Raw genomic sequence first — 230686 nt, forward strand, 5'->3', positions numbered from 1 at the left:
GACGGGACACTCGAAATCGAACTCTCATACGACAACGACGACGAGGTCACTCTCAAAGCCCGAAGAAGCTGACTTCTTCAACACCCTGCTAGGTACAGGCCCGGAAGAGCTTCCGCAGCGATGCTGGGCAGGACATCAATAGCATAGAGCATTGCCTGCGCATGGCCAGCGCGATCGAGCACATCACTTGGGGGGCGACCTCCGCCTCCGCCCTTTACCTGGAATGGGCGCGGTTTCCCCAAGTTTCTCAAGAGAAAGTGCGGCAGATCTCGTGGCATTCCTGGTTCGTCCCAACCCCTGAAGTGAGCGACGGCGCTCAAGCGCTTCCACCAGCGTTGGTGTGGTGATCGACTCGCGATCTGCTAAGACCGCACGCCGCGCGGCATCTTCCGCAGCTGCCACCACGTCCGCGATCGATAGTCCAATCGCGCAGTCGGTCACTGTCTTCCAAGACAGTCGCCCCGTTGAGAACCCGATCAGCCGGTGCTCAAGCGCTTGGCGGATCGAGTTGGCGTCCGGCAGTTCGTAGGAAAGCACCAGATCGAACCGGCGCAGCACGGCACGGTCGAGGATTTCGGCAAGATTGGTGGTCGCAATCACGACTGATGGGCCGGTATCCTCGTCGAGGAATTGCAGGAAGCTATTCAGGACCCGACGCGCTTCCCCGACATCGTTTCCGTCGCCCCGCGACGCCGCAAGCGCGTCAATCTCGTCGAACAAATAAACGCCGCGAGTGGATTTCACCGTGTCAAAGACAAGCTTCAGTTTCTGCGCGGTCTCGCCCATGAACTTGGTGATAAGCCCGTGGAGCATGACCGTGAACAGCGGGAATTGCAGTTCGCCCGCCATGCCATGGGCGGTCAGTGTTTTGCCGGTGCCAGGCGGTCCAGAGAGGAGCAACCGCCGCCTTGGTTTCAGTCCCTTTTTCTCGAGTTTCTCCCGCCGCTTCATCTCGATGACAATGTGCGCAAGCTCGTCGCTGATCGGCGCGGGCAAGATGACATCAACAAGACGTTCAGTCGGGTAGGATGCGGCCAGGAACAGAGCAAGATCGCCGCGTGGAGCAGCGATAGGAGTGAGTTTAGGAATTCGCGTCGAAGGACTCTGCCCGGCATTCGCCCATTGCCGCAACTGTTCGGCGAGTCGCGAATGCCCCTTTTGCTCCTCGGCAGCTGAGAGCTGCATCGCGAGGTCAAAAAAGCGTTCGGAATCGCCCTCGGCGTGACTTTTTACGAGACCGATAAGCTGCTGCGCGGATGCCATTTCCTCATGTATCGCAGGTTTCCCCCGACACACCCCTATTTGTAACACGGTAACGCAAGGTGCGGAGGCACAGCCAGAGAATAGCGCGATCCGTTCGGGCGGCTTCAGTCTAATCTTGCTGATGCGTCGCTAAAAACCGACCGTCCGCTGACGGCCCCATAGCCGCGGGTCCCCAAACTGCTCGGATCAAAGACGTGTTTGACCCATATGGCGAGAAATCCCACCGATTCTCACGTTATGTGTCAGCCGTTCTCATTTTATGCGGCAGCGCACACACACCTCTAATCCAAGCCCCTTCCCAACGTCCCGTCCGCCCGATATAAGAGTTGCGAGTGATTTGCAATATCGGGCGGTGGGACGCCACCCGGGGGACGTGACAGTGACCAGTGTGACCAGAGACCAGGCCGGCGGCGACGCCGTGGCCAGCCAGAGCATTCGTGCGCCCGGTAAAGCGCGCCGGTTGTCGGTGAGGGGCCCGGCGGGCGGCATCACGGGGCGGTGGGTGGTCTATCAACTGCACTGGCTGCTGGGCATCACGCTGGGCTTCGTCCTGGCGCTGATGGGCATCACCGGCGCCACCATGAGTTTCGAAGACCAGATCATGCGGGCGCTGAGCCCCGGCGTGATCACGGTGGCGCCGCGCGAGGCGCCGGTGCTGGCGCCCGACGCGCTGCTGGCCCGGGTGCGGGAGCAGCGGCCCGACACGCGGGTGGAGGGGGTGTTCCTGTCCGCCCGCAAGGATGAGGCGGCGCGCGTGCTGTTCGCCGGCGGTGTCGGCGGCAACCGGGGGGAACGCGCCTATGTCGACCCCTATGACGGCACGGCGCTGGGCCGCGCGACGGGGGAGGAGTTCTTCGCCTTCGTCCGCCGGCTGCACCGCTGGCTGGCCCTGCCCGGCAACGGCGACGGCATAGGCCGGCAGATCACCGGCGCCGCCGTCATGGCCCTGCTGTTCTTCTGCCTCTCGGGCCTGTATCTGCGCTGGCCCCGCCGGCCGCTGAAATGGCGGGCCTGGCTGGCGCTGGACACGGGGGCCAAGGGCCGCGCCTTCCTATGGTCGCTGCACGCCGTCATCGGCACCTGGGTGCTGCTGGTCTATCTGGTCATCGGCCTGACCGGGCTGTGGTGGTCCTATGACTGGTACCGCGACGCGGCCGTCCAGCTATTGACCGGCCAGCCGCTGCCGGCGCGCGAGGAAGGCCCGAAAGGTGGGAAAGACGGCCGGGAGCGGGGCAAGAATGTGGCCGGCCCCGTTTCCGTGGATACCGCCTGGGCCGCCTTCCTGGCGCGCGAGGGCGACCATTACGCCATGGCGCTCCTGACCCCGCCGGGCAAGCCGGGCGGCCCCACCCGCGTGCGCTATCGCCCCCTGGGCGCGCCGGCGGACCAGGCCTATGACGAGATGGTGCTGGACACCGCCACGGGCCAGGTGAAGTCCGAAAGCCATTACGCGGACAAGGCGCTGGGCGCCCAGCTGCTGGCCGGGGTGTTGACCGTGCATCGGGGTACCTATTTCGGCACTGGGGGTGCGGTGGTGTTCATGGCCGCGGTCGGGGCCATGCCCCTGTTCACCATCACCGGCCTGCTGATGTACCTGGACCGCCGCCGCAAGAAGAAGGCGGTGCGCCTGGCCCGGGGCGGTGCCCAGAATGCGGCCACCGCCGCCAGCACCACCCTGACCATCGCTTACGCCAGCCAGACGGGCACGGCGGAACAGCTGGCCTGGCGCACCGCCGGCGCGCTGCGCGACGGCGGCCTGGCGCCCGAGGTGCTGCCGCTGGCCAAGCTGGATCCGAAGACCCTGCGCGGCCGCCTGCTGGTGGTGGCCAGCACCTATGGCGAGGGGGAACCGCCGGACGACGCCCGCGCCTTCGCCAGGAAGCGCATGGGCAGGCCCGCCGACCTGGCCGGCGTGGAATTCGCCGTGCTGGCCCTGGGCGACCGGCAGTATGAGACCTTCTGCGGCTTCGGCCGCAGCCTGGACCGCTGGCTGGGCGCCAGCGGCGCCACCCGCCTGTTCGAGCCTGTGCTGGTGGACGACAACAACGCCGAGGCGCTGCACCAGTGGCAGGAGCAGCTGCGGAGCATCGGGGCCGGCACTGCCCCCGACTGGGCGCCGGACGCATACGGCCGCTGGCGCCTGGTGGAGCGCCGCCTGCTGAACCCGGGCAGCCCGGGCGGTCCCGCCTACCACCTGTCGCTGGAGCCCCTAGACCAGCCCCAGCCCCTTTGGGCCGCCGGCGACATCGCCCAGATCCTGCCCGGCAACGACGCCAGCGCCCATCACCGCGACTATTCCATCGCCAGCCTGCCATCCTCCGGCCGCCTGGACCTGCTGGTGCGCCAGCAGACGCGGCCTGATGGCACCCTCGGCCTGGGCTCAGGTTGGCTGACCGACGGTGTGGCGGTGGGGGAAGAGGTGCGGATGCGCCTGCGGCCCAACCCCGGCTTCCACGCCCCGGCGGCGGCGGTGCCCATGATCCTGATCGGCGCCGGCACCGGCTTGGCCGGCCTGCGCGGCCACCTCAAGCACCGCCAAATGCTGCGCCAGGGCGACGCCTGGCTGCTGTTCGGGGAGCGGCATGCCGCCACTGACGCCTGGCATGCCGAGGAGATCGCTGCCTGGCAGGCGGACGGCACGCTGGCGCGCGTGGACCTGGTCTATTCCCGCGACGGCCAGGGCTATGTCCAGGACCGCCTGGCAGCCCAAGCGGACGAGGTGCGGGCCTGGGTGGACCGGGGCGCCGTGCTATACGTCTGCGGCAGCCTTGAAGGCATGGCTCCAGGCGTCGACCAGGCGCTGGAGACCATCCTGGGCCGCGACCGCCTGGACGCGCTGACGGCCGAGGGGCGTTATCGCCGGGATGTTTACTGATACCTGCGCGCGATTTAAGTCGCCCGCACGACTAGCCTAGTCGGCAGGATCAGCGAGTCCGGGTGCTCGCCATTGATGAGCGCCAGCACGCTCTGCGCGAGGCGCACCCCGCCCTCGGTCCAGTTCTGGTGCACCGAGGTCAGGGCCGGCGTGTGGAAGGCGGCCATGGGGGTGTCGTCGTAGCCGATGACGGAGACGTCGTCCGGCACGGTCAGCTTCGCCTCCGTCAGGGCGCGCATGGCGCCCAGCGCGATGGCGTCACTGCAGGCGAAGATGCCGTCGAATCCACCTGACGTATCGGCCAGCAGGCCCCGCACCGCCGCAACGCCAGCGTTGAAGGTAAAGTCGCAGGGCACCAGCGCCACCAGTACCGCCCCGGCTGACGCCAGGGTTTCGGCGAAGCCGTGCAGGCGCTCCGCGTTCTCGCGGTGGCGGGTGTCGCCCAGGAAGACCAGGCGGCGGCGGCCGGTCTCGATCAGGCGGGCGGCGGCCAGCGCCCCGCCCTGGTGGTTGTCGCTGCCCACGAAGACGGGATCCACGCCCGGCTGGGGGGCGCCCCACACCACCAGCGGCACACCCATGGGCAGCAGCTGGCGCACGGCCGTGTCGTCCGCCCCCTGGCCCAGCAGGATCGCGCCGTCGGCCGCCTGCACCGCCGCAGCCGGCTGCGACTGCCCCGTGGTCAGCAGCACGTTGTAACCGGCCGTGGTCAGTTCCTGGCAGATGCCGCCCAGCAGGTCCAAGGGGAAGGGGCCGGACATGGGGCGTTCCGGCGTGGGTTTCATGTCCACCACCACGGCGATGGTGTGGCTGCGCTGCAGGCGCAGGTTCCGCGCCGTGGCGTTGAAGCGGTAGCCCATTTCCCGCGCCAGGTCCTGGATGCGGCGGCGCGTGTCCTCACGCACGGACGGGCTGTCGCGCAGGGCCCGCGACACGGTGATGATGGAGACCTGCGCCCGTTCCGCCAGGTCGGCCATGGTCAGGCGCCCGGCGTCACCGGGGACGGCGTCCGCCATCACGGACGAGGCCGCCGGGCGGCTGGACTTGGCGGGGCGCGGGCTCATCAGCGGGTCCGAAACGAGAAAGGAAGCCGGGAAAGAGGAACATCCCCATAAACGGACATTCCAGGTGATGACTGTTTCATAAACCCACTGTGCTTGCCAGACGAGGCCTTGCCAAGCGCGGGCTGGCCCTGCCCGGCGGCGTCACCGAGTCGCCGTCCAGTCCCATATGCGGATAGACGTTCCGCCCGGCCCAATCCCCTATCTCCCACCTTTCGCGGGACGGACCCACGCCCATTCCTGGCCGGGGTCCACGCCTGTTTCAAAGCCCAGCCCTAGCATTGAATGACATCGATAACAATAGTCGCGCGGCGACTTACCCCAGAGGAGGGGGTGGCACGATACTGATATGCCAAGGGCTTGAAGGAACCGCCGCATATCCAGGAATTATGCTGCATCCGCGAAGTGCAGGCGCAGCAATGTTTGTCCCGTTTATGCCCATGGTGTTGCGCCATTGCATCGCCCCCCGGCTTCGTGGCCCCCAAATGACATCGATGTCTTGTTATCGATGTCATTCGATGCTATCGATGGCCCCATTCAAGCAGGGGTGGTGGGCGACCCAACCAGGGCGTGCCATCCCGATAAGAAGCCTTGGGTCAGGGCGCGACGGGGCGAGCCAGTCCAAGTCACGATCACCACCAAGACATAAGGGGAGGGAAGAATGTCATATCCTCACAGGATAGGTGCGTTGTTGGGCGGCGTCGCGTTGGCCGCCCTGCTGATGCCGGCCGTGGGCCTGGCGCAAACAGCGGCCACCACGGCCTCGAACACCGCACCGGCGCCGCAGGCCGCCGGCGCCGTGGACGAACTTCAGGAAATCATCGTCACCGGTGTCGCCCGCAGCGACGGCATGAAGAAGCTGGACGCCAGCTTCGCCATCAGCACCATCAAGGCCGAGGACATCGTCGCCCAGCAGCCCAACGGCACCGCCGACCTGCTGAAGCTGACGCCGGGCCTGTGGGTGGAATCCACCAGCGGCACGGCCGGCCCCAACATCGACGTGCGCGGTTTCCCGGGTGGCGGCGACGCGCCCTTCATCACCATGCAGATCGATGGCTCGCCCATCTATCCGGCGCCCACCCTGTCCTTCATGGACAACTCCACCCTCATCCGCCTGGACGACACGGTGGAGCGGGTGGAGGTGCTGCGCGGCGGCCCGGCCACCGTCTTCTCCAACGCCCAGCCGGGCGCCACGGTCAACTTCATCCAGCGCAAGGGCACGGACACGCCGGAAGGCAGCATCCGCCTGACCGTGGGTGACGAAGGCCTGTACCGCGTCGACACCTATTACGGCGGCCCCATCACCAAGGACCTGAACTTCTTGATCGGCGGCTTCTACCGCTACAATGAGGGCATCCGCAGCACCCAGTTCCCCGCCGACGATGGCGGCCAGGTGGTGGCCAACGTCACCAAGAAGTTCGAGAATGGCGAGTTCACGTTCTACGGCCGCCGCACGGACGACAAGAACGCCTTCTACACCGCCATTCCGCTGGTCAGCAGCAACGGCGGCAAGAACATCTCGGCCTTCCCCGGCACCGATCCGGGTACCTTCAGCCTGTACAGCAATGACGTCCGCAACGTCACCATCGAGACGGGCCCCGGCCAGTCCAAGAACGTGGACATCGGCGACGGCCGCGGCATCCAGCTGACCACCCTGGGCAACACCCTGGATTTGGACCTGAAGGGCTGGCAGCTCAGCAACAAGATGAACTTCGTCACCGGCAGGGCCTTCACCCAGTCGGAATTCACGGGCTCGAACCCCGAAACGCTGGGCCAGTTCATCAGCGACACCGTGACCTCGGCCAACGCCAATGCCGCCGTGGTGGCGGCGGCCGGCGGCATCGCCACCGGCGGCTCGGCCAAGATCGTCGGCTCGGGCGCCGCCCTGACCAACATGAACCAGCAGGTCATCGCCGTGGGCATGTGGTCGGTGGACAAGCGCATCCAGTCCTTCACCGACGACGCCCGCCTCAGCCATGAGCTGTTCCCCGGCAATACCCTGACGGTGGGCGCCTATTTCGCCCAGTATTCGTCCAAGGACCAGTGGTACCTGGGCAACAACTACCTGCTGACCATGCAGAACCACCCGCAGGCGGTGGACGTGGTGCTGAACAACGGCGCCAAGGCCTCGCGCGGCGGCCTGACCTCCGGTTCCTTCTACGCGCTGGACGCCAGCTACGACGGCACCGCCGTGGCGGGCTTCATCTCCGACGAATGGAAGATCACGCCGGACCTGCGCCTGGACGCCGGTTTCCGCATGGAACACCAGAGCATCAACGGCACCATCAGCAACGACAGCACCGGCGACCTGGATAACAACCCGCTGACGCTGTACGACAACGCCGCCAGCTACACCAACGGCACCTACTACGGCGTCAGTTCCCACCGGACGGAGCCGTCGTGGACCGTCGGCGCCAACTACTACCTGACCGATGACCTCAGCGTGTACGCCCGCGTCAACAGCGGCCACGAGTTCCCGCAGTTCGACGCCCTGCGCGGCGGTGACTATCAGATGGTCAACATCCGGCAGCAGGAAGTGGGCCTGAAGACATCGTCGCACTATTACAGCGCCTACGTCACCGGCTTCCACAACACCTTCTCCGGCCTGCTGTACCAGGCCGAGGTGGTGAACCCCGACGGCAGCGGCAGCCTGATCAACGAGATCTATGGATCGGAAGCCTGGGGTGCGGAGTTTGAACTGGCGGTGCGGCCCGTCACGAACCTGACGGTCAGCTTCCGTGGCACCTATCTGGATGCCAAGTACCAGGACAACCCCACCTTCAACGGCGACCAGGTGCTGCGCCAGCCCAAGTTCCAGTTCTCCATCGCGCCGTCGTACGAGATCCCGCTGGATTGGGCCAGCCTGCGCCTGTTCGGCACCTACACCCATGTGGGCGACCGCTATGGCGACCCGAACAACCAGCAGCCGCTGCCGGCTTATGACACCCTGGACCTGGGCGTCTCGGCCGAGTTCGACCGCTACACCGTCCAGCTGACCGGCACCAACCTGACGGACGAGCTGGGCATCACCGAGGGCAACGCCCGCGTGGTCGGGTCCGGCACCAGCAGCAGCGGCGTCTTCCTGGGCCGCCCGCTGTTCGGCCGGTCCATCCACCTGAGTGCCGCGGCCAAGTTCTGACCGCCGGCTGATTAGGGGGCGCCGTCCGCAGGGCGGCACCCTTCCGGTATGGGGCCGTCGCCCCGAAGACGGCCTCTGGGGATGGGCGGGCATTGCCCCGATCTTTGCCCGCCCATCCTCCTTTTCCACTCGGCTCCTTTTCCTTCGGCCTACAGTGAAGGTGACCATCCCGTGTCCAGCGCCGCCTCCCTCACCTCAGCGCCCCCCGGCCCGCCCGCGTTGACGGAAACCGACATCCCCGCCCGGCTGGACCGCCTGCCCTGGGGGCGGTTCCATAGCCTGGTGGTGGCCGCGCTGGGCATCACCTGGGTGCTGGACGGGCTGGAGGTCACGCTGGCCGGCGCCGTCGCCGGCGCCATGAAGGAAAGCCCGTCACTGGCGCTGAACAACGCCCAGGTTTCGGCCGCCAGCAGCGCCTATCTCATCGGCTGCGTGCTGGGCGGCCTGTTCTTCGGCTGGCTGACCGACAAGCTGGGCCGCAAGAAGCTGTTCAGCATCACCCTGCTGGTCTACCTGACCGCCACAGCCGCCACCGCCTTCAGCTGGGACTTCACCAGCCTGCTTCTGTTCCGCTTCATCACCGGGGCCGGCATCGGCGGCGAATACGTGGCCATCAATTCCACCATCCAGGAACTGATCCCCGCCCGCGCGCGCGGCTGGGTCACTCTGGTCATCAACGGCAGCTACTGGCTGGGTGCCGCCCTGGGCGCCATCGGCGCCGTGGTCCTCCTGGATCCGGGCCTGCTGGGGCCGGACATGGGCTGGCGCGCCAGCTTCTTCACCGGCGCCGTGCTGGGCCTGTTCATCCTGCTGCTGCGCCGGGCCATCCCGGAAAGTCCCCGCTGGCTGATGACCCATGGCCGCGTGCCGGAGGGCGAGGCCATCGTCGCCCGCATCGAGGCGGGCATCCAGGCCCAGGGTCTGACCCTGCCCCCCGCCGGCCCGCCCGTGCGCCTGCGCGAGCTGCGGACGGTGTCGACCGCCGCCGTGGCCCGGTCGCTGCTGCGCGATTACGGCCGGCGCACGGTGCTGGGCCTGTCGCTGATGACGGCCCAGGCCTTCTTCTACAACGCCATCTTCTTCACCGAGGCCCTGGTCCTGACCTCGTTCTTCGACGTGCCGTCCAGTTCCGTGGGCTGGTACATCCTGCCCTTCGCGGCCGGCAACTTCCTGGGCCCCCTGATCATCGGCCGCTTCTTCGACACCATCGGCCGCGTGCCCATGATCGCCGGCACCTACGCCCTGTCGGGCGTGCTGCTGATCGGCACCGGCATCCTGTTCCAGCAGGGCCTGCTGACCGCCACCACCATCACGCTGGCGTGGAGCGTCATCTTCTTCTTCGCCTCCGCCGCCGCCAGTTCCGCCTACCTGACGGTCAGCGAATGCTTCCCGCTGGAGATCCGCGCCGTCGCCATCTCGCTGTTCTTCGCCTTCGGCACCGGCCTGGGCGGCGTCTGCGGCCCGCTGGTGTTCGGCGCCCTGATCGACACCGGCTCCCGCACCAACGTGCTGTGGGGCTACGTCCTGGGGGCCGGCCTGATGATCGCCGCCGCCATCGCCGAACTGGTGCTGGGCGTGAAGGCGGAGGGCCGGTCGCTGGAAGACGTGGCCGCCCCGCTGTCCTCCACCCCGCACAGCTGAACCATCCCTGCCGGAGGGAACCCAGGCCCCCTTGCCCGGGTTACCCCCTAGGCCACCTGCAGATCGAAACCACGTGGATCGCCCGTGACAGCCTCGCTCCCCCCCTTCCCCGCCATCCCGCCCGCCACCGATCCCTGGGTGGTCATCGCCCAGGGCGACAGCCCGGCGGCGCTGAAATGCACCGAATCCCTGTTCACCCTAGGCAACGGCTTCATCGGCGTGCGCGGCGGTGTGGAGGAGGATGCGCGCTCCACCGCACCCGTGGTGCATCTGAACGGCGTCTATGAGATCACGCCCATCACCTATCACGAGAAGGCGCCGGGCTTCGCCGAGGCCAGCGATACCCGCATCCCGGTGCCGGACGGCACCCTGATCGGCCTGACCGTGGAGGGCGAACCGCTGGATCTGTCCACCGGCACCGTGCTGGAGCATCACCGCTGGCTGGACCTGCGCACCGGCGTGCTGCATCGCGCGCTGCGGTGGCGGTCGCCCGCCGGCCGCACCCTGCGGCTGGCCACCGAGCGCCTGGTGGTGGAGGACCACCCCGGCCCCGTGGTCATTCAGTACCAGGTGACGGCGGAAGACTTCACCGCCGAGGTGGTGGTGGATTCGTGCCTGGCCCCGCATCAGCCGCCCTCGGCGGACGAGGGCGGCGTGCACGACCCCCGCGTGGGCCCGCAGCTGGCGGCCCTGGCCTTCCGCCGCTGGATCGAGGAGGACGGCAGCGACGGCATGGTGCTGCGCACCGGCCGCAGCCGCCAGGGCGTGGCCGTGGCCATGACCCATGGCGTGACCGTCACCAGCGATGCCCCCATCCTGACCGCCAGCATCCGCGACCAGGGCATCGTCAGCCACACCGTGCGCACCACCCTGACGCCTGGATCCGTGCTGACCCTGGTGAAGTGCGTCGCCTATGCCGCCGACAAAGGCGTGGACGGCACCCCCGCCGATGACGAGGCGCTGGCCGGCGCCGCCGTGGCCGCCCTGGCCCAAGCCAACGCCATCGGCCTGCCCGCCCTGCGCCAGGCGCGCACCCAGGCGCTGCAGGATTTCTGGCTGTCGTCCGATCTCGCCATAGAGGGCGCGCCGGAGCTGGAGCGCGCCGTGCGTTTCAACCTGTTCCAGCTGCTGCAGGGGGCGGGGCGGGACGGCCTGACCTCCGTCGGTGCCAAGGGACAGAGCGGCGAGGGCTATGAGGGGCATTACTTCTGGGACGCCGAGATCTTCGCCCTGCCGGTGCTGGTCTACACCCGGCCGGCCGTGGCCCGCGCCATCCTGGAATACCGGCACCGCACCCTCGACGGCGCCCGTGCCCATGCCCGCGCCATGGGCCACCGCAAGGGCGCCCTGTATCCCTGGCGCACCATCGGCGGCGCCGAATGCTCCGCCTATTTCCCCGCAGGCTCGGCGCAGTACCACATCAACGCCGACATCGCCCACGCCGTGCGCCAATACATGGACGCCAGCGGCGACGATGATTTCCTGGTGCGCCACGGCGCCGAAATCCTGTTCGAGACGGCGCGCCTGTGGCTGGACATGGGGCATTACAACCCCCGCCGCGGTGGCCGCTTCTGCATCCATGAGGTGACGGGGCCGGACGAATACACGGCCATGGTGGACAACAACCTCTACACCAACGCCATGGCCCAGGCGCACCTGGAGTACGCGGCCGAGGTGGCGGCCCGCCTGGGCCGGGAGAAGCCGGAGGCCCTGGCGCGCATCGCCGCCGCCATCGGCCTGGGCGCGGAGGAGCCGGAGGGCTGGCGCCAGGCGGCGGAGGCCATGTACCTGCCCCATGACGAGGCCAGCGGCATTTACCCGCAGGATGACAGCTTCCTGGACAAGAAGCCCTGGGACTTCGCCGGCACGCCCGCCGACCATCATCCCCTGCTGATGCATTACCACCCGCTGGTGCTGTACCGCCACCAGGTGTGCAAGCAGGCGGATGCGGTCCTGGCCTTCTGCCTGCTGCCCCACCGGTTCGAGCCGGAGGCCGTGCGCCGGTCCTTCGCCTTCTATGAGGCGGTGACGGTGCATGACAGCACCCTGTCGGCCGGCGTGTTCGCCCTGCTGGCGGCGCGCCTGGGCCAAATGGACAAGGCGCTGGCCTATTTCAAGGACACCGCCCTGGTCGATCTGGACGACCTGCACCACAACACCGGCCACGGCCTGCATATGGCGGCCATGGCCGGCAGCTGGATGGCCCTGGTCCAGGGCTTCGCCGGGCTGCACGCCCTGGGCAGCACCCTGCGCTTCACCCCCACCCTGCCCCCGGGCTGGACCGGATACCGCTTCCGCCTGGAGTTCCAGGGCAACCGGGTGGAGGTGGCCGTCGGTTGCGACGCCGCAACTACCTATCGCCTGCTGGCGGGCCCCGGCTTGGCGCTGAGCCATCACGGGCAGGTCGTGCACCTGACGCCAACCACCCCGGAACAGGTGGCCTCGGAACAGGTGATGGAGGGCGCCCACCATGCCGCGCTTTGATGCCGTGCTGTTTGACCTAGATGGGGTGCTGGCCGACACCGCCCATATCCATTTCGCCGCCTGGCGCCGCCTGGGGGAGGAGCTGGGCATCCATCTGGAACCCGCCTTCGAGGAGAAGTTGAAGGGCGTGGACCGCATGGGGTCGCTGGAGCTGATCCTGGCCCATGGCGGGCCAGAGGGGAGCGTGACGCGCACGGCGGAGGAAAAGCGCGTGCTGGCCGACCGCAAGAACAGCTATTACACCGCCGCCATCGCCGAGCAGACGCCCGACGACCTGTTGCCCGGCGCCCGCCGGGTATTGGAGGAGGTGCGGGCCGCCGGGCTGAAGATTGCCCTGGCCTCGGCCAGCCGCAACGCCCCGCCCCTATTGCAGCAGCTGGGCATTGCCTCCCTGATCGATGCGATCGCCGACCCGGCGGCGGTCAAGGCGCCCAAGCCGGCGCCCGACCTGTTCCTGGAAGCGGCACGCCTGGTGGGCGCCGTACCGGAACGCTGCCTGGGCATCGAGGATTCGGTGGCCGGCATCATCAGCATCAAGGACGCCGGCATGGTGGCCGTTGGCATCGGCGATCCCACCGTGCTGACCAGCGCCGACTATGTCGTGCCCACGACCGAGCAGTTTCACATCGGCGATTTCCTGTAACGTACCGGCTTATCCTTACGCCTTGGGGGCATTTCCCCCGAGACGTAAGGGTATCCGTGCCCGCAAATCCCGCTCAACCCGGCACGGACGGGGCCGACGCCAAGCTTTTGGGCAAAGATCAGGCGACCAGTTCCGCCATCCGCGCCGCCGCCTGGGCATGATGGAAGTAGGAACGCCCCCAGGAGGTGCGGATTTCCTCATGCCGGGGGGCGCGGTCGAAGCCCGGCTGGCGCAGCGGCAGGGCCAACAGTTCGTCACCCTCGCGCAGCAGCAGGGCCAGCGCCTCCAGCTCCGCCACCGCCGCCGAAACGGCGGCCTCGCCAAAGCGGAGCGCCAGGGTCTTCAGCAGCGGGCCGGCACCCTGGATTTCGGCGCAGGCGTCCAGCACCGCCGTGGCGACGGCAGCCAGCGCGTGTCGCCGGGGCGTGGCACCCCGGCCATCCTCCACCACCGCCGTGCCGTCACTGGCCGGCGTCAGGGTCAACGTCGCGTCGCCCCGGCGCCATAGGTCCAGCTGAGCGGCCAGGGCGGCATGACCAGCCGCCAAATCCTCGTCCGGCCGCTCGGGCGTCATGTCGAAGTGATAGGCTAGGCGGGCGATGCCTTCCTCATCGTGGGGGAATATGTGGCTGTAGCCGGGGACGGGACGGATGGTGACGCCGAAGGCCGCCGGGGTGTTGAAGTAAGGACTGAAGCGGTCGGCGCGCACCCGGTGGAAGCCGCCGGGCGGATGCAGATGGGTGATCTTGGGCACCACCGCCGCCGCGGCGTGGTAATGGGCCGCCGTCTCTCCCGGGAAGCCATAGAGGTGGGACCAGTCCACCAGCACGCCCGCCTCAGCCGCCAGGCGCAGGGTCTGGACATTGCGCAACAGGGTGGTTCCCTTGCGCATCAGGGCCAGCACCGGGGTGCTGAGCGATTCCACGCCCGGTTGGATCTTGCGCACCCCGGCCTGCCCCAGCAGGGCCAACTGGGTCGCGCGTAGGTTGGCCTTGACCTCGTAATGCAGCAGCAGCGGCCGGTCCAGCGCCGCCAGGCGGGGCAGGAAGTCGCCGAAGTAGCGGCTGTCCAGAATGTTGTCGACCACCATGATCTCCCGCCCATAGCGGTCGGCCACCTCGGTCAGCTCGGCATAGGCGCGATCTTGGCTTTTGCTGCGATAGGCCATGCCCAGGCCGTTCAGGCCGCAGAAGGTGCAGTGGTGTTTCTGCCCCCACCAGCAGCCCCGGGCGCTTTCGAACAGGGGAAAGGCCGGGAAACGCTCAGCCACCGCCGGCAGGCGCGCCCGGTCGGCATAGAAATCGGCGTAGTCCAGGGGCGGCAGGCTGTCCATGTCGGTGATCATGCCGGCCGGCACGGTGGCCGGAAGGGTCGTGCCATCGGCGGCACGGATGGTGGTGCCCGGCAAGCCGGCCAGATCCAACCCCGCCGCGTGACGGCGCACCATCTCGGGCAGCACCTCCTCCGCCTCGCCCCCCACGACCACGTCGATAAAGGGATAGCGGCGGTGCAGTTCCACGCCCATCTCGTCACTGCAGTTGGCACCGCCGAAGACGATCAGGATGTGGGGATGCGCCGCCTTGATGCGCCGCGCCAGCGCCAGCGAGGCCATGGTCTGCTGGAAGGAGGTGGAGAAGCCCACGACGGTATAGCGCGACCAATCGACCATGCCGAAGCAATGCTCGATGAAGCCCGCCGCCTTGTTGCGGGCCGCCAGGATGCCCATCAGCCGCTGCGGCCCGAAATAGCGGCCGTATTCTCCGGCCATCAAGCCATTCAGAAAGGTGAATGGCTCCCCCTCTGGCGCCCCCCCCTCTAGCGCGCCATGGGCGGCACCGGAGAACACCCAGTCCCCCACCATGGCCAGGAAATAGCGGCTGTCCTCCACCGCGGCGTAGGCGTCGAAGCCGATATAGTCGGCGAAATCCAGGTAGAAGTGGCGGATATCCGCCGCCACGCCCTGGCGGGCCAGCGCCCCCTTCAGCAGGGACAGGCCAATGACGGGATAGTGCAAGGCGGCGACGGGCATGGCCACCAGCAGGGTGCGGCCGTCACCAGCCTTCATCATTCCCGATCCATCGGCCATGCGTATTTCAGTTCTCAGACATGGAAACACGCCCCGTCAGAAATAGGCCGACCGGGCGTGTTATTCCCAAATTCTGCCCGTTCTGCCTCAGGAGACGTTTACGGACAGAAGACCACAAGAGCTTTTCCCCGCTTAGAACCAAGAGGCGGGAATAGGAACAGCAGACGAAAGCGTCCGCATATCTTCCACCGCCACCATATGGGCCGCGGCAAGGATACTTATACCGTTATGTTATTTGATCAGTACCAGACATCCGGCAGAGGGTTGGCGGCAATGTGGGCCGCCAGATCGTCCGCCGCGTCGCCGAAAGGCTGGTCGCCTAGCTTCGCGAAGAACGCCAGGGCTTCCGGCGACGCCTTGAAGCCCAGGATGGTCAACGTGCCCTGGGGATCAGCCAGCAGCTGCTTGCGGAACGCCGGTTCCAGCAGGGCACGGCCCAGGACCTTCTGCACATCCTCGGGCGTCATCTCGGTCAGAAATTGAGTCATAATTCCCCTGATTCTTAGTGTGGATTACTAAACGAGAGTTTGTAGTTTCTTAATAGACCTTTTGTCGCACGCAGATCATTTATGCCCGCCAAAATACTATTGTATAAAAACAATATCAACCCTTGAGGGATGGAATGCGCAAGGTCACGCAGGTTCCATTCCCCTCGACGCTTTCCACTATCAAGGTTCCTTTCAACCGCTGCGTCACCTGATTGAATGCCACGTGCAAGCCAAGGCCCGGATGACCGTTGCCGCGCGCCGTGGTGAAGAAGGGGTCGCAGACATGGCTCAACGCATCCGCCGGAATGCCGACGCCATTGTCGGCCACAGTGATGACCGCACCGCCATTGCCTGCCGCCGTGGCGGAAAGCGTGACGCGGCCGCCCGGGCTGGCGCCGAAGGCATGATCAATGGTGTTGGCCAGGATGCGGGTCAAGGCGTCCGTCAGCGACTCCCCCACCGTCTGCACCACCGGGGCATCTGTCACCACAAAGTCCAGGTGGATAGCTTCCCGATCCAACGCCGGACGGAACAGCGTCACCACGTCGGACAGCAAAACGGAAAGATCCGTTTCCAGGACCCGGCCGTCCACCTGATCCACCGCAACGGCGGAAAAGCTCTTGACCAGCGCCGCCGTGCGCACGGCATTGCGTTCGACCACCGTGGCCAAGTCAGCCCATTCGTTGATGCCTTGTTCCAGCGCCGCCCGCGTCAGGCGGCCACTGGCAATGGCATCACGCAAATCGGTCACCCCACCGTACAGGCTACCCGCCGCCGTGAGCACCACGCCCAGCGGCGTATTGATCTCATGTGCGACTCCGGCCACCAATCGACCGAGGGACGCCATCTTTTCCTGCTGGACCAGCTTGTCCTGCGTGGCACGCAGTTCAGACAAGGTGGCCTCCAGATCGCGGTAGGACCGCGCGTTGGCGATGGCGATGGCCGCATAGGCGCAGGCGGAGCGCAGAATTTCGAGGGTTTGGGGACCGTAGGCGTCGACGTCTTCGCTTTGCGCCGTGATCAGCCCCAATACCTGCCCCGAAACCACCAGCGGCCGCCAGACCGCCGACCGTATCCGGCCACCCTCCACCGGGCCCGCCACCCCCGCCATCCAGGCCGCCACGTCATCACCCAGCGTCACCACCTCGGCTGCCAGCCTCATGGCACGCACCGCTGGTTCGGCCGCCCCCTGGGTGGACCGGGAAAATGTGGGCAGGACATGCCCGTTCAGAACGAAGTGTTCAAACACGATATCGCGACCGTCGCCCGACAGTTGCGCGATCCCGAACGCATCCATGGGAATGAGGCCGGAAAGATGGTGGTACAGGGCCTCATGCACCTGCGCCAAGTCCAGGGTTGCCGTCAGCGCCAGCCCTGCATCGCCCAGTTGACGCAAGGTTTCGGCCGAAGCCGCCAGACCATCGTTGGCCTTGCGCAGCTCCGCCGTCCGCTCCTCCACCTGCTGGCGCAACATCTCGGAACTGATGCGCAGGCGCTGCTGATAGCGCCCAATCAACCAAGCCAGCAAGGCGATGCCCAGCATCACCGCCACAGCAGAATAAAGGAAGGTCCGAATGGTCGATTCAGCCTGGCGCGTCGCCTCCTCCGCCTGAAGCTGGGCATCCTTGCCAGTTTCGGCGACGATACCGGTCAATTCGGCTTGGACGCGGTTGAACACCTCACCAAAGGGTTCAATGAAGCTGACCGTGCTGGCGAAATCGATCCCCAGCATGGATCCCACCCAGGCGACCGCGCTTTTGTAATCGGACAGGTTGCGCAGGATTTCGTCCAGGCGCGGCCGTTGCGCCGGCGTGGCATAGATATCCCGGTACGACTGAAGATCGCTGGCCAGACTGTTGACCTGTGCTGTGATGGCTGCCAGTTCAGCATCGACATCCACGGCCTGCCGGCCCGCGGACTTCACGGCGAGCAAGCGGTTGAAGCGGGCGTTGACGCTTTGTACTCGAGTATTGATGTCAGACAGCTTGACGCTGCCGGCCAAATTCCGATCAACGATCTGATCGATGGCGCCAGTCAAACGATGGAGCGTCCGTTCCCCCGTCCCGAACAGGGCGACCATCAGCAAGCCAGCGCCCAGCACCGGCGCCAGAATGCGCAAGCCGACCCGGATACGCTCCATCACCCTCAGAGAAGGGGCGGCGGCACCGTTGCGGCCCCACCCGTCTACCCTATCGTCCCGCGCCAACTCTCCCAATCCGCCACCCGTCCGAAGTGCATAGGGTACGCCCTTCCCAGCCAAGCGATGGTGATAACACTCGCCGCAGTTGCGTCACAGGGTAAACTGCGACCGCGCGCGAGAAATGGCCTTGGCAACATCGGGCCTATGGCCGCAGCTGCCAATTCTCGATAGGTGCGGCGGCGAACGTGCGGGAATTGACCGTACCCTCAAGCCGATGATCGGACAAGGTGATGACGGTCCCAAACCAGAGGGGTAGCGCCGGCAGGCCCTCCGCATAGGCCTTTTGCAAATCCACCAACGCTGCCTGTCGGGGTTCGATGGCGCAGCCTGCGGTCAACAGCCGGTCCATGGCAGCATCGAAGGCTGGCACCCTGATGCCGAAGTAATTGCTGCCCTGCCAACCATTGGCCGCCGATGGAATCATAGCGGAATGGTACCAATAGCGAGCGACCTCAATCCCACCAAGCAGCCATTCGGAGAAGCCGACCATACCGGGATAGCGTTGCCGGGAATCCACCGCGTCGCCGGTCAGTTGCGGGTCTTCGACCATATCCACTTGGACGCCCAAGGCACCCCATGCCTTCGCCAGTTGGGGCGCCAGATCGATCCAGGGCTGGGTGCGCCGGTAGCGTACCTCAAATCGCAAAGGCTTGCCGGCGGCGTTGCTGCGATGGCCATCTTTGCCTTTGGTCCACCCCGCCTCGTCCAGCAGGATCGCCGCCTTTTGCGGATTATAGGTATAGCGATCTACCACGGCGTAGCCGGGCATGAAGGGGCTCAACAGGCTTTGCGCCACCGTGCCCTTGTTGTCCAATAGCGAGGAGACAAGCCCCTCGCGATCCAGGCCGTACATCAGCGCCTTGCGGACGCGCAGATCAGCCAGGATGGGGTTGTCGAAATTGGGCCGTAGGTGGACCAGGAAATCACTGGGGGCGTAAAAGGCCGTATATTTGTCGGCCAAATCCTTGGCCAGGCGGCGCCCCATGTCGAATTCAAGGGTGGTGAAGGTATCGACCTTCCCGTCGCGGACCAGCTTTTCCAGATCCGCCTTATTCGCCGCCACCGCCACCGTCACCCCATCGAACGCCGGCGACCGGCCCGCCCAGAACCTGTTCCGCGCCAGCCGCACGGTGTTATCGGCCATTTTGGTCAGCCGGAAGGGTCCGCTGTAAAGCCCGGGGGTTTCCGGCTTGGTCCTATATAGGGAGTGTTCGAAATAGCTTTTGGGATCTGCCTCCCAAATCTTTTGTTCCAGATGGCTGGGCAGGATGGGGGGAACGCTCAGCCGCGTGCCGCACAGCAGGCCGTCATGCACCACCTCGAACGTCCTCGCATCGATCACGTGGACGTCTTTTATGTCGGTCGCCCGGGTATCGAGGGGGGCGGAGACGACACCGGAGTGGCGCATCACCTTCCAAGTGAACCCGACGTCGGCGGTGGTGATGGCCACACCATCCGCCCATTTCGCTTCCGGACGCAGAACGTAGAGGGCGATCGTTTCCCATGTGCCGTCAGCCCCCCGTTGGAAGCGCAGGGTGCCATCCGTCTCGGTCGGTATCGACACGCAGTACGTGCAGACAGGTCCACCAGTCCCTTGTTCCAGCACCGGCCGGTTCAGATAGCGCTTCACGGTCACGTGACCCAATTCATCACTGGTCAACGGATGCAGGTCGACCGGCCAGCTGCCGATGACGGCTGTCGACACCACAGACTCCGCCTTGCCCGCCGCATGTGCTTGGTCGGACCATGCGGCCGAAGCCCCTATTGCCAAACAGACGATGACAAGGCCGGCGAACGCGTGGCGCGGCCACACTCGGGAAAAGCCGATATCAAACAACGAAGCGCCCCTGGTCTGCGGATAGGCGGAAGCCGAGGCACTATCATCCAACTCTCCACCCGATTGCAAAGGTCCATTAACGCACCATTGACATGGACCCTCTCGCCCCGTTGCCCCTGCCCTCGCGACGCCTGCGTGATGGGGGATTCTGTCCGGATGCCATATTCCATCTACCCGTTCTGATTGTAGACTGGTAGCTTACCTGCCCAACTACAAACTCAACCGATGGGGGTAGTGATGCCGGACACCAGAATTGCGGACACCCAAGCGATCCTGACTGAAACCAAAGCGAAACAATCCAGCGGCAGCCTGGCCATTGTGGGCACGGGCATCCAGGCGCTGGGGCACCTGACCCGTGAAGCCGAGGGCCACATCCGCCACGCCGACGTCGTGTTCCACTGCATCCGCGATCCGCTGATGCTGGCCGACCTGCACGCCCTCAACCCCAACGTCATCGACCTCACCACGCTGTACGGCGCGGACAAGCGCCGCAGCCTGACCTATGTGCAGATGGCCGAGGTGATGGTGGCCGAGGTGCGGTCCGGCCACCGCGTGACCGGCGTGTTCTACGGCCACCCCGGCTTCTACGTCGCCCCCGCCCGCCTGGCCCTGACCACCGCCAAGGCCGAGGGTTATGACACCTGCCTGCTGCCGGGCGTGTCGTCGCTGGACTACCTGTTCGCCGACCTGCGCGTGGACCCCAGCCAGTCCGGCTACCAGGCCATGGAGGCCACCGACTTCCTGCTGCGCAACCGGCCGCTGGTGACCAGCGGGCACGTCGTGCTGATGCAGGTGGGCCCGGTGGGCGACCTGTTCCGCCCGGTGACCGACAACCTGGAGCGCCGCGCCATCCTGTTCGAGCGCCTGATCGAGATCTATGGCGAGAACCACCCCTGCGTGGACTATGTCGGCGCCACCCGCCCGGGGCAGAAGCCCGTGCTGCGCCGCCTGAAGCTGGGCGCGTACCGCGACCCCGCCAACCTGAAGCGGCTGAGCAAGGCCAGCACCCTGTACATCCCGCCCAAGGACAGCCTGGACAACGACATGGCCATGGCGGAGCGGCTGGGCATCAGCGCCATGGTGGGCAAGCCCCTGCCCGTGCCGGCGGCGGAATCCGCCCCCATCACCCTGGTGCCATCCACCCCGCCCGCCATGTCCCAGGCCTACTTCCAGGCCATGCAGCAGATCGCCCTGGACCCCGACGCGGCCCAGTCCTTCCGTGCCGATCCGGTGCGCTATGTCACCAGCTTCGGCGCGCTGAACGCCGATGAGCAGCGCTGGCTGGCCGCCTTCGCCAAGCCGGCAACGCCGGTGAAGGTCGTCGCCGCCGTCGAAGAGGTTCAAGACCAAAACGTTTCGACCGAGGATGTCCAGGATCAGAACGTCTCCACGGAAGACGTGCAGGACCAGAACGTCTCCACCGAGGACGTCCAGGATCAGAACGTGTCTGTGGAGGACGTGCAGGACCAGAACGTCTCCACCGAAGACGTCCAAGACCAGAACGTCTCCGTCGAGGACGTTCAGGATCAGAACGTTTCGGTCGAAGACGTGCAGGACCAAAACGTCTCCGCAGAATAAAAGCAGGTGAAATTACTGCGGGGTCTTGGCAGAAAGTCCGGGTACGGCATCGTATTCGGCCTGGCTTGCCAAGGCCCCGTTTTACCGGGAGGCACATATCGCGACAGACTGATCGGTCATTACCCTGACGCCGCCGCTTGACGTATAAGATGAGCCTCATGCTGAATTTCGTTCAGGAAATTGGAAGATCGCTCAATAAAATCGGGCGCGCTGGCGTACTGATCGCCGTCTGTTTACCAATTCTCACGGCCGCACCGGCGCGTGCCGCAGAGATGTGGCGTAATTCGGTCATTGATCTGTTCACCCGGTACAACGAAGACAAAGGCAAAAGCATCGAATACATCACGGCCATCCAGCAGGACCGTGAGGGCTTTCTGTGGGTGGGCACTGCCGGCGACCTGGCGCGCTTCGACGGCTATCGTTTCAAATCCTATGGCGGCGGGGCCACCGGGCCCTACGGCCTGCCCGACAGCAACATCCGCACCCTGCACACCGACCTTCAAGGGCGGTTGTGGGTGGGCACCAGCGCCGCCGGCCTGGTGCGCTACGACGCAGCCACCGACCGGTTCGTGCGCGTGCCGCTGGACACCATGAGCCATATCGACGTCCGAAGCATCGAGGATGACGGGGCCGGCGGCCTATGGGTGGGAACCGAGGGCGGCCTTGACCACCTGTCCGCCAACCAGGAACCGGCCACGCATCTGCACGGTGCCGACAACCCGGCGGGCGGCGTGGTGGGCGACAAGATCCAGGCGCTGAAGCGCGACCATCTGGGATACCTGTGGGTGGGAACGGCCAACGGCCTGGCCTATCTGCCGCCTGGGCAGACGGAGTTTCGTAGCCTAACCCTGCCGCGATCCGCGGCCATGGATGGCGTCACCACCCTGTACGAAGACGGCCACGGCCGCCTGTGGCTGGGCACCAGCCGCCATGGCGTGCTGCTGCTGCAGGTGGACAATACGGGCGTGCCGCAGTTCCAGACCGTGCCGGCATCCTTCGCCGGCGTGGCCGGCGACTGGGTCAAGGCCATCCTCGAGGTGCAGCCCGACGTCTTCTGGGTCGGCACCATGGGCGACGGGCTGCTGGAGGTGGACCTGGCCAGCGGCGCCGCCAAGACCATCAAACGCAACCGTACGGTTCCGGACAGCCTGCTGAACGACAATATCCTGTCGCTGTACAAGGACAAAGCGGGCCTGGTCTGGGTGGGAACCTATCCCGGCCTGTGCCGTTTCGATCCCTCCGCCCAGGCTTTCCGCTTCCTCACCCCCATCTCCTCCAACCCCCAGACGGAAGACCGCAGCGCCCATTCGCTGATGGTCACACCGGATGGCAAGCTGTGGCTGGGTCGCGGCCGCGGCGGCGTCGATGTCCTGGACGCTTCGGGGCAGCTGGTTTCCCACCTGGCCTCCGACCCCGGCAACCCCGAACACGCCCTGCCGGCGAAGGTGGCCCGATCCTTCGCGGTTCAGCAGAACGGCACAGTGTGGATCGGCACCCGCGACGGCCTGTACCGCACCGACCTCAGCGCCGGGGCCGTGCATCTGACCCGGGTACCGGGGCTGGACGCCGCCTTGAACATCTCCAGCCTGCAATGGGATGGGACGCACCTGTGGATCGGCGATTCCAACGTCGGCGTCTGGGCCTACAATCCCGCCACGGGAACCGCGCACCCGCTGGGCCAGGGTAGCGGTGGCCTGCAAGATCAGCGCATCACGGTGCTGCAACTGGCGGATGACCATGGCCTGTGGATCGGCACCTACAGCGGCCTGTACCTGGCCGGGATGGACAGCGGCACGGTCCAGAAGATAGACCTGGACAGCGGCAATCCCACCACCCTGACCAGCCACAACATCGCGTCGCTGGCCACCGACCGCCAGGGCCGGCTATGGGCCACCATCTACGGCCAGGGTGTCGCCATGATCGGCAAGCCGGACGCCAACGGCCGGCGGCCAGTGAAGTTCCTGGCCAGCGACGTGGAGCCCTTGCTGGCCACCGCCAACGCCGTGGCGCAGGACGAAGACGGCTTCATCTGGGTGTCCACCGATACCGGGGTCGTGCGTATCGATCCCATCACCATGGCCATCCGCCCCTTCCAGCGGTCGGACGGCGTGTGGCTGACCACCCACTGGTCCACGTCCGTCGCCAAGGGCCCCAACGGTGAAATCCTGTTCGGGGCGGAGGACGGCGTCACCCTGATCCACCCACGCCTGCTGGCGGACTGGACCTATGTGCCGCCGGTGGTGGTGACCCAGGCCTATATCGGCCGGCGGCAGATTCCGGGCTCGCAGGTGGCCCACACCACCACACCCCTGACCATCCATCCCGACGACCATGGCTTCCGCCTGGAGGTCGCCTCGCTGGACTTCTCTGCCCCGGAACGCAACCGCTACGCCTACAAGCTGGAAGGGCTGGACCGGGACTGGCTGGAGATCGACGGTAACTGGCGGCAGATCGCCTACACCAACCTGCCGCCCGGCAATTACACCCTGCGGGTGCGGGGCAGCAACCGCAGCGGCCAATGGTCGACGGCGGAGCTGACGGTGCCGCTGGCCATCATGCCCGCCTGGTACCAGACCTGGTGGGCGCAGATGCTGGGCATCGTCGCCCTGGCCGGGGCCGTCGGCCTGCTGGTACGGGGCCGCACCGCCATCCTGCGCCGACGCCAGCAGGAGCTAGAGGCCGTGGTCGCCCAGCGCACGGTGGAATTGACGGAGGCCAATGCCGCCCTGACCCAGTCCGCCGCCATCCTGCGCCGCCTGGGCGACGCCGGGCAGGACATCACCGCCACCCTGATCCTGGACGCGGTGCTGAGCACGCTGAAGCGCTATGTGGGTGAGCTGCTGACCGGCCACCGCCTGGTGCTGTACCGCCTGCAGGGGTCGTACCTGGAACCCGCCACCGCCGACGGCAGCGCCGTCGAGCCCGTCTATCTGGATGATCCTGTGTCCCTGCCGGCCCGCGCGGCGCAAAGCCGGCAGGAGCTGACGGAGACGGTGGAGGACGGCGTGGCGCTGGCCTATCCGCTGGTGGTGGAAAACCGGGTGCTGGGCGTGTTGGTCGTGGTCGCCGACCATGCCTATGGCGACCGGGAACAGATGATTTTCCGCACGCTGTGCGCCTATAGCGCCATCGCCCTGGAGAACGCGGAATCCTACCGCCGCGCCGAAACCGCCTGGATGGAAACGGCCCAGGCCTTGGCGGACCTGCGCACCACCCAGTCCAAGCTGATCCAGCAGGAAAAGATGGCCTCGCTGGGCCGCCTGGTGGCCGGCGTGGCGCATGAGGTCAACACCCCCCTGGGCGTGGTGCTAACCGCCGCGGGCAGCCTGCGCGGCAGCCTGGAGGATGTGCGCGACAACATCGCCCAGGGCAAGCTGACGCGCAACGCCCTGGAAACCGGGCTGGAGGAATGGTCCGACCTGGCCGACCTGGTGGAACGCAACACCAAGCGCACGGCGGCCCTGGTGAAGAGCTTCACCGCCATCGCGGCGGAGGACGGCGAAAGCAAGGTGACGGAGGTCGACCTGTCCACCCTGCTTCCCGATGTGGCCAACGTGGCGCGGACCGCCCTGGCCCAAGGCGCCATCGAGCTGACAGTGGACGTGCCCTACGGCCTGGTGGTGCCCACGGTGCCGGAATCGCTGGTCAACGCCTTGACGCACATCCTGGCCAATACCGCCGACCATGCCTTCGATCCCGGCGCCCACGGCCATGTGACGGTCACGGCCTCGGCCGAGGGCGGCGTGGTGCTGATTTCCGTGACCGACAACGGGCGGGGCATTCCCGCCGAGGTGCTGCCCCACATCCTGGACCCCTTCTTCACCACCGCCCGGGGCCGCGGCCATCCCGGCCTGGGCCTGCACGTGGCCTACAACCACGTGACCCAGCGTCTGAAGGGCAACCTGACGGTCGACAGCGTGCTGGGACAGGGCACCACCGTGACGCTGGTCATCCCGTCGATGATCGGCGCCAGCCTGAGCGCCACCGCGGCCGACCGGCTGCGCGCCTTTCGTGCCTGATCCCTGACACCCGGATTCCGCGTCCGCCACCGTCCCGCCAACCAGCATTTGCGACGTCGCAAACGCGGGCGCCGACGCGCGCGATCTATTGCACCCATAATAGTTATTGTATATAAGTTAATCACTGGCCGGAAACCGGCCCTTGAAGGAAATGCAGTTGAGGAGGCCTTGAGGCCCATGCCCCAGTCCAAATACGCGGATCGCTGGAAGACCGTCCTGGTCGATGTCGTGGACGGTATCGCCTGGGTCACCTTCAACCGGCCGGATAAGCGCAACGCCATGAGCCCGACAATGAACCGGGACATGGTCGATGTGCTGGAAACGCTGGAACTGGATGCGGACGCCCAGGTGGTGGTGCTGACCGGCGCCGGCAACGCCTGGACGGCGGGCATGGATCTGAAGGAATACTTCCGCGAGACCGACGCCGGCCCGGAAATCCTGCAGGAAAAGGTGCGCCGCGACGCATCCACTTGGCAATGGCGGCTGCTGCGTTTCTATGCCAAGCCCACCATCGCCATGGTCAACGGCTGGTGCTTCGGCGGCGCCTTCTCCCCCCTGGTGGCTTGTGATCTGGCCATTTGCGCCGACGAGGCGGTGTTCGGCCTGTCGGAGATCAACTGGGGCATCCCGCCGGGCAACCTGGTCAGCAAGGCCCTGGCCGACACCATCGGCCACCGCGCCGCCCTGCACCTGATCATGACGGGCGAGACGTTCACCGGCCAGGAAGCCGCCCGGATGGGCCTGGTGAACAAGAGCGTGCCGCGCGACCAGCTGCGGGAAGAGGTCACCAAGCTGGCCCAGGTCCTGCTGGCCAAGAACCCGGTGGTGCTGCGCGCCGCCAAGAACGGCTTCAAGCGCTGCCGCGAACTGACGTGGGAGCAGAATGAGGACTACCTGTACGCCAAGCTGGACCAGGCCCAGCTGCGCGACCCGGAAAAGGGCCGGGAACAGGGCCTGAAGCAATTCCTGGATGACAAGAGCATCAAGCCCGGTCTGCAGACCTACAAGCGCGGCTCTTGAGAGGCGGGGGCCGACACGCCCCCAGGCGGTAAGGATAAGCGCCGCCGCCCGTTCCCGGGACGTTATCCTTACGTCCTGGGGGAACAAGCGGCGGCAGCCGGTGACAACGATAAAACCCAGGGAGGGTCCCGATGACGACCACCACCATCGGCCTGCTGATCGGCGGGCGCGACGTGCCCGCCAGCGGCGGCGCCACCTTCACCCGTGCCAACCCCGTCAGCGGCAAGGTCGTGACCACCGCCGCGGCGGCCACCCCGGCCGATGCCGACGCCGCCGTGGCCGCGGCCCAGGCCGCCTTCCCCGCCTGGGCGGCGCTCAGCCCGGGGGAACGGCGCCAGCGCCTGCTGAAGGCCGCCGATCTGATGGACGCCCGCACGGCGGATTTCATCGCCATCGGCGCTGCGGAAATCGGCGGTATGCCCAACTGGTACGGCTTCAACGCCATGCTGGCCGCCAACATGCTGCGCGAGGCGGCGGCCATGACCACGCAGATCAATGGCGAGGTCATCCCCAGCAATGTGCCCGGCAGCCTGGCCATGGCCCTGCGCCAGCCCTGCGGCGTGGTGCTGGGCATCGCCCCCTGGAACGCCCCTGTCATCCTGGGGACGCGCGCCATCGCAACGCCGCTGGCCTGCGGCAACACCGTGGTGCTGAAGGCCAGTGAGCAGTGCCCCGCCACCCACCGCCTGATCGGCCAGATCCTGACCGAGGCCGGCCTGGGCGACGGCGTCGTCAACGTCATCACCAACGCCCCTGCCGACGCGCCGGCCATCGTCGAGCGCTTGATCGCCAATCCGGCCGTGCGGCGGGTGAATTTCACCGGCTCCACCGGCGTGGGCCGCATCGTCGCCCAGCTGGCGGCCAAGCATCTGAAGCCCGCCCTGCTGGAGCTGGGCGGCAAGGCGCCGCTGCTGGTGCTGCACGATGCCGATCTGGATGCGGCGGTTGCGGCCGCCGCCTTCGGCGGCTTCTTCAACCAAGGCCAGATCTGCATGTCGACGGAGCGGCTGGTGGTGGACGCCCGCGTCGCCGACGCCTTCGTGGACAAGCTGGCGGCCAAGGCCCGCACCCTGACCGCCGGCGACCCATCCGCCCCGGGTTCCGTCCTGGGCGCCCTGGTGAACGCCCAGGCCGGGCAGCGCATCAAGGCGTTGCTGGACGATGCCGTGGCCAAAGGGGCCCGCATCGCCGCCGGCGGAACGGTCGACGGCGCCATCATGCAGGCCACCGTGGTGGACGGCGTGACGCATGAGATGAAGCTCTATGCCGAGGAATCCTTCGGGCCCGTGGTCGCGGTCATGCGCGTCGATGGCGACGAAGAGGCCATCCGCGTGGCCAACGACAGCGAGTATGGCCTGTCGGCCGCCGTGTTCAGCCGCGACGTCGCCCGCGCCTTGACGGTGGCGCAGCGCATCGAGTCCGGCATCTGCCATATCAACGGCCCCACCGTGCATGACGAGGCGCAGATGCCCTTCGGCGGCGTGAAAAGCAGCGGCTACGGCCGCTTCGGCGGCAAATGGGGGGTGGCCGAGTTCACGGAGCTGCGCTGGGTCACCATCCAGACCGGCCCCCGCCATTACCCGATTTGAGGGCTCTTGAAAGCCGGCCATCCTTACCGCTTGGGGGATGGTCGGTCCCTTCCCGCCCGGACGCCGCACGGGCCATGCGGGGTGACGCTCGACGAGCGGTGGTTCCCCTGGACGATCAGGGCAATTACCGGGATACTTCCACCAACACTATTGGCCCCGCCGCCCCGGCTGATATAAGGGCCTGAACCGTTAATCCGCCCTGCCCTTTCATGCCCGCACCGCTTTTTTTGAGACCGCTCCCATGCCGGCCCTGAAGAACACCACGCCCGCCACCGATGTACTGACAGCCGAGGAAGGCCCCGACGAGTCCCTGTCCGCCACGGCCAAGGCGGAAACGGCGCTGGACTGTTCAAAGCTGGAGCGGTTCGTCGGCTTCAACCTGTCGCGGGCGGAAACCCTGGTGCGGCGCCTGGTGCTGGAGCATCTCGCCCCCTGCCAGCTGACCTTGGCGGAATTCTCGCTCCTGAGCCTGGTGAGCGTGAACAAGGGTGTGAACCAGCGCCAGGCGGGCGAGGTTCTGGAAATCGCCCCGCCCAACATGGCCCACCTGGTCGACCGCTTGGCCAACCGCGGCCTGCTGAAGCGCGTGCGCGGCCGGCAGGACCGGCGGGTGCAGATGCTGAGCCTGTCGGACGCCGGACTTGAACTGTTGGTCCAGGCCGAGGGCCTGGTGGAGGAGCAGGAAGCCAGGGTGTCCGCCGTGCTGACGGCCGACGAGCAGACCCAGCTGCTGACCCTGCTGAACAAAATCCGCACCCTGTAGAGCCATGCGCGACTCGGCCGATCACGAAAACTAACTGCTTATTAGCTTTCTTCCTGTTCGCTAATAGCCAGCGAATCGGATAGCCGCTCGCGATTCGATATCTTTCGCGCCCCCGGTGCGCGACAGCGCCGCGCGGCAAACCGTTGACAGGGGCCGCAGGCATCCGTCATAGCTGCTTCCGGCAATGGATTTCTGCCTGGCCGCCTCGTGGCCGAACCGCCCTGTCCGGGGCTGATGATTCCTACCTTCGGTGTTTCGCCACCTGATGGTTGGAGTCCGTCTGCAGTGTTCGCGCCCTATCCTTACTTCATCAGTTGCGGGTTCCTCTCATGATCCCCCGTCGCCTGTTGGCCTCGTGGGCCGCGCAGACGCGCGCCCTGTTGAAATGGCTATGCCTGACAGCCCCCGTCGCCGCCCTGATCGGCAGCGCCTGCGCCCTGTTCCTGTGGAGCCTGGACCGGGCCACCCAGGCCCGCTTCGAGCACCCGACCCTGCTTTACGCCCTGCCCCTGGCCGGCATTGCCATCGTCTGGGTCTATGGTCGTTTCGGCGGCCGGGCCGACGGCGGCAACAACCTGATCGTGGACCAGATTCACGAACCCGGCGCCGGCGTGCCCTTGCGCATGGCGCCGCTGATCCTGGCCGCCACGGTCGTCACCCACCTCTTCGGCGGCTCAGCGGGCCGCGAGGGCACGGCGGTGCAACTGGGCGGCAGCCTGGCCAGCGGCTTTACCCGCCTGGCGAAACTGTCCCCCGCCGATACCCGCTTGGTGCTGATGGCCGGCGTGGCCGCCGGATTTGGCGCGGTGTTCGGCACGCCCGTCGCCGGCGCCATCTTCGCGCTGGAGGTGCTGAGCCTGGGTCAGGTGCGCTATGAGGCGCTGCTGCCCTGCCTGATCGCGGCCCTGGTGGGCGACTGGACCTGCCACGCCTGGGGCATCGAACATACCGCCTACATCATCGCCGCCGGTGAGGGCGGTTTTCACCTGCAAGGCTGGCTGTTGGCCAAGGTGACCCTGGCGGCTGTGATCTTCGGCCTGGGCGGCCTGGCCTTTTCCGAGGTCTCGCACAGCGCGGCGGCGCTGGTGCGCCGCCTCTGCCCCCAGCCCTTGCTGCGGCCCGTCCTGGGTGGCCTGTTGCTGATCGCCTTCGTCCACATCCTGGGCACGCGCGACTATCTGGGTTTGGGCGTCTGGTCGGCCGATCCGGGAGCGATCACGTTGCCCGGCCTATTCCAGGCCGCGCCCTATCACCCGTTCAGCTGGCTGTGGAAGGCGCTGTTCACCATCACCACGCTGGCCACGGGCTTCAAGGGTGGCGAGGTCACGCCGCTGTTTTTCATCGGCGCCGCCTTGGGCCATGCCCTGGCCGGCGTCATGGATGCCCCGACGGACCTGCTGGCCGGCCTGGGCTTCGTGGGGCTGTTCGCCGCGGCGGCCAACACCCCCCTGGCCTGCACCCTGATGGGGATAGAGCTGTTCGGCGCCGCGCACACCCCTTACATCGCCGTCGCCTGCTTCGTCGCCTACGCCTTCAGCGGGCATTCCGGCATCTATCTGTCACAGCGCATCGGCGTGCCCAAGGCTCGGCTGGCCCCATCCTTACCGCTTGGGGGCACATTGCGGCAGGCGCGCGATCTGCCGCCAGCACCCCTTACCCTACATCGTCATATCCGCGTGCTGCTGAAGCGCCGATTGCGACGTCGCAATTAGCGGAGGATTTCGTCCAGCCGCTGGCGCAGCTTCTCCAGCCGTTCCCTGTCCTTGGCCGCCAGGCCGTTGGGGCCGGCCGACACTTGCGCCAGGTCCCGCTCCATGCGCGTGATCAGGCGACCGGCAAGCGGTGGCACCTTGGGTACCGGCAGCGCCGGCTCGGCCGGCTTGTTGGCCGCGCGCAAGGCCTTGATGGTGGCGCCCCCCTTGATCAATCCCCACAGGCGATGGCGGGCGGCATCATCCTCGGCGTCGGCCAGGATGAACAGATGGCTCTTGCTCACCTGGTCGCGATATTCGGGATATTCCGCCAGGATACTGTCCGGCAGACGCACCAAAGCCAGCAGGCGCGACACTTCGGACTTGCTGAGCCCCACGGCACCGGCCAGCTGGTCCTGGGTGTACCGATGGGTCTCCCCCAGGCGACTCAGGCCCCAGGCCACCTCCAGCGTGTCCAGGTCCTGACGCTGCAGGTTCTCGATCAGCGCGATCTCATCGACCCCGCCCTGGGTCACGATGGCGAAGATCGTGGCCTTGCCCAGCAGGCGGTGGGCGCGCCAGCGGCGTTCACCGGCGGCGATCAGGTAGCCGCCCTCCGCCCGCTTGCGCACGACGATGGGCTGGATCAGGCCCTGGGCGCCAATGCTGTCGGCCAGCTCACGCAGGGCCGTCTCGTCGAAATGGCGGCGCGGCTGATCCGGGTTGGGGAACACCTGGTCCAGGTCCAATTCCACCAGCTCCGGAAAATCCTCCGACGTGCCATACAGCTTGTTCAGCGGCTTGGCCGTGGCGGGCAACAGGCTGGCCGCCGTCGCCGCCAGGGCGGGATTGCTGCGGGCCAGTTTACGCGACATGGGCGACGTCCCCTCCATCCGCCTCAAGCAGGGCTTGGGCAACCTCGCGGAAAGGTGCCACGGTTGCCGGGTCCGATGCCACATCGATGGTGGGCTGTCCGGCGGCCACGGACTGGGGGAAGATGGTGGCGCGCGGCACCGGGGTGAAGATGCGGATGGCGCCGCCGAACCGTGCTTCCAGGTCGGCCAGGGTGGCGCGATCCTGGGTGTGGCGGGCGGTGAACATGGTGGGCAGGATGCCGATGACGCTGAGGTCCGGGTTGCCGCGCCGCCGCACCTTGCTGATGGTGTCCAGCAGCAGGGGCACGCCCATGAGGGCCAGCATCTCCGTCTGTACGGGAATCAACACGCCGTCTGCCGCCGCCAAGGCGTTCAGGGTCAGCATGCCCAGGTGGGGAGGGCAGTCGATCAGGATGTAGTCATAGGCCCGGCGCACCATGGCCAACCGCTCCCGCAGCACCAGCGTGCCCATGGGCTCGGCGATCAACTCCGTCTCCGCCGCCGACAGCAGAATGGTGCTGGGCAGCAAATGGAAGCGGCCGTCGCACACTGGCACTGCCGCCTGGCCCGTCGCCTGATCCTTCAGCATGACGTGATAGGTGGTCTTGCCCGCTTCCGACATGTCGGCCTGGCTGATGCCCAGGTGCACCGTGGCGCTGGCCTGCGGGTCGGCATCCACCAACAGCACCCGTTGGCCCAAGGCCGCCAGGGCAGCACAGATGTTGACCGAGGCGCTGGTCTTGCCCACGCCGCCTTTTTGATTGGACAGGGCGATGATGGTGGCTGTCTGGCGGGCGCGGCGGCGGGGGGTCAGCAGGTCGATGACCGCCTGGGGGATCTTCTCCCCGCCGGTTTCCCAGCGGCTGATACGGCCCTTATCGTACTTGCGGCCCAGGCTGGCATTCAGCCAGTCGGCGAAGGTCTGCTGGGTTTCACCACGCGCTTCCCGCGCGATCCGCAATGCGGCGCCATCCATGGCCGTCCCTTCCGTTTTGAGCCCCAAGATGTTGGGCATCAGAATAGTGGCCCCAAATTGGCGGCGTCAACATGTCCCGTTGTGTTACGTCAACATCACGCGCCGGGTTGCGACGTCGCAACCATCGCTGCGGTCGCCATCCTTACGCGGAGGGGGCCCCTTACGCCGGGGAGGCAGGATCGACAGCCCTATCCTTACGGCGTGGGGGTGCGATGATCTCCACCCCGGTGATGGACCCCGAGGTCAGCGAAACCAAAACGCTGCGGATGCTGGGCTCATGGTTCATGCGGGCCGTCTGCGCCGTGGCGGGATGGCCCGCCACCAGCACCAGCCGGCGTTCGCCCCGCGCCGTCTCTTCAATGCGCTCCACCTCCAGGTCGCGCAGCAGGGGGGCGGGAACGTTCTTGGCCAGCAAGGCGTGTCGGGCGGCAGCCCACAGGGCGTTGGCATCGTCGGCGTCGGGCAGGGGCGTTGCCTCGACCACCGCCGGCTCCAGCTTCTCCACCTTGCCAATGCGCCGCGCCCGGCGGCCCACACTGTGGCGTTCCCGTTCGAGGAAGGTGTCGGCGACCTCGTCCTCGTCCTTGGCGAAGAAGTCCAGCGTGACCTCCTCCACCTTGCGGCCCCGGCGCACCATCTTGGCCTCCGGCATTTCCACGCGGAAGGGCGCCAGCTGGTTCACCTCGGCGATGGCGCGGTCGATGGTGCGGGTGCGCAGGATGCCGAAGTCCTTGTATGCCCCCTCCGGCACGTTCAGCAGGCGACGCAACGTGTCGATGTCCAGCGCCAGGGAAGGAAAGTCCATCTGGTAGCGCTGCATGCCGATCTCATAGAGCTTCAGCGCGTAGGTGCTGGTGACCTTCACCATGGCTGGGCCCGATAGCCGCGCCCATAGCTTGGAGGCGCGCTGCAGTTCCAGGAAGGCATCGGTGAACTGGAAGTGGATGTCGGCGCTGTCGCTCTCGATCTCCTCCTCCGGCCGGACATAGCTGCTGAGGATGCGCAACTCGGCACGCGACCGGCGGCCGCGGAAGGGGCCGATGACCACCAGGCTGGACTCGTAGATCTCCTTCACCGCGTCGAAGATGCGCTCGTTGCCCTTGTGATTGCCGCGCACGACCTTCTTGGGCAGACGGTAGAGCTTGTTGGCGAAGTTCTGGCTGCCGGCCAGGTGGATCATGAAGTTCAGCATCTTCTGCGCCGGCAGGGACAGGCGTGACCCATTGGCGGGATAGGAATAGACCGCCTCCGCCGCCTTGATCAGGTGCTTATAGCCATCCCGCTCGAACGTCGCCGCCGCCACCTTGGCCGTCAGGCCCAGCGCGTTCTCCTCCGCCAGCGCCGGCACGGAGGTATCCACGCCGCCGTCCATGTCGATGACGATGCCCGGTCCCGCCACGTCCTGCGGACGATAGGGCATGAGGGCGTCCCTGGTCGCGGCCGTTGCGGGTGACACCAAGCGGTCAGCCGCAGGCGCCGCCGGCATCGAAACCGACGGCCTCAAGACCGGTTTATCGCTTTTGCGCGCCATGCCATCATCCCGTGAACGAATGGCGGCACTGTAGGGGCTTCCTTACATGGGTCGCAAGTAAGGAAAGGGTGGAAACCCCTGATTCGCCAACTCCTTACCGCTTGGGGGCGGAGCAAGATGGCGCCCTTACGCCCTGGGGCGGCAGGCGACTCGCCCCCATCGGTAGGGATATCGCCCCCGACTGGTAAGCATAAGGCCGCAAAACCCCAGGGATTGCCAGGGTTTGCGCCTCCTAGAATCCTTTTTGAAAGGGAACACCCTTAAAAACGGATCATTTTTGGGGACAAAAGGGCCAAGCAGGCCTTACCCGGTTACCAGAAGCCGCTGACGTGACGACTCGCGATGTAAGGATGCGCCGCTACCGTTTCCCCGAATCACCTCATGCGGGTATGGAAGGGCACGGCATCCGTTCTGCCCTTCGGGGCAGCCTTACCGCGTGGGGGAGAAGCTCCACCATCCTTACCGGCTGGGGGAGGAAAGAGCCATCCTTACTTCCTGGGGGTGGGGGACTTCCCTCGGAACGGCGCGGTATAGATCCTTAACCCTCTGGAATCGTTCACAGGGACGCCAAGCGCCACCCACATTGGGTGAACGGCGAGCTTTCGGGCCCGCAATCTTCCCCCAAACGGTAAGGATGCGGCTCACAACGATCGCAAACGCAGGGAGTCGGACGCCCCCGGCCGGTAAGGAAACGCATCCGGGGTGCTGAGGTGTGCCGGAAATCCTGATCATGTCGCGACTCGCCCCCGGTCGGTAAGGACATGGGACGCACGCCGAGTCCCTCATCCCCCCAAGCGGTAAGGATAAACCCCCAGGGTGTAAGGAAAGGCCCTCCCCATGACTGTCGATAGCGCCATCTGTCGGCGGCCGGCGCTGGCCACTCGGCCCCCAAGATGGTTCGGAAAGGAGGGGAAACTTCGGTGGGCGGATATTCCCAGGTGCGCCGCGCCTTGAACTTTGGGGCGGCGTGTCGGATAACTTGGCCGCATTAACCGATTTTGGCCTGGGCGGGATTAAATATGTCAGTTGGGATGGGCGGCCTACGCAGGAAATATTCCACTGGAATAATCAATATCCGATCTATTCTTCAGATCGTTATTATTGCATCCCTACTGGCTCTTGCCGCCATTGTCGTTTCGACAACGATTCTCGCATTGGTGCGTTTCGGCAGCTCCGTGCTTCTTTCAGACCAGTGGACGGACTTTGATTATACCCGCCGGCTGGCCGAAGGTGGCCTGCGGTTCGCCGACTTATTCGACCAGCACAATGAGCATCGCATATTTTTCCCGCGGCTGATTTTCTTCCTGGACTATCTCGTCGCGAATAACACGAACACGGTTGACCTGGTGTTCAACGTACTGATCGTGGCGGGCACGCTGTTCTCGATTTTGTCGCTCTACCGAAAGCTGGAGAAAGACCGGGGCGTCTATCTGGGTTTTGCGGCCATCGGCACCGCCATCTTGTTCTCGCTGTCGCAGCGCGAAAACTTCCTATGGGGCTTCCAGGTCCAATTCTTCGGTGCGGTGGCCGCCGCCGCTGGTGCCTTCCTGGCGTTCGCCGTTTCCGTTGAGCGGGCGCGCCGGGGCGAGGCGGCGACGGGCCCTCGCTGCTTGGCTTACCTGCTGGTCCTGGTCGATACCTATACCCTGTCAAACGGCATTCTGGCCGCCTTTCTCCTCATTCCCATGGCACTGGCGCTGCGGGCGGGACGCGCGACGGTGCTTGCCACCTTGGGGTGGGCCCTGTTGCTGGCGGTCAGCTATTTCCTCAACTTCCATCCGGTGCAGGGGCATTCGCCCTACCTTTATTCCTTGACGCACCCCCTCGACTATCTCGGCTACCTCAGCGGATACCTGGGTAATCTGGTGACATGCCTGGGGATGGCGGAACCGCTGCGCAGCCGGGCCGCCATTTTGCTGGGCGCGACCGGCCTGTTGCTGACGCTGGCGGCTCTGGCGCGTTCGCTACGGACTTGGGACGAGGCGCCCGCGCGTGTCGCCCTGTTGGCCTTGATCCTGTTCGTCTTAGGCACGGCCATGCTGACCGCGCTGGGCCGCATCACCTTTGGCATGGAACAAGCCTTTTCCGGCCGCTATGTGACCCCGGTTTCGGCCTTCTGGGTGGCACACATCTGTTATTGGGTCCCCTTGCGACGGCTGCGCGACGGCCTGGGGCAGGGCCTGGCCCTGGCCGGTTCGGTGATGGTGGCTGGCCTGCTGCTCTGCGCCGCCAAAGGCCATCTCCAGGGCTGGCGGGAAGCGGCCAACCAGGCGCTGACCGCGGCGCAGGCGCGGGACGCCATTCTTAGCAGCGTCCACGACGAAGCCGTGTACCGGACCTTGTTCCCAGTGGCGGAGGTCATTGATCGGCATGTGCCGTTCATGCGTGACCATCATTTGTCGGTTTTCGCCAACCCGGACAACCGCCTGCTGGGGCAGACGCCGGACTGGCTGGGCCCCGCATCGACCAACCCATGCATTGGCGCCTTCGATGTCGTCAGCTTGCTGTCCTCAAGCGGAGGGGAGCTTAGCCTGGGCGCGACGGGCTGGGCGTGGGAACAGGCGGGCGGGAAGGCGGTGGCGCGTCTGCTTTTCACCGACGCGGCGGGCAGGGTCATCGGCTATGCGGGGGGCGGATGGCCGCGCCCGGATGTCCGTCTGGCCATACCAGCTGTACGAAGCGGTGCGGTCGGGTGGACGGGGTTCCTGAAGGCGGCGCCGGCGACCGTGGTCCGGGCCTATGCCCTGTTGCCGGGCCATCGCGCCTGTATGGTCGGGGAGAAGATCATGCCCTCGGACAACGCCCGCCTGGTGCCCCTATCGTCTTTGGGCGCAGCCATTCCCATCTCCTCGGCGCCAGCAGTGTCGGGCGGTTGGTCCAAAGACGGGCAGAACGCCGCCGCCGGACCGCTGCCATTGGATGACGTTGTTTACGGTTCATGGAGTGGCGCCGATGGCAACGTCGGTGAGTTGCGGGTCGGTCCTTTCACCGCCGACCACTCGCGCATCGCGTTTCCCATGGTCACCGGCCCGCACGCGGAAAATCAGGTCGCTGTGCTGCTGGACGCTGAAACCAGCGTCGAACTGCGACGCTATCCTTTGTTTAATTCACTCACCTGGACTGGCGTCGAACTCCAATTGCCTGAGGCGGCGGTGGGCAAGGCGGTGGTCCTGGAATTCCGGGACCAAGGTATCGGCTGGGGTGAGTGGTCCGCTGTGGGTGGGCTGCACGAGGTCCCGTCCGACAATCCGACGCCATAGGGCTGCCGACCGAAAAGGCGCCGCCTTCAACGCGACGATTCTCTTGCGGAATTGCAAGAGAGATCAAAATACATCTAGGGTTTACTATGTTTCCGTATTGTTTTTTACGCCCCTGATCCTTTTCCTGACTTATCTTCCTGCGACGGCGGCCGTTATCAACTTCGGCATCAGGTGGCTCAAGGCGCCCGTTGAACCAATCATTCCGGATGGCGTCAGCTATGGCCCGGTGGGTTATATCGCCTTCGGTGCGTATTTTATCTCCGGTCAGACCGGGCGTGTCGTCTAGGCAGCCCGGCACGGGCACCGGAGGCTATTTCCGGAACGAGAAGTGGCGGTGGCCGAAGTAGCTGGTCACCACGGGTGACAGCACGCCGATCACGTGAGCGATATCCTCGGCGTGCCAGGTCAGGCCGATGGCGGGAAAGGCGAGCCGCGCCAGGCCTTCGCTGACCAGCCATACCTGTGCCGCCGCCACAGCGTTGACCATGCAAAAACGGATGAATTCCTCATGGGCCTTGCGGCCCGACGCCTTGAACACGAAGCGGCGGGACAGCAGGTAGGCGGTCACCATGCCGAACAGGTAGGCCACCAGCACCGCAACCTCGAACGGCATGACGCGGTTCAGCAGGTAGCGCGCCACCACGTTCACGCCGGCGGAGAAGCCGCCCACCAGCAGGAAGCGGGCGAACTCGCTTGCCAGCAGACGATCCAGCGGCGACTGGGGCTTGGTCATGGTCTTATCCATCACAACGCGTCGACCATGCGCTTGGCGAAACGGATGCTTTCGGCGATGCCCCGGTCCTCGGGGTAATAGTAGCAGGTGTCGGCTACCTGCAGGCCGGTGATCTCGGTTTGCACCGGCGGCAGCTTGTCCAGGAAATCGGGCTCGCAGACCGGCTGGGCGTAGCGCAGGCGGCCGACGTGGGTGTCGATCAGGTCGGCGTCGGTGATCGCCGGATTCAGGCGGCGCATGCAGGCCATGGTTTCCGCCACGAAATCGGCATCCGTCCAGCCCCACTTAGGGTGGCTATGCGGCATGTAGTACGGGATGTAGACCACCGTGTCGGGCAGGGGCCGCAGGTTGGAAAACTCGATGATGCCGGGGATCTCCATCGTCGGGTCATTCACGTTCAGCCAGAAGTGCCGGGTGACCGGCCGCTTCAGCTTCAGCATGACGCAGACCACGCCGATGTTCTTGATGGCGTCGTACTTGTCCTTGGTGGACTGGGTGAAGGCCGGGACGAGGCCCGCCACATAGGGCGTGGGGGTGGTGCAGATGACGGCGTCGGCGGGGAAGAAGCCCTGGGCGGTGCGTACACCCGTCACCCGGCCGTCCTCGGACACGATCTCCTCCACCTTGGCGCCCAGGTGCAGGCTGCCGCCGCGTCGCGTGATGTCGGCGGCGAGGGCCTGGACCAGGGTCTCCGACCCGCCTTCCAGATAACCCAACTGTTCCTTCATCAGGGATTGGCGGGAATTGCCGATGCGGCGGATGCGGGTGGCGATCCAACTGGCCGAGACGTTATCGGCGTATTCGAAGAACTTCAGGTCCAGCAACCGCTTCCACAGCACGTTGAACGGCTTCTCGCCCGCGCCGCGCTTGAACCAGGTGGCGGCATCCAGATGCTCGATGGACTGGAAGTCGCGGGCCTTGGTGGTCAGGAACATCTGCAGGCCCAGGCGCAGCTTGTCGATGGGGCCCAGCAGGGGGAAAGACAGCAGGGCCAGCGGATCGCCCCAGCGGTAATGCTTGCCATCGATGAAATATCCCATCGACGTGGTGCGCCATTTCAGCGTGCCGGCAATGCCCAGCTCCGCCAGCAGATCAAAGGTCGGCTGGTCCGATTTGCAGATGAAGTGGTAATAGCGCTCAATGCTGAGCCCGCCGAAGTCGAAGTGCGCCGCCATGCCTCCGGGCTGGGTATCCACTTCGTAGACCGCCACCTCATGGCCGGCCTTCAGGGCATAGTGGGCGGCGGCCAGGCCCATGGCGCCGGCGCCGATGACGGCAAGTTTAGCCATTGCGGGAAACCCTTCGGAAATCAGAAATCGAGGACGACGCTGGCGTAGCGCGGGTCGTTGAAGGTGACGGACAGCGCCTCGTCCAGGGGCGTGGAACGCACACCGAAGATGCCGGGCCAGTCGATAACGATGAATTCGTCGGGCGTCACCAAGGCCTTCAGCTGCTTGGTGGTGAAGGGCGGGTTGCGGTCGACCAGGGCGTAGACCGATAGCAGCGCGTGGAAGAGGCCGTAGGGAATGCGCAGCAAGGGCGTCTTGGCGCCCACCGCCTTGCGCAGGGCACGGATCAGCTCGATGTAGGTGATCTTTTGCTGGCCCGAGATATCGTAGGTGCCCGTGCGGCGGCCTTCCAGACAGGCGACGATGATGGCGCTGAAATCCCCCACGTACAGCGGCTGGCGGATATAGCGGCCGGATCCGGGAATGGGGAAGACCGGCACCTTTTGCATGAAGCGGGCGAGCCAGCCCAGATGCTTGCGGTCGAACCATCCGAACATCAGCGTGGGGCGCAGGGTGACATGGGGGATGGGGCAGGCATCCACCAGCTTTTCCTGGGCCTTCTTGCTCTCGGTATAGAAGTCCACCGCCATGGAATTCACGACGGAGGAACTGGCGTGAACCAGGTAGGGCACGTCGGCGGCTTGCATGGCGGCCAGCACCCGCTCCGTCGCCTTGATGTTGTTGTCCTCGAACTCAGCCCAGTCCAGCCCGCCGATCTGGGCGTGCATCTGGATCACGGCGACGGCGCCTTCCAAGCTGTCCTGCCAGCCATCGTCCCGCGCCAGGTCGGCCTGGATGACGGTAAGGTCCGGGTGCATGTGGGCCAGCGCCGGCGTGTTCGCCGGATGCTTGTCGATGCAGACGATGTTGGTGTAGCCGGCATCCTTCAGGCGGACCACCAGGTTCTGGCCCACCAGGCCGGCGGCGCCGGTGATGACGATCTTACCCGTGGTTTTGCCCGTGGACTTGTCGGTGCGGCTGGGCATCAGATTTTCATCCGCCATTAGATTTTCATACGGTTGAAGATGGCGCCCGGCAGGTTGCGGATGATCATCATGATGCCCATCCAGAACCAGGGGGTGTAGAGGGTGGTGGCGCCCTTGGCGGCTGCCCTATCGATGTCGGCCGCCACCTTCTCCGGCGTGGCCCAAAGCGGCCCGCCCTTGGCCAGGCCATCAGTCATGGGCGTGTCGATGAAGCCGGGCTTCACCGTCAGCACCTTTACCTTCGTGCCAGCGAAGCGGTGGGCCATGCCCTGCGCGAACAGGGCCAGGCCACCCTTGGCGGCGCCATAGACGTAATTGGACTGGCGTCCACGATCCCCGGCGACGGACGCTATGGCGATCAGCGTGCCCTGGCCCTGGCGCTCCAGATGATTGGCTGCGACGGTCAGCCAGGCGCAGGCGCTGGTCATGTTGGTGGTCAGCTGGCGGGCCATTTCGGCGGTGTCGGCCTCGGCTGCCTTCTGGTCGCCCAGGATGCCGTAGGCCAGCAGCACCGTGTCCACACGGCCTCCCAGCTTGGCGGCCATATCGGCCCAGGCCGCGTCGAAGCCCGCCGCCGGGTCCGCCAGATCCATCACGGCCACCTCGGCACCAGCGGCACCGCGTGCCATTAGGTCGGCCGCGATGCTGCCAAGCCGCCGGCTGTCGCGGCCAGCCAGCACCAGGCGCGCGCCGCGCGCCGCATGCAGGCGGGCGTAACGCTCGGCGACGGCGGAGGTCGCCCCCAGGATCACCACGGTCTGTCCGGTCATTTCGGTCACGCCTGCTCGCTCTTTGTAGGGGCCTGTTCCATGCGCCGCCAGAAGTCGGACATGAAGGCGGGGTCAATGTGCCGCTTGAAATCCGCCACAGCGGGATAGCCCGCCGCGAACAGGCCCGCCGGCATGCGCGCGTCCTTGGCGGGATAAAGCCGGCCGCCGGCTGCCGCCACCGTGCGATCCAGATCCGCCATCAAGGCCAGGGTGCGCTGACCCTGGTTGGGGAAATCCAGTGCCAGCGTGGTACCGGCCATGGGAAAGGACAGGAGGCCGGCGGGCGCGACGTCGCCGAAGTTCTTCAGCACCACCAGGCACGATCCGGTGCCCGAGGCCGCGATTCGGGCCAGCAGCTCCGTCACGGCCTCCCGCGCCACGGCGGGCGGCACGACACATTGGTACTGGTAGAATCCCCGGGGACCGTACACGCGGTTCCAGTGATGCACACCGTCCAGGGGATAGAAGAAGCCGTCGAAGTGGCAGCGGCCGGCGAAGGTGGCGCCCGGACGGCTGTAATAGGCGGCGTTGAACGCACGCAAGCTCAGGCCGTTGATCAGGCTGATGGGCGGGGTCAGGGGCACCGCGAGCTTGGCGCGGGCCGGCTGGGCCAAGCGCGGGCCATCCGGCGCGTGGCGCCCGCGGGAAAAGATGCCCCGTCCCAAGCTGGCGCCCTGGCTCAGGCAATCGACCCAGGCCACGCTGTAAGGCCAGTCCAGGCTTTCCGCCGCCAAGTCGAAAAAGCGGTCGACATGGTCGAAGCGGATGTTCTCCACCTCCATGTCGGACGAGGCGATGGCTTGCAGCTGGATTTCCACCCATTCGATCAGGCCGGTCAGGCCGAGGCCGCCGATCGTGGCGCGGAAAAGGTCGGTGTTGCGGTCGGGCGCGCAATCGACCAGGGTTCCATCGGACCGGCGCATGCCGAAGGCCCGGACATGATGGCCGAAGCTGCCGGCCACATGGTGATTCTTGCCGTGCACGTCGTTGGCCACGGCACCGCCCAGGGTAATGAACTTGGTGCCGGGGGTGACGGCCACGAACCAACCGCGCGGCACGGTGATGACATGCAGATCCGCCAGGCTCAGGCCCGCGTCCGCCCGCAACACGCCGGTGGCGGTGTCGAAGGCGTGGCAGCGATCCATGCGGCGGGTGACCAGCAGGCCGCCGCCGGCGTTGAGCGGGCTGTCGCCATAGGAGCGGCCCAGGCCGTGGGCCAGGACGCTGCCGGTTTTCTCCGCCAGGATGGATAACAAGGGGGCGGCATCTTCGCGAAAGGCAGGCGTCGCCACATCATGTTCGACGCTCGCCAGATTTCCCCAGGACGTGATCGGCTGGCGCATGGGTCAGATCGCTGCCAGGACGATGGCCACCATAACGGCGCCGGTGATCAGGCTAGTGCGATCGGTGGCGGCGAAGACGACGGGATCGTCATGCAACTCGCCACGATGGGCCAGCAGCAGCAGACGACTGATCCAGTATAAGAGGGGGGCGCAGGCCAGCCACAGCAGCGACGGATTGCGGTATAGGACGTGGACCTCGGGGCTGTTGAAATACAGCGCCAGGATCAGGACAGAACAGTAGCCGCTGGCGCTGGCCAAGCCCGACAGGATGCTGAGATCCTCCAGGCGGTAGCCGCGACCCTTGGGGTTGCCCTTGTTCGCCTTCAGGCTGCCGATCAGCTCGATGTAGCGTTTGATCAAGGCCAGGCACAGGAAGACGAACACGGAAAAGCCCAGCAGCCAGGCGGACGACGGCCGGTCAATGGCGGCGCTGCCTGCCAGAATGCGCATCGTATAGAGCCCGGCCAGCGTCAGCACATCGATCAGCATGTGGCGCTTGAGATGCAGCGAGTAAGCCAGGGTGATGATGTAATAGGCGGCCAGGACGGCGAGGAAATCTGCCGATACCACGACACCGCATAGGGTGGAAACACCCAGCAGCAGGGGCGCCAGAATGGCCCCCTGGACCAGGGGCAGGCGACCGCTGGCCAGGGGCCGGTGGCGTTTGCTGGGGTGGGCCCGGTCATTGGGCAGATCCAGCAAATCGTTCAGCAGATAAGCGCTGGAGGCCGCCAGACTGAAAGCCAGGACCGCTAAGAGACTGTCGGCGATGGTATGGCCGGTCAGGTCATGGCTGGCCAGCAGCGGTACCAGCACCAGCAGGTTCTTCAGCCATTGGTGCACCCGAATGGCTTTCAGATAAACTTTGATTCCGGCCTTGGGCGCCGTCAATTCAACAGCATCCCCACGTTCCGCCTTGAGCTGCCGGACCAGGCGCGCTGTCGCGTTGGTCGCGATGGCCACGCGGCAACGGCGCCACACCGCGAAATCGATCCAATCATTGCCGATATAGTCGAAGCCCCGGTCGCCGAACTCACGGCACAGCATTTCGGCCTTGGCCTTGCCCGATAGGTTGACGGCCTCATTCGACCCGAAGGAACCATCGACGAAACCGAGATGCCGCGCCAACGCCTCGACCAGTCGTTGGTTGGAGGCGGACGCCAAGTAAATACGACGACCCTTCGCTTTTTCCTGAAGGAGAAAATCAACTACAGGCTGGTTAAGAGGAAGTGTCGTGACATCGACGCCGGCGTTAGCAGCCAGATAATCCTTCAACCACGCCTTGCTGCGCAGCGGCAGACGCCAGACGCCCAAAGCCGCCAACGGCTTGGTGGCCAGCATGGTAAAGAAATTCTCAATCAGAAGATCAGTGCGAATGAGAGTGCCATCGATGTCCACCACCAGTGGTACATCGGCAACGTGGGCCACGGGCTCGCCTTCAGCATTGTTCATCGGCTGGTGAACCACCATAATATTATCGCCAGTGCGTTGAATATCCGCGTAAATATAATGTGTCCTAGTCCGTGACGAGGACGCTTGGGGCGAAAAAAGCCATAGGCCCGGGCCGGGCGTCAATCTTTTAATCTCCACCTTATAATCACAAGGTCGATTGGGTCGAACGCGATTGACCTCGGCGGAAGCGATGTGTTGGGCTGATGCGCGAATCGCTGCACCCGCGAACGACGATGCGGTCATTTTTCCCGCCGGCAAGGGCGCCCAAGCCAGCCATCTCGCCGAAGGTAATAGGCCTAATGGTCTAAAATCCAGGTCTGCTGGCCGATCGCTTTTCTTTAGCGGATGTGCCTAGGCGGCTTACATCTAAAATTAAGGCGATAATCTTCTTGAATCCGTCTTGTGCAGCGGAACCGACGTGAATTATACCTTCTTCCACGCGGGACTGGCGGAACGCGTTAATAAATTCGCCAAGGGGTTTTAACTGACGCGTCAGTGCCGCAGCGGGCTGCGGCTCCATAGCCAAAAGCGACGTTTTAGCGGGGGTATTAAATTATGCCGACTCTTTCCGGTGGTAACGGTACAGTTAGCTTCTCGACGGCACCGACCGTCTCACAGGCTGATCAGGACAAAATCACGACGGCCCTGTCCGGTATCCTGGCGAACAGCACCGGCACTCTGAGCATCGCCTCCGTGGCGCCGACGTCGTCCAACACGCCAACCCAGACCCTGTCCTCGACCATCACGTTCGGCACCACGGCCGTCAGCTCGGTCAGCAGCGTTGTCGTTTCCGGCTCCAGCGGCAACCCGACGCTGGCGGCTGTTGACCTGTCCCAGACGGCTGCGGGCACCTCCACCGGCAGCAGCGTCGTCACCAACGTCATTGCTGACCCCTCCCTCACGTCCGTCGTGCTGACCGGCACCGCCGCCGGCAACACCACCGCCCTGTTCCTGGACGCCAGCAGTGGCGGCAAGGTCGTCGTCGGCGACTCCGGTAACAACTTCCTGGTGTTGAGCGGTGGTTCGGGCACTGGCTCGGGTGGCGTGAACACCGTCATCGCCGGCACTGGCAACGACAGCATCATCGGTTCATCCACCAACGACGTCATCAGCTCCAGCGTCGGCAACGACATCATCAACGGTGGCGCGGGCAATGACTCCATCGTCGGCGGCTCGGGTTTTGACACGCTGGGTGGTGGCGCCGGTAACGACACCATCGTTGCCGGCAGCGGCGGAGCCTACATCATTGGCGAGGCAGGCAACGACAGCTTGGTCGGCGGCGCCGGCAAGGACACCTTCATCTTCAGCCCGGGCGACGGCAATGATACGGTCGCCGGCTTTGACGCGACGAAGGATGTTCTGGGCTTCACCAGCACCAATTACGGTGGCAAGTCGCTGGACCTCGGTTCGCTGATCAGCAACGCCACGGTCAGCAACGGCAACACCATCCTGACCCTGCCGGACGGCAGCACCATTACCGTTCAGGGCGTGACGGGCGTGAACGTCAGCTGGTTCACCAGCAAGGGCTGATCCAGCCATCTATACATGAGGTACACTATGGCGGGCCCGGTGCCCGCCATAGTCGTTTCTGCGCCACGGTTTTCTTGCATTCGACTTTATTCCAGGGCAGGGTTCGGTGCTTCCGCTCCCTTCTGTATTGGTAGACCCATGCAGCCTAATATCTTGGCGCCGGCCGGCACGACGGCGGTGACGACTCCCGCTCCCAGTGGCGATCCGGTGCGTGCGACGCCCAAGGTCATGGCCCTGCCGGAAGGCACCTATTACATTACCGCCCGTCTCGGCACCGAAGGACGGCAGCAGATCAAGGGCGTGACCTTCCCTTGTGTCCAGCTCTCCTCACTGCCGGAACCCGGACGCAAGGCCCTGCAATTCCTGACACCCGACGGTCTCAGCACCTCGACCTGGATCAACGGGTCGAACGGCGTGGCCGTGCTGGTCACGGCGGATTCGGCGCCCTTGCTGCTCACCACCTTGACCTTGAACGGCCAGCTGTCCTCTTCGGTCTCCATCGGTGTGCAGCGATTGGGCGATGAGACGGTTCCTGCCACCATCGACGTACGGCTGGTCGCGCACATCCAACGCATGGGTGATAAGGTGTTCGCCGGCGGCGAATGGGCCTCGGCGGGGGATCACCTGCTGTGGCTCGAGGGCTTCACCGTCGTCGGTTCGCCGGAGTTGGCCGATAGCTTGGAATATTGCGCCGCCAACCCAATTGACCAGACCGGTACCTGGGTGAAGGCCGGCACCTTGGCGGGGACGCAGGGCCGGGGGCTGCCCCTGTTGGGCGCCGGCTTCCGCTTGGTGGGACCGTTGGCCGCCACCCATCGCCTGGATTACACCGTTCGTTTCCTGCGCCACGGGGACATCGAGGGGCAGTCGGGGGTACTATGCCGGTCCGGCCAGCCTCAGGATCCTTTGATGGCAATGAAGGTCGCGGTCCTGCCGCGATGATGCAATCCGCGTGATGTCCGGCTTATCTACCTCAATCCTGGGTCGGACGCTGCAGGACATGGAAGCGGCCGTAGCCGTGAAGGACTATGATACGGCCATAGCATTGGGTTGGGTAGCGTTGGCCGAGCCTGAGACCCGGCTGGCCGCGCTTCGAGGGTTGGTGCATGCCACCTTTGCGGCCGGCCGCCTGGAAGAGGCCGCCCATTACGCCGCCCGTTTGGTTCAGGGCGGAAAAATCGCGCTTGATGTCATCCTCGAAGGGGTCGTTGCTCTGAGCAGAGGCGAGCTTCAGCACGCCGCCGGTTGCTTCACCCGTGCCTTGGAGATGGATGGCACCCAACCCTTTGCGGCGGTCGGTTTGTTCCAGGCGCTGTCGGCATCCCGTGAAGACTTGACGGTCGCCCTGGATCGCCTCGTCCCCGCGCTTTCCTGGAATGCCGAAGCCGACGACACCTGTCTTGCCGCCTTGCGAGGGCTAGTGGCAGGGGGCGCCGTGCCCGCCGTGGTCTACACCCGCGCGGGCCGGGTCGAGGGCATCGCAGCGGCGCCCGGGGGACAGGCCGAACTTATATGGAAAGGTCTGACAGTGGATCGGGCTGCGCCGGCTCCCGATCCGCGGGATCCACGCTTGTGCCTTTTCAGCTTCACCGTGCCGTCGGACCTGGCGGGGAATGCCCAGGTCCAGGTCACTGTCAATGGCATGCTGGTGCCGGGCATGCCCCTGGCGGCTGCCATGACCCGTCCACCCCGCCTCATGGCGCGCTTCACCCGTACACCCGCTTCCGCCATGCCGGGCTCCATCCGGCTGGATGACGCCGAGTGGTCAGTGCTGGCCTGGGACGCAGCCCACCCGGCGCGTCCGGTCACCCTTGACCTGGTGGACCGGGACGGGCAGACGCGCCGGCTGGTATTTCGGCCGGAGCAAGGGGGTGCGCGGTCGGCGGAGCCACAGACGGTGTCGGTGGGGCTGGGCGTGCGGCCGCTTTTTCCCGCGACTGGCGAGCCCGCCTATTGGCAGGCCGGTGTGCTCCCTGTGGAAGATGCGGTCCGGCCTCGGGTGCCCGTGTCAGGCCTGAGGCGGCCGGTGGACATCATCGTCCCCGTTTATGGCGACGCTGCGGTGACGCGGGCCTGCCTGGCGGCGCTGCGCGAGAGTATGGCGGGGGTGCAGGCTGGACCACCTGTCGAAGTCATCCTGATCGCCGATGGTCCGGCCGACACGGCCGTGTCGGCGCTGGTGGACGAGGTGGCGACCGAGGGCTGGGCGACGGTATTACGCAATCCCGGCAACCTGGGCTTTGTGCGCACGGTCAACCGGGGCATGGCCTTGCACCCCGACCGAGACGTGGTCCTGCTGAACGCGGATGCCGTGGTTCACGGGGATTGGCTGGCCCGTCTGGCCGCCACGGCCTACAAGGACGCCGCGATAGGTACGGTGACCCCGCTGTCCAATGATGCCACCATCCTTAGTTATCCAAATCCTGATGGCACGCCGCTGGCTGAGATCTCGGTACCTTTCCTCGACACGCTGGCCGCCGCGGCCTTGCCACACGGTATCGCGGATGTGCCAACGGGCGTGGGCTTTTGCTTCTACATCCGCCGCGACTGCCTGGACGACGTCGGTTATTTCGATTCCGAAACGTTCGGCCTGGGCTATGGCGAGGAAAACGATTTCTGCTGGCGGGCCCGGGCGCGGGGTTGGCGTAACGTCGCGGCGCTGGATACCCTGGTCGGCCATGTCGGCGGTTCCTCCTTCGGTGCGGAAAAGGCGGATCGCATCGCCACGGCTCTGGCACTGCTGGACCAGCGGCATCCTGACTATCAGCCCGCTGTTCACGCCTTCATCGCCGCCGATCCGCTGCTGCCGGCCCGGCGGGCACTGGACGTGGCCTGGGCGCGCACCTTGGGCCCTCATACCTGCCTGCTGCTCTGTCCCGTCCTTGGCGGCGGCACGGATCGTTTCGTAGATGGCCAAGCCGCATCGTTGAGGGCGCAGGGTGTCGGCGTGGTGGTGTTGCGGCCCGAGGGATGGGGAGACGAGGCCGGGGAGACGCCACGCGTTCGGTTGGAAATCACGGCCGCACCGCAACTCCGATCCCTGGTGTACGAAGGCTTGGCTGCCCTGCCGGACTTGCTGCGTGATCTGCAGGCCCTGGGCGTGGGCCGCATGGTGGTTCACCACGTCAAGGGCGTGCCAGCCGTTCTGCTGGCAATGCTGGCCGGTCGATGGCCCTATGACGTGCATGTCCATGATTACGTCTGGTACTGCCCGCGCATCAATCTGGTGGATGGCAGCGACCGCTATTGCGGCGAGCCGGCGGTGGCGGTGTGCGAGGCGTGCGTGCGTGACAATGGCCATTTCCTGCGATCCGGGGACTTGGCGGGCGACCGGCCGGTCGCGACCTGGCGCCGGTCCATGGCGGCCTTGCTGGCCGGAGCGCAACGGGTGATCTGTCCCACGCAGGATACGGCGCGCCGTATGGCGGCGCAGTTCCCCGGGTCTGGCGTCCGCCTGGCGGTGCAACCCCACCCCGACCGGGAGATTCCGGCGGTGGAGCCAACGCCGGCCCGGCCGTCGATGGTGCGTGTGGCCATCGTCGGCGCCGTCGGTGATGCCAAGGGATACGGCGTCCTGTTGGCGTGCGCCCGGGATGCCCAGGCCCGGGCCCTGCCTCTGGAATTCCTGCTGGTCGGCTACTCCCGCGATAACGCGCCGTTGCTGGATACCGGGCGCGTGCGCGTCACCGGCGCCTACATCGGGGATGAGGGCGTGGGTCTGGTCCGCGCTTATCAGGCGCATCTGGGATTTCTCCCCTCCGTCTGGCCGGAAACCTGGTCCTACACCCTCACGGAAATGCTGGCCGCCGGCTTGGCCGTTGCCGCCTTCGACCTTGGTGCCCAGGCGGAACGCCTGCGGATGCATGGCCGTGGCATGTTGCTGCCGATGGGCATGAGCGCGCCGCGCATCAACGATGCCCTGTTGGAATTGGCGCGCCGCCAGGGGATAGTACCGTCCGTCAACGCCATGCCGGCGTCGGCATGAGTTTGGGATTGAGTTGGGCATGACCTTGGACACCCCGGTTTCACGCACCGTCCTGCATGTCGGATGCGGCGTCCCCAGGCCGGAGAAACTGCACAGCCTGTTTCATAGCAGCGAATGGCGTGAGGTTCGGCTGGACATCGATCCCGCGGTCCGGCCTGACATCGTCGCGTCCATCACCGACCTGTCCATGGTGTCGGATGGCAGCGTGGACGCTGTCTGGTCCTCCCACAATGTCGAACATCTGCACGCCCATCAGGTGCCGCTGGCTTTGGCTGAATTTCGCCGGGTGCTGAAGCCTGACGGCTTCGCCCTCATAACCTTGCCGGATCTGCAAGCGGTCGCCGCCCTGGTGGCTGAGGACAAGCTGGATGACGCCGTCTATGTGTCAGCCGCCGGTCCCATTGCGCCCCTGGACATGCTGTTCGGGTTGCGCAGCGCTATCGCCCACGGCAACGAATATATGGCGCATCGTACCGGCTTCACCGCCCAAACCTTGGGCAAGGCGTTGCTGGCCGCCGGCTTCGCCGCCGTGAAGGTAACCAAGGACAAGCCCAGCTTCAACCTGTGGGCCATCGCCTACGTCACGCCGCCGGCGGGTACCGTCGGACCATCATGAAGCTGCTGTTCGTCCATCAGAATTTTCCCGGCCAATATCGTCATCTGGCGCCGGCAATGGCAGCGGCCGGGCATGAAGTGGTTTGCATGGGCGATGACGGGAATGTGCTGGTGCAGAGCCTGCCGCCCGGCATGGTCGTGGTTCGCTATCCACCCCCGGCCGGCGCCAGCCGCGGCAGTCATCATTATGTGGCCGGGTTCGAGGCGGCGGTCCGGCGGGGCCAAGCGGTGTTGCGGGCCTGCATGGAACTGGGCCGGCAAGGCTTCATTCCAGACGTCATCTGCGCCCATCCCGGTTGGGGCGAATCACTGTTTCTGAAAGACATCTATCCCCAAGCCAAGCTGCTGGCTTATTTGGAGTTTTTTTACAACGCGCGCGGTCAGGACGCGGGCTTCGACCCGGAATTTCCCGGCACGCTGGACGACACCTTCCGCATCCGCATCAAGAACAGCGTCCTGCTGCACGGGCTGCAGGCCATGGACTGGGGTGTCGCACCCACCCGCTGGCAGGCGCAGCGCTTCCCCGCCGACGTCCAGCACCGCATCTCCACCGTGCACGATGGGGTGGACGCCCGCCTGGTTTGTCCGGATCCGGCGGCCACCCTGACGGTCACGCCCGAGGGCGCTTCCACCCCTTTGACCTTGCGGCCGGGGGATGAGGTGGTGACGTTCGTCAACCGCAATCTGGAACCCTATCGCGGCTTCCACACCTTCATGCGTGCCTTGCCGGAATTGTTGCGCCGCCGCCCCAACGCCCAGGTTGTGATCCTGGGCGGGGATGAGGTCAGCTATGGCTCGCGCCCCACCAATCACCCGCACTATCGCGCCCAATACCTGGCGGAGGTGGGCGCAAACCTTGATCTGTCGCGCGTCCACTTCCTGGGCAAGGTCCCTTACTCCACGTTCCTGTCGGTGCTCCACGTCTCGGCCGTGCATGTCTACCTCAGCTACCCCTTCGTGCTGTCCTGGTCCCTGATGGAGGCCATGGCCGCCGGGTGCCTGTTGGTGGCGTCGGATACGGCGCCGGTGCGCGAGGTGGTCCGCAACGGCCAGAATGGCCTGCTGGTGGACTTCTTCTCGCCCGGCCAACTGGCGGAGACCGTGGCGGCGGCCCTTGAAAACCCCCGGCGGCTGGAACGTCTGCGCCGCCGGGCGCGGGAGACCATCCTGGCCCGCTATGACCTGGAGACGGTCTGCTTGCCGGCGCAAATGCGCCTGATCGAGGATCTGGCGGCCGGCCGCACCCCATCGCGGGGTCCGCCGGGTTCGAAACCGCTTCCCGCCCCCGGGGCGTAAGGAAGCGCTTCCCGCGGCTGCGGTCGACAGGTTCCTGTCAGGAAACGCGTGGAAACTGGACTGGCCCGCACCATATTGGAAACGGGCCTGCCGCCCGTCCTGGTCGGGCCGATGCGGCTTCCCCGCCGGTCCTGGAGTTGAATGCTATGCCTGCCGTCCATTCATCCAAGCTCTTGGGTAAAGCCGTTGGCAAATCCGGGGTGCCCGGCCTGTTGCTGGTGGCCTGCCTCACCGCCACGGGCGGTGGCGCCTGGGCGCAGACCGGGACGGCGAGCACGCCGGCAAACGCCATCGACGAGGGCCCGGCGCGCCCGCCGGTGCTGGACGGCCCCGGCGTCGCCACGGCCGACGGCCGGGATGATGGCGTGGTCGCCGCCCGCCCGCCGGAGGATGATGGTTGGAAGTCCAAGGACACCAGCTGCCGGGCCGGTGGCAGCGTCACCATGGGCATCGGCTTCGGCGGCGGCATGATCGAACGCGGCGCGGGCGCCACCTTGAATTATGGCCAGGACGGCAATCCGCTGCGCCCCTGCGAGGATACGGGCATCGGCTTCTCGCTATCGGTGTCGCAGGGCAATGTCACCGGCCATCCCCGCAACGGCGCCTGGGGCGTTGGCCCCTGGGGTGGGGTTGGCGGCGGCCCATGGGGGCCGGGGCTGGTCGACGGCGCGGACGGTGCCTATCCCTATTATGGATCGGCCTACCCGTATGGCGGCACCTATGCCGCCCCGTACGCCTATGGCCGCTGGCTGGATCGTGGCAGCCTGGACAGCTGGTTCCCCAGCCGTATCCACCCCTGACGGTGCTGGCCCTGACGGTACCGGTGCGCCTCAGCCCTTGGTGCCGTACAGCGCGTCCAGCCGGTCGATCAGCAGCTTCACCGACAGGGGCTTGATGAAAAAGGCATCGGCGCCGCCGGCCCGGGCCGTGGCCTCGTCCACATGGGCGCTATAGCCGGTGCACAGCACACAGATCAGACCGGGGTTCCTTCCCTTGGCGGCGTGGATCAGGCTCAGGCCCGTCATGCCTGGCATGGTCTGATCCGTGATCAGGGCGTTGTAACCCTTGGACGGATCGGCCAGCAGGGTCAGTGCCGCCTGCGGCTCGCCGCAGACGGTGACGTCGTGACCCCGCCGGGTCAGCCCCTCGCGCAGCAGCTCGCCCATGGCCTCGGTATCGTCCACCACCAACACCCGCAGCCGGGCCGGGGCCGGGTTGAGGGGTGGGGTCCCGGCTGCACCGCCTGGGGACGCCGCCGATGCCAGGCCTGCGGTTATGCTGGGACCCGACAGGCTGGGAAGGGTGATGCGGATGACGGTGCCGGCGCCCAACTTGCTCGCGACCGCGAGGCCGCCGCCATGGGCCTTGACGATGCTGTGCACATTGGCCAGGCCCAGGCCGGTGCCTTTGTCCTGGCCCTTGGTGGTGAAGAAGGGTTCGAACATGCGGGAAAGGTGGTCGGGCGCCAAGCCGGTTCCCTGGTCGGTCACCTCCAGCACCACATGCGGGGCGTCCACCGGTGCCTGCAGGATGTCCGCCACCGCCCAGTCGTCGGGGAAGGTGAAGGGCAGGGGCCCCCGGTTCAGGCGGATGGTGATATCGCCCGTCTCACCCCGGCGGGCGTCGTGAGCATTGATGACCAGGTTCATCAACACCTGCATCATCTGCGTCTGGTTGGCGCGCACGGGCGGCAGGCCTTCCTCGGCCATGCACGTCAGGCGGGTTGTGGCCGGCACGGTGGAGCGCAGCACCACCTGCGCGTCGTCCACGATGGCGCGGGCCGGCACCACCTCCTGAACGCCGGCGTCGGTGCGGGCGAAGCCCAGGATCTGGCGGACCAGTTCCTTGGCGCTGGCGCCCACCGCCAGGATGCGGTCGGCATAACCGCGCGCCGGGCTGTCCGCCGGCAGGTCGGCCACCAGAAAGCCGGCATAACCCAGGATGGCACCCAGCAGATTGTTGAAGTCGTGCGCGACACCGCCGGCCAAGCGGCCCACCGTTTCCAGCTTGTCCTGCTGCAGGATCTGGCGTTGTAGGATCTGGCGCTCCCGTTCCGCCCGATCCCGTTCCGATACGTCGCGGGCCACGACCAGGATGTCGCCGCCGGGGTCGTTGCTGGCGGTGAACTCCACCGCCTCGATGCGATGGCCGGTCAGGGTGGTCCAGTTGTCGACCCGGCCCGTCCACACGCCGGCATGGGCCAGGCTCGCGGCGATCTGCTGGCGCAGCCCTGCCAGCGAGGCGGCCGTCTCGGGCGTGACGAATTGGGATATGCGCTTGCCCAGCAGGGTGTCGCCGTTGGTGACTCCGACCAGGGTCAGTGCCTGGCTGTTGGCGTACAGCACCGCGTAGTCGCGGCTCATCATGTAGATGGCGTCGTGCGCCACCTCGATGCAGGCGGCCACCCGCTGCAGGTCGCGCCGCAGAAGGTCCCGTTCCACCAGGGTCCGGCGGAAATCCTCCAACCCGCGCGCCAGATCGCCAATGACGTCGGGACAGTTCTGGTCCGGCAGGGTACGGTCATACTCGCCCCGCTTCAGGCAATCCACCCCCGCCTGGAGACGCTTCAGCGGCCGGGCCACGATCAGGCGGACGGCCAGGACCATCAGGCCGCTCAGCAACAGGGCGCACAGCAGCCCGGCCATCAGGATGGCGGTGCGGATGCCGGCGAAGGGCCGCGCCAGCCGGTCCAGGGGCACGTCCATGACCAGCAGGCGCCGACCCTCGCCCGGGAACAAGTCCACCGGCCAGGTGAAGCGGCGCAGCCGGGACCCGTCGGGCAGGCGGCGTTCCAGGCTGTAGGGCTGGGCCTGATTGACGAACACCCGTTCCCCTGGCGTGAACTGATAGTCGGGTCCGTCGCCGAAGGTGGCGGCGGTGCCCAGCCGGGCCGGATCCGGGTGATAGCCCCAGACACCGGAGGTGTTGATGAGGGCGATGGGCGCGCCGAACGGGTGGTGCCCCTCATAAATGTGGGCGCGCTGCCGCTGGTCCAGGTCCACGCCGGCCACGCCGACGAGGCGGTCGCCCACCATGGCCGGGAAGGCGTGGGAAACCAGGGCGGTGGGTACGCCCTGTATGGGGAAGATATGGACCGGCAGGATGGCCAGGCGGTGGCTTCGCTGGGCGCCGGTATAATAGTCCTGGGTGTCGAAGTCCGCTGGCGGGGACTGCAGGCGCACGGCACCTTCCTGGCTGGTGGCGTACAGGGCGTAGCGGCCGGTACCCGCCATTCCCACCAGGGGATCCCGCACGGCCAGCGCCGCGGCGTCAGGTCCCAGGGCGTCGGGCTCGGCGAAGAACCAAATGCCCACGGCCTCGGGATGCAAGGCCGCCGCCTGGCGCAGGTATTCGGTGATTTGCCGCCGGTCTGCCAGCGTGGGCGCGACCCCTTCCCGCTCCCGCGTGGCGGCCAGGGCGGAGACCAGGCGGGCGGCGCCCTCTGCCAGGGTCATCTCCTCCTGGATGCCGGCGCTGATGGCCAGCGCCTCGCGCTGGGCGGTGTCGCGGCCGTAGTCGTTGATGAAACGCTCCACCACCCGCTGGCTCAGGTGCAGGGTGACCAGGATCATCCCCCCCAGCATGACGCCGGCGGCCGGCAGGATCGCCAGCAGCAGCCGCATGGGGAGGGAGAAGCGGATCATCCGCGGGTCCATGATTGGGGCCCGGGCCGGGCTCGGGGCGGGCGGGCGCGGCAGGGGTGGCCTGGTTGGCACAAACGCCCAAAAAGCGTAGCGCAATCAACGCGAATTTGCGCCTTACCAAGAAGGTCAGGGTTGGGGTGCGGCCGTCCGCTCGGCCGTGTTTCCTGCGGGCAGGTCCCCCCCCGCCATTTCCACCGCCAGGCCATCCGGCACACCCAGGTCGATGAGGGGGCTGGTCAGGACAGGCCGCGCCGCGCGACGGCGCGGCAGGGCCGCCGACAGGGATATGGCATTGGGCACCCGCAGCGCCGGCTCCGCCTCATCCGTCGCCTCCTCGGTCTGGCGCAGGCGGGTGTTCAGCGCCAGGACGAACACAGGTACCAGCCACACCAGCCGGTTCTGATAACGGTCGTGCGGGTTGGACAGCGCGCCGCAGATCAGGGCGTTGCCGGCCAATGCCGCCCACAGGAACAGCAGGGCGCCCAGGGCCAGGCCGTCGCTACGCCTTACCGCTTGGGGGACCAGGACCGCCAGGGCGGCCAGCGCCAGATAGGCCAGGGGGACGGTCAGGTAGTTGGACAGGTCCGCCATGCTGGGGGTCGGCCCCTCGCTCTGCTGGTCGGCCTTCAGGTAGGCGGGCTCCAGGGGAGCCAGCCACTGGTGCATCGCCTCACGGGTGCTGCGGTGGAACTCGTCCAGCCCGTCGCCCGTCTGCACGCGGAAGAACTGTTCCGTTCCCGCCTGCAGCGACGACAGGGCCAGGGCCAGGGGATAGGCGCGCATCACCGCCATGTTGATGCGCGCCGCCTCTGGCTCCATGCCTTCCCAGCCGCCCAGGGCCGTCAGCGGGGAATCCTCCGCCCACAGGAACTCATCCGCCGTGGTGGGCAGGCGGTGGCGATAGGAACACAGGGCGTAGGCGTGGGGGTCGTCGGCGCACCGTTCGTCCAGCAGGCGGCGCACCTGGCCCTGCTGCAGCAGGCTACCGAACAGGAACAGCGGCCCCCCGGGGGTCAGCCTGGTCTCGCCGGTGACGGCACCGTTCAGCAAGGGCAGGGTGACCACGCTGCCCGCCACCAGGGCCGCCGCCGGCAGCAGGCGCAGGGCCCGCCAGGATCGCGGGCGGCCCAGGACGCCGACGGCCTTCATCAGGGCCAGCACCGCCACCAGGCCGGCGCCCAGGGCCATCCCCGACATGTGCGACAGCAGGCTGACCAGGCCCACGGCGGCAGCGCCCAGGCGCGTCCGCCAGGACAGCCGATCCCAGCGAAAGGCCAGCAGCCACAGGGTCACTACGACCAGGGGGATGGCGATGTCCGGCATCAGCTGGGCCGTGTACCAGGCCATGCCGGTGCCCAGCGCCAGCAGCGCCACCAGACCCAGGGCGCCGGGGCCATTGCCCCTGCCACCCGGCAGTCCGTCGCCGGGCGCCAGGCCGGCGGACAGCAGGCGCAGCAGCCATAGGGTCAGCAGGCTCTGCGCCACCACCGGTCCCCACAGCGTGCGCCAGTTCAGCGAAGCCGCCTGCAGGAACAGGCCGTAGGCCAGCGACCGCCCCTCCACCAGTTCACGCTCGGCCGCAGCCTCGATGTAACCGCCGGTGTCGAAGAAGACGATAGGGAAGCCGTTCAGCAGCGCCGGCCACAGCATCAGGACCAGGGCGGCGAAGGTGGTCAGCAGCGGCGGCAGGACGCGCCGGGCCTGGCCGGTGCGCGCGAAACGGCTCAACCGCGCACCAAGGTGGCGGACAGTAGACGACCCAGGCATGGCGGATGGGTCCCCCAAAACCAAAACTTCCCCAAAATTCTTATGCTTAGCGCGTCAGTAGCACTGGCGGCGGCCCCCGCTGTCAAGGGCAAAGGGTGGGGATGGTTGCAGATGTGCGGCCAAGGTGGTTTTCCTGCCACGGCGGGCGGCCGCGCTGCTGTGCCGCTACAGCCCCAGGTCGGGCCCGCCGCCGATCCAGGCGGGGTTGGCGGGGCAGGGGGTCGTGGGCCGCTCGGCGAATTCCGCCGCCAGGGCGTCGATGAAGCCGCGCACCGCCGGCACCAGGCCCCGGCGCGAGGGGAACACCGCGTGCACCACGCCCGCCGGGAGGGTCCAGCCGGGCAACAGTGCTTCCAGCATGCCCTGAGCCAGATAGTTGTCGATGATGAAGTGGGGCAACTGGGCGATGGCGATCCCGCTCAGCGCCGCATCGCGCAGCAGGGCCATGTCCTCGGTGATCAGGCGGGGCTGGTGCGGCACGGTGCGCAGGATGCCGTCGGGACCATACAGGCGCCAGACGTAGTCGCCACCCGTGCGCGGCATGTCGGCGGCGGGCAGGGCCGACAGCTCCTCCGGTGTGGCGGGCCGGCCGTGGCGGTCCAGGAAGTCTGGGCTGGCCACCAGGGCCGAGCCGTGGCTTTCCAGCACCTTGACGATCAGGTCGCTGTCCTCCAGCGGCGGCATGCGCACGCGGATGGCCAGGTCGTAGCCTTCCTCGATGACATCGACGCGGCGGTTGCTGGCTTCCAGCCGGATGGTCACGCGGGGATGTTGCGCCATGTAGCGGGTGACGACCGACCCCACGCGGGTGGGCACCAGGGCGGTGGGGCAGCTGACGCGCACGGTGCCCTGCGGCTCCGCCCGGGTGCGGTCCACCACCTCCTGTGCCGCTTCCGCCTCGGCGATCATGGCCAGGCAGTGGGCGTGGTAGGTGCGGCCCACGTCGGTGACGGCGAAACGACGGGTGGAACGCTGCAGCAGCCGCACGCCCAGCTGGTCCTCCAGCATCGAGACGCGGCGGCTGAGGGTGGACTTGGGCACGCCCAGCGCCCGTTCCGCCGCGGCGAAGCCGCCATGCTCCACCACCTGGGCGAAGTAGTAGAGATCGTTCAGGTCGCGCATGGTGGGGCCCCGATCGCCGCCCGGTTGCCGGCGGCGGCCATTGTTCCAATCATGGAACATAGAGTGTGAAATCTGGCCCCTGATGGCAAGAGCGTTCCAGTGGCAATCTCAAGGGGTCTTCGGCGGCCGGTCCTCACCGGCGCCCATCCCAGAAATGAGAGTATGGATCATGAAGCTCCTGCACATCGACTCCAGCCCCTTGGCCCAGGCCTCCGTCTCCCGCCAGCTGACCGCCGCCGTGGTCCAGGCGTGGCAGCAGGCCAACCCCTCGGGCGAGGTGGTGTACCGTGATGTCGCCGCCGTGGCCCCCGCCCACCTGGATGCCGAACTGCTGGCGGTCGCCAAGTTCGGCGCCGACCAGAACCTGACCCCCGCGCAGCAGGCCGAGCGCGCGCTGGTCGATACCTTGGTGGACGAGCTGCTGTCGGCCGATGTCGTGGTCATCGGCGCGCCCATGTACAACTTCTCCATCCCCAGCCAGCTGAAGTCCTACCTGGACCGCCTGGCCCAGGCCGGCCGCACCTTCCGCTATACCGAGGCCGGTCCCCAGGGCCTGGCCGGCGGCCGCAAGGTCATCGTCGTCTCCTCCCGCGGCGGCAAATACGCCGGCACCCCGTATGAGGCGGCGCTGGACCATCAGGAAGCCTATCTGAAGGCCTTCCTGGGTTTCCTGGGCATGACCGACGTCACCATCGTTCGCGCCGAGGGTGTCGCCATGGGCCCCGACGCCAAGGCCGGCGCGCTGACCGCCGCCAACACCCAGATCGGTGACCTGTTCGTGGCCCAGGCCGCCTGATACCTGCGCTCCCTGAACAAAAGTCCCTCGTTGGCGGTTGGAAGCCGGCGTCCCTGATCCCCTCCCCGGGGGCGTCAGGGGCGCCGGTTTTCTTTTGGCTGGCGGCGTATGCTGTGCGCCGCCCGTCGTGGGAACAAGGGAAGGGAGCCATGGACCACCCTGTCGACTCATCCACCGCCAGCCCGCATTGGGACCTGCAACGCTTCGTCGATGCCCAGAACCCGCAGCTGGACACGGTGATCCAGGAGCTGACCACCGGGCACAAGCGCAGCCATTGGATGTGGTACTTCTTTCCCCAGATCGCCGGGCTGGGCCAAAGTGCGACGTCGCAACACTACGCCCTGGCCTCGCTGGACGAGGCGCGGGCTTACCTGGAGCATACCATCCTGGGCGGGCGCCTGCGCCAGCTGATCGGCCTGGTCAACGAGCTGCCCGGCCATGACGCCCGGGCGGTGTTCGGTCCGGTGGACGCGCTGAAGTTCCGCTCCAGCATGACCCTGTTCCACCTCGCGGCCGGCGACTGCGACAGCCTGTTCCAGGATGCGCTGGACAAGTATTTCGACGGCCAGCCTGACGACCGAACGCTGCAGTTGGCCGGTGTCGCCGATAAAATGCCTGCATAAGTAGTGTCATCTGGATCTATGCGCGTCTATCGGGCAGTTTATCCCAAAGGGATACGCTGACGGGGGAACGTGCATGTCCATTATCGCGAAGCCGTGCCGGCCGGCACTGGTTTTGGGGGTCCTGGCCCTTACGGCACTGGCCGCCAGCCCCGCGCCGGCGGGGGAACTGGTCCAGCCGGCACCGGTGCCGGTGGTGGCCGGCGTGTCGCAGCTGATGGCCTTCCCGCAGATCTTCACCCTGCCCAACGGTGACGGCGCGCCGCTGAAGGTGCAGGCCAACGCCTTCGTCAGCTTCGGCGATCGCAAGGGGGCGGAGGTGAAGGCGGCGGTGACCGCGCGCAAGCAGGTCATGGGCGCCGCCCTGCCGACGGGTGAGCTACTGGCCGGCCCCACCATCCGCGCCCATCCCGGCGACACGCTGGACATCCTGTTCACCAACGGCCTGCCGTTCGACGCGGACGATGGCGACGGCACCATGTTCAACGCCGTGCCCCATGGCTTCGACGTGCTGAACCTGCACACCCACGGCCTGCACGTCAGCCCGCAGAAGGATGGCGACAATGTCCTGCTGGCCATCTATCCGGCCGACACGCCGGCCGATGTCATGGCCATGTGCGTGCGGGACGCGAACGGCGACGCCAGCCTGTGCCAGAAGGGCGACTACCACTACCGCATCAAGATTCCGGAGCAGCATCCGGCCGGCACCTATTGGTACCACCCGCACAAGCACGGGGCGGTGGCTCTGCAGCTGGCCAGCGGCATGAGCGGCGCGCTGATCATCCAGGATGAGAAGAACGGCATCGACAGCTTGCCCGCGGTGCGGGGGGCGGCCGAAAAGGTGATGCTGCTGCAAAGTATTGAGTCCGCGCCCAACCTGACCAGCCCGCAGCGGGTGACGTGCAAGAGCGTCTATTCCTTCGCCCGCTGCACCTATGTCGACGGCCAGCCGGCGCCCGAGCCGGTGCAGAACGTCAACCAGAAACTGTCCGTCAATGGCCAACTGAATCCCACCGTCACCATGACGACGGATGAGGTGCAGCTGTGGCGGGTGGTGAACACCACGGTGGGCACGGTGGTGCCCATGTGCCTGGTACCCCAAACCGGCGTGGACGCGGCGACGGCGCCCGCCGCCTATGTCCTGGCAGCCGACGGCGTGCCGGTGCAACGCCCCCTGTCACCAGGGGAAGAGGACCTGCCGCTGCGCCTTACGGCACCGGTGGCCAAGCTGGACGGCAAGGGGGTGGTCAACAATGAGCTGCTGTTCCTGGCGCCCGGCCAGCGCCTGGACATGATGGTCAAGGCGCCGGCCAAGCCCGGCCGGTACCTGTTGGTCCAGCCCGCCCCCGGCACGGTGGTGAAGCGGCAGCAATCCTCGCAGGATCCCCTGGCGCGCCAGCCCGGCATCGGCGATCTGTGCAAGCCTGGTGTGGTCCCCGACGCCCAGCTGGTGATGACGGTGAACGTGGTGGCGGCGGCATCCGGACCCACGGCGACCGCCTTGCCCACCCAGTCCCAGCTGAACCGGCTGTACGCCCCCGCCACCCTGGTGGACGCGGCCGATCGGCCGGCTTCCCCCACCCAGGGGGTGGTGTTCGGCTTCACCAGCGGCACCTACGCGGAATCGGCGGGTGGCGCCTCGGTGGTCAACGGCCGCCCCTTCAATGCCGAGGGCGGGCCGCAGCGCATCCTGACCCTGGGCCAGACAAACCTGTGGGGGGTGATGAGCGCCGCCGACACCCACATGTTCCACATCCACACCAACCCTTTCCAGGTGGTGAAGCGGGGGACGGTCGACTATGCCTTCCCCATCTGGCGCGACACGGTGCTGATCAATTGCGCCGCGGCGGTGGGGGGGACGAACTGCACCTTCCCGGGCGGGTTGACCAACGTGGACGCCAACACCGGCTTCAATTACGGCGAGGTGGTGCAGTTCCTCAGCCAGGCGCTGGACTACACCGGCGCCATCGTCATGCACTGCCACAACACCAGCCACGAGGACAACGGCATGATGGAACTGGTGGAGATGGTGGAACCGGGCAAGGCGCCCACCATCACTCCGCATGCCCATCACCACGAAGGGGCCGGGCATCACTGAGCTGTAAGGGGCCGCCGGCTGTTACGCTTACTTCATCTCCCACACGTCGTTGGCCCGGTTGGTGTCGGGTAGGGCGTGGGTGGGGTCGATGGTGACGCGGGTGATGGCGGGCCCGCCGTCGAGGCGCACGGTGGTCTCGGCCCGGCCGCGCCAGGTCTCGACCGGAATGCGGAGGCTGCGCTGGCTGCCGTCGGCGTAGTCCACCTGCAGGGTCGCCGGCAGGACCAGGCGGTCCAGGGCCGCCAGGGTGACCAGGGCGCCCTTGTCCGGGCCGCCCTCGGCATAGGCGACCTTGCGCACGGCAAAGTCCACCACCCAGTTGTTGAAGTACCAGCCGCGCCAGAACCAGGTCAGGTCCTCGCCCGCCCCGGATTCCATGGCGCGGAAGAAGTCGGACGGCGAGGGGTGCTTGTAGGCCCAGGCGCGGATATAGCGGCGCAGGGCGGCGTCGAACCGCTCCGGCCCCAGGATCTGTTCGCGCAGCAGCACCAGGCCCAGCGCCGGTTTGAAATAGCTGACGGGGTGGCGGTACTTCTCCGACATGCCGTCGGGGGCGTTGACGATGTTGGGGGCGGCGGCGTCGGCCAGCAGGGGCAGGATCTCGTCCACCGGGTTGCCGCCGCCGGGCGCGTATTCCCCATCGCGCTTGGGGGCGTATTCACCGTGGTTGAAGGCGTCCTGGGCATAGATGTCGATGAAGGTGTTCGACCCCTCGTCCATCCAGGCGTCGCGCCGCTCGTTCGATCCCACGATCATGGGGAACCATGTGTGGCCGATCTCATGCGCCGTGATCCAGTACAGGTTCTTGCCCTGGTCCTTGTACCCGTCGAACACGACCCCGGGATATTCCATCCCGGCGCCGTGGCCGCCCAGGTTCACGGCGACGGGCCAGGGATAGGGGAACCACTGGCTGGAGAAATGCTCGATGGAAGCCTTCAGGTACTCCGTCGACCGGTTCCACTTGTCCGGCCCCACGCCCTCCACCGGGTAAACCGACATGGCCAGCGTGTGCTTGCCCTCCGGCAGGTTCACGCGCGCGGCGTCCCAGACGAAGGCGGCGGAGGCGGCGAACACCACGTCGCGGGTGTTCCGCATGCGGAAATGCCAGGTCATCTCGCCACCGGTGCGCGGGCGGCTATGGGGGTCCGTCACCTCGTCCGGTGTGCGGATCATGACCGTGGCGTCGCTGGCACGGGCCTGGTCCAGGCGCTTCACCTGGGTGGGCGTCAGCACCTCCGCCCCGTTCACCAGCTCGCCCGAACCCGCCACCAGCATGCTGGCCGGCACGGTGACGGTGTAATCGAAGTCGCCATACTCCAGATAAAATTCCGACCCCAGATAGGGCAGGGTGTCCCAGCCGCGCAGGTCGTCGTAAACCGCCATGCGCGGATACCATTGGGCGATCTCATAGATCTCGCCGTTCTGCGTCGGCGTGTGGGCGGTGCGTCCGCCCCAGGTGCCGGGGATGGTGTAGGCGTAGTCGATGTGCAGCGCCAGCTTGCCGCCCTTGGCCGCCAGCGGCTTGGGCAGGTCTATCCACAGGCGGGTATCGTCGATATGGAAGGGCAGGGCCACGGTCTTGCCGTCGCCCATATCGACCGCGACCGCCTTGATGGTCATGCCGTCGGTGTTGCCCCGGCTGGGCCGGCCGCCGCCGGCCACGGCCGCGCGCGCGTCCTTGCGATAGATGTTCTGGTCCAGCTGCAGCCACAGCCGGTCCAGCGCGTCCGGGCTGTTGTTGGTGTAGCGGATGACGCTGCTGCCGCTCAGCGCCGGGGCGTCGGGGTTAGCCAGATCCAGGCGGGCGTGCAGCTCATAATCCGCCCGGTTCTGCCAATAGGCCGGGCCCGGCAGGCCGCTGCCCGACCGGTACTGGTTCACCGCCTGCGGCAGGGTCAGGGGCGCGAACGCCTCGAACGGGCGATAGGCGGTGGTCAGCGGCGGTTCGGGGTCGGCGGGCTTTTCCAGCTGCTGGGTGATCCGCGGCGAGGCCTGCTGCGTATCCACTTGCTGAGCGGTTTGGCTGCGGCCTGTTCCCACCGTCGTCAAAGTCAACGTGGACACGATGAACATGGTACGGCGGAACCAGGACATGGCCATGGAGAAAGCAACCTCTGGTTATCGTTTCAGGGTGGCAGAAGGATAGGGCGACCGCGCACCCCATCCCCTGCCCTGGATGATGGCGCTGGTCGTTAAGTCCCTGCCATCATGAGGGATTTGGCAGAGGAGGGGAAGCCCTGCGGCGATCGGCAGGTATCCGTCCCCTGGTGGATGCCATCAAATATTAACCAAGGAAAGTAATGTCCATGTGTGCGAACTTTAGAATCCGTCTAGACAACCGATAACATTAACACTACATTCACACCGCAACAAACGCCCCTGCCAGAACCGTCAGATGCACTGCTTGTCTTCAAGCGGTGCGCTGTCCTTTTACGGGGCGAGCCCTTTAACCATCTTAAAAAGGGCGAACCCTTACTTCGCGGAGTGGTTAATGTTTCGGTCTTTTCTGGCGCGGCATATCCGGGACATGAAGGCGACGCTGGCCGCCCTTGGCAAATCCCAGGCCATTATCGAGTTCGACTTGGACGGCACCATCCTCACCGCCAACGACAACTTCCTGAAGGCCATGGGTTACACCCTGGCCGAGGTGAAGGGACGGCATCACAGCCTGTTCGTGGCGCCAGGGTATCGGGACAGCCTGGAATACCGCCAGTTCTGGGACAGCCTGCGCCGGGGGGAATTCCGGGCCGCGCAGTTCAAGCGTTTAGGAAAGGGCGGCCGCGAAGTCTGGATCGAGGCCTCATACAATCCCATCCTCGACCGCGCCGGCCGGCCATACAAGGTGGTGAAGTACGCGACCGATGTGACGGCGGCGAAGCGGGAACACGCCGATCTGCTGGGCCAGGTCACGGCCATCAACAAGTCGCAGGCGGTCATCGAATTCAGCCTGGACGGCACCATCCTGCGCGCCAACGACAATTTCCTGAACACCATGGGCTACACGGCGGCGGAGGTCGAGGGCCGGCACCACAGCGTTTTTGTGGAACCGGGCCAAAAGGACGCGCCAGAGTACCGCCAGTTTTGGGAGACCCTGCGCCGGGGTGAGTTCCAGGCGGGCCAATTCAAGCGCGTGGGCAAGGGCGGCCGCGAGGTCTGGATCGAGGCCTCGTACAACCCCATCCTCGATCCCGACGGCCGTCCGTACAAGGTGGTGAAGTATGCCACCGACATCACCCGCCAGGTGCGCATGCTGGCAAACCTGAAGCAGCTGATCGACAGCAACTTCAAGGAGATCGATACCGCCGTCGAACAGTCGGTGGGCCGGTCCGAGGGCGTGGCCGCGGCGGCGAACCAGACGGCCGGCGCGGTCCAGGGCATTGCCGCCGGCGCGGAAGAGCTGGCCGCGTCCACCCGCGAGCTGGCGGCCAACATGGTCCAGTCCCGTCAGGCGGTGGACAGTGTCGCGGCCGAGGCGGAAACCGCCGGGTCGGCGACGCAGCGCCTCAACGCCGTCGCCCAGTCCATGGAGCGGGTGGTGGACGTCATCCGCGGGATCGCCGGCCAGATCAACCTGCTGGCCTTGAACGCGACCATCGAGGCGGCGCGGGCGGGGGAGGCCGGCAAGGGCTTCGCCGTCGTCGCCACGGAAGTGAAGAACCTGGCCAACCAGGCGGCAAGCGCCACGCAGGGGATTTCGGACGAGATCACCGGCATGCAGTCCGTGGCCGGCGAGGTGGTCGGCGCCCTGGAGGGCATCCGCCGGTCCATCGATGCCATGCGGGACCACGTCACCTCGGCCGTCGCGGCGGTGGAGCAGCAAGGTGCGGTCACGCTGGAAATGTCGCAGAACATGCAGCAGACGGCCGGCGCGGTGGACACCGTGACCGAAAACATAACCGACATCGGCCGCGCCATCCGGCAGGTTGAAACCATGGTGGACAAGACCCGGGAAGCGGCCCGCGTGCTGGCCCAGTAAGCGGACCATCCTGCCGCCGGTGATCCGGCGGCCGGTTCCTCCCCGTACAAGTCATGACCGGCGCCGCGCCGGTGGTGATTGAGGGGGAGGGGGCCATGACCTACAGCGTCGTCTGGTTCAAGCGCGACCTGCGCCTGGACGATCACGCCGCCCTGCATCGGGCGGCGGGGCAGGGCCCCGTGCTGTGCCTTCACGTGATCGAGCCCAGCTTCTGGCGCCAGCCCGATGCCGCCAACCAGCATTACCAGTTCATCCTCGAATGCCTGAGCGACCTTGCGGCGGAGCTTCGTCGGCGGGGCGGCCTCCTGCATGTCGTGACGGGCGAAGTGGTGGAGGTGCTGGAGCGCCTGTACCGCCAGGCCCCCTTCACCGCGCTTCATTCCCATGAGGAGACAGGTAACGACCTGACCTACCGGCGGGACCGGGCGGTGGCCCGGTGGTGTCGCGACCACGGTGTGCCGTGGCATGAGACGCCGCAGTTCGGCGTCGTCCGCCGTCTGGACAGCCGCGACGCCTGGCAGGCGGCATGGGAGACCCGCATGGCCGCACCCCGCCTGCCGGTGCCGGCGATGGCCTTCTCCCCGATCCCGTGGCCGGACGCACCGCCGCCGCGTCCGGCGGACCTGGGCCTGGATGCCGCCGACCCGCCCTTGCGCCAGGCAGGCGGGCGGCGCCAGGGGCTGGCGGTCCTGGACAGCTTCCTGGATGATCGCAGCGGACGCTATCGCGGCGGCCTGTCCTCCCCCCTTTCCGCGCCCACGGCCTGTTCCCGCCTGTCGCCTTATCTGGCCCAAGGGGCGGTCGGCCTGCGTGAGGTCGTGCAGGCGACACGCCGCCGGCTGGCGGACCTGCCGGATGGACCGGATCCCCGTCGCCAGGGCCTGACGGCCTTCCTGAGCCGCCTGCACTGGCACTGCCATTTCATCCAGAAGCTGGAAAGCGAACCCGCGCTGGAATGGCGTAACCTGCATCCCGGCTACGATGGTCTGCGCGAAGGGGAATGGAACGAGGCCCATTTCCAGGCGCTGGTGGCCGGACGTACCGGCTGGCCGCTGGTGGACGCCTGCGTCGCCATGCTGCGTGAGACCGGCTGGATCAACTTTCGCATGCGGGCCATGCTGGTCTCGGTCGCGGCCTATCCCCTGTGGCTGCACTGGCGGCCCGTGGGCCTGTGGCTGGCCCGCCAGTTCCTGGACTACGAACCCGGTATCCACTGGAGCCAGATGCAGATGCAATCGGGCACCACGGGCATGAACACCACCCGTGTCTATAACCCCCTGAAGCAGGCCCGCGACCATGACCCCCAGGGCCGCTTTGTCCGCCGCTGGCTGCCCGCCCTGCGGCGGGTGCCGGACAGCTGGCTGTTCGAGCCGTGGCGCATGCCGCCGGAGGTGCAGGACCGCTGCGGCGTGCGGGTGGGACGCGACATCCCTTGGCCCGTCGTGGACCTGGAAACGGCGACACGGGCGGCCAAGGCCCGCGTGCATGGCCTGCGGGCCCAGCCGGCGGTCAAGGCCGTGGTGCCGGCGCTGGTCGACCGCCATGGCTCGCGCAAGCCGGTGACCCCGCGGTCCCGGCCCCGTCCCGTCGCACGCGGCCAGCTCAGCCTCGATCTGTGATCCCGGGAAGCAACGCCATGCGCATGCGGCGGAAATCCGACCTGCCAACCAAGATCTGTGCCCAGTGCGGCCGCCCCTTCGCCTGGCGGCGCAAGTGGCTGCGGGTGTGGGATGAGGTCAAGTACTGTTCCGACCGGTGCCGGCGCGCGGCGCGGGGGCGCCCATGACGGTGCTGCGCCTGATCCTTGGGGATCAGCTCAACCCCCGCCACCGGTGGTTCGACCAGGTGGACGGGGCCGTGGTCTACACCCTGATGGAGGTGCGGCAGGAGACGGACTACGTCCTGCACCACGCCCAGAAGATCCTGGCCATCTTCGCCGCCATGCGCGACTTCGCCCGGCACCTGCGGGCGGCCGGGCATCGGGTGGATTACGTGGCCATCGACGATCCCGCCAACCGCCAGGCGCTGCCCGCCAACCTTGATCTGCTGCGGGACCGGCACGGCGCCACGGCCTTCGAGTACCAGGCGCCGGACGAATGGCGGCTGGATCGCCAGTTGGCGGACTACACCCAGGCCCTGGGGTCACCGGCCCGCATGGTGGACACCGACCATTTCCTCAGCGCCCGCGACACCGCCGCCGGCCTGTTCCAGGGACGGCGGCGCTGGCTGATGGAGCATTTCTACCGCCACATGCGCCGGGTCCATGGGGTGCTGCTGGAACCCGACGGCGGTCCGGTGGGCGGTCAGTGGAATTTCGACCACGACAACCGCAAGCCCTGGCCGGGCCTGCCGGCCGAGCCCGACGACAGCCGGCCGCGGCACGACCATGGTGCCCTGTGGCGGGCCATCACCGCCGCCGGGGTCGGCAGCTTCGGCGATCCCATGGCGGATCGGCTGCCCTGGCCCTTGAACCGGGCCGAGGCGCTGGCGCAGTTGGACGCCTTCCTGGCGCAGGGCCTGCGGCACTTCGGTGACTATCAGGACGCCATGAGCACGCGGGGCTGGCGCCTGTTCCATTCCCTGCTGTCCTTCGCCCTCAACACCAAGATGCTGTCGCCGGCCGAGGTGGTGGCGCGGGCGGAGGAGGAATGGCGGCGCGGGGCGGCGCCGTTGCCGGCGGTCGAGGGGTTCATCCGCCAGATCCTGGGCTGGCGCGAATATGTGCGCGGCGTCTACTGGGCCCACATGCCGGGATATGACGATCGCAACGCCCTGGGCCACGACCTGCCCCTGCCGTCCTGGTTCTGGACCGGCCAGGTGGGGATGCGCTGCCTGGCCCACGCGGTGGGGCAGTCGCTGCGCCACGCCTACGCCCATCATATCCAGCGCCTGATGGTCATCGGCAACTTCGCCTTGCTGGCGGGATTGGCCCCTGCGGCGGTGCATCGCTGGTACCTGGGCGTCTATATCGACGCCTTTGAATGGGTGGAGTTGCCCAATACCCTGGGCATGAGCCAGTTCGCCGACGGCGGGCTGATGGCCACCAAACCTTACGTCTCGGGGGCGGCCTACATCGACCGCATGGGCGACTATTGCCGGGGATGCCGCTACGACCGCAAGGCCAGGGTGGGGCCGCGCGCCTGTCCCTTCAACGCGCTCTACTGGGACTTCCTGGATCGCCATGCGGCGGCGCTGTCCGCCAACCTCCGGCTGGCCTTGCCCTACCGTCAGCTGGCGCGCATGGACCCCGCCGACCGCGCGGCCTTGCGGGCCCAGGCGGCGGACACGCGCCGCCGCCTGGAAACGCTGTGACATCAGGCCGGGAAGTCGGTGCCCAGGGTCACCGTCCGCCAGTCGGCCAGGTTGGCGGTGAACGCCTCCTGCCGGGCCTGCACCCGGTTCCAGGCGTCGGTACCCAGCACCAGGTGCAGGGGCGGGTTGGGTGAGCGCACGGCGGCCACGATGGCGCGGGCGGCCAGCACCGGGTCCCCCGGCTGCCTGCCGTTCAGCGCCTGCAGGCGGGCCACCGCCGCCCCGGCCGTCGCGGCATAGTCCGCGATGGGGGCGCCGGTCAGCCGCAGGGAATGATCGGTCAGGAAGTCGGTGCGGAAGGCGCCCGGCTCCACCAGCGTGATGCCGATGCCCAAGGGCGCCACCTCCTGCGCCAGGCTGAGCGACACGCCCTCCAGCGCGAACTTGGACGCGGCGTACAGGCCGGACCCCACGCCCGGGGCCAGCCCGGCGATGGAGGTGATGTTGACGATGTGACCGGACCGCCGCGCCCGCATCAGCGGCAGGGCCGCCTGCATCACCGCCAGCGCGCCGAAGAAGTTGACCTCGAACATCTGGCGGGTGGCGGTGGTGTCGGCATCCTCAACCGCGCCCAGCAGACCATAGCCGGCGTTGTTGACCACCACGTCCAGGCGGCCGTGCAGGGCATGGGCCTTGGCCACCGTCTCCTTGACCTGGGCTGCGTCCGTGACGTCCAGCGGCAGGATGTGCAGCCGGCCGTCGGCGGGCAGGTCGCTCTGGCCGTCGCGGGTGGTGCCGATGACCACCTGGCCCTGATCCAGCAGGGTGCGCGCCAACTCCCTGCCGAAGCCGCGCGAAACGCCGGTGATGAACCAGACCTGCTGGGTGTCGTTGACCATGATGCACATCCTTCCTGAAAGCCGGCCCGGAAAACGGGGCCCTAAAACGGGACTAGGGGCCGGGGGATGCGCTGAAGATGGGGGGCGGCCGCTCTGTGCGGTATGCGCCATAGTCGAAACGATTAATGAAGAGAAACGTATATAATCAGCCGTAGGTCGCGCGCATGAAATCGGTGAAGACGCGAAGCGGCAGGGGCGTGTGCCGCTGCTTGGGATAGCACAGGAAAAACCCCGGGAAGGCGCCCGACCATTCCTCCAGGATCGGCACCAGCCGGCCGTCCTTGACATAGGGCAGGATGCGGTCCTCCAGCCACAGGGCGATGCCCACGCCCTGCAGGGCGGCGGCCAGCACCATGCTGCGGTCGGTGACGATGATGGGGCCCTTCACTGCGACGGAGAACCAGTCGCCCCCCGGTTCCTGGAATTCCCAATGGTAGATGCGGCCCGTTTCCGTCCAGCGCCAGTTGATGCAGGCGTGGTCCAGCAGGTCGCGCGGATGCTGCGGCACGCCGTGGCGGTCCAGGTACTCCGGGGTGGCGACGGCCACCTGGCGCAAACTGCCGCCCAGCTTGATGGCCACCATGTCGTCGGAGATCATCTCGCCCAGGCGGATGCCCGCGTCGTACCCTTCCGCCACGATGTCGCGCACCACGTCGTCCACCGTGGTGTCCAGCACGATGTCGGGATAGGCGCGGTGGAATGGGCCCAGAATGGGCGCCAGGAACCGCTCCGCCCCGACGCGGGAGGAGGTCAGGCGCAGGGTGCCGGCCGGCCGCTCGCGCAGATCGTTCACGTCGGCGACGGCGGCCTCCAGTTCCTCCAGCACCGGCTTCAGGCGGGCGTAGAGGCGCGAACCGGCATCGGTGACGGAAACGCTGCGCGTGGTGCGGTTCAGCAGGCGCACGCCCAGCCGCGCCTCCAAACCCCGGATGGTCTGGCTGAGGGCGGAGGGGGAGACGCTCAACTGCACCGCCGCGCGCGCGAAGGTGCCGTACGCCACGATGGTGGCGAACGCGCGCAGGTCGGCGAACTCACTGCCCCGCATTCTATCCCTTCCCCTTCAGGATCAACCGGGGATGGGTAGCATGGCGGATGGTCCCGTCGCTGTGTCAGCCGACACTACTTGATGGAAATCATGGCATAAGGCCATTGCAGGGCTTCCTATTTCGATTGTCCGCATACACATAATCCATGCAATTTCGGACAGGGGAGGGATGGGATGGCCGACGACGACGTGTGGAAGCCCCGGCTGAGCGATCGGGGCGGGCCGCTCTATCTGGCCATCGCCGATGCCATGGCGGCCGACATCGGCGCCGGGCGCCTGGTGCCGGGGGAACGCCTGCCCACCCAGCGGGCGCTGGCGGAGGCGCTGGGCATCGATCTCACCACCGTCACCCGCGCCTATGCCGAGGCGCGGCACCGTGGCCTGCTGTCGGGCGTGGTGGGGCGGGGCACCTTCATCTCCGACCGCGCGGCGGCGGACATGGCGCCCCTGGCCCAGGGCGACATCGACATGTCCATGAACGTGCCGCCGCAGCCGCTGGCCTTGCTGCGCACCCACTTGGCGCAGGGGCTGGAACGGCTGGTGCGGGCGCCGGATCTGGGGCGCCGTCTGGGCTATCGCGCCGCGGGCGGCGGCGCGACGGAGCGCACGGCCGGGGCCGCCTGGCTGCGCCGCCGCTACATCGCCGCCGGGCTGGCGGCCAACACCAGTCCCCATGCCGACCGCGTGCTGGTGGCGCCGGGGGCGCAGGCGGCGCTGCACGCGCTCTTGTCCCTGCTGGCGCAGCGGGCCGACGTGGTGTTGGCGGAAACGCTGAGCTATCCCGGCTTCACCGCCGTCGCGGCGCGCTTAGGCCTGCGGGTGGTGGCGGTGGACTGCGATGGCGAGGGGCTGGTGCCCGATGCGGTGGCGGCCGCCTGTCGCAGCAGCGGCGCCCGCCTGCTCTACTGCACCCCCACCCACCATAACCCGACGACCGCGACGATGTCGGAAGGGCGGCGCCAGGCCCTGGCCGCCGTGATTCAGGCCCAGGGCCTGACGGTGGTGGAGGATGACGCCTATGGCGCGCTGGCGGCCACCCCCGGCGCGCCCCTGGCGGCCTTGGCCCCCGCCCAGGTCTGGCACGTGGCCACCCTGTCCAAATGCCTGACGCCGGCCCTGCGCACCGCCTATGTCGCCGCGCCCGACGCCATCCAGGCGGAACGGTTCGAGGGCGTGCTGCGCACCCAGACACAGATGCCCTCGCCCCTGGCGGCCGGCCTGGCGGCGGATTGGATCCTGGACGGCATCGCCGCCGCCCTGACCGACGCCATCCGGGCCGAGGCGGCGACGCGCCAGCGCCTGGCGGCGGAGCTGCTGCCCCCGGGCAGCTACCAGGCCCAGCCCGACAGCCTGCACCTGTGGCTCAATTTGCCGCCCGACTGGACGCCCCACGCCTTCGTCCAGCGCGCCGCCCGCACCGGCCTGACCCTGGTGGCGGGCGACGCCTTCCTCTCATCCGACACCCCGGTGCCCGCTGCCGTGCGCCTGGCCCTGGGCGCCGCCCCCGATGCGGCGTCGCTGAAAGGCGCGCTGATCCGCGTGGCTGGCCTGCTGGCGGGACCCAGGGGCGGGGCGACAGGGGTGATCTGACCTCAGCCCATGGTGCGGCCGCCATCCACCACCAACGACTGCCCCGTCATCATGGATGAGGCGCGTGAGGCCAGGAACAGCACGGCGCTGGCGATGTCCTCGCCCGACAGGGGGCGCTTCAGGCATTGGGCGGCCAGGGTTTCGGCCAGGGCCTCCGGCGTCACCCACAGGCGCTGCTGCCGTTCCGTCATGACCCAGCCGGGCACAACAGTGTTGACGCGGATGCCGTCGGGGCCGAACTCGCGGGCCAGCGCCCGGGTCAGGCCGGTGACGCCGGCCTTGGCGGCGACATAGGCCGGATATCCCGCCAGGCCCAGGTTGTGGGCGGTGGACCCCAGGTTGACGATGGCGCCGCCGCCGGCACGCTTCATGCCCGGCACCACCGTTTGGGCCAGGAAAAACTGCGGCCGCAGGTTGACGGCCAGGTTGTCATCCCACTCCGCCACCGTGAAGTCGGCGGTGGCATGGCGGTCGTCGCGGGCGGCGTTGTTGACCAGGACGTCGAAGCCGCCCATCTGCGCCTCCGCCTCGCGCACCTTGGCCTGCAGCGTCTCCACGTCGCGCAGGTCGCAGCGCAGGAACAGGGGGCGCTGGCCGGTCGCGGCCTCAACCGCCTGCACCAGGGTCATGGCCGACTGCTCACGCAGGGCGATGAAGGCGACGCGGCAGCCTTGGGCCGCGAAGGCGTAGGTGAGATAGGCGCCGATGCCCGATCCCCCGCCGCTGATCAGCACGGCCTTGCCCGCCAGATCACCATAGACGGGATAAAGATGCTGGGTGACGCCTTCCGGGGCACCGGGCGGCGGCTGTTCCGGTGTGTCGATGGGACCGGTGGCGGTCTGGTTGCTGTCTGGCATGGGGGCGCCTTCCTTACGCGTTGGGTCCATGGGCGCCCATGGGGCGTCGGGCCACGTGACGGCCGGGTCAGGAAGGATAGTTAGAACGGTCCCACCCGGGCCGCAATTCCCCATGCCACCAAATCCCCTTTACAGGGGCTATTTTTGTCCGATAAATCATACCAAGAACCGGAGGCTGGGCGCCGGGTCGTGGGTTCGGGCCGGCACGGTCACGATACCGCAAACCGCGCCGGGACCTCCTACCATAACGACATTGGGTGGGGAAACGGCGGGTGCGGGCGGCCACGGTTTGGCGCCATGCCATCAGCCGCCGCGGGCGACCGGTTGACTTGCATGCCCAGGCCACGACCAGGCCTGCGCCTTGGAGGGGCCGGCCATCCATCACCCTACCCAGTGCCCAAGGACAAGGGCCGTTCCAGGCCCCGAGGTGGACGGTAGACGATGACCGACGACGGCAAGCGGACGTTACGCAGCGCGCACAGCTATGGAAAACTGGACCGCGACGGGTTCATCCACCGCAGCTGGATGAAGAACCAGGGCCTGCCCGGTGACGTGTTCGACGGCCGCCCCGTCATCGGTATTTGCAACACCTGGTCGGAACTGACCCCCTGCAATTCCCACCTGCGCGAGGTGGCGGAGCATGTGAAGCGCGGCGTGTGGGAGGCCGGCGGCCTGCCGGTGGAATTCCCCGCCATGTCGCTGGGCGAGACGCAGATGCGCCCCACCGCCATGCTGTTCCGCAACTTGCTAGCCATGGAGGTCGAGGAATCGATCCGCGGCAACCCCATCGACGGCGTGGTGCTGCTGGGCGGCTGCGACAAGACCACGCCGGGCCAGATCATGGGGGCGGCCAGCGTCGACCTGCCCACCATGGTCATCTCCTCCGGCCCCATGCTGAACGGCAAGTACCGCGGCAAGGACATCGGCTCGGGCACCGACGTGTGGAAGTTCAGCGAGGCGGTGCGCGCCGGCGAGATGACGCTGAAGGACTTCATGGGGGCGGAGGCCGGCATGTCCCGCTCACCCGGCACCTGCATGACCATGGGCACCGCCTCCACCATGGCTTGCCTGATCGAGGCCATGGGCCTGTCGCTGCCCTTCAACGGCACGCTGCCGGCCATGGACGCCCGCCGCCGCGCCATGGCGCATGAGACGGGCCGCCGCATCGTCGCCATGGTGAAGGACGACGTGAAGCCGTCGCACATCCTGACCCGCGCCGCGTTCGAGAATGCCATCCGCGTGCACGCCGCCATCGGCGGGTCCACCAACGCCGTGATCCACCTGCTGGCCTTGGCCGGCCGACTGGGCGTGGACTTGTCGCTGGAGGACTTCGACGCCCTGAGCGCCGACATCCCCCTGCTGGTGGACCTGCAGCCGTCGGGCCAGTACCTGATGGAGGATTTCCACTACGCCGGCGCGCTGCCGGGCCTGATGACCAAGATCAAGGACAAGCTGAACCTGGACGCCGTCACCGTCGGCGGCATGACCATCGGCGACATCGTGGCCGAGGGCGAGGTCTACAATGACGAGGTCATCCGCCCCATGGCCAACCCGGTGAAGCCCGTCTCGGGCATCTGGGTGCTGCGCGGCAACCTGGCGCCCGATGGCGCGGTGATGAAGCCCAACGCCGCCTCGCCCGAACTGCTGACCCATCGCGGCCGCGCCGTGGTGTTCGACACCATCGAGGACTTCAAGGCCCGCATCGACGATCCGGATCTTGAGGTGGACGAAACCTCCATGCTGGTGTTGCGCGGCTGTGGCCCGAAGGGGTATCCCGGCATGCCGGAAGTGGGCAACATGCCCCTGCCGCCCAAGCTGCTGGCCAAGGGGGTCAAGGACATGGTGCGCATCTCCGACGCCCGCATGAGCGGCACGGCCTTCGGCACCGTGGTGCTGCACGTGGCACCCGAATCCACCGCCGGCGGCCCGCTGGCCCTGGTGCGCACCGGCGATGAGATTGAGCTGAATGGACCCAACCGCAGCCTGAGCCTGCTGGTGGATGAGGCCGAGCTGGCCCGCCGCCGGGCCGAGCTGGCGGCCCAGCCCGCCGCCCCCATCCCGGCGCGCGGCTACTACCGCCTGCATGTCGAGCATGTGATGCAGGCCGACAAGGGCTGCGACCTGGATTTCCTGGTGGGCGCCAGCGGCGACCGCGTCACGCGGGAGTCGCACTGACATGGCGGCACCCGTCTTCATCGCCGGCGACTGGGGCACCAGCAACCTGCGCCTGTCGCTGGTTGACGCGGACGGCGCCGTGCTGGACAGCCGCACCGGTCCCGGGGCCGCCGCCGTGCCGGCGGGCGGCTTCCCGGATACGGTGCGCGGCCTGCTGGCCGACTGGGATGCCGCCCATGGCCGCCTACCCTTGCTGCTGTGCGGCATGGTGGGGTCCACTCTCGGCTGGGTGGAGGTGCCCTACGCCGCCGCCCCGGCGGGCGCGACGGAGATCGCGGGGTATCTGCACCGCATCGACCTCGACGGCCGCCCCGTCTATATCGCGCCGGGCGTGAAGGGCACCAACCTGCAGGGGGCCCCCGACGTCATGCGCGGGGAGGAAACCCAGGTGCTGGGTGCCCTCATCACCCATCCGGGTCTCGCCACCGGCGACCACCTGCTGTGCCTGCCCGGCACCCATTCCAAATGGGTGGACCTGTCGGACGGCCGCATCACCGGCTTCACCACCGCCATGTCGGGCGAGATCTACGCCCTCTTGTCCAAGCACAGCACCCTGGCGCGCGGGGCGGCCGACTGGGACGGCACGCCGGACGCCGGCTTCCGCCAGGGCCTGGCCCGGGTGGCGGAGGCGGGCGCCGACGTCCTGCACCTGCTGTTCGAAACCCGCGCCCGGCAGATGGCGGGTCTGCTGAGTCCTAAGGACGCCTTGGGCTTCCTGTCCGGCCTGGTCATCGGCGGCGACGTGGCCGCCACCTTGGCCCGGCACCGGGCGCTGGGCAGGCCGGCCCCCACGCGGGTGGTCCTGGTGGGCGCCCCGGCGCTGAACGCCCTATATACCCTGGCATTGGCCAGCCACGGCGTGGCCGCCCTGGCGCTGAACGGCGCCGAGCAATCCACCGCCGGCCTGCTGGCCTATTTCCGCCGTTTGTGAAGGGCCGCCTGTGAAGGGCCCCCCTGTGAAGGAACGCGTCATGACCGAAGCCTGGTTGAAGCACATGCCCGTGGTGGCCATCCTGCGCGGGGTGACGCCCGATGAGGTGGTGGCCGTGGCCCGCACCCTGCACGACGCGGGCATCCGCGCCATCGAGGTGCCGCTGAACTCGCCGGAGCCGCTGCGCAGCATCGAGCGGCTGGTGCAGACCTTCGGCGACGATTGCCTGGTGGGTGCGGGCACGGTGCTGTCGCCGGACAAGGTGGACGCGGTGCGCGCCGTGGGCGGCCAGCTGATCGTCTCGCCCAACATCGACGTCTCCGTCATCGCCCGCACCGTGGCGCTGGACATGGTGTCCATGCCCGGCTTCTCCACCGGGACCGAGGCTTTCGCGGCCATCGGTGCCGGCGCCCGCCACCTGAAGCTGTTCCCCGCCAGCAGCCACGCGCCTGGCCATGTGAAGGCGCTGAAGGCCGTGCTGCCGGCCGACGTCGCCGTCTACGCCGTGGGTGGTGTCACCGCCGCCAACCTGCAGCCCTGGGTGGACGCCGGCGTCACCGGCTTCGGCTCCGGCGGCGACCTGTACAAGCCGGGCGTGGATCTGGGCCAGATGGCGGACCGGGCCGCCGGCCTGGTGGCCGCCGTGCGCGCCGCGCTGAAGCTTTCGTAAAGTCTAATACTGAGGACCCGCCACCGACCCTCGGTGGCGGTGGGACGCGGCCCGCGTCCGCCGGACGTTTCCGGCGACTGAGGGGGCCTTGAAAGGCCAAATAACATAAGGGGGGTACGCCGATGGGTTTGGCGACGCTTGATATCGCGGTGCTGGGGTTCTACGCCGTGTTCATTTTCCTGCTGGCCCAGTGGGTGTCGCGGGAAAAGGTCGGCCATGAGAAGAACGCCAAGGATTATTTCCTGGCCGGCCGGTCGCTGCCCTGGTGGGCCATCGGCGCCTCCCTCATCGCCGCCAACATCTCGGCGGAGCAGATCATCGGCATGGCGGGCTCCGGCTACGCCATCGGCCTCGCCATCTCCTGCTATGAGTGGATGGCGGCGCTGACCCTGATCATCGTGGGCAAGTACTTCCTGCCCATCTTCCTGGAAAACCAGATCTACACCATGCCCCAGTTCCTGGAGCAGCGGTACGGTCCCAGCGTGCGCCTGACGCTGGCCGTGTTCTGGCTGGGTGTCTACGTCTTCGTCAACCTGGCCTCCATCCTGTGGCTGGGCTCCATCGCCGTGCACGCGGTGGCGGGGGTGGACCAGATGTACGCCCTGATCGCGCTGGGCCTGTTCGCCTGCGCCTATTCCCTGTTCGGCGGGCTGAAGGCGGTGGCGCTGACCGACATCGTTCAGGTGGGCCTGCTGGTCATGGGCGGGCTGATCATCAGCTACCTGGCCCTGAACCAGATCGCGGACGGCCAGGGCGTGGTGGCCGGCTTCCACCAGTTGGCGGCCAACGTGCCCGAGAAGTTCAAGCTGATCCTGACCAAGGACAGCCCCTTCTACAAGGATCTGCCCGGCATCTCCGTCCTGGTGGGCGGCCTGTGGGTCATGAACGTCTCCTACTGGGGCTTCAACCAGTACATCATCCAGCGCGCCCTGGCCGCCAAGTCGGTGCGCGAGGCGCAGCGCGGCGTGGTGTTCGCCGCCTTTCTGAAGCTGCTGATGCCGGTCATCATCGTGCTGCCGGGCCTGGCCGCCGTGATGCTGATCCCCAACCTGCCGGTGCCCGACCAGGCCTACCCGGAACTGATGAAGATGCTGCCCGTGGGCCTGAAGGGCCTGGTGTTCGCGGCCCTGGTCGCGGCCATCGTCGCGTCGCTGGCGTCCAAGATCAACAGCGTGGCCACCATCTTTACCCTGGACCTCTACGCCCACATCAAGACGAACGCGTCCCAGCACCACCTGGTGGCCGTGGGCCGCATCGTCAGCGTGGTGGCTGTGCTGATCGGCATCGTGGTGGCGAAGCCCCTGCTGGGCAACTTCGACCAAGCCTTCCAGTACATTCAGGAATTCACCGGCTTCTTCACGCCCGGCATCTGCGTCATCTTCCTGCTGGGCATGTTCTGGGCCCGCGCCAGCGCCGCCGGCGCGCTGACGGCCGCCATCGGTTCCGCCGTGCTGTCGCTGGCCTTCAAGATCTGGCTGCCGGCGCTGCCCTTCATGGACCGCGTGGGCGTCGTGTTCTTGCTGTGCCTGGCCGGCGCGGTGCTGGTGTCGCTGGCGGCCCCGGCCGCCATCCCGGGCCAGATCAAGGTCAAGCTGAAGGGCATCGACTATTCCACCACCACCGGCTTCAACATCGCGGCCCTGGTGGTGCTGGTCGTCCTGTCCGCCCTCTACATCACCTGGTGGTAAAATGACGAACGCCCGTCCGCCGAACGCCCATCCGGTGCTCGATGCCCCGCTGGTTGCCACCTTCGCCCTGGGCAACACCCTGGGCGAAGGGGTCACCTGGGATGAACGCGACCAGTCGCTGTGGTGGACGGACATCCACGAACGCCGTCTGCACCGGCTCAACTGGGCCAGCCGCGCGGTGGAAACCTTCGCGGCCCCGGAACGCGTCTGCTCCTTCGGCCTGATCGAGGGTGACGCCGGCCGCCTGGTGGTGGCCTTCGAAAGCGGTTTCGCCCTCTTCACGCCACGCAGCGGGGCGGTGGAATGGCTGGCGCGGCAGGACCTGCCCGCCGGCGTCCGCTTCAACGACGGCCGGGTGGACCGCCAGGGCCGCTTCTGGGCCGGCACGATGGTGGAGGATGAGGCGGCGCGGGCGGCCAGGTCGCTGGCCGGCGCGCTCTACCGCCTGGACGGGCGGGACCGGGCCACGCCCCTGGTGCACGGCGCCCTCATCTCCAACAGCCTGTGCTGGAGCCCGGACGGCACGCGCATGTACTACACCGACGGCCCCACCCGCCGGATTCGCGCCTTCGATTACGATCCGGCCACCGGCACGCCGTCGAATGAACGCGTTTTCGTGACGACGGAAGAGGGGGCCTACCCCGACGGCGCCAATATCGACGCCGCCGGCCACCTGTGGAGCGCGCAGTGGGGGGCGTCGCAGGTGGTGCGCTACGCCCCGGATGGAAGCGTTTCCGGCGTCATCCCCGTGCCCACGGCCCGCGTCAGCTGCGTCGCCTTTGGCGGGCCGGACCTGACCCTGCTGTTCGTGACCACGGCGCGCGAAGGCATGACGGCGGCCGAGATCGCGGCCGATCCCAACGCGGGCACCCTGTTCGTATATGATATCGGTACCATTGGCGTGCGCGGCTTGGTCGATAGTGCGTTCAAATTGGCCTCGGCAGGGATATAAGTAGTTGTGAGGAATAATGTGGGGGAAGGGATGATTGCCAAGTTTCGCGGCCAAAACCTGACGTTCGCCATCGTCCAGGATCTGGGGGCCGCGATCGTTACCGGGACCTACAGCGCCGACAAGCCCTTCCCCATCGAGGCCGACCTCTGCAAGCATTACGGCGCCAGCCGCAGCGTGCTGCGCGAGGCGGTGAAGATGCTGACGGCCAAGGGTCTGCTGCGCGCCCGCCCCCGCCAGGGGACCTGGGTGGAGCCCGAGGAAAGCTGGAGCCTGCTGGACCCTGACGTCCTCCGCTGGATTCTGGAGCGCAAGTTCTCCCTGCCCCTGCTGGCGGAATTCACCGAAATCCGCCTGGCCGTGGAACCGCTTGCGGCCCAGCTGGCGGCCGCCCGGGCGACACCGGCGGAGAAGGCCGCCATCAAGGTGGCCATCGACCGCATGTACGCGGCAGAGCGGGGGGAGGATGACCCCCTGACCACGGATATCAACTTCCACGTCGCCATCCTGAAGGCCAGCGGCAACCGCTTTTACCTGCAGCTGCGGGAACTGATCGACACCGCCCTGCGTTTCAGCATCCGGCGCACCAACCAATATAAGGGCGTGCGCCTGGCCAGCGTGGCCGACCACAACGCCGTGGCCGAGGCCATCCTGGCCGGCGATCCCCCCCGGGCGGAGGCCGCCATGCGCTACCTGATGCAAGAGGCGCTGGACCTGCTGTCGCAGGGGGAAGAGGCCGAGGGCAAGGCCGCGGCCTCGTGACTTTCGGAGTCCGGACGATGCGACAGGACGGCCGCCTGGCCATCGGGCTGATCGCCCATGACGGCAAGAAGCAGGCGATGGTCGACTGGGCCCTGGCCCACGCCGACTTCCTGCGGGCGGGAAAGATCTATGCCACCTCCTCCACCGGCACCCGGGTGGCGGAGGTCATCGACGGCCTGGACATGATCCGCCTGCGCAGCGGCCCGCTGGGCGGCGATCAGCAGATCGGCGCCATGATCGTCGAGGGTAAGCTCGACATCATGATCTTCTTCGTCGACCCGCTGGGCACCCTGCCGCACGATGTGGACGTGAAGGCCCTGCTGCGCCTGGCGACGCTGGCCGACCTGCCCTTCGCCTGCAACCCCGCCACCGCCAGCCTTCTGGTGGCGGCGATGGGGTGAAAAAAGGGGCGGCCCATCGCGACCGCCCCTCTTTTGCCCGTGGTCCCGGGATTTACTTCGTCTTGTCCAGGGTCTTGGCCATTTCCAGATGCGAGGCGATGGTCGGTTCTGTCTTGGCGGCCCAGTCCTTCAGGGCCGCGTTTTCGCCGCCCTTGGCATAGCGCTGGAAGGCGCTGTCGGCGTCCTTGTGGGCGCTGACCTGGTCCTCACGGTACTGCTTCACGAAGTCGGCGCCGCTCAGGCCCTTCAGCTTGTCCAGCTTCTTCTGGTGGGCGCTGTCCAGGGCGGTGGGGATGGTGGCCTGCACGGTGCCGCCGGTGACGATGGTCTTCAGTTCGGCCGAAGTCTTCTTGTGCGCCTCGATCATCTGGGCGGCGAAGCTCTTGGTGGCCGCGTCGCCCTTCTCCTGTGCCAGCTCGCTGGACTGGATTTCGAACATGTCGCCGATGGCGACCTCTTTCACGAAGTCCTCCGTGCGTGGGGTGACGCCCAGCACGGAATTGGCGCCGGTCTTCTCGCCCATGGACTTGGCCTTGTCGCCCACGGAGTCTTGCGCCGACGCCTGGGTGGCGACGGCGGGGGTGAACAGCATCAGGCACAGGGCGGAGGCGGCGGCCGCCTTGCCGGTCAGGGTCCTCATGATGGCAACTCCTCATGACGGGAATGGGTCGGGCGATCCGGGTGGGCCGCCCACAACCCCAGCAGAAGTGCCAAGGCGGCTGTTCGGTTCCGCCGGTCGCGGTTATTGCGCCGGCGGCCCCCCGCCTCCTATGGTGGCAACCCACCGGTGGCGGATGGTGAGTGAGAGATGGGGGACGGAGTTGGCCCAGGTGGTCATTCTTGCGGGCGACGGCGACACTCCCGCCCTGACCGACATCGCCGGTACGCCCCTGCTGGGCCGGCAGCTGGCGATGATCGCCCGGTCCGCCCTGCGCGACGTGCTGGTGCTGAGCGGCTCTGCCGCCGTCGCCCAGTACTGCGGCGATGGCGTCCGCTGGGGCCTGGCGGTGCGGGTGGCGCCCAGGGCGGGGGAGGCGGCCGGGGAGGCCGGGACCATGGTGGTCCTGCCCGGCGACGTCCTGCTGGACGTGGACCTGGATCGCCTGCTGGACCATCACCGCCGCCAAGGTGCGGACGCCACCCTGCTGCTACGGCCCAGCGACAATATGGCGGACGCCGACCTGGTCGACAGGGCGGAGGAAGGCTGGGTTCGGGGCGTTCATGCCCCGCCGCACCTGGGTGATTTCCATAACCAGGCATGGCCCGGCCCTTACGTGGTGGAGCGGCGGGCGCTGGCCGCTGGCGACCTGTGGGGCCGGCCGCTGGTGGATCGACTGTTGCGGGCGGGACGCCCGGTGCAAAGCCATCTCAGCCCGGAATATGTCCGCCGCGTCGTCTCGGCGGACGATCTGGATCAGGCGCGGGCCGACGTGGCCGCCGGCCTGCCCGACCGCCTGTCGCTGCGTTCACCCCAGCCCGCCGTGTTCCTGGACCGCGACGGCGTGCTGAACGTGGAGAAGGGCAGCGTCAACGGTGTGGCGGCGCTGGAACTGATCCCCAGTGCCGCGCCCGCGCTGGCGCGGCTGAACCGGGCTGGCTTCCGCACGCCGGTGGTGACCAACCAGGCGGCGGTGGCTCGGGGTCTGTGCACCCTGGAAACGCTGGACGCCATCCATGCCCGCCTGGAAGCGGGCTTGGGTGCCGAGCGGGCGTACGTCGACCGGATCTATTTCTGCCCGCACCATCCCGACCCCGCCCTGCCCGGCGGGGTGCCGTCGCTGCTGGTCCGCTGCGATTGCCGCAAGCCCAAGCCGGGCATGGTCCACGCGGCGGCGGCCGACCTGAACATCGACATCGCGCGGTCGTGGATGGTCGGGGACAGCTCCAGCGACATGGGCCTGGCGCGAACCTGCGGCATGGGCGGCATCCTGGTGCGCGACGGCCATGGCGGGCGCGACGGCAAAAGCCCGGCCCAACCGCACGTCGTGGTCGATGATCTGGCCGATGCCGTGCGCTTCATCCTGGACGTCTGGCCTGGCCTGTCGGCGCATCTCGACGGCTTGGCCGCCGGCATTGGGCCGGGCGATGTAGTGCTGGTCGGTGGGCTGGCCCGTGCGGGCAAGAGCCTGCTGGCGCAGTGCCTGTCGCTGCGCCTGGGGCAGCAGGGCCATCGGGCGGTGGTGCTGGGCCTGGATAGCTGGCTGAAATCCCACGACCGGCGGGGCGTGGGCGTCCTGGGCCGCTATGATCTGGAGGCGGCGGGCCAGGCGCTGGCCGCCGTGGTGGACCGGGGCACGGCCATCACCCCGCCGCGCTATGACGTGCTGGCCCAGACCAGCCACCCCGGCCGTGAGGAGGTTGTGCTGGGGCCGGACGACATCCTGATCGTCGAGGGCGTGCCCGCGCTGACGCAGCCCGCCTGGCGGGCCCTGGCCACGCGCCGCCTGTACGTCGCCACGGACGAGGCGGGCCGCCGGGCGCGCTTTCACGCGGAATATCGGCGCCGGGGCTGGTCGGATGATCGCATCGAGTCGACCTATAAGGACCGCTTGCGGGATGAGCGGCCCATCGTCCTTGCCAGCAAAGGTTACGCCGACGTGGAAACCAGCCTGGACGGCCTGCTGGACTGATGCCGCCGGCACGGAGGCGGGGCGTATCAAAAATTTCGCCGTTCAAATTATTAAAGAAACAATGCAAGATTTTTACATATGAATTGAAGGGCTAAGCTAAGATTTGGCCCATGCCAACATGCCTGCGCGGGGCGGGCCAACAAGATGGGGTTTGATGTCCGTGAAGTCTTCCGTCCTGTCCCTGGCCGCCCTGCTGGCGGCCGGTACCGCCCTGATGAGCCCGCTGTCGGCCGTGCCGGTCCGGGCTGATGAGGTTCTGCCGCAGCCCTATCCCGCCGCGGCCCCCATACCCGAGCCGCAGGACGTGGCCTATCCCGGCACCATCCGGCTGCAGGTCGACGCCACCGATACCGAGCGTCGCATTTTCTGGGTGAAGGAATCGGTGCCGGTGAAGGGCCCCGGCCCCATGACCCTACTGTACCCGAAGTGGCTGCCCGGCAATCACTCCCCCACCGGGGCCATCGACAAGCTGGCCGGCCTGATCATCCATGCCAAGGGCGGGGCCGCCGATGGCCAGCGGGTGGAATGGGAACGTGACCCGGTGGAGGTCTACGGCTTCCATGTCGACGTGCCCAAGGGTGCCACGGCGCTGGAGATGGAATTCCAGTTCGTTTCCCCCACCGCCGACAACCAGGGGCGCATCGTCATAACGCCCGACATGACGAACGTGCAGTGGAACGCGGTGGCCCTCTATCCCGCTGGCTACTTCACCCGCCGCATCCCGGTGGAGGCCAGCGTGAAGCTGCCGGAGGGCTGGGGCTTTGGCACGGCGCTGGACGTGGCCAAGGAGGCGGGCAAGGACGGCGTCACCACCTTCAAAACCGTGCCCTTCGAAACCTTGGTGGACAGCCCCATGTTCGCCGGGCGGTACTATCGCCGGCTGGATCTGGACCCGGGCGGGCGCTCGCCCATGCACCTGAACATCGTCGCCGACCGGCCTGAGTTACTGGAGGCGACGCCCGACCAGATCGCCTTCCACCGCAACCTGGTGGTCCAGGCGGACAAGCTGTTCGGCGCCCGCCATTACGACCATTACGAGATGCTGCTGGCGCTCAGCGACAAGCTGGGCCACATCGGCCTGGAGCATCACCGTTCCAGTGAGAACGGCACCACGCCCACCTATTTCACCGACTGGAACAAGTCGGCGGGACATGAGCTGCTGTCGCACGAATACACCCATTCCTGGAACGGCAAATACCGCCGCCCGGCGGACCTGTGGACGCCCAACTTCAACGTGCCCATGCGCGACAGCGGCCTGTGGGTATATGAGGGCCAGACGCAGTTCTGGGGCTGGGTGCTGGCCGCGCGCGCCGGTCTGACCACCCGGCAGCAGGCGCTGGACAACCTGGCCGGCGTGGCCGCCACCCTGGAAACCCGCGCGGGCCGTGCCTGGCGCGACCTGGCCGACACCACCAACGGCCCCATCGTCGCCATGCGCCGCCCGGCGCCGTGGATCAGCTGGCAGCGTGCCGAGGATTACTACATCGAAGGCCAGCTGATCTGGCTGGACGCCGACAGCCTGATCCGCGAGCGGTCGGGCGGCAAGCGCAGCCTCGACGATTTCGCCAAGGCCTTCTTCGGCATCAACGACGGCAGCTACGTCCCGGCCACCTACACCTTCGACGACGTGGTCAAGACGTTGAACCAGGTGGAGCCCTATGACTGGGCGACCTTCCTGCGCACCCGCCTGGACACCCACCAGTCTGCCCCCATGGATGGCCTGGCGCGGGGCGGCTACAAGCTGGTTTACACCGACCAGCCGCTGTCCGAGGCCAGCCGCGCCAACGAGGCGCCGGGTTCCCTGAACCTGACCTATTCCCTGGGCCTGGCCCTGGACAAGGCCGGCATGCTGACCAGCGTCCAGTGGAACGGCCCGGCCTTCAAGACGGGCCTGACCGTGGGGACCAGCGTGGTGGCGGTCAACGGTGTCGCCTATGACGCCGACCGCATGAAGGCGGCGGTGACGGCGGCCAAGGGCCAGGGTCCGGCGGTGGAGCTGATCGTGAAGAACGGTGACCGCTACCGCATCGTGCGCATCGACTACCACGACGGCCTGCGCTATCCGCACCTGGAACGGGTGGAAGGCACGCCGGCGCGCCTGGATGATTTGCTGACCCCGCGCAGCTGATGGAACTGGCACCCCCGGCCCTGCGCAGGCCGGGGGTGTGCGCAATAAAGTGTCCGGGACGGTGGACTTCTGCGCAATGCAGGCCCCAGGTTCCGGTGGTGGACACGGAACAAAATTATCCTATGGTGGCAACGCAAAATTTTCTGGTTCAAATTTTTTGACCGGTCCCAAACGCATCATACAGGTGCGGGTGGGCCAGGTGCGGGTGGGGTGCCTGGGCAGGCGGTGCGCGTGTGAAAAAAAGGCCGGGACCGATCCAACGGTTTCGGAGTGGGGCCTAGCGTTTCAGGAGGAGGTGGGGGCGGCCGGGTATCTCCTGGTGTCGGCCCGTTGAGGAAGGTCGAGGAGTCCCAATGCAGATTTTGAGTACCCGGGCCAAAAAGCCGTCCATGCCTATCGGGGAGCAAATCCGCAAGCGTCGCAAGGACATGGGCCTGACGCTGCAGCAGCTGGCCGATCGCTCCGGCCTGTCGGCGCCGTTCATCAGCCAGGCGGAGCGCAACCTCAGCGTCCCCTCGCTGGTGTCCTTGCTGGCGCTGGCTGAGGCGCTGGAGGTCGACATCTCCTTTTTCATGCAGGTGCCCAACACCGGCACCATCGTGCACCGCGCCGCCAAGCCCAACATCATCGAGGTGGACAGCCCCGTCCAGTACATCGACCTGGCGTCGGACCTGGATGACCGCAAGCTGGACATCATCCTGATGAGGATTCCGCCGGGGCACACCTTCCCGGTGGACACCCGCAACGGCGAACACTTCCGCTACGTCCTGTCAGGTGAGCTGTATGCCACGGCCGGCAACACCCGCACCACCCTGAAGGCCGGCGACAGCATGCATTTCGATGCCCGCATGAAGCACACGGTGGAAAACCGCACGGACCAGGAAGCGGTGCTGCTGTACGTCGGCACGCCCAGCGTCTTCAAGAAGGCCCAGCGGGCGAAGTAAGCCCGGCTTGGCCTGGACGGCGGGCGCGATGTAGGGTGGCGCCGGCAGTATCAGGCATCAAGAAAGACGGGACATGGCGGCAGTGCGTCCGGAGGCAGGCGGATCCGGCTGGGAATTCTGGGTCGATCGCGGCGGCACCTTCACCGATGTCGTCGCCCGCCGGCCCGACGGCCGGCTGCTGACCGCCAAGCTGCTGTCGGAAAATCCTGAGCAATACCAGGATGCGGCGGTCGCCGGCATCCGCGCCCTGCTGGCGGACCATTCCGACTTCCCCGCCGACATCGATGCTGTGAAGATCGGCACCACCGTCGCCACCAACGCCCTGCTGGAGCGCAAGGGCGAGCCCCTGGTGCTGGCCATCACCCGGGGCCATGCCGATGCCTTGCGCATCGGCTATCAGGCGCGCCCGCGCCTGTTCGACCGTCACATCAGCCTGCCCGATGCCCTCTACACCCGCGTGGTCGAGGTGGCGGAGCGGGTGGACGCCGACGGCGCCATCCTGACGCCCCTGGATGAGCAGGCGACCCGCCGTGACCTGCGGGCCGCCTATGACGCCGGCTATCGCGCCGTGGCCATCGTGCTGATGCACGGCTACCGCTTCGACGATCGTGAAAGGCGTGTGGCCGCCATCGCCCGCGCCATCGGCTACACCCAGGTGTCGGTCAGCCATGAGACCAGCCGGCTGATCAAGCTGGTGCGCCGGGGCGACACCACGGTGGTGGACGCCTATCTGTCGCCGGTGCTGCGACGCTACGTCGACCAGGTATCGGGCGCGCTGAAGGACGATGAGGGTGATACACGGCTGCTGTTCATGCAGTCGAACGGCGGCTTGGTGGACGCGCGGCTTTTCCAGGGCAAGGACGCCGTGCTGTCCGGCCCGGCCGGCGGCATCGTTGGCATGGTCAGCACGGCGGTGGAGGCCGGGTTCGACAGGGTCATCGGCTTCGACATGGGCGGCACCTCCACGGATGTGTCCCACTACGCCGGCACGTACGAACGCACGTATGAGACCATGGTGGCCGGTGTGCGCCTGTGCGCGCCCATGATGAACATCCACACCGTGGCGGCCGGTGGCGGCAGCGTCTGCACCTTTGACGGTTCGCGCTTCCGCGTCGGCCCGGAATCGGCGGGGGCGGTGCCCGGCCCCATCTGCTACCGCCGGGGCGGGCCCCTGGCCGTCACCGACTGCAACCTGATGCTGGGCAAGATCCAGCCGGCCTTCTTCCCCCACGTCTTCGGGCCCGGCGCCGACCAGCCGCTGGACCTGGACGCCGTCGCGGCCCGTTTCCACGCCTTGGCCGCCGAGGTCAAGGCGGCCACGGGGGAGGAACGCACGCCCTATCAGCTGGCGGAAGGGTTCATCACCATCGCGGTGGAGAAGATGGCCAAGGCCATCAAGGAAATTTCCGTCCAGCGTGGCTATGACGTGGCCCAGTACACGCTGGCCTGCTTCGGCGGCGCCGGGGGGCAGCACGCCTGCCTGGTGGCCGACGCCCTGGGTATGAAGCGGGTGATGATCCATCCCTTCGCCGGGGTGCTGTCGGCCTATGGCATGGGCCTGGCCGACCTCCGCGTCATCCGCGACCGCACGGTGGAACAGCCGCTGTCGGCGGGCCTGGATCTCACCACACCGGCCGACGCCCTGGCGCGGGAGGCCAAGGCGGCGCTGACCGCCCAGGATGTGCCCGTCGCGCAGGTGGAGGTCGAACTGACCGCCCGGCTGAAGTACGCCGGCACCGACACCAGCCTGGCCGTGCCATTCGGGGACGCCGCGGCATTGGCCGCCGCCTTCGCCGACGCCCACCAGCGCCGCTTCGGCTTCACCGCCCCGGGCAAGGCCGTGGTGGTGGAGGCCCTGGCGGCCGAGGCCATCGGCCATCCCGGCCGGGGCAGCATCACGGCCGCGGCGGGGGACGCGGCCACCGGCGCACCACGGCCCTTGGCCGAGGTCCGCACCTATATGGCGGGTGCCGAGGCCGGCACTCCTGTCTATGACCGCGCCGACCTGGCGCCCGGTCATGAGGTGAACGGCCCCGCCCTGATCCGCGAAGCCACGGCCACCACGGTGATCGAGCCCGGCTGGCGCGCCCGGGTGGACGGCCATGCCAACCTGGTCTTGGAACGGGTGGTGGCCCTGGCGCCCCGCACCGCCATCGGCACCACCGTGGATCCGGTGATGCTGGAGGTGTTCAACAACCTGTTCACGGCGGTGGCGGAGCAGATGGGCTACGCCCTGCAGAACACCGCCTATTCGGTCAACATCAAGGAACGGCTGGATTTCTCCTGCGCCCTGTTCGACCGTAACGGCGGGCTGATCGCCAACGCCCCGCACATGCCGGTGCACCTGGGCTCCATGGGTGACAGCGTGCGGGCCATCGTCGAGGCGCGGTCCAAGGATGGCCGGGGCATGCGGCCCGGCGACGTCTACATGCTGAACGCGCCTTACAACGGCGGCACCCACCTGCCCGACGTCACCGTGGTCATGCCGGTGTTCGACAACGACGGCAGCCTGCTGGTCTTCGTCGCCGCGCGGGGCCACCAGGGCGACATCGGCGGCATCACCCCCGGCTCCATGCCGCCCGACAGCCGCACCGTGGAGGACGAGGGCGTGCTGATCGACAACTTCCTGCTGGTGGAGGGTGGTCGTTTCTTGGAGGACGAGACGCGGGCCCTGCTGGCGAGCGGCCGCTATCCCGCCCGCAATCCCGACCAGAACATCGGCGACCTGCGCGCCCAGGTGGCCGCCTGCGCCAAGGGGGCGGAGGAGATGGCGGCCATGGTGGCGCAGTTCGGCCGCGACGTGGTCGAGGCTTACATGGCCCACATGCAGGACAACGCCGAGGAGGCGGTGCGCCGCGTCATCGACGTGCTGAAGGACGGCACTTTCACGTACGAGATGGACAACGGCGCCGTCATCCAGGTGGCCGTCACCGTGGACCGGCGGACGCGCCAGGCGCTGGTGGACTTCACCGGCACCAGCCCGCAGCTGGAGACCAACTTCAACGCGCCGCTCAGCGTCTGCCGCGCCGCCGTGCTCTACGTCTTCCGCACCCTGGTGGATGACGAGATCCCGATGAATGAGGGGTGCCTGAAGCCCATCGTGCTGAAGGTACCGCCCGGCTGCCTGCTGAACCCCGCCTATCCGGCGGCGGTGGTGGCCGGGAATGTGGAGACCAGCCAGGTGGTGGTGGACGCGCTCTACGGCGCGCTGGGCGTCATGGCCGGTGCCCAGGGCACCATGAACAACTTCACCTTCGGCGACGACGCCCGCCAATATTACGAGACCATCTGCGGCGGCTCTGGCGCGGGGGCCGATTTCGACGGCACCAGTGCGGTGCAGACGCACATGACCAACAGCCGCCTGACCGATCCCGAGGTGATGGAGGTGCGCTACCCCGTGCTGGTGGAGCGCTTCGGCATCCGCCGCGGCTCCGGCGGGTCGGGGCGCCATCGCGGCGGTGATGGGGTGGAGCGGCTGATCCGCTTCCGCGCGCCCATGACCGCCGCCATCCTGTCCAACCGCCGCCGCGTGCCGCCCTTCGGCCTGGACGGCGGCGGCGCGGGGGCGCCGGGGGTGACGGAGGTGCACCGGGCCGACGGCACGGTCCAGGTGCTGGCCGCCACCGATACCGTGGCCATGAACCCAGGCGACGCCATCCTGGTGAAGACGCCAGGGGGAGGCGGCTTCGGCGGCGGCTATGGCAAGGCGGGCGAGGGCGACGCCTGATGCTCAGCCTGGTCGGCATCGCCATTGTCGCCGCCGGCTTCGCCGCCCGCCTGAACCCGCTGCTGGTGGCGGTGGCGGCGGCCTTCGGCACCGGCCTTGCCGCGGGCATGGGCGTGCTTGAGATCGTCGCCGCCTTCGGCCGCCTGTTCAACGCCAACCGCTACATTTGCCTGGTCTACCTGTTCCTGCCCCTGATCGGCCTGCTGGAACGCCTGGGCATCCAGGTGCAGGCGCAGCGCCTGATCGGTGGGCTCAAGGCCGCGACGGTGGGGCGCACCTATCTGGTGTTCTTCGTCCTGCGCCAGGCGCTGGCGGCCCTGGGGGCCAAGGACCTCAGCGGCCATGCCCAGATGGTGCGCCCCGTGCTGGCCCCCATGGGCGAGGCGGTGGCGGAGGAAAACCTGGGCCGCCCCCTGGCCCCGGCGGAGCGCACGCTGGTGCGGGCCCACGCGGCGGCGGCGGAGAACATCGCCCTATTCTTCAGCGAGGACATTTTCGTCGCCATCGGCTCCGTCATCCTGATCAAGGGCTACCTGGCCGCCAATGGCATCGAGGTCAGTCCCCTGGACGTTTCGGTCTGGGCCATCCCCACCGCCCTCGTGGCCGTGGTGATCCACGGCGCCCGCCTGCTGCTGCTGGACCGCCGGCTGAAGGCCGCAAAAGGGGCGGTGGCGTCATGATCGGCATCAGCGTCGCCTATGACCTGGCCGGCCTGATGTTCGCCGCCATCGCCTGGCGCTCGGCGCGGGACGCCGGCAATCCCCGGCGCCTGGGTGCCGGCCTGTTCTGGGCCCTGCTGGCGCTCAGCTTCCTGGCGGGCGATACCCTGGGGGATCTCGCCAACGGCATCCTGGTGCTGGCCTTGGCCGTCCTGGGTGGCTTCGGCCTCATGGGACGGGGGATGGAGGCCTGCGCCCCGCGCGAGGCGCGCGAGGAACAGGCCCGGCGTTGGGGCTATTGGCTGTTCCCCGTCCTGTTCCTGCCGCCCGTCATCGCCCTGGCTGGCACGATCTGGGGCCCGGCCCTGACCTGGAACGGCCGGCCGCTGGTGGACCCCAAGCAGGGCACGCTGATCTGGTTGGCGCTGGGCATCGTGGCGGCGCTGGCGGCCACCGTCCTGTACACCCGGCAGCGCTTGGGCACCCCCCTGCGTGACGCCCGGCGCCTGGTGGAACTCGTGGGCTGGGCCGCCATCCTGCCGCAGGTGCTGGCGGCCCTGGGCGGCATCTTCGCGCTGGCCAAGGTGGGTGACGCCGTCGCCGCGCTGGTGGGCCAGTACCTGACCCTGGACCACCGCTTCCCCCTGGTCTGCGCCTACACCGGCGGCATGGCGCTGCTGACCATCCTGATGGGCAACGCCTTCGCCGCCTTTCCGGTCATGACCTCGGGCATCGCCCTGCCGCTGCTGGTGGGCCGCTTCGGCGGCGACCCCGCCGTCATCTCCGCCATCGGCATGCTGTCGGGCTTCTGCGGCACGCTGATGACGCCCATGGCCGCCAACTTCAACATCGTCCCGGCCGCCCTGCTGGAGCTGCCGGACCGCAACGCGGTCATCCGGGCGCAGGTGCCGACGGCCCTGCTGGTCCTGGTGGCCAACACCCTGCTGATCCAAATCCTGGGTTTCCCCAAATGACCAATTCCGCTTTTCCCGGCCTCAGCGAGGCCCACGCCGTCCGGTTCGCCGAGATCGCGCTGGGCCACGTCACCCGTGAATACCCCAATGTCATCACCCATTTCCTGAACGGGCCGGAAGACGCGCGGACACCGCGCGCCCTGCACCCCATCTTCTTCGGCAGCCTGGACTGGCATTCCTGCGTCCATGGCCACTGGCTGCTGGCCCGCACCCTGCGGCTGTTTCCCGGCAGCCCGGTGGCCGACCGCATCCGGGCCCTGTTCGCCGACAGCTACACCCCGGAAAAGGTCGCGGGCGAACTGGCCTATTTCCAGCGGCCCAACACCGGCACCTTCGAACGGCCCTATGGCTGGGCCTGGTACCTGCTGCTGGCCGCCGAACTGCGCCGCACCGGCATGGGCGCCGTCGGCGCCGCCTGGGCGACCGCGCTGGCGCCCTTGACGGCGGAGATCGTGGGCCGGCTGAAGGCCTATCTGCCCAAGGCGACGTACCCGGTGCGCACCGGCCTGCACATCAACACCGCCTTCGCCCTGACCCTGGCCATGGCCTATGCCCGCCGCCGGGGCGACGACGGCCTGGCCGACCTCATCACCCAGACCGCCCAGGCCTGGTACGGCGGTGATGCCGATGCCCAGGTGTGGGAACCGTCGGGCACCGATTTCCTGTCGCCGGTGCTGACCTCCGCCGTCGCCATGGCCGCCGTGCTGCCGCGTGCGGAGTTCCGCGCCTGGTTCGCCCGCCTGCTGCCCGGCGTGGCGGATGGCCAACCGGAAACCCTGTTCACCCCGGCCACGGTCAGCGACCGCAGCGACGGCACCATCGCCCACCTGGATGGCCTGAACCTCAGCCGCGCCTGGTGCTGGCGCGCCATCGCCGCCCAGCTGGACCCGGCCGATCCTGTGGCGGCGCGGGCGCGGGCGGCGGCCGACGTGCACCTGGCGGACGCCCTGCCGCACCTGGAATCCGACTACATGGGCGAACATTGGCTGGCCAGCTTCGCCGTGCTGGCGCTGGACGGGGTGTGACGGCGACAGGTTGAATGAGGGAGGGGTTGGATGGGACGGCGCACGATCCTGCTGGACGGTGGCATGGGACGGGAATTGCAGCGCATGGGCGCGCCCTTCCGCCAGCCGGAATGGTCGGCCCTGGCGCTGATCCAGGCGCCGGATTATGTGCGCCGGGCCCATGACGCCTTCCTGGATGCCGGTGCCGACATCATCACCAGCAACAGCTATGCCCTGGTGCCCTTCCATATCGGGGAGGAAAGGTTTGCTGCGCAGGGCGGGGCCCTGGCCTCCCTTGCCGGACGGCTGGCCCGGCAGGCGGCGGACGCCAAGGGCGGGGCCCGCGTCGCCGGATCCTTGCCGCCGCTGTTCGGCTCCTACCGCGCCGACCTGTTCGATGCGGCGCGTGCGGCGGATCTGCTGGCCCCGTTGGTAGATGGCCTGGCGCCGCACGTCGACCTTTGGCTGGCGGAAACCCAAAGCGCGGTGGCGGAGGTGCGGGCCGTGCGCGCGGCTTTGGGGGGCGCCTCGGGGAAGGATGATGCCAAGCCGCTATGGCTGTCCTTCACACTGGAGGATGAGGCGGCCGACGCGGCCATTCATCCTCGCCTGCGCGGGGGCGAGGCAGTGGCCCAGGCCACCGAGGCGGCGCTGGCCCTGGGGGCCGCCGCCCTGCTGTTCAATTGCAGCCAGCCCGAGGTCATGGGGCCGGCGCTGGTTGCCGCCCGGACCGCCGCCGCTGGCGCGCCGCTGTCTTTGGGCGTGTACGCCAACGCCTTCCCCCCACAGCCCAAGAATGCCACCGCCAACGACGGCCTGGATGAGCTGCGCGCCGACCTGACGCCCGCCAGCTACCTGGACTGGGCATGGCGCTGGGTAGATGCCGGCGCCGCCATCGTCGGGGGCTGTTGCGGCATCGGGCCCGACCATATCCGCGCCCTGGCGGCGGCTTTGCCGTGAGGAGTGCCGGGTCCGCCGCCCTTCGGGACCGCCTGCTGGGGTGGGGCGCCCCCTGGCTGTTCATCCTCATCTGGTCCACCGGCTTTCTGGTGGGACGGGCGGTGCTGCCCTATGCCGACGTGCAGCTGTTCCTGGTGGCGCGCTTCGGCCTGACGGCGCTGCTCTTCACCGGCGCCACGCTGACGGCCGGCGTTTCCTGGCCGCGTGGCCGGGCGGCGGGCCTGCACCTGCTGGCCGGTGCCCTGATGCAGGGCGTCTATATCGGCTTCTCCTACTGGGCCATCGCCCAGGGGCTGGCCGCCGGCATCATGGCGCTGATGGGTGCCTTGCAGCCCCTGTTCACCGCCCTCATCACCACTCTGGTATTCCGCCAGCGGCTCAGCCGCCTGGCCTGGCTGGGCTTGGCCATCGGCTTCGCCGGCGTCGCCTGCGTGCTGGCGCCGAAGCTGGCCCTGCACGCGGCAGCCGGGGCGGGGTCGGGTGGCCTGCCGCCGCTGGGGGCCGCCTTGGCCGTGCTCAGCGTTCTGTCCATCACCATCGGCACGCTGCTGCAGAAATCCTCCGTGGCGGGGGATGATTTGCGCCCGGCTGGCGCGCTGCAGAACCTGGGCGCCCTTTGTGTGGTCTGCCTGCTATTCCTGACCGTGGGCACGCCGCACTGGGATCCGCACCCGGTGTTGTGGACGGCGCTGGCCTGGGCCGTGCTGGGCCCTTCGGTCATCGGCATCTCGCTGCTGGTATGGATGGTGCGCCATGGCGAGGCCACGCGCGCCACGGCGCTGCTGCTGCTGGTCCCGCCGCTGGCGGCGCTGGAGGCCTTCTTCCTGTTCCATGAAACACTGACACCGCTGCAGCTGGCCGGCTTCACCCTGGCCCTGGGCGGCGTCGGCCTGACCCGCCGGGGATGAGGGGCGCGGCCGGTTGCCCTCCGCCACGGCCGGTGTGCTAAGCTGCGCGAATAATGTGTGGCCTGTTGTTTGATCGGGGGATGGGGAAGCCATGAGCCGCTTTGTCGGTTTGAGTTCCACGGTGGAAGGCCTGGCGGGGGGCCGGGTCATGGTCATCGGCGACGTCATGCTGGACCGTTTCGTGCGCGGCAAGGTGGGGCGCATTTCGCCGGAGGCGCCGGTGCCCGTGCTGCGCAACGCGCATGAGGACGTCATGCTGGGTGGTGCGGGCAACGTGGTGCGCAACATTACGGCGCTGGGCGGCCACGTGGTGTTCGGCGGCGTCATCGGCGGCGATGCCGCCGGTGTGCGCGTCAGCCAGCTGGTGGCGGCCGATGCCCAGGTCACCCCCATCCTGCAGGTGGATACCCGGCGCCGCACCTCGGAAAAGACGCGCTTCGTGGCCGATGGCCACCACCTGTTGCGTTCCGACTGGGACAGTGAGGAGGCGGTGGCGGAGGATACGCATCGCGGCCTGGTGACGGCCATGGCCGCGCACCTGTCCGGCGTCGACGTCGTCATCCTGTCCGACTACGGCAAGGGCGTGTTCACGCCGCCGGTCCTGAAGGAATTGATCGCCCTGGCGCGCGAGGCCGGCAAGCCGGTGATCGTCGATCCCAAGAGCGCCGACTATTCCATCTATCGCGGCGCCACCCTGGTCACGCCCAACCGGGCGGAGCTGGCGCTGGCCGTGGGACATAGCCCCAGGACCACGGAAGAGATCGTGGCCGCCGCCGGCACCCTGATGCGCGACCATGGCATCGAGGGCATGCTGGTCACCCGCAGTGAGGAGGGCATGACCCTGGTCCGGGGCGATGGCACGTCCCTGAACGTGCAGGCCGAGGCCAAGGAGGTCTTCGACGTTTCCGGCGCCGGCGACACCGTGGTGTCCGTCATCGCCACCGCGCTGGCGACAGGGGCGGACATCGCCGAGGCGGTGGAGCTGGCCAACGTCGCCGCCGGCCTGGTGGTGGCCAAGGTGGGCACGGCCGTGGTCAGCCCGGCGGAACTGATGCACGCCCTGGCCGAACAGGACGACCGCCAGAACCTGTCCAAGGTGCTGGGCGGTACGGAACTGCGGGAACAGATCGCCCGCTGGCGCCGCCGGGGCCTGAAGGTGGGTTTCACCAACGGCTGCTTCGACCTGATCCATCCCGGCCATGTCCAGCTGCTGGCCGCCGCGCGCGCCACCTGCGACCGCCTGATCGTCGGCCTCAACTCCGACGCGTCGGTGCGCCGCCTGAAGGGGCCCGAGCGGCCCATCCAGGACGAGCGGTCGCGGGCCATCGTGCTGGCCGCTTTCGGCTCGGTCGACGCCGTCGCCCTGTTCGAGGACGACACGCCCCTGGCGCTGATCACCGAGGTGATGCCCGACGTGCTGATCAAGGGTGCGGATTACACCATCGACCAGGTGGTGGGCGCGGATGTGGTCCAGGCCCATGGCGGCCGCGTGGCCCTGGTGGAGTTGGTGCCCAACCAAAGCACAACCGGCATCGCCAAGCGCATCCGCGTGACGGGCTGACCCGGCCGCCCCTCTGGCGTGCGTTGGGGGCGGCTTGCCCCGGGGGACGTGGCCCCCTATCAAGGCCGTGTCGGTCTCGACCCCAGGATACGGCGCGGATTTTTACGGGAAACAGCAGTCCATGATCATCGTGACCGGCGGCGCCGGCTTCATCGGGTCCAATCTGGTGGCCGGCCTGGAACAGCGGGGCCTGGGTCCCATCGTCGTGGTCGATCGGCTGCGCCAGGGGGACAAGTGGCGCAACATCGCCAAGCGCAACCTGCATGACCTGGTGACGCCGGAACAGCTGCCGGAGTTCCTGGACCGCCACGGCGACGCGGTGAAGATCATCTTCCACATGGGCGCCATCTCGGCCACCACCGAGACGGATGCCGACCTGGTGGTGGAGAATAACTTCCGGCTGACGCTGGACCTATGGTCGTGGTGTGCCGTCACGGGCACGCGGCTTATCTACGCCTCCTCCGCCGCGACATACGGCGACGGCGCCCAGGGATTTGACGACGAGTCCTCGGCCGGGGCGCTGGCGCGGCTGCGGCCGCTGAACCCCTATGGCTGGTCCAAGCACCTGCTGGACCGCCGGGTGCGCGCCGCCCTGGACCAGGGGGCGCCCACGCCGCCGCAGCATGTGGGCCTGAAGTTCTTCAACGTCTATGGCCCCAACGAGTACCATAAAGGTGGCATGCGCTCCGTCCCCGCCAAGCTTTATCCCCAGATCATGGGTGGGGAGCCGGCGCGCCTGTTCGCCAGCGACCGAGCGGACTACGCCGATGGCGGCCAGGTGCGCGACTTCGTCTGGGTGGGCGATACGGTCGACGTCATGCTGTGGCTCTATGACAATCCTAGCGTCAGCGGCCTGTTCAATCTGGGCACCGGCAAGGCGCGCAGCTGGAACGACCTGGCGCATGCCCTGTTCGCCGCCGCAGGGCTGCCCCCCCGCATCGACTACATCCCGATGCCCGACCATTTGAAGGGCAAGTACCAGTATTACACCCAGGCGGACATGGCCCGCCTGCGCGCCGCCGGCTATGACCGCCCCTTCACCGAACTGGAGGAAGGCATCCGCCGCTACGTCCAGGACCACATGGGGACGGCGGATCCGTATGTGTGAGGGTTCCGGCTAGTTCCCCAGCTTCTGCAGCCAGTTGATCACCGCCGCCTCCAGCGCGACGCGGTGGTCGGACCAGCCATGGTCGGTGGCGGCGTGGGCGGTGCTGATCTGGGTACCGCCATGGGCGCGGATGCCGGCCACCAGGGCGTCGGTGTGGCTGGCCAGCCCGTCGTCGGATGTCAGGGCCAGAAGGGGCGTGGCCGTCAGGCGGGCGGTCAGCGGGGCGGTGGCGAAGGCGTCGGCATGGCTCTCGATGTCCTTGGCCATGCTTTCCGGCGTGACGCCGGCCAGCGATTCGTGGTTGTCGGCGGCCAGCGCCACCAGCTTGTCATGGGGCAGGTGGGCGATGATGCCGATGTCCCCCATGGAAATCAGGATCAGGCCGGCCAGTTTGCCGTCCCTCGCCGCGGCATGGGCGGCCGTCCAGGCGCCCATGCTGTGTCCGGCGATGACCAGGCGCCCGGTGTCGACACCCAGTTCCTGCGCGCGAGCCGGGTCGCGCAGATAGGCCAGGGCCGCCGCCGCGTCCTCCGGATTGTTGGCGAAGCGGAAGCTGCCGGGGCTGCCCCAGGATCCGCGATAGTTCATGGTCACCACGTTCCAGCCGGCCCGGCGCACCGCCTGGGCCAGGTCCAGGTTCTTCTCATTGCCGGGCAGGCCATGCAGCAACAGCAGGGTGGGGTGGGGTCCGGCGCCCGATGCCAGATAGGCGACGCCGTTGATCTCCACCGGATGGCCCGTGCGACCGCCGGTGGGGATATGCAGCACCGCCATGCGGGCGGGATGCTGGGAATCCGGGACGGGATCGGCGCCGATGGCGGCGGGGATGGTCTGCGCCGCCAGGTTGATGTCGCCGGCCGGCGACTTGGCGTTCGCGACGGTTCCCGTCGCGACGGACAGCGTGCAAAAGGCCACGGCCAGGGCGGCGGTGGCAAGCGGATGCCTACGCATGATTGTCGAGGTTCCCCAGGTTTTCCCCGTCCGCATCCTGGCGCAGGAAAGGCGTCCAGGGAATCAGGAACTTCGCGCCGATCTGAGCGGGGGATAAAAAAAGAAGCCGGGGCGACGCGCGCCCCGGCTTGGGGAGATAAGACCCTGGGAACGGGAGGGTTCTCACAGGGCCATCGGGTAACCCCTGCCGGACCATGAGCGGGCCTCTGCAGGACTTGCCAGATGCGATGTGCCGACAGGGCCGGCGAAACTCGGGCGATGGGGAAACGGTGGCCGTCGGGCCAACCCGCCGCACGCCCATTGGGCGATGCTGCGTCTTCGGGTGTTTCGTCCCCATCTTGGTCGATCGATCCATGGGATCGTTCGCTTGGGATAAATAATATTTATATCCCGTCCTGTCGTCAAGCGACTTTTGTTAGCGGTAACAAATTTTAATGGCGTTACATGGACGCGCCCTTGCCGCTACCAGCGTAGGACGCCCGGCCCCGCTGACCGGCCATGTCCAGCAAAGGCGCTGGTTTCCCGCCAAATAGGCGTATTCATGAGATCAACCGGATGTTCAAGGATGGGTCGCATCGAGGAATGGGTCATGACGCGGGTGCCGGTCGCGGGATTGATAATGCTGGGTATCGCCTTGGTCCTGGGCATCTGGCTGGTGGAAAAGGGCGAGGGGCGCCGGACGGTCGGCCAGGCTTGGGTCCTGGCCGCGGCCCCCCAATCGCTGCCTTTAAGCGGCCCGGCGCGGTGGGCCGATGCTGTGGCGGCCGCGGCCCAGGGGCACAGGGTGCAGCTGGTCATCCATGACGTGCGCCGGCGCGCGCCGACGGGCACGCCGGTGATGGTGTTCGCCGGCACGTTGGAAACCGCACCGGTGGATGCGGCGGATGAGCCCCGCCGCCTGGGCCTTTACACCTTCATGGCCAGCCAGCCGGCGGAGGATGACGGCGGCCACCGCGACGTGGTGCTGGACATCACCGGCCGCCTGCCCGCGCTGGCGACCGCGGTGAGCGGATCACCCCTGGCCGATACCGTCACCTTGATCTCCCGGCGGCCCCCCAAACCCGGTTCCGACCCCAGCGTCGGGGGCGTCAGCCTGGTGATAGACTGAGCGCCATGTGCCCATTTTCCCAGGGCCGGGGCGTTGCGTCTGCGCATTCTTGCACAGCCGTTTCGCGTACTTGCCACCTATGTCGCCAAGCTCCCCGCCCGGATAATGGCGATCCACGCGGGGCCATGCCATGTCTTCAGCGGAAGGGCGCGTCCTGAGGCCCAGCCGGGAGCGCACACAGAATAAACAGGAGTGAACCCCATGAGCACCATCGCCACCCCCCTCGCCCCGCAGCTGGATCCCTATGCCCTGGCGGCCGAGTTGTCAGGCAAGCACCTGATCGGCGGGCGCCTGGTGCCCTCGGCCTCGGGCAAGACCTTCGACGTGGTCAACCCGGCCAAGGGTGAGGTCATGGGCCGCGCCGGCTATGGCGAGGCCGCCGACGTGGATGCCGCCGTGGCCGCCGCCGTCGGGGCCGGCGTGGCGTGGAAAGCCCTGCCGGCGCGGGAGCGCGGCCGGCTGGTGGCGGAATGCGGCCGCCTGCTGACCGCCCACACCGAAGAACTGGCCCGTCTGGTGGCGCTGGAGACGGGCAAGGCTCTGCGTACGGAAAGCCGGGTCGAGGCCGGCGTGCTGGCCGACGCCTTCACCTTCTTCGGCGGTCTGGGCGGTGAGCTGAAGGGCGAGACCGTACCCTTCAATCCCAAGATGCTGACCTTGACGGTGCGTGAGCCCCTGGGCGTGGTAGGCGCCATCATTCCCTGGAACGTGCCCATGATGCTGATGGCGCTGAAGATCGCGCCGGCGCTGGTGGCGGGCAACACCGTGGTGGTGAAGTCGGCGGAAGAGGCGCCGTTCGCCGTGCTGCGCGCCTGCCAGATCATGGCCCAGGTGCTGCCGGCCGGCGTGCTGAACATCCTGTCCGGCTTCGGCCCCGAATGCGGCGCGCCGTTGGTGGCCCATCCCAAGGTGGCCAAGGTCACCTTCACCGGCTCGGTCGAAACCGGCCGCATCGTCAGCCGCACGGCGGCGGACAAGCTGATCCCCGTGACGCTGGAGCTGGGCGGCAAGAGCCCCATGATCGTCATGGGCGACGCCGATCTGAACCAGGCGGTGGCCGGCGCCATCACCGGCATGCGCTTCACCCGCCAGGGGCAGAGCTGCACCGCCGCCAGCCGCATCTTCGTGCACGACAGCCTGCACGATGCCTTCGTCACGGCGCTGAAGGCCAAGGTGGACGCCATGGTCATGGGCGACCCGCTGGATGAGAGGACGGACATCGGCACCATCGTCTCGCCGCAGCAGTTCGACCGCGTCCAGGGCTACATCGCCGAGGGCAAGCGCACCCCCGGCGCCACCGCGCATGAATGCTCTGCCCTCCCCACGGACGCCGCGCTGGCCCAGGGCCTGTACGTCCGCCCCGTCATCTTCACCGGCATGACCAACGACAGCCGGCTGGCGCGGGAGGAGATCTTCGGGCCCGTCACCTGCGTCATCCGCTTCACGGATTATGAAGACGTGATCGCCCAGGCCAACGACAGCGAATTCGGCTTGGCCGCCACCATCTGGACCCGCGACCTGAAGACGGCGCTGGACGCCACCCAGCGCCTTCAGGCCGGCCTGGTGCAGGTGAACCAGAACCTTGTGGTGCAGCCCAACCTGTCCTACGGCGGGGTGAAGTCCTCCGGCCTGGGCAAGGAGGCGACGCTGGAGGCCATGCTGGAACACTTCACGCACAAGAAGACCATCATGCTGAACATGGCCTGAGGCCGGGCCGCCTAAAACCAAGAACAGGGAGGATAGGGCCCATGGACTTCAACCTGACCGAGGAGCAGACGGCGTTCCGCGACATGGCGCGGAATTTCGCCGCCGAGCATCTGGCGCCATATGCCGCCCAGTGGGATGAAAAGGAGATCTTTCCCCTCGACGCGCTGCGCGCCGCCGCGGCCCTGGGCATGGGCGGGCTCTATTGCGGGGAAGAACATGGCGGCTCCGGCCTTACCCGCCTGGATGCGGCCCTGTTATTCGAGGAGCTGTCGGCCGGCTGCGTCGCCACCTCGGCCTTCCTGTCCATCCACAACATGGCGGCGTGGATGATCGATCGTTTCGGAAGCGATACAATTAGGGCGAAGTACCTGCCGGGTCTCATGACCATGGACCGGGTGGCCAGCTACTGCCTGACCGAACCTGGCTCCGGCTCCGATGCCGCCGCCTTGCGGACCAAGGCGGTGCGCGATGGTGACCATTATGTGCTGAACGGATCGAAGGCCTTCATTTCCGGTGCCGGCGTGTCCGACCTTTACGTCGTCATGGTGCGCACCGGTGGGCCTGGCCCCAAGGGCATCTCGGCCCTGGTGGTGGAGAAAGGCACGCCGGGCCTCAGCTTCGGCAAGAAGGAGAAGAAGATGGGCTGGAACTGCCAGCCCACCGCCCAGGTGATTTTCGAGGATTGCCGGGTGCCGGTGGAAAACCGGCTGGGGGAGGAGGGTGCGGGCTTCGGCATCGCCATGAAGGGCCTGGACGGCGGCCGCATCAACATCGCCTCTTGCTCCCTTGGCGGGGCGCGGGCCTGCCTGGACCTTGCCACCCGCTACATGGGCGAGCGCGAGGCCTTCGGCCGCAAGCTGGCGGATTTCCAGGCCCTGCAGTTCCGCCTGGCCGACATGGTGACGGAACTGGAGGCCGCGCGCCTGATGGTGCACCGCGCGGCGGCCACCCTGGACGCCGGCGACCCGGAAGCGACCACCTGGTGCGCCATGGCCAAACGCTTCGCCACCGACGTGGGATTCCAGGTTTGCAACGAGGCGCTGCAGCTGCACGGCGGCTACGGCTACATCCGGGAATACCCGCTGGAACGCTACGTCCGCGACGTCCGGGTGCACCAGATCCTGGAAGGCACCAATGAGATCATGCGTCTGATCATCGCCCGCCGCCTGTTGGCGAAGGGGTGAAGAATAATTACGGGAGAGGAACGATCATGAGCCGCATCGCATTTATCGGTCTGGGCAACATGGGCCTGCCCATGGCACGCAACCTGCTGAAGGCTGGCCACACCGTCGTGGGTTTCGATCTGGCGCCCCAGTCGTTGGCGGCTCTGGCCGAGGCTGGCGGCATCATCGCCGGGTCCGTCGGCGACGCCGCCTCGGGTGCCGAGGTGGTGGTGACCATGCTGCCCGCCGGCCGTCATGTACGCGGCGTCTATGAGGACGCCGGTAACGTGTTCGACACCGCGGCTCCGGCCGCCCTGCTGATCGACAGTTCCACCATCGACGTCGACAGCGCCCGCGCCGTGGCCGCCGCCGCCGCCGCCCGCGGCTTCGCCATGGTGGATGCCCCCGTCTCCGGCGGCACCGGCGGGGCTGCGGCCGGTACCCTGACCTTCATGGTGGGTGGCAGTGACGAGGCGATGGAGCGGGCGCGGCCCTATCTCTCGCAGATGGGCAAGACGGTGGTGCACACCGGCGGTCCCGGCACCGGCCAGGCGGCCAAGATTTGCAATAACATGATCCTGGGTATTTCCATGATCGCCGTGTCGGAGGCCTTCGCCCTGGCCGACAAGCTGGGCCTGGACCGGCAGAAGCTGTTCGATGTCAGTTCTACCTCCTCCGGCCAGTGCTGGTCGCTGACCAGCTATTGCCCGGTGCCCGGCCCCGTGCCCACCTCCCCCGCCAACCGCAACTACGCCCCGGGCTTCGCCGTCGACATGATGCTGAAGGACCTAAAGCTGGCCCAGGCCGCCGCCGCCTCCAGCGGCGCCGCCACGCCCTTGGGCGCCAACGCGGCGGCGCTGTACGCCTTATTTGCCGCCGCCGGCAACGGGCATTTGGACTTCTCGGCCATCGTGAAGATGCTGGGCGGGCATTGGTAAGGACGAAATTCCAGTTGGGACGCCTGAAATCGGTGCGGGGAACCATCGCCCGCACCGATTTCATGTGACCCCTGTTTCCCTGGTCTATCGATTGGGGGGTGGCGCAGGGGAATCGCTTGAAGTGGGTTATGCGGACTGTGTGATGAGGGCGTGAAGGTATTGGGTATCCCAGGCGGCGGATTTTCTGCGGACTTTGAGGCTGTGCTTGTCCTTTGCGCCTCGCAGGAGGTTCATGGCCATGTGTCGGATGGTTGCCATGTTCTGGGGTCCGTTGCCGGATCTGAGAGCCCGGCCCATAAATAAGTTGAGTGATATCAGTCTCTTGTGATTCGTTCTGTTTGCGAAGACGAGAATGGATCCCAAGATTATGTGGACTGATATCACCCGTCGCCAGTATCGGCGGGATCATCTGAAGTATGCCAGCGATCTGACGAACGAAGAATGGGACGTCCTGTGCCCGGCGCTTCCTGGCGCGTACCGACGGGGCCGGCCGCGAGAGGTAGAGCTGCGGTCGGTGGTGGAGGCGATTTTCTACGTGCTGGAGGGCGGATGCGCATGGCGGATGCTGCATGGCGGATGCTGCCGGACAGCTTTCCGCCGCGGACAACGGTGCAGCGTTACTTCTACGCCTGGCGGAACGATGGGACGTAGAAGCGGCTGAACCATTTATTGCTGATGCGTACGCGGGAAAGGATGGGTCGCGCGGCCGGTCCCAGCGCCGGCGTCATCGACAGCCAGTCGGCCAAGACCACGGAAGCCGGTGGCGTGCGTGGGTATGACGCGGGCAAGAAGGTGAAGGGCCGCAAGCGCCATATCATCACGGATACCAACGGGTTACTGGTCGGTGCCGTCGTTCATGGTGCCGATATCCAGGACCGTGATGGCGCTCCTTCGGTACTGGCTTCGATCCGCGCCGCGTTCCCTTGGCTGCGGCATGTCTTTGCCGATGGCGGCTACGCGGGCGACAAGTTGGAGACCGCCCTGGCCACCATGGGCAATTGGACCCTGGAGATCATCAAACGATCCGACACCGCCCAGGGCTTCGTCGTCCTGCCCAGGCGTTGGGTGGTGGAACGGACTTTCGCCTGGTTGGGCCGCAATCGGCGCCTCGCTAAAGACTTCGAACGGGGAACCGACACCGCAACCGCATGGATCTTCGCCGCCAGCGTCAAGCTCCTCACCAGGAGATTGGCGCGCACCTCTGAGGCGGCTCAAGTCTTCATGGAAGACGACATCGAGCACCCAGTGGAGCCGGTTTTCGATATGCCAGTGGGCTCGGACGGCATGAGCGAAGAGGCGGGTGTCGAGTTTTTGAGATGAAAGGTAGTATCGGCGTTCCAGGCTGGTTTTGCCGTTACGCTCGATCTCGACTTCGACCATGGCGATGGCTTTGAGGCCGGGGAAGCGGGGTTCGCCGGGGAAGCGGCGGTCTGTGGTAAGCCAGTCCACTTCGTGGCTGACGATATGGCGGCGCACCTCGATGCGGCTGTGCTCGCCATCGGTCGTCTCGACCGTGTCGGCGGCAGGCAGATCGTCGAAGTGGCGGATGACCTCGCTGTGCAGGTTGGGCCAGTTCTCTTTGATGGCCAGCAGGTACTCGGCGCCTTTATCGAGAATCTTCTGGGCGATCTTGGTCTGGCAGCCCATCGCATCGATGGTGACGAGCGCCCCGGTCAACGCCAGTCGGTCGAGCAGCAACGGAATGGCCGTGATCTCATTGGACTTGGCTTCGCACGCTCGCTGGCCCAGCACCAAGCGCTGCCGGCTGGCCCAGGCTTAAACGAGATGCAGCGGATTGCGATCCTTCGCCCGGTCATGCGTCCACCGCGAGGTTTTACCGTCGATCGCGACGATGTCCGGCTCGGCCTCGCGCAGCCCCTCGACCCAGTCGCCGAAGCATCGCGCAAAAAGATCGCCATCGAGCGCGTTGAGGATGTCATTCAGCGTGTCGTGGCTTGGTATCCCGTCCGCATAGGACAAAAACCGCCGCAAGAAATCCCGGTTCATCGTGCCCCACCGCCGAATCTCGACAAAATCCTCAGCCCCCGCGATCGTGGCGCACAGCACCACAAGCAGGATCTCCGGCAGTGGATAAACGACCTTCCAGGATTGCCGCGGATCGCTGAGCGCCGCAAAATGGTCGAGGAGCGAACCGGCCATCAAGAACTCCAGATCAATGGAGCCTCCTACGAATTACAGATCGCTACCGCTCTGAAAGCCCTCTCTTGTCAAGACCCGCTTCAAGCGATTGCCGTGGGGGGTGGCGCGACAGACTTGCTTCATGCGATACAGGGAACTTGGGCTGATTCCCTTTGCGGGGCTAGCTAGAATATAATTTCGTTGGGATGTGGATGATCGCGTAATGGTCGAAGAAATCCTAAAGTTCCATGATAAAGAGTTCATTGATTTAGCATATCAAAATATTGTTGGCCGTTTTCCCGGCAGTCATGAAGTGAACCGATACCGCAACATGTTGCGCAGCGGCGTCGATAAGCGTGCCGTCCTTTTGGAAATTTGGCAGTCAGAACCAATTCGGCGATCCTTGCTGCCAGAACTTGACCGCGCTTTAACGGCGCTTCAAACCGAGATGAAGCGAGAGCGAGGGTTCCGTGGAAAGATGGAACGCGGAAGACGCCTGGAACAGCGGATTCATCAAATAGACTGGAAGATATCCGACATACGCCAGACATTCGACGAGCTCTCGGAACAGCTCACGCGGCTGGGTGTCAGGGTCGATAATGTTGGGCAGGAGATCCACGAAAGGACCTACCCCAGTTTTGTCCAGCTTCAGCAATCCGCCGACGAATTCCAGCGATCTATTGATAATAAGCTTGGGGCTCTGGAGGCGAGGGTTGAAGGCTGGGCCGGCCAATTGGAGCCCGTGGTCTGTTTTGGCGGGTCCGCATCCATCGCCAGCATGGCCGACCTTCCCGGTGGCGCGCAGCGTCTGGTTCGACGTGTGCGCAGCTTGACGGTTCGTTGACGGGAGTGACGGATAGTGCGTCTAGTCTTCGATTTGCAGGTGTGCCAAGGGGATGCCCGCCATGGGGATGCTGCGCAGGATGCGCGGGCGCTGCTGATGGGCCTAGTGCGCGGCCAGGGTCAACACGAAATCACCGTCGTCCTAAGTGCTCATTTCGGCGAAACCGTCGAGCCGTTGCGCGCCTGGCTGGATTCGGCTCCGTCTTGCCGCGTCGCCGTCTGGAGCGCGCCGGCGTCAGGGCTCGCGGCTGAATTGTTGCGCGAGGCCTATATCGCTTCGCTAGAACCCGACTGGATATTGTTGCCCTCGCTGCTTGACGATGATGCGCGCGACGCGGTGGCCAGCATCGGCCGGTTCCATGCCCAACCGACGGCGGTGCTGTTGCGTGATCCGGGGTCGGCGAGCCTCCTGCCGGGGTTTGTCTCCCAGCGATGGCAGCAGCGCCGATTAGATGACCTGCGTCGTGCAGACCTCGTCTTGGCGCAATCGCCCACCACAGCGTCGATGGCGATTGATTTCCTGGGTTTCGAAGATGAGCAGGTGTTTACCCTCGCCGGTCAGGATGAACTGAATGCCGGGGGCGACTGGGATCTGGTCGCGCTGCGGGTGTGGGCGGAACTCGCGCGATGTCATAAGCCGCGAATCCAGCAGCAGGTTCGCGGGGAACGACTCCACCTCGCCTACGTGCTGCCTCAGCCTCCCAGTCAGGAGCTTCCCGGTCAAGATATGGACCTGATTCGGGAACTGGTCCGCTGGTATGAGGTCGATGTTATTGTCAAGGTGCCGCAGGTGCTGAACGGCGACGACATCCGCGTGCATGGCGGCCTACTCTCCATCGATGAGTTCCGCCACTCAGCGGCCGGATATCACCGGGTCCTTTATAGTGTGGCGAATACTGATGGCTGCGCTCCGATATTGGATTTGTTGCGCGAGTTCCCAGGCGTCATTGTGCTGCGGGATTTTTTCCTGGCGGGTGTCCAGGAACGGGACGAAGCCACCCGGCTGCGCCCCCATGCTTGGACCCGGGCGCTGGCCTTGGCGCATGGCTATCCTGCGGTGGCCGAACGTCACCGGTCAGGGACGACGGGAGCAATCGCCGCATATCCCGCTAACCTTCCCGTCTTGCAGGACGCCCTGGGTGTCATTGTTCAGGACCGTCGCAGTCTGGCTCTGGCAGATCACTGGTATGGCACCGGGACCAGCCGGGATTGGGAGTTAATCGCGCCTGTGCGGTGGCAGGAACGGTCCGTCGGGCGTTCCGCGGCGCGCGCGGCGTTGGGGCTGGATCCGGGCGCCCTGGTTGTCAGCGCGTTTGCCGGGGCGGGCGACGACGGCGAGTTGGCTCTGCGTCTGCTGGCTGCCTGGCGGGTCTCGCCGCTATCGAGGCAAGAGGGGGCTTGCCTCGTCTTCGTCGGGGCGCAAACGGACGAATGCGCCGGCCGCCTGCGACGGGCGGTGCTGCAGGCATCTTGCCGCGCCCACGTTATGATGACCGGCCGCATCACTTCGGGCGAGTACCGAAATTGGCTGGTGGCCACCGACATCGCCGTCCAGCTGCAGTCGTTCGGGTCAGCGAAGGGCAACGAGGCGATATTGGATTGTCTCAGCGCCGGGGCGGCTACGGTGGTGAACGCGGTGGACGGCTTGGTCGCGTTGGATGACCAAGTCGCCCTTCAACTGCCGGTCGATATCAGCCAGGAGCAACTGGCCCAGGCCTTGGTGGATCTGTCCATCGATGGAGCGCGGCGGCGGACCATGGTGGAGGCGGCATGGCGTTTTATCCAAAACCGGCATCATCCGCGCCGCGGTGCCCAACGATACGCGGAGGCTTTGGAGCGGTTCTACGCCCGTACGCATCACAGGGTGCCGCATCATCTGGCGGCCCTGGACCTGGAAGGGGATTTGGCCGCTGTGGCGGTAGCCTATAACCGCAACCACCCTCCTGCGCCACGCCCTCGCCAGTTGCTGTTCGATGTGTCGGAAATGGTGCAGCGTGATGCCCGCACGGGGATTCAGCGCGTTGTTCGCGCCATTCTGTCTGAATGGCTGCGCTCTCCACCGGAAGGCTATGTGGTCGAGCCCGTTTATGCCACCACGGACAGGCAGGGTTTCCGCTACGCCCGCCGCTACACCACGGGTTATCTGGGTATTCCAGGCGACTGGGCGGATGACGAATTGGTTGAGGCCTGGGAAGGCGATGTTTTCGTCGCCGTGGATCTGCAACCGGTGCTTCTTCCCGCCCAGGCATTTACCTTGCGGGATTGGCGCAACCGTGGCGTCCGCACGGCTGCCGTCGTCTATGACTTATTGCCCCTATTGTTGGCGGATCACTTTCCACCCTCCACCTACGGCACTTTCTTGGACTGGTTGAAGACAGTCGTGCAGCTTGACGTCCTGGTGGGTGGGTCGAAAGCGGTGGCCGACGATATTCTGGATTGGCTGCAGACGATGAATCCCGTCCGCAGCCGCCCGCTATCCGTCGGCTGGTACCACAACGGGGCCGATATCAACCAATCCGAGCCATCGGGCGGCCTGCCGCATGACGCTGACGCCGTTCTACGGCAGCTGCATTCCCGTCCGTCGTTTCTGATGGTCGGTACAATTGAACCGCGGAAAGGCCACGCTCAGGTCCTGGCCGGCTTTGAGCAGTTATGGCGGGATGGAACCGATGCCAACTTGGTGATCGTCGGCAAGGAAGGCTGGATGGTTCATGAGTTGATGACGGCGTTGCGCGGCCATCCCCAGTTGCAGCAGCGGCTATTCTTGCTGGAAGGGGCGAGCGACGAGTATCTGGAAGCGATTTACGGTGCGTGCGCCTGCTTGATCGCCGCCAGCGAAGGCGAAGGTTTCGGTCTGCCCCTGATCGAGGCAGCGCATCATCACCTGGCCATTCTGGCCCGCGACATTCCAGTCTTCCGCGAGGTGGCGGGTGAACACGCCAGTTATTTCCCCGATGAAACCGATGCCACAGTCCTGGCCTTGGCGCTTCGGGATTGGCTGGAGTCATACAACGCGGGCCAGCACACCCGGTCTGAAGGTCTAAGGTATCTGACTTGGCGGGAGAGCGCCCGGCAACTCTGGGACGCCATTAACAATGGGGGCCGTGATGGGGGGCGGAATGTCCACTGGTCTACGCGATCTCAGGATGACTATGTTTTCTGGGGTAGTGATCGCCGGCTGAACACGACGTGCGGAACGCGTCGCCAGCGCGACATTTCGACGACGGGCAACCGCGGCTTTCTTTTCTTCGGCCCCTATCAGAAGTTGCGAGCTGGTACCTATCGGCTGACGGTCACCGGTTGGATTGGGCACATGACCGGCGATGAGTATCTGGACGTCTGCGGTGCGGCCGGTACCCGCACCTTGTTTCGCCAGGACCTAGTCGCGGAGGCATCCGCCGGAACCTTGGAGCTGGGCGGCCTTGTCGTGGTCGATGAGGAGATCGACGATTTTGAAATTCGGTTCTTCGTCACTGAAGACACACGCTGCTCTGTGGCGGCAATCCGGATCGAACGGTTGCCTGATGCCACGCGGGTCGAGGCTGCTGTAAGTGGCAGGGCGAATTCACTTCAATTGATGGCATCAGCCTACGACAAATAATTATAGACGAATTTAATTTGGGGAAAGTCGGAATGGCGAGAGCTCATATCGATAAGAACCAGAATATTTACTCGATTACACATAAATAATGGCGAGTTTGGAGGGGTTGCTCTTTTTGCATGGCAAAATCTCCCCTTCACTCTTTGTGTCGCGGTTTGATATGGTGAACGATGATGGTCGACAATGACATTTGATCAAATTAGGCCTTGACAAGGCCATCTTTTTTGTCGCTCGGATTGCCTCTGGCGTGCCGGCGAGTCAATCTCAGGAGGGGTAGTTGGGGAAAGTTGCTTTAATTACCGGGGTCACGGGGCAAGACGGGGCTTATCTGGCCGAATTGCTTCTGGCCAAGGGCTATGATGTTCACGGCACTAAGCGTCGAGCATCATCATTCAACGTCGGTCGAGTGGATCACCTTTTCAAGGAAGAGAATGGCGCCACCCCGGCGTTTCAACTTCACCATGCTGACCTGACGGACTCCACCAGCCTCATCCGTCTTGTCCAGGATATCCAGCCGGATGAAATCTACAACTTGGCTGCGCAGAGCCATGTCCAGGTCAGCTTCGAAACCCCGGAGTACACGGCGAACGCTGACGGCACGGGTACCCTGCGCCTGCTTGAAGCCATCCGCTTGCTGAAGCTGGAGGGTAAGACGCGCTTCTACCAGGCGTCCACGTCCGAGTTGTACGGCATGGTGCGGGAGACGCCGCAAACCGAGCTGACGCCCTTCTATCCGCGCAGCCCCTATGCCGTGGCCAAGCTGTATGGCTACTGGATCACCGTCAACTATCGTGAGGCATACGGCATTCACGCGTCGAACGGGATTCTATTCAACCATGAGAGCCCGATCCGTGGCGAGACCTTTGTTACCCGTAAGATCACGCGGGCGGTGGCTGCAATCGAACACGGCCGGCTGAATAAGCTTTCGCTGGGTAACCTGGACGCCCGTCGCGACTGGGGGCACGCTCGCGACTATGTCGAGGGCATGTGGCGTATGCTGCAGCAACCGACGGGTGATGACTATGTCCTGGCCACCGGTGAGACGCATCCTGTTCGTGAATTCGTGACGCTTGCCTTCAGTCACATCGGCCGCACCATCGAATGGGTGGGCAGCGGTACAGAGGAAAAGGGCCTGGACGCCCGTGATGGCACGCTTCTGGTCGATATCGATCCGCGTTACTTCCGTCCGACGGAAGTGGATCTGCTGTTGGGCAACCCCGCCAAAGCGGCTGAGAAGCTGGGTTGGAAGGCGACAACGCCGTTTGATGACCTGGTCCGTGAAATGGTGCTGTCGGATGTCGAATTGCTGAAGACCGAGCCCGTCCGCTACAGTTATCGGGACTGATCGCCCGGTGATCCCCAATCCGGGGGCGTTGGTTTGGTGCCAAGGCCCCCGGTCGCGCTTTTATTCCCCACGAGATTCAGCATGCAGCAGAAGACGGCTTTGATACTTGGTGTAAGTGGGCAAGACGGCGCCTATCTCGCGAAGCACCTTTTGTCCAAGGGCTACAAGGTTCATGGCTCTTCTAGGCGTGATAAGTATCAGCGGATCACCAACCTGGAGAGGTTGGGCATTCATGACGACGTCCAGATCCACTCCATCCAAACGGATGACTTTTACAGCCTCTTCCGAACACTCAGAATTCTGCGCCCGGACGAAATTTACAATCTGTCGGGGCAAACTTCGGTGGGGCTTTCCTTTGAGGTTCCTATCGAGACTTTCGCCAGTATCGCCAACGGCACGCTGAATATTCTCGAGTGCCTACGGATGCTGGACACCCCAACCAAGTTATTCAACGCCGGCTCCAGCGAGTGCTTCGGCAACACGCCGTTGCCCGCTGCTGAGGAGACGCCGTTCCAGCCGCGTAGCCCTTATGCTTCCGCCAAGGCGGCCGCGTTTTGGATGACGGCGAACTATCGCGAATCCTATGGCCTGCCCGTCTGCACGGGCATCCTCTTCAATCATGAGTCCCCCTTGCGTCCGTCACAGTTCGTGACCCGGAAGATCATCTCCGCCGCGGCGCGCATCTCCCGGGGGTCCGGTGAACGGTTGAAGCTGGGCCGGTTGTCCATCTACCGGGATTGGGGGTGGGCGCCGGAATATGTGGATGCGATGTGGCGGATGCTGCAAGGCGACGCGATGGATGATTTTGTCATCGCCACAGGGCAGTCGCAGTCACTGGAGGATTTCGTGGCCGTTTCGTTTGAAACGGTCGGCCTGAACTGGAGGGACCATGTCGACGTCGACGCCAGCCTGTTCCGTCCATCGGAGATAGATCATAGTGTAGGCAATCCTCTTAAGGCCCAACGCCTTTTGGGATGGAAAGCGGAGAAAGGCATCTCGGCCGTCATCGCCGAACTCATGTCCGCCGAGCTTGAGACTGCGGCCTGACAGGTTGCCGGTGGAAGAGGCTACTCACCTATGCCTCCGCACCCTGCCAATGCGCACAAAACTTAGGGCTTGCCGCGGTTCCGATTGAGCGCAGCAGCTCTAATCATCAATCAGGTCGGCCAGCACCTGAAGCTGATCCGAGGATTGATGAAGGCAGAGCAAGTTGATGAACCCGCGATTTTCCACGAGGATTCGCTCGCCAAGCCAATAGGCCATGTCGTCCTGCCGCAGGCGGGTCAGGCGCGGCTCCGTTTCCAGCAGCTTGAACGTAGCGTAGCCGAGGTCGTCCAACTGGCGCCACAGGGCACCGGCGTCATCCCCACTGCCATGCAGGCCGTATGGCCAGAACTCCAGGATCATGTTGGGACGCCAGCCTTCGCCGAGAAGCCGGCGGGCGCCCCGCAATACCCGGGCCTCTGACCCTTGCGTGTCGGACTTCAGCAGTGTTGGCAGGTGCCTGCACCCCCGCAGTAAGTCGTCAAGGGCGCGGACTTCAATGGTTACCGATTGACGGCTTTCTTGGCTGGCGAAAAGGTTATGGTCGCCGCGGTTGATGGGCGACAGGAACAGTGTCGATGCCTGCCGCTTCTCGCCAATGGCAAAGTTGAAAAGGCGCACCTTCGCCTTTGACGGGATTGACGCCACGTTCCGGCGCAGCAGGGCATAATTAGCCGGATCTGGTTCAAAAGCATGCACACTGCCCGCAGGGCCTATGAGGCGTGCGGCTATGGCGGTGTACCAGCCGATGTTGGCGCCAATGTCGAGAATGAATTCGCCGGGGCGGCAAAGGCGGCTAAAGATCTCCGTTTCGAAGGACTCCCAAATTCCGTCCCTCTCCAACTCCGGCGATATGTATTTGTCGTTGGTCGTGTGAACGTGCAAGTCAAAGAAGCCGGCCCTAGGGGTGCCGACTTTCACGACTTTGGTATCGACGGGTTTCGCCCCAAATAACTTTGGGATCTTTTTTAAAGTGCTCAGAAGCAAAAGCCTCTCCGTGGCATGGCCCTTAAAGGAGGTGCAGAGCCGCGCAGCCTGGCTTCATCCCGCCCAAGGCGACAGATTACTGCCGCAGCGACTCGCAATTACGACACAAAGGATTTTCCACCCGATTTGATTGGAATTCAAGCCGAAGAGCCCGCATGGCAGGGCCATTCCAAATATCCGACAGTGGCTCGATCAAGACGTTGCCCAGTACATAGCGCTTGTCGAAATCGAAACAGCAGGGCACGACATCGCCGTCCCAGGTGATAGTGACGCTTTGCATGGGCACACGACAGGTCACGGGGTGCTGCTCCGGCATCCGATCCCGCTGCCTCAGCGCCGTGACTTCCGGTGTATTACCATCAAAGCTTGTGAAGGGTTTGTCGAGAAACTGGTCTATCCCGTCAATACCGGACCAATAGGCGCGCATCTTCTCGATGCTCTCGATATTGGCGTCGAAGTGTATCATTGACAGTAGCACGCGGGTGGATGGGCTGAGGACCTTCTTCATCTCCAGGAAGGCGAGCAGCCGTTCCACCGATTTCCCATAGGCATCCTCCACACCACGGATCCGCGCGAAACTGTTGTCATCATGGCCGTCCAGCGACAGGTAAAGCTTGGCCGGCCTGGCCAGAAGCAGCCGCTCGGCGATTTTCGGCGCCAGCATCAGCGGGTTGACCGATAATCCGGGGGACACGCCCCGGCCCGCGGCATAGGCCATCAACCGGTCGAACTCCGGATGCACCAGGCTTTCACCAAAGTGATGCAGCCAAACGCCATGGTTGCGCGCGTAATCAGGATTGGCGTCAACCAGTTGATCAATAACGTGCTGGAAAACCTCGAAAGACATATAGCCCTGGTCGCGTTTCATGTTGTGCGTACGCGGGCACATCACGCAGCGAAAAGGGCAATGGTTGGTCAGTTCGATGTTGAAAATCGCGAACGGTGTTTCCAACCGACCATCAGTCAAGGAAGCCTCCAAGCGATAGTGGCGGTGGTGGATGGGGCCGACAGTGCCATCAATCACAGGCGCTGACGCCCTCCCGCACCTGAGGCTTCCACGCCGGCGTGGGATAGGGATTGCCTAGCCCATAGAGCAGGTTGCCCATGTCCATGGCATAGTCTTCCCAGTCAGACATACTGCGGGCCGCCAATTCGCTTTGCAGGCGGGCCAGCAGGATGTCGTCCGTCGCCAGGCGCTCCATAGCGTCCGACAGCGCATCCACATCAAGGACGTCGGTAGTCAGGCAACCGCCCGGCTGCGCCAATTCCGCCATGACCTCCCGTTGGTAACAGATGACCGGCTTGCCCAGCCATAGGCTTTCCATGATGGGCAGGCCGAACCCTTCAAAAACGGAAGGATAGACGGTGAAGCGTGATGCCGCGTATTCGGCGAGCAGCTCCTGGTCGCTCAGGACGCCGCGCCATTCGATGTCGATACCTTCCCGTTCGGCGGCAGAAATCTGTTCCGCCAGCTCATCGGCGCCGACATAACGGTTGCCGACCAAGGTGAGACGCAGGGACAGGTCCGGGCGACGCCGTACGAGGCGGCCGAACGCCTCCACCAGGCGCCGGTGATTCTTGCGAGGTTCAATCGTGGACACGCACAAGATGCGAATTTCCGGACCGGCGGGCACCGGTGTCGGCCTGTGTCGCGGAACATTGGAAAACTGCGCCGGCAGCCAGACGGCCCGCACGTTCAACGGCAGTTCAGCCTTCCGTTCATTCGCGTATCGGCGCAAATCCGTCAGGCTCACTTCGGAAACGGTGATGATCTGATCCATGTGCAGGACGGGCGGCAGGTAGCTGGCGAACCCATCGATCACTTCCAGGGTGCAGTATTGCTTGTGATAGTAGGCGATCAGGTCATGGAGAATGGTCGAGACGAACATATTCCGGTCGCGAGCCCAGCGCATCCGGCTGTCCAGGGTGCCATCCAGACAAATCTCAGGCATAAACATGATGGGCGCCAGCGGTAGGCGGGGATCAGGTGCGTATAATAGACGATCCACCTGAATGTGGGCGGTCGCTGGATCGTAGAACATGCCGTGATAGTCCTGCGGCCCCGAGTAGTTAGCCAAGTGGCTGCCTTCCGGATTGATCAGGCTGTAGCTGTACCTTTCATTGTCCCAGCGCACGCACACCACATCCAAAGCCGGATGGCGTTGCAGGCGTTTGGTCAACTGGCGGGAAACACGGATGACGCCGGAATTGGCAGGGTCGCGGCAACTGTTGGACAGATCCACCAAAACCAGCCGACGACCGGTTGGCGTCGGGGGGGGGGAGGCCGTATGCCGGGCCAGGGTTACTGTTTCCTGCCACCAGTTCTCCAAGGTCGCGCTCCATGGCAGGCGCCCGGCGTACCGCGCCAGTGCCTGCAGGGGGCGCGACGGCACCTTGTCCGCGTCGGCCCCCAGAAGCAACTCCGCTTTGAGGGCCATCTGGTCCACATTGGCGCAGAGGAACCAGGGGTCGGCGACCACTTCGGAATGGGCGCCGGCCACAAAGGCTAGCACCGGTTTGCCGATATTCTGCATTTCGGCCAGTGGCAGGTTGAATCCCTCCCACAGCGACGTGGTAAGGCCAAGATCCGCCTCCCGCATAACGGCCAGCAGACCGCCATCGCTGGGATTGCCGATGGGCAACACCGCGCCGGCCAAGTCCGGTGGAACCGTGAATTCCGACGCCCGCCCCAACACAATCAGCCTGGCATCGATGCCGGCGGCGCGTAAGTTGCGCAGCGTCGTGAAACTGGTGAAGGAGTTCTTGTACCCCTCCCCTTCGAAACGACCCAGGTTGATGATCAGCTTGCCGCCCGTCGCCTTGATGTCACGCAAGGGGGCCAGCAGCACGTCGTGGGTGTCGGCGGGTTCCGCAGGGGCCGTGGCGAGATGATCCGTGCCGATTAGGACCGTCCTCACCCCCTGGGTGTGTCCCCGGTCCCGTTCCGTCTGGGATAAACGGATAAAATCGCTGATGGGTAGCACGCTGCTGATGAAGGGCAAAGTCAGGGCGCGGATGCGCCGCAATTCCTGCTGCACATTGGTGGCGTTTTCGGACAGGCCGTCGTGGGGAACGGCACCAACGTCCGGATAGCAGCTGGGAACGCCCAGGGCCGGCGACTTTGACGCCAAATCGAAAAATGGCCAGCCGCCGACCATCACAACGTCCGGCTGCTGCTTGAGCCAGGACGTCAGCATGTGATGTGTCGTTTGCCGCTCGGTCGCCTGCATGTCCAGGCCCTCGGGCACGATGACCTTCTCCACCTTGAAGCCCAGGGAATCAACCAGCGTCTGATCGTACCGTAACGCCGCCAGGCTGACCTCCGCCCCTTGGGTCCGGAAATAGTGAGCCGCCTGGAGCAGCACGCGGTCCAGGCCGAAACGGGACAGGAAGCGTTCGTTGCAAATTTGTACGCGGATGGACTTTTTCATTTGAGTGTCGCTGCCTCAAGGCGGAAGTCACGCCGATCTCGCAGCATGGTGTAGGCGCGTAGGATGGACTTGGACAATGCGACCTCGGGCTTCATCTGGTCACTGGGCGGTGTAGACAGCAACTGCTGGAGGATGGCTGCGAAACCTTCAGGTTGCTGATAGTGATGAAGTCCAGCTGTCCAGTTGAAGCGGGCTGTCAGATTCGGATCGCTTCGGGTTATGACGGGCAGGCCATAACGCGCCGCCCGCTCGAAGGCAGGCAACAGATCGCTCTCCCGCGTCCAGTGCCAATAGGCCACGGCCCCGCTCCAGGTCTGCGCGTCCGCCCAATCCTGCCAGATAAGGCGAATAGGGGTATCGGGCAGCAGGTCGTGCAGGGTATTTATCAATATTTTGCTGCCAAGGTCGGGTTCCCCGCCGCCGCAAATGATTACAGGCAAGGGGGCGGGAGCGGGGGCCGGCGGATCGGTCAACAGGGTTTCCAGGCGATCCATCGTATGGCGTTCGGACAACCGGTCCCGTTGAGCGAGATTGGCGGCGCTGAGGGTGGGGATCAGGCTGGGACCGTTCTCGATCAGATGAATCATGGCCGCAGCTATGGCGGCAGGGGCCGCCCGTTCGACCAGGATGCCCGTTTCCCCGTCGTGGATGAGTTCGGGGTTGCCGCCAAGATTGGTCGCAATCGGGACAGCGCCTGAGGCGATGCTCTCCAGCAGAATGACGGGCTCGTTCTCCGGCCAGACGGACGGGAGGACCACGGCCTGCGACCGGGATAGGGTACGGATCAACTCGGCGCGTGGTAACTTACCCAGGAAGCGGACGGCGTCGCCGAATTTGCTCGCGGCTAAGCGAGCCTGCACCATCGGCGCCAAATGCCCCGCGCCGGCCAGGGATAGAGTCCAACGGCCGCGTAGGTCCTCACGGCGCCACAGCAGTTCCGCGGCCTCCAGCAACTGGGGAATGCCTTTGTGCTCTCCCATGTAGGCGGCGCATAGGAAGTTGATCGGGCCCTCGCCGCTGCGGATTACCGGTGGGATGGCGTGCAGGTCGATGCCGTTGGAGACGGCGTTGATCCGGTGACGCGCCACCCCGGCCTCATCATAGGACCGGGCCGTGAAACGGCTGGGGCTGATCAGGGTGTCCGCCTGCTCCAGGCACCAGGCGACGTAATCGCGCCGCACCCGTATGGGTAGGCGACCGCCGCTGGGGATCCGGATTCCCGGGTGGCAAGCCCAGCATTCCTGCGGCGTGTCGCAGACGCTACCATCTTCCCGCAGGCGGGTGCCGCGATAACAATGTCCCCAATTGTCGTGCAGGGTGGTGATGACGCGAAGGCCCATAGAGCGCGCCAGGGGAATGATGCCGACCCCCAGGCCGATCACGTTGTGGCAGAACACCCATTTAATGTCGTAAGCGGAAACCAGAGCGCGGAAATAGGCTTCGGCCAGCGGCCAGCTGAAGTTCGAGTCCGGATCAAGGGATTGGATCTCCAGCCGGTAGACAGGGATGCCATCCTGCTCGTTGGTTACGAGCGTGCCCCCGGGTACCGCGCCTGCGGTCAGTTGGCCGGCGAAGGCGAAAACCTCCCATCCCCGTTCCTTGAGCGCCAGCGCCTGTCGGTGGGCAACCACCTCGGCGCCGCCGACCGTCGCCGGCGGATAAAAGTTGCTGACGAAGACAATTCTCCGATGAGCATTGTCTACACTCTGGGGTCGGCTTCCAGCCTGTGCCGCTAAATCCATCGTTAATATTCCTTGGTCCTAAGAGACGAATCTCTCAAGGGCTTGCTGACGGCCTTGCATCCGACCGGTTATGGTACGGCCAATGTTGATTGTTGGTACTTCAATGAACCGATACAGCCATGCTGCGGGCATAAGGGTCATCAAGGTGGCGAGCAGGCCGACCAACAGGCCGAATTCGATATAGTGTTCCTTATATGTCGGCAGAAAATAATAAAGAGTGCGCTCCACTATTTCCAGCGACAGAGGGTTCAAAAGATAGAAGCTAAAGGATATTTCGCCGAAATATTGGGAAATTCGGCTGGACAGGAAAGCGACGAGTTTGTCGTCATCAGCCGTGGAATGGGAAATTTTGCAAATCAGAAGGAAAACCAGGAAGCCTTGGCAGATCACCACAGTGATATGCTGGTACGGGAAGAACATTACCCACAATAGGAACAAGGCCAGAATGAATATGGCAGGGACACGCCTCAGCCCCTGGCCTAACTGTGCGCCCATGTCGGTGCTGACCAGCCCGCCCAAGGCGAACAGGAACGCATGCTCGCTCATATAGGGAATGGGGGCCAACAGCGCGGTCCCAGGCAGGACCAGAAGAAGGGTCACAGCCAGGAAAACGCCGCCGCTGCCGAACGCGCGGTGCAGGAAATGGGTTCCCAGCAAAACCGGGATCGCCAGCAACTCCGCCGTCAGCGTCCATGACGCTCCGTACATTGTTATCTGGGTCAGCGACGCGTTGATCAGCAACTGCTTAAAGGTAAAATAAACAGACCAGACGCTGGGCATCAGATGTGTCCCGGCGATGAAGACGCCGGCGTAGATGGCCAAGGCCACCCAGAGGGGGGGATAAAGCCGTATCAGTCGTTTCACAGAGAACGCCAAGGCGGTGACTGCCGGCTTATTTTCCGTGCGTTGCAGCGAGTCGAAAAGCACCTTGCCGCTTAAAACAAAGAATATGACGACCGCGGCGTTGCCGTTGAAAAGCATAAGGGACAGCTTCGACAGCACGGCATAGAACCCTTCCTCGCCCTGTAAGGGGCGCATCATGCTATCATGGGCTGCGGGGCTTAATTGCAGGATGCCATGATACATGGACACGGTTATGGCTGCCCATCCCCTCAAACCGTCCAGGGCAACCAACCTACGCGTCATCTCTATTCATCCCCCAATGATCCCTGTGTAGATAGCACTTAGCTGATCGGCGACCCGATCGTAATTGAAATTATTCCGCACGAAGGTGGCGCGCCGCAGGCGGCTGTCCGGTGAGTCATTTTCAAGAGCCTGGCGAAGAGCGGATTGTATCGAATCAACATCCCAAGGGTCACAATAATAGCCATGGTCGCCAAAATACTCACGTTCGGAGGACTGGCTGCTGAGGACCAGGGGAATGCCCAAGGCGCCGGCGTCCAGCGCCGACAGTGGGGCGCCTTCCGCCCAACTGGGCAGCACGAACGCGGCGGCGTTGGCAATGATGGTTCGCAACAGGCGGTCATCGTTTATATGGCCAGTCAGGTGCGTCCAAGGTGTCATGAAGCGCTGAACCAGCTTGCCGTAGGGACTGGCTCCTCCACCGCCGGCAAGCACCAACGGCCGGTCGAGATCGCGGCAGGCATGCAGCAGCAGCAATTGGTTCTTTCGCGGCTCGATGTTGCCCAGGCACAGAATGTATCCGCCTTCGACGATGACCGGCGGCAAACGGTTCGTGGGCTCCGCCGTCAGCAACTGATCACTGGCAGCGTTGCACACAATGGAATGCGCCGGTAGATCAAATCCATAGCTTCGCAGCAGATTGAACTCAAAGTCACTGGTGGTGACCAGATGATCGGTCAGATCCAGCATGCGCTGCACCTGTTCGGCATAGCCAGGCAGGGCGTAGCTGATGGTCTGTCGGCGATTGGCCGTCGCTTCACGGTGCCGGTCGCCCAGGCCCGCCAACGCCTGTTCCACCTGGCCGAAGGTGCGAGCCTCTTCAAACGCAGCAGCAGCCTGGTTTTGGACTCCGTCCATGGCCAGGTCGATGAAAATGGATGAGAACACGGTCGGCAGACGCCGGCGCCGGGCGCTTTCCAGTAACTGGGTGGCGCTTTGCGGTTCCCACACGTTGAAAAGATGCACCAGGTCGGCGCTGGCGGGGTTGGGCAGGTCGCCGTGGTGGACAATGGCGGTGTGACCGATTCGGTTCAGGGCCACCGCAGTTTCCACCGCCCGGCGGGATGGGCCGCCCGTACGGCCTTCGCCTTCCGGCTTGTGCAGGATGAGGCTGGCGCGCAGCACGTCGGACCTCGGCGCCTTGGTGATGTCGGGTACGGCGTTGGCGCCGGTCAGCAGATATTGGAACTGCGTGTGGTGCTGGTGGGCCCAGGCGTCCCAGCTGTATCGCTGCACGACGCGGCTTCTGGCGCTTCTCTCCTCCACCAACTGGACCAAGATGCGGCGCACGGCCGCGGCGTCGCCGGTAGGATAGGAGATGTGCGGCAGTTCGCTGACGAAGCCCACTTCCGGAGCGATCAGCGGCTTGCCGCAGGACAACGCCTCCAGTGCCGTCATCGGGCCCCCCTCATACAGCGAGGGGACCAACAAATAGTCGATGGTGTGGAAGAAGGCGTGGCGCTCATGCTCCGGATACATGACGCAAGGGCCAGGCCAGCCGTCACCCGAGAAGTGCCATTCGATCCCCGGCAAGTCCATCAGTTGGGCGACAAGCGCTTCGCCCTTACGGCCGCTGCCATAGGTGCGGCCGGCGACGCCGATACGCAGAGGCGCCGTCGGAAATTCGTGCGGATCCACGCCAGGGGTGATGCGCACGCTGCGGCGTGCGTTCGTTTGCACGGCACTGCGGTAAAAGTCCGACATGTAGATGGCCAGGTCCACCTCCCGGCAGGCGCGGATGAAGCGCTCCCGCATGGCAGGATCCTGTTCCATGTGGGTGAACAGCGCCATGTTCATCCCGGGGGCGGCCTCGCGCCGCGCGGAATACGGCAGGAAGTATTGTATGGGCGCCGATCCGGGCGTCACGCCCACGGTAACATATGGCAGCCGTTGCTCGATCTCGCCCGCCAGGCGCTCCAGGATCCAGCCACGGTCGGCGATGACGATATTAACCAGCGCGCGCGTATTCTTTTCAGTGAGGCCATCCAGTGCGACGCGCGACTGCGCCCGCGCCCGGCATTCCTCGCCTTGGGCGATATCCAAAATAATGCCGGCCCGGGTCATTAGGGACGCGTCCAACTGGCCCTGGTAAAAGGCCCGTCCGGCTTCATCGATATCGCGTCCCAGCAGGAACGTATAGAGATCGGCGAGGAAATTCGCATCCGGATGGAGAAGATCCCGCCAGTGATAGAAGACGTGCGCGGTGATCGCCCCTTCCGTGCTATCCGCCAAGATCGCGATGGCTGCCAAGCGGCTGACTGCCCCTCCGTCCAGTTGGCGCAAAAGCTCAACCTCGGCCATATCTTCGGCGGGGCGTAAGAAAATCTGCTCATAAAGATGATTAAGATATTGCCGATTGTCTAGCGATTTGCCAAACGCGAGTAGTTCAGACGCACTAAGGTATTTGGGCATTTGGACCACAGACTTGTTATTAACCGGTATATCTGCGCCCGCCGGCCGGCCATAAAAACGGTCTGGCATGGGGCATGCTTCCCCATTTAATAGCATGTTATGATTAATGGGAAATGGGAATAAAACACCTAGCAGGGTGGAATACGCAGTCAACCTATGGAATGATCTATTTGCACACCCGTACAAATGGCTTAGGCCTCTAGGCCTTTTGTATGGGTATGAAATAATTATTCCTGATGCAGCGCGACCTCATTACGCGCTTTATGAGCGCGGACAAATTGCCAGAGATCGTTTACCTCTTCAGATAATGAATGACGAATCTGCAACAACTGTTCGCTCAGCGCGTCGGCCTGGGAACCCACGGAGTGAATGCGGGCGGACAAGGTGCTGTTGAGCCCTTGAACATCGGCACCCAATTGGGCATCCACACGTGTCTGCAGTGTGTGGACGCTTTGGTCCAGTCGAGCTTCCAAGCTTTCCAAGCGCGCCGCTAGGGCAATTATGTCTTTCAAAACGGTGTCCGGCTGCGGGAATTCGGGTGCGACACTGATCACGGGCAAAGGGAGGGGAGGCGGCACGGGGGCCGGTTGCAAGGCAGGGGCGGCGCTAATATGTTCCACTTTCTGGAGCACAATCTCCGTCGTGTTGGCCAATTCCCGTAAGGCCTGGCCGTGTGCCCGGAGTACCTGCTCACGCTCCTGCAAGGTTTCCTGATGCTCGTGCAAGCCAATAGCGAGGTGGTCCACCCGTTGCGCCAGGGAGATGGCCTCCGTTCCCGACCGCTTCACAGCAGCGATGGCACCGACGAAGCTGGGGACATACACGCGCCACTGGGCCTGAAGCTCAGTAATGGCGCCGTCTAGGGCGCGCAGCTTGTGATTGAGTTCATGCTCGATATGATTGAAGCGATTTTCCAGGGCAACGATACGGTCGATCAAAGGCTCGCCGTTGAATGGCTGCCGCGCCTGCACAATGGCCAACTGCTGTTCCAGTTGGTGAAGCCGCTCCCGCGTAGGGGCTAGACGGATCTCAATGCGGTAACTAATGCGCCGCCAAACCGGCATAAGCAGGACTTTGAGAAATCTTTTGGCCATGACGGGAATCATTATAAATCCTGTGTGAAATGTCAGCAAAAGGAAGACAAGTACCAGCAAGGAAAGCCATCGTGTCGCCAGCCAGCAATATATGGCTTGTCAATGGCAGGAAGGGGGAATTGCGACTTGGCTAGGAGAATACATCTTGGCACCTCATCGCTTCCACCGTCCCGACGCGATGTTGTTTAATTTTTCGTTACCTGTGGACTACACCGTGACATTTTTGTCCCGATGCTGTCAAGGTAACTGCGTCCGACAACCTCAATGCGGCACTGCGGTGCAGGGGGACACGGCCTGCCGATGCTCGCCGTGCTCACCGCCGTCTGTCGTCGGATAGCCGAACGAAACGGCCGCATGCTGCACTTGCTGCGTCAGTTCCGGGAATTTGGGTGACCAGCCCAGCTCACGCCGTGCCACCGTCGCGTCGGCTACCAGAATCGCGGGGTCGCCGGGCCGGCGCTCAGCCAGGCGGATGGGAACGTCGCGCGCCGTCACGGCGGCCACCGCAGCGATGACTTCGCGCACGGAATAGCCACGGCCCGTTCCCAGGTTGGCGGTCAGGGACGCGCCATCGGCCAAAAGCCGTTTCAGGGCAAGGACATGGGCGCTCGCCAGATCTGTGACGTGGACGTAGTCGCGGACACAGGTACCATCCGGCGTGGGGTAATCCGTGCCAAACACGGCGATGTCGGCGCGCTGGCCATAGGCGGCCTGAAGCGCCAATGGAATGAGGTGGGTCTCCGGCTGATGGTTTTCCCGCAATTCTCCATCCGGATCAGCGCCGCAGGCATTGAAATAGCGTAGGACCACATGGCGCATGCCGTGGGCCGCGTCCATGTCGGACAGGATGCTCTCCGTCATCAGTTTGCTGCGGCCATACGGGTTGACCGGAGCAAGGGGATGATGTTCCGGAATGGGTGTGAACTGGGGGTCGCCATATACCGCCGCGGTCGAGGAAAAGATGATCTTGTCCAACTGGTGCGCCCGCATCACCCGCAGTAGCGCCAGGGCGCCGCCAACGTTGTTGCGGTAGAAGCGCGCCGGTTCCCGTACGGACTGGCCCGCTTCGATGAAGGCGGCGAAATGAATGACGGCGATGGGACGGTGCGCTTGCATCACAGTGGCCAGCCGTGCCTCATCTTCCAGGTGGCCCTGTTCGAAGGGCCCCCATCTGACAGCGTCACGCACGCCGTTGGACAGATCGTCGTAGGTGACGGGAAGAAAGCCCGCCGCAGCCAACGACTTGCACGTATGGCTTCCAACGAAACCTGCCCCGCCGGTGACCAGGATCTTGTTCATTAAATTCATTATCTCCAAGTGCGCTGAATCACGGGCGAAGGGTCGAGATGGCTACCCTTGACCGGTTCGGAAAAGCCAACCCGCTGATGGCTAGACGGTCGCCGAGTTCATGAAGAACTGTTGATGCGGGTGAACGGGAATATTTAAGGGGCGGTCAATCCATATTTACTGTGTAGAAGGGGTGACTGAATTTATCTGCCCTCGCGACAGGGCATAGGGATAGGGTATCAGCGCCATTGTGTGCGTCAGCTGCGACAGCATTGTCAAATGTTGAACTGATATGCAAACGCATGGCAATGGGCAAGCCAGCGCTGAACGCCCAGGCGGTTGACATTATTGGCAAATCTCGCCACTTCTCGACAGCTCGCCTCTCTTGCCGTCCAGCACTGGGTCGTTCGAGGCACTTAGTATCGGATCGACAAGGAATGCCGAATCTTGATGTCACTTGGCCCGGTGGAAACGATGTCCACGGAAGGTGAATACGATGCCCGCATTGTCGCGCACCCGGATGGGGCAGAGGCGTGGTTGGCTAAGGCGAAGTTGCGCCTGTCGCGAGGCGACCATCAGGCGGGAGTGGAGTTTGCGATAGCGGCGGCATCCCGCGCTGGGGCGGTGCCGGAAGCCGGCCGCCTGCTGGTTGAGGCGGCGGCCCGGGCGGGCGATGCGCATCTGCTGGGCCTGGCCGCCAAGTGTCATCTGCAGCTTTTCCCTGATGATCGCGAAACCTCGGTCTTCCAACGGCTGGTTCCGCCACGCCTGCTCGTTCCCACCCCCCAGGATGCCGAAGAGTTGGATGCGTTCAACCAGATCCTGGCTTCCATTCGTGACCGGCGCCCGCGGCGATATGGCCAATTGCTGCAATGCCTGTTGGCGTTGCGGCCGCGGTCCATCCTTGAAATCGGGGTGTTCGATGGCCGGAACGCTGCGGATATGATCCGGGCCGGGGGACGCACGCCGGCCCAGACCGGGGCTCTGCGTTACGTCGGATTTGATCTGTTCGAGGAAATGACGCCGGAGGTTCATGAGAAGGAATTCTCAAAATATCCGTTGTCTCGTGCTGAAATCGGCCACGCGCTGTCGGCTTTTAATCAAAACCACCTGCTTATACAGGGATACACCCAGGACACGCTGAAGGCATTCCGGCAATCGCCGGATGCTGGGCCCATCGACTTCGTCTTCATTGATGGTGGCCATAGTGAAGAGACAATTCAGTCCGATTGGGACAACGTCGCGCTCCTCATGTCCGAAAAGACGGTCGTGATTTTCGATGACTGTTATCTGAACAAGGTCAAGGAGCTTGATGGGCTGGGCTGCAACAGCCTGGTTGAGCGTCTGGCGCGTGACCCGCGATATGTGGTCGAGATGCTGCCGGTGCACGATTCCTTCGACAAGGATTTTGGCATGCTGACGATCGCCCTCGTAAAAGTGCGGCTGCGACCCCACGGTGGAGCTCTGCGCCGTTTATTGCGGATAAATCCATGGGGCAGACCTGCGACTGGCCGGTCGTGATCGAAAAAAGGGGGGACAAAATGGAGGAGCTTCACAACGCCGTGGCCATCTTGCAGCGGACGGCAAGCCAGCTCAAGGACATCCTGATCCAGGACGCCAACATAAGGTTTCAGGCGGCCCACCCCAACCCCTTGAACAGGTTTGGTCGCAAGGGCTTCTCCCAATCCGATGAAGACGGGATCACGCTGGAACTGGTACGCAGGCTGAATCTGTCCTGCGGAACGTTTGCCGAATTCGGTGTCGGCAATGGCTTGGAGAACAACACCATTATCCTAGGTGGACTGGGCTGGCGCGGCTTCTGGGTGGGGGGGCAGGAACTTGTCTTCGATCCGACGCCGTTGCCACGGCTGACCTACATCCGGGACTGGATCACGCGCGACAATGTCCTTCGCCATGCCGAGGCGGGGATGGCGGCGATCGGCACGGGGGCCGTTGATCTCATATCGCTCGACCTCGACGGCAATGATATCTACATCGCGGAAGCCCTGCTGGACGGTGGCATTCTTCCCAAGATTTTCATCGCTGAATATAACGCGAAGTTCCTCCCCCCGGCGAAATTTCAGATCGCATATAATTCGGATCATCGCTGGGGTGGCGATGATTACTTTGGTGCTGCCTTGCAGAATTTTGTCGATTTGTTTTCTGGGTTCGGCTACGCTTTAGTTTGCTGTAATGCATATTCGGGTGCGAACGCTTTCTTTATCCGGAAGGATTTTGCGGATCGGTTTCCAGAGGTGCCGGCCGATATTCGCGACATCCATGTTCCGCCCCGTTATCACCTTTATTCTGCTTACGGGCACAGGGCTTCGCCTCGCGTGGTTGAAACCTTGTTTTCTTGACGGAATTGATAAGAGGCCCCCACATCATTTCGGTAGTAATTCCACATCCAATGTTTCTGCGATCGCGGGTGGTAGAGACGTACGAACGCCCAGTCGCCGGCTGAGGCGCAGGGACGGTCGGTCGATATATATTTCGAATAGCTTCGCCACGACCACGGACAGGCCGCCACCGAGTACAGTCGTTACAATGAAGGTGATGCCATAGGGCAGGTACCGATGAAACAGGCTGAAGATCGCGAAGCCTACAGTGAACAGCAGGGGAAAGTGCACCAGATAGAGACTGAAAGAGCAACGGCCTAGCCACACCACCCAAGGCACCGACAGCTTACGCTGTAGGCTTGGTAAAACCATGATGCCGGCCATGACCAGCACGGCGGCGACCTCGGCCTGCAGACGTACGCCCGCAGCCGCATGCAGCAAGCCGATATGGCGGGTGACCTGCAGTAGTTGATCGAAGGAGAGTGGGTTGGGCAGCCCGGCGATGAGGAGGCCCATGGTGACCAGGGTGATGCCTGCCACCGTTGCGGCGTGTCCGCGCCGGGTCAGCAGCCACCCGCGTCCTAAATAAGCGGCGAATCCCAACAAGAACAAAGTGAAGTGGCTGGTACCAGTCACCAACAGCAAGGCACAGAACACCGCACAGAACCACCGGCGAGGCAGAAGGCGGTAGAGGTACGCCAATAGCAGGACCAGGAGCGACCCCCAGAATTCCGCATGCAGTGTCCAAAGGGGGGGGTTCATACTCATGTTAAGGCGACTGATGAAGACGCCGCTGGGATCGCTGGCATCGAATAAGGACGCGCCGCGATATCCTATCAACATGGAGTCCATCAGCGTGTCGCGGGTTAGCGAGATCAAGGTCATGGGGTTGACATAGAGGCGCTGCGCCCACAGCGATTGGGCATAGGGCGCGACCCAGGCCCGAGGTTGCGGGAGGAGCGCCAGCAGCATAATGGCCAATAAGATGGAACAGGCGGTTGGGAGGAACAAACGGACGAACCGGCGGAGTATTTGCTGGGATATGGTCTGGTCGGATTTGAGATAAGATTGGGCCAAGACGAAAGCACTGATCTGGAAGAAGAGAAAAACGGTTACGGTGCCATTAACTAGGGCGAAGGCTTTGGAACTGGCTAGTGGCATTTCCCAGTTGAAATGCGGCAGACCTGGAACATGAGCCAGGGGCGGCAGGAATGCGGACAAGTAGTGATTCAATGCGACCTGGATGCACCCGAGGCCACGAATTCCTTCAAGGAAGGTGAAATTCCGTGATCCGGGGCGCGTTTCATCTTCCATATTGGCGCGCATAAGCCACTCCAGGAAAGAGTCTCCAACGGCGAGGACCCGCCTGTTGGCTGTTGTTTATTCCGCAGCGGTTTCCGCTGGTACGGTGGATGGCTTGGGACGCAACGCCTTGCGACTGAGGCGTATGGCTGGCCGGTCGATCCATCGCTCGAACAGCGTCGCGGCGGCCAGCGACAGGCCACCACCAAACACGACGGTCAGGAAGAGCGCGGTTCCTTGCTGCAGATAGTCCAGAAGCACCGAGAAGATGGCGAAACCGACAGTGAACAGCAGGGGAAAGTGCACCAGATACAGAGCAAAGGAGCGGTGCCCCAGCCACACCAGCCAAGGGGCGGCCAATATGTGCCTTATCCTGGGCTGTATCAGAATACCCGCCATCAACAGCGTCGCCGCCACTTCATTCTGCAGCCATTTGCCGCCGGGTGCCTGAAGGAGGCTCACGCTCCGCGCTGCCACCACCCAACTGTCAAAGGGAAAGGATGCGGCTCGCATGCCGAGAAACACCGCGGCCGCGATCAGCGTCATTCCCATCAAGGCTGGGATGGCGCCGTGCAACGCCAGCATCCGGTGACGTCCTAGATAGCCGGCCACTCCCAGCAGGAATAAAGTGTAATGGCTGGTTCCCGTCACCAACAGCGTGACCGTAAAAATCATCCAGAACCAGGGGCTTGGCAGGATCCGGTACAGCCGCGCCATCAACAGCACGAGAAGCGACCCCCAAAATTCCGCATGCAGGGACCATAAGGGGGGATTCAGGCTGTCCGACAGGTGAGCAACGACGAGGTGAGTCTTGGCGGCCGCAAAATCGAACAGTGAGACGCCTTCATAACCCAGCAGCATGGAATTGAGGGCAATGTCCTTTGCCAGCACCGGCCCGGTCATGGCATCCGCATAGCGCTGCCTGGCCCACGGCGAAACATAAGGCGCTACCCACGCCCGAGATTGCGGCAGGATGGTCAACAGGGTCAGGGCCATCAACCACGAGGCGATGGCCGGTGCTAGAAGCCTGGTGGCGCGTTGCAAGATCCGTTCGAAGGCGGTGTAGCTCGTCTCCAGATAGGACTGGGTCAGAACGAACGCGCTCATCACAAAAAACGTGTAGGTGGCGATGCCGCCATTCATCAGGAAAGAGACCGGTGAATTGGCCAGCGTTCTTTCCCAGGGGGAATGAGTCGATCCAGGAAGCCCAACAATGGCTGGAAGGAAGGCCGAGGCATAGTGGTTCAGGAGAACCTGAACGGCCCCTATACCTCGAATTCCCTCAAGAAAAAGAAAATGTGATGATTTGTGATGCGCTGCATTTCCCATGACCTAACTATTAAGGGAAATGCGCGATTAGGGAAACCCGCTTAAAAGCATTGATTTTCTCGAACGGAATCATTGCCGGCGGGCGACAGGTTGTCCGTTCTCAAGGGTTGGCTGTAAGTGTCTGGAAAGAAGAAATTTTACGGGCGAGGCTGCCGGGGCGCCGGCAGCCTGCCGCCTTGCGGCGATTCCATCCCCATGCGCGCCATCAAGGTTTCGTCTCAATCCGCAGCTGGATCAGCCCGATGCCGAGACGGCGCCGGTCGTCGTTTATTCCAAGCTCATTGGGCGAGATCGGTTTGGGAGGCACGATTTCAATGGTCGTGCTCTTCTCCACCCCGAGCGAGACGGCGACGCGATACTCCGCCGCCGCAGGCCTTATTGTGACTGGATAGCTGTGCTCACCGATGCGCACCAGGGTCGGCGCGTCCGTATTAGGCCCGAAGGCTTGCGCTGACAGAACCAAGGTGAATTCGGCCGGCAAGGGATCGCTGAAGAGGATACGAACGGTTGGGGTGGTGTCCGCGTCGGACCAGCGACCCCATGACTCGACTATAGAGAGACCTTGAATGTCCTTGATGTAGCTAGGCCAGATCGATTGCGAGAATGACAGGCCTTCCGACAGATCGGCCATGTAGCGGCCGCGCGTGTCGACCCTGTATCCCGCGCGTTCCATGATCTGACCTGGAGAAAGGCCGGTCAGATCGACAGCAGGGTTGTCCAGCCGAAAGAATAGGATGGCGCCATCATCCCGGGTAAGCAGCGGCCCGCTCTTCAATAGCTGAGTCAGTTGGCCGATGATGTCGTTGCCACCATCGGGGTAGCCTCGTCGGTCGATGTAGATGCCGGCAAAACCAAGCCGGCGCAGGACGGTCAACTGGCGCTCCACCGGCTGTTCGGCCAGCGACTGATAGAATAGATCACCCGCGCGCCCCATCATGCCCCCGTAACTCCACCGCAGTGTCCGGGAATTGACGAAGCCGCTGGCCTGAGCATAGTCCAGCAATTTATGGCGAGGGCGCGCTTCCGGGAAGCTCATGAAGGGCAGTTGATAGATGGGGCTTCCTGCCGGCACCGCCTGCTCGATAGCCTGAACGAAGGCGCGTTCCTTCTCAAACTTGGCGCGGGCTTCGGTGTTGCAGGGAACGCAGACCGCGGGGGTTTGATCTGCGATGCCGATGACCGTCAGCGCCCCGGCGACGACCCACGCCACCTGGCGCAGTTGAGGTCCCGCCAGCCACCGCTCCAACCCAGCCTGTAACAGCAAGGTGAAGCCGGAGAGCGCGCCAAAGGAAATGAAGACGCTGATGCGGTTCCAAGCGCGGACAAGCGGGGAGATCTGGTCTGCGAAGATCGCACCAAGTCCGCCGATGGTTCCGAAAAGGAAGAGGACAAGAACCGTCAGGGACAAGAAGGAAAGTCGGGGGTCGACCGGGCGGCGGGCCAGCGCCGCGACGATGACGGCACCCAAGGCCAAGAATCCCAGGCTGCCGATCATCCCCAGGGCCGCTGAGTGATTCTCGTTCACCAGTGGCCGGCCTTCCTCATAGTGTTCGGTCACGGACGCTAAGGCCGGCACCCGATGATGGTACCGCGGATACAGCATTTGAATCAGTTTCAGCCCAAAGATTTCCGATTCCACCGGGCTGCGAGCTGCCACCGTCGTGTTGGCGCCGACCTCCATCCGATGCACCACGTTGGGCGCTACATTCAGGCCGATCCCGATGCCGATGCTGAGGATGAGCAAGGCCGCGTACCGCGCGCCGGCCAAACCACGGTTCATCAGCACCGAAAACAGCGCCGCCGTCGCCAACAGGATCATTCCGAAGGCGGCGTTATAGAGGCCGAAGGACGCAGACAGCACGCCGATGCCGTACGGCAGCAAGCGCCCCGCCCGGCTGGTGGCGGCCTGCGTTGGTGCCGACATGTGAACGATCTGGTTGCCGAAGTAGAAGAATAGGGGAACGGTGAAGTAAGAAAGAAGTAGGATGTGATTGAAGCGCGTGAAAGGGAACGGCATGAAGGAAAAAAGGAGCGCCATCATGATGGCTAGAATATCGCGAACACCGAAATGTCTTCCTGTCCAATATGCCAAGATGAAAGAAAGAGGAAAGCTAAAAACTATGAAGATATTCATGGCGCCGAAGAAATTTCCGGTAATAAGGCCATAGAATCTTAATAGAATGAAATTCAGGGTGTCGGAGTTCGGATAGTCCAGCAGGCTGGAATCGAATGGATAGCCAACGCGGGGGTTGGAATAAACCCATCCCTCCATCACCCGCTGAATCAGCGCGGCGTTGAACAGGCCGTCACCCTCATTGAAATAGGGATGTGACAAGTCTGGGATGAACAGATGCGGCCAACCCGCGATCAACAGGTTCGCGAGGAGATAGGCCAAGATTGCGCCGGCCGCCCACATCCGCCACTCGCGTAGGAATGCCTGCGAGTTGAAGGCCGGATTCGTGCCCACGCCGGGGCCCGCCGCCGGGCGGTCAACCAGTCTCTGCATCAGCTCTATTCCTGATAGGGGAGCGGGGCACGTGACACGGCTGCCCCTCAGTGCCGCTTATAGTCGATAAAGGCGTTTCCTTCGGCCAACTCCGCGTCGTCAAGGTAAGGGAATTGGTCATTGATAGGGCGGCCCATTTCCGCTTTGGGCTCGATGGTGGTCCCCTCTTCAAGGATCACGTCCAGAATTCGCAGGCCCTTATGGCTGAACATTTCAGGCGTGATCTGGTCTGGCCGCTCAATGCGATGATAATCAAGGCCATAGGCGTATGCGATCTTGCCGAAGTCCGGCTGGCTGTAGCCGACGCCGGTGGCATGATAGCGTCCCTGCATGTAGGCGTCCTGGAATTGCTTGATGATGCCGTAGCCGCCGTTGTTCAGGATGACAATGGTGATGTCGAGTTCATAGTGCACGGCCGTCTGCAGTTCCTGCAGGTTCAGCTGGAAGCCGCCATCTCCACTGAAACAAATCACTTGGCGATCTGGCGCCGTCAGCTTGGCGGCGATGGCGGCCGGCAGGGAATATCCCATGGGGGAGTTGCCACCTGCGGTGAAAATGGTCTGGCCTGTGCGATGGAACGTCTGGAAAAACCAGCACAAGGCGGCGCCGGTATCGTTGGCGATAATGGCATCGTGGTCGACCAGCCGATTGATGCGCTGGATCACCGCATAAGGCGACTGGGCGCCGGTGATGGCGGTCCGCCCGGCGTGCTTGCCGAGGTAGCGTTCCTGCATCAGGGCAACGTGGTTCACCCAGGCATTGCTGGGACGAGGTAGCCGTACCTGATCCAGGACGACGGGCAGGTCTCTGAAATTCAGCGGGACGGTGACGTAACCGTCCGCCTGGTATTTAGCCAGTTCCTCAACGTCAACGTCCAACACCACGACGCGAGCGGATGGCGCGAAATTGCGTGTGTTCCCAGTCCGCTGGCGATTGTCCAGGCGACTGCCCAACACCAGCAGGAAGTCGCAGTTCTGGACAAGGAAATTGCCACCGCGATTACCGTAGACGCCCACGGTGCCGCAAAAGCCTGGAAGGTCATGATCGAAATACGTGGCGCCGTTCCAGCTGGATACCATGGGAACGCCCGTGGCCCGCACCCAACGCTCGACCTCGGGCGCGACACCGGCCAGGCCCACACCCGCCCCCCAATAGATCAGGGGACGCGTCACCCCGGCCAAGGCCTGATTGACGGCGGCGGCCGCCACCGCCACCGCCGCTGGGTCGGTGGCGGTGGGCTCCGGTGTCACCGCTGGGGACAAATGCCCCACCTCGGCTTGTTGCAAGTCCATGGGCACATCGATCAATACCGGTCCCATGCGGCCGCTCATGGCGATGCGGTAGGCCTTTTCCAGTTCTTGACGCAACTCCTCACCGGTCCGCACCTGCACCGCGTATTTGGTGATGGGGCGAGCCATCTCGACGATCTTTGTCTCCTGGAAGCCGATCTGGCGGGGCGAGGCCCCACCCAGCATCGCGCTTTCCCTCATGTTGACCTGACCCGTGATGTGCAGGGCCGGAATGGAATCGAAATAGGAGCAGGCGATGCCGGTCAATAGGTTGGTAGCGCCCGGTCCCGATGTGGCCATGGCCACGCCCAGGGTACCGTCCGTGCGCCACACGGCGTCCGCGGCCATGGCTGCCGCTTGCTCATGCTGCATGCAAATGTAATCGATGTCGTCCCGGTTCCCGATGGCGTCGATCATGAAGGTCGCCGCCCCGCCGGTCATGAGGAAGACGTGCCTGACATGCTTGCTGGCCAGGAAGGCGGCGATATACTCAGCTCCGGTCATGTCGCTATCTGCTTCTGAAGGGGCGGCTGGCGTGGCGTCAGTCAGGTGTCGGGCCGGTGAAGTTGATGCGTTCCCGTTCGAAAACCGCCGGCTTGTCCCTGACCCGGGCATATATGGCCAGCACATACTCGCCGATCAGGCCCGTGAAGAACAGTTGCACCCCGCCGAAGAAGAAGGCGGCCACGATGAGGGTCAGGATGCCTGGCTCCGCCAGCTTGTGATAGAAAACAAAACCGAACAGCAGGTTCACGACCGCGTAGACCAGGCTGAGGGTGGCCGCCAGGAAGCCGGTGATCAAGGCGAACCGCAGGGGGGCGGTGGTGAAGGTTATGATGCCGTTCATTCCCTGATCGAACAAAGCGGAGAGCCGGTTCTTGGAGACGCCGTATTTGCGCGCACGCCAACGATAAGGGATGCCGACGGCGCGGCCGCCGCATTCGAAGGTCATCATGCGCATGAAGGGATAATTATCCCGGATTTGGCGCATGGCTTCCACCACCCGGCGATCTACCAATTGGAAATCACCGACGCCGGGCGGCACGGCGATGTCGGAGAACCGCGTCAGGAGATTGTAGTACAGCGTGCGCACGGAGCGCATGGTCCACCCCTCTTCCCGCGTGGCACGGATGCCGTAGACAATCTCATATCCCTGCTCCCATAGCGCGACGAATTCGGGAATGAGTTCTGGCGGATCCTGAAGGTCGGCTGGCATGAACAGCAATACCGCGTCGCCGGTCGCCGCCATCACGCCATTGTAGTTGTTGCGCAGTGGACCAAAGTTACGGGCATTGACAATAATGCGAGCGCATGGGTCGTGCGCCACGATGTCCTTTAGAATTTCAAGCGTTCGGTCCGTGGAAGCGTTGTCACAAAATATGTGCTCACGCTCATATCCTGGAAGCAGCTTGTCGAAGATGGCCTTAATTGTCGCGTGACATTCCGAAATGCCCGCTTCCTCATTGTAGCAGGGGGTGACGACGGAAATTCTTTTCAATTACCTCTCCCGAATACAATGAATTTATTGATGATGAAGGACAAAATTACCATGATGGGTAATAATAGAACCTGTGCCAGCAGTGAGGGGACTCCGGCGGCATGCGTCAACTCCAGCGCTTCAAGATTGACAATAAAACAAACGATGTAGCCGCCAATGAACAGCGGTAAACGATGGATGCGCTGGCTACCGAATACCAGGCGGCCGGTGGTCAGGAAATTGAAGGCAACCCCAATCACGTTGGCTGCCGTCAAGGCCAGGCGATGGTCGCCCGTTGTCAAGATCCCCGCGGCGAAAACACCATAGCCGAAAAGCGTGTTCAACACGCCCACCAGCACGAAGCGTATGAAGTCCCCTAATCGCTCGCCGTTTTCGTTCCCAAGAGCCAGACCGAGCCTGGCTGGCAGATGTTTCCGCAGCCAAGGCGGCAGGTCGAGGCTGGTCGTGGATTGCCGCCTCATTGCATTCCACTCACCAGGTTGCGATGCCATGCGATGGTTGCCCGCAGGCCGTCCCCCAAGGTTACGGTCGGCCGCCAACCCGTCAGAGCGGTCAAACGGCCGATATCTGCTTCCAGGTGCATCACCGGATTGGGGCCGTAGGGGATTTCCCCCACGCCCAGCGGAACTGTCGGGTCAAGAAGGTCGCGCAGGTGGACAACCGTCTCAAGCAATGGTCGCGCCCGGCCGGAGCCAAGGTTGAACAGCCCGGCGGCGCTGGGCGTGCGCGCCACCGCCGCCACGGCCGCCGCCGCATCCTCCACGTAAAGATAGTCCCAGCGCTGGGTACAGGCGGTCAGCTGCGGACGCTGCCCCCGCCCAATCTGCTCGATCACCATGGGGATCAGGCATTCGGGATTGTCGCGAGGGCCGAAGAGGGAAAATACGCGCAGCCAGGCCCAACGCAAGCTGGCCTGGGCGCAAATGCGTTGCGTGGCCAGCGCGGCCGAAAGCTTGGCGATGCCGTACAGGGTCACGGGCCGGGGGGGCGCCGCCTCATCTGTCCGCCCGCTGACGGGACCGTATTCCGCCTGGGAACCGATGCCGATGAAGGTGGATGCCCCCAGCCTGCCGGCCAGCGCGGCCAACTCCCCCGCCGCGACCACATTGCGCAACTGGCCGGGTCGGTCGCGATCCTGGGCGCCGACCCCGGCCCATGCGGCATGAACCAGAACGTCGGGGTGGAAGTCCGCTAGCGGTGCTTCCAAGGCGCCGATCGTATCGAGGTCGCCCTCGATGATCCGCATCGCGCCCGCCAAATCCGGCAGTCGGACCTGGGTGGTACCGGGGCGCACGATCGCTGCCACTGCGGCCCCCTGCGCCGCGAGAAGGCGGACCAGGGGAGCGCCGAGGAAGCCGCCGGCTCCGGTGATGGCTATACGCACGAGACAAGCCCCCAAGTTGCGCTTTTAGCGGCGAATAAAGGCGCGAATGGTGTCGACGGCGTAGTCCACGGCATCCTTGCCCAAGCCGGGGTAGACGCCGATCCAGAAGGTCCGGTTCATCACGATGTCACTGTTGGAAAGGGGGCCGACCACGCGATGGGGCCGTCCGGTCATGTAGGGCTGGCGCAGCAGGTTGCCGCCGAACAATTGGCGGGTGCCGATCTTGTGCGCATCCAGGTGGACGACCAAGTCGCGTCGGCTGAAGGGGGCATCGTCCCGCAGGGTGATGGGAAAGCCGAACCAGGACGGTTCGGCTCTGGGTGTCGCTTCGGGTAGGATCAGCGCATCCTGCAAATCGGCCAGGCCCTGCTTCAACAGATTGAAGTTGCGCCGGCGCGCGGCGATGAAGGCGTCCAGGTGATCCAGTTGCGACAGCCCGACGGCCGCCTGCATGTCCGTGATCTTCAGGTTGTATCCCAGGTGGGAATATATGTATTTGTGATCGTAGCCTTCCGGCAATTGGCCCAGTTGCCACTGGAAACGCTTGCCACAGGTGTTGTCCCGCCCCGGCGGACAATAGCAGTCGCGACCCCAGTCGCGAATGGATTCCATGGCCCGGCGCAGCAAGGGCCGGTCGGTGAACACCGCGCCCCCTTCACCCATGGTAATGTGGTGTGCCGGATAGAAGCTGAGCGTGCCGGCGTCGCCGAAGGTGCCGACCGGCCGGCCCTCATAGGTCGCCCCCAGCGCGTCGCAACAATCCTCAATGACCCAAAGGTCGTGCTTGCGGGCGACCGCCATGACCGCGTCGAGATTGAACGGGTTGCCCAGGGTGTGGGCGAGCATGATGGCCCGGGTCCGGGGGGTTACCGCTTCTTCCAGGCGGGTGACATCAATGTTGTACGTTGGGATGTCGATGTCGAGGAAGACCGGGACCAAGCCGAACTGCAAGGTCGGGTTGACCGTGGTCGGAAAGCCGGTGGCACAGGTGATGACTTCATCGCCCGGCTTCAGCGCCCGGTCCTTCAGGAGGTGCGACGTCAGTGCCGCGAACGCCACCAGGTTGGCCGATGATCCCGAATTCACCGTCAACACGTGCTTGCGCTGCAGAACCTCGCCCAGGCGCCGCTCGAAGGCATCGTTAAAGCGACCGGTGGTCAACCAGAAGTCCAATGCGCTATCGACCAGGAACTGCATATCCTGGGCTTGATAGGTTCGTCCGGATACGGGTACCGGTGAATCTCCCCGGACGAAGGGGCCTGGGGCGTGGACCAAGTCGTAATAGTCCCGCACGAGGTCCAGGATCTGCTCACGCAGGGCCGATGCCTTGGAATTGGAAGCAGAGCCAGACATTATCTAGGTCCTTTGCCCACACGGAAACGCCCAACCCTAGACCGTGCGCGGATGATGGTTCATGTAAGCCTCGATCTGCGCTTGGGTGACGGCGCGCAGGTCGGCCCCGGCTTCATAGGCTTTGAACCAATCGACCGTCAACGCCACTGCCGTCTTGTAGGTATGGACTGGGGTCCAGCCCAGCTTGATGTTGGCCTTGGTGGAGTCCAGATGCAGCAGGGTGGCTTCGTGCAGGTCCGCGGGGTCGCCCACCTGCCGCCAAGTGGCGCCGCCGCCCCAGCATGCCGCCAACGCATCGACCACATCCGATACCGGCTGGTTGCTGTCGTGCCCGGGCCCGAAATTCCACCCCCCGGCATAGGCCCCAGCGTCATCTCCCAGAAGGCGGGCACCCAGCAGCAGATAGCCTTGTAGTGGTTCCAGAACATGCTGCCAGGGTCGCACGGCGATCGGGTTGCGAATGTCCAGCGGGCGGCGGGCCAGAAAGGCGCGCATGGCGTCGGGCACCAGCCGGTCGGCCGTCCAGTCGCCACCGCCGATGACATTGCCCGCCCGGGCGGTCGCCACGGCCACTCCGGCCTTGCGGAAGTAGGAGTCACGGAAAGCGGCCACGACCAGTTCCGCGCATCCCTTGCTGTTGCTGTAGGGATCGTGCCCGCCCATGCGGTCATGTTCCCTGTAGGCCCATATCTGTTCGCGGTTTTCGTAACATTTATCGCTGGTGACGACCAGGATGGCCTGCACGTCCGGGCAGCGGCGCGCCACATCCAGCAGGTTGGCCGTGCCCATCACGTTGGTCGAATATGTGGTCAGCGGATCGGTATAGGAGGCGCGGACCACCGACTGTGCCGCCATGTGGATGATAATCTCCGGCCGAGCCCGCGCCACGGCCGCTTCCAGCGCCGGCAGGTCGCGGATGTCGCCGATGACGCTGTCGACATCGGCGGCGGCCCCAACCAGGCTGAACAGATTGGGTTCGGTGGGGGGCGCCAGGGAAAAGCCGGTAATCCGGGCGCCGAGCGCCGCCAGCCAGAGGCTCATCCAACTGCCCTTGAAACCGGTGTGACCGGTCAGAAGGACACGACATCCCCGCCAAGCCGTGGCCCAGGAACCTGGCAGCCCGCTTCCAGCTCGTGAACTCATGGCCAGACCTTCCACTCTGCTTTGCCGCTGGCCCACCGGTCCTCCAGGAAATTCTTGTCCCGCAACGTGTCCATCGGCTGCCAGAAACCCTCGTGATGGAAGGCGTTGAGCTGGCGTTGCTCCGCCAGGGCTTCCAGCGGCTCATGTTCCCAGACCGAGGTGTCGCCGTCGATCAAGTTGATCACTTGCGGCGACAGCAGGAAGAAGCCGCCGTTGACCCAGCCGATCTCGTTGGCTGGCTTCTCGCGGAAGGAGCGCACCTGATTCTCGCCGTCGATATCCAGAACGCCGAACCGGCTGGGCGGACGGACCGCGGTGATGGTGGCCAGCTTGCCGTGGCTGGTGTGGAAGGCGGCGAGGGCAGCGATGTCGATGTCGGATACGCCATCACCGTAGGTCATGGCGAAATAGGGTTCATCCTTCACGTATTCCTGGACACGCTTCAGGCGGCCACCGGTATTGGTGGTGGCACCGGTGTCCACCAAGGTCACCCGCCAAGGCTCGGCCGTTTCGCGATGCACTTCCATATGGTTGCGGGCCATGTCGAAGGTGACGTCGGCCATGTGCAGGAAGTAATTGGAAAAGTACTCCTTGATGACATAGCCCCTGAATCCCAGGCAAATGATGAAGTCATGAAATCCATAGGCAGAATAGATTTTCATGATGTGCCACAGGATTGGCCGCCCGCCGATTTCGACCATCGGCTTGGGGCGTAGGTGAGATTCCTCGGATATCCGTGTTCCCATGCCACCAGCCAGTATAACCACCTTCATCGACTGCCCCCAAAGCGACTTAAAATGAAAAATCTAAAAGTGTGGATCGTTTTATTACAAAATATATACCATGCTGAATAAGGCGCAAAATCTGCAGCGGTTCATCATTGGTGAGCGGACGCAACCATTCACATGCCTTATTCGCCGTGTTCGCCCCCGCGCCGATGGCGCCGCCAGGGCTGGGGATGGAATGAGGCGGAAATCTCATGCCCCTTTATAACGGTTAACATATTTGAGGTCGGCACTCGAGTGGCGAAAGGTGAGGCTTTACAGCCGGTCTTCTGGGGCGATCACTTTCTTGGGTTTGAGGAAGTGCAACGTGCCTTTGGCATTGGTCGCGACGGCTTCGTAATCGCGGAACGGCGCGGACACGTCCGTATCCAAATATTGTTCGCTGTCCTTCCCCGTGCCAATGAACACACAGTCAAAGCGCCGAGTGTTCAACTGGGCCATCAAGGCATCGCGGTCTTTTATCGTCAGCATCTCGGAATAACCAGGTCCATCGATCGGGTTTCCCAGGCCGGCGGCGGCGTAGTACAGGCCCTGCCGGCGGGTGAGCAAGACGCAGGCCTCGCCCGGGACGGTGTGCCGGCGGATGAAGGCGAGTTCATCACTGACCAGCGGAGAGGCCGCCTGGTCCCAGGTGTCGATCACCTTGAGGGTGTCTTGCCAAAACAGTCCCAGGTTCTGCACGAATGGCAGGGCGGTGTAGCAGAGGCTGGCGATCGCGATTGTCGGCAGGATCAGATAAGGCCGGCTCAGCCGACGTGTTCTGACGAAGCGGATCGCACGGTCGGCCAGGATGGTGGCGAGCAGGATCGCGGGCCAGCAGACGTTGATGAGGTTCAGAATATGGGAGCGGCCTTGGTAATAGGTGAACAGGCCCCAGCCGAGCATCGCGATAAAGAAAATCAGGTCATACCCCCGCGTGCGGGGCGTCCGGCGCCAAGCTGAGGCCGCCAACAGGAGGCCGAGCAGGTAGAGCGCCAGGACGCTCATCCACGGAGTGGTGATGGTAAGGGGCATCGGCAGCATTGCGACGCCCAGCCCGTAGAAAAGCTTCTGATATTCGACAAGCCAGCCCCAATGAGGGGGGTGCTCCGCCTTGGCACTGATGTAAACAGCCGTTGCGGCGGCGAAACCAACGAACAGGATGACGTGCTGCAACAGCGCCCGCAGCAGGTGGCGTCTAAGGGCGACGGATCGCGCGTCACGCGAACCCAGGTTGTAGGCCCACTTCGTTGCCAGCAAGGCTGCGAAGCCGATCGCGATGGGCAGTCCTGATTCGATATTCCAGATGGTCCCGATGGCGGCGATCACCGACACTGCCGCCGCGTGGCGAAGATCAGGTGTGGATTTATAAGCCTGCAGGGCAAAAATGGACAGGGCCGGCCAGATGAATCGCAAAGGCCAATATTGAAGATAATATTCGTCGACTCCATTGATCATGAGGACTGAAGAGAAAGTCACCAAGACCAAAGAAAGGCCGAATAAAGGCCGAAGCGCCCAAACGCGGACCTCTTTGGCGAAGGCGTAAAAGACAGCGGCCATCGAAATCACCTGCATGACGCAGAAGACGAAAGAGAACGTCAGCATGGAGAAAGGAAAAAGGCGTAAGAGGCCGCCAATGAACTCCGCAGACAAACCGTACTGCGCTGGAAAATTGACGAGAACGGTTTTCCCGAAGATAACCTGCGATATGGAATAGATGAATGCGTCCATGGAGGTTGACCATGGGCTGGTTTCCCCCATCGACGCTTCGTTGAACAACCGCCACGCGGTGATCTGCAGGATCATGGCCGGCAGGAAAATTCCCCAACCCAGCACGCTGGCGAGCCGGTGCTGGGTCGTCATGAAGGCCGGCGGCCATCGAAAAAGGGCCACGAGGAAAATGATTGCGGTCACGATGCAGCCCAGCAGCCGGATGAGGGTGGGCTGTGCCGGGGCGAGCCCGTTCAAAAAGAGGGAGCGGCCAAAGTCAAACCTCGACAGTCCAGCCAGGACGAGTATAGCGAGAAGGGCATTGATAAATAAAGTTGCAATAGCACGTTGTTTTTTGAAGACTATAAAATTGAAATCTGAAATAAGAAATAAGCCTACAGAAGACGGTATTGTTAATGCCGATAAAAATAGAAAGATGAATCTTTCAATTGGCTCCGGCTTTAGCAATTTATAGTATTGTGTTAGCACTAGTTCGTATTTAGTTCTCTCAACCGGAAAAGTTGGCGGATAAATTTCCGACAGGAAAATTGCAAAAAATAATAAAGAAATAATAAAAAATAGAAACATAGCACTATTCGATAGCGCGCTAGATTCCATTTTATTATTTTTAAATTCAATCCAATGGATATTGTGCAATCCGGACATTATTTTTAGGAACGGAAGATTTGTCGATTTTTGGCTCAAGTGTATCGCTCCAGCGGCCTGCTGAACAAATTCCTCCGTCTCGCCTGGCTTCTGATCTCGATCATCGGCCTTGGGCGCAGAGGGAGACCCTTCGACGTCCGCGTCCCCACGCCCCTAGCCAGTATCACCATGGTCATCGGATGTCTCGCCTAAACGACCATGGCTTCCGGTTCCAGGCCCCAGAAGGGGGGCGGCCATCAATGGCCGCCCCGGCTTGCATCTTCCCCAGCGTCCCAGGCGGATACCGCTTTGGCCCCGAGCCGTAGTAACGGCTGGCGGTATAGGTCTGCGCGTCACGGTGAGATGACGCTGCTCACCAATTTCTTGACGTTCTCGACGAAAACCTGCTGCGAGAAAGCCTGCGCCCGTGCATTGGCCGCCGCCCCTATTCGCAAAAGCTGCTCGGCATTGGATTGGGAGAATAGCGTAAGTGTCTTCTCCGCCAGCGTCTTGGTGGTATCGTAAAGAAAGCCGGTCTCGCCATCGGTGATGATTTCCCGCGGTCCCGCAGAGTTCAGCGCAAAGGGGACGACACCCGCCGACATGGCCTCGACCACGGTGATGCCGAAATGCTCGGCCTTTCCCGGTTCTTGGATAAGGTCGGCGCCGATGCCTGTCCCGTGCCAATAGACGGTGGCGTTGTGATAAAGGTCCTGCAGCGCTTCCGCCGACACGTTGACGTGAATATGGATGGGATGGCCCACCGCGGCTGCCCGCAACTGGGCCAGATAGTCCATATGCGCGGCCCCTGGCATCGACGAACCGGCGACATGCAACTCCACCGGCTCGCTGAACTGGGGGGCGATCTTCTTGAAGACGTTGATCAGCACATCATGGCGCTTGGAGTGGCCACCGACGAAGTAACGTCCGACCGTCAGAATCGTGCGCTTCTTGGCGGTGGTGCGCGCCTGGAATAGCGGGACGGGGGGATAGAGCACCTCGACCGGGCGGTCAGGTAATTGATAAGCGCTCAGGTTGGCGAAGATGTGGGACTTGGTGTAGTTGGAATAGACGACGATCTTCTGATATCCGGCGAATACCTCCCGGTCGGTCGGTCCCACCGGCCGATGCATCGGAAAGGGGAATTGGCAGATATAAATGTTGGCCTTGCCGCGCGCGGGGGCCGTGGGGATGATATGGTTGCCCAGCGTGACCATCAGATCAGGTTGGTCCGCTTCCTGGAACTCCGCCTCGGTCATGACGTCCAGGCGCGACAGGTCCAGATTGAACTCGCAACCCAGGTTGCGCAGCCGCAGCCGACTGTACCGCCACGGCGTGACCACCGTGACAGCGTATTGTTCGCTCAACGTCATCGCCAGTGTCAGCAGGAACCGCTCGCCACCGCCAGGGGTCAGTTCATAAGGGGTGAAGACCGCAGCCTTGGGCCGTGTCGCCACCGTCGCCAGTGCCGGCACAGGGGGGGCGGACGGCAGGAATTGGTGGCGCACGGGTGTCAGGTGCGACTGGCGGCGGGTCTTCAGATATCTACCCCACCGAGCGAGGAATTTATCGCGGTTCAAGTCGCCCAAGGCTATACGGCGCGTTTCGGCGGCCGTATCGCCATTGGCGGCCGCCCCTTCGATATGGATGACCTGGGCGTCTGGGCAGTAAAGCACTTTATAACCCATTGCCTGAATCTTCATGCACAGATCGGTGTCTTCGTAATAAGCGGGTTCATAGGCGAGGTCGAATCCGCCAACTTCCATGAAGAGATCGCGCGGAATCATCAGCGCCGCGGCCGAGATGTAATTGACGAACTTCGGCTTGAGCAGTTCCGGTGAGAGGGTCTTGTCGCCCCTGCCCAAGCGGATGGGATAGCCGTTTGCGTCGATAATCCCACCGGCTTCCTGGACCACGCCATCAGGATAGAGGAACAGCGGTCCGGTCGCCCCGACGGCCGTGTCCACCTGGAAAGGGGCCACCAGGGCGGTGAGCCAGTCCGGCTGGACGAAGGCGTCGTTGTTCAGCAGGCAGACATAGCGGCCCCGTGCGGCTTCAGCCGCGATGTTGTTGGCTTCACCGAAGTAACGATTGGTGCCCAACTCCAGCAGGCGCACGCCCGGCCCCAAATTGCGCAGCATGGCCACGTCGGTCGGCGCGCTGCCATTGTCGGCGATGATGATCTCATAGGTATGGCCGTCCGTCTGCGACCATATCTGGCGCAAGCATTCCAGTGTCAGTGTCGCCGCGTTCCAGTTGATGATCAGGATGGAAACCTCTGGCTCCTGATCCGTGCAGTACCGGGCGGCGTTGGCAAGGGTCATCGCCACGTCGATTTCACGCGCGCCTGGGAAGGAGATGGCGGTGGGCACCGGGAGTTCAACCGGCGACTGAAGCGCGCGCGTGGCCCCGTCCAGCATATCGATGAAGGTCTCGTGCCACTGCGGGGCAACGAAGGCGTCGCGGATATAATCTTCCGCGGCTTGCAGGGCCACCCGGTCACCAAGGGCGCTGGTGAACAGGGCGAACGCCGCATCCACGTCCGACGCCGGGAAATACCAAGCGAAATCTCCCGCGTGCGCCCGAATCTCGGGTAGGTCGGAGCACAAGCACAGCTTGCCATATGCCAGGCTCTCCGCCACCGGCAGCCCGTACCCTTCGCAGGTCGATGGAAACGCGGTGAACAGGCAACACCGGTATAGTTCCCCGATCTGCGCGTCTGCCATATTCTCTAGGACAAGGATTTTCCCGGTGGCCACCATGGCGGCGACGTCATCGACCTGAGCCACCTTCAAATCATCGCGGCCAGCCAGAACCAATTGGGGCAAAGCTTCCTCGCCCAGGGCGTCGGCCAGCTTTCTCCACAAACGGCACAGGAAGATTTGGTTCTTGCGCTCATCGATGGTACCGACAGACAGCACGAAGCCCCGCGGATCTACCGCCGCCAGGCCTGCCCTGTCTTGGGACGTATCCTTGCCGCCCTGTGCGCCGATTGCTCGCAGGCCAAATTTGATCACGATGATGGCCGGTTTGACCATGATCTTCCGCAAGACGGCGAAACGGAAGATTTTCTGCCGGGTGTAGTCGCTGGAGACGTAAACGACACTGGCGCCTGTAAGGACTGTCGATAGCCATTCCGAGAAGGCTTTGTGATAGTCCGCGCCGACCAGTGCCGGTTCTTCCAAGGGAATGACGTCATGTACCAGGACGCTGTAATCAACACCCTCGGATTGCAGGCGCCTGAACCGTTCCGTGTAGAGTGGGGTCCAAACCAAGCCCGTGAAGAAGATGTGATCACCAGCAGTGGGCGACTTCGGGTTGTTCTTTGTCGCCGTCGCCGCCAGCAGAGGCCGGTTGCCTGTGACACGGCCAATCCTGTCCGCGAGTAATTCAACGTCATCTGCCGTTGCTGCGACGACACCGGATTCGGACTCGCCGAAGACGCAGGGTATGACCGTGGTGGCGACAGGGTTGTCGATGAAAGAGAACAACAACTCGATCGACACCCGGCCCACGCCCGTAATGCGCTGGTGGATTTTCAGCCAATCGATGCTGTCACCGATATGGTACCAGTAAACCGACGCCCCCCGGCTGTGTGCCGTGCTGGTCGGCAGCGGAGCAAGCACCCGCCCTTCGGCGATGCCATGCCGAAGATAGTGCACAAGGGGGTTGATGCCCGCCGCCGCCACATCCGGATTGGCCGCGAAATACCGGCCACCGTCGAAGCTGGGTCCTGGTAGCCGCCCTTCCCGGGCGCCATGCTCAAGGTAATGGCGCAGGGGGTCAAGGTTGGCCGCCGCGACATCGGCATAGGCCGACAGGTACCAGGATTTGTCGAACAGTGGGGATGACGCGACCAGCGCATAGTCGCGGGACAATTCCGGCGTATGCGGAGTCGTGCCCCGGAGCAATGCACGCAGTCGCCGTGCAGCAGCGTGCAGATGACGATTTCGACGTACGATTTTCGCAAATGTCTTCCGGTACAATCGAAAAATCCCCTGATGCGGCAACGGTGTGTATGGTCGTCTGGTAGATCTGGCAGCGCTATGATGGCCTGGTCGCCCTGTCAATACGCAAGGAAGCAATCTCGCGGACTTTCTCCATCATTCCTGCAATATGGGGGGCGCATCGGAAACGCCTTCTGATGAGCCGAGTGAACTCATCTGATTAAGTTCTTCCAATCCAGGCTATTCAATCACCTCAGTGGCCGGATTCTGTCAAACAGCCCTTCACTCCGACTCGTGGGTCGGTTCACAACGCAGGACGGCGATGTTGTGGGCGGTATCGTTAACCCGAGAATTGATCCTTGAGGGACGCGGGGGCGCTCGGTCAATATCGGGCAAGGTCTTGGGCTTGGCACGGTTCGGCAAGCGGAATTATGGCGGAGGGGACGAGGTGAACAAGACGCATGTCATTTCCGCGCAAGGCGCCGGCGCGCATGCCCAGCCCCAATCGGCGATGGCGCCAGAAATGAGAAGTGCGCAGGCCGAACCTTTCGATGCGCTGATTGCCGACTGGCAAGCATGGCTGGCTGATGGAAGCGTAAGGCTCGAGGGCATGAAGCTGTTGGTTGCCACCTTGGCGCCCCCGGATATGGAAACGGCCATTGCCCAGGCCACGCTCAAAAGCCAAGCGGCGGCGTTTGCCCGGATACAGGAACGGATTGCCCACCTTCAGCAGGACAGGGAGCGCGAGCGGGCGGCCCATGCCAGCGACATGGCCCGGGTCAGTCTAGAATGCGAACGCCTGTCCCAGGAATGCCGGTACCTGACCGACAAGCTGCATATCGTCACGGCGGAAAAGCGCGCCCTCGAGTTGTCGCTGACCTGGCGCGTGGCGAGCCGCGTTCGCGCCCTTGCTATACGGGTCCCGGGAATTCGCCGAATCGGTAACCTGTCGCGCAGTTGGCGTCGCATCCTCGGAAAGGCCCGATCGTCGGCGCTATAATGATCATCTTTAAATGGAATAGGCCGGTATGCTACCGAGGCGCGCGCTGTTCCGATCAAAAGGAGTCTATTTTGCGTAGGCAGCTGGCATTCACGTCAAATTTATTAATTGCTTGATATTGGAAAGCACAAGAATGACCAATACTGATCAGCCTCTGATCTCGATGGGCGAGCACGCCTCGTTGTTGAAGATTCAACCTGTTCTTTTATCCGGTGGCGTCGGTTCGCGCCTGTGGCCCATGTCGCGGGAGCGGTATCCCAAGCAGTTGCAGCCCATCCATGGGGATCGTAGCCTGATCCAAGATACAGCCGTGCGGGTATCCGATCCTGAAATCTTTCACGGCCCCCTTATCATCTGCAATGAGGATCATCGCTTTATTATTGCCGAGCAGTTTCGGGAAATCGGGATTTCCCCGTCGGCCATCATCCTGGAACCGATGGGTCGCAACACGACGCCGGCAGCAGCTGTTGCCGCCGTGGTCGCGATTGCCCAGGACCCCGATGCCGTCCTGCTGCTGCTGCCGGCGGATCACGCCATCCTGGACCGCGACGCCTTCATGGAGGCTATCGACGCCGCCCACGCCCTGGCCCGTCAGGGCTATTTGGTCACCTTCGGCATCAAACCGCAGCATCCTGAAACTGGATATGGCTATATCCGACGTGGCCAGCAACTGGCCGGCGTGGTGGGCGCCTACACCGTCGCCGCCTTCACCGAGAAGCCGGACCAGGCGCTGGCCGAGCGGTTCCTGGCCGATGGGGATCATTATTGGAATAGCGGCATGTTCATGATGCCGGCCGGCCTGCTGATCGCCGAACTCGAGCGCCACACCCCCGAAACGCTGGCGGCGGTGCGTGCGGCCCTGGACCAGGCCAAGCGCGACGATGATTTCCTGCGCCTGGGCGCCGAAGCGTTCGGCCAGGCTCCTAATATATCGATCGACTATGGCGTGATGGAAAAGACCGATAAGGCGGCCATGGTGGTCGCCGATATCGGCTGGACCGATATCGGCAGCTGGTCGGCCCTATGGGACATCAGTGACAAGGACGCCAACGGCAATGCCGCTGTCGGTACTGTCATGCATGTCGATAGCCGCGACACCTATGTCCGGTGCGAGGACGGCCGCATCGCCGCCGTGGTCGGCGTGGACAACGTCATCCTCGTGACCACCGATGACGCCGTGCTGCTGGTGCACCGCGATCGGGCTCAGGACGTCAAGCACGTGGTTGACGGGTTGAAGCGGGAAAGGCGCACCGAGTACCTGGAACATCGCAAGGTCCATCGGCCTTGGGGTAGCACCCAGGGCCTGCTGCATGGCCATCGCTATGCTGTGAAGCGCCTGTCGGTGAAGCCGGGTGGCAAGCTGTCACTGCAAAAGCACTATCACCGGGCGGAACACTGGGTGGTGGTCAGTGGCACGGCTCTGGTGACCCGCGACGGGGAACAGATCCTGGTACGCGAGAATGAATCCGTCCACCTGCCGCTAGGCTGCGTTCATCGTTTGGAAAATCCCGGCCGCGTGCCGCTGGAACTGATCGAGGTGCAGTCCGGTGCGTATCTGGGTGAGGACGACATCGTCCGCCTGGAAGATTCCTACGGCCGGCTGTAAAGGCCCGGAGCGGCCGGCCTTCCACGGGAGCGTTGGAAGGCCGGCCGCTCTTCTCACCCCGCGTACTTCTTCACCACCGCGTACAGGAACTCCCGCCCCTCATAGAGCGACCGGACGCGGATGCGTTCGTTCAGGCCGTGCACCCCACTGCCGTCGGGGTCGCGGAACATGCCGCTGAGGCCGTAGGTGGCGATGCCGGCGGCGTTCAGGAAGCGGCCGTCGGTGGCGCCGGTGGACTGGGTGGGCACCACCGGCACGCCCGGCCACATCTTGGCCGCCACCTCCTTCACCGGGTCCAGGACCGTGGGCGTCAGGGCCGGCGGGGGGGAGACGGGGCTGGGCTCACCCACCGCCGTCACCTTGATGGCGGGATCGTCCAGCACCTTGACCAGTGTCTGGCGCACTTCCTCCAGGGGTTGGCCCGGCAGGATGCGGCAGTTGACATTGGCCTGGGCGTGCTGAGGCAGGGCGTTGGGCGCGTGGCCGGCGTTCACCATGGTGGCGACGCATGTGGTGCGCAGGGTGCTGTTCCAGCCGGCATCCTGGCTGACGCGCGCAATGGCCGCAGGGTCGGGATTGTCCTTGGTGATGGCCAGCAGGTCGGCACCGACCGCACCACCGATGACCGGGGACAGGGCGGTGAAATAGGCTTTGGTCACCGGGTTCAGCGCCACCGGGAAATCAAACGCCGCCAGCCGGTTCAGGCCCGCCGCCAGGTGATAGATGGCGTTGTCCTTGCTGGGCCGGGAGCTGTGGCCGCCGGGGTTGGTCGTCTCCAGCGTGAAGTCCTGGTAGACCTTCTCCCCCGCCTGGATTTCCAGGGCCAGGTACTTGCCGTCCTTGTCCAGCCTGCCGCCGGCCCCCTCGTTCAGGGCGAATTCGGCGTCCAGCGCGTCGCGGTTGTGGGCCAGCAGGTAGGCCACGCCGTCGAAGGTGTCGCTGGTCTCCTCGCCGCAGGTCAGCGCCAGCTTGATGTCGCGCTTGGGCCGGAAGCCTTCCTGGCGCAGGCGGATCAGCAGGTCGGCGAAGACGGCGGCCATGGCCTTGTCGTCGCTGCTGCCGCGCCCATAGAAATAGCCGTTCTCCTCCACCAGGGTGAAGGGATCGCGCTGCCAGTCCTCGCGCTTGGCCTCCACCACATCGATGTGGGCCAACAGCAAAAGCGGCTTGGCCGTCTTGTCCGTGCCGGGAAGCACCGCCGCCAGCGCGCCGTCCTTGGGCCGGCCATCCGGCACCAGCACGCGGACATCGCTTTTCTTCAAGCCGATGGCGACCAGCCGGTTCGCGATGTTCTGCGCCGCCGCCGTGCAGCTGCCGGCCGACAGCGTGGTGTTGGTCTGCACCAGCTGCTGGTACAGGTTGCGGAAGGCCACCCAGTCGGGCCGGGTCAGATCGACCTTGATACCTTCCTGCTTCGCGGCCTCCGCCGCGCTGGCGGCACTTCCCAGGGGAAGGCTCAGCGCCGTGCCCAATGCCAACGCCGCCCATCTGCTCGTCTTCTTCATGGCCTGCCGCTTCCAACGTTTATTGTGCGTGGAAGAATAGAGAAGGGTTTCAGCCCCTGGCAAGCGGCCTCCAGTCCCTACTGGTCCAGCGGCCCCATCCCGCAGCCATCACCCGCCGTCACCGGGTTGCAGCGTGCGGCGACCCCACCCGGCAGGCTGACGGCGAAACCGGTGCCGGCCGGTTCCGAGGCCGGATAGTCCGTGCTGATGATCTGCGCCCCGCTGCCCAGCGCCATGTCGCGGCGGCGGGTGTCGTTGGCCCGCGCCTCCTTGGTGTCGGCATCGGACCGGGTGCGGACCAGGTATCCCTGGCGCACCAGGGCGGTGATGGCGTCGCCCGGGCCATCGTTCATCTCGATGAAGGCGGCGTCGGCGTCACCGGGCTGGGCGTTGGTGAAGGCGACGCGACCCTTCAGGCCGGGATGGCCCTCCAGGTAGCGGGCGGTGATCTTCTTCTGGTCCAGCAGGAAGACAACCTTGCCCCGCGCCGCTTCCAGGCTGGGCCAGCCGCGCGTCCGGATGGCGGTGTTCAGGGTGGCGGCATCGCCCCGCACCCCATCGGGGGTGATGATCTCATCCGCCTTGAACACCGAGAGGATCTCCCGGTCCAGGGCGTCCAGGCTGGCCTGTGTCAGCGCCTCCGGCGTCACGGTGGGGAAGGGCAGGGTCAGCGCCTCCTCCTTGGTCTCGATCAGGATGAAGATGGGAACATGGCCGGGATGGGCCTGCGACCAGGCGCGGATGTCGGCCAGACACGCGGTGAAGGGCTGGCAGGTGCTGCGGTAGTCCACATCCTCCATGTGCATGACCTTGAAGCCCGGCTTGTCCATGACGTGGTCGGGGTCGAACGGCGGGTCCGCCGGCAGACCGGCCTTCGCCACCAGGCTGGGCCCGGCGGGGTGGGCGTAAAGCCCGCCCTTGCTGTCGGCGTAGACGTCCAGTTCCACCTGGCGCACCCCGGCCGACAGCTGCGCCGCCAGGGGTTGGTGGCGGTAATCCAGGGCGGCGTACTGCTCTGGATGGTTTTTCTTCCACAACACCGCCTCGTTGGGGGCGATCCCGGCCTGATAGCTGTTGTGGGTGCCAATGACCTGGATCTGGTTCATGGCGACGACGCTCTCCGGCGCCTTGGTGGCGCAGGCGGTGAGGCCCAGGACGGCGATGGTCAGGGGCAGCAGACGGGGCAAAGGCATGGGAATGGCGTCCTTGAAAATTCGGGCCCAGGCTTAGCCGCGAATGGTTTCAAGGCTATGACGGCTGATGCCCGGCGCAGGCCTCGGAGGGGCGGCCGCCGGGCCGATTCGACACCATGCCGGACGGCGGCTGACGCCAGCGGTGGTAGTGGGCCGGCAGGCAAACAATTTACAATAGATGCAGCCGGCCGGCCGGCCGCAGAACGGACGGGCAGCCTGTTTGATGGCGGGGCCCGGCTTTCATCCATCAAAAATTTACGCATACTCTCCCCAAAACAGGGGCATACGAGTTGGGAGAGTTCCATGGTCAATCGTCGCCAGTTCCTGGCCGGCAGTTCCGCCGCCGTCGCCTTGTCCGCCGCGCTGCCCGCATGGGCGCAGAATTCCGCCCCCTCCGGCGCCGGCGCTTCGCTGACGGCCCTGCTGGAAACCTTTTTCCAGGAGGATCTGCGGCGCCGGCCCGAGGCCGCGACCAACCTGGGCCTGGACACGGGTGACCTGGCGGGACTGCGCAGCCGGCTGGGCGACCGCTCGGCCGCCGGCCAGGCGGCGGAGCGTGAGGCCGCCGCCAGCCAGATGCGCCGCCTGGCGGGCATCGACCGCCGCAGCCTGAGCGGCATCGACGCCGTGAACTACGATTGCGTCGCCTACGTCCTGTCCAATCGGCTGGAAACCTACAAGCGCTTCGATTTCGGCCGGCCGGGCGAACGCTCCCCCTATGCCATCAGCCAGCTGACCGGCTGCTACCAGTCCACCCCCACCTTCCTGGACACCAAGCACCCCATCGCCACCCAGGACGATGCCGAGGCCTATCTTTCGCGGCTGGGGGCCTTCGCCACCGCGCTGGACCAGGATACTGAGCGTCTGGACCGTGACCGGGGCGTCGGCGTGGTGGCGCCGGACTTCCTGCTGGACACGACCTTGACCCAGATGCGCGCTCTGCGCGTCGATGCGGACAGGTCGGACCTGGTGTCATCCGTTGCCAAGCGCGCCAAGGCCAAGGGCATCGAGGGCGACTGGGCCGCCCGCGCCGCCGGCATCTACACATCGAAGGTGCTGCCCGCCCTGGACCGTCAGATCGCGGCGGTGGAGGCTGCGCGCAGGCAGGCGACGCACGACGCCGGCGTCTGGCACGTCAAGGACGGCGACGCCTGGTATGTCGATGGCCTGCGCGCCAACACCACCACCACCCTGTCGCCGGACGAGGTGCACAGGATCGGCCTGGACCAGGGCCGGGAGATCAGCGCCCGCCTGGACGCCGTGCTGAAGGCGCAGGGTCTGACAAAGGGTACGGTGGGCCAGCGCATCAAGGCGCTGTACCAGGACCCCGCCTCCTTCTACCCGAAGACGGAGGAAGGCAAGGCCCAGCTGATCGCCGACCTGGGCGTGCGCCTGGCCGACGTGGTCAGCCACCTGCCCCAATACTTCTCCACCCTGCCCAAGGCCAAGGCGGAGGTGAAGCCGGTGCCGGCACAGATCGACGCCGGCGCGCCGCTGGCCTATTACCAGTCGCCCTCGCTGGACGGCAAGCGCCCGGCCACCATCTACTTCAATCTGCACGACACCGGCGAATGGCCCAAATGGGCGCTGCCCTCCACCCTTTACCATGAGGGCATCCCCGGCCATCACCTGCAGGTGGCCCTGGCGCAGGAGACGGCGGGCATTCCCCGCTACCGCTCCAACATGTTCTTCTCCGGCTACGGCGAGGGCTGGGCCCTGTATGCCGAGCAGCTGGCCGATGAGATGGGCATGTATGAGAAGGAACCCATGGGCCGCATCGGCTACCTGAAGTTCCTGCTGTTCCGCGCCGGCCGCTGCGTCATCGACACCGGCATGCACCACAAGCGGTGGACGCGGGAGCAGGCGGTCAAATACATGGTCGAGCTCACGGGCGATACCGAAAGCGCCATGACGCGGGAGACCGACCGCTACTGCGCCTGGCCGGGCCAGGCCTGCAGCTACAAGATCGGTCATACCATGTGGGTGCGCCTGCGCGACCAGGCGAAAAAGGAACTGGGGCCGAAGTTCGACATCCGCGAGTTCCACCACGCCGGTCTGTCCTCCGGCAGCATGCCGCTGGACGTGCTGTCCCTGGTCATCCAGGACTACATCAAGGCGCGCCAGGCGGCGTGAGTCCGGAACGGGGCGCGCGGGCTCAGCCGGGCGCCCCCCCTGTCAGAACCAGGCGCGGTTGCCGCGCACGTACACTGCCTCGAACTCCTCATCCGACTTCACGATGTAGAGGATGGCTTCGATGAAGGCGATCAGGCCGATGATGACCGAGGGGATGCCCAGCAGGATGAAGCCGAACAGGAACACCAGCAGCATGATGATGCCGGCGGTATTGTAGCCCAGGTAGAATTTGTGGATGCCGAAGGTGCCCAGGAAGAAGGCCAGCAGGCAGGCCACCAGCTTGTTCTTTTCCATCGGCGGGGCCGCCACGGCGTAGATTTGCTGGGCGACACCGTCGACGCCCACGAAGTCGACTTTGCGCCCGTTCACCGGTTCCGCTTCCGACCGCCAGTCATTGCGGTGGAAGGTGTAGCGCTGGCCGTCGGCGCCACTGATCACGCCCTCGCCGGTCTGCGCGGAATAAGAAAGAATGGTCCCGAGCATTGTTCCCCAACCTCATGCCTGTTCGGCCGGCGCCCCATCGCCGGCATCCAGGGGTAGAGTAATGGCGTAATGATTGCCGGGGAAGGGTTGAACCGGGGCATCAGCGGCATCCGGCGAATTGGCATTTCGCGGCGGCCGAATAGCCCCGGGCGTCATCCGTGTCGGGAACATGGGGGGCCTCCTCCTTTTGCGGGCGTTTCGCGCCGCGCAGGAGGATAGCCCCGCAGGGCCTACTCGGCGGCCGGCGCGGTCTCCGACCCGCCCAGCACCTTGAACAGGCTGACCCGGTTTTCCAGCAGCGACAGCTGCACGGCGATGCGGGTCTGCTGGGCGCTGTACAGGCTGCGCTGCGCGTCCAGCACGGTCAGGAAGCTGTCGATGCCGCGGTCGTAGCGCTTGGTCGATAGGTCGTAGGTCAGCTGGCTGGATTTCACCAGCGAGGTCTGGGCCGCCAGCTGGCGGTCCAGGGTGCCGCGCGCCGCCAGGGCGTCCGACACCTCGCGGAAGGCGGTCTGCACCGCCTTCTCATAGCTGGCCACGTCGATGTCGCGATTGGCCTTGGCGATATCCAGGTTGGCCTGATTCTTCCCGTTGTCGAAGATGGGCAGGCTGATGCTGGGACCGAAGCTCCAGGCGCTGCTGCCCGGCGCGAACAGATCGGTCAGGCCGGCGCTGGCGGTGCCGTAGCTGCCGGTCAGCGTGATCTGGGGGAAGAAGGCGGCCCGGGCGGCGCCGATGTTGGCGTTGGCGGCCTTTAGCGTGTGTTCCGCCTGGCGGATGTCCGGGCGGCGCAGCATCAGGTCGGCCGGCAAGCCCGCGGGCAGGTCACTCAGCACGTCCTGGTCGTCCAGGCTGGCGCCCTCGATCTCCGCCTCGCTCAGCGGCGCGCCCACCAGCAGTTCCAGGGCGTTGCGGTCCTGGGCCACCAGGCGGGTGTACTGCTCCAGATTGGCGCGGGCGGTGTCCACGGCCGTCTGCGACTGCGCCAGGTCCAGGGCCGAGCTGCTGCCCCGGTCGAACATGCGCTTGTTGCGGTCATACGTTGCTTGCTGGGCCTTCAGTGTGTCCTGCGTCAGGGTCAGCAGCTGGCGATCCGACACCAGGGTCAGATAGGCGTTGGCCACCTCCGCGATCAGGGACAGGCGGGTGCCCGCCGTGGCTTCCGTCGTCGCCAGATACTGTTCCAGCGCCTGCTGCGACAGGCTGTGCACCCGGCCGAACAGATCCAGCTCGTACGAGGTGACGCCCACCTGGACCTGGCTGGAATTGTAGGTGATGCCCTTGGTGCTGGACCCGGATGCGCCTGCGGCCGCCCCTTGTGCGCCCAGGGCCGAGATGGGCGTGCGGGCGCGGGTGGTGCTGCCGCTCACGTTCAGCTGGGGCAGGGTGGCCGCGTCCTGGACGCGGTATGTCGCCCGCGCCACCTCGATGTTCAGCAGGGCCACGCGCAGGTCGCGGTTGTTCTCCAGCGACTTGGCGATCAGGGCCTGCAGCCGGGGGCCGCGGAACACGGCCTTCCAGCTATCCGGTCCCTGAAGGGGCGAGGGCTTGCCGGGCGCGTCCGCCGGTTCATACGCCTGGCCGGTGGGCCAGGCGTTGGGCACGGGGCTTTGTGGCCGGGTGTAGTCCGGCGCCAGGGAACAGGCGTCCAGGGACACGGTGGTCAGCAGCAGGGCGGTGATGGCCGCGATGCGCTTGGGGGTCGGAAACACGGTCATCACGGATGTCCTGCGGTGTCGTGCCCCGGGGTGGCGGGAGCGGGCGTGCCCGAGGCGGGGGTGCCGGGGGCGGGCCGCTTGCCGAAGCGCCGGAGGACCGAAACGAAGAAGACGGGAACGAAGAAGATGGCGAGGAAGGTGGCCGACAGCATGCCGCCCATCACGCCCACGCCGATGGCGTTCTGCCCGCCGGAGCCGGCGCCGTTGGCCACGGCCAGCGGCAGCACGCCCAGGATGAAGGCGAAGGACGTCATCAGGATCGGGCGCAGGCGCTGCTTGGCGGCGATGGTCACCGCGTCGATCAGCTCATGCCCGGCCTCGTACTGTTCCTTGGCGAACTCCACGATCAGGATGGCGTTCTTGGCGGCCAGCCCGATGGTCGTCAGCAGGCCCACCTGGAAGTAGACGTCGTTGCTGAGGCCCCGCAGTGTCGCCGCCAGCACCGCGCCGATGACGCCCAGGGGCACCACCAGCATGACGGCGAAGGGGATGGACCAGCTTTCATACAGGGCCGCCAGGCAGAGGAAGACGATGGCCAGGGAAATGCCGTAGAGGGCGGGGGCCTGCGAGCCGGCCAGCCGTTCCTCATACGACAGGCCCGTCCATTCGAAGCCGAAGCCCGTCGGCAGCTTGGCCGCCAGCTTTTCCATCTCCGCCATGGCCTGGCCGGTGGTATGACCGGGGGCGGGCACGCCCTGGATATCGCGGGACGACACGCCGTTGTAGCGCTCCAGCTGGGGTGAGCCGTATTCCCAATAGGCGTTGGTGAAGGTGGAGAAGGGCACCATCTGGTTGGCCGACCCGCGCACGTACCAGCGGTTGATGTCGCCGGGCAGCATGCGGAAGGGCGCGTCCGCCTGGGCGTAGACCTTCTTGACGCGACCCTTGTCGATGAAGTCGTTGACGTAGGCCGAGCCCCAGGCGGTGCTGAGCGTGGTGTTGATGTCGCTGATGGACAGGCCCAGCGCTTCCGCCTTGGTCTGGTCGACCTTGACGCGCAGCTGCGGCACATCCTCCAGCCCGTTGGGGCGGACTTGCGCCAGGATGGGGTTCTGCGCCGCCATGCCCAGCAGCTGGTTGCGCGCGGCCATCAGCTTCTCATGGCCCAGGCTGGCCCGGTCCACCAGTTCGAAATCGAAGCCGGTGGCGTTGCCCAGTTCCAGCACGGCGGGCGGCGTCAGGGTGTAGATCGAGGCGTCGCGGTAGGCCGCCAGCTTCATCATGGCGCGTTGGGCGATGGCGCTGGCCCGCTGCTCCGGCTTGGACCGCTCCGACCAGTTGCGCAGGTTCACGAAGGCGAAGGCGGAGTTCTGGCCGCGGCCGGCGAAGCTGAAGCCCACCACCGTGAACAGGCCCTTCACGTTATCCTTCTCATCCTCCAGGAAGTGCTTCTCCATGGCCTTGGCGGCGGCCAGCGTGCGCTCGGCGGTGGCGCCGGGCGGGGTGGAGGCCTGGACGAACAGGAAGCCCTGGTCCTCGTCCGGCAGGAAGGCGGTGGGCAAGCGCACGAACAGCAGCACCAGGCCGACGACGATGACGCCATAAACCAGCAGATAGCGCAGCGTGCGCCGGCTGACATGGCCCACGGCGCGGCCGTAGGCCTCGCTGGTGCGGTTGAAGCCGCGGTTGAACCAGCCGAAGGGGCCGCTTTCCACCGCGCCGCTGCCGTGATGGGCGGCGGGCTTCAGCAGGGTGGCGCACAGGGCTGGGGTCAGGATCAGGGCCACCAGCACCGACAGGCCCATGGCCGACACGATGGTCAGCGAGAACTGGCGGTAGATGGCGCCGGTGGAGCCGGAGAAGAAGGCCATGGGCACGAACACGGCCGACAGCACCATGGCGATGCCCACCAGGGCGCCGGTGATCTGGCCCATGGACTTGCGCGTGGCCTCGCGGGGGGACAGCCCCTCTTCCGCCATCACGCGTTCAACGTTCTCCACCACCACGATGGCGTCGTCGACCAGCAGGCCGATGGCCAGCACCATGGCGAACATGGTCAGGGTGTTGATGCTGAAGCCGCAGGCCGACAGCACGCCGAAGGTGCCCAGCAACACCACCGGGACGGCGATGGTGGGGATCAGCGTGGCCCGCCAGCTTTGCAGGAAGACGAACATGACGATGAAGACCAGGACGACGGCCTCGGCCAGCGTCTCGACCACGTCATGGATGGAAAGGCGCACGAAGGGCGTCGTGTCGTAGGGGTAGGAGACCTCCAGGCCCTCGGGGAAGAAGGGCTTCATTTCGTCCAGCTTGGCGATGATGGCCTTTTCCACCTGCAGGGCGTTGGCCCCCGTGGTCAGCTTGATGGCCAGGCCGGCGGCCGGGTGGCCGTTGAAGCGGGCCGCGACCTCATAGTTGTTGCTGCCCAGCTCCACCCGCGCCACATCGCGCAGGCGCACCTGCGATCCGTCCTGGTTCACGCGCAGGATGATGTTGGAAAACTCCTCCGGCGTCTCCAGGCGGGTCTGGGCGATGATGGTGGCGTTCAGCTGCTGGCCCTTCACAGCGGGCAGGCCGCCCACCTGGCCGGCGGAAATGGCCTTGTTCTGCACGCCGATGGCGCTGGTCACGTCCGCCGCCGTCATCTGCACGGCGGCCAGCTTGTTCGGGTCCAGCCAGATGCGCATGGCGTGCTGCGGCCCGAACAGGGTGATGTCGCCCACGCCATCGACGCGGCTGATGGGGTCCTGCAGGTTGGACGCGACGAAGTCGCCGATTTCCGTTTCGCCCAGCTGGCCGCTGGGGGAATAGAAGGCCAGCACCATCAGGAAGTTCTTGGTGGCCTTGCTGACCTGCACGCCCTGCTGCTGCACCTCGGTGGGCAGCAGCGGCGTCGCCAGCTGCAGCTTGTTCTGCACCTGCACCTGGGCGATGTCGGGATCGGCCTCGGGGTTGAAGGTCAGGGTGATGGTGACGTTGCCCGAGCTGTCGCTGGTGGAGGACATGTAGCGCAGATGGTCGATGCCGTTCATCTTCTGCTCGATCACCTGGGTGACCGTGTCTTCCAGCGTCTTGGCCGAGGCGCCCGGATACGTGGTGGTGATGGCCACCGACGGCGGGGCGATGCGGGGGAACTGCTCGATGGGCAGGGTGTAAATGGCCAGCGCGCCCGCCATCATGATGACGATGGCGATGACCCAGGCGAACACGGGCCTGTCGATGAAGAACTTGGACATGGGGATGGCCCTGCCTTACAGCGGCTGCGGGGTGGCGGGGGCGGCCGCCTTGGGCTGGGCCTCGTCCGCCTTGACGTCCGCGCCAGGGCGCAGGCGCTGCAGGCCCTCCACCACCACGCGGTCGCCGGCGTTCAGGCCGCCGGTCACCACCCACTTGTCACCCTGGGCCTGGGTGGTGGTAACGGGGCGGATGGTGGCCTTGTTGTCCGGGCCCACCACCCAGACGGTGGTGCCGCCGTCGCCGCCGCGCACCACGGCCTGCTGGGGCACCAGCATGGCCTGGTCGCGTACACCCTCCTCCACCCGCGCCCGCACGAACAGGCCCGGCAGAAGTTCCGCCTTGGGGTTGGGCACGGTGGCGCGCAGGGTGACCATGCCGGTGGTCTGGTCCACGGTCACGTCGGCGAACTGCAGGCGGCCGGGCTCGCCATAAGGCTTGTCGCCCAGGCCGTCGATCAGCAGGCTGATGGGCGCGTCGCCCGCCGTGGCGCCCTTCACATGGCCGGCGGCGATCTCCTGCCGCAAGCGCATCAGGTCGACGCTGGACTGGGTGACGTCGACGTACATCGGGTCCAGCTGCTGCACGGTGGCCAGCGCGGTGGTCTGGTCAGCGGTGACCAGGGCGCCTTCCGTCACGGTGGAGCGGCCGACGCGGCCGCTGATGGGGGAGTAGACGCGGGTGTAGTCCAGGTTGATCTGGGCCGTCTTGACCTGGGCCCGGGCGGCGTCCACCGCCGCCTGGTCGGTGGCCAGGTTGGCCGTGATGTCGTCGTAGTCCTGCTTGGATACGGCGTTGACCGTCACCAGGTCGCTGTAGCGCTCGGCCTTGGCCTTGACCGACTTCACGGTGGCCTCCGCCTGGGCCAGGCTGGCCTTGGCGCTGGCCAGCGCCGCCTCATAGGGGGCGGGGTCGATCTGGTACAGCTGCTGGCCGGCCTTGACCTCGCCGCCCTCGGTGAACAGCCGCTTCAGGATGACGCCGCTGACCTGCGGACGCACCTCCGCCACGCGAAAGGCCGAGGTGCGGCCGGTCAGCTCGGTCGACAGGGTCACGGGCTGCGGCGTCACGGTGACGACGCCCACTGAAATGGGCCCCTGCGGGGGTGGCGCCTGCTTTTTCTCACCGCAACCGGCCAGCGCCATCGCCGCCACCGACAGCGTCGCCACCAAGGCCACCCTAGGAATAGTGAGCGTCATCAAATGCCTCTTCCACCGAAAGCCAGCCCCGTCCCGTCACCCCGTCCAGATTGCGGCCCAAACGCGTTTCAGCCGGGACAACCTGGGGGTGGTAAGAGAACGGGGAAAAAGATAGGCAAGAGTGCAAGGAACGGAAGCCCCGCCCTTGCCTGATGACATTTACGTACTGTATCATACAGTACAGTCCTGTGACGGGCGTCACCGGGGCCTTTGATTAAGCTATGAAAAACGATGACCATCCCCGCCCGCGCCCCCTTACCCACCTTGACCGATATGTCCGATGCGCCGACCCAGGCGCCCCCGGCCGCCGATGCGGCGCCCGCCCCCAAGCTGGGCCGCCGGGCGGAGGCGCGACGCATCGCCATGATGGACGCCGCGCTGAAGGTCTTCATGGAAAAGGGGTTCGAGCGTGCGACCCTGGGCGACATCGTGGCCCTGTCGGGCGGATCCCGCGCCACCCTCTATGAACTGTTCGGCGGCAAGGAGGGGCTGTTCCTGGCGGTGCTGGAGGTGGTGACCGGCCACATCAGCCAGCTGATGAACGACATCGCCGAAAGCTGCGGTCCGCCGGAGGAGGTGCTGACACAGTTCGGCACCTCGCTCCTTGAGGCGCTGGTGCAGCCCGACGTCATGGCCATGAACCGTGTGCTGGTGGCGGAGGGGCGGCTGTTCCCCGACCAGCTGGAAGGCTTTTTCCGCACCGGGCCGGACCAGTCGCGCGAAAAGGTGGCCAACTACCTGCGCCGGGCGGCGGACCAGGGGCTGATCGTGGTGGATGACCCCATCACCGCCGCCCGCATCTTCTTTGGCATGGTCACGGCCGGATATTCGTTCGAGGGCCAGATCAACCCGGCCCGTCTGGGCGACGCCGCCTATCGCCACACCTACGTCCAGCAGGTGGTGCACCTGTTTCTGCACGGCCTGTGCCCGCGCTGACGTTCCATCGATGGCGGGCGTCAGCCGTGCTGGCGGCGCTGGTTCAGCTGGATGAACAGGACCACCAGGGCGGCGACGGCGGCGGCGAACGGCGCGCCGATGATCCACACCATCAGGAAGACGTACTGCGAGACGTTCAGCAGCATCAGGACCAGGGCTAGCAGCACGATGGCGCCCAGGGCCGCGATGGCCATGGACCAGCTGACGATGGACAGGCAGGCCACCGTGGGGTCGCTGGTGTCGACGCCGACGATTTCCCCGTCGTCGGTCGGACTGTCACTGGCGCTGCTCATGTCGCATCCAGTCCTTTTATCTCCCGTCTATGAAGTCTATCACTCCGGCACGTAGAATCCAGGGGCTGGCGGGCTATACCTGCGTATGGATGTAGGTATCCGGGGAAGGGTGGGGCGCGATCGGCCTTGGCGTTCCGGTACCGGACGCGGTAGTCATGGGGCGCAGTAGGCTCCGCGCCGTTCTTCCACCCCCTTGCCGATCCCCCGTGACCCGTGTCAGACAGAGCCTCCGACGTCCCTCTCGCCTCCGGCCCGACCTCGGGCACCACCCTGACCGGCCGGGCGGCGGCCATGCGCATGCGGCTGATGCAGGCCGGGGCTGAGCTGTTGGGCGAAGTGGGGATCGAGCGCATCTCCACCAACCAGGTGGCCAGCCGCGCCGGCGTGACACCTCCCGTCTTCTATCGGCATTTCAAGGACAAGTACGATCTGCTGGCGGCCCTGGGCAGCACCCTGATGGAGGCCCAGAACGACATCCTCTATGAGTGGTTGGAGCGCAGCGCGCCCGCCGGTTTTGAAGAGCTGATGGGGGCCCACTACCAGTTCCTGCTGTCCACCATCCAGGCCACGGCCGAAATGCCGGGGGCGGTGTGGATCATGCGGGCGCTGCGCGCCGTGCCCTCGCTGACCGCCGTCCGCCTGGCCTCGCACGAGATGGTCACCGACCGCATCTGCCGCGCCATGGGCCCGCTGTTGCCCGAGATGGACCCGGCCGAATTGCGCCTGCGCACCCGCATCGCCGTGGACGCGGGCTACGCCGCTGTGGAGATGGCGCTGGACGACCCCAGCATGTCGCCCGAAAGCGTCTGCCGGGCCCTGACCCAGATGTGGTTGGGCGGCCTGCGCCACGGGGTGTGAGGCCGCCCGCCACTCCATTCATTATTTCGGCATGAAACGCTCACGCATCAGGGCCATGTAGGCCTCCTCCGACGTCTCGCGGCGGGCGGCGATCAGCGGCTTGATGTCGTCCGTCGCCACGTAGCGCAGCTGGTTGGTGCCGTCGGTGGCGGCGGTGTAGATCACCGCCGCCACGCCGTCCGGCGTGGTGCCGGCCAGGGAATTGCGCCAGCCCTCGAAGAAGGCGTCCAGCTTGGCGACGAAGGGGCGATAGTCGGCGAGATCCGCCTGGGCGCCCGCTTCCGTGCCGCTGCGCGGGCCGAAGTTGGTGCTGGTCACGCCGCCCGGCTCCACCAGCTTCACCGTCACGCCCACGCTGGCCAGCTCGAAGGACAGCGCCTCGGAGTAGCCCTCCAGCGCGAACTTGCTGGCGCAGTACAGCGACATCAGGGGCAGGCCGAAGGCGCCCGCGCCGGAACTGATGTTGATGATGGTGCCGGCGCCGTTCGCGCGGAAATGGGGCAGCACGGCCCGGGTCACGTCCATGACGCCGAAGACGTTGACCTCGAACTGTTCTGTTATCTTGGCCACGGGCGTGGCCTCGAACACGCCGAACAGGCCGAAGCCGGCATTGTTCACCAGCGTGTCGATGCGGCCGAAGCGGCGCAGCCCGGTCTCGACGGCGGCGGCGATACTGTCGTTGTCCTGCACGTCCAGGCGGGTGACGTGCACATTGTCCAGGGCGGCCAGGCCGGGATCGCGCGCCGGGTCGCGCATGGTGGCGATGACGTTCCAGCCGCGGGCGGCGAACAGCCGGGCGGCGGTCTCCCCGAAGCCGGAGGAACAGCCGGTGATCAGGACGGTCTTGGCCGAGGTGCTGGGGTTGGCGGTGCTCATGGTCTCTTTTCTTCCGTGAAGCTGGGTCGAGACCGCTGATGTAATGCGCCGCCATTGATGCGATAATCGGCGCAATCTTGCATGCACTGATGAAGGATTTCGTACAGTGACGGATCTGACGCTGCGGGAGTTGGCGGCCCTGGCGGCGGTGGCGGAACATCGCAGCTTCCGCGCGGCGGCGGCGGCCATTGGCGCCTCCCCCTCGTCGCTCAGCCACCGGGTCGCGGCCATGGAGCGGCAACTGGGCGTGCGCCTGTTCAATCGCACCACCCGCAGCGTGGCCCTGACCGAGGCGGGGGAGCATTTCCTGGCGCGGGTGATGCCGGCCACGCGCGAGATCGCCGACGCGGTGGAAACGGTGAACCGCTTCCGCGACACCCCTGCCGGCCTGCTGCGGCTCAATACCTCGGAGGAGGCCGCCGCGCGCATGCTGCCCCTGATCCTGGATTTCATGACCCGCTATCCGGACATGCGGGTCGATCTGGTGGCCGAGGGGCGCATGATCGACATCGTCGCCTCCGGCTTCGACGCCGGCTTCCGCGCCGCCGATACGGTGCCGGAGGATATGGTGGCCATCCCGCTGGGGGAGGAGGAGGGCTGGGCCGTCGTGGCCACGCCCGCCTATTTCCAGACGCACGGGCTGCCCCGCGTGCCGGCCGACCTGCTGCGCCACGACTGCATCCGCGCCCGCCTGCCCAGCGGCACCATCTACCGCTGGGAATTCGCCCCCCACGGCGGTGAGGAGATTCGTATCGACGTTCCCGGCCGCCTGACCCTGGGCAGCCATGCCCTGTGCCTGAACGCCGCCCGCGCCGGCGCCGGCATCGCTTATGTCAGCCTGCGCGACGTGGCGGCCGACCTGGCCGAGGGCCGCCTGGCCCGCGCGCTGGCCGACTGGACGCCGCCCTCGCCGGGCCTGGCGCTGTACTATCCCCGCCAGCGCCTGCCGTCGGCCGGGCTCAAGGCCTTCATCGACCATACCAAGGCCTGGCGTGCGGCGGGCCGTGGCTATGGGTGATTCTTTTTAACCGGTTGCCGGCCTATATAGCCGGGGTCGGCGCCTATCCCGGAGGCGCCCCTTGGATGTGGATCAGGTCATGGGTAAGGCGCAGATCATTCCAGCCGGCTTGCCAGCCGGGTCAGTTGGCCCGGCATCCGGGCGTTGGGTGGCCATGGACATCGAGATGACCGGTTTCCGGCCGGTGCAGGGGCGCAGCATCATCGAGGTGTCGGCCGTCGCGGTTTCACCGTCGGGCGCCGGCGGGTATATGCGGGAGGCGTGCAGCTGGCGCATCAATCCGCGCTGCCCGCTCAACCCCATCGCCATCGGTGTGCACGGCGTTCGGGCGGAGGAACTCGCCGACTGTCCGGACTTCGCGGACGTGGCGGGCGATATCCTGGCCTTCATCGGTTCCGACCCGCTGGTGTTCCACGGTGCCGCCGGTGATGTCGCCCTGTTGAACCAGGAACTGGCGGTGGCCGGTCTTCCGCCCCTGGCCAACCCCGTGGTGTGCACCGAAAAACTGGCCCGCCGCCGCTGGCCGGCCGAACGCTCCCGCCTGTCCCTGGTGGCGGAACGTGTGGGCGGCACCGTCCGGACGCGTCACAAAAGGCGGCGGCAGCAGGACGGTGGCGTCAGCGTCACCGGCGATTACCAACACAAGTCCCGGGCCGATGCCGAGATGACGGCGGACATCTGGCTGGCGCTGGGCGGCGCCGGCGGGGCGCCGGTCTGACGGGTTAATCGGCATGCAGCTGGGACGTCGAGCGACGCGGTATCGCGCCGCGTCTCCCCGATGTCAGCCGGAGTTATCTGGTCAGCGACCTTGAGCTGCGGCGGCGCCCGGTGCGCGGTGCAGCGGCAGCCACAGGGTAAGGCACGTGCCCATGGGGCCGGAATGCCAGGTGATGGTGCCGCCCACGGCCTGGGCCCGGCGCTGCTGGTTCCGTAGCCCCCGGCCGGTGGATGTCTCCAGGGCCTTTTCCGCATCGAAGCCCCGCCCATCGTCCTCTATCGTGACGCGCACGCCGACCACATTCCCTTGGACGTCAGGCGCGGTGCCCAACCGGACACGTCGGGCCCCGGCATGGTGCAGGGCATTCGCGATGCCCTCCTGCAGGATGCGCAGGATATGCAGGGCGCTGGACGGGTCCAGCCAGGTGAGTGTTGGCACGTCCTGGACATCCCACGCCAGGGTGATCCCCGATCCCTCCAGCCGCGGTTCCAGCCGGTAGCGCAGCGAAGCCAGCAGCAGCAGCAAGTCGGCGTCCACCGGTTCCATGGAATCGATGGCCAGTTTCAAATCGTCCAGGCAGCCCTTGAGGATTTGCGAGACCTCGGCGTCGTTCACGGCGCCCCGCTCGACGGAGCGGATGGCGCTGATCAGCGAGGCACCCACGCCGTCGTGCATGTCCTGCATCAGGCGCTGGCGCTCCTCACTAATGGTCTGGCGCCGTTCCACCTCGCGCAGGCGCTGGTGGCTGACCTCCAACTCGGCTTCGCGGACCCGCAGGCGTTCGGCCAAGTCGGCGTTGGCCCGTTGCATCCTGGCTATGGCGGCGCTGTAGCGCCGGTACAGGAGGATGCCGACAAGCACCAGGGCGACGACGTTGATGTAAGCCCCCAGGAACCATCCATCGAGGCCCAGGCCGCTGGAATGCATCCATTGGTCGGCTACGCCCAGCATGACACAGACGCCGACACAGCTGGCCACCATGCGCGTCGCGCTGAACCCGGGACCGGCCTGCGTCATGTCCACAATGCTGACACTTGCCGCCATCGCCAGCGCCATGCCGTAGAGGGCGGGTATGAGGAAGGGTGCGCAGGATAGTACCGGTATCGGCCCCGCCGCCGGCACTGTCAGCAGGGTGACGGCGCCCGCCACCATGGTCGCGGCCCCGGTCAGGATCGTGAACGGGGGGCGCAACGCCGGACGCAGCAGAAAAAAATGAATGATCCCGATGAGCCAGAACAAGGTGCAGATCGTCAGCCAAGTGAACCAATCGGTGAGGTGGCTGGGGCTCAGGTAGAAGTGCAGGTGCGCGGTGAAGGAGATGACCGCCAAGCTGAAAAACAGCATATAGCCGAATGATCTCCGCCGTTGGAACCACACGCGCAGGGCGTAGAACCCCGATCCCAGGAAAACGACATCCAGGGCCGCGGGCAGGTCACGCTGAAGGAATTCGCTCAAGGGGAGACGGCCGGGCGGCGCCTGCCCCGGTTCCACGGCCAGGGAAAACAGGACGGCTCGCGCCATCTGTCCCCGTCCGTCCCAGCCGCCCATGGCGCCGATCAGGCTGACGACGGCCAGCGGCATCACCGATAACAGGATCACCACAGCGGAGAGAAGGGAAGTGGGGCGGTATTTCATGCGGGCGATCACGCGGCATCCCATCGGGGTTCGGGTGCGGAGTATTACCGGTTCAGCAGGCCCAGCATCCTGGCCTCGTAAACCGCCTCGGCTTTGGAGGTGACCTCAAGCTTGCTGTAGATGCGCCGCGTGAAGGTGCGCACGGTGAAGTGCGACAGCCGGTGTCGCGGGTTTGTTCTACAGACGGGCTCCAGCCCCGTAAATACGCTCACACGAGATCGGCAGCCGGTACATAGGTGCGCCAGTAACGGTATGGAGATGGCCGGTATTGGGCAAGCAGATGGCCGTGCCCCGCGATATGGGGGGAGCTGGGACTTGAGCGCGGAAGAGAACCTGAAGGCCATCACGCGTGCTCTGGCCTATGGCTGGACCAAGCAGCCAAACCTTAACCCCATCCCTCAAGCCAGCGGATTTGTCCGATTGTGAACCGGACGGCACAGTGTCCTTTGAGGCGGACTATGGCCCCAATTGGCCAAGCTATGGGTGCCGTGACAGCTGCCACAAACCCCCTTGTCAGCCCCACCATTTTTAGCTATCACTAACTAGTTAGCGATGACTAACGCCGTACCCGCGAAGACGGGCGGCGACAGGGAGTTTCATGGGCTTGGGCATCGGGCATTTTCCGAAACGGGCACGTGTGCCCGCACTGTTCCTGCTGGCCGCGCTGGCGGCGGGCCTGTCGGCCTGCGACCCGGCGCCCGAGGCGCCGCCCACGGTCGAGGCGCTGGCCACGCGGCGCCCGGCGGAGGATCGCCTGGCTGGCCTGTATGAGGCCAGCTGCAAGGCCTGCCACGCCAATCCGGATTCCGGCGCCCCCCTGGTGGGCTACGCAACGGCGTGGAAGCCGCGCTGGGCCAAGGGGCCGGACACCCTGCTGAAACACACGCTGGAAGGCTTCAACGGCATGCCGGCGGGTGGCCAGTGCTTCTCCTGCACCGCCGATGATTACCAGGCGCTGATCCGCTTCATGGCCGGGCAGGCGCCGGCTGGAAAAGCCAACTGAACGACAAGCCTTGATGAGGGAACGGACCGAACCATGCTGACACGGCGCACCCTGTTTCTGCTGATGGGCGGCACCGCGCTGGCCGCCGGCGGCGTGGCGGCCTCCCGCGTGGGTGTGCAGCCGGAACCGCCGGCCCCGCCCAGCGCCGACGCCGGCGGCCATCTGCTGTGGCGCAACTGGTCCGGCATCCAGCATTCCTACCCCACCAGCCGCGCGGCGCCGGCGGATGAGGGCGAACTGGCCGACCTGGTGCGCAAGAGCCCCGGTCCCATCCGTGCCGTTGGCGCCGGCCATTCCTTCATGCCCCTGGTGCCCACCCCCGGCACGCTGGTGACGCTGGACCGCATCGCCGGGCTGGATGGCCACGACGCGGCGGCGCTGATCGCCCATGTCCGGGCCGGCACCCGGCTGGCCGACCTGGGCCCAGCCCTGTCCGCCGTCGGGCAGGAGATGCCCAACCTGCCGGACATCAACAAGCAATCGCTGGCCGGCGCCCTGTCCACCGCCACCCACGGCACGGGCGTCAACCTGATGGCCCTGCACGGCAACGTCCAGGCCTTCCGTCTGGTGACGGCGGATGGCCAGGTGCTGGATTGCGATGCCACCCAGAACGCCGACCTGTTCGCCGCCGCCCGGGTGGGGCTGGGCGCCTTCGGCATCCTCACCCGGGTGACGCTGAAGAATAGCCCGGCGCACCGGGTGGAACGGCGGGTGTGGCTGCAGCCCGTGGAACAGACCTTGGCGGAATGGCCCACCCTGCAGGCCGCCCACCGCAATGTGGAATTCTACTACCTTCCCTTCACCGGCATGACCGCCGTCATCACCCATGACGAGACGGACGCGCCGGCGACGCCCCGGCCGCCCACCCAGGACAATGATGCGGTCATGAGCCTGAAGGCGCTGCGCGACTGGCTGGGCTGGTCCCCCGCCATCCGCCGCCGCGTGGCCAAGCACGTGCTGTCCGGCCTGGAACCGGAACGGGTGGTGGCGGAAAGCTGGCAGCTGCTGTCCAACGAACGCCCCATCCGCTTCAACGAGATGGAATTCCACCTGCCGCGCGAGGCGCAGGTACAGGCGCTGAAGGACGTGATCGAGGCCATCGAGACCCGGCGGCACGATGTCTTCTTCCCCATCGAGGCGCGGGTGATCGCCCCCGATGACGCCTGGCTGTCGCCCTTCCACGACCGGCCGTCCGGCTCCATCGCCGTGCATGCCTATTACAAGGACGACTACCAGTTCCTCTTCGACGTGGTGGAACCCATCCTGCGGCGCCATGGCGGCCGGCCGCACTGGGGCAAGCTGAACACGCTGAAGACCGCCGATTTCATCGCCCTCTATCCCCGCTTCCGCGACGCCATGGACATGCGCCGCCAGATCGACCCGGAGGGGCGCTTCCTCAACGACTATCTGCGGGGGGTGTTCACCAATGCGTGATGACTATGGAAGGCGCCCGAGCCGTCGCGGCGTGCTGGCGGGCGGCATCGCCGGCGCCGCCGTCGTGGGCGCCGCCGCCCTCGCCTGGCCGGAGGGCGACCACGGCGGCGGGCATGACGCCTATTTCACCGGGCTGTCGGCCGCCCTGACCAAGGCGGGCGTGGCCCAGCCGGTGCTGGTGGTCGATACCACACGCCTGGATGCCAACATCAAGGCGGTGGGCGACACCCTGGGCAAAGCGGGCGCCCGAGCCAAGGGCCTGCGCATCGTCGTCAAGTCGCTGCCCTGCCACGACCTGATGGACCGGGTGGCGGCGGGCCTGAAGACCAAGCGCTACATGGTCTTCAACCAGCCCATGCTGGTGGAGATGGGGAGCCGCGTCCCCGATGCCGACATGCTGATGGGCAAGCCCCTGCCGGTGGCGGCGGCCGCCGCCTATTACGACACGCTGGGGGCGCAGGCCCCCGGCCCGCAATGGCTGATCGACACGCCGGAGCGCCTAGCCCAGTACACGGCGATGGCCAAGGCCAGGGGCGTGGCGCTCAATGTGAATTTCGAGATCGACGTGGGCCTGCATCGGGGCGGCCTGACGGATCCCGCGGCGCTGGCCGCCATGCTGACGGGCCTGGACCCGGCCGTCACCGCCTGCGGCCTCATGGGCTACGACCCCCATGTCGCCAAGATGCCCGGCGTGTTCGACATGCGGGGCAAGGCGCTGGCGCGGGCCAAGGAGGTCTACGCCCGCATGGCCGGCGTCCTGCGGGAGAAGGCGCCGCTGAAGGAGGGCCAGGCGCCCTACACCTTCAACACGGCGGGCAGCCCCACCTACGCCCTGCATACCGACGACCCGGTGGCGACGGAGGTGGCCGTCGGCTCCGCCTTCGTGAAGCCTACGGACTTCGACATCGACACCCTGGCGCATCATCAGCCCGCCTGCTTCATCGCCACCCCGGTGCTGAAGGTGGCGGAGCCGGCGCTGATCCCCGGGCTGGAAAGCCTGGCCGGCGTCGCCGCCTTCTTCGATCCCAATACCGCCCGCGCCTTTTTCGTGCAGGGCGGCCACTGGCTGGCCAACCCGGTGTCGCCGCCGGGCCTTCAGCTCAGCGGCCTCTACGGCCGGTCCAGCAACCAGGAACGCTGGTCGGGATCCCGCCGCGTGCCGCTGAAGCCGGACGACTGGGTGTTCCTGCGTCCCTCGCAGAGCGAGGCGGTGCTGCTGCAATTCGGGCCGCTGCTGGCCTATGACGGCGCCGCCATAACCGGGCGGTGGCCGGTGTTCGAGATGTCGGCCTGACCGAAAACGGCAGCCGAGCGCGTACCCCCGGCGGGCACCGGGGCCAAGAAGAAAGAGTGCTAGGGCGGTTGCGCAACGACGGAACCAAAAACAGGGAGCCAACCATGATGCGGATAGGCAAGGCGGGTATCGGGTTCATGCTGCTGTCGGGCGTGGCGCTGGGTGCGCTGCAGGGCAACGCCCGGGCGCAGTCTGCGGCGCCGCCCGATACGGACGGCGTGTTGCAGGAAATCGTGGTCACGGCGCAGAAGCGGGCGGAAAACCTGCAGGACGTGCCGGTGGCCATCACCGCGCTGACGGCCGAGACGCTGGAGAAGGCCGGCGTGCGCGACGTGCAGGATCTCCCCGCCCTGACGCCGGGCCTGCAGATCAAGACCTCCGACGCCAGCGCCAATCCCAAGGTGTTCATCCGCGGCGTGGGCCTGAACGACTTCAACGCCAACGCCGCCGGCGCCGTCGGCATCTATGCGGACGGCGTCTTCGTGGCATCACCCCTGGCGCAGTTGGGGCAGTTCTTCGACCTGGAACGGGTGGAGGTGCTGAAAGGGCCCCAGGGCACGCTCTACGGCCGCAACACCACCGGCGGCGCCATCAATATTACCTCGCGCCAGCCGACCTTCGAGACCACCAGCGATGGCAGCCTGGAATACGGCCGCTTCAATTCCGTGAAGGCGGAGGCCGGCGTCGGTGGCGCCATCGTTCCCGGCAAGCTGGCGGTGCGCCTGGCCGGCGTCTATGAACGCGACGACGGCGACACCTACAACCGCTACTACAACGACTATGTCAACGCCGTGAACCGCTGGGGCGGGCGTGCCAGCCTGCTGTTCACGCCCAGCGATGACCTCAGCGTCACGGTTCAGTTCCATGGCGGCCAGAACCGGGGCGACAGCCGGTCTTTCCAGTCCCGGCCGCTGATCCCGCAGGATCCGTCCGTCGCGGGGCCCGATGGCCTGTGCGCCGCCGGCGCCTACGCCTCAGGTCTGTGCACCGACGCGCTGGGCTACGCCGACACCGACAACAACCCCTACGCCGGCGCCTACAACGTCAAGGGCCAGGACAAGGTCGATACCTGGGGCGCCTCCGTCAATGTGCGGTGGGACCTGGGCAAGGCCACCCTCTATTCCATCACCGGCTTCGACAGCGCCGAGCGCAACGACCTGGAGGACACCGACGCCAGCCCCAACAACCTGCTGACCAGCACCTACAAGGCGACACAGCACGACGTGTCCCAGGAACTGCGGGTGGAGGCGCCGCTGGGCGACAAGTGGCGCGGCGTGGCCGGCGCCTATTTCCTGCACGACTATCTGAACACCGCCAGCCAGTACGACATCCTGCGCGACCTGCGGCCCCTGTTCATCACCGACGACAACCCCACCGGCTTCTCGCTGGAGAACAACGTGGCCACGGTGGGCTATCCCTATACCCAGATCAGCGACAGCTACGCTGTCTTCGGTCAGGTGGATTACCAACTGACCGATATGGTCACCCTGACCGGCGGTCTGCGCTATTCCCAGGACGATAAGGATTTCCGCTATCGCAGCACGGTGGAACAGGTGGTGGACGTGTTGAGCTACGCTGCCTCCAAATCCTTCGACAGCGTGTCGGGCCGCGCCTCCATCCAGGTGAAGCCCACCGACGACGTCATGCTCTACGCCAGCTACAACCGCGGCTACAAAAGCGGCGGCTTCTTCGGCGGCTACACCCGCGACCCGGCCGACCTGGCGCCCTACGCCGATGAGACGCTGGACGCCTATGAGGTGGGCGCCAAGACCGAGCTGTGGAACAAGCGCCTGCGCCTGAACGCCGCCGGCTTCTATTACGACTACAGCAACCTGCAGGTCTTCCAGATCGTCACCCGTGACGGCGTCCCCACCCAGACCTTCAACAATGCCGCCAACGCCCGCCTCTACGGCGTGGACGCGGACGTCACCCTGGTGCCGCTGAAGGGGCTGGAGATCAGCCTGGGTGGCGAATACCTCAACAGCGAATACCAAAACTATGTCTCGGAGGGGGAGAGCCTGTCCGGCAACCGCTTGCCCTCCGCGCCCCGCTGGACCCTCAGCGGCCTGGTCAGCTATGACCAGCCGCTGGATGGCGCGGGCGGCAAGGACGCCGGCACGCTGAACGCCAGCATCGACGTCTCCTACCGGTCGCTGGTCTATTTCGACAGCCACAACCTGACCCGTCTCAGCCAGTCCGGTTATTGGCTGACGGACGCGCGGCTGGGCTGGACCGCGCCCAACGGCACGATCAGCCTCGGCCTGTGGGTACGCAACCTGTTCGACCAGACCTACATCATGGATATCAACAACCTGGACAGTTTCGGTCTGGATTCCATCAGCATGGGCTCCCCCCGCCGCTTCGGCGGTTACCTGAGCTGGCATTTTTAAGGTTCCTCAGGCGCCGGCAGGCCCGTACGGGCCTTTGGCTATCCTCTATTTCCAGTCCGCTGCGCTCCCCGGAAATCTGCGGGGGCCGGCGGTCGCCGGCCTTTAAGAAGAAGTGAGTAGGGTGGAGGACGAAAGGATGATGGCGGTGGAGCAGCGGGGTGACGACTTGTTGGCGGTGACCCGGGCCTTTGACCGGCTGCGGGCGGCGGCGCGGCAGGATCCCTACCCCCCGGCGGAGCGGCGGCGGGACCAGCTAAGGGCGTTGGAACGGGCGCTGGTCCGCCGCCAGGACGCCCTGGTCCAGGCCGTGGACGCCGATTTCGGCGGCCGGCTGGCGCATGAGACGCTGTTCGCCGAGATCTTCGTGTCGCTGGAAGGCCTGCGCCATGCCCGCCGCCATCTGGCGGGCTGGATGCGACCCCGCCGCCGGTCCGTGCCACTGGCCCTGGGCCCCGGCCGCGCCTGGGTGCAGCCGCAGCCGGTGGGCGTGGTGGGCGTCATCGCCCCATGGAATTACCCGCTGTTCCTGGCGCTGGGGCCCCTGACCGGGGCGCTGGCCGCCGGCAACCGGGTGCTGCTGAAACCATCGGAACTGACACCCCGTACCACCGCCCTGATCGCCGACATCGTGGCGGAGGCGGTGGGGGCTGACACCGCCATCGTCGTTTCCGGTGGGGCGGAGGTGGGGGCCCACTTCGGCCGGCTGCCCTTCGACCATATCCTGTTCACCGGATCCACGCGTGTGGGGCGCTTGGTGATGAAGGCGGCGGCGGAGAACCTGACGCCCGTCACCCTGGAACTCGGTGGCAAGTCGCCGGCCCTGGTCCTGCCCGATGCCGACTTGGCGTCGGCCGCCACCGACGTCGCCTATGGCAAGTTCACCAACGCCGGCCAGACCTGCGTGGCGCCCGACTACGCCCTGGTGCCCCGATCCCGGATGCAGGACTTCGTGACGGAATTGGCCCGGGCCGTGCCCGGCTATTTCCCGGCGGAAGGCGGTGCCAGCGCCATGTCCGCCGTCTTCGGCGGGGCGGGCCGCGCCCGCATGGCGGCGCTGGTGGCGGAGGCCAAGGGCCGGGGGGCCGTGGTGCGGGAACTGGGCCCGCCCGTGCCGGGTCTGGACATCGGCCCCGCCGTGGTGCTGGACCCGCCCGAGGACATCACCCTGCAGCGGGAGGAGATCTTCGGGCCCCTCCTGCCCATCGTGCCCTATGACGATGTCGACCGCGCGTTGGACTATGTGCGCGACCGGCCCCGGCCGCTGGCCTTCTACCTGTTCGGGCGCGACCGCGCCCTGATCGAACGGGCGTTGAAGACCACCGCCGCCGGCGGTGTGGTGGTCAACGACACCCTGATCCACGTGGCGGTGGAGGATCTGCCCTTCGGCGGCATCGGCCCCAGCGGCATGGGCCGCTATCACGGCCGCGACGGCTTCGACACCTTCAGCCACCTGAAGGCGGTGTTCGACCGCAAGGGCCCCCGCCTGGACCGCCTGGCCCGCCCGCCGCTGAAACCCCTGCACCGCTGGCTGACCAAACTGTTGATCGGCGGGTAGGGCGCTGGCGTCGGCGGCGTCCGCATCCTATCTTCGGGGCATGCTGAGAAGGGTGCCCCACATCCGCGCGTGCGTCGTCTTTGCCCTGCTGGGCCTGCTGCTGCCGTCCGCCGTGGCGCGGGCGGACGTGTGGGACTATGCCCGCTCCGCCGGGCCCATCATCGGACAGGCCAAGGCCTGCGGTGTCACGGTGGCGCGCATCGACCATGCCTCCGACCAGGTGCGGGAACTCCTGGACCTGACGGCGCCCAACCCGGAAGAGCGCCGCAAGGTGGGCGAGATGTTCGACTTCCTGGTGAACACCGCCGTCACCATGCAGACCCAGGCGCCCAACCGGGATGAATGTCCCGAGGCGCTGGTCACCTTCGCCGACCTGGAACGGCGCCTGCCCCTGTGGCGGGAGATGCTGCCGCCGCGCAAGCCCTGACCGAATAATTCCCGAAAGGGCCATCGCTTGCAGGGATGCGATGCAATACTGCAAGCGCATGTGACTAATTTAACCCTAAACAGTCAAACGGCTACCTTCGGATAATCGGGCGCATTTTTTTCGAGAAAAATGCGACGGACTCCAGATCCACTTGCGTGCAACGCGCGTCGGGGGGTCTCAACGGGGCCGACCCCCCGATATTTCCCATCAGACCCCGACGACGGAGAGTGTTCATGTCGATCTCTTCTGTGTCGTCGTCTACCACCGCTGCGTATACGACGAGCACCAGCGGCACGGCTCAGTCCGCGAAGTCGACCATCAAGGACGACTTCAAGGCCTTGAGCGACGCGCTGTCCTCTGGTGACCTGGATACGGCCAAATCGGCCTATGATACCCTGAGCAAGGATTTGCAGGCCAACGCGCCCGCCAATTCCGCGTCGTCTTCCAGCGGCGGCAACCCGCTGAAGGACGCCTTGGACAAGGTGGGAACGGCGCTGCAGAACGGCGACGTCTCGGGCGCGCAAAGCGCCTTCGCCGACATCAAGTCCCACGGGGGCGACCGCCATGGTCCGCCGCCGGGCCCGCCGCCGGGTGGGGATGCCGGTGGGATTGGCGGCGGCCAGGGTGGCGGCAACGGCCAGGCGTCCGCCGTGCGTTCCGCTTTCTCCAGCCTGTCGGACGCGTTGTCCTCCGGCGATCTGTCCAGCGCCCAGTCCGCCTACAGCAGCCTGACCCAGCTGCTGGGCAGTAACGACAACAGCGCTACGGACAGCGGCGGCACGTCCTCATCGACCGACGGCACCGCCAGTGACACCGGCAACCCGCTGAAAAGCCTGCTCAGCCAGATCGGCAGTTCGCTCAACAGCGGCGACGTGTCGTCGGCGGCCAGCTTGCTGTCCTCTTTCACCCAGCAGACGGGTGCGGGGCAGTCGGTGAACGTGACGGCCTGACGCACGGGCCCGCACTGTACGGATCGAGGGTGGCGAACCGCCCCGATCACGCCTGAACCGGTGGGCGCCGGGGCCGTGGCAACGGCCTCGACCTCCCCTACCCGGATATCAGGCTGTCCAGCCCGACTGGGACAAGGGCAGGATCGTCTCCAGCCCACCAGGCCCGACGCTCAGCGTTTCGGTGCGGTTGCGGCCGGTGTCCTTGGCGCGGTACAGCGCCTGGTCGGCCGCCGTCACCAGCTCCTCCCACACATGGCCGTCGGCCCCCAACGTGGCGACACCGATGCTGACGGTGCAGCGTACCGCCCCCTGCGGCCGGTCCAGGGTGATGGTCGCCACCTGCTGGCGCACCCGCTCCGCCACCGCCCAGGCATCCTCCAGCCCGGTTTCGGGCAGCAGGGCCATGAACTCCTCACCGCCCACCCGGGCCAGGATGTCGCTGCGCCGCAACTCCCGCGTCAGGCAATCCGCCACGGCCACCAGCAGGGCGTCACCGGTGCCGTGGCCCCAGCGATCGTTCACCGCCTTGAAATGGTCGATGTCGATCATCAGCAGCGACAGCGCCCGGTGGTGGCGCAGGGCGCGCGACACCTCCATCTCGCCGGCCGCCCACAGCACCCGGCGGTTGGCCACGCCGGTCAGCGGGTCCTGCCGGGCCTGCTGCATCAGTTCGGAATCCAGGCGCCGGCTTATCATCCACAAATAGCCGTTGGTGACGGTGGTGGTGACGCAGATGATGACCAGGCGGGTCGCCACTTTCATGGCATGGGGTTCCTGCACCGTCCCTTCCCAATCGATCACCAGGGCCCATGCGGCACGGGCCAAGGCCAGCAGCGCCCACGCCGCGTAGAGGGTGCCGGTGACGGTGGCGGCGGGACACAGATCCCTCTCCGCATGGCGCACCAGGTGCCAGGCGATGGCGGCCGACAGGGTGGTGAAGAACAGGCTGCTGACCAGGATGCGGCCCCGGCTTTCCGGCGCGCCCACGGTGAACCACAGGAACACGGCCGCCAGCAGCGCGCCCAGCACCAACACGGGCCACGTCTCGTGCGTGGGCCGGCCCAGGAAACGGACCACGCCGACATAGGCCAGGCCATAGCCGGTGAAGATCAGAAAATGGCCGGATAGCAGACCCACCCAGCCCGGCTCGCTGTTCAGGGCCAAGCCGGCCGCCTGGGCGAAGCCGGATGCCGCCCAATAGGATAGGCCCGCCTGGCGGGGCAGGGACAGGGCCGCCATCAACAGGCACAGGGCCGCCACGGTCTGCAGCAGCGTGTTGACGACCAGCAGGCTGGGGATGTCCAGGTCCACCGACGTACCCTTCCCACCCGGGACGGCCCCAGCCGATACCGGGGCCTAAGCATGCCCTGAAGGATACGAGAGGTTCGTTCCACCTACAATGGTATGAACAAGCCGCCAGGCCAAATCTTCCGGTTAGGTCAATGGCTTAAGGGTTAGGTGGTTTATATGTGGTTCACGTTTCTCCCTATCCCGATCATACCATCCGGGGTGCGGCCGTGCCCCCCGGCACCAGCCGCCCGGTGGCTCAGGCTGCCGCCAGCGTCAGGCCGGACAACGCCGCCAGCGTCTCCAGGCTCATGCCCTGGCACAGATCGCGCACGGCGAAGCCGCCGGCCGTCACGTCCAGCACCGCCAGGTCGGTATAGACGCGGGTGACGCAGCCCAGCCCGGTCAGGGGATAGGTGCAGCGGTGCACCAGCTTGGACTGCCCGTCCTTGGTCAGGTGTTCCATCATCACGAAGACCTGGCGGGCGCCCACGGCCAGGTCCATGGCCCCGCCCACGGCCGGGATGGCGCCGGGCTTGCCGGTGGACCAGTTGGCGATGTCGCCGTTCTCTGCCACCTGGAAGGCGCCCAGGATGGCGATATCGAGATGCCCGCCCCGCATCATGGCGAAGGACAGGCTGTGGTCGAAGAAGGCGCCGCCGTCCAACAGGGTCACCGGCTGCTTGCCGGCGTTGATCAGGTCCGGATCCACGGCGTCGGCGGCGGGCCTGGGGCCCATGCCTAGGATGCCGTTCTCGCTGTGCAGCAGGATTTCCTTGTTGGGCGACAGGTGGTCGGCAACCAGTTCCGGCATGCCGATGCCGATGTTGACGACGGCGCCGTCCTCGATGTCGTTGGCGATGCGGGCGGCCATCTGGTCGCGGGTCCACGCGACGTACTTGGGGGGCGTGTGGCTCATGGTTCTAACTCCTGGCTCAAGCGGCCGAGCGGGCGGCGGGCTTGCCCACGGCCACCACGCGGCTGACGAATATCCCGGGCAGGGCGATGGCCTCCGGATCCAGGGCGCCCAGCTCCACGATCTCCTCCACCTGCGCCACTGACACCTTGGCGGCCGACGCCATGATGGGGCCGAAGTTGCGGGCGGTTTTGCGGAACACCATGTTGCCCCAGCGGTCGGCCAGGCGGCCCTTGATCAGGGCGACGTCGGCGTGGATGGGGTATTCCAGGATATATCCACGGCCGTCGATCACCCGGCTTTCCTTGCCCTCGGCCAGCGGTGTGCCGTAGCCCGTGGGGGTGAAGAAGCCGCCGATGCCGGCGCCGGCGGCACGGATGCGCTCCACCAGGTTGCCCTGGGGCACCAACTCCAGTTCCACCTTGCCGGCGCGGTACAGCTCATCGAAGACAAAGCTGTCGGTCTGGCGGGGGAAGGAGCAGATGACCTTGCGCACCCGCCCCGCCGCCAGCAGGGCCGCCAGGCCGGTGGTGCCGTTGCCGGCGTTGTTGCTGACGATCGTCAGGTCCCGGGATCCCTGCTCGATCAGGGCGTCCACCAGTTCCATGGGCATGCCGGCGTTGCCGAAGCCGCCCACCATGACGATGGCGCCATCGCGGACGTCGGCAAGCGCGTCCAGGGCTGAAGTACGAACTTTGGATAACATCGGTTCTTATTCCTCAAACGCCGGCGGCCCCAGTCGGGACCTAGTCGCGACACTCCGGTATGCTCAGGGCCTGGGGGTGATCAGACCCGTTCGATGACGCTGGCGATGCCTTGGCCCACGCCGATGCACATGGTGCACAGGGCGCGCCTGGCGTCCGATCCGGCCAGTTCGTGGGCGGCGGTGGCGACCAGGCGGGCGCCGGACATGCCCAGGGGATGGCCCAGGGCGATGGCGCCGCCGTTGGGGTTCACCCGCGCGTCGTCGTCGGCGATGCCCAGCTGGCGCAGCACGGCCAGCCCCTGGCTGGCGAAAGCCTCGTTCAGCTCGACCACGTCGATGTCGCCGATGGTCAGGCCCAGGCGGGCCAGCAGCTTCTGCGTCGCCGGCGCCGGGCCGATGCCCATGACGCGCGGTGGCACGCCGGCGGTGGCGGCCCCGACGAAGCGGGCCAGGGGCGTCAGGCCGTACTTGCGCACACCCTCGGCTGAGGCCAGCAGCAGGGCGGCCGCCCCGTCGTTCACGCCGGACGCGTTGCCGGCGGTCACCGTGCCCTCGGCCTTCACCACGCCTTTCAGCTTGGCCAGCGCCTCCAGCGTGGTGTCGGGGCGGGGATGCTCATCCGTGGCCACCACCTTGGGCTCACCCTTGCGCTGGGGGATGGTGACGGGGACGATTTCCCGCTCAAACCGGCCGCGCGCCTGGGCGGCGGCGGCCTTCCGCTGGCTGACGATGGCGAAGGCGTCCTGGTCGGCGCGGGAAACGCCAAAGTCCTCGGCCACGTTCTCGCCCGTCTCCGGCATGCTGTCGATACCATAGGCCGCCTTCATCGCCTTGTTGACGAAGCGCCAGCCGATGGTGGTGTCGAAGATCTCGGCCTTGCGGGAAAAGGCATCCTCCGCCTTGCCCATGACGAAGGGCGCGCGGGACATGCTTTCCACCCCGCCGGCGATCATCACGTCCGCCTCGCCCAGGGCCGCCACGCGGGCGGCCATGGCGACAGCGTCCATGCCCGATCCGCACAGGCGGTTGACGGTGGTGCCGCCCAGGCCGACCGGCAGGCCCGCCAGCAGCGCCGCCATGCGGGCCACGTTGCGGTTGTCCTCCCCCGCCTGGTTGGCGCAGCCGAAGACGACATCGCCCACCGCGTCCCAGTCCACTTGGGCGTTGCGCGCCATCAACGCCCGCAGCGGCACGGCCGCCAGGTCGTCCGCGCGCACCGACGACAGGGCGCCGCCGTAGCGCCCGATGGGGGTCCGGATCGCGTCGCAGATGAAGACTTCGGTCATGGAATACGCACTCCTTCGTCGTCGCGAAGGAAGGGGGCCTGGCTGGTGCCCGGTGGCAGCCGTCCTGGCGGCGGCCACGCCTGGGCACTGTCAGCTGTCCCCTCCCCAGGGAAGTCGCCGGCCACTTTTTTTAAGCGGCCGCATCTTTTTGTTCGTCTAGCGTACAAATGTCCGTATAATGAACATCACAATGAACCTGGCGCCCCGGCCTGTCAACGGCCCGTGGGGCGGCGCGCCTGCGTGGTGGGGATGCGGCAGATGACGGACGTGGATGTGGAAGCCGGGGAAGAGGGGGGCGAGTTCGTCCGCGCCCTGGCGCGCGGCCTGTCGGTGATCGAGGCCTTCGGCGCGACCCACACGCCCATGACCCTGTCGCAGGTGGCCAAGCGCGCCGACGTGACGCGCGCCACCGCGCGGCGCCTGCTGCACACCCTGTGCGCGCTGGGTTACGTCGCCTTCGATGGCAAGCTGTTCAGCCTGCGGCCCAAGGTGCTGAACCTGGGCCTGGCTTACCTGTCGTCCCTGACCCTGACGGGGGTGGCCCAGCCCTTCATGCAGGAACTGGTGGGCCGGGTGCAGGAATCCTGCTCCATCTCCGTGCTGGACGGCACGGACATCGTCTATGTCGTGCGCGTGCCCATGAAGCGCATCATGTCCATCGAGATCAGCATCGGCACCCGCCTGCCGGCCGCCCGCACCTCCATGGGCCGGGTGCTGCTGTCGGCCCTGCCCGATGCGGACCTGGACGCCGTCCTGGCCGCCACGCCGGACATCAAGGCGGACGCGGTCAAGGCCGCCGTGCGCCAGGCCGGCGGCCAAGGCTGGGCCCTGGTGGACCAGGAACTGGAGGATGGCCTGCGCTCCATCGCCGTGCCCATCCGGGGACGGGGCGGCGCCCTGATCGCCGCCATGAACGTCAGCACCCACGCTTCGCGCGTGACGGAGGCGCAGTTGCGGGAGGAGTTCCTGCCCGCCCTGCAAAGCACGGCGGCCGCCATCTCACACGCGCTGAGCTTCGCCTGACCGTTACTTCCGCTTGGGCCCATAGCGCTTCCGGGGCGCTCCCCTGAAACCGGGCTTGGGCTTGTGGGGGCCTTCACCGGCGGCGCGGGCGCGGCTGCGCATGGCCAGGACCTGGGCCAGGCGTTCGGCCACGGCGGCGCGGCGCTCGGTGACGGCCTCACGGTCGGGGAAGTAGGCGGAGAACTTGCGGGTCGCCCAGTAATAAAGGTCGCAGATGCGTGACTGTGCCTCCAGCCCCAGGTCATCCAGGCTGTCGATGCGCTTGCCGGCCACGCTGTCCAGTGGCAGGGGCTGTTCCCGCTCCAGGGCGCGGCAAATGCCATAGACCAGGTCGGCGTCGGTCTCGCGGTCCAGGTCCGCCGGCATGAACAGCAGGGTCAGGCGGCGGTCGAAGTCCAGGCGGCGGGCGTCCAGGGCCACCGCCATCTTGCGCACCGGCGCCAGGTCGGCCAGGGCGTAGGGTGACCCCTTGGTATCAGCGGCGGCGAAGCAGTCCACCAGGGGCACCAGGCGGTCGGTGCCGACATAGGTCGCCAGGCGTTCCATCATGGCGCGGGTGGGCCGCAGGGTCAGGGGCAGGGCGGCGTGCACCTTCTCATCCGCCGCCTTGTACATGTGGCGCAGGGCATTGGGACTGCCGCGCCCGACGACGCCGTATTCCCCCACCTCGAACTTGCCATAACGGCCGGCTCGGCCGGCGATCTGCCGCACCTCCGATCCCGACAGGGGCCGCACCTCGTGCCCGTCGAACTTCTCCAGGCTGGTGAACAGCACGCGGCGCACCGGCAGGTTCAGGCCCATGCCGATGGCATCCGTCGCCACCACCACGTCGGCCTCGCCAGTGGTGAAACGCTCCGCCTCCCGCCGGCGCACCTCGGGCGCCAGGGCGCCATAGATCACGGCGGCGCTCAGGCCCTTGGCGCGGATGGTTTCGCGGACGGAATGAACCTCTCGCCGGGAAAAGGCGATCAAGGCGTCGCCCGCCTGCACGTCGCTCCACTCCAGCCGGCGGTCGATCAGCTTCAGCGGCGTCTTGCGCTCCAGCTCCACCACCTCCAGCGGTTCGCCCAGGTACTGGGCCATGCGCTCGACCACCGGGCGGATGTCCGGGGAGCCCAGCAGGTACACCGTCTCCGCCGGCACGCCCACCAGCGCGGCGGACCAGGCCCAGCCGCGCTCCGCATCGGCCAGCATCTGGACCTCGTCGATGACGGCCACCTCCAGGCGGCTCTCCGGATCCAGCATCTCGACCGTGGAGGCGGTGATGCGGGCGCCGGGCACGCGGATCTCCTCCTCGCCCGTCACCAGGTTGGCGGCCACGCCCTCCTTGTTCAGGCGATCCATGATCTCCAGCGCCAGCAGGCGCAAGGGCGCCAGGTAGGCGCCGCTGCGGGCGTCTTTCAGCGCCTGCATGGCGCGGTGGGTCTTGCCGGAATTGGTCGGCCCCACCACCAGCACCAGGCGGCGGGGCATGCTGCGCGCCAGGGGGAACAGGTCCTCATAGCGCTTCAGGTCGAAATGGCTGTCGACGAAGCTGCGGCCGCGGGCGTGGATGCGGTCCTGCGCCCAGGCGGCCACCTCCCGTTCCCACCGGCGCAGCACCGACGGCGCGTCCGTCAGGTGGTGGGTGGCGCGCCACAGGCGGTCGCGGATCTCGGCCAGGGCTTCGGCGTCGCTTGACACCTCCGCCTCGATCTCGGCCAGGCGGCGGGCCAGGCTGCTTTCAGCGTCGCGCCGACGCCCGTTCAGCTTGCCATCGGTGCTGACCAGGTCGACCAGGGCCGTGCCGTCCAGGCCAGACAGCTCACCGACGGAGAAGGTGCGGTCCACGTTCAGGCGATAGGGATGAGGGAGGCTGGGCAGCCGCACCTCCAGCCTCTGGCTGACGCGGACGCGGTCGGGAACGATGGCCGGGGTGATCTCAAATCCCGCCTCCCGCAGGGGCGGACGGGCGGCGGCCAGAAGGGCAGGGCGCACCACGGCTTCGGACGCCCGGCGCTGGATGGTGGCCAGCAGCTCGTCCCGCCGCGCCTCCTCCACCCAAACCTGTTCCTTGTCGGGAAAGACCAGGGGCAGGGGCACCAGCCCCATGGCCGCCGCTTGGCGAGGGCGCACCAGGCCCAGCTGGGCCAAGGTGGCGCAGCCTTCCTCCGTCGTGGCGACGGCCAGCAGCAGGTCGGGATCCCAGCTGTGGGATTCGGAATCGGGGACGTGCGGGGTGGTGTCGGGCGTCATCGCAGCGAGAAAGACCGGAAAGAACAGGACGTTCCGCCTTTATGGGCCGCCGGGCCGCTGCCGTCCACCCGTCTTGGGCCCACGCCGGTTCAACGTGCGCCAGCCAGCGCCCGGTCAAAGGCGGCGATCAGGTCGTCGCCCACCGTCTGCGCGCACATGATGCGCCCGGCGCCCACGGCGGACAGTTCGGGAAAGTGGACGGCGACGATCTCCGATGGATCGACGCCGGCCGAGATGGCGGCCGCCTTGGCGTCCTCCGAACCGGATACGATGCTGTAATCCACATGTCCGGACGCGATCATCTTCACCAGATCCGACGGCGTGCCGCGGATGGGGCGGACGTGACTGGCCTCCTCGGCCGTCATGGCGTCTATCACCGGCCCCTTGGACGCGCCCAGCATGCTGCCATAGACACGGGCCTTGTCGCGCAGCAGCGCTTGGATCGAAGGATAGGCCTTGATCCACTCCGCGTTCTTCTTGGTGATGACCACCCAGTCAATCTGCGGGAAAATGGGCTTGGTGAACTTGAACCGCGCCTCGCGGTCCGGTGTCTTGATGACGTTGGGGGTGCAGGCCGCCCTGCCGTCCTGCAAGTCCGCGAGAATACGGTTGCGGGGGATGGGCCCTAGCCAGCTGATCTCATACCCGGCCTTGGCGGCCAATGCCTCTACCCGGGCGGCGATGGGGCCGCGCACGGCCTCGCCATCCGAAACGCCCTGCAGAAAAGGACCCACGTCAGGATAGAGGAACTGAATAACCGGTTTGCCGCTGGGTTGATCCACGGCGCTGGACAGGCCAGTACCACTCGCGATAACGCTTAAGAACAAGCTGCCAATTAAACTCGCGGTGGCGCCCACGGGTCAGGCCCCCAATCGACGGAAAAGAGCGATAGGATGGGTCATTTCTGCCTACCCGCCAAGAGACGTTATTGCCCACCGGCAATAATAATATTGCCCGCGACTGCGCCGCCACTTTCCTAATAACTCAAATCTTAACGGATTAACAATGGCTTGCCGTTTCAAGACCTGAAAACTGTCCTGATGGTAGAGGGTCTGAAAAGTGGCCCGAGGTTTGCTTTCCCCTGCTTTCGCCTGCCATCGGGATTGTCCCGACCGGCGCTTTGATGGGGGAAAATCCATGTCTTTCAAGAAGATCGTTATGGCGTGCCTGGTTTTGGTCGGTGTCGGCGTCTATGCCACCAGCCACATGACGGCTGAGCGCGAGGTCGCCATGGCCAGCCCGATCGAGTGCCAGGGCTGCGAGCCCTGGTAAGGCTCATCCTTACGCTTGTACCAGGTGCCGGCCCATCCGGCGCAACAGCAAGCGGCCGCTCCTGGGGGGGAGCGGCCGCTTGTTTTTTTCGATGACGCCAGGCCCTTACTTCGCCGCGCCGTCCTTGGGCGCGTCTTCCGCCACCGTCACGGCGTCGCCGTCGTTCAGCATGGTGTTGGGGTTCAGCACCACGCGGTCCTTGTCGCTGACGCCGCCCACCACCTCGACCGTGGTGTTGAACTCACGGCCCAGGGTCACGGGGTGGAAACGCACCTTGCCCTCGCCATCGACCACGGCGACGCGCTTGCCTTCCGGCCGGGTGACGATGGTGTTCACCGGCAGGGCCAGCACCCGGGCGCCGGCCTCGGGGAAATGCGCGTTGCCGCGCATGCCGGCCGGCAGGGTCAGGTCGGGATTGGGCAGGTCGGCCTCCACCCGCATGGTGCCGCTGGTGCTATCCACCGCGTGCGAGATGCGCACCACCTTGGCCGGGAAGCTGCGGCCGGGGAACTCCACGAAGCTGGCGTCCACCGCGGCGCCCACCGCCACGGCTGGCACCTGGCCCTGAGGCACGTCGATGACAAGGCGTAGGTGGTCCTGGCGCGACACCTGGTACAGGGCCTTGCCGCTGCTGGCGTCGGCCACCACCAAGTCGCCCTGTTCCACCAGGCGCTGGGTGATGATGCCGTCGATGGCCGTCGTCACCGTCTTGTAGGCGGTCAGCTGCTCCAGCCGCTTCACGTTGGCGATGGCGGCCTCCAGGTCGGCCTGGGCAGCGTTCAGGGCGGACTCGCGCGTGTCATAGGTCTCGCGCGTCACCCAGCCGTCGCCCAGCAGGGACTTGGACCGGCTGTAGTTGGACTTGGCCAGGGCCAGATTGGCTTCCGCCTGGTGCTGCGAGGCGCGGGCCTGCATCAGCTGCTGGTCTTGGTCGGGCGCCTCGATGACGGCCAGGGTCTGGCCAGCCTTCACCACGTCGCCGATGTCCACCAGGCGCTTGCCGATATAGCCGGAGACGCGGGCGTAGACGGTGTATTCCGTCAGGGCCTGGGTCTGGGCCGGCAGCAGCAGGCCGTCGGACGACTTGACGGGCTTGGGGTTGGTGGTCTTCACCTGCAGCGGGGCCTGCGGCCGGGCTTCCGGCGGGGCCTTGGTGCCGCTGGCCAGGTGGGGGGCAGACACCAGGCCGATGGCGGCCAGGGCCACGACGGCGGTGCCCAGCATCCAGGACCGGCGGCGGACGGTGGTCTTAGGGGCGGCGCTCATAATCATCAGACTCCTAAAATCACTCGGCGGCCGAGCCGGCGGGAACGGTGGTGGTGGCAAGCACGGCATGGCGCCGGCGATGCAGCAGGACGTACAACGCTGGAACCGCCAGCAGGGTCATGGGTGTCGAGAACAGCAGCCCGCCCATCACCGCGCGGGCCAGGGGGGCGTTCTGCTCGCCACCCTCGCTCAGCGCCAGGGCCATGGGGATCATGCCCAGCACCATGGCCAGCGCCGTCATCATGACGGGGCGCAGGCGGGCGCCGCCTGCCTCCGCCATGGCGTCCAGGGGTGTCAGGCCCTGTTCGCGCCGCTGGTTGGCGAAGGATACCATCAGCACGCTGTTGGCGGTGGCGACACCAATGACCATGATCATACCCATTAGGGCCGGTTCGCTGAAGGTGGTGCCGGTCAGCAGCAGCATGACGGCGCCGCCCAGGATGGCGGCGGGGGTGGCCCCCAGCACGATCAGCGGGTCCAGCCACGACTGGAAGTTCACCACCATCAGCATGTAGACGAAGACAACGGCCAGGGCCATGCCGGCGGCGATGTCGCCGTAGGCCTGTTCCATGGTCTTGATCTGGCCGCCCATCTCGATGCGGTTGCCGGGCTTCAGCTGCGGGCGCACGGCGTCGATGGCGGCCTTGATGTCGCGGCCGACCGAGCCCAGGTCACGGCCGGAGACGTTGGCGATGACGTCGTAGCGGGGGGCGAAGGAGGTGCGGCTGATGTCCGCGGCCACCTTGGTCGGCACCAGCTTGGCGACATTGCGCAGCAGCACCGGCGTGGTCACCCGTGTGGAATGGATGGGAGTGTTCAGCAGATCCTCGGCCGAGGCCATCAGGCGCTGCGGCGACTGCACCACGACCGGGTAGATGACCAGCGAATTGACATCCATCCAGTAGCTGGGATTGACCACGCCGGAGGACGCCAGCGACACCAGCACCTCCTGCGCCACGTCGTTCTGGGTCAGGCCCAGCTCGGCGGCGCGGGCCCGGTCGACCTCGATGCGGTAGGCCGGGGTGGCCGTCACCTGGCGCAGCGTCACGTCCACCAGGCCCGGGATGTTCTTGAAGCGCTGGCGTAGGTCCTCCGCGATCAGGGCGTTGGGCCCGCGGGCCGTGCCGATGATGCGGATGTCGATGGGGGTGGGCACGGCACCGTTCAGGATCTGGCTGGTGATGTCGCCGGGCTTTTGGAAGATCTCAACGCCCGGGTAATCCTTGGCCACCATGGCGCGGATCTGCTCGACATACTCATGGGTGGGCCGCGACCGCTTCTCGGTCAGGGCACCCAGGATTTCACCGTCGGCGGAGCTGACGGTGACGCTGTCGGTCAGGCCCAGGTTCACCGGGTCGGGCAGGCCGATGTTGTCGATGATCAGGCCCAGTTCCTCTGGCGGGATGATCTTGCGGATGGACCGCTCGATGGCGCCGAACTGACGCGACGCTTCCTCCAGCCGGGTGCCGGCGGGGGTGCGGACGTGCAGGCGGAACTGGCCGGCATCGACCTCGGGGAAGAAGTTGGTGCCGACGAAGGGAATGGTGGCGGCGGCACAGACCAGCAGCACCACGGCGAAACCGGTTACCATCCACGGCCGTGACAGGCCGCCGCCCAGCACCCTCAGGTACCGCTGGCGCAGGCCCTCGAAGCCGCGCTCGAACCCGGTATGGAAGCGCGCCCAGGCGCCGGCCAGGCCGGTCGTGGGCGCAACGTGGCCATGGTTGCCCTCCTCGCCATGGCCGTGGCCGCGCAGTTCCGCCGGCAGTAGCCAGGCGGCCATGGCCGGGACCAGGGTCCGCGACAGCACGTAGCTCATCAGCATGGAGGAGATGACGGCCAGCGCCAGGGGCGAGAACAGGTACTTGGCGATACCGTGCAGGAAGAAGATGGGCACGAACACGATACAGATGCACAGCGTCGAAACCAGGGCCGGGAAGGCCACCTCGTCCGAGCCTTCCAGGATGGCCTGGCGCAGCGGCTTGCCCATGCCGATGTGCCGGTGGATGTTCTCGATGGCCACGGTGCCGTCGTCCACCAGGATGCCGATGGCCAGCGCCAGGCCGCCCAGGGTCATCACGTTCAGGGTGTGGCCGGCCATGGAAAGCACGGCCACGGCCGTCAGAATGGACAGCGGGATGGAGGTCAGCACGATGGCCGTGCTGCGCCAACCACCCAGGAACAGCAGGATCAGGATGGCCACCAGGGCGCCGACGATCAAGCCCTCGTGCTGGATGCCTTCCATGGCGTGCTTGATGAAGGTGGTCTGGTCGAACAGCGGCTGGATGCGCATGCCCTCGGGCGCCGCCTTGCGGATCTCCGGCAGCCGGCGCATGACCTCGTCCACCACCGCCAGGGTGCTGGCGCCACCCAGCTTCATGATGGTCAGCAGCACGGCGGGCTGGCCGTCGGCATGCACCACGTTGGTCTGCACGGCGGCGCCGTCGCGGACATTGGCCACGTCGCGCATGAACACGGTGCGGCCGTTCACGTCGCGCAGGGGGATGTCGTTGAAGGTATCGACGGCGATGGGCGAGCTGTTCAGGCCCACCTGGTATTCGGTGTCGCCGATCTTGGCGGTACCGGACGGCAGGTTCAGGTTCTGGGCGGTGATGGCCTTATTGACGTCATTGGGGGTCAGGCCATAGCTGCGCAGCTTGTCCGGGTCGATGTCGACCATGATCTGGCGCGCGTTGCCGCCGTAGGGCAGGGGCAGCCGCATGCCGGGGATGTCGCTGATCTGCGACCGGATGGTGATGCGGCCATAGTCGTACAGCTGCGCCTCGGACATTGTGTCGGACGACAGGGCCAGCTGCAGGATGGGCACGGAGGACCGGCTGTACTGCACTATCAGCGGCGGCTGAGTGCCCGTGGGCATGCGCTTCAGGATGGTCTGGCAGATGGCGGAGATCTGCGAGATGGCCAGGTCGATGTTCACGCCCGGCTGGAAGGTGGTGCGGATGATGCCCACGCCGTTGGACGTCTCGGATTCCACCTCCGCCACGTTGTCGGCGGTGTTGATGATGGCCAGCTCACCAAAGGCGGTGATCTTGCCCGTCATCTCCTGCGCGTCCAGGCCCGAGTAGCTCCACACCACGGTGACCGTGGGGATCTCCACCTCGGGGAAGATGTCCGTGGGCATCCGGAACAGGCTCAGCACGCCCAGCAGCGTGATCAGGCCGGCCAGCACGGCGAAACTATAAGGACGCCTCAGGGCGTAGGCGACGATCCACATGAGGACGGGGCTCCGGCAATGCGATGCGGAAAAATGCAACGCTACGCCCAGGGGCCGAGGTCGCCCCCCGCCCGGCACAGCCCCAAATAATTAACGCGCTTGACGGTTAAGGGGAACCTACTTCGATACGCAACGGTTCGAATTTAGGCATGCCGCGACCAATCGCCACCAAATCGCAAAACTGTGGTCTGCGTCACTGCATCTTTCGGCGAAGGGAATTGTAAAGGCGGCTAACCTTGAATTGCCAAGCTCTCCCGCAGTGCATCCTGGGTGGCGTCCTGAGGGCCTGTGGCAGGCCGGGAAGGCACCCAGCGGACCAGCACGTACAGGCCGAAACCGCACGCCAGCAACGGCTTGAACCACGTGGCGGTGGCCAGGTGCAGGCCCCGCGTCCAGACGTGGGTGGTCAGCGCGAAACACAGCAGCACCAGCATCCAGCCCAGTGCGCGGTTGCGGCGGACATGGAATTCCCAGCCCGCCAGGGCGCCGGCGACCAGCGCCATATCGCCGAAATGGCCGAGGACCGTACGCGGGTTGAACAGCAGCAGATAGGTGACCATCAACGCCGCCACGGTGGCGGCGGCCTTGGGGGCCGGCAGGCGGCTGACGGTGCCGCGTGCCAGGATCAGCACGGCGACGCCGGCCAGGGCGCGGATGACGGTCTGCACCATCAGGTCCAGCGGCAGGCCCAGGGTGGCCAGGCCATTGGCGAAATCATGCCAGACGCCGCCGCCGGGGTTGGCGCTGCTCATGGTCTTGCGCACCAGCTGGCCATATTCGGCCAGGGCGTAACCGGGGTCCCAGTGCGCCAGGGGCAGGGCCAGGGCTGCCGCCAGCCACAGCGCCAGGGACAGGCGCAGGCGGGGCCACAGGGCGAAGGCCAGCATGACCAGGGCCAGGGCCTGCGGCTTGAACGCGCCGGCCAGTGCCAGCAGGAAGGCGGCGCGGCGCCACCGGCCTTCCGCCACGTCGGCCAGGCCGGCCAGCATCAGGCCCAGCATCAGGAATTCCGTCTGGGCGCCGCGCAGATCCACCACGCCGATGGGCAGCGCCGCCAGCAGGGCGACACCGAACAGCCGTTGCCAGCCCGCCCCCGGGCAGTCCGCCGGCGCCAGCAGGCGGCACAGCCGGGCTACCCCCCACCAGCACACCGCCAGCAGGCTCAGGCGCCACAGGGCGTCCCCCAGCAGGGGCGGCAGATAGGCCCAGGGGGTGAACAGCACGGCGCTGGACGGCAGGTAAAGGAAGCCGTTGATGCCGTCCTCGTAAATCTCCGCGCCCCGCCACCAGGCCCAGGTGGCCTCGGCATAGATGTGGAATTCAGAAACGAACCGTCCACTAATTACCTGCGCCTCGATCGCCACCAAGGCGACCGCCCAGAGGGCCAGGCCGAACACCAGCGGGCGGGCCAGGGAAGGAAGTGGCGGACGAACCATGTTGCGGGATAACCTATCTCATAGGTAATAGGCTCTATGGTCTATGCCTAACACCTTTGCGCTCAAGGTCAAGTGTCAAGGCCTGGCCGTTGCATATTTGCGATAAAATGTCGCGACGCCGCCCTTGCCCAGTACGGGCGATTGCCGTAAGCCTGCCGACGCCGACGGTTCCACGAGGCACGCCTGTGGATGAAAAGGGAACGTGGTGGGGATGCCCGGCATCCGACTCCATGGCTGCCCCCGCAACTGTGAACGGTGAGCGCCGCCCACCCCGCCGCGCGGGGATTGGCCACTGGGTTTCCAACGGAACCTGGGAAGGCCGGGCCGGCGCCCTGACCCGTGAGCCAGGAGACCTGCCGCCGGCGGCATTGCGCGTGGTCGCGGGGGCGGGGTGTCCCGGCGGAACCGGTCAGCGGTGATGCGGGCCCCAGGGGGCCCGTGGGCCTCCGGTCTCGTCGAAAGACTATCCCATCCTTCCGGCCGGTCTTGGCCTCTGGTACCACCGGTGCGTGAGACCGGGTGGGATGGAACTGACTGATGACGCACGAGCACACGGCCGTCTCCGGTGTCACCCTGGTCCTGGGTGGCGCCCGCTCCGGCAAAAGCCGCTTCGCCGAAGGGCTGGTGACCGCCCTGCCGGGCCCCTGGACCTATATCGCCACCGCCCAGGCCTGGGATGACGAAATGCGCGACCGCATCGGCCGCCACCAGGCCGAGCGGGTGCCCGGCTGGACGACGGTGGAGGTGCTGCTGGACCTTGCCGGCGCGCTGGCCGCCGCCGGCGATGGGCCGGTTCTGGTCGATTGCCTGACGCTATGGCTGACCAACGTCATGCTGGCCGACCGGGACGTGGCCGCCGCCGTCGCCGCGCTGGAGGCGGCGCTGGCCGCCCGTACGGGCGCCACCGTTCTGGTGGGAAATGAAGTGGGCATGGGCATCGTGCCGGAGAACGCGCTGGCTCGCGCCTTCCGCGACCATGCCGGCCGCCTGCACCAGCGCCTGGCGGCCACGGCGTCGCAGGTGTTCCTGACGGTGGCGGGCCTGCCCCTGAAAGTGAAATAAGACCGGAAGGAGGTAGCCATGGCCGATCTTGAGTCCCCGGATGACGAAGCCGCCCGCCATCGCGAGAAGATGCAGAAGCGCAAGGCGGTGCAGGACGCGCGCGTGGCGCAGGCCACGCGGGAGAAGGGCCTGCTGATGGTCCACACGGGCCCCGGCAAGGGCAAGACCACGGCGGCGCTGGGCATGATGCTGCGCACCGCCGGTTATGGCCTGCGGGTGGGATTCATCCAGTTCGTGAAGGGCAATTGGGCGACGGGGGAGCAGACGGCGCTGACGCGCTTTTCCGACCTGATCGACCACCATGTGATGGGCGAGGGCTTCACCTGGGACACCCAGGACAAGGAACGTGACATCGCCGCCGCCGTCCGCGCGTGGGAGCTGGGCCGCCGCATGCTGGCCGACCCGCAGTACCACCTGGTGGTGCTGGACGAGATCAACATCGTGCTGCGCTACGGCTACCTGGATGTGGCCGAGGTGCTGGCCGGGCTGAACGCCCGCCTGCCCGACACCCATGTCCTGGTCACCGGCCGCAACGCCAAGCCCGAGATCATCGAGGCCGCCGATCTGGTGACGGAGTTCCAGGCGGTGAAGCATCCCTTCCAGGCTGGGATCAAGGCGCAGCGCGGGATCGACTTCTGATGGCCGACCGCACCACCGGGGGCGCCCGCGCCCTGATGATCCAGGGCACCGGTTCGGATGTGGGCAAGTCGCTGCTGGTGGCGGCCCTGGCCCGGGCCTACACGCGGCGCGGCCTGCGGGTGCGCCCATTCAAGCCGCAGAACATGTCCAACAACGCCGCCGTGACGCCGGATGGGGGGGAGATCGGCCGCGCCCAGGCGCTGCAGGCCCGCGCCTGCGGTGTGGCACCCTCGGTGGACATGAACCCGGTGCTGCTGAAGCCGCAGACGGACCTGGGCGCGCAACTGGTGCTGCGTGGCCGCGTGCTGGGCAATGCCCAGGCCTCCGCCTACCAGCGCCGCAAGGGGGAGCTGCTGCCGGCCGTGCTGGAAAGCTTCCACCGCCTGCGGGGGGAGTGCGACCTGGTGGTGGTGGAGGGGGCGGGCAGCCCGGCGGAAACCAACCTGCGCGCCGGCGACATCGCCAACATGGGCTTCGCTCGCGCGGCCGGCGTACCGGTGGTATTGGCCGGCGACATCGACCGGGGCGGCGTCATCGCCAGCCTGGTGGGCACCCATCGCGTGCTGGACGTGGAGGATCGCGCCCAGATCCGCGGCTTCCTCATCAACAAGTTCCGCGGCGACGTCCGCCTGTTCGAAAAGGGCGTGACGGAGATCGAGGCCCGCACCAGCTGGCCCTGCTTCGGCGTCATGCCGCACCAGCCGGCGGCGGCCCGCCTGCCGGCCGAGGACGGCATGGACTTGGCCCACTGGGCGAAGCGCGCCTCCGGTGGGCCCTTGCGCATCGCGGTGCCCATGCTGTCGCGCATCGCCAATTTCGATGACCTCGACCCCTTGCGGCTGGAACCGGGTGTCACGGTGGCGATGGTGCCCCCCGGCCGGCCCCTGCCGGGCGACGCCCACGGCGTCATCCTGCCGGGGTCCAAGGCGACGCTGGCCGACCTGGCCTTCTTCCGTGCGCAGGGGTGGGACATCGACCTGGCGGGCCACGTGCGCCGGGGCGGCTGGGTGCTTGGCCTGTGCGGCGGCTATCAGATGCTGGGCCGCACCGTGGCCGACCCCGACGGCATCGAGGGGCCACCCGGCACCGCCGCCGGCCTGGGCTACCTGGACGTTGAAACCGTGCTGGCCCCAGCCAAGACCCTGCGGGCGGTGACGGGCCGTGATGCCGCCAGCGGGTCGGCCCTCACGGGCTATGAGATGCATCTGGGCGTGACCCAGGGGCCGGATAGCGCCCGGCCGCTGCTGCATCTGGACACCGAGGGCGGCGGCATGGTGGCGGAAGGGGCTGTCAGCCTTGATGGCCGCATCGCCGGCACCTATGTCCACGGCCTGTTCGGCCATGACGCCCAGCGGGCGGCCTGGCTGCGGCGATGGAACGTGGCCCCCGGCCTCGATAGTTACGACGGCACGGTGGAGGCGGCGCTGGATGAGCTGGCCATGGCCGCCGAACGCCACCTGGATCTCGACGCGCTATGGGCCATCAGCCGATGACCGCCCCCGACAGGCCGTGCCCCGACTTCGACGCCGACTTCCGGTCCCATTTCCGGGACCTGCTGGTCTGGCGGCGCGACGTGCGGCGCTTCCGGACCGACCCCCTGCCGGACGGCCTGCTGGAACGCCTGCTGGATCTTGCCTGCCTGGCGCCATCCGTTGGGCTCAGCCAGCCCTGGCGTTTTGTCCGCGTGGACGATCCCGTCCGCCGCGATGCCGTACGGGCGGAGTTCGAGCGCTGCAACGCCGCGGCGCTGGCGGCCCAGGGGCCGGACCGCGCCCGCCTCTACGCCAGCCTGAAGCTGGCCGGTTTGCGTGAGGCGCCCTGCCACCTGGCGGTGTTCATCGACCCCGACCCGGCGCAGGGCGCCGGCCTGGGCCGCCGCACGATGCCCGAGACCCTGGCCTATTCCGCCGTGGCGGCCATCCAGACCCTGTGGCTGGCGGCGCGGGTGGAGGGGATCGGCCTGGGCTGGGTTTCCATCCTGCGGCCGGAGGTGATGAACGGCCTGCTGGCGGTGCCGGCGGAGTGGCGCCTGGTGGGCTATCTCTGCATCGGCTATCCCGCCGAGCCGGACGACGTGCCCGAACTGGAACGCGTCCATTGGGAACAGCGGCATCCGCTGTCCGACGTGCTGTTTCAGAGATGAAAACGCTAGAGCACCCAGGCCCACACCAGCGCCAGACCCCACAGCAGGGCCAGGCTGCGGCGGTAGAGGCTGAGGCCGGCCTCGATGTCGGCGGCGGTGGCCTCGGCCCGGCCGTCGCCCATCCAGTGGTCGTCCACCCGCACGTCGCCATAGGTGCGGGGTCCGGCCAGGCGCAGGCCCAGGGCGCCCGCCATGGCGGCCTCCGGCCAGCCGGCGTTGGGGCTGCGGTGATGGCCGGCGTCACGGCGGACGGCGGACAGCGCCGCCTTGGCCTGTACGGACCCGCGCGTCCAGGCCGCCAGCACCAGCAGCAGCGCCGTCAGGCGCGAGGCCGGCAGGTTCACCACGTCGTCCAGCCGGGCCGCCGCCCAGCCATAGGCCTCATGCCGGGGCGTGTGGTGGCCCACCATGCTGTCGGCGGTGTTGATGGCCTTGTACGCCAGCAAGCCCGGCAGGCCACCCACCGCCAGCCAGAAGGCCGGCGCCACCACCCCGTCGGAGAAATTCTCCGCCAGGCTTTCGATGGCCGCGCGGGCCACGCCGGCCTCATCCAGGCTGGCGGGGTTGCGGCCAACGATGTGCGACACCGCCTCCCGCCCGCCCTCCAGCCCGCGCTGGCGCAGAGCGCGCGGCACGGCGGCGACGAAGCGGTGCAGGCTGCGCTGGGCCAGCAGGCTGCTGGCCACCAAGCCCGTCGCCACGGTCCCCCAAAGGCCGCCCAGGCGCGCCAGCAAGGATTGCAGCAGGACGCCGACGGCCAGCGCCACCCCCACCAGCAACAGTTCGGCCGCGATGCCGGCCGCCTTGCGCCAGGCCACCGGCCATTCCGCCTGGTTCCAGGCGCGGTCCAGCCGGCCGATCAAAGCGCCGATCCACACCACCGGATGGCGGATGCGGGCATACAGGGCGTCGGGATAGCCCAGCAGGGCCTCCAGCGCCAGGGCGGCCAGGGCCAGCCAGGGCAGGGCGGGGTAAAGGGTGGGGAAGACGCTCATGATGTCTGGGGTTTAGCATGATGCCGCCCGAAATCCAGATCCGTCATGGCGGCGACCTGACCCAGGCGGCCGCCCTGTTTCCCGATGCGCCCGGCCCCTGGGTTGATCTCAGCACCGGCATCAATCCCTGGCCCTATCCCTTGCCCCCCATCCCGCCCGCGGCCTGGACGGCCTTGCCCACGCGCGGTGACCTGCGGGCGCTGCTGGCGGCGGCGGCCGTGGCCTATAGCGCGCCGGGGCCGGACAGCCTGGTGGCGGCGCCGGGATCGGAACTGCTGATCCAGACCCTGCCGCGCCTGCGCAGCTCCGGGGACGTGGCCATCGTCGGTCCCACCTATGGCGATCACGCCCGCGCGTGGACCGCCGCCGGCCATACCGTGCGCGCCGTGACGGCACCTGGGGATGCAGTGGACGCCGCCGACGTGGTGGTGCTGTGCAATCCCAACAATCCCGATGGCCGTACCTGGGACGCGGCCGCACTGTTGGACTGGGCGGCACGGCTGGCCGCGCGCGGCGGCTGGCTGGTGGTCGATGAGGCCTATGCCGACCTGGACCCCACCCGCAGCCTCTGCCGCCAAGCCGGCGCGCCGGGGCTGGTCATCCTGCGATCCTTCGGCAAGTTCTTCGGCCTGGGCGGCGTGCGCCTGGGTTTCGTCCTGGCGCCGCCGGCGCTGCTGGATGCGGTGCGCCTGGCGCTGGGGTCCTGGGCCGTCAGCGGCCCCGCCCTGGCGGTGGGCGCGGCGGCGCTTGCCGACCTGGGCTGGCAGGCCGCCACGCGGCGGCGGCTGGCGGCGGCGGCGGACGCGCTGGACGGTGTGCTGCGGGCTGGGGGCCTGCGCGTCATCGGCGGCACGGCGCTGTATCGGCTGGTGGATGCCGGTGACGCTGCCGCCCTTTGGCGGCATCTGGCCCAGGCCGGCCTGTGGACGCGGCCCTTTCCGGAACATGCCGGCTGCCAGGCCTGGCTGCGCGTGGGCCTTGCGGCGGACGTGGGCGCGCTGAACCGCCTGGCGGCGGCGCTGGCGGCGTTCTAAAGGCGCGTGCTCTACCGGTCGAACCAGTATGTGTCCGGCAGGGCGGCCGTCTCCGGCGACTGGACGGGGTTGGGAATGTCGATGCGCCGGCGGCTGTCCAGGTGCGCCTCGGCCAGCAGCTTCCGGATGGCCGGATGCTCGTTGAAGTATTTCAGGAAGGACCCGTCGTCGTAGGCCCGGCGCAGCCCCTCCTCGATGGTGGCAGCCAGGGCCTCGTCCTTCTTGTTGGTGAAGAAATACAGCGGCAGCCGATAGACCAGCAGCAGGCTGTCCTCCACCACCAGATCCGGGCAGTCGGCGGCATGCGCCGCAAGCTCGGCATAGATCTCACTGGCGCTGCGGGGGAAATAGTCCAGGCGTCCCTGCTGCATGAGGCGGAACAGCAGGTCATAGCGGAAGGTCTCGACCGGCAGCCCGGCGGCCTGGAAGATGTCCACGTCCGTCCAGCCCAGGCCCTGGCCGGCCGTCAGTTGGCGCAAGTCGTCCAGGCTCCGCACGGCGGTGAAACGGGGCTGGTCCTGCCGGCGGATGATGAACAGGCGATAGCCCAGCAGGCCCCGGTAGATGGGGATACGGATGGGACGCAGTTCATGCTCCAGTTCCGCGTTGCTGCCCACCCAGGCAAGGTTGATGATGGCGCCCGCCTTCAGCGCCGCCACGGCACGGGTGCGTTCCATCAGGGTGTCGCTGGGCCGCAGGGTGTAGCGGGCGCCCATCTCATCCAGCGCCAGGCGTAGCAGGCCCAGGGGATAATCGGCACGGGGGTCGTCGCCGGATTCCACGTATCGGGGGTAGATGATGGAAAGCGGCGGGGCGCTGGCCTCGCTCTCCACCGCGCCGGCCATGGCTCGCCGGTTCCAAGCCAGGGCACAAACCAGAACCACGAACGCGACCGTGGCCAGGCGCCAGGCCCGGACGGCGCTGCGGACATGCGACATGCTTCCTCCCGACCGGCGGCGCCTCTTGATGTGGGCGCCGTTCGGATGGGGGCCATGTTCCGGCTGGGCGCCGGCTTTGGCAACAGGGCGTAAGGTTGGGATCAGGCCGTGATGTCGGCCCAGCAGGCGTTGGCGGCCTTGACCAGGTCGGTGGGCGCCAGGGCCAGCTGCAGGCCCCGGCGCCCGCCGTTGACGATGATCTCCGTCAGCGCCTCCGCCGACCGGTCCAGAAAGGTCGGCAGGGTCCGCCGCTGGCCCAGGGGGCTGATGCCGCCCACGACATAGCCGCTGCTGCGCTCCGCCACCGCCTGGGGCGCCAGGTCCGACTTCTTGGCCTTGGCCGCCGCCGCCAGAGCCTTCAGGTCCAGGCGCGCCCCGGCCGGGATGATGGCGCAGGCCAGACCCCCCGGCCCGCCCTCCAGCTGGCAGACCAGGGTCTTGTAGACCAGGGCGGGATCCAGCCCCAGCGCTTCCGCCGCGGCCAGGCCGATGGCGGCGGCGTTGGGGTCGTAGTCATATTCCAGCAGGCGATAGGCCACGCCCGCCGCCTCCACCGCGCGCACCGCCGGTGTTCCCTTGGTCGCCATGGTTCCTCATCCCCCTTCAGTCGGGGGCAGCGTATCAAATCCCCGCGCCGTCGATGAAATTGTAAATGTCGAAGGATGCCAGGCCTTTGGCGATATCGGCCACCGCCTTTTGCGCCTGGGGCAGGCGGCCGCCTAGGGTGATGAAGCCGTGCACCATGTCCGGATAGACGGTGTGCAGCACGGGCACCCCGCTGCCGGCCAGGCGGGCGGCGTACTCCCGCCCCTCATCCTGCAACACGTCCAGGCCGGCGGTCAGGATGACGGCGGGCGGCAACCCGGCCAGGCTGTCGGCCAGCAGCGGCGACAGGCGCCAGTCATTGCGGTCGGCGCCGTTCACGTAGTTATCCACGTACCATAGGTACTGCTCCCGGCTCATGAGATAGCCGTTGGCGCGGCGGTGGTGGGACGGGCGATCGGCGTTGAGATCCGTGCAGGGATAGATCAGCACCTGGGTCTTCAGGTGCGGCCCGCCCTCGTCCCGCGCCTTCAGCGCCAGCACGGCGGCCAGGTTGCCGCCGGCGCTGTCGCCAGCCACGCCGATGGCCAGCGGGTCGATGGCCAGGCGCTCGGCACTGGCGGCCAGCCAGGTCAGGGCGGCCCAGGCGTCGTCCAGGGCGGCGGGATAGGGATGTTCCGGTGCCAGGCGGTAATCCACCGCCACCACGGTGTGGCCGGAGGCCGCCGCCAGCTGGCGGCACAGGGTGTCATGGCTTTCCAGACTGCCGATGGTCCAGCCGCCGCCATGCAGGAACAGCAGCGCCGGAACCGGCCGCCAGCCGAAATTGGCGCGATAGATGCGCACCCGCAGGGGCCCGGCCGGCCCACCGATGATCTGGTCCATGACCGAGGCCAGGGCCGGTGGCTCTGGCGCCAGGGGGCGGCGGCTTTCGACATAGCCGGAACGCAAGGCGTCCAGGGGGACGTCGCGGTACCGGGGCGGCCCGATCTCCCGCAGCAGGTCGGCCAGGGCCGGGGGCACGTCATCTGGCACGAAGAGACCGCCGTCATCGGGCGAGGGGTGGGCGGGGCTGGCGGCCATGACATCCTCACGAGAATTACCGCGTGACCACCAGTATGACCGCCCACATATACTCAAGTCAATGTGTTATATATCACATACAACACAAAAATATTGTTCTATTCGATGCGCCGGGCCGCCAGGCCCAGGGCGTTCAGGATCAGCAGCACCAGCAGCCCACCCACGAACAGCGTGATTCCGGGCCATTCCCAGCCGTGCCAGAAAAAGCCGCCAGCCGTCCCGGCGAGGGTGGAGCCCATATAATAAGCGAACAGGTAGAGGGCGGAGGCTTGGCCCCGGTGCTGGCGGGCGCGCAGGCCGATCCAGCCGGATGCCACCGAATGCACGCCGAAGAAGGCGAAGGTGAACAGGCCCAGGCCCAGCGCCAGCGTGTCCAGCCGGGCAATGTCCATGATGCCCAGGCCCGCCAGCATCAGCACGGCCGACGCCACCAACACCCGGCCGGGGCCGAAGCGGCTGGACAGGCCGCCGAACAGGGGCGAGCTGATGATGCCGAAGACATAAACCAGAAACAGCACGGCCACCGTGGCGGGGGGAGCGCTCAGGGGCGGCGCCTGCAGGCGGAAGCCGACATAGTTGAACACGGTGACGAAGGCGCCCATGGCCAGGAAGCCGGTGGCGAACAGGGCGACCAGTCCGCCGTCCGACAGGTGCAGGCGCCAGGCGGCGGTCAGGCCGCTCCACAGGCCACCCTCGCGCTGCCGGAAATGGCGTGACGGTGGCAGGGCCGTGGCCACGGTGAGGGCGGCGAGGATGCCCACCGCGCCCACCAGACCCACCGCCACCCGCCAGCTGGAAATGTCGGTGATCAGCACGGTCAGGATGCGGCCCGCCATGCCGCCCATGGCGGTGCCGCCGATGTACAGGCCCATGGTGAGGCCGGTGGATTTCGGGTTCACCTCTTCCGCCACATAGGCCATGGCGACGGCCGGCAGGCCGCCCAGCGCCAGCCCGGCCAGGGCCCGCAGCACCAGGAACAGGGGCCAGCTGGGCGCCAGTGCGCTGGCCAGGCCCAGGCCGCCGGACAGGGCCAATGATGCCACCATGATGCCCTTACGCCCCGAGCGGTCGGAGATGGCCCCGGCCACCAGCAGGGCCACGGCCAGCGCCGCCGTGGTGACGGACAGCGACAGGCTGGCCCCCGGGGGGCTGATGCCATAGGCGCGCACGAAATCCGGCAGCAGCGGCTGCACGCAATAGAGCGTGGCGAAGGTGGAAAATCCCGCCACGAACAGGATGGCCGTCATCCGGCGGTAGGCGGCGGTGCCGACCTCAAGATAGGGCAGGTCTTTACCAATCTGGGTCGCGGATGCCGCCGGGGCGGCGGTGGTGGGTGTGTCGCTTGGCATGCCGGAACCTTCGGGCCAGGGGAGCGCGCCATTTGGCGGTGCCCCTGCCAAGGCCTTGCCGCCACATGTCTTTTTCGCAGGAAGGCGGGCACGCCGATAGTGTCGCAGTCGCATGGCACCAATCCAACCATCGGCGACATACCCAAGTAGCGATCACCGAAGAATGAATCAGATAAAATTTTATGCATTAAGGATATAGAGGGAATTAATTAAGTAATCATGGTAAATGCACAGTTAAAAACAAAACATTTTATAAGAAATGCCCTTTGGAATATCCAAAAGAATATATTGCTCAGGTTGTCATGTGAACCAGTTAACCCGAAACAATCCGTCTTGGTCTTATCTCGGGTGAGTTGGGGTTAAAGAATGAAAAACACCATGCGTTTGAAGTCCAAATTGGCGCGTTCGCCGTCCCGGCTAGTGCTGACGCTGTTGGGTGTCGCTATCGCGTCCGGTGTGCAGGCCCAGTCCATGAACTACGGATCGTTGGAAGACCTGTTCGGTGAGGCGGTGACGACCTCCGCCACCGGTCAGCCGCAGCGTGCCAGCGAGGCGCCGGCGCCCATGACCATCATCACCGCGGAAGAGATCGCCCATTCCGGCGCCCGCACCATTCCCGACATCCTGAACCGGGTGGCGGGCGTGGACGTGCTGTCCTGGGGTGTCAGCGGCGCCGACGTGGGCGTGGACGGCTACAACCAGGGCAACAACCCGCGCCTGCTGGTGCTGGTGAACGGCCGCCAGGTCTACCTGGACCATTACGGCGTCACCATCTGGTCCGCCATCCCGGTGCAACTGCCCGAAATCCGCCAGATCGAGGTGGTGAAGGGCCCGCAGGCCGCCCTGTTCGGCTTCAACGCCGTGTCCGGCGTGGTCAACATCATCACCTACAACCCCCTGTATGACGATGTCGGCGCCGCCCAGGTGACCGTCGGCAGCCAGGGCCAGAAGGAATTCGACGCGGTCAAGAGCGTGAAGCTGGGCGACAAGGTCGGCGTCCGCTTCTCCGCCGGCGGCTGGAACATGGATGAGTACGGCACCGCGTCCGACAAGCTGATCCAGGGCCTGCGCGGCAACGGCTCCATGCGCCGCGCCGCCTCCATGGACAGCTTGGCCCAGATCACCCCCGATGTGCAGGCCGGCTTCGAAGGCACCTGGAGCCGTGCCGACGAATTCGGCATGACCGCGCTGCAAGGCCCCACGCAGGGCCAGTACCAGACCCGCTCCTTCAAGGGCACGGTGAAGGCCAATACAGACTGGGGCCTTGTCGATGCCACCGCCTACAGCAACCACTTGGACTACCATCTGAACCTGTTGAATAACGGCGCCATCACCTCCGTGGCATCCGATACTGACACCACCGTGGTGCAGGTGCAGGACCTGGTGAAGCTGACGCCTACGCTGACCACCCGCGTCGGCCTGGAATACCGCGACAACAGCATCGACAGCTCCCCGGGCAAGGGCGCCACAACCGGCTATCAGGACTTCGCCCTGTCCAACATGTACAATTGGCAGGCGTCCGACACCCTCAGCCTGACCTTGGCCGGTCGCTGGGACCACACCTGGCTGAACCGCAGCGGGTTCGCACCGGTGCCCTTCACCAGCGCCGACTACGACAACCGTGCCTTCAACACCTTCTCCTACAACGCCGGTGTCGTTTGGCATCCGTCGGCCGACGATACCATCACGGCCACGGCCGGCCGGGGCATCCAGTCCCCTACCCTGATTGAACTGGGCAACAACACGGTCAGCAAGCAGGCACCCGGCTCGGTCCAGGTTACGGGCAATCCTTATGTCAACCCGACCGTGGTGACGAATTACGAACTGGGTTACCAGCGAGCCATTTCCGCCATCAACGGCGCCGCCAAGGTTTCCGCCCTGTATCAAAAGACCGAGGACTACAAGTCCATCGCCTTCAGCTCCATCCATTTCATCAACGGCTACCCCACCATCTTGTTGGGCGAGAATTTCGGCAACAGCAAGGAATGGGGCACCGAGGCCGAACTGCACGGCAAGCTCGACGGCATGCGTTGGTCGGCGTCGTGGACGTGGCTGAACCCCATCGACAGCTTCACCTTCAAGCCGGGGACAGTGCCGGTGAACTACCAGCTGTCCACGCCGAAGAACACGGTGAAGGGCAACATCGGCTATGACTTCGGCCGCTGGACCACGGACCTGTTCCTGTATTGGAAGTCCGATTACCAGGCGTACTACCAGACGGCCAAGGGCCCCGGCCTTTATACCGTCAGCCAGGGCCTGACCGCCCAGGCCGCCGTCTCCTACAAGGTCAGCGACGATTTCTCCCTGACGCTGGCGGGCAGCAACCTGCTGCAGGACCACACCCAGCTGTCCGTGGCCCCCAAGGCCGAACGGCGTGTCTGGGGCACGGCCACGTACAAGTTCTAAGGGGGGAAGTCCAATGAACAGCATAATCCTGAAGACCGCCGCGCTGGCCGTTGCCCTGTCGGCGTCCGGCGTGGCGCGGGCTGCGGAGATGGACGCCAAGCAGGTGACCATCGCCGCCAAGGCCCTGGGCTTCCTGACCACCAAGGCGCCCGCCGGCGCCAAGGTGGTGGTGACCGCCGGCGCCGCCCCCGTGGCGGCGGTGCAGGCGGCCCTGCCGGGTGCCGCCGTGGCCGCCGGTGACGCCGCCCCCGGCGCCTACGCCGTGTTCGTCTCCTCGGCCGCCGAGGGCAAGAAGGCCTTGGCCAAGGGCACCGTCACCGTGGGCAACGATGTCGCCTGCGTCGATGCCGGCGGCTGCGTCATCGCCGTCGAGACGGCGCCCAAGGTCACCATCTACGTCAGCAAGGCGGCGGCAAGCGCCGCCGGGGTCGAGTTCGACCCGAACTTCAAGATGATGGTCACCGAGAAGTAGGACCCGGGAGGTTTCCCGGGATGGTGGGGTGGGCGGCTGGGTTGGGCCGTCCATCCCGCCATCATCGCCGGGTAGCCATCCCACAGGAATTGAAGAACCACGGGCGCAAGCCCGGCCCAAGACTGGTGGCCAAGATTGGTGGAAGGACAATGGTGATGCGGTTCGATGATCTTCCCATGGCGTTGAAGCTGTTCGCGGCCCCCGCCATCGGACTGGTGGCCCTGGTGGCGATGGCGGTCGCCTCGCACCAGGTGGTGGGCGGCATCACCGGCACCGCGCGCGAGGTGGGCGAGGTGCGGTTCGTTGCCACGGCCGAACTGCTGAGCGCGTCCAGCGAGCTGAACGGCGCCGCCAAGGATCTCTATTACGCCCTAGCCGCCGCCACCGCCGGCGGCGACGCCAAGGCCTCCGTCGCCATGTTGGACGGCGTGGTCCAGCGCATGGGCAAGGCGAAGGAGGCGGTGGAACGCGCCAAGGACCGCCTGCCCGATGGCAAGACCAAGGCAGAGCTCGCCACCGTGGGCCAGGACATCGACAAGCTGGGCCAGCCGGTGGGCTTCGTGAAGGACATGCTGGGCATCGACGCCCAGTCCGCGGTGTCCTTCCTGGAACCGCTGCGCGCCAGCCTGCAGGGCGTGCAGGACCGCCTGAATGCCGCCGCCGCGCATGAGCGGACCACCGCCGCTACCGCCATCAAGGACATGGACGCCAGCGCCACCGCCACCCAAACCCTGTCCACCATCATCGTGCTGATCGTGGTGCTGGGCGTGGCCGCCATCACCTTCGTCATCGTGCGCATGCTGAAGGGGTCCATCGACCGCATCTCCAGCGCCACCGAGGCCCTGGCCGCCGGCAACACCGCCGTGAACATCGAGGCGCTGGCCCGCAAGGACGAACTGGGCGCCATCGTCGGCGCGCTGGCCGTCTTTCGCGCCAACCTGGCCGACCGCGATCGCCTGACGCGGGAACAGGCCGAGGCGGAGAAGCGGGCGGAGGGTGAGAAGCGCCAGGCGTCGCTGCGTATCGCCGACAGCCTGGAAAGCTCCGTCCACAGCCTGGTGGAACGCCTGAACGCCGCCGTGCAGCAACTGGCCGGCAACGCCCGGGGCCTCAGCGACCAGGCCCAGGTGGGCCAGGAACGCACCACCGTGGTCGACCGCGCCGTGACCGAGGCCAACAGCAACGTGCAGGCCGTGGCCAGCGCCGCGGAGGAACTGTCCGTGTCCTTCGGGGAAATCAGCGGCCAGGTCACCCGTGCAGCCACCATGGCCACCAACGCGCGCGTCCGGGTGGAGGAAAGCACCCAGCAGATGGAACGGCTGCAGAACCAGGGCGACCGCATCGGTTCCGTCGTGCGCCTGATCAGCGAGATCGCCAGCCAGACCAACCTGCTGGCGCTGAACGCCACCATCGAGGCGGCGCGGGCCGGTGAGGCGGGCAAGGGCTTCGCCGTCGTGGCCAGCGAGGTCAAGAGCCTGGCGACCCAGACCGCGAAGGCGACCGAGGAGATCGGCGGCCAGATCACCAGCATGCAGGGCGCGACGCGTGAGGCGGTCGCCGCCATCGCCGCGATCCAGCAGACGGTGAATGAGATCACCACCATCTCCTCCGCCATCGCCGCCGCCGTGGAACAGCAGGAGGCCGCGACCCGCGAGATCGCCCGCAACGTCCAGATGGCGTCCCAAGGCACCGCCGTGGTGGCGGAGAACGTGGCCGGCCTGCAGGCCATCGCCGACAGCACCCACCGCTCCAGTGATGAGGTCCTGTCCTCTTCGCAGGTCCTGGGGACGGAGACGTCGGCGCTGAGCGCCAGCGTGTCGAGGGCCATCGCCTCGCTGCGCGCGGCTTAAGGGGCACTGCCCAAAGCAAGAGTGGCGGCCGGCGCAATTCGCTGGCGGCTGACCGGTAACGCCCTGTATTCCTGGATATCCCCGTTACGGGGGTTCCTGGAATCACAGGGCGGAACCATGTGCGGCATCGCGGGGCTTTGGGTATTCGGGGGGGCGGACGGCACCCGGCTGGCGCGCCAGGCGGGCATCATGATCGACCGTCTGGCCCATCGTGGGCCCGATGACCGGGGCGTCTGGCAAGATGACGCCGCCGGCGTGGCGCTGGCCAACCGCCGCCTTGCCATCATCGACCTGTCCCCCCTGGGCCACCAGCCCATGACCTCGGCAGACGGCCGCGTCACCGTCGCCTTCAATGGCGAGATCTACAATTATCAGGACCTGCGCCAGCAGCTGGTGGGGGAGGGGGTGGCCTTCCGCGGCCAGTCCGACACCGAGGTGCTGGTGGAGGCCATCGCCCGCTGGGGTGTCAATCGCGCGCTGGCCGCCTGCAACGGCATGTTCGGCCTGGCCGTGTGGCTGGCGGAGGAGCGCCGGCTGATGCTGGTGCGCGACCGGCTGGGGGAAAAGCCGCTCTACTGGTCGCTCAGCAATGGCGTGCTGCTGTTCGCGTCCGAGCTCAAAGCCGTCAGGGCGGAGCTGGGCTATCACGCCGTGCCGGACGAGGCGGCGCTGGCCGACTATTTCCGCCACGGCTTCATCCCGGCGCCGCGTACGGCCTTCACCGGCATCCGCCAATTGCCGCCGGGCACCTGCATGACGGTGTCGGCCGATGGCAGTGCCGAGACGCGGGCCTATTGGTCGGTCACGGACGCCGCGCGCCGCGCCCTGGCGGCCCCCTTGACGCTGGAGGATCCCGAGATCCTGCGCCTGACCGGCGACCTGCTGACCGACGCGGTCCGCCGGCGCATGGTGTCGGACGTGCCGCTGGGCGTCTTCCTCTCCGGCGGCATCGACAGCGCCCTGGTGGCGGCCCTGATGCAGGGGCAGAGCGCCACCCCCATCCGCAGCTTCACCATTGGGTTTGGGGAGGCGGAGTTCGACGAGTCCGCCGCGGCCGAGGCAACGGCCAAGGCCCTGGGTACCGACCATACCACCCTGCGGGTGGACGCCGGGGACGCGGTGGACCTGGTGCCCCACCTGGCCGGCATGTATGACGAGCCCTTCGCCGACATCTCCGCCATTCCCACGGCGCTGCTGTGCCGCCTGGCGCGCCGCCATGTGACGGTGGCCCTGTCCGGTGATGGCGGGGATGAGGCCTTCGGCGGGTATTCCCGCCATCTGTGGGCGGAGTCCGTTGGCCGGTGGCGGCGGCGGCCGGCTTGGCTGCGCCACGGCCTGGCCCGCCTGGATGCCACCGTGCCTGACGCCTGGATCGACGGCGCCGCCCACCTGCTGAAGCCCCACCTGCGCCAGCCGTCGGACAAGGTGGGCAAATTCCTGGGCGCCGTGGCGGCGGCGGACGAGGATCAGGCCTACATCGCCATGCTGGGCATGAAGGCCGACACTATCCTGCGTCCCGGCCTGGCGCTGGACGCGGCCGCACCCGTGGCCTTGCCGCCCATTACGCCCTCGGGGGGCGCCGACCCGACGCTGCGCCTGCAACTGCGCGACCTGGCCCGCTATCTGCCCGATGGCGTGCTGGTCAAGGTGGACCGCGCCAGCATGGCCGCCGGCCTGGAGGCGCGGGCCCCCCTACTGGACCCGCGCGTGGTGGAATGGGGCCTGCGCCTGCCGCTGCACCAGCGCCTGCGCGATGGGCGGGGCAAGTGGATGCTGCGCCGGCTGCTGGCCGACCGTATCCCGCGAGGTGCCGTCACCGCGCCCAAGACCGGCTTCGGCGCGCCCCTTGGTGCCTGGCTGCGCGGCCCCTTGCGCGACTGGGCGGCCGGCCTGCTGGAAACGGCGCCACAGGATAGTTTGATCCAGGCGCCGGTGGCGGCCGCCCTGTGGCGGCAGCACCTGTCGGGTCGCCATGACCACGCTGGCCGCCTATGGACCGTGCTGTCCTACCTGTCCTGGAAGGCGACGGTGGCCGAGGCCGATTGAAGCTCCCGCGCCACGTCGGTCATCAGTGACCGCAGCCAGCGGTGGGCCGGGTCGTGGCGGTAGCGCACATGCCAGGCCATGTCGACCGGGAAGGTGCCCAGGTCCACCGGCGCCGACAGGATGCGCAGGCGCGGGTCATGGGCCAGGCGGCGGCAGATCAGGCTGGGCAGTGTGGCGCAATAGTCCGTGACGGCGATCATCTCCGGCACCGCCAGGAAATGGGTCACGGATACCGCCACCTCGCGTTTCACACCCCGCTGCTGCAGGGCCTGGAACAGGCCGGCGCGCATGCGGCCCGGCGGCAGCACGTTCACGTGCTTCATGCGCTCATACTGGTCGCGGGTCAGGGTGTCGCCTACGTCCGGATGGTCGGCCCGCACCACACAGGCCAGGCCCTCATCCATCAGGTGCTGCACGATCAGATTGTCCGGCGGATCGACCAGCCGCCCCAGCGCCATGGCCGTGGTACCGGAAATGACGCCCGTGTCGGCCAGGTCGTTGCCGTAGGGGACCAGGCGCAGCTTGATGCCCGGGGCCACGTCGCGCAGCCGGGCGACGACGGCGGGCATCAGGGCGAACTCGACATAGCTGTTGGGCGCGATGGTCAGCAGGCGGTCCGCCTTCGCGGGATCGAACTCCTGCTGGCCCAGGATGGCGTCATCGATCTTGGCCAGCGCCTCCGCGATCACCGGGGCAAGGTCCAGGGCCACCGGCGTGGGCTGGATGCCATAGCGTTCACGCACAAACAGCGGGTCGTGCAGCACCAGGCGCAGGCGCGCCAGCGCGTTGGACAGCGCTGGCTGCGTCATGCCCAGCCGCGCTGCGGCCCGGGTCACGTTCCGCTCTTCCATCAGGGTGACGAAGACCGGCAGCAGGTTCAGGTCGTAGCGCATCAGTTATAATGTCATGTGAATGTCTAAAATAACAGAAATAAAGTTCTGGAATATGTCATGCCGGCGCATGGTTGGGCCATCGCGAATGACGCGACCCTGATCAAACGGACCCAGTCCAACGGAGGATGAAATGAGCAAAGGCACCGTGCTTGTGGTTGGCTCCAACGCCACGCGGATCGAAATCCAGGGCGGCGGCTGGGGCGCCACCGGCCAATATCTGAATGAGACCGTCGTGCCGGTCCTGGCCCTGATCGAAGCCGGCTACGACGTGGTCCTGGCCACGCCCAGTGGCACCAAGCCGACCATCGACCCGAATTCGGACAGCGCGAAGCATTTCGGCGGGGATGAGGTCGCCTACCAGCGCGCCCGGACCTTCTACGCCAACGATCCCGCGATGAACCAGGTGCGCACCCTGCGCGCCGTGGTGGCGGAAGGGCTGGACCGTTACGCCGGCGTGTTCGTGCCCGGCGGCCAGGCGCCTGGGGTCGATCTGATGCAGGATGCCGACCTGGGTGCCATCCTGCGCCACTTCCATGCGCGGGCCAAACCCACGGCCCTGCTGTGCCATGGCCCCATCGCCGTGACCGCCGCCCTGGCCCATGCCCGCGAGTTCCGCGCCGCCCTGATCGCCGGTGATGCCGACCTTGCCAAGAAATGGGCTGAAGGCTGGCAGTATGCCGGGTACAAGATGACCGTCTTCTCCAACACCGAGGAGAAGGTGGTCGAGGAGAACGTCCTGCACGCCAAGCTGTACTTCAACGTGGCCGATGCGCTGCAGACGGCGGGTGGCGAGGTCATCACCACCCCGGTGAACTTCCAGCCCCATGTGATCGTCGACCGTGAACTCATCACCGGCCAGAACCCCGGATCCGACCGCCCGCTCGCGGCCGCCCTGGTCCAGGCTCTGGACCGCGCCGTCGCGGCATAAAGACGGACCCCACGGCGGGGCCTTCCCGGTCCCGCCGCCTCTCCTCAAAAGGAACCGAGCCCCATGACCCACACCGTAAAGATCACCGCCATCCTCATCGCCCGGCCGGGCAAGCTGGACGAGCTGAAGGCCCTGTTGGCCGGCATGGTGGCGCCCTCCCGGGCCGAGCCTGGCAATTTGCGCTGGGACATCTGGCAGGACCAGGCCGAGCCCAACCGCTTCGTGCTGGATGAGCTGTATGTGGACAACGACGCCATCGCCGCCCACCGTGCGACCGCCCACTTCCAGAACTATCTGTCCAGGATCAACGTCGTGGCTGAGCGCACGTCCATGGTGCTGAACCCGGTCGAGGTCGCCTGAAGGTTCAAGCCGGCTTCCCGCCGGCGCGATAGGCGCGGAACCAGTCCACGAACCGCGCCACGCCCTCTTCCACCGGCGTGGCGGGGGCATAGCCGATATCGCGGGCCAGGTCGTCGATGTCCGCCCAGGTGGCGGGCACGTCGCCGGGCTGGATGGGCAACAGGCGGATGTCCGCTGTCATGCCCAGCTTTTCCTCCAGCAGGCGGACATAGCGCATCAACTCCACCGGGCGGTCGCTGCCGACGTTGTACAGGCGATAGGGGGCCACGCCGCTGCTGGCGGGATCAGGCTGGGCGCCGGTCCAGGCGGCGTCGATGGCCGGCGGACGGTCCAGCAGGGTCAGGATGGCCGACACCACATCATCGATGTAGGTGAAGTCGCGCCGCATGCGCCCCTCGCCGTAAACCTCGATGGGCCGGCCCTCGACGATGGCCTGCGCGAACTTGTACAGCGCCATGTCCGGCCGGCCCCAGGGGCCATAGACGGTGAACAGCCGCAGGCCGGTCACGGGGATGCGGAACAGGTGGCTGTAGGAGTGGGCCATCAACTCATTGGCGCGCTTGGTGGCGGCGTAGAGCGTCATGGGATGATTAGCCCCCCCGTGCGGGCTGAAGGGCATGGCGGTGCTGGCGCCATAGACCGAACTGGTGGAGGCGTAGACCAGGTGGGCGCAGGCGACCGCCCGGCATCCCTCCAGCACATTGGCGAAGCCCACCAGGTTGCTGTCCACGTAGGCGGCCGGATGCTCCAGGCTATACCGCACGCCGGCCTGGGCCGCCAGGTGCACCACCCGGCCGAAGCGGTGGGTGTCGAACAGCGCCGCCACGGCGGCCCGGTCCGCCAGATCGATGCGCGCCTCGGTGAAGCCGGGGAAGGGGCGCAGGCGGGCCAGCCGCGCCTCCTTCAGGGCCACGTCGTAATAGGGGGTCAGGTTGTCCAGGCCCACCACCGCCACGCCCCGTTGCAACAGGGCCAGCGCCACGTGGTTGCCGATGAACCCGGCGCTGCCGGTGACCAGGACGGGGGACATCGTTGGGGATTTCCTGGGGCCAAGATCTTGGAAGCGTTCGCGAACGGCTTTGCCTACCACGTCCGGGTGCATAGTGCGACAGTCGCTTGATGTCGCATCCCAAGGGTTAGGGCGGGTTCGGCACGGACTTTGCGTTAATGGCATGTGTACAAGGTCACGGGTGCCGCCATGGAAGACATCATCTACTACGATGCTGAGGAAATCCGCCGCAAACTGGAACGCGCGGCCGATGAGCTGGACGCCGCCGGCGATCCCATTTTGGCTCGCAGATTGCGAGAAATTGTCGATTTGGATCGTGCCGGCGATGGTGTGCCGGCCGTGCGCCTGCGCGACAACGATCGTGCCCGGGGCTGGACGCCGGTCGTGCTGACCGGCGGCGCCTCCCCCAGGAAGTAAGGCCCGAGGGGCGGCGGGTCAGCTGGCCAGCGGCGTGCGCTCCAGCACCGCGCGGCGGATGGCCACGGCCACCTCGTGCAGGGCTTGGTCCTGGTCGGGCCAAAGCGTGACCGGCCGACCGTCGCGCGGCACCGCCAGCAGGTGGCGCAGCGGCGTGGACAGCCAGTCGCAGGCCCGCAGGATGACGGGAATCACCCGCGCGCGCCCCGTGCGGTGGCGGTCCACCGCGTGCTGCATCTCCCCATCATGGCAGGCGGGGGATGCCAGGAAATCCGGACTGACCAGTAGCAGCACCACGTCGGCCTCGGCCAGGGCCGCACCGATGCCGTCCTCCAGCGCGTCGCCGGCCAGCAGGCGCCGGTCGTGCCACAGGGCCACGCCCTGGCGCTTCAGGGGTGCCAGGTGCACCTCCAGCCGGTCGCGCAGGGCTTCGTCGACGTGGGAATAAGACATGAACACGCGCACCACGGCAGGCCTCCGCCGATACCAGAACCAAGGATTTTCAGGGCGCTGGCTCATGCGGTCCCACCGCGACGGGGCCGCCGGCCAGCGCGGCGCGCCGTTCCCCCACCCCCGATAATGTTCCGCTTTTGTTCCGGTGTCAACGCGAGCAGCCCGGTGCAAAAGGGGGCTCACCTTTGGCCAGGGCGCTGCGCCCCCAAAAGAAAACGGCCGGGGAACACCCCCGGCCGTTTTCCATACCCAGCACCGCTGAAGCGCCGTCAGGCGACCTCGGCGATCTCCCGCAGGCGGCGTGAACTGGCGGCCGCCTTGTGATCCTTGGCCAGCAGGGTATAGACCGCCGGCAGGACGAACAGGGTGAACAGCGTGCCGATGGACATGCCGGTCACCACCACCAAGCCGATGGAGAAGCGGCTGGCGGCACCGGCGCCCGACGCGATCAGCAGCGGCAGCAGGCCCACCACCATGGCGGCGGTGGTCATCAGGATGGGGCGCAGGCGCACGCGGGCGGCGTGCAGGATGGCTTCCCGCCGGCCCAAGCCTTCCTTCACCTGCATCTCGTTGGCGAATTCCACCAGCAGGATGCCGTGCTTGGAGATCAGGCCGATCAGGGTCACCAAGCCCACCTGGGTGTAGATGTTGATCGAGGTGATGCCGATGAACAGCGGGATCAGCGCGCCGCAGATGGACATGGGCACGCTGACCATGATGACCAGCGGGTCGCGCAGGCTTTCGAACTGCGCCGCTAGCACCAGGAAGATGACGATCAGCGCGAAGCCGAAGGTCATGGCCAGCTGGTTGCCTTCCTCGACGAACTGCCGGGTCTGGCTGAGATAGCTGTGGCTGTAGCCGGCCGGCAGCTGCTTCACCTGGTCTTCCAGGAAGGCCACCGCCTCGCCCATGGACACGCCCGGCATGGGCACGGCCTGGAAGGTGGCGGAGTTCATCTGGTTGTAGTGGGTCAGCGCGTTGGGATCGGTGCCCTCTTCCAGGCGCAGGAAGGTGGACAGCGGCACCTGGTCGCCGGTGACGGAGGTGACGTAGAAGCGCGTCAGCTTGTCCGGCGTCAGGCGGTCGATGCGCGGCACCTGGGGGATGACCTCGTACGACCGGCCCTGCAGATTGAAGCGGTTGACGTAGTTCTCACCCACCATCAGGGCCAGGGTATCGCCGATGCTGGCCATGGTGACGCCCATCTCGTTGGCCTTGGACCGGTCGATGTGGATGCGCACCACGGGGGTGTTGTAGTCAAGGTCGCTGTCCACCACCAGGAACTTGTGGCTGGCGACGGCGGCGGCTTTGATCTTGTCCATCGCCTCATAGAGGGCGGGGAAGCCCTGGGTGCCGTTCAGCACCATCTGCACCGGCAGGCCGCCGGTGGTGCCGGGCAGGGGTGGCAGGTTGAACACCAGGGCCTTTTCGCCGGGCACCTGGTTGAAGGCCGCCTGCAGCGCCGCCAGCGACTGCTGGATGGGCCGGTCACGCTCCCCCCACGGCTTCAGCAGCACGCCGGCGATGCCCTGGCTGGTGCCGGTGGTGCCGCTGATCAGGAAGCGCTCCCGCCCTTCGGGCAGGGTGCCGCCGGCGGCGTCCAGCTGCTGCGCATAGTGCTGGGTGTAGTCGATGTTGGCGTATTGCGGGCCCTTGAACACGCTGAACAGGATGCCCTGGTCCTCTTCCGGGGCCAGTTCCGACCGGCCGTGCAGGTACAGGTAGGGGATGCTGGCCAGCACGACCACGGCGAACAGCAGGATGACGGGACGATAGTCCAGCGCCCGGGTCAGCCGCCGCTCATAGAAGTTGGCCAGGCCGTTGAAGGCGCGGTCGATGAAGCGCGAGAACGCGGTGTGGTCGCCGCCCTTGGGCAGCAGCACCGACGCCATCATGGGTGACAGGGTCAGCGCCACCACACCCGAAATGACCACCGCCCCCGCCAGGGTGAAGGCGAATTCGCGGAACAGGGCCCCGGTGACGCCGCCCAGCAGGCCGATGGGGGCGTAGACCGCCGCCAGGGTGATGGTCATGGCGATGACGGGCCCGGCGATCTCGCGGGCGCCGACCAGGGCTGCCTGCACCGGTGTCTTGCCCTCCTCCAGGTGGCGGTAGACGTTCTCCACCACCACGATGGCGTCGTCGACCACCAGGCCGATGGCCAGCACCATGGCCAGCAGGGTCAGCAGGTTCAGGCTGAACCCCGCCGCCAGCATCAGGGTGAAGGCGCCGATCAGCGACAGCGGGATGGTGACCACGGGGATCAGCACCGATCGCAGGGATCCGAGGAACAGGAAGATGATGACGATGACGATGGCGATGGCTTCGATCAGCGTGTGCTCCACCTCGCTGATCGAGGCGTTGATGAAGTTGGTGGCATCGTAGGCCACCTTCATCTCGATGGCGGGCGGCAGGTTGCGCTGAATCTCCGGCAGGATCTTCTCGCGCACGTTCTGCACCATCTGCAGCGGATTGCCCGTGGGCGTCACCTGCACGCCGATGAACACGGCGTTCAGGCCGCTGAACATGACGGCGCTGTTGGTGTTCTGGGCGCCCAGCGAGATGGAGGCGACGTCCTCCAGCCGGACCACCGCCCCGCCCGACGCCTTCACCACCATGCGGCGGAAATCCTCCACGCTGGTCAGGTCGGTGTCGGCGGTGACGTTGGACACGGTGAACAGGCCCTTCACCTGGCCTGGAGCGGACTGCACGTTGTTGTTGCGCAAGGCGTTGGCCACGTCGTCGGCGGAGACGCCGCGCGCCGCCATGCGGGCCGGATCCAGCCACAGACGCATGGCGAAGGTCTGGCCGCCCAGGATGTCGGCCGAGGCGACGCCGTCGACCGTGGCGATCAGCGGCTGCACCACGCGGGTGAGATAGTCGGAGATGGCCGAGCCCGGCAGCTCCTTGGACGCGAAGCTCAGGTACATCACCGCCGTGGTGTCACCCGTCGACTTGGTGATGACCGGGTCGTTCGCCTCTTTCGGGATCAGGTACTTGACCTGCTGCACCTTGGCGATGACGTCGGTCATGGCTTGGCTGGGATCATAGTTCAGCTTGACGTAGACCGTGACCGTGCTTTGCCCCTGGACGGAGTTGCTGGTCATGTAGTCGATGCCGTCGGCGCTGGCGACCGCCTGTTCGATGGGGGTGGTGATGAACCCCTGCATCAGGTCGGCCGTGGCGCCGGGATAGACGGTGGTGATGCTGATGGTGGTGGACGACAGCTTGGGATACTGCCGGATGGGCAGGGTCGACAGCGACCGCAGGCCCAGCAGCAGGATCAGCAGGCTGACTACCAGCGCCAGCACAGGCCGTTTGATGAATAGATCGGTGAATTTCATGGTCGGGGTGTTCCCTGGGACCGGCCGCGTGCCGCCATGGGCGCGGCCGGTCCTGATTTCGGGTCTATGGCTGGATCAGGGACGCGGCGTCTGGGCCGGCGCGGGCGGGGCGCCCTGCTCCGACAGGCTCACGGGCGCGCCGTTCTGCAGCTTGTTCTGGCCCACGGCCACCACCCGGTCGCCCGGGTTGACGCCGCTCAGCACCACGACCTTGCCGTCGGCGCGGTCACCGGTCTTCACGAAGACGCGGTCCACGTGAAGGGCCGGCTTGCCATCCTCGCCATTCACCGGCTTGCCGTCCTTGTCCACTGTGGGACGCACCACATAGACGCTGTTGCCGTACAGCGAATAATCGACGGCCGTTTCCGGCAGGGTGACCTGGTTGGGCGTGGCCGGCAGCACGACGGTGACGTTGCTGAACATCCCGGGCTGCAGGGCATGATCCTTGTTGGGAATGGTGGCCTGCAGCTTCACCGTGCGGGTGTCACTGCTGATCTGGGGATCGATGGCGGTGATGGTGCCCTCGAACACGCGGCCGGGGAAGGCATCCACGGTCACGCGCACGGCTTGGCCGACGGCCACGCGGCCGCGCTCGCCTTCCGCCAGGGTGAAGTTGGCGTACAGCTCGTCCAGGTCGGTCAGGGTGACGATGGCGTCGCCGGCCTTGACGTACTGGCCCACATCCACCTGGCGCACGCCCAGCACGCCGTCGAACGGCGCCCGCACCAGCAGCTGGGCGATCAGGGCGTTGGTCTTGGCGATGTTGGCGTTGGCCTGATCCAAGGCGGCCGCCTGCTGGTCCACCGTCTGCTGAGAGGTCGCCTGCTTGGCCACCAGGGCGCGATAGCGGGCCAGGTCCAGCTCGGCCACCTTGGCCTGGGCCTTATAGTTGGCCAGGTCGCCCTGCTGCGGCTTGTCGTTCAGCTGCAGCAGGGGCGTGCCGGCGGTCACCGTGGCGCCGGACTGGAACAGGATTTTGGTCACGGACCCGCCCACCTCGGGCGTCACGGTGACCTGGTGGACGGCCTGCAGCGTGCCCACGGCGGGCAGCAGCTGCGGCACATCCTCCGTCTTGGCCACGGCGGTGGCGACCGGCGGCGGCGGCGGCGTCATCTTTTTCAGGATTTGGCCGATCATCACGGGCCTCACGCTGCGGTCAAAGTACACGAACAGGCCGCCGATGATGGCCAGCGCGATGACGGTGATGACCATGAACAGGGCGATGCGCGGCGGCCGCTGGCGGCCGTCCTGCCCCCGGTAGTCGGTGCGCGACAGTCCCGTCGGCGGCGCACCCGGTTTCGGCACGGTGGTCACGGTCGATTGGGATTCCATGGTCTTGGTCTCGCTCGGCGCAAAATGCCCGGGTGCCGGCGGGACGATCCCGCCGGGTGGGCGATGGTGTCGGTCTCGAAATCGCACACGCGCGGCAACGCGCCGCCACGGCGTGAACCGGGCGATGGCTGTCTGCCGGATGCGAAGGGCAAACCCTCCCGCGCCGCCTCGCCCCCAAGAAAACCCCAAGGGCAGGCGGCTACAGCCGGCAGCGGTGCGCTTTCCTAAACGATGGCCTGTCCCCGGCGATCCGATGCCCCCGCACCCGATCCGTCCGATCCCATGGGCCCTCATTATTGCAGCGGACTATGGGCAGGGCGTCGCGCCGCTGCCAGTGAGCGGTGTCACAACACGGCACTCGCTTTTCGCAAATTCCGGAAAAAATGCAACGATTGCTATGTCCAGCTGAATTATCGGCCGCCCTGGGTATGCTTTATCCATCGGGGGCTTAATTATCCACCCCGGGGGCGTGCCCTCTTGCGGGATCAGGCGGTGCGCAGCCCGTCGTCGTCCTCATCCGGCCATTGGCTCAGCGCCAGCAGGCAGTGGGCGGGCAGGACGGACAACACATCGATGCGTCGCCGTAAATCCTGGAAGATGGCGTCCACCAGTACCTCAGGCGCGTCGGCATCCGGATACAGGGCGGGGTCCGGGTCGGGCAGGGCCCAGTGCGCCGTCACCGGCTGGCCCGGCCAGGCGCCGGCCATGCCCGTCGCCGCCAGCTCGCTGACGGTGATGACGATGTCCACCGGCGGGGCGTCCGGCGCCATGAAGCGCTCCAGCGGCTTGGGCGCCAGGCCGCCGGTGGCGACACCTTCCGCCCGCAGGCGGGCCAGGGCATAGGGGTTCGGCCGGTCCACAGGGGTCAGGCCCGCGCTGTGGGCATCGAATCGGTGGCCCGCATGATGACGCAGCAGCGCCTCCGCCATCATGCTGCGCCCGGCGTTGACCCGCCCGACGAACAGCACGCCCAGGCGCCGGTTCACCATGCCGTAGCGGGTGCCGTTCGGCGGCTGGGGCAAGATCATGTCCGGCGTCGGGCTGTCGGGCGGCATCATGGGACTCGTCCGGTACGGGGCGGGAGGGCTGGGGAAGGGCCGGCTCAGCCGGCCGCCGCCCAACCCTCCTCACTGTGCATCGCCGTCAGCGCCTCGGCTGTCAGGCGGGCCAACCTTTGCTCCGGCAAGGAACAGAAGATGCGCACCCGGCGCTCGATCATGCCGAACAGCAGATTGAACAGGGCCCGCTGTTCCACCTCCGACCCCTTGAACCCCTGCGGGTCGGGGAAGCCCCAGTGGGCGATCATCGGATGGCCGGGCCAATGGGGCGCTTCCGCCTTGGCGCTCGTGTCACAGGTGTGGAAGATGAAGTCCATGGGCGCCACGTCGGGGCCCGCGAATTCGTTCCACGACTTGGGGTGCAGGCCCTCGGTGGGAATGCGGGCCTTGGTCAGCAGGTCCAGGGCGATGGGGTTGCATTCCGGCAGCGGGTCGGACCCGGCGCTGAACACCTCGAAGCGGCCGCCGGCCCAATGGCGCATCAGCGCCTCGGCCATGATGCTGCGGGCGGAGTTGAACTGGCATAGAAACAGAACGCGGTAGACCTTCGCCATGTCGCTTCATTCCCCCTGAATGCCGCGCCCCATGGGTTTGGGGACCGCAGCCGCGTGCCGCCCGCCCCCCGGGCAGGCACGTTTAACCGCATGCTAATCCCAGCGTATGCCAGTCTTGTGACGCTGGTGTTGCAGCCCGGCGAAAAGGGATAGGTTGGGCCTTGATCTCAGGCGCGGTAGCAGACCCGCAGGCCGCCCCACAGCCGCCCGCGCACCCAGATGGGGGCGGAGGCGTCCTTCATCAGGGCGAAGACGCCGCCGCCCATGTCGCGGCGATAGGTCTGCAGCAGGAACGGCGCGGTGCCGCGGCTGACGGCGGTGGCCGTCTTGTCGGCGTAGACGCGGCGGTTGCGGCCATTGGCGGCGTTCCACACGGGGTCGGCGCCGTGGGGTTTGCGGAACTGCGGATTATGGCAGGGGATCAGGCGGTTGTGGTCGGTGGGCGCGCAGAAGACCATGCGCGGGTCCATGGTCAGCACGGGATCGTGCAGCGGGGTGACGGCCGCGTCCAGGAAGGGGATGTAGCGCGTCATGTATTGTTGCGGGTTGCTGCCGGCGATGGGTTTGAGGTCGGTGTCGAACAGGTCGTCCATGGTCAGCTCCCCCGCCGCCAGGGCCTGTTCCATGCGGGCCGATATCTGGCCCGCCACCTCGCGCGCCCGGTTGATGAAGGGCGTGTCCTCCGTCGCGTAGCCGGACGTGGCGGTCAGCATCATGATGGCCTCCGCCCGTTCCAGCGTGCGGTCCAGGTGGGTGGTCGCGGTCTTCAGCGCCGTGCCGGACGATGCCGCGTCACGGTGCAGCGCGTCCACCGTCTCCTGGAAGCCGTCGCAGCGCCGGGCGATATCGCCGGTGGCGCCGGCGATGGCGGTGGCGTTCTCCTCCACCTGGGCCACGGCCGTGCCCACGGTTTCCACCGCCTGGCCGATGGTGGCGGTGCTGCGGCCCACGCGCTCAGCCTGTTCCGACCCCGCCGCCATGCGGGCGGTCAGCCGGCGCACCTGCTCGGTCAGGGCCTTCAGCGTGGCGTCGATCTCGGCGGTGGCCTCCGCCGTCTGGCGGGCCAGGGCCTTCACCTCGGTGGCGACGACGGCGAAGCCCTTTCCGGCTTCGCCGGCGCGCGCCGCCTCGATGGTGGCGTTCAAGGCCAGCAGGTTGGTCTGGGCCGCGATGCGGTTGATATCGCTGGACACCCGGGCCACCCGGCCCATGGCGCCCTCCAGCCCGCCCAGCTCGTCCGCGCTGGCGTTCACCGCCGCGACCAGGTCGCCGATGGCGGACAGCGACTGGCGGATTTCGCCGGCGGAGGCGTCAATGTCCCGCCGCGCGCCGGCGGCCACACCCTGCGTCGCCTGGGCCATGCCGGCGATGGCGCGATTGCTGGCGACGATGTCGCGCGTCGCCGCCTGGATGTCGGCCAGCTGCTTGCCCTGGTTGTCGATGGCGCTGTCCACCTGATGGATGCTGCCGACCACATCGGCGATGTCGACGCTCAGGCGCCCGACCTCGGAGGCGATGTCGGCGATCAGCGTGCCGGCGTCGGCGCGCAGTGGTATCGATTGGTGGGTGTCCACGGCCATGTCCTCTCCCCAGGATCGGGAAGGGCATTCTGGGGCCCATCCCGTAAAGAAAGCGCAAACAACCCCTGTCCAAACAGGGTGGCCATTTAGGATAGGTGCATCGTCGCGCTCCCGCCCTCATCCTTTGGTTGACCGCACTATGCGGTGGGGAAGGAAATTTTTTCCCAAGATCGGCTTGTAATACTGGACTATTCGACCAGATATGCAGTCGCAGCGATCCAGGGCAGTGTATTTTCGCATTTGCGGAAGGGCGGGAAACCGCCATTCTCCCCGGCTTAAAGCGATGTTTTCCGGTGAGTCAGGAAAGAGGGTATAGCGAGGATGAGCGCGTTTCTGTCCGGCAAGGTCACCCATGTCCATCATTGGACTGACAACCTGTTCAGCTTCCGGCTGACCCGCGACCCGTCCTTCCGCTTTCGCAACGGCGAATTCACCATGGTGGGCCTGGAAGTCGAGGGCCGCCCGCTGATGCGCGCCTATTCCATGGCCAGCACCAATTATGAAGAGCACCTGGAATTCTTCAGCATCAAGGTGCCGAACGGCCCGCTGACCTCTCGCCTGCAACACATCCAGGAAGGGGATGAGGTGCTGTACGGCCGCAAGGCCACCGGCACCCTGCTGCTGGACAACCTGCTGCCCGGCCGTACCCTGTACATGCTGGGCTCCGGCACCGGCCTCGCCCCGTTCATGAGCCTGATGAAGGACCCGGACGTCTACGAGCGTTTCGAGAAGGTGGTGGTCACCCACACCGTGCGCCGCGTGGCCGAACTGGCCTATTACGACGACATCACCAAGCACCTGCCGAACGACGAATTCATCGGCGAAATGCTGCGCGACAAGCTGGTCTACTACCCGACCGTGACGCGTGAGCCCTTCCGCACCGAAGGCCGCCTGACCGACCTGATCAAAAACGGCAAGTTCTTCGCCGACATCGGCGAGAAGCCGTTCGATCCGGCCCAGGACCGCGTCATGATCTGCGGCGGCCCCGGCGTGCTGAAGGATCTGCAGGACCTGTGCGAAGAGGCCGGCATGAGCGAAGGCAGCTCGAACGAGCCCGGCCACTACGTCATCGAGAAGGCCTTCGTGGAGCGCTGATCCAGCGATCCCCGTCGGCACGGTTCACGGCCGCGCTCCCACCCGGGGCGCGGCCGTTTTTATCTAAGAGTTTTCTTGATGGTATTATTGCCGGCCTATCCTCGGATTGTTATTTCGATAGCCGATGGCTCAACGCCAAAGTATATACTTAGTCCAGCCTTGGCTTGTTGTATTGTCAGCCCTCTATTTTCCTCAATGTTCACCTTTTGTGGCATCGGGACAAACTTAAGATTATTAAAATCGATCTGGCTATAGTCTTCTGTAGTCCAAAAACGCACAGGATTGCGACCTTCCCATTGATTGGGTATGTTGCACAGAGCGTATTCGCTGAACAGTACGAGCCAGCGGCCCTCCCGTTCGGTTGAGGGAACAACGTCGCTAATGTGTCCAACCATAAAAGCGGAGCCGTGCGATTCAGAGCCTTCACTGTCGGGGTGGTTCGCGTTTCGGCAAACGACCGCATACTTACAGGACTTGGCTCTTGCTCGATCTAAGGCCCAGGACTGTGTTCCCCCCGCTGATAAAATGCTTTCGATGGACTGAAGTGCCAAGACTGACAATACGTTATCCGTCATGATTTGCGTCTCCCGTGATTCCAGCGTTAGCCCATGTGCTTCGGATAACGTATCAATAAAGTATCTAGAAAGTATCGTCAACATATTTTGATGTATGCCCAGCCTAATGCTGGGGGCGTGTCCATGGCTTCCAAGGGCGCAGGTATCCTGGAGGTATTCATTATCAATACCGTTTCCGTTCAGGGCTCCGGCATCGCCCGCCACTCATCCTCGCCGATGACGATGTAGCGGGTCACGGCCCGGCCATCCCAATGATAGCGCAGGGTGCGGGCCTGCAGGATGGGCGGGGTGATCAGGTCGGGGTAATACAGGGCGGCGGCCAGACCCTGGGGCCAGCGCACGCTGGGGTACAGCACGCCGTCGCTGCCCTGGGCCTTCAGCCGCTTGCCCAGCGCCTGGCCCGCCGCCCAGTCGTCCGGCGCCAGGCAGTCCCGGAAGGCCTCGCCGCGCACATCATGGAGGGTGCCGGCCACGCGGGCGGTCAGCTCGCGGAACTGGGCGTCGGCCGCCGGCTCATCCGTCATGCGCATGAAGCGGCCGAAGTGATGGACGGTCTCCATCAGCGCCACCTCGAACCGGTCGCCGCAGTACCACACGCCAAAGGCGCCGTCGGAAAAGCGGCTGGGCCGGTCGGTGGAGGTGTGGGTGAAGGCACCCATGGCCAGGCTGGCCCCGGGGCCGGACAGGCGGCGCGCCGCCGGCACCAGCGCCAGGTCGCCCACCTCATCCCGCACGCGGGGATTGGTCTTGGCCTCCGCGCTGGCGATCAGGTCCCAGTCCGCGGGATCGGCGATGTCCTCGAACAGCCAGACCGGCGGGTAGATGGTGCGGACGATGCGGTAGGCGGGGCGCCAGTCCAGGGTCGTGGTGGGCGGGGTGTCGGGCGGGGTCTCGGGCGGCGTCACCACCCGCCGCGCTCCGCATCCAGGTAGTTGCGCACGGCGGTCAGGTCGGACGGGGCGCCGGCCAACATGCGCTGCAGCGCCGACTTGCCGTGGAAGGCGGCATTGGGCTTGGCCACCCAGGCATAGGCGCGCTCCGGCTCCATGAACAGATAGCGCAGGGCCTTGTGGATGCCCATCAGATCGCCCAGGCGCCACAGCAGGTCCGACGGCAGGCTGCCGATGTCGCCCCGCTTCCAGCGGTAGAAGGTGGACGGGCTGGGCTGGCCCAACAGCACGCGGGCCTGGCCGTCATCCACCCCCCACAGGCGAAACAGGTTGAAGACGGCGCGCAGCATGGCCGCCCCTTCGGCCTGGGTGACGGCACCGGGGACGGCCGCGTCGGGCGTGCTGGCGGGTAGGGCCTGGGCCATGGCGAACTCCTTAATGCCATATGGCAGTTAATATAGGATGAACTGCCATATGGCACAAGTGCCGCTCATTTAAAGGCCGCTACCGTATCGGCCACCAGCCGCTCCAGCGCCAGAATATCGCCCTCGGGCAGATAGGACATGCCCAGTCGGACGATCACCAGGCGGGCGCTGGGGATGATGACGATGGACTGGCCCTGGTTGCCGCGGGCCATGAAGCTGTCGGCCGGCATGCCGGCGCGCACCCGCCGGGCAGCGGCGCCCCCGTTGTTCGCAGAGCCAGCCCGGTTGGTCCAGAAGCCGGCGCCATAGCCGAAATCCTCCGACCCCGGCGTCAGGCGGGCGGAATAGTCCACCCAGCCCTCGGGCAGCAGGCGCCGCCCGCCCACCACGCCATCATCCAGGAACAGCTGGCCGAAGCGCGCCCAATCCCGCGCCGTGGCCCACATATGGCTGGAGCCGATGGGTGTGCCGGTGGCGTCCAGTTCCAGCGTGGCATGCTCCATGCCCAGGGGGTCGAACAGCTCACGGTGGGCGAAGGCCAGGACTTCCGAACCGCTTCCGCCCGTCCGTTGCCTGATCAGGCGGGATAGCAGCAGGGTGTTGCCATTGCTATAGGTCCAGACTTGGCCCGGTGCCGCCTTGGCAGGCGCGGCCTCCACCATCGCCGCCATGTCGGCGCGGGCATAAACCATCTGCGTGGTCGGATCGGCCATGCTGGTCCAGTCGGCGGTCAGGGATTGGCCGAAGTCCAATCCGCTGGTCATGCGCAGCAGGCCGTCCACGGTGATGTCCCGGCGCGCATCATGGTCCCAAGCCGGCACGTCCAGGCGCTGGTCCACCGTCAGCTTGCCCTGCCGTACCAGGATGCCGATCAGCGCGTTGGTGACCGACTTGGTCATGGACCATCCGATCAAAGGCGTGTCGACACCCACGCCGGGGGCATACCGCTCCGCCACCACCTTACCATCGTGCAGGATGACGACCGCCTTGGTCCAGCGGTGGGGGGCCTTATCCGGCTCGGCGAAGGCCCGGTCCAACGCCGCCGTCAAGGTGGGATCGGCGGGCGCCACCACGTCAGGTCCGGCGATGGGCGGCAGCAGGGCCGGGGCCGGCGGCGGCAGGGCGATGCGGGGCCCGGGCGGCGGATCCTCCGCCGTCAGCACGCGGCAGCCGGCCGGCCCTTCGTATACCGCCTTGCTCTTCACCAGACCGGCGAACCGCGCGGTGACGGTCCCGGTGTCGTAATCGACCTGATAGCGGGTCAGGGCGCCCCCCGGCCGCATCTGCGGGGCGACGCCCTGGTCGAAGAAGGTGGCGGCGTCCAGCCCGCCGACGAACACGGCGGAACAGATCTGGTGGCTGGTGAAATGGGCCGGCACCGACACGGCGCGGCGGGCACCGTCGCAAGCGGTCAGGGCCAGGGGTAGCAGCAGGGCGGATAGCAGACGGGGCGGCATGGGCGGCGCTCAAGGCTGGGGGAGAGGCCGCCAGCCTTGACGCTCCGGTCCCGCGCGATCATGCCGGATTTGAAATCCGGCTAGCCGTTGCCACACGTTTCGACGGTTCGGCCAGGGCCTGGCGGCGATAGTCGCCGGGTGTCAGGCCGGTGTCCGCCTTGAAGGCGCGGTTGAACGGACCCAGGGAGCCGAAGCCCGCGTCCAGCGCGATGGTCAGGATGGGCACCTCGGCCTGTGCCGGATCGGCCAGCGCGGCCTTGGCTTCCGCCAGGCGGTAGTGGTTGAGGAAGGCGTTGAAGTTGCGATGGCCCAGGCCCTGGTTGATCAGTCGGCGCAGACGGTACTCGGGCAGGCCCAGCTCCACCGCCAGTTGACCGATGGTCAGGCCGTCGCGGCGATAGGCGCGGTCCAGGCGCATGGCGCGTTCCAGCGCCGTCACCCAAATGGGATCGACGGCGGCGGGCTCGGACTCCGGCGCCGGCGGCACGGCGGGAACAGGGGGGCACCGATCGTGGAACAGGGCCTGACCGCCGCCCACGCGCAGCAGCGACCACGCGATGATGCCGGCGATGGTCAGCAGGCCGGCCGCGTCCAGCAGGTTGCCGCTGGCGCCCGCGGCCTGTTCCCGCCCCGTCGAGGAAGGGCCCGCCAGGGTGGCCAGCGCCGTGACGATGGAATGCAGGGCCGCTGCGGCCACGATGAACAGCCGCAGGCGGCGGCGCGGCTCCACCAGGTCGGCGGCGGCCGTGGCCACGGACTGCCAGGCGGCCAGGCCAGCCCAGAGCAGGGGCTGCAGGTCCAGCACCAGGCCCAGGGGACGGGCCGCCGCATGGTGGCCCGGCACCAGCACCAGGCCTTGGGTGAGGCCCGTGGCCGCCAGCGCCAGCCAGACCAACCCGTGCCAGGCACGGGGGCGGAAGGCGTCGTCGAACAGGCTGCAGGCGAACAGCCAGAAAACGAAGCTGTTGGCCGTGGCCAGCCCCATCAGTGGCGCCGCGCCAACCCCGGCCCAGGCATGCACGCCGGCCAGGGTGCACAGGGTGTAGGCCGCACTGCCCACGGCGAACAGGGCGCCCAGCCGGGCGGCATTCACCCGGGGGTATTCCGCCAGCAGACGGCCGGCCAGCAGGACCAGCAGGCTGACCACGCCACCGCGCAGGAACAGGTCTAGGGCGGCGGCGTTCACGGCCTTAGTCGCGGTAGCTCAGCCACACTTTGTCGGCCACCCGCTTGGCCAGGGCGCGGGCCTCGTCGGCCGTGGCGCCTTCGGCCAGGGCTACGCCCATGCGGCGATAGGGCCGGGTGGTGGGCTTGTTGAAGATGCGCACCTCCACGTCATGCTCGGCCGTGCTCAGGGCCAGGGCGTCGGCCAGGCCTTCCACGCCGAAATGGCTGGAATCCTGGCTGGCCAGGATGACGGCGCTGGCGGTGGGCCCCCGCAGGGTGATGCGGGGAATGGGCAGGCCCAGGATGGCGCGGGCGTGCAGGTCGAATTCCGACAGGTTCTGCGACATCAGCGTCACCATGCCGGTGTCGTGCGGGCGGGGCGACAGCTCGCTGAACACCACGTCGTCGCCCGCCACGAAGAACTCCACCCCGAACAGGCCATAGCCACCCAGGTTGTCCACCACCTTCTCCGCCATGTCGCGGGCGGCGGCCAGGGCCTTGGCGTCCATGGGCACGGGCTGCCATGATTCCTGGTAGTCGCCACGTTCCTGACGGTGGCCGATAGGCTCGCAGAACACCACGCCGTCCCGCGTGCGCACGGTCAGCAGGGTGATCTCATAGTCGAAGGCGATGAACTCCTCGACGATCACCTTGCGGCGGTCGCCGCGCATGTTGGCCACGGCGTAGTTCCACGCGGCCTCCAGCTCGTCCGCCGTGCGCACCGTGCTCTGTCCCTTGCCGGAGGAGGACATGACCGGCTTGATCACGCAGGGCAGGCCGGTGTGCGCCGCCCCCGCCTTCACCTCGTCCAGGCTCTCGGCATAGCGGTAGCGCGAGGTGCGCAGGCCCAGCTCCGTGGCCGCCACCTCACGGATGCGGTCGCGGTTCATGGTCATGTAGGTGGCGCGGGCGCTGGGGACCACGGTGTGGCCGGCGGCCTCCATCTCCTGCAGCACCTCGGTGCGGATGGCCTCCACCTCCGGCACGATATAGTCCGGCTTGTGGCGCAGGATGGCGGCCTTCAGCGCCTCCCCGTCCAGCATGGAGAACACCTCGGACTCGTCGGCCACCTGCATGGCCGGCGCGCCGGCGTAGGCGTCGCAGGCCACGACGTGGGCGCCGTAGCGCTTGGCGGAGATGACGAACTCCCGGCCCAGCTCGCCCGAGCCCAGCAGCAGGATTTTGGCGGTCGCGGTCATGATGGCGGCGGTCCCGGCTTAGAAGTATTGGGAAAGGTTGCGGCGGATGCGGGCCAGCACCCCGTCCGGATCGCGGGCGGGCACGTAGGTCTCGCCCGTGATCATCTCATAGGCCTGGATGTAGATGGCGGCCGCCTGCAGCACCACGTCGCCCGGGATCTCCGGCACGTCGTCGGTGTAGGGATCGCAGCGCGCCACCACCCAGCTGCGCACGAAGTCCTTGTCGAAGCTCTCCGGCCGCTCCCCCGCCTCGAACTTGGCGGGGTAGGTTTCGGCGAACCAATAGCGGCTGCTGTCCGGCGTGTGGATCTCGTCGGCCAGGATGATGTTGCCGTCCTGGTCCAGGCCGAACTCGTACTTCGTGTCCACCAGGATCAGGCCGCGCTTGGCCGCCAGCTCGCGGCCGCGGGCGAACAGGGCCAGCGCCTTGGCCGACAGCTCTTCCCACTGGGCGGCGGTCAGCAGCTTGCGCTCCACGATCTCCGCCGGGGTCAGCGGCTCGTCATGGCCGCCGTCGAAGGCCTTGCTGGTGGGGGTGATGATGGTTTCGGGCAGCTTCTGGTTGGGGCGCAGCCCGTCCGGCAGGGTCACGCCGTACATCGTGCGCTCCCCCTTCTTGTACATGGACAGGATGGAGGTGCTGGTGGTGCCGGCCAGATAGTCGCGCACCACCACCTCGACCGGCAGGATGTCCAGGCGCTTGGCCACCACCACGTTGGGATCGGGATAGTCGATGACATGGTTGGGGCACAGGTCGCGGGTGGCCTCGAACCAATAGCGCGCCGTCTGGGTCAGCACGGCGCCCTTGTGCGGCACCGCCGTCAGGATGCGGTCGAAGGCGCTGAGGCGATCGGACGCGATGATGATGCGCCGGCCGTCCGCCAGGTCATAGTTGTCGCGCACCTTTCCCCGGTAGTGCCTGGGCAGTTCCGGGATGGTTGCGTCATCGAGGACGTTGGCGGGGGCGAGATCGGAAGGGGTGAGGTCCACCGGGCACCTGACGGGTTGCGGCGCGCCCCTCTCGGCCAAGATGCCGGGGCGCGGGGTTGGAATCGCGCGCGATCCTAGTGCGGCCGCGCCCGTTTGACCACTGCGCGGACGGCGGGGGCGCATCCCGCCGCAGGGTCATCTCGGGCACGGCCGGCCGCCGCGCGGCGCACCCGTGCCCTCTCCTCCGGTATCTATATATCGTGACCGCGTGCCGGGTTATTGTGGCGCCCTCGGGCCCGAACCACAGCGCCGGTTGGATGTCGCTACGCCTACGCCTCGCCTTGACCTTCGGTGTGCTGGTCGCCATGGCCACGCTGGCGGCGGCCATGGTCATTGGCGACCTCGCGGCCGACCGGGTACGCACCGATATAGCCCGCCAGATGGCCGACATCGCCTTCCAGACGGGCGACAAGCTGGACCGGGGCATGTTCGAGCGCTGGCGCGACGTGCAGGTTGCCGCCTCCCTCAACAGCGTCTTCAAGGCGGGGGCGGATGAGGCGCGGCAGCGCCGCTGGCTGGACCGGCTGAAGCAGACCTTCCCCTCTTACGCCTGGATCGGCTTCGCCGACCCCGGCGGCCGCGTCATGGTCTCGGCCGACCGGGTGCTCGAGGGGGTGGACGTGTCCCAGCGCCCCTGGTTCACCGCCGCGCGCGACCAGGGTTCCTATGCCGGCGACGTGCACGAGGCCAAGCTGTTGCAAAAGGTGCTGGCGGCGCCAGGGGCCGATCCCCTGCGCTTCGTCGATGTCGCCGCCGCCGTGCATGATGAGACGGGCGCGGTGCAGGGTGTGCTGGGGGCCCATCTCAGCTGGTCCTGGGCGGTGGAGGTGACGCGGTCCGTCCTGGGTGCCACGGCGGAGCGGTCCGGCGTGCAGGTGCTGGTGCTGTCCCAGGGCGGCACCGTGCTGCTGGGGCCGGAGTCCTTCCTGGGCCGGGAACTGACGGTGGCCCGGGGGTCCGATGGCCAGCCCACCGTCACCTGGCCGGACGGCAAGCCGGGCGACTTCCTCATCGGCGTCAGCCAGAGCAAGGGTTATCGCGACTATCCGGGCCTGGGCTGGTGGATCGTGGCGCGCCAGCCGGCCGCGGTGGCCCTGGCCCCAGTGCGGGAGTTGCGGCGCCTGGTCGCCTATGCCGGTGGCGCCATCACCTTGCTGGCGCTGCTGCTGGGCTGGTTCGCCGCCGGGCAACTGGCGGCCCCCATCGTGCGCCTGACCCGCGCCGCCGAACGCCTGCGCCTGCGGCCCATTCCCGAGACCGGGGATCAGGAGGATCCGCTCGCGACATTGCCCGTCGTGGCGGGGGATCGTGAGATCGTGTCCCTGGCCGACAGCCTGCGCACCGCCTTCGCCACCGTGCGGGCGCAGGCCGGTGAACTGGCCCAGGCCAACGCCACCCTGGAAAAGCGGGTGGAAGACCGCACGGCGGCGCTGGCCGCCGCCAACCTCCGCCTGATGGACGACCAGATTCGCCTGGAAGGCCAGGCGGCGTCGCTGGCGGCCCTGGCGGAGGAACGGGACCGCGCCCGTGCCGTGGCCCAGGCCGCCAACCAGGCCAAGTCCAATTTCCTGGCGGCCATGAGCCACGAGGTGCGCACGCCGTTGAACGGCATCCTGGGCATCGCCCAGCTGCTGCTGGCCGGTCCCTTGCCGCCGGAGGTGAGGCCCCAGGTGCGCACCCTGCAACAGAGCGGCCAATCCCTGCTGACCATCGTCAACGACATCCTGGACGTTTCCAAGATCGAGGCGGGCAAGTTGGAGTTGGAGGAATTGGCCTTCAGCCTGGAGGATCTGGTGGACGGCGTGCGGCGCCTGATGCTCCCCGGCGCGCTGCAGAAGGGCCTGTCGCTGACCGTGGCGCTGGATCCAGCCCTGGGTCCCGCCTATCGCGGCGACCCGGTGCGCCTCCGCCAAATCCTTCTGAACCTGGTCAGCAACGCGCTGCGCTTCACCGACAGCGGCGGCGTCACCATCACCGTGGCGCCCGCGGCGGGTGAGGAGGCAGGTTTGCTGTGCTTCTCCGTCACCGACACCGGCGTGGGGCTGTCACCCGCCCAGGCCGGCCGCCTGTTCGAACGCTATGTCCAGGCGGATGAGACCATCTCGCGCCGTTATGGCGGCACCGGCCTGGGCCTCGCCATCTGCCGCGACCTGGTGGACCTGATGGGCGGGCACATCGGCGTCGACAGTCATGAAGGGGCGGGCAGCCGTTTCTGGTTCACCATCCCCCTGGCGCCGGCCAGCGCCGAGGAGGCCGCCCGGCTGGCGCTGGACGCGGCCGCGGTGCTGGACGTGGCCCCCGACGCCCCCATTTTCGGGGATGACTCTATCCCTGAGGGCGTCCATGGGGACGGGCGCGCCGCCGGCCGTATCCTGCTGGTGGAGGACAACGCGGTGAACCAGCAGGTGGCCTTGCTGCTGTTGCGCCGCGCCGGCTACAGCGTGCGTCTGGCCCATAATGGTCAGGAGGCGCTGGACATCCTGGCCGAAAAGGGGGGCGCCGGCGACCCCATCGACCTGGTGCTGATGGACATGCAGATGCCGGTGATGAACGGGCTGGAGGCGACGCGCCGCCTGCGCGCGGCGGAGGCCGGCACCGGCCGGCGGGTGCCGGTCATCGCCCTCACCGCGCACAGCCTGTCCGACCGGGCCGACGACCATCTGGCCGCCGGTATGGACGACCATCTGGTGAAACCCTTCGACCACGGCCAGTTGCTCGACCGTGTGGCCTTCTGGCTGGGTCGCGACCAAGCCGTCTCAACACCAGCCGCAGCGTCACCGCCGCCCTCTGCCCCGCCGCTCCAGCCGGACGCGTCCATTTTCGATCCGGCCGTGCTGGGCCGGTTGTCGGCCCTGGTGCCGGCGCCGCAGTTCCGCGTCCTGGTCCAGGAGATGGTGACCAACGGCTTGGCGCGGGTGGACCGCATCTGTACCCAGGCCGCCGCCGGCGATGTGGGCGGCCTGAAGCGTGAGGCGCATGACCTGATCGCCACCGCCGGCAGCGCCGGGCTGGGCCGCCTGCAGGCCTTGGCCCGTACGCTGGACACCGCCTGTGCCGAGGGGGACGCGGACCGGGCCCGCCTCCTGGCCGGCACCATCGCCGCCGTGGGCGCCGCCGACTGGCGCCGGGTGTACGAACTGGTCCCCGACGCCGTGGCGTCCTGAGGGACGGCGGAGCCTTGCGCGCCTGGTGCCACGGCCGCAACCGGGCCGTCCTCCTGCGACCTTCTGTCTTTTGCTGCACCTGCGCTTTCCCGTTGACGCACCCCGGTAGGCGGGTTAGAACCGAGTTACGTTATACTATAACATAACGAAAACTTGGCAGTTCGGGTCCTGTCTCCAGCCCACCCAGCCGCTCTTGCCGGCCGCTCCCATTCCTGGGTGCGGAAACGGGGGCGGTTGGCCTGGGCCCAAGGGGGCGGCATGAAGGGAACAGGGGCCGCCCGCGCTGGGGCGGCCTTCACGAAAGGTGGGAAGGTATGGCTTTCAAGGTGGGGCGCGCCGGGGTGATGGGCGCCATTCTGTTGGGTTCGGTCAGCACGGTGGCCCTGGCCGCGGATAATCCCGCCGGTGACGCGGCGGCGGAGCCGGCCGGCGCCAGCGGCCAGCTGGGCAACAGTTCCGCCAGCGGCCCGGTGCCCGAGATCGTCATCACCGCCAAGCGCCTGCTGGACGCGCGCAACAGCATCCAGCCCGACTTGGGCGCCTCCACCTACAAGCTGGACGAAAGCGCGCTGGAGGCGCAGCCCGGCGGTGTGAACAACGGCCTCAACCAGGTGATCCTGCAGGCGCCGGGCGTGGCGCAGGACAGCTTCGGCCAGTTGCACATCAGGGGTGAGCACGCCAACGTCCAGTACCGCATCAACGGCGTCATCCTGCCGGAAGGCATCAGCGGCTTCGGCCAGACGCTCAGCCCTCGCTTCGCCCACAGCGTCAGCCTGGTGACCGGCGCTCTGCCGGCGCAATACGGCCTGCGCACCGCCGGTATCATCGACATCCAGACCAAGTCCGGCGCCTTCGACAACGGTGGCGACATCAGCGTCTACGGCGGCAGCTACAACACGCTGCAGACCAGCTTCGACATCTCCGGCTCCTCGGGCAACCTGAACTATTTCGCCTCGGGCGATTTCAAGACCAGCGGGGTGGGCATCGAAAGCCCCGACGGTAGCGGCAAGCCCAACCACGACCGCACGGAAAACGGCCGCGGCTTCGTCTTCCTGCAAGACATCCTGGATCCCGACACTCAGGTCAGCCTGATGGCAGGGACGGAGCGCGGGCAGTTCCAGATCCCCACCCGCTCCGGCCAGTCGCCCAGCCTGGGCTATAACTTCAACGGCCAGACCGACTACCCCAGCGACAGGATCGACGAGAACCAGCGGGAAATCACCCACTACGCCGCCGCGACATATCTTAAGGCGCTGGATGCGGTGACGGTCCAGTCCTCCGTCTACGGCCGCTACTCCAGCCTGTGGTTCAAGCCCGACCCGGTGCCGGACCTGCTGTACAACGGCATCTCGCAGGAAGCCTACCGCCGTTCCATCGCCGGCGGCTGGCAGACGGACGGCAGCTGGGTGGTCAACGACCACCATACGCTTCGCGCCGGCCTGCTGCTGCAGGTCGAGCGCTCCTCCGGCATCACCAATTCACAGGTGTTCCCGGTGGACGACGCCGGCAACCAGATCGGCGGCAGCCCCACCAGCGTGCACGACACCTTCGGCAAGACCGGCTACAGTGAAAGCATCTATCTGCAGGACGAATGGAAGTTCGCGCCGGATTGGACCCTGAACGTCGGCGGACGCTTCGACAGCTTCCAGCAGTTCGACAGCGAAAGCCAGTTCAGCCCCCGCGTGAACCTGGTGTGGCAGGCGACGGCGGGCACGACGGTGCACGCCGGCTATTCCCGCTACTTCACCCCGCCGCCGTTCGAGCTGGTGTCCAACACGGCCGTCACCAAATACGCCGGCACCAGCGCCGCCGCCGCCAGCAGCATCAACGACGCGCCCAAGGCCGAACGCGCCAATTATTTCGACGTCGGCATCGAACAGAAGCTGACCGACGCCCTGACCGTGGGCCTGGACGGTTATTACAAGAAGTCCAAGAACATGCTGGATGAGGGCCAGTTCGGCGCCCCCATCATCCTGACGCCTTTCAACTATGACGAAGGCACGCAGAAGGGTGTGGAGCTGTCGCTGACCTATGCGGTCGACAACTTCCAGTCCTACGCCAATTTCGCGGTGTCGAAGGCGGAGGGCAAGAAGATCGTCTCCAGCCAGTTCAGCTTCAGCCAGGATGACCTGGACTACATCTCCAACCACTTCATCCCGGTGGACCATG

At 66.3% G+C, this 230686-nt stretch carries 167 protein-coding genes, 3 pseudogenes and 2 riboswitches (1 of these 172 cut by a window edge); of the genes and pseudogenes, 86 read left to right on the forward strand and 84 right to left on the reverse strand.

Annotation, left to right across the window (positions count from 1 at the left end; genetic code table 11):
* Positions 1-183: 183 nt before the first annotated feature.
* Complete coding sequence (locus FBZ88_RS13200) at positions 184-1263, reverse strand: AAA family ATPase (RefSeq protein WP_145617454.1); 1080 nt, start codon at positions 1261-1263, stop codon at positions 184-186.
* A gap of 379 nt (positions 1264-1642) precedes the next feature.
* Here FBZ88_RS13200 and FBZ88_RS13205 point away from each other — a divergent pair, with 379 nt between their 5' ends.
* Positions 1643-4138 (forward strand): PepSY domain-containing protein, encoded by a 2496-nt coding sequence (locus FBZ88_RS13205; protein ID WP_211102645.1) that lies wholly within the window; start codon positions 1643-1645, stop codon positions 4136-4138.
* Positions 4139-4152: 14 nt separating this feature from the next.
* Here FBZ88_RS13205 and FBZ88_RS13210 read toward each other — a convergent pair whose 3' ends face one another.
* A complete protein-coding gene (locus FBZ88_RS13210) occupies positions 4153-5202 on the reverse strand; it encodes a LacI family DNA-binding transcriptional regulator (RefSeq protein ID WP_211102646.1) in 1050 nt (349 codons plus the stop codon).
* A gap of 685 nt (positions 5203-5887) precedes the next feature.
* On the opposite strand from FBZ88_RS13210, the gene FBZ88_RS13215 reads away from it, so the two are divergent.
* From FBZ88_RS13215 to pgmB, 4 genes are all read left to right on the forward strand, one after another.
* Entirely contained in the window at positions 5888-8338 is a 2451-nt protein-coding gene (locus tag FBZ88_RS13215; RefSeq protein ID WP_186464374.1) for a TonB-dependent receptor, read from the forward strand.
* Positions 8339-8509: 171 nt separating this feature from the next.
* Positions 8510-9979 carry an MFS transporter gene (locus FBZ88_RS13220; RefSeq protein WP_186464375.1) on the forward strand — a complete coding sequence of 490 codons (1470 nt, stop codon included), beginning with the start codon at positions 8510-8512 and terminating at the stop codon, positions 9977-9979.
* Between the two features lie 84 nt (positions 9980-10063).
* Entirely contained in the window at positions 10064-12463 is a 2400-nt protein-coding gene (locus FBZ88_RS13225; RefSeq protein ID WP_145617460.1) for a glycoside hydrolase family 65 protein, read from the forward strand.
* Positions 12450-13106 carry a beta-phosphoglucomutase gene (gene pgmB, locus FBZ88_RS13230; RefSeq protein ID WP_145617462.1) on the forward strand — a complete coding sequence of 219 codons (657 nt, stop codon included), beginning with the start codon at positions 12450-12452 and terminating at the stop codon, positions 13104-13106. Before FBZ88_RS13225 ends, pgmB begins: the two co-directional genes overlap by 14 nt.
* Before the next feature lie 118 nt (positions 13107-13224).
* On the opposite strand, the gene FBZ88_RS13235 is transcribed toward pgmB, so the two are convergent.
* The 4 genes from FBZ88_RS13235 to FBZ88_RS13250 all read right to left on the reverse strand — a co-directional run bounded on the left by FBZ88_RS13235 (position 13225) and on the right by FBZ88_RS13250 (position 19768).
* Entirely contained in the window at positions 13225-15174 is a 1950-nt protein-coding gene (locus FBZ88_RS13235) for a RiPP maturation radical SAM C-methyltransferase (protein ID WP_186464376.1), read from the reverse strand.
* A gap of 257 nt (positions 15175-15431) precedes the next feature.
* Complete coding sequence (locus FBZ88_RS13240) at positions 15432-15680, reverse strand: Os1348 family NHLP clan protein (RefSeq protein ID WP_040846155.1); 249 nt, start codon at positions 15678-15680, stop codon at positions 15432-15434.
* A 115-nt stretch (positions 15681-15795) separates the two neighbouring features.
* Entirely contained in the window at positions 15796-17820 is a 2025-nt protein-coding gene (locus tag FBZ88_RS13245) for a sensor histidine kinase (RefSeq protein ID WP_145617465.1), read from the reverse strand.
* 202 nt (positions 17821-18022) lie between these two features.
* A complete protein-coding gene (locus FBZ88_RS13250; protein ID WP_186464377.1) occupies positions 18023-19768 on the reverse strand; it encodes an ABC transporter substrate-binding protein in 1746 nt (581 codons plus the stop codon).
* A gap of 186 nt (positions 19769-19954) precedes the next feature.
* Here FBZ88_RS13250 and FBZ88_RS13255 point away from each other — a divergent pair, with 186 nt between their 5' ends.
* From FBZ88_RS13255 to FBZ88_RS13280, 6 genes are all read left to right on the forward strand, one after another.
* Entirely contained in the window at positions 19955-21295 is a 1341-nt protein-coding gene (locus FBZ88_RS13255; RefSeq protein WP_186464378.1) for an SAM-dependent methyltransferase, read from the forward strand.
* 272 nt (positions 21296-21567) lie between these two features.
* Positions 21568-25314, forward strand: a complete 3747-nt coding sequence (locus FBZ88_RS13260; RefSeq protein WP_186464379.1) for a two-component regulator propeller domain-containing protein — start codon at positions 21568-21570, stop codon at positions 25312-25314.
* A gap of 177 nt (positions 25315-25491) precedes the next feature.
* Positions 25492-26334, forward strand: a complete 843-nt coding sequence (locus FBZ88_RS13265) for a p-hydroxycinnamoyl CoA hydratase/lyase (RefSeq protein ID WP_145617472.1) — start codon at positions 25492-25494, stop codon at positions 26332-26334.
* Positions 26335-26465: 131 nt separating this feature from the next.
* Complete coding sequence (locus tag FBZ88_RS13270) at positions 26466-27923, forward strand: aldehyde dehydrogenase (protein ID WP_145617473.1); 1458 nt, start codon at positions 26466-26468, stop codon at positions 27921-27923.
* 241 nt (positions 27924-28164) lie between these two features.
* Positions 28165-28686, forward strand: coding sequence for a MarR family winged helix-turn-helix transcriptional regulator (locus FBZ88_RS13275; RefSeq protein WP_145617474.1), 522 nt, complete (start codon positions 28165-28167; stop codon positions 28684-28686).
* Positions 28687-28857: 171 nt separating this feature from the next.
* A riboswitch (Fluoride riboswitch) is annotated at positions 28858-28937 on the forward strand.
* A gap of 78 nt (positions 28938-29015) precedes the next feature.
* Positions 29016-30398: a voltage-gated chloride channel family protein gene (locus tag FBZ88_RS13280; protein ID WP_145617475.1), complete on the forward strand. Its 1383-nt coding sequence runs from the start codon at positions 29016-29018 to the stop codon at positions 30396-30398.
* Here the strand turns inward: FBZ88_RS13280 and FBZ88_RS13285 are convergent.
* The 3 genes from FBZ88_RS13285 to FBZ88_RS13295 all read right to left on the reverse strand — a co-directional run bounded on the left by FBZ88_RS13285 (position 30395) and on the right by FBZ88_RS13295 (position 33648).
* Complete coding sequence (locus FBZ88_RS13285; protein WP_186464380.1) at positions 30395-31252, reverse strand: ParB/RepB/Spo0J family partition protein; 858 nt, start codon at positions 31250-31252, stop codon at positions 30395-30397. The genes FBZ88_RS13280 and FBZ88_RS13285 overlap by 4 nt on opposite strands.
* A complete protein-coding gene (locus FBZ88_RS13290; RefSeq protein WP_281290134.1) occupies positions 31242-32228 on the reverse strand; it encodes an AAA family ATPase in 987 nt (328 codons plus the stop codon). The genes FBZ88_RS13285 and FBZ88_RS13290 overlap by 11 nt, the downstream gene beginning before the upstream one ends.
* Before the next feature lie 160 nt (positions 32229-32388).
* Positions 32389-33648 carry a replication initiation protein gene (locus FBZ88_RS13295; RefSeq protein WP_246138648.1) on the reverse strand — a complete coding sequence of 420 codons (1260 nt, stop codon included), beginning with the start codon at positions 33646-33648 and terminating at the stop codon, positions 32389-32391.
* Positions 33649-34790: 1142 nt separating this feature from the next.
* On the opposite strand from FBZ88_RS13295, the gene FBZ88_RS13300 reads away from it, so the two are divergent.
* Entirely contained in the window at positions 34791-37019 is a 2229-nt protein-coding gene (locus FBZ88_RS13300) for a hypothetical protein (RefSeq protein ID WP_145617479.1), read from the forward strand.
* A gap of 310 nt (positions 37020-37329) precedes the next feature.
* Here FBZ88_RS13300 and FBZ88_RS13305 read toward each other — a convergent pair whose 3' ends face one another.
* The 6 genes from FBZ88_RS13305 to FBZ88_RS13330 are packed head-to-tail and all read right to left on the reverse strand — an operon-like array spanning position 37330 to position 43610.
* On the reverse strand, positions 37330-37752 hold the full coding sequence (locus tag FBZ88_RS13305; RefSeq protein WP_246138649.1) for a GtrA family protein: 423 nt from the start codon (positions 37750-37752) through the stop codon (positions 37330-37332).
* Positions 37753-37763: 11 nt separating this feature from the next.
* The gene (locus tag FBZ88_RS13310) at positions 37764-39041 is read right to left on the reverse strand and encodes an NAD(P)/FAD-dependent oxidoreductase (RefSeq protein WP_145617480.1); all 1278 of its coding nucleotides are present in this window, start codon (positions 39039-39041) and stop codon (positions 37764-37766) included.
* 20 nt (positions 39042-39061) lie between these two features.
* A complete protein-coding gene (locus FBZ88_RS13315) occupies positions 39062-40027 on the reverse strand; it encodes an NAD-dependent epimerase/dehydratase family protein (protein WP_246138650.1) in 966 nt (321 codons plus the stop codon).
* A gap of 17 nt (positions 40028-40044) precedes the next feature.
* Positions 40045-40797, reverse strand: a complete 753-nt coding sequence (locus FBZ88_RS13320) for an SDR family oxidoreductase (RefSeq protein WP_145617482.1) — start codon at positions 40795-40797, stop codon at positions 40045-40047.
* Positions 40798-40802: 5 nt separating this feature from the next.
* Entirely contained in the window at positions 40803-42140 is a 1338-nt protein-coding gene (locus FBZ88_RS13325; RefSeq protein WP_145617484.1) for an FAD-binding oxidoreductase, read from the reverse strand.
* A gap of 3 nt (positions 42141-42143) precedes the next feature.
* The gene (locus FBZ88_RS13330; protein WP_211102647.1) at positions 42144-43610 is read right to left on the reverse strand and encodes a UbiA family prenyltransferase; all 1467 of its coding nucleotides are present in this window, start codon (positions 43608-43610) and stop codon (positions 42144-42146) included.
* Positions 43611-44147: 537 nt separating this feature from the next.
* Here FBZ88_RS13330 and FBZ88_RS13335 point away from each other — a divergent pair.
* The 6 genes from FBZ88_RS13335 (at position 44148) to FBZ88_RS13360 (ending at position 51818) form a co-directional block, all read left to right on the forward strand.
* Positions 44148-45122 carry a calcium-binding protein gene (locus FBZ88_RS13335; RefSeq protein WP_145617485.1) on the forward strand — a complete coding sequence of 325 codons (975 nt, stop codon included), beginning with the start codon at positions 44148-44150 and terminating at the stop codon, positions 45120-45122.
* A 138-nt stretch (positions 45123-45260) separates the two neighbouring features.
* Positions 45261-46064, forward strand: coding sequence for a hypothetical protein (locus FBZ88_RS13340; RefSeq protein WP_145617486.1), 804 nt, complete (start codon positions 45261-45263; stop codon positions 46062-46064).
* A gap of 58 nt (positions 46065-46122) precedes the next feature.
* A complete protein-coding gene (locus FBZ88_RS13345) occupies positions 46123-49107 on the forward strand; it encodes a glycosyltransferase (RefSeq protein ID WP_145617487.1) in 2985 nt (994 codons plus the stop codon).
* A gap of 19 nt (positions 49108-49126) precedes the next feature.
* The gene (locus tag FBZ88_RS13350; protein WP_211102648.1) at positions 49127-49723 is read left to right on the forward strand and encodes a class I SAM-dependent methyltransferase; all 597 of its coding nucleotides are present in this window, start codon (positions 49127-49129) and stop codon (positions 49721-49723) included.
* A 56-nt stretch (positions 49724-49779) separates the two neighbouring features.
* Entirely contained in the window at positions 49780-51018 is a 1239-nt protein-coding gene (locus FBZ88_RS13355) for a glycosyltransferase (protein ID WP_342780173.1), read from the forward strand.
* A 200-nt stretch (positions 51019-51218) separates the two neighbouring features.
* Positions 51219-51818 carry a hypothetical protein gene (locus tag FBZ88_RS13360; RefSeq protein WP_145617491.1) on the forward strand — a complete coding sequence of 200 codons (600 nt, stop codon included), beginning with the start codon at positions 51219-51221 and terminating at the stop codon, positions 51816-51818.
* A gap of 30 nt (positions 51819-51848) precedes the next feature.
* On the opposite strand, the gene FBZ88_RS13365 is transcribed toward FBZ88_RS13360, so the two are convergent.
* From FBZ88_RS13365 to FBZ88_RS13375, 3 genes are all read right to left on the reverse strand, one after another.
* Positions 51849-54662 (reverse strand): ATP-binding protein, encoded by a 2814-nt coding sequence (locus FBZ88_RS13365; protein WP_145617492.1) that lies wholly within the window; start codon positions 54660-54662, stop codon positions 51849-51851.
* A 126-nt stretch (positions 54663-54788) separates the two neighbouring features.
* On the reverse strand, positions 54789-56390 hold the full coding sequence (locus FBZ88_RS13370; RefSeq protein ID WP_145617493.1) for a hypothetical protein: 1602 nt from the start codon (positions 56388-56390) through the stop codon (positions 54789-54791).
* 204 nt (positions 56391-56594) lie between these two features.
* Positions 56595-57551 carry a LysR substrate-binding domain-containing protein gene (locus tag FBZ88_RS13375; protein ID WP_145617494.1) on the reverse strand — a complete coding sequence of 319 codons (957 nt, stop codon included), beginning with the start codon at positions 57549-57551 and terminating at the stop codon, positions 56595-56597.
* Between the two features lie 169 nt (positions 57552-57720).
* Here FBZ88_RS13375 and FBZ88_RS13380 point away from each other — a divergent pair, with 169 nt between their 5' ends.
* The 3 genes from FBZ88_RS13380 (at position 57721) to FBZ88_RS13390 (ending at position 61065) form a co-directional block, all read left to right on the forward strand.
* Complete coding sequence (locus FBZ88_RS13380) at positions 57721-58347, forward strand: FMN-dependent NADH-azoreductase (RefSeq protein ID WP_145612989.1); 627 nt, start codon at positions 57721-57723, stop codon at positions 58345-58347.
* Positions 58348-58496: 149 nt separating this feature from the next.
* Positions 58497-58970 carry a DUF1810 domain-containing protein gene (locus tag FBZ88_RS13385; RefSeq protein ID WP_145617496.1) on the forward strand — a complete coding sequence of 158 codons (474 nt, stop codon included), beginning with the start codon at positions 58497-58499 and terminating at the stop codon, positions 58968-58970.
* A 73-nt stretch (positions 58971-59043) separates the two neighbouring features.
* Positions 59044-61065 (forward strand): multicopper oxidase family protein, encoded by a 2022-nt coding sequence (locus tag FBZ88_RS13390; RefSeq protein WP_145617497.1) that lies wholly within the window; start codon positions 59044-59046, stop codon positions 61063-61065.
* Between the two features lie 27 nt (positions 61066-61092).
* On the opposite strand, the gene FBZ88_RS13395 is transcribed toward FBZ88_RS13390, so the two are convergent.
* Positions 61093-63165: a M1 family metallopeptidase gene (locus FBZ88_RS13395; RefSeq protein ID WP_145617498.1), complete on the reverse strand. Its 2073-nt coding sequence runs from the start codon at positions 63163-63165 to the stop codon at positions 61093-61095.
* A gap of 391 nt (positions 63166-63556) precedes the next feature.
* Here FBZ88_RS13395 and FBZ88_RS13400 point away from each other — a divergent pair, with 391 nt between their 5' ends.
* The 4 genes from FBZ88_RS13400 (at position 63557) to FBZ88_RS13415 (ending at position 68353) form a co-directional block, all read left to right on the forward strand.
* Complete coding sequence (locus FBZ88_RS13400; RefSeq protein ID WP_186464381.1) at positions 63557-65041, forward strand: methyl-accepting chemotaxis protein; 1485 nt, start codon at positions 63557-63559, stop codon at positions 65039-65041.
* A 95-nt stretch (positions 65042-65136) separates the two neighbouring features.
* Positions 65137-66660 (forward strand): cryptochrome/deoxyribodipyrimidine photo-lyase family protein, encoded by a 1524-nt coding sequence (locus tag FBZ88_RS13405; RefSeq protein ID WP_145617499.1) that lies wholly within the window; start codon positions 65137-65139, stop codon positions 66658-66660.
* Positions 66661-66683: 23 nt separating this feature from the next.
* On the forward strand, positions 66684-66827 hold the full coding sequence (locus FBZ88_RS13410; protein WP_145617759.1) for a DUF2256 domain-containing protein: 144 nt from the start codon (positions 66684-66686) through the stop codon (positions 66825-66827).
* Positions 66824-68353 carry a cryptochrome/photolyase family protein gene (locus FBZ88_RS13415; protein ID WP_145617501.1) on the forward strand — a complete coding sequence of 510 codons (1530 nt, stop codon included), beginning with the start codon at positions 66824-66826 and terminating at the stop codon, positions 68351-68353. The genes FBZ88_RS13410 and FBZ88_RS13415 overlap by 4 nt, the downstream gene beginning before the upstream one ends.
* A gap of 2 nt (positions 68354-68355) precedes the next feature.
* On the opposite strand, the gene FBZ88_RS13420 is transcribed toward FBZ88_RS13415, so the two are convergent.
* Together FBZ88_RS13420 and FBZ88_RS13425 are read right to left on the reverse strand one after the other, a co-directional pair.
* Entirely contained in the window at positions 68356-69192 is an 837-nt protein-coding gene (locus FBZ88_RS13420) for an oxidoreductase (protein WP_145617502.1), read from the reverse strand.
* A gap of 145 nt (positions 69193-69337) precedes the next feature.
* Entirely contained in the window at positions 69338-70237 is a 900-nt protein-coding gene (locus FBZ88_RS13425; protein ID WP_145617503.1) for a LysR family transcriptional regulator, read from the reverse strand.
* A 174-nt stretch (positions 70238-70411) separates the two neighbouring features.
* Here FBZ88_RS13425 and FBZ88_RS13430 point away from each other — a divergent pair, with 174 nt between their 5' ends.
* Positions 70412-71827, forward strand: coding sequence for an aminotransferase-like domain-containing protein (locus FBZ88_RS13430; protein ID WP_145617505.1), 1416 nt, complete (start codon positions 70412-70414; stop codon positions 71825-71827).
* A gap of 2 nt (positions 71828-71829) precedes the next feature.
* On the opposite strand, the gene FBZ88_RS13435 is transcribed toward FBZ88_RS13430, so the two are convergent.
* The gene (locus FBZ88_RS13435; RefSeq protein ID WP_145617506.1) at positions 71830-72684 is read right to left on the reverse strand and encodes an SDR family NAD(P)-dependent oxidoreductase; all 855 of its coding nucleotides are present in this window, start codon (positions 72682-72684) and stop codon (positions 71830-71832) included.
* Positions 72685-73125: 441 nt separating this feature from the next.
* Here FBZ88_RS13435 and FBZ88_RS13440 point away from each other — a divergent pair, with 441 nt between their 5' ends.
* From FBZ88_RS13440 to FBZ88_RS13470, 7 genes are all read left to right on the forward strand, one after another.
* Positions 73126-74859, forward strand: coding sequence for an IlvD/Edd family dehydratase (locus FBZ88_RS13440; protein ID WP_145617507.1), 1734 nt, complete (start codon positions 73126-73128; stop codon positions 74857-74859).
* Position 74860: 1 nt separating this feature from the next.
* Entirely contained in the window at positions 74861-75790 is a 930-nt protein-coding gene (locus FBZ88_RS13445) for a 2-dehydro-3-deoxygalactonokinase (protein WP_145617509.1), read from the forward strand.
* Between the two features lie 40 nt (positions 75791-75830).
* The gene (locus tag FBZ88_RS13450) at positions 75831-76460 is read left to right on the forward strand and encodes a 2-dehydro-3-deoxy-6-phosphogalactonate aldolase (protein WP_145617511.1); all 630 of its coding nucleotides are present in this window, start codon (positions 75831-75833) and stop codon (positions 76458-76460) included.
* Positions 76461-76582: 122 nt separating this feature from the next.
* Positions 76583-78148, forward strand: coding sequence for a sodium/sugar symporter (locus FBZ88_RS13455; RefSeq protein WP_145617513.1), 1566 nt, complete (start codon positions 76583-76585; stop codon positions 78146-78148).
* 1 nt (position 78149) lies between these two features.
* Positions 78150-79100: an SMP-30/gluconolactonase/LRE family protein gene (locus FBZ88_RS13460; protein ID WP_145617515.1), complete on the forward strand. Its 951-nt coding sequence runs from the start codon at positions 78150-78152 to the stop codon at positions 79098-79100.
* 30 nt (positions 79101-79130) lie between these two features.
* Positions 79131-79859: a FadR/GntR family transcriptional regulator gene (locus FBZ88_RS13465; RefSeq protein WP_044562306.1), complete on the forward strand. Its 729-nt coding sequence runs from the start codon at positions 79131-79133 to the stop codon at positions 79857-79859.
* 17 nt (positions 79860-79876) lie between these two features.
* Complete coding sequence (locus FBZ88_RS13470; protein WP_145617518.1) at positions 79877-80260, forward strand: methylglyoxal synthase; 384 nt, start codon at positions 79877-79879, stop codon at positions 80258-80260.
* A 52-nt stretch (positions 80261-80312) separates the two neighbouring features.
* Here the strand turns inward: FBZ88_RS13470 and FBZ88_RS13475 are convergent, their stop codons facing one another.
* Positions 80313-80900 (reverse strand): DUF4142 domain-containing protein, encoded by a 588-nt coding sequence (locus tag FBZ88_RS13475; protein WP_246138652.1) that lies wholly within the window; start codon positions 80898-80900, stop codon positions 80313-80315.
* A gap of 190 nt (positions 80901-81090) precedes the next feature.
* On the opposite strand from FBZ88_RS13475, the gene FBZ88_RS30255 reads away from it, so the two are divergent.
* The 11 genes from FBZ88_RS30255 to rfaD all read left to right on the forward strand — a co-directional run bounded on the left by FBZ88_RS30255 (position 81091) and on the right by rfaD (position 96863).
* On the forward strand, positions 81091-82890 hold the full coding sequence (locus tag FBZ88_RS30255; protein WP_186464383.1) for an HAD-IIIA family hydrolase: 1800 nt from the start codon (positions 81091-81093) through the stop codon (positions 82888-82890).
* 154 nt (positions 82891-83044) lie between these two features.
* Positions 83045-85018 carry a M61 family metallopeptidase gene (locus tag FBZ88_RS13490; RefSeq protein ID WP_186464384.1) on the forward strand — a complete coding sequence of 658 codons (1974 nt, stop codon included), beginning with the start codon at positions 83045-83047 and terminating at the stop codon, positions 85016-85018.
* 389 nt (positions 85019-85407) lie between these two features.
* Positions 85408-85962, forward strand: coding sequence for a helix-turn-helix domain-containing protein (locus FBZ88_RS13495; RefSeq protein WP_246134552.1), 555 nt, complete (start codon positions 85408-85410; stop codon positions 85960-85962).
* Positions 85963-86035: 73 nt separating this feature from the next.
* Positions 86036-89689, forward strand: coding sequence for a hydantoinase B/oxoprolinase family protein (locus FBZ88_RS13500; protein WP_145617520.1), 3654 nt, complete (start codon positions 86036-86038; stop codon positions 89687-89689).
* Complete coding sequence (locus FBZ88_RS13505; RefSeq protein WP_145617522.1) at positions 89689-90369, forward strand: DUF969 domain-containing protein; 681 nt, start codon at positions 89689-89691, stop codon at positions 90367-90369. The genes FBZ88_RS13500 and FBZ88_RS13505 overlap by 1 nt, the downstream gene beginning before the upstream one ends.
* Positions 90366-91322: a DUF979 domain-containing protein gene (locus tag FBZ88_RS13510; protein ID WP_186464385.1), complete on the forward strand. Its 957-nt coding sequence runs from the start codon at positions 90366-90368 to the stop codon at positions 91320-91322. The genes FBZ88_RS13505 and FBZ88_RS13510 overlap by 4 nt, the downstream gene beginning before the upstream one ends.
* Positions 91319-92347: a DUF2891 domain-containing protein gene (locus tag FBZ88_RS13515; protein WP_145617524.1), complete on the forward strand. Its 1029-nt coding sequence runs from the start codon at positions 91319-91321 to the stop codon at positions 92345-92347. Before FBZ88_RS13510 ends, FBZ88_RS13515 begins: the two co-directional genes overlap by 4 nt.
* A gap of 30 nt (positions 92348-92377) precedes the next feature.
* Positions 92378-93286 carry a homocysteine S-methyltransferase family protein gene (locus FBZ88_RS13520; RefSeq protein ID WP_145617526.1) on the forward strand — a complete coding sequence of 303 codons (909 nt, stop codon included), beginning with the start codon at positions 92378-92380 and terminating at the stop codon, positions 93284-93286.
* Positions 93283-94194 (forward strand): DMT family transporter, encoded by a 912-nt coding sequence (locus FBZ88_RS13525; protein WP_211102649.1) that lies wholly within the window; start codon positions 93283-93285, stop codon positions 94192-94194. Before FBZ88_RS13520 ends, FBZ88_RS13525 begins: the two co-directional genes overlap by 4 nt.
* A 91-nt stretch (positions 94195-94285) precedes the next feature.
* Positions 94286-95755: a D-glycero-beta-D-manno-heptose-7-phosphate kinase gene (rfaE1, locus tag FBZ88_RS13530; RefSeq protein ID WP_145617527.1), complete on the forward strand. Its 1470-nt coding sequence runs from the start codon at positions 94286-94288 to the stop codon at positions 95753-95755.
* 121 nt (positions 95756-95876) lie between these two features.
* On the forward strand, positions 95877-96863 hold the full coding sequence (gene rfaD / locus FBZ88_RS13535) for an ADP-glyceromanno-heptose 6-epimerase (protein WP_145617529.1): 987 nt from the start codon (positions 95877-95879) through the stop codon (positions 96861-96863).
* Positions 96864-96872: 9 nt separating this feature from the next.
* On the opposite strand, the gene FBZ88_RS13540 is transcribed toward rfaD, so the two are convergent.
* Entirely contained in the window at positions 96873-97814 is a 942-nt protein-coding gene (locus FBZ88_RS13540) for an alpha/beta fold hydrolase (protein ID WP_211102650.1), read from the reverse strand.
* A gap of 565 nt (positions 97815-98379) precedes the next feature.
* Between FBZ88_RS13540 and FBZ88_RS13545 the strand changes: the two genes are divergently transcribed.
* From FBZ88_RS13545 to mmsB, 4 genes are all read left to right on the forward strand, one after another.
* Positions 98380-98922 (forward strand): hypothetical protein, encoded by a 543-nt coding sequence (locus tag FBZ88_RS13545; RefSeq protein WP_145617531.1) that lies wholly within the window; start codon positions 98380-98382, stop codon positions 98920-98922.
* A 201-nt stretch (positions 98923-99123) separates the two neighbouring features.
* Entirely contained in the window at positions 99124-100629 is a 1506-nt protein-coding gene (locus FBZ88_RS13550; RefSeq protein WP_145617533.1) for an aldehyde dehydrogenase family protein, read from the forward strand.
* 41 nt (positions 100630-100670) lie between these two features.
* Positions 100671-101813 carry an isobutyryl-CoA dehydrogenase gene (locus FBZ88_RS13555; protein WP_145617535.1) on the forward strand — a complete coding sequence of 381 codons (1143 nt, stop codon included), beginning with the start codon at positions 100671-100673 and terminating at the stop codon, positions 101811-101813.
* Between the two features lie 26 nt (positions 101814-101839).
* The gene (gene mmsB, locus FBZ88_RS13560; protein WP_145617537.1) at positions 101840-102730 is read left to right on the forward strand and encodes a 3-hydroxyisobutyrate dehydrogenase; all 891 of its coding nucleotides are present in this window, start codon (positions 101840-101842) and stop codon (positions 102728-102730) included.
* A gap of 126 nt (positions 102731-102856) precedes the next feature.
* Here mmsB and FBZ88_RS30880 read toward each other — a convergent pair.
* Positions 102857-103015 (reverse strand): annotated as a pseudogene (locus FBZ88_RS30880) (ISAs1 family transposase); the annotation flags it as partial.
* An 82-nt stretch (positions 103016-103097) separates the two neighbouring features.
* On the opposite strand from FBZ88_RS30880, the pseudogene FBZ88_RS13565 reads away from it, so the two are divergent.
* Positions 103098-103927, forward strand: a pseudogene (locus tag FBZ88_RS13565) (IS5 family transposase); the annotation flags it as partial.
* A 3-nt stretch (positions 103928-103930) separates the two neighbouring features.
* On the opposite strand, the pseudogene FBZ88_RS13570 reads toward FBZ88_RS13565, so the two are convergent.
* A pseudogene (locus FBZ88_RS13570) lies at positions 103931-104890 on the reverse strand (ISAs1 family transposase); the annotation flags it as partial.
* Positions 104891-105092: 202 nt separating this feature from the next.
* On the opposite strand from FBZ88_RS13570, the gene FBZ88_RS13575 reads away from it, so the two are divergent.
* From FBZ88_RS13575 to FBZ88_RS13590, 4 genes are all read left to right on the forward strand, one after another.
* A complete protein-coding gene (locus tag FBZ88_RS13575; RefSeq protein WP_145617539.1) occupies positions 105093-105713 on the forward strand; it encodes a DUF4214 domain-containing protein in 621 nt (206 codons plus the stop codon).
* Between the two features lie 15 nt (positions 105714-105728).
* Positions 105729-109313, forward strand: coding sequence for a glycosyltransferase (locus FBZ88_RS13580; RefSeq protein WP_145617540.1), 3585 nt, complete (start codon positions 105729-105731; stop codon positions 109311-109313).
* A 277-nt stretch (positions 109314-109590) separates the two neighbouring features.
* Positions 109591-110658: a GDP-mannose 4,6-dehydratase gene (gene gmd / locus FBZ88_RS13585; protein ID WP_145617541.1), complete on the forward strand. Its 1068-nt coding sequence runs from the start codon at positions 109591-109593 to the stop codon at positions 110656-110658.
* 81 nt (positions 110659-110739) lie between these two features.
* On the forward strand, positions 110740-111705 hold the full coding sequence (locus FBZ88_RS13590; protein ID WP_145617542.1) for a GDP-mannose 4,6-dehydratase: 966 nt from the start codon (positions 110740-110742) through the stop codon (positions 111703-111705).
* Between the two features lie 99 nt (positions 111706-111804).
* Here the strand turns inward: FBZ88_RS13590 and FBZ88_RS13595 are convergent, their stop codons facing one another.
* The 8 genes from FBZ88_RS13595 to galE all read right to left on the reverse strand — a co-directional run bounded on the left by FBZ88_RS13595 (position 111805) and on the right by galE (position 123810).
* Entirely contained in the window at positions 111805-112689 is an 885-nt protein-coding gene (locus FBZ88_RS13595; protein WP_145617544.1) for an FkbM family methyltransferase, read from the reverse strand.
* Between the two features lie 76 nt (positions 112690-112765).
* Positions 112766-113656 (reverse strand): radical SAM/SPASM domain-containing protein, encoded by an 891-nt coding sequence (locus FBZ88_RS13600; RefSeq protein ID WP_145617545.1) that lies wholly within the window; start codon positions 113654-113656, stop codon positions 112766-112768.
* A 49-nt stretch (positions 113657-113705) separates the two neighbouring features.
* On the reverse strand, positions 113706-116120 hold the full coding sequence (locus FBZ88_RS30885) for a glycosyltransferase (RefSeq protein WP_246138653.1): 2415 nt from the start codon (positions 116118-116120) through the stop codon (positions 113706-113708).
* Positions 116117-117862, reverse strand: a complete 1746-nt coding sequence (locus FBZ88_RS13610; RefSeq protein ID WP_145617546.1) for a glycosyltransferase — start codon at positions 117860-117862, stop codon at positions 116117-116119. Before FBZ88_RS13610 ends, FBZ88_RS30885 begins: the two co-directional genes overlap by 4 nt.
* Before the next feature lie 18 nt (positions 117863-117880).
* Entirely contained in the window at positions 117881-119008 is a 1128-nt protein-coding gene (locus tag FBZ88_RS13615) for an acyltransferase family protein (protein ID WP_145617547.1), read from the reverse strand.
* A 6-nt stretch (positions 119009-119014) separates the two neighbouring features.
* Positions 119015-121486, reverse strand: coding sequence for a glycosyltransferase (locus tag FBZ88_RS13620; RefSeq protein WP_186464387.1), 2472 nt, complete (start codon positions 121484-121486; stop codon positions 119015-119017).
* 158 nt (positions 121487-121644) lie between these two features.
* Positions 121645-122571 (reverse strand): hypothetical protein, encoded by a 927-nt coding sequence (locus FBZ88_RS13625; RefSeq protein WP_145617550.1) that lies wholly within the window; start codon positions 122569-122571, stop codon positions 121645-121647.
* A gap of 201 nt (positions 122572-122772) precedes the next feature.
* Positions 122773-123810: a UDP-glucose 4-epimerase GalE gene (gene galE, locus FBZ88_RS13630; RefSeq protein ID WP_145617551.1), complete on the reverse strand. Its 1038-nt coding sequence runs from the start codon at positions 123808-123810 to the stop codon at positions 122773-122775.
* Between the two features lie 438 nt (positions 123811-124248).
* Between galE and FBZ88_RS13635 the strand changes: the two genes are divergently transcribed.
* Both FBZ88_RS13635 and FBZ88_RS13640 read left to right on the forward strand, forming a co-directional pair.
* Positions 124249-125319: a class I SAM-dependent methyltransferase gene (locus FBZ88_RS13635; RefSeq protein ID WP_246138661.1), complete on the forward strand. Its 1071-nt coding sequence runs from the start codon at positions 124249-124251 to the stop codon at positions 125317-125319.
* Positions 125289-126158, forward strand: a complete 870-nt coding sequence (locus FBZ88_RS13640) for a hypothetical protein (RefSeq protein ID WP_246138654.1) — start codon at positions 125289-125291, stop codon at positions 126156-126158. Before FBZ88_RS13635 ends, FBZ88_RS13640 begins: the two co-directional genes overlap by 31 nt.
* A gap of 24 nt (positions 126159-126182) precedes the next feature.
* Here the strand turns inward: FBZ88_RS13640 and FBZ88_RS13645 are convergent, their stop codons facing one another.
* The 12 genes from FBZ88_RS13645 to FBZ88_RS13700 form a co-directional block, all read right to left on the reverse strand.
* Positions 126183-127463 carry an acyltransferase family protein gene (locus tag FBZ88_RS13645; RefSeq protein ID WP_145617553.1) on the reverse strand — a complete coding sequence of 427 codons (1281 nt, stop codon included), beginning with the start codon at positions 127461-127463 and terminating at the stop codon, positions 126183-126185.
* A gap of 54 nt (positions 127464-127517) precedes the next feature.
* A complete protein-coding gene (locus tag FBZ88_RS13650) occupies positions 127518-128768 on the reverse strand; it encodes an acyltransferase family protein (RefSeq protein ID WP_145617554.1) in 1251 nt (416 codons plus the stop codon).
* Positions 128769-128973: 205 nt separating this feature from the next.
* Complete coding sequence (locus FBZ88_RS13655; RefSeq protein ID WP_145617555.1) at positions 128974-131274, reverse strand: DUF7024 domain-containing protein; 2301 nt, start codon at positions 131272-131274, stop codon at positions 128974-128976.
* A 47-nt stretch (positions 131275-131321) separates the two neighbouring features.
* Positions 131322-133067, reverse strand: coding sequence for a thiamine pyrophosphate-binding protein (locus FBZ88_RS13660; RefSeq protein ID WP_145617557.1), 1746 nt, complete (start codon positions 133065-133067; stop codon positions 131322-131324).
* 37 nt (positions 133068-133104) lie between these two features.
* A complete protein-coding gene (locus FBZ88_RS13665; RefSeq protein WP_145617558.1) occupies positions 133105-134061 on the reverse strand; it encodes a glycosyltransferase family 2 protein in 957 nt (318 codons plus the stop codon).
* A complete protein-coding gene (locus FBZ88_RS13670) occupies positions 134058-134552 on the reverse strand; it encodes a GtrA family protein (protein ID WP_145617559.1) in 495 nt (164 codons plus the stop codon). The genes FBZ88_RS13665 and FBZ88_RS13670 overlap by 4 nt, the downstream gene beginning before the upstream one ends.
* The gene (locus tag FBZ88_RS13675; RefSeq protein WP_186464389.1) at positions 134519-135445 is read right to left on the reverse strand and encodes an NAD-dependent epimerase/dehydratase family protein; all 927 of its coding nucleotides are present in this window, start codon (positions 135443-135445) and stop codon (positions 134519-134521) included. The genes FBZ88_RS13670 and FBZ88_RS13675 overlap by 34 nt, the downstream gene beginning before the upstream one ends.
* 24 nt (positions 135446-135469) lie before the next feature.
* Positions 135470-136798: a lipopolysaccharide biosynthesis protein RfbH gene (gene rfbH / locus FBZ88_RS13680; RefSeq protein WP_145617562.1), complete on the reverse strand. Its 1329-nt coding sequence runs from the start codon at positions 136796-136798 to the stop codon at positions 135470-135472.
* Positions 136799-136834: 36 nt separating this feature from the next.
* Positions 136835-137941 (reverse strand): CDP-glucose 4,6-dehydratase, encoded by a 1107-nt coding sequence (gene rfbG / locus FBZ88_RS13685; RefSeq protein WP_145617563.1) that lies wholly within the window; start codon positions 137939-137941, stop codon positions 136835-136837.
* Entirely contained in the window at positions 137938-138714 is a 777-nt protein-coding gene (rfbF, locus tag FBZ88_RS13690; RefSeq protein ID WP_145617564.1) for a glucose-1-phosphate cytidylyltransferase, read from the reverse strand. Before rfbF ends, rfbG begins: the two co-directional genes overlap by 4 nt.
* Positions 138715-138981: 267 nt before the next feature.
* On the reverse strand, positions 138982-141120 hold the full coding sequence (locus tag FBZ88_RS13695; RefSeq protein WP_145617565.1) for a hypothetical protein: 2139 nt from the start codon (positions 141118-141120) through the stop codon (positions 138982-138984).
* A gap of 293 nt (positions 141121-141413) precedes the next feature.
* Positions 141414-145046 carry a glycosyltransferase gene (locus tag FBZ88_RS13700; protein ID WP_145617567.1) on the reverse strand — a complete coding sequence of 1211 codons (3633 nt, stop codon included), beginning with the start codon at positions 145044-145046 and terminating at the stop codon, positions 141414-141416.
* A gap of 409 nt (positions 145047-145455) precedes the next feature.
* On the opposite strand from FBZ88_RS13700, the gene FBZ88_RS13705 reads away from it, so the two are divergent.
* Both FBZ88_RS13705 and FBZ88_RS13710 read left to right on the forward strand, forming a co-directional pair.
* Positions 145456-146007, forward strand: coding sequence for a hypothetical protein (locus tag FBZ88_RS13705; RefSeq protein WP_145617568.1), 552 nt, complete (start codon positions 145456-145458; stop codon positions 146005-146007).
* A 163-nt stretch (positions 146008-146170) separates the two neighbouring features.
* Positions 146171-147613, forward strand: a complete 1443-nt coding sequence (locus tag FBZ88_RS13710) for a mannose-1-phosphate guanylyltransferase/mannose-6-phosphate isomerase (RefSeq protein ID WP_186464406.1) — start codon at positions 146171-146173, stop codon at positions 147611-147613.
* A gap of 53 nt (positions 147614-147666) precedes the next feature.
* Here FBZ88_RS13710 and FBZ88_RS13715 read toward each other — a convergent pair whose 3' ends face one another.
* Together FBZ88_RS13715 and FBZ88_RS13720 are read right to left on the reverse strand one after the other, a co-directional pair.
* Positions 147667-149118 (reverse strand): M20/M25/M40 family metallo-hydrolase, encoded by a 1452-nt coding sequence (locus FBZ88_RS13715; protein ID WP_145617569.1) that lies wholly within the window; start codon positions 149116-149118, stop codon positions 147667-147669.
* Positions 149119-149195: 77 nt separating this feature from the next.
* A complete protein-coding gene (locus FBZ88_RS13720; protein WP_145617571.1) occupies positions 149196-150311 on the reverse strand; it encodes a phosphatidylinositol-specific phospholipase C1-like protein in 1116 nt (371 codons plus the stop codon).
* Between the two features lie 303 nt (positions 150312-150614).
* On the opposite strand from FBZ88_RS13720, the gene FBZ88_RS13725 reads away from it, so the two are divergent.
* Positions 150615-152444, forward strand: coding sequence for a DUF885 domain-containing protein (locus FBZ88_RS13725; protein WP_145617572.1), 1830 nt, complete (start codon positions 150615-150617; stop codon positions 152442-152444).
* Positions 152445-152486: 42 nt separating this feature from the next.
* Here FBZ88_RS13725 and FBZ88_RS13730 read toward each other — a convergent pair whose 3' ends face one another.
* The 4 genes from FBZ88_RS13730 to FBZ88_RS13745 form a co-directional block, all read right to left on the reverse strand.
* Complete coding sequence (locus FBZ88_RS13730; RefSeq protein ID WP_145617573.1) at positions 152487-152927, reverse strand: TM2 domain-containing protein; 441 nt, start codon at positions 152925-152927, stop codon at positions 152487-152489.
* A 230-nt stretch (positions 152928-153157) separates the two neighbouring features.
* The gene (locus FBZ88_RS13735; protein WP_145617574.1) at positions 153158-154645 is read right to left on the reverse strand and encodes an efflux transporter outer membrane subunit; all 1488 of its coding nucleotides are present in this window, start codon (positions 154643-154645) and stop codon (positions 153158-153160) included.
* On the reverse strand, positions 154645-157821 hold the full coding sequence (locus FBZ88_RS13740; RefSeq protein ID WP_145617575.1) for an efflux RND transporter permease subunit: 3177 nt from the start codon (positions 157819-157821) through the stop codon (positions 154645-154647). The genes FBZ88_RS13735 and FBZ88_RS13740 overlap by 1 nt, the downstream gene beginning before the upstream one ends.
* A 15-nt stretch (positions 157822-157836) precedes the next feature.
* Complete coding sequence (locus tag FBZ88_RS13745; RefSeq protein WP_145617577.1) at positions 157837-159018, reverse strand: efflux RND transporter periplasmic adaptor subunit; 1182 nt, start codon at positions 159016-159018, stop codon at positions 157837-157839.
* A gap of 231 nt (positions 159019-159249) precedes the next feature.
* Between FBZ88_RS13745 and FBZ88_RS13750 the strand changes: the two genes are divergently transcribed.
* Entirely contained in the window at positions 159250-159954 is a 705-nt protein-coding gene (locus FBZ88_RS13750) for a TetR/AcrR family transcriptional regulator (RefSeq protein WP_145617578.1), read from the forward strand.
* A 20-nt stretch (positions 159955-159974) separates the two neighbouring features.
* On the opposite strand, the gene FBZ88_RS13755 is transcribed toward FBZ88_RS13750, so the two are convergent.
* A complete protein-coding gene (locus FBZ88_RS13755) occupies positions 159975-160247 on the reverse strand; it encodes a hypothetical protein (protein WP_145617579.1) in 273 nt (90 codons plus the stop codon).
* A 213-nt stretch (positions 160248-160460) separates the two neighbouring features.
* On the opposite strand from FBZ88_RS13755, the gene FBZ88_RS13760 reads away from it, so the two are divergent.
* Positions 160461-161105, forward strand: a complete 645-nt coding sequence (locus tag FBZ88_RS13760) for a TetR/AcrR family transcriptional regulator (protein ID WP_145617580.1) — start codon at positions 160461-160463, stop codon at positions 161103-161105.
* A gap of 21 nt (positions 161106-161126) precedes the next feature.
* Here FBZ88_RS13760 and FBZ88_RS13765 read toward each other — a convergent pair whose 3' ends face one another.
* On the reverse strand, positions 161127-161981 hold the full coding sequence (locus FBZ88_RS13765) for an SDR family oxidoreductase (RefSeq protein ID WP_145617581.1): 855 nt from the start codon (positions 161979-161981) through the stop codon (positions 161127-161129).
* Positions 161982-162087: 106 nt separating this feature from the next.
* Between FBZ88_RS13765 and FBZ88_RS13770 the strand changes: the two genes are divergently transcribed.
* Both FBZ88_RS13770 and FBZ88_RS13775 read left to right on the forward strand, forming a co-directional pair.
* The gene (locus FBZ88_RS13770) at positions 162088-162999 is read left to right on the forward strand and encodes a LysR family transcriptional regulator (RefSeq protein ID WP_211102652.1); all 912 of its coding nucleotides are present in this window, start codon (positions 162088-162090) and stop codon (positions 162997-162999) included.
* A gap of 154 nt (positions 163000-163153) precedes the next feature.
* Positions 163154-163717 (forward strand): 3'-5' exonuclease, encoded by a 564-nt coding sequence (locus tag FBZ88_RS13775; RefSeq protein WP_186464390.1) that lies wholly within the window; start codon positions 163154-163156, stop codon positions 163715-163717.
* A gap of 81 nt (positions 163718-163798) precedes the next feature.
* On the opposite strand, the gene FBZ88_RS13780 is transcribed toward FBZ88_RS13775, so the two are convergent.
* Both FBZ88_RS13780 and FBZ88_RS13785 read right to left on the reverse strand, forming a co-directional pair.
* Positions 163799-165352 (reverse strand): sensor histidine kinase, encoded by a 1554-nt coding sequence (locus tag FBZ88_RS13780; protein WP_186464391.1) that lies wholly within the window; start codon positions 165350-165352, stop codon positions 163799-163801.
* Positions 165353-165396: 44 nt separating this feature from the next.
* Positions 165397-165564 (reverse strand): response regulator transcription factor, encoded by a 168-nt coding sequence (locus FBZ88_RS13785; RefSeq protein WP_211102653.1) that lies wholly within the window; start codon positions 165562-165564, stop codon positions 165397-165399.
* Positions 165565-165989: 425 nt separating this feature from the next.
* Here FBZ88_RS13785 and FBZ88_RS13790 point away from each other — a divergent pair, with 425 nt between their 5' ends.
* The 7 genes from FBZ88_RS13790 to FBZ88_RS13820 all read left to right on the forward strand — a co-directional run bounded on the left by FBZ88_RS13790 (position 165990) and on the right by FBZ88_RS13820 (position 174405).
* Entirely contained in the window at positions 165990-166355 is a 366-nt protein-coding gene (locus FBZ88_RS13790; protein ID WP_211102654.1) for a c-type cytochrome, read from the forward strand.
* A 33-nt stretch (positions 166356-166388) separates the two neighbouring features.
* Entirely contained in the window at positions 166389-167789 is a 1401-nt protein-coding gene (locus tag FBZ88_RS13795) for a D-arabinono-1,4-lactone oxidase (protein WP_145617586.1), read from the forward strand.
* Entirely contained in the window at positions 167782-169083 is a 1302-nt protein-coding gene (locus FBZ88_RS13800; protein WP_145617587.1) for an alanine racemase, read from the forward strand. Before FBZ88_RS13795 ends, FBZ88_RS13800 begins: the two co-directional genes overlap by 8 nt.
* Before the next feature lie 104 nt (positions 169084-169187).
* Positions 169188-171473 (forward strand): TonB-dependent receptor, encoded by a 2286-nt coding sequence (locus tag FBZ88_RS13805; RefSeq protein WP_211102655.1) that lies wholly within the window; start codon positions 169188-169190, stop codon positions 171471-171473.
* 136 nt (positions 171474-171609) lie between these two features.
* Positions 171610-173028 carry a coniferyl aldehyde dehydrogenase gene (locus tag FBZ88_RS13810; RefSeq protein WP_145617588.1) on the forward strand — a complete coding sequence of 473 codons (1419 nt, stop codon included), beginning with the start codon at positions 171610-171612 and terminating at the stop codon, positions 173026-173028.
* A 52-nt stretch (positions 173029-173080) separates the two neighbouring features.
* Positions 173081-173455 (forward strand): hypothetical protein, encoded by a 375-nt coding sequence (locus FBZ88_RS13815; protein WP_145617590.1) that lies wholly within the window; start codon positions 173081-173083, stop codon positions 173453-173455.
* 233 nt (positions 173456-173688) lie between these two features.
* Positions 173689-174405, forward strand: coding sequence for a hypothetical protein (locus FBZ88_RS13820; protein WP_145617591.1), 717 nt, complete (start codon positions 173689-173691; stop codon positions 174403-174405).
* 108 nt (positions 174406-174513) lie between these two features.
* Here the strand turns inward: FBZ88_RS13820 and FBZ88_RS13825 are convergent, their stop codons facing one another.
* The 4 genes from FBZ88_RS13825 to pcaF form a co-directional block, all read right to left on the reverse strand.
* Entirely contained in the window at positions 174514-175716 is a 1203-nt protein-coding gene (locus FBZ88_RS13825) for a GGDEF domain-containing protein (RefSeq protein ID WP_145617592.1), read from the reverse strand.
* A 235-nt stretch (positions 175717-175951) separates the two neighbouring features.
* Complete coding sequence (locus tag FBZ88_RS13830; protein WP_145617593.1) at positions 175952-176611, reverse strand: 3-oxoacid CoA-transferase subunit B; 660 nt, start codon at positions 176609-176611, stop codon at positions 175952-175954.
* Positions 176612-176627: 16 nt separating this feature from the next.
* Entirely contained in the window at positions 176628-177314 is a 687-nt protein-coding gene (locus FBZ88_RS13835; protein ID WP_145617594.1) for a 3-oxoacid CoA-transferase subunit A, read from the reverse strand.
* A gap of 80 nt (positions 177315-177394) precedes the next feature.
* Entirely contained in the window at positions 177395-178600 is a 1206-nt protein-coding gene (gene pcaF, locus FBZ88_RS13840; RefSeq protein ID WP_145617595.1) for a 3-oxoadipyl-CoA thiolase, read from the reverse strand.
* A 258-nt stretch (positions 178601-178858) separates the two neighbouring features.
* Here pcaF and FBZ88_RS13845 point away from each other — a divergent pair, with 258 nt between their 5' ends.
* Positions 178859-179623: an IclR family transcriptional regulator domain-containing protein gene (locus tag FBZ88_RS13845; protein WP_145617597.1), complete on the forward strand. Its 765-nt coding sequence runs from the start codon at positions 178859-178861 to the stop codon at positions 179621-179623.
* 3 nt (positions 179624-179626) lie between these two features.
* Here the strand turns inward: FBZ88_RS13845 and FBZ88_RS13850 are convergent, their stop codons facing one another.
* Together FBZ88_RS13850 and FBZ88_RS13855 are read right to left on the reverse strand one after the other, a co-directional pair.
* Positions 179627-181858, reverse strand: coding sequence for a helicase-related protein (locus FBZ88_RS13850; RefSeq protein WP_145617598.1), 2232 nt, complete (start codon positions 181856-181858; stop codon positions 179627-179629).
* Between the two features lie 89 nt (positions 181859-181947).
* Positions 181948-182553 carry a substrate-binding periplasmic protein gene (locus tag FBZ88_RS13855; protein WP_186464393.1) on the reverse strand — a complete coding sequence of 202 codons (606 nt, stop codon included), beginning with the start codon at positions 182551-182553 and terminating at the stop codon, positions 181948-181950.
* Between the two features lie 442 nt (positions 182554-182995).
* Between FBZ88_RS13855 and FBZ88_RS31340 the strand changes: the two genes are divergently transcribed.
* On the forward strand, positions 182996-183130 hold the full coding sequence (locus FBZ88_RS31340) for a hypothetical protein (protein WP_281290137.1): 135 nt from the start codon (positions 182996-182998) through the stop codon (positions 183128-183130).
* 105 nt (positions 183131-183235) lie between these two features.
* Here FBZ88_RS31340 and FBZ88_RS13860 read toward each other — a convergent pair whose 3' ends face one another.
* The 3 genes from FBZ88_RS13860 to FBZ88_RS13870 all read right to left on the reverse strand — a co-directional run bounded on the left by FBZ88_RS13860 (position 183236) and on the right by FBZ88_RS13870 (position 189067).
* Positions 183236-184396 (reverse strand): efflux RND transporter periplasmic adaptor subunit, encoded by a 1161-nt coding sequence (locus FBZ88_RS13860; protein WP_186464394.1) that lies wholly within the window; start codon positions 184394-184396, stop codon positions 183236-183238.
* A gap of 19 nt (positions 184397-184415) precedes the next feature.
* Positions 184416-187631 (reverse strand): efflux RND transporter permease subunit, encoded by a 3216-nt coding sequence (locus tag FBZ88_RS13865; RefSeq protein WP_145617602.1) that lies wholly within the window; start codon positions 187629-187631, stop codon positions 184416-184418.
* Positions 187632-187861: 230 nt separating this feature from the next.
* Positions 187862-189067 (reverse strand): glycosyltransferase 87 family protein, encoded by a 1206-nt coding sequence (locus tag FBZ88_RS13870; protein WP_145617603.1) that lies wholly within the window; start codon positions 189065-189067, stop codon positions 187862-187864.
* 148 nt (positions 189068-189215) lie between these two features.
* A riboswitch (cobalamin riboswitch) is annotated at positions 189216-189442 on the forward strand.
* A 162-nt stretch (positions 189443-189604) separates the two neighbouring features.
* On the opposite strand from FBZ88_RS13870, the gene cobU reads away from it, so the two are divergent.
* From cobU to bluB, 4 genes are read left to right on the forward strand one after another with little or no spacing between them, the layout of a single operon-like run.
* Positions 189605-190129 carry a bifunctional adenosylcobinamide kinase/adenosylcobinamide-phosphate guanylyltransferase gene (gene cobU / locus FBZ88_RS13875; RefSeq protein WP_145617604.1) on the forward strand — a complete coding sequence of 175 codons (525 nt, stop codon included), beginning with the start codon at positions 189605-189607 and terminating at the stop codon, positions 190127-190129.
* A gap of 18 nt (positions 190130-190147) precedes the next feature.
* Positions 190148-190768 carry a cob(I)yrinic acid a,c-diamide adenosyltransferase gene (gene cobO / locus FBZ88_RS13880; protein ID WP_088875070.1) on the forward strand — a complete coding sequence of 207 codons (621 nt, stop codon included), beginning with the start codon at positions 190148-190150 and terminating at the stop codon, positions 190766-190768.
* Positions 190768-192261, forward strand: a complete 1494-nt coding sequence (locus FBZ88_RS13885) for a cobyric acid synthase (RefSeq protein ID WP_145617605.1) — start codon at positions 190768-190770, stop codon at positions 192259-192261. Before cobO ends, FBZ88_RS13885 begins: the two co-directional genes overlap by 1 nt.
* Positions 192258-192911 (forward strand): 5,6-dimethylbenzimidazole synthase, encoded by a 654-nt coding sequence (bluB, locus tag FBZ88_RS13890; protein WP_145617606.1) that lies wholly within the window; start codon positions 192258-192260, stop codon positions 192909-192911. Before FBZ88_RS13885 ends, bluB begins: the two co-directional genes overlap by 4 nt.
* A gap of 5 nt (positions 192912-192916) precedes the next feature.
* On the opposite strand, the gene cbiB is transcribed toward bluB, so the two are convergent.
* On the reverse strand, positions 192917-193906 hold the full coding sequence (gene cbiB / locus FBZ88_RS13895; protein WP_145617608.1) for an adenosylcobinamide-phosphate synthase CbiB: 990 nt from the start codon (positions 193904-193906) through the stop codon (positions 192917-192919).
* A 17-nt stretch (positions 193907-193923) separates the two neighbouring features.
* On the opposite strand from cbiB, the gene cobD reads away from it, so the two are divergent.
* Positions 193924-194940 carry a threonine-phosphate decarboxylase CobD gene (gene cobD, locus FBZ88_RS13900; protein ID WP_211102656.1) on the forward strand — a complete coding sequence of 339 codons (1017 nt, stop codon included), beginning with the start codon at positions 193924-193926 and terminating at the stop codon, positions 194938-194940.
* Positions 194941-194951: 11 nt separating this feature from the next.
* On the opposite strand, the gene FBZ88_RS13905 is transcribed toward cobD, so the two are convergent.
* From FBZ88_RS13905 to FBZ88_RS13920, 4 genes are all read right to left on the reverse strand, one after another.
* Positions 194952-195878, reverse strand: coding sequence for a substrate-binding periplasmic protein (locus tag FBZ88_RS13905; protein WP_145617609.1), 927 nt, complete (start codon positions 195876-195878; stop codon positions 194952-194954).
* Positions 195879-195979: 101 nt separating this feature from the next.
* A complete protein-coding gene (ybaK, locus tag FBZ88_RS13910) occupies positions 195980-196465 on the reverse strand; it encodes a Cys-tRNA(Pro) deacylase (protein ID WP_145617610.1) in 486 nt (161 codons plus the stop codon).
* Between the two features lie 34 nt (positions 196466-196499).
* Positions 196500-197504 carry an alpha/beta hydrolase gene (locus FBZ88_RS13915; RefSeq protein ID WP_145617612.1) on the reverse strand — a complete coding sequence of 335 codons (1005 nt, stop codon included), beginning with the start codon at positions 197502-197504 and terminating at the stop codon, positions 196500-196502.
* A gap of 98 nt (positions 197505-197602) precedes the next feature.
* The gene (locus FBZ88_RS13920) at positions 197603-198853 is read right to left on the reverse strand and encodes an MFS transporter (RefSeq protein ID WP_145617613.1); all 1251 of its coding nucleotides are present in this window, start codon (positions 198851-198853) and stop codon (positions 197603-197605) included.
* Between the two features lie 378 nt (positions 198854-199231).
* Here FBZ88_RS13920 and FBZ88_RS13925 point away from each other — a divergent pair, with 378 nt between their 5' ends.
* From FBZ88_RS13925 to asnB, 4 genes are all read left to right on the forward strand, one after another.
* A complete protein-coding gene (locus tag FBZ88_RS13925) occupies positions 199232-201259 on the forward strand; it encodes a TonB-dependent receptor plug domain-containing protein (protein ID WP_246138656.1) in 2028 nt (675 codons plus the stop codon).
* A 13-nt stretch (positions 201260-201272) separates the two neighbouring features.
* Entirely contained in the window at positions 201273-201731 is a 459-nt protein-coding gene (locus FBZ88_RS13930) for a hypothetical protein (protein WP_145617615.1), read from the forward strand.
* 155 nt (positions 201732-201886) lie between these two features.
* Positions 201887-203581, forward strand: coding sequence for a methyl-accepting chemotaxis protein (locus tag FBZ88_RS13935; protein ID WP_186464395.1), 1695 nt, complete (start codon positions 201887-201889; stop codon positions 203579-203581).
* 117 nt (positions 203582-203698) lie between these two features.
* Entirely contained in the window at positions 203699-205627 is a 1929-nt protein-coding gene (asnB, locus tag FBZ88_RS13940; protein WP_145617618.1) for an asparagine synthase (glutamine-hydrolyzing), read from the forward strand.
* On the opposite strand, the gene FBZ88_RS13945 is transcribed toward asnB, so the two are convergent.
* Positions 205588-206520, reverse strand: coding sequence for a LysR family transcriptional regulator (locus tag FBZ88_RS13945; RefSeq protein ID WP_145617619.1), 933 nt, complete (start codon positions 206518-206520; stop codon positions 205588-205590). The two genes, asnB and FBZ88_RS13945, sit on opposite strands and share 40 nt — an antisense overlap.
* Positions 206521-206650: 130 nt before the next feature.
* Here FBZ88_RS13945 and FBZ88_RS13950 point away from each other — a divergent pair, with 130 nt between their 5' ends.
* Positions 206651-207448: a type 1 glutamine amidotransferase domain-containing protein gene (locus FBZ88_RS13950; RefSeq protein WP_145617620.1), complete on the forward strand. Its 798-nt coding sequence runs from the start codon at positions 206651-206653 to the stop codon at positions 207446-207448.
* Between the two features lie 63 nt (positions 207449-207511).
* Positions 207512-207808, forward strand: a complete 297-nt coding sequence (locus FBZ88_RS13955) for a putative quinol monooxygenase (RefSeq protein WP_145617622.1) — start codon at positions 207512-207514, stop codon at positions 207806-207808.
* A gap of 4 nt (positions 207809-207812) precedes the next feature.
* Here FBZ88_RS13955 and FBZ88_RS13960 read toward each other — a convergent pair whose 3' ends face one another.
* Positions 207813-208838: an NAD-dependent epimerase gene (locus tag FBZ88_RS13960; protein ID WP_145617623.1), complete on the reverse strand. Its 1026-nt coding sequence runs from the start codon at positions 208836-208838 to the stop codon at positions 207813-207815.
* 168 nt (positions 208839-209006) lie between these two features.
* Between FBZ88_RS13960 and FBZ88_RS13965 the strand changes: the two genes are divergently transcribed.
* Positions 209007-209234 (forward strand): hypothetical protein, encoded by a 228-nt coding sequence (locus tag FBZ88_RS13965; protein ID WP_145617624.1) that lies wholly within the window; start codon positions 209007-209009, stop codon positions 209232-209234.
* A gap of 18 nt (positions 209235-209252) precedes the next feature.
* Here FBZ88_RS13965 and FBZ88_RS13970 read toward each other — a convergent pair whose 3' ends face one another.
* From FBZ88_RS13970 to FBZ88_RS13995, 6 genes are all read right to left on the reverse strand, one after another.
* Positions 209253-209687: a toll/interleukin-1 receptor domain-containing protein gene (locus tag FBZ88_RS13970; protein ID WP_186464396.1), complete on the reverse strand. Its 435-nt coding sequence runs from the start codon at positions 209685-209687 to the stop codon at positions 209253-209255.
* 269 nt (positions 209688-209956) lie between these two features.
* Positions 209957-213031: a multidrug efflux RND transporter permease subunit gene (locus FBZ88_RS13975; protein ID WP_145617627.1), complete on the reverse strand. Its 3075-nt coding sequence runs from the start codon at positions 213029-213031 to the stop codon at positions 209957-209959.
* Between the two features lie 75 nt (positions 213032-213106).
* Positions 213107-214363: an efflux RND transporter periplasmic adaptor subunit gene (locus FBZ88_RS13980; RefSeq protein ID WP_145617628.1), complete on the reverse strand. Its 1257-nt coding sequence runs from the start codon at positions 214361-214363 to the stop codon at positions 213107-213109.
* 485 nt (positions 214364-214848) lie between these two features.
* A complete protein-coding gene (locus tag FBZ88_RS13985; RefSeq protein ID WP_145617629.1) occupies positions 214849-215421 on the reverse strand; it encodes an arsenate-mycothiol transferase ArsC in 573 nt (190 codons plus the stop codon).
* 44 nt (positions 215422-215465) lie between these two features.
* Entirely contained in the window at positions 215466-215975 is a 510-nt protein-coding gene (locus FBZ88_RS13990) for an arsenate reductase ArsC (protein WP_088875055.1), read from the reverse strand.
* Between the two features lie 167 nt (positions 215976-216142).
* Positions 216143-217555: a methyl-accepting chemotaxis protein gene (locus tag FBZ88_RS13995; RefSeq protein WP_145617630.1), complete on the reverse strand. Its 1413-nt coding sequence runs from the start codon at positions 217553-217555 to the stop codon at positions 216143-216145.
* Positions 217556-217876: 321 nt separating this feature from the next.
* Here FBZ88_RS13995 and FBZ88_RS14000 point away from each other — a divergent pair, with 321 nt between their 5' ends.
* Positions 217877-218650 carry a ferredoxin--NADP reductase gene (locus FBZ88_RS14000; protein ID WP_145612858.1) on the forward strand — a complete coding sequence of 258 codons (774 nt, stop codon included), beginning with the start codon at positions 217877-217879 and terminating at the stop codon, positions 218648-218650.
* Between the two features lie 754 nt (positions 218651-219404).
* On the opposite strand, the gene FBZ88_RS14005 is transcribed toward FBZ88_RS14000, so the two are convergent.
* The 6 genes from FBZ88_RS14005 to FBZ88_RS14030 form a co-directional block, all read right to left on the reverse strand.
* Positions 219405-220130 carry an RES family NAD+ phosphorylase gene (locus FBZ88_RS14005; RefSeq protein ID WP_145617631.1) on the reverse strand — a complete coding sequence of 242 codons (726 nt, stop codon included), beginning with the start codon at positions 220128-220130 and terminating at the stop codon, positions 219405-219407.
* Complete coding sequence (locus tag FBZ88_RS14010) at positions 220127-220540, reverse strand: MbcA/ParS/Xre antitoxin family protein (protein WP_040846483.1); 414 nt, start codon at positions 220538-220540, stop codon at positions 220127-220129. The genes FBZ88_RS14005 and FBZ88_RS14010 overlap by 4 nt, the downstream gene beginning before the upstream one ends.
* Before the next feature lie 65 nt (positions 220541-220605).
* A complete protein-coding gene (locus FBZ88_RS14015) occupies positions 220606-221997 on the reverse strand; it encodes a serine hydrolase domain-containing protein (RefSeq protein ID WP_145617633.1) in 1392 nt (463 codons plus the stop codon).
* A 58-nt stretch (positions 221998-222055) separates the two neighbouring features.
* Positions 222056-223183 (reverse strand): helix-turn-helix domain-containing protein, encoded by a 1128-nt coding sequence (locus FBZ88_RS14020; RefSeq protein ID WP_145617634.1) that lies wholly within the window; start codon positions 223181-223183, stop codon positions 222056-222058.
* A 4-nt stretch (positions 223184-223187) separates the two neighbouring features.
* On the reverse strand, positions 223188-224363 hold the full coding sequence (gene purT / locus FBZ88_RS14025; protein ID WP_145617635.1) for a formate-dependent phosphoribosylglycinamide formyltransferase: 1176 nt from the start codon (positions 224361-224363) through the stop codon (positions 223188-223190).
* Positions 224364-224381: 18 nt separating this feature from the next.
* Entirely contained in the window at positions 224382-225353 is a 972-nt protein-coding gene (locus FBZ88_RS14030) for a phosphoribosylaminoimidazolesuccinocarboxamide synthase (protein WP_145617636.1), read from the reverse strand.
* A gap of 257 nt (positions 225354-225610) precedes the next feature.
* On the opposite strand from FBZ88_RS14030, the gene FBZ88_RS14035 reads away from it, so the two are divergent.
* Positions 225611-228517: a hybrid sensor histidine kinase/response regulator gene (locus FBZ88_RS14035; protein WP_145617637.1), complete on the forward strand. Its 2907-nt coding sequence runs from the start codon at positions 225611-225613 to the stop codon at positions 228515-228517.
* 314 nt (positions 228518-228831) lie between these two features.
* On the forward strand, positions 228832-230686 hold the 5' portion of the coding sequence (locus FBZ88_RS14040) for a TonB-dependent receptor (RefSeq protein ID WP_246138657.1). 320 nt of this gene lie beyond the right edge of the window; only the first 1855 of its 2175 coding nucleotides appear in the window; it begins with the start codon at positions 228832-228834; the stop codon falls past the right edge of the window.

Source organism: Nitrospirillum bahiense (genome assembly GCF_007828025.1).
Taxonomy (GTDB): Bacteria; Pseudomonadota; Alphaproteobacteria; order Azospirillales; family Azospirillaceae; genus Nitrospirillum; species Nitrospirillum amazonense.

Coding starts and splice junctions, on each gene's coding strand:
- FBZ88_RS13200 (WP_145617454.1), bottom strand. CDS start 1,263: ATGGCATCCGCGCAGCAGCTTATCGGTCTCGTAAAAAGTCACGCCGAG.
- FBZ88_RS13210 (WP_211102646.1), bottom strand. CDS start 5,202: ATGAGCCCGCGCCCCGCCAAGTCCAGCCGCCCGGCGGCCTCGTCCGTG.
- pgmB (WP_145617462.1), top strand. CDS start 12,450: ATGCCGCGCTTTGATGCCGTGCTGTTTGACCTAGATGGGGTGCTGGCC.
- FBZ88_RS13235 (WP_186464376.1), bottom strand. CDS start 15,174: ATGATGAAGGCTGGTGACGGCCGCACCCTGCTGGTGGCCATGCCCGTC.
- FBZ88_RS13240 (WP_040846155.1), bottom strand. CDS start 15,680: ATGACTCAATTTCTGACCGAGATGACGCCCGAGGATGTGCAGAAGGTC.
- FBZ88_RS13245 (WP_145617465.1), bottom strand. CDS start 17,820: ATGGAGCGTATCCGGGTCGGCTTGCGCATTCTGGCGCCGGTGCTGGGC.
- FBZ88_RS13255 (WP_186464378.1), top strand. CDS start 19,955: ATGCCGGACACCAGAATTGCGGACACCCAAGCGATCCTGACTGAAACC.
- FBZ88_RS13260 (WP_186464379.1), top strand. CDS start 21,568: ATGTGGCGTAATTCGGTCATTGATCTGTTCACCCGGTACAACGAAGAC.
- FBZ88_RS13265 (WP_145617472.1), top strand. CDS start 25,492: ATGCCCCAGTCCAAATACGCGGATCGCTGGAAGACCGTCCTGGTCGAT.
- FBZ88_RS13270 (WP_145617473.1), top strand. CDS start 26,466: ATGACGACCACCACCATCGGCCTGCTGATCGGCGGGCGCGACGTGCCC.
- FBZ88_RS13275 (WP_145617474.1), top strand. CDS start 28,165: ATGCCGGCCCTGAAGAACACCACGCCCGCCACCGATGTACTGACAGCC.
- FBZ88_RS13280 (WP_145617475.1), top strand. CDS start 29,016: ATGATCCCCCGTCGCCTGTTGGCCTCGTGGGCCGCGCAGACGCGCGCC.
- FBZ88_RS13285 (WP_186464380.1), bottom strand. CDS start 31,252: ATGTCGCGTAAACTGGCCCGCAGCAATCCCGCCCTGGCGGCGACGGCG.
- FBZ88_RS13290 (WP_281290134.1), bottom strand. CDS start 32,228: ATGGATGGCGCCGCATTGCGGATCGCGCGGGAAGCGCGTGGTGAAACC.
- FBZ88_RS13295 (WP_246138648.1), bottom strand. CDS start 33,648: ATGCCCTATCGTCCGCAGGACGTGGCGGGACCGGGCATCGTCATCGAC.
- FBZ88_RS13300 (WP_145617479.1), top strand. CDS start 34,791: ATGGGCGGCCTACGCAGGAAATATTCCACTGGAATAATCAATATCCGA.
- FBZ88_RS13305 (WP_246138649.1), bottom strand. CDS start 37,752: ATGACCAAGCCCCAGTCGCCGCTGGATCGTCTGCTGGCAAGCGAGTTC.
- FBZ88_RS13310 (WP_145617480.1), bottom strand. CDS start 39,041: ATGGCTAAACTTGCCGTCATCGGCGCCGGCGCCATGGGCCTGGCCGCC.
- FBZ88_RS13315 (WP_246138650.1), bottom strand. CDS start 40,027: ATGCCCAGCCGCACCGACAAGTCCACGGGCAAAACCACGGGTAAGATC.
- FBZ88_RS13320 (WP_145617482.1), bottom strand. CDS start 40,797: ATGACCGGACAGACCGTGGTGATCCTGGGGGCGACCTCCGCCGTCGCC.
- FBZ88_RS13325 (WP_145617484.1), bottom strand. CDS start 42,140: ATGCGCCAGCCGATCACGTCCTGGGGAAATCTGGCGAGCGTCGAACAT.
- FBZ88_RS13330 (WP_211102647.1), bottom strand. CDS start 43,610: ATGGTGGTTCACCAGCCGATGAACAATGCTGAAGGCGAGCCCGTGGCC.
- FBZ88_RS13335 (WP_145617485.1), top strand. CDS start 44,148: ATGCCGACTCTTTCCGGTGGTAACGGTACAGTTAGCTTCTCGACGGCA.
- FBZ88_RS13340 (WP_145617486.1), top strand. CDS start 45,261: ATGCAGCCTAATATCTTGGCGCCGGCCGGCACGACGGCGGTGACGACT.
- FBZ88_RS13345 (WP_145617487.1), top strand. CDS start 46,123: ATGGAAGCGGCCGTAGCCGTGAAGGACTATGATACGGCCATAGCATTG.
- FBZ88_RS13350 (WP_211102648.1), top strand. CDS start 49,127: ATGACCTTGGACACCCCGGTTTCACGCACCGTCCTGCATGTCGGATGC.
- FBZ88_RS13355 (WP_342780173.1), top strand. CDS start 49,780: ATGGCAGCGGCCGGGCATGAAGTGGTTTGCATGGGCGATGACGGGAAT.
- FBZ88_RS13365 (WP_145617492.1), bottom strand. CDS start 54,662: ATGATCCGCTTCTCCCTCCCCATGCGGCTGCTGCTGGCGATCCTGCCG.
- FBZ88_RS13375 (WP_145617494.1), bottom strand. CDS start 57,551: ATGCGCGACCTGAACGATCTCTACTACTTCGCCCAGGTGGTGGAGCAT.
- FBZ88_RS13380 (WP_145612989.1), top strand. CDS start 57,721: ATGAAGCTCCTGCACATCGACTCCAGCCCCTTGGCCCAGGCCTCCGTC.
- FBZ88_RS13385 (WP_145617496.1), top strand. CDS start 58,497: ATGGACCACCCTGTCGACTCATCCACCGCCAGCCCGCATTGGGACCTG.
- FBZ88_RS13390 (WP_145617497.1), top strand. CDS start 59,044: ATGTCCATTATCGCGAAGCCGTGCCGGCCGGCACTGGTTTTGGGGGTC.
- FBZ88_RS13395 (WP_145617498.1), bottom strand. CDS start 63,165: ATGGCCATGTCCTGGTTCCGCCGTACCATGTTCATCGTGTCCACGTTG.
- FBZ88_RS13400 (WP_186464381.1), top strand. CDS start 63,557: ATGTTTCGGTCTTTTCTGGCGCGGCATATCCGGGACATGAAGGCGACG.
- FBZ88_RS13405 (WP_145617499.1), top strand. CDS start 65,137: ATGACCTACAGCGTCGTCTGGTTCAAGCGCGACCTGCGCCTGGACGAT.
- FBZ88_RS13410 (WP_145617759.1), top strand. CDS start 66,684: ATGCGGCGGAAATCCGACCTGCCAACCAAGATCTGTGCCCAGTGCGGC.
- FBZ88_RS13415 (WP_145617501.1), top strand. CDS start 66,824: ATGACGGTGCTGCGCCTGATCCTTGGGGATCAGCTCAACCCCCGCCAC.
- FBZ88_RS13420 (WP_145617502.1), bottom strand. CDS start 69,192: ATGGTCAACGACACCCAGCAGGTCTGGTTCATCACCGGCGTTTCGCGC.
- FBZ88_RS13425 (WP_145617503.1), bottom strand. CDS start 70,237: ATGCGGGGCAGTGAGTTCGCCGACCTGCGCGCGTTCGCCACCATCGTG.
- FBZ88_RS13430 (WP_145617505.1), top strand. CDS start 70,412: ATGGCCGACGACGACGTGTGGAAGCCCCGGCTGAGCGATCGGGGCGGG.
- FBZ88_RS13435 (WP_145617506.1), bottom strand. CDS start 72,684: ATGCCAGACAGCAACCAGACCGCCACCGGTCCCATCGACACACCGGAA.
- FBZ88_RS13440 (WP_145617507.1), top strand. CDS start 73,126: ATGACCGACGACGGCAAGCGGACGTTACGCAGCGCGCACAGCTATGGA.
- FBZ88_RS13445 (WP_145617509.1), top strand. CDS start 74,861: ATGGCGGCACCCGTCTTCATCGCCGGCGACTGGGGCACCAGCAACCTG.
- FBZ88_RS13450 (WP_145617511.1), top strand. CDS start 75,831: ATGACCGAAGCCTGGTTGAAGCACATGCCCGTGGTGGCCATCCTGCGC.
- FBZ88_RS13455 (WP_145617513.1), top strand. CDS start 76,583: ATGGGTTTGGCGACGCTTGATATCGCGGTGCTGGGGTTCTACGCCGTG.
- FBZ88_RS13460 (WP_145617515.1), top strand. CDS start 78,150: ATGACGAACGCCCGTCCGCCGAACGCCCATCCGGTGCTCGATGCCCCG.
- FBZ88_RS13465 (WP_044562306.1), top strand. CDS start 79,131: ATGATTGCCAAGTTTCGCGGCCAAAACCTGACGTTCGCCATCGTCCAG.
- FBZ88_RS13470 (WP_145617518.1), top strand. CDS start 79,877: ATGCGACAGGACGGCCGCCTGGCCATCGGGCTGATCGCCCATGACGGC.
- FBZ88_RS13475 (WP_246138652.1), bottom strand. CDS start 80,900: ATGAGGACCCTGACCGGCAAGGCGGCCGCCGCCTCCGCCCTGTGCCTG.
- FBZ88_RS13490 (WP_186464384.1), top strand. CDS start 83,045: ATGTCCGTGAAGTCTTCCGTCCTGTCCCTGGCCGCCCTGCTGGCGGCC.
- FBZ88_RS13495 (WP_246134552.1), top strand. CDS start 85,408: ATGCCTATCGGGGAGCAAATCCGCAAGCGTCGCAAGGACATGGGCCTG.
- FBZ88_RS13500 (WP_145617520.1), top strand. CDS start 86,036: ATGGCGGCAGTGCGTCCGGAGGCAGGCGGATCCGGCTGGGAATTCTGG.
- FBZ88_RS13505 (WP_145617522.1), top strand. CDS start 89,689: ATGCTCAGCCTGGTCGGCATCGCCATTGTCGCCGCCGGCTTCGCCGCC.
- FBZ88_RS13510 (WP_186464385.1), top strand. CDS start 90,366: ATGATCGGCATCAGCGTCGCCTATGACCTGGCCGGCCTGATGTTCGCC.
- FBZ88_RS13515 (WP_145617524.1), top strand. CDS start 91,319: ATGACCAATTCCGCTTTTCCCGGCCTCAGCGAGGCCCACGCCGTCCGG.
- FBZ88_RS13520 (WP_145617526.1), top strand. CDS start 92,378: ATGGGACGGCGCACGATCCTGCTGGACGGTGGCATGGGACGGGAATTG.
- rfaE1 (WP_145617527.1), top strand. CDS start 94,286: ATGAGCCGCTTTGTCGGTTTGAGTTCCACGGTGGAAGGCCTGGCGGGG.
- rfaD (WP_145617529.1), top strand. CDS start 95,877: ATGATCATCGTGACCGGCGGCGCCGGCTTCATCGGGTCCAATCTGGTG.
- FBZ88_RS13540 (WP_211102650.1), bottom strand. CDS start 97,814: ATGCGTAGGCATCCGCTTGCCACCGCCGCCCTGGCCGTGGCCTTTTGC.
- FBZ88_RS13545 (WP_145617531.1), top strand. CDS start 98,380: ATGGGTCGCATCGAGGAATGGGTCATGACGCGGGTGCCGGTCGCGGGA.
- FBZ88_RS13550 (WP_145617533.1), top strand. CDS start 99,124: ATGAGCACCATCGCCACCCCCCTCGCCCCGCAGCTGGATCCCTATGCC.
- FBZ88_RS13555 (WP_145617535.1), top strand. CDS start 100,671: ATGGACTTCAACCTGACCGAGGAGCAGACGGCGTTCCGCGACATGGCG.
- mmsB (WP_145617537.1), top strand. CDS start 101,840: ATGAGCCGCATCGCATTTATCGGTCTGGGCAACATGGGCCTGCCCATG.
- FBZ88_RS13575 (WP_145617539.1), top strand. CDS start 105,093: ATGGTCGAAGAAATCCTAAAGTTCCATGATAAAGAGTTCATTGATTTA.
- FBZ88_RS13590 (WP_145617542.1), top strand. CDS start 110,740: ATGCAGCAGAAGACGGCTTTGATACTTGGTGTAAGTGGGCAAGACGGC.
- FBZ88_RS30885 (WP_246138653.1), bottom strand. CDS start 116,120: ATGAAAAAGTCCATCCGCGTACAAATTTGCAACGAACGCTTCCTGTCC.
- FBZ88_RS13610 (WP_145617546.1), bottom strand. CDS start 117,862: ATGGATTTAGCGGCACAGGCTGGAAGCCGACCCCAGAGTGTAGACAAT.
- FBZ88_RS13615 (WP_145617547.1), bottom strand. CDS start 119,008: ATGACGCGTAGGTTGGTTGCCCTGGACGGTTTGAGGGGATGGGCAGCC.
- FBZ88_RS13620 (WP_186464387.1), bottom strand. CDS start 121,486: ATGCCAGACCGTTTTTATGGCCGGCCGGCGGGCGCAGATATACCGGTT.
- galE (WP_145617551.1), bottom strand. CDS start 123,810: ATGAACAAGATCCTGGTCACCGGCGGGGCAGGTTTCGTTGGAAGCCAT.
- FBZ88_RS13635 (WP_246138661.1), top strand. CDS start 124,249: ATGTCACTTGGCCCGGTGGAAACGATGTCCACGGAAGGTGAATACGAT.
- FBZ88_RS13640 (WP_246138654.1), top strand. CDS start 125,289: ATGGGGCAGACCTGCGACTGGCCGGTCGTGATCGAAAAAAGGGGGGAC.
- FBZ88_RS13645 (WP_145617553.1), bottom strand. CDS start 127,463: ATGCGCGCCAATATGGAAGATGAAACGCGCCCCGGATCACGGAATTTC.
- FBZ88_RS13650 (WP_145617554.1), bottom strand. CDS start 128,768: ATGGGAAATGCAGCGCATCACAAATCATCACATTTTCTTTTTCTTGAG.
- FBZ88_RS13655 (WP_145617555.1), bottom strand. CDS start 131,274: ATGCAGAGACTGGTTGACCGCCCGGCGGCGGGCCCCGGCGTGGGCACG.
- FBZ88_RS13660 (WP_145617557.1), bottom strand. CDS start 133,067: ATGACCGGAGCTGAGTATATCGCCGCCTTCCTGGCCAGCAAGCATGTC.
- FBZ88_RS13670 (WP_145617559.1), bottom strand. CDS start 134,552: ATGGCATCGCAACCTGGTGAGTGGAATGCAATGAGGCGGCAATCCACG.
- rfbH (WP_145617562.1), bottom strand. CDS start 136,798: ATGTCTGGCTCTGCTTCCAATTCCAAGGCATCGGCCCTGCGTGAGCAG.
- rfbG (WP_145617563.1), bottom strand. CDS start 137,941: ATGAGTTCACGAGCTGGAAGCGGGCTGCCAGGTTCCTGGGCCACGGCT.
- rfbF (WP_145617564.1), bottom strand. CDS start 138,714: ATGAAGGTGGTTATACTGGCTGGTGGCATGGGAACACGGATATCCGAG.
- FBZ88_RS13710 (WP_186464406.1), top strand. CDS start 146,171: ATGGGCGAGCACGCCTCGTTGTTGAAGATTCAACCTGTTCTTTTATCC.
- FBZ88_RS13715 (WP_145617569.1), bottom strand. CDS start 149,118: ATGAAGAAGACGAGCAGATGGGCGGCGTTGGCATTGGGCACGGCGCTG.
- FBZ88_RS13720 (WP_145617571.1), bottom strand. CDS start 150,311: ATGCCTTTGCCCCGTCTGCTGCCCCTGACCATCGCCGTCCTGGGCCTC.
- FBZ88_RS13725 (WP_145617572.1), top strand. CDS start 150,615: ATGGTCAATCGTCGCCAGTTCCTGGCCGGCAGTTCCGCCGCCGTCGCC.
- FBZ88_RS13730 (WP_145617573.1), bottom strand. CDS start 152,927: ATGCTCGGGACCATTCTTTCTTATTCCGCGCAGACCGGCGAGGGCGTG.
- FBZ88_RS13735 (WP_145617574.1), bottom strand. CDS start 154,645: ATGACCGTGTTTCCGACCCCCAAGCGCATCGCGGCCATCACCGCCCTG.
- FBZ88_RS13740 (WP_145617575.1), bottom strand. CDS start 157,821: ATGTCCAAGTTCTTCATCGACAGGCCCGTGTTCGCCTGGGTCATCGCC.
- FBZ88_RS13745 (WP_145617577.1), bottom strand. CDS start 159,018: ATGACGCTCACTATTCCTAGGGTGGCCTTGGTGGCGACGCTGTCGGTG.
- FBZ88_RS13750 (WP_145617578.1), top strand. CDS start 159,250: ATGACCATCCCCGCCCGCGCCCCCTTACCCACCTTGACCGATATGTCC.
- FBZ88_RS13755 (WP_145617579.1), bottom strand. CDS start 160,247: ATGAGCAGCGCCAGTGACAGTCCGACCGACGACGGGGAAATCGTCGGC.
- FBZ88_RS13765 (WP_145617581.1), bottom strand. CDS start 161,981: ATGAGCACCGCCAACCCCAGCACCTCGGCCAAGACCGTCCTGATCACC.
- FBZ88_RS13775 (WP_186464390.1), top strand. CDS start 163,154: ATGGACATCGAGATGACCGGTTTCCGGCCGGTGCAGGGGCGCAGCATC.
- FBZ88_RS13780 (WP_186464391.1), bottom strand. CDS start 165,352: ATGAAATACCGCCCCACTTCCCTTCTCTCCGCTGTGGTGATCCTGTTA.
- FBZ88_RS13795 (WP_145617586.1), top strand. CDS start 166,389: ATGCTGACACGGCGCACCCTGTTTCTGCTGATGGGCGGCACCGCGCTG.
- FBZ88_RS13800 (WP_145617587.1), top strand. CDS start 167,782: ATGCGTGATGACTATGGAAGGCGCCCGAGCCGTCGCGGCGTGCTGGCG.
- FBZ88_RS13805 (WP_211102655.1), top strand. CDS start 169,188: ATGATGCGGATAGGCAAGGCGGGTATCGGGTTCATGCTGCTGTCGGGC.
- FBZ88_RS13810 (WP_145617588.1), top strand. CDS start 171,610: ATGATGGCGGTGGAGCAGCGGGGTGACGACTTGTTGGCGGTGACCCGG.
- FBZ88_RS13820 (WP_145617591.1), top strand. CDS start 173,689: ATGTCGATCTCTTCTGTGTCGTCGTCTACCACCGCTGCGTATACGACG.
- FBZ88_RS13830 (WP_145617593.1), bottom strand. CDS start 176,611: ATGAGCCACACGCCCCCCAAGTACGTCGCGTGGACCCGCGACCAGATG.
- FBZ88_RS13835 (WP_145617594.1), bottom strand. CDS start 177,314: ATGTTATCCAAAGTTCGTACTTCAGCCCTGGACGCGCTTGCCGACGTC.
- pcaF (WP_145617595.1), bottom strand. CDS start 178,600: ATGACCGAAGTCTTCATCTGCGACGCGATCCGGACCCCCATCGGGCGC.
- FBZ88_RS13845 (WP_145617597.1), top strand. CDS start 178,859: ATGACGGACGTGGATGTGGAAGCCGGGGAAGAGGGGGGCGAGTTCGTC.
- FBZ88_RS13850 (WP_145617598.1), bottom strand. CDS start 181,858: ATGACGCCCGACACCACCCCGCACGTCCCCGATTCCGAATCCCACAGC.
- FBZ88_RS31340 (WP_281290137.1), top strand. CDS start 182,996: ATGTCTTTCAAGAAGATCGTTATGGCGTGCCTGGTTTTGGTCGGTGTC.
- FBZ88_RS13860 (WP_186464394.1), bottom strand. CDS start 184,396: ATGAGCGCCGCCCCTAAGACCACCGTCCGCCGCCGGTCCTGGATGCTG.
- FBZ88_RS13865 (WP_145617602.1), bottom strand. CDS start 187,631: ATGTGGATCGTCGCCTACGCCCTGAGGCGTCCTTATAGTTTCGCCGTG.
- FBZ88_RS13870 (WP_145617603.1), bottom strand. CDS start 189,067: ATGGTTCGTCCGCCACTTCCTTCCCTGGCCCGCCCGCTGGTGTTCGGC.
- cobU (WP_145617604.1), top strand. CDS start 189,605: ATGACGCACGAGCACACGGCCGTCTCCGGTGTCACCCTGGTCCTGGGT.
- cobO (WP_088875070.1), top strand. CDS start 190,148: ATGGCCGATCTTGAGTCCCCGGATGACGAAGCCGCCCGCCATCGCGAG.
- FBZ88_RS13885 (WP_145617605.1), top strand. CDS start 190,768: ATGGCCGACCGCACCACCGGGGGCGCCCGCGCCCTGATGATCCAGGGC.
- bluB (WP_145617606.1), top strand. CDS start 192,258: ATGACCGCCCCCGACAGGCCGTGCCCCGACTTCGACGCCGACTTCCGG.
- cbiB (WP_145617608.1), bottom strand. CDS start 193,906: ATGAGCGTCTTCCCCACCCTTTACCCCGCCCTGCCCTGGCTGGCCCTG.
- cobD (WP_211102656.1), top strand. CDS start 193,924: ATGATGCCGCCCGAAATCCAGATCCGTCATGGCGGCGACCTGACCCAG.
- FBZ88_RS13905 (WP_145617609.1), bottom strand. CDS start 195,878: ATGTCGCATGTCCGCAGCGCCGTCCGGGCCTGGCGCCTGGCCACGGTC.
- ybaK (WP_145617610.1), bottom strand. CDS start 196,465: ATGGCGACCAAGGGAACACCGGCGGTGCGCGCGGTGGAGGCGGCGGGC.
- FBZ88_RS13915 (WP_145617612.1), bottom strand. CDS start 197,504: ATGGCCGCCAGCCCCGCCCACCCCTCGCCCGATGACGGCGGTCTCTTC.
- FBZ88_RS13920 (WP_145617613.1), bottom strand. CDS start 198,853: ATGCCAAGCGACACACCCACCACCGCCGCCCCGGCGGCATCCGCGACC.
- FBZ88_RS13925 (WP_246138656.1), top strand. CDS start 199,232: ATGCGTTTGAAGTCCAAATTGGCGCGTTCGCCGTCCCGGCTAGTGCTG.
- FBZ88_RS13930 (WP_145617615.1), top strand. CDS start 201,273: ATGAACAGCATAATCCTGAAGACCGCCGCGCTGGCCGTTGCCCTGTCG.
- FBZ88_RS13935 (WP_186464395.1), top strand. CDS start 201,887: ATGCGGTTCGATGATCTTCCCATGGCGTTGAAGCTGTTCGCGGCCCCC.
- asnB (WP_145617618.1), top strand. CDS start 203,699: ATGTGCGGCATCGCGGGGCTTTGGGTATTCGGGGGGGCGGACGGCACC.
- FBZ88_RS13945 (WP_145617619.1), bottom strand. CDS start 206,520: ATGCGCTACGACCTGAACCTGCTGCCGGTCTTCGTCACCCTGATGGAA.
- FBZ88_RS13950 (WP_145617620.1), top strand. CDS start 206,651: ATGAGCAAAGGCACCGTGCTTGTGGTTGGCTCCAACGCCACGCGGATC.
- FBZ88_RS13955 (WP_145617622.1), top strand. CDS start 207,512: ATGACCCACACCGTAAAGATCACCGCCATCCTCATCGCCCGGCCGGGC.
- FBZ88_RS13960 (WP_145617623.1), bottom strand. CDS start 208,838: ATGTCCCCCGTCCTGGTCACCGGCAGCGCCGGGTTCATCGGCAACCAC.
- FBZ88_RS13965 (WP_145617624.1), top strand. CDS start 209,007: ATGGAAGACATCATCTACTACGATGCTGAGGAAATCCGCCGCAAACTG.
- FBZ88_RS13970 (WP_186464396.1), bottom strand. CDS start 209,687: ATGTCTTATTCCCACGTCGACGAAGCCCTGCGCGACCGGCTGGAGGTG.
- FBZ88_RS13975 (WP_145617627.1), bottom strand. CDS start 213,031: ATGAAATTCACCGATCTATTCATCAAACGGCCTGTGCTGGCGCTGGTA.
- FBZ88_RS13980 (WP_145617628.1), bottom strand. CDS start 214,363: ATGGAATCCCAATCGACCGTGACCACCGTGCCGAAACCGGGTGCGCCG.
- FBZ88_RS13985 (WP_145617629.1), bottom strand. CDS start 215,421: ATGATGCCGCCCGACAGCCCGACGCCGGACATGATCTTGCCCCAGCCG.
- FBZ88_RS13990 (WP_088875055.1), bottom strand. CDS start 215,975: ATGGCGAAGGTCTACCGCGTTCTGTTTCTATGCCAGTTCAACTCCGCC.
- FBZ88_RS13995 (WP_145617630.1), bottom strand. CDS start 217,555: ATGGCCGTGGACACCCACCAATCGATACCACTGCGCGCCGACGCCGGC.
- FBZ88_RS14000 (WP_145612858.1), top strand. CDS start 217,877: ATGAGCGCGTTTCTGTCCGGCAAGGTCACCCATGTCCATCATTGGACT.
- FBZ88_RS14010 (WP_040846483.1), bottom strand. CDS start 220,540: ATGGCCCAGGCCCTACCCGCCAGCACGCCCGACGCGGCCGTCCCCGGT.
- FBZ88_RS14015 (WP_145617633.1), bottom strand. CDS start 221,997: ATGCCGCCCCGTCTGCTATCCGCCCTGCTGCTACCCCTGGCCCTGACC.
- purT (WP_145617635.1), bottom strand. CDS start 224,363: ATGACCGCGACCGCCAAAATCCTGCTGCTGGGCTCGGGCGAGCTGGGC.
- FBZ88_RS14035 (WP_145617637.1), top strand. CDS start 225,611: ATGTCGCTACGCCTACGCCTCGCCTTGACCTTCGGTGTGCTGGTCGCC.